This is a genomic window from Nocardia sp. CA-119907, from assembly GCF_050955995.1.
Classification (GTDB): domain Bacteria; phylum Actinomycetota; class Actinomycetes; order Mycobacteriales; family Mycobacteriaceae; genus Nocardia.
This window is the reverse complement of the sequence record NZ_CP192091.1, coordinates 4,428,323-4,650,712: the sequence shown is the minus strand read 5'-3', so window position 1 is coordinate 4,650,712 and position 222,390 is coordinate 4,428,323. Positions and strand designations below refer to the sequence as shown.

General features: G+C 65.9%; 228 protein-coding genes, 7 pseudogenes and 1 riboswitch (2 of these 236 only partly in view). Of the genes and pseudogenes, 124 read left to right on the top strand and 111 right to left on the bottom strand.

The genetic code is table 11. The features are described 5' to 3' along the window. A protein-coding gene (locus ACQP2D_RS20565; protein WP_433685335.1) for a S1 family peptidase crosses the window boundary here: on the top strand, positions 1-425 show its 3' portion. Its footprint begins 238 nt before the window's first position; only the last 425 of its 663 coding nucleotides appear in the window; its start codon lies beyond the left edge, outside the window; the stop codon is at positions 423-425. 66 nt (positions 426-491) lie between these two features. Here ACQP2D_RS20565 and ACQP2D_RS20560 read toward each other — a convergent pair whose 3' ends face one another. From ACQP2D_RS20560 to ACQP2D_RS20550, 3 genes and pseudogenes are all read right to left on the bottom strand, one after another. Further along, positions 492-1,202 carry an FHA domain-containing protein gene (locus ACQP2D_RS20560; protein ID WP_433685334.1) on the bottom strand — a complete coding sequence of 237 codons (711 nt, stop codon included), beginning with the start codon at positions 1,200-1,202 and terminating at the stop codon, positions 492-494. 735 nt (positions 1,203-1,937) lie between these two features. Then, positions 1,938-2,324 (bottom strand): annotated as a pseudogene (locus tag ACQP2D_RS20555) (transposase); the annotation flags it as partial. Between the two features lie 169 nt (positions 2,325-2,493). Then, positions 2,494-2,961, bottom strand: coding sequence for a hypothetical protein (locus tag ACQP2D_RS20550; protein ID WP_433685333.1), 468 nt, complete (start codon positions 2,959-2,961; stop codon positions 2,494-2,496). A gap of 157 nt (positions 2,962-3,118) precedes the next feature. On the opposite strand from ACQP2D_RS20550, the gene ACQP2D_RS20545 reads away from it, so the two are divergent. Both ACQP2D_RS20545 and ACQP2D_RS20540 read left to right on the top strand, forming a co-directional pair. Then, positions 3,119-3,355 (top strand): cupin domain-containing protein, encoded by a 237-nt coding sequence (locus tag ACQP2D_RS20545; RefSeq protein ID WP_433685331.1) that lies wholly within the window; start codon positions 3,119-3,121, stop codon positions 3,353-3,355. Between the two features lie 173 nt (positions 3,356-3,528). Beyond that, on the top strand, positions 3,529-4,617 hold the full coding sequence (locus ACQP2D_RS20540) for a serine/threonine-protein kinase (protein WP_433685330.1): 1,089 nt from the start codon (positions 3,529-3,531) through the stop codon (positions 4,615-4,617). Between the two features lie 286 nt (positions 4,618-4,903). On the opposite strand, the gene ACQP2D_RS20535 is transcribed toward ACQP2D_RS20540, so the two are convergent. Then, positions 4,904-5,029 carry a hypothetical protein gene (locus ACQP2D_RS20535; RefSeq protein ID WP_433685329.1) on the bottom strand — a complete coding sequence of 42 codons (126 nt, stop codon included), beginning with the start codon at positions 5,027-5,029 and terminating at the stop codon, positions 4,904-4,906. Here ACQP2D_RS20535 and ACQP2D_RS20530 point away from each other — a divergent pair. The 4 genes and pseudogenes from ACQP2D_RS20530 to ACQP2D_RS20515 all read left to right on the top strand — a co-directional run bounded on the left by ACQP2D_RS20530 (position 5,028) and on the right by ACQP2D_RS20515 (position 8,232). Further along, positions 5,028-5,192: a hypothetical protein gene (locus ACQP2D_RS20530; RefSeq protein ID WP_433685328.1), complete on the top strand. Its 165-nt coding sequence runs from the start codon at positions 5,028-5,030 to the stop codon at positions 5,190-5,192. The genes ACQP2D_RS20535 and ACQP2D_RS20530 overlap by 2 nt on opposite strands. A gap of 231 nt (positions 5,193-5,423) precedes the next feature. Continuing rightward, positions 5,424-5,531: pseudogene (locus ACQP2D_RS20525) on the top strand (class I SAM-dependent methyltransferase); the annotation flags it as partial. 182 nt (positions 5,532-5,713) lie between these two features. Next, positions 5,714-6,898: an Ig-like domain-containing protein gene (locus ACQP2D_RS20520; RefSeq protein ID WP_433685327.1), complete on the top strand. Its 1,185-nt coding sequence runs from the start codon at positions 5,714-5,716 to the stop codon at positions 6,896-6,898. A 75-nt stretch (positions 6,899-6,973) separates the two neighbouring features. After that, positions 6,974-8,232 (top strand): IS3 family transposase gene (locus ACQP2D_RS20515; protein WP_433677954.1). Its coding sequence is split into 2 segments (ribosomal slippage): positions 6,974-7,247 and positions 7,247-8,232, totalling 1,260 coding nucleotides; the frame shifts between segments, so codons are not numbered across the junction. 51 nt (positions 8,233-8,283) lie between these two features. Here ACQP2D_RS20515 and ACQP2D_RS20510 read toward each other — a convergent pair. Next, positions 8,284-8,751 (bottom strand): hypothetical protein, encoded by a 468-nt coding sequence (locus ACQP2D_RS20510; protein WP_433679177.1) that lies wholly within the window; start codon positions 8,749-8,751, stop codon positions 8,284-8,286. Between the two features lie 279 nt (positions 8,752-9,030). After that, positions 9,031-9,624: a cupin domain-containing protein gene (locus tag ACQP2D_RS20505; RefSeq protein ID WP_433685326.1), complete on the bottom strand. Its 594-nt coding sequence runs from the start codon at positions 9,622-9,624 to the stop codon at positions 9,031-9,033. A 309-nt stretch (positions 9,625-9,933) separates the two neighbouring features. Here ACQP2D_RS20505 and ACQP2D_RS20500 point away from each other — a divergent pair, with 309 nt between their 5' ends. Further along, positions 9,934-10,818 carry an NAD(P)-dependent oxidoreductase gene (locus tag ACQP2D_RS20500; RefSeq protein ID WP_433685325.1) on the top strand — a complete coding sequence of 295 codons (885 nt, stop codon included), beginning with the start codon at positions 9,934-9,936 and terminating at the stop codon, positions 10,816-10,818. Between the two features lie 248 nt (positions 10,819-11,066). On the opposite strand, the gene ACQP2D_RS20495 is transcribed toward ACQP2D_RS20500, so the two are convergent. After that, positions 11,067-12,116, bottom strand: coding sequence for an LLM class flavin-dependent oxidoreductase (locus ACQP2D_RS20495; RefSeq protein ID WP_433685324.1), 1,050 nt, complete (start codon positions 12,114-12,116; stop codon positions 11,067-11,069). Then, on the bottom strand, positions 12,116-12,628 hold the full coding sequence (locus ACQP2D_RS20490) for an SRPBCC family protein (RefSeq protein ID WP_433685715.1): 513 nt from the start codon (positions 12,626-12,628) through the stop codon (positions 12,116-12,118). The genes ACQP2D_RS20495 and ACQP2D_RS20490 overlap by 1 nt, the downstream gene beginning before the upstream one ends. Before the next feature lie 117 nt (positions 12,629-12,745). Here ACQP2D_RS20490 and ACQP2D_RS20485 point away from each other — a divergent pair, with 117 nt between their 5' ends. Continuing rightward, complete coding sequence (locus tag ACQP2D_RS20485) at positions 12,746-13,276, top strand: winged helix-turn-helix transcriptional regulator (protein ID WP_433685323.1); 531 nt, start codon at positions 12,746-12,748, stop codon at positions 13,274-13,276. A gap of 103 nt (positions 13,277-13,379) precedes the next feature. Here the strand turns inward: ACQP2D_RS20485 and ACQP2D_RS20480 are convergent, their stop codons facing one another. Continuing rightward, positions 13,380-14,315, bottom strand: a complete 936-nt coding sequence (locus tag ACQP2D_RS20480) for an NADP-dependent oxidoreductase (protein ID WP_433685322.1) — start codon at positions 14,313-14,315, stop codon at positions 13,380-13,382. A 76-nt stretch (positions 14,316-14,391) separates the two neighbouring features. On the opposite strand from ACQP2D_RS20480, the gene ACQP2D_RS20475 reads away from it, so the two are divergent. Next, a complete protein-coding gene (locus ACQP2D_RS20475; RefSeq protein ID WP_433685321.1) occupies positions 14,392-14,784 on the top strand; it encodes a winged helix-turn-helix transcriptional regulator in 393 nt (130 codons plus the stop codon). A 519-nt stretch (positions 14,785-15,303) separates the two neighbouring features. Here ACQP2D_RS20475 and ACQP2D_RS20470 read toward each other — a convergent pair. Next, positions 15,304-16,224, bottom strand: a complete 921-nt coding sequence (locus tag ACQP2D_RS20470) for a TetR/AcrR family transcriptional regulator (RefSeq protein WP_433685320.1) — start codon at positions 16,222-16,224, stop codon at positions 15,304-15,306. Positions 16,225-16,531: 307 nt separating this feature from the next. Between ACQP2D_RS20470 and ACQP2D_RS20465 the strand changes: the two genes are divergently transcribed. Then, complete coding sequence (locus ACQP2D_RS20465) at positions 16,532-17,146, top strand: hypothetical protein (RefSeq protein WP_433685319.1); 615 nt, start codon at positions 16,532-16,534, stop codon at positions 17,144-17,146. A gap of 4 nt (positions 17,147-17,150) precedes the next feature. Here the strand turns inward: ACQP2D_RS20465 and ACQP2D_RS20460 are convergent, their stop codons facing one another. Both ACQP2D_RS20460 and ACQP2D_RS20455 read right to left on the bottom strand, forming a co-directional pair. Next, positions 17,151-17,570, bottom strand: a complete 420-nt coding sequence (locus tag ACQP2D_RS20460) for a hypothetical protein (RefSeq protein WP_433685318.1) — start codon at positions 17,568-17,570, stop codon at positions 17,151-17,153. 3 nt (positions 17,571-17,573) lie between these two features. Then, entirely contained in the window at positions 17,574-17,921 is a 348-nt protein-coding gene (locus ACQP2D_RS20455; RefSeq protein ID WP_433685317.1) for a hypothetical protein, read from the bottom strand. A gap of 305 nt (positions 17,922-18,226) precedes the next feature. Here ACQP2D_RS20455 and ACQP2D_RS20450 point away from each other — a divergent pair, with 305 nt between their 5' ends. The 10 genes from ACQP2D_RS20450 (at position 18,227) to ACQP2D_RS20405 (ending at position 26,957) form a co-directional block, all read left to right on the top strand. Next, positions 18,227-18,589 (top strand): hypothetical protein, encoded by a 363-nt coding sequence (locus ACQP2D_RS20450; RefSeq protein WP_433685316.1) that lies wholly within the window; start codon positions 18,227-18,229, stop codon positions 18,587-18,589. A gap of 11 nt (positions 18,590-18,600) precedes the next feature. Beyond that, a complete protein-coding gene (locus ACQP2D_RS20445) occupies positions 18,601-18,819 on the top strand; it encodes a hypothetical protein (protein ID WP_433685315.1) in 219 nt (72 codons plus the stop codon). A gap of 391 nt (positions 18,820-19,210) precedes the next feature. After that, on the top strand, positions 19,211-20,614 hold the full coding sequence (locus ACQP2D_RS20440) for a wax ester/triacylglycerol synthase domain-containing protein (protein WP_433685314.1): 1,404 nt from the start codon (positions 19,211-19,213) through the stop codon (positions 20,612-20,614). A 218-nt stretch (positions 20,615-20,832) separates the two neighbouring features. After that, positions 20,833-21,954, top strand: coding sequence for a 4Fe-4S dicluster domain-containing protein (locus ACQP2D_RS20435; RefSeq protein ID WP_433685313.1), 1,122 nt, complete (start codon positions 20,833-20,835; stop codon positions 21,952-21,954). Then, a complete protein-coding gene (locus tag ACQP2D_RS20430) occupies positions 21,941-22,453 on the top strand; it encodes a Crp/Fnr family transcriptional regulator (protein ID WP_433685312.1) in 513 nt (170 codons plus the stop codon). The genes ACQP2D_RS20435 and ACQP2D_RS20430 overlap by 14 nt, the downstream gene beginning before the upstream one ends. Then, positions 22,450-23,325 (top strand): FAD/NAD(P)-binding protein, encoded by an 876-nt coding sequence (locus tag ACQP2D_RS20425; RefSeq protein WP_433685311.1) that lies wholly within the window; start codon positions 22,450-22,452, stop codon positions 23,323-23,325. Before ACQP2D_RS20430 ends, ACQP2D_RS20425 begins: the two co-directional genes overlap by 4 nt. Continuing rightward, a complete protein-coding gene (locus ACQP2D_RS20420; RefSeq protein ID WP_433685310.1) occupies positions 23,325-24,113 on the top strand; it encodes an oxidoreductase in 789 nt (262 codons plus the stop codon). The genes ACQP2D_RS20425 and ACQP2D_RS20420 overlap by 1 nt, the downstream gene beginning before the upstream one ends. Continuing rightward, complete coding sequence (locus ACQP2D_RS20415; protein WP_433685309.1) at positions 24,097-25,389, top strand: Ni/Fe hydrogenase subunit alpha; 1,293 nt, start codon at positions 24,097-24,099, stop codon at positions 25,387-25,389. Before ACQP2D_RS20420 ends, ACQP2D_RS20415 begins: the two co-directional genes overlap by 17 nt. Next, positions 25,308-25,871 (top strand): hydrogenase maturation protease, encoded by a 564-nt coding sequence (locus tag ACQP2D_RS20410; protein ID WP_433685308.1) that lies wholly within the window; start codon positions 25,308-25,310, stop codon positions 25,869-25,871. The genes ACQP2D_RS20415 and ACQP2D_RS20410 overlap by 82 nt, the downstream gene beginning before the upstream one ends. Before the next feature lie 237 nt (positions 25,872-26,108). Then, on the top strand, positions 26,109-26,957 hold the full coding sequence (locus ACQP2D_RS20405) for a universal stress protein (protein ID WP_433685307.1): 849 nt from the start codon (positions 26,109-26,111) through the stop codon (positions 26,955-26,957). Here ACQP2D_RS20405 and ACQP2D_RS20400 read toward each other — a convergent pair. Continuing rightward, complete coding sequence (locus ACQP2D_RS20400; protein WP_433685306.1) at positions 26,919-27,713, bottom strand: ABC transporter permease; 795 nt, start codon at positions 27,711-27,713, stop codon at positions 26,919-26,921. The genes ACQP2D_RS20405 and ACQP2D_RS20400 overlap by 39 nt on opposite strands. A gap of 6 nt (positions 27,714-27,719) precedes the next feature. Beyond that, positions 27,720-28,601: an ABC transporter ATP-binding protein gene (locus ACQP2D_RS20395; RefSeq protein WP_433685305.1), complete on the bottom strand. Its 882-nt coding sequence runs from the start codon at positions 28,599-28,601 to the stop codon at positions 27,720-27,722. A gap of 546 nt (positions 28,602-29,147) precedes the next feature. On the opposite strand from ACQP2D_RS20395, the gene ACQP2D_RS20390 reads away from it, so the two are divergent. Next, positions 29,148-29,627 carry a nitroreductase/quinone reductase family protein gene (locus tag ACQP2D_RS20390; RefSeq protein ID WP_433685304.1) on the top strand — a complete coding sequence of 160 codons (480 nt, stop codon included), beginning with the start codon at positions 29,148-29,150 and terminating at the stop codon, positions 29,625-29,627. Positions 29,628-29,642: 15 nt separating this feature from the next. Here the strand turns inward: ACQP2D_RS20390 and ACQP2D_RS20385 are convergent, their stop codons facing one another. Continuing rightward, the gene (locus ACQP2D_RS20385; protein WP_433685303.1) at positions 29,643-30,116 is read right to left on the bottom strand and encodes a DUF2267 domain-containing protein; all 474 of its coding nucleotides are present in this window, start codon (positions 30,114-30,116) and stop codon (positions 29,643-29,645) included. A 399-nt stretch (positions 30,117-30,515) separates the two neighbouring features. On the opposite strand from ACQP2D_RS20385, the gene ACQP2D_RS20380 reads away from it, so the two are divergent. Then, on the top strand, positions 30,516-31,289 hold the full coding sequence (locus ACQP2D_RS20380; RefSeq protein ID WP_433685302.1) for a sigma 54 modulation/S30EA ribosomal C-terminal domain-containing protein: 774 nt from the start codon (positions 30,516-30,518) through the stop codon (positions 31,287-31,289). Here ACQP2D_RS20380 and ppsA read toward each other — a convergent pair. Together ppsA and ACQP2D_RS20370 are read right to left on the bottom strand one after the other, a co-directional pair. Next, positions 31,192-33,555, bottom strand: coding sequence for a phosphoenolpyruvate synthase (gene ppsA, locus ACQP2D_RS20375; RefSeq protein ID WP_433685301.1), 2,364 nt, complete (start codon positions 33,553-33,555; stop codon positions 31,192-31,194). The genes ACQP2D_RS20380 and ppsA overlap by 98 nt on opposite strands. 123 nt (positions 33,556-33,678) lie before the next feature. After that, positions 33,679-34,647, bottom strand: a complete 969-nt coding sequence (locus ACQP2D_RS20370) for an Acg family FMN-binding oxidoreductase (protein WP_433685300.1) — start codon at positions 34,645-34,647, stop codon at positions 33,679-33,681. 309 nt (positions 34,648-34,956) lie between these two features. On the opposite strand from ACQP2D_RS20370, the gene ACQP2D_RS20365 reads away from it, so the two are divergent. After that, positions 34,957-35,604, top strand: a complete 648-nt coding sequence (locus ACQP2D_RS20365) for a response regulator transcription factor (RefSeq protein ID WP_433685299.1) — start codon at positions 34,957-34,959, stop codon at positions 35,602-35,604. A gap of 102 nt (positions 35,605-35,706) precedes the next feature. Here the strand turns inward: ACQP2D_RS20365 and ACQP2D_RS20360 are convergent, their stop codons facing one another. The 6 genes from ACQP2D_RS20360 to ACQP2D_RS20335 all read right to left on the bottom strand — a co-directional run bounded on the left by ACQP2D_RS20360 (position 35,707) and on the right by ACQP2D_RS20335 (position 45,726). Further along, positions 35,707-36,834, bottom strand: a complete 1,128-nt coding sequence (locus tag ACQP2D_RS20360) for a CapA family protein (RefSeq protein ID WP_433685298.1) — start codon at positions 36,832-36,834, stop codon at positions 35,707-35,709. Between the two features lie 97 nt (positions 36,835-36,931). Further along, positions 36,932-38,302 (bottom strand): wax ester/triacylglycerol synthase family O-acyltransferase, encoded by a 1,371-nt coding sequence (locus ACQP2D_RS20355; RefSeq protein ID WP_433685297.1) that lies wholly within the window; start codon positions 38,300-38,302, stop codon positions 36,932-36,934. Between the two features lie 158 nt (positions 38,303-38,460). Beyond that, positions 38,461-40,062, bottom strand: coding sequence for a hypothetical protein (locus tag ACQP2D_RS20350; RefSeq protein WP_433685296.1), 1,602 nt, complete (start codon positions 40,060-40,062; stop codon positions 38,461-38,463). Continuing rightward, the gene (locus ACQP2D_RS20345; RefSeq protein WP_433685295.1) at positions 40,059-40,985 is read right to left on the bottom strand and encodes an ATP-binding cassette domain-containing protein; all 927 of its coding nucleotides are present in this window, start codon (positions 40,983-40,985) and stop codon (positions 40,059-40,061) included. Before ACQP2D_RS20345 ends, ACQP2D_RS20350 begins: the two co-directional genes overlap by 4 nt. Before the next feature lie 170 nt (positions 40,986-41,155). Further along, positions 41,156-45,055, bottom strand: a complete 3,900-nt coding sequence (gene otsB, locus ACQP2D_RS20340) for a trehalose-phosphatase (RefSeq protein WP_433685714.1) — start codon at positions 45,053-45,055, stop codon at positions 41,156-41,158. 188 nt (positions 45,056-45,243) lie between these two features. Then, a complete protein-coding gene (locus ACQP2D_RS20335) occupies positions 45,244-45,726 on the bottom strand; it encodes a DoxX family protein (RefSeq protein ID WP_433685293.1) in 483 nt (160 codons plus the stop codon). 137 nt (positions 45,727-45,863) lie between these two features. Here ACQP2D_RS20335 and ACQP2D_RS20330 point away from each other — a divergent pair, with 137 nt between their 5' ends. Further along, positions 45,864-46,310, top strand: coding sequence for a CBS domain-containing protein (locus ACQP2D_RS20330; RefSeq protein WP_433685291.1), 447 nt, complete (start codon positions 45,864-45,866; stop codon positions 46,308-46,310). Between the two features lie 108 nt (positions 46,311-46,418). On the opposite strand, the gene ACQP2D_RS20325 is transcribed toward ACQP2D_RS20330, so the two are convergent. Then, the gene (locus ACQP2D_RS20325) at positions 46,419-47,321 is read right to left on the bottom strand and encodes a universal stress protein (RefSeq protein ID WP_433685290.1); all 903 of its coding nucleotides are present in this window, start codon (positions 47,319-47,321) and stop codon (positions 46,419-46,421) included. Further along, positions 47,318-47,914 carry a hypothetical protein gene (locus ACQP2D_RS20320; RefSeq protein WP_433685288.1) on the bottom strand — a complete coding sequence of 199 codons (597 nt, stop codon included), beginning with the start codon at positions 47,912-47,914 and terminating at the stop codon, positions 47,318-47,320. The genes ACQP2D_RS20325 and ACQP2D_RS20320 overlap by 4 nt, the downstream gene beginning before the upstream one ends. Positions 47,915-48,195: 281 nt before the next feature. Here ACQP2D_RS20320 and ACQP2D_RS20315 point away from each other — a divergent pair, with 281 nt between their 5' ends. The 6 genes from ACQP2D_RS20315 to ACQP2D_RS20290 all read left to right on the top strand — a co-directional run bounded on the left by ACQP2D_RS20315 (position 48,196) and on the right by ACQP2D_RS20290 (position 55,434). Beyond that, on the top strand, positions 48,196-48,909 hold the full coding sequence (locus ACQP2D_RS20315) for a CBS domain-containing protein (protein WP_433685287.1): 714 nt from the start codon (positions 48,196-48,198) through the stop codon (positions 48,907-48,909). Between the two features lie 159 nt (positions 48,910-49,068). Further along, complete coding sequence (locus ACQP2D_RS20310; RefSeq protein WP_433685286.1) at positions 49,069-49,989, top strand: universal stress protein; 921 nt, start codon at positions 49,069-49,071, stop codon at positions 49,987-49,989. A 265-nt stretch (positions 49,990-50,254) separates the two neighbouring features. Continuing rightward, the gene (locus tag ACQP2D_RS20305; RefSeq protein WP_433685285.1) at positions 50,255-51,109 is read left to right on the top strand and encodes a universal stress protein; all 855 of its coding nucleotides are present in this window, start codon (positions 50,255-50,257) and stop codon (positions 51,107-51,109) included. A 417-nt stretch (positions 51,110-51,526) separates the two neighbouring features. Further along, positions 51,527-52,192, top strand: a complete 666-nt coding sequence (locus ACQP2D_RS20300) for a DUF2267 domain-containing protein (protein ID WP_433685284.1) — start codon at positions 51,527-51,529, stop codon at positions 52,190-52,192. Position 52,193: 1 nt separating this feature from the next. Beyond that, complete coding sequence (locus ACQP2D_RS20295; RefSeq protein WP_433685282.1) at positions 52,194-53,360, top strand: site-2 protease family protein; 1,167 nt, start codon at positions 52,194-52,196, stop codon at positions 53,358-53,360. Positions 53,361-53,406: 46 nt separating this feature from the next. Beyond that, a complete protein-coding gene (locus tag ACQP2D_RS20290) occupies positions 53,407-55,434 on the top strand; it encodes an erythromycin esterase family protein (RefSeq protein WP_433685281.1) in 2,028 nt (675 codons plus the stop codon). Between the two features lie 154 nt (positions 55,435-55,588). Here ACQP2D_RS20290 and ACQP2D_RS20285 read toward each other — a convergent pair whose 3' ends face one another. From ACQP2D_RS20285 to ACQP2D_RS20270, 4 genes are all read right to left on the bottom strand, one after another. Beyond that, positions 55,589-55,717: a hypothetical protein gene (locus tag ACQP2D_RS20285; RefSeq protein ID WP_433685280.1), complete on the bottom strand. Its 129-nt coding sequence runs from the start codon at positions 55,715-55,717 to the stop codon at positions 55,589-55,591. A gap of 210 nt (positions 55,718-55,927) precedes the next feature. Then, positions 55,928-56,023 (bottom strand): hypothetical protein, encoded by a 96-nt coding sequence (locus ACQP2D_RS20280; protein ID WP_433685713.1) that lies wholly within the window; start codon positions 56,021-56,023, stop codon positions 55,928-55,930. Positions 56,024-56,048: 25 nt separating this feature from the next. Next, complete coding sequence (locus tag ACQP2D_RS20275) at positions 56,049-56,417, bottom strand: cation-transporting P-type ATPase (protein ID WP_433685279.1); 369 nt, start codon at positions 56,415-56,417, stop codon at positions 56,049-56,051. Between the two features lie 102 nt (positions 56,418-56,519). Continuing rightward, a complete protein-coding gene (locus ACQP2D_RS20270) occupies positions 56,520-57,479 on the bottom strand; it encodes an acyl-ACP desaturase (RefSeq protein ID WP_433685278.1) in 960 nt (319 codons plus the stop codon). 246 nt (positions 57,480-57,725) lie between these two features. Here ACQP2D_RS20270 and ACQP2D_RS20265 point away from each other — a divergent pair, with 246 nt between their 5' ends. The 3 genes from ACQP2D_RS20265 to ACQP2D_RS20255 all read left to right on the top strand — a co-directional run bounded on the left by ACQP2D_RS20265 (position 57,726) and on the right by ACQP2D_RS20255 (position 60,400). Beyond that, the gene (locus ACQP2D_RS20265; protein ID WP_433685277.1) at positions 57,726-58,718 is read left to right on the top strand and encodes an Acg family FMN-binding oxidoreductase; all 993 of its coding nucleotides are present in this window, start codon (positions 57,726-57,728) and stop codon (positions 58,716-58,718) included. A gap of 249 nt (positions 58,719-58,967) precedes the next feature. After that, a complete protein-coding gene (locus ACQP2D_RS20260; RefSeq protein WP_433685276.1) occupies positions 58,968-59,495 on the top strand; it encodes a flavodoxin family protein in 528 nt (175 codons plus the stop codon). 17 nt (positions 59,496-59,512) lie between these two features. Then, complete coding sequence (locus ACQP2D_RS20255; RefSeq protein WP_433685275.1) at positions 59,513-60,400, top strand: DUF302 domain-containing protein; 888 nt, start codon at positions 59,513-59,515, stop codon at positions 60,398-60,400. A 56-nt stretch (positions 60,401-60,456) separates the two neighbouring features. Here the strand turns inward: ACQP2D_RS20255 and ACQP2D_RS20250 are convergent, their stop codons facing one another. Further along, complete coding sequence (locus ACQP2D_RS20250) at positions 60,457-61,377, bottom strand: Acg family FMN-binding oxidoreductase (RefSeq protein ID WP_433685274.1); 921 nt, start codon at positions 61,375-61,377, stop codon at positions 60,457-60,459. A gap of 247 nt (positions 61,378-61,624) precedes the next feature. Between ACQP2D_RS20250 and ACQP2D_RS20245 the strand changes: the two genes are divergently transcribed. From ACQP2D_RS20245 to frdD, 9 genes are all read left to right on the top strand, one after another. Continuing rightward, complete coding sequence (locus ACQP2D_RS20245) at positions 61,625-61,864, top strand: hypothetical protein (protein WP_433685273.1); 240 nt, start codon at positions 61,625-61,627, stop codon at positions 61,862-61,864. Next, positions 61,861-63,381, top strand: a complete 1,521-nt coding sequence (locus ACQP2D_RS20240) for an AAA family ATPase (RefSeq protein ID WP_433685272.1) — start codon at positions 61,861-61,863, stop codon at positions 63,379-63,381. Before ACQP2D_RS20245 ends, ACQP2D_RS20240 begins: the two co-directional genes overlap by 4 nt. A gap of 26 nt (positions 63,382-63,407) precedes the next feature. After that, on the top strand, positions 63,408-64,055 hold the full coding sequence (locus tag ACQP2D_RS20235; RefSeq protein ID WP_433685271.1) for a response regulator transcription factor: 648 nt from the start codon (positions 63,408-63,410) through the stop codon (positions 64,053-64,055). Positions 64,056-64,087: 32 nt separating this feature from the next. Continuing rightward, positions 64,088-64,210 (top strand): hypothetical protein, encoded by a 123-nt coding sequence (locus tag ACQP2D_RS20230; protein WP_433685270.1) that lies wholly within the window; start codon positions 64,088-64,090, stop codon positions 64,208-64,210. Between the two features lie 91 nt (positions 64,211-64,301). After that, complete coding sequence (locus tag ACQP2D_RS20225; RefSeq protein ID WP_433685269.1) at positions 64,302-64,535, top strand: hypothetical protein; 234 nt, start codon at positions 64,302-64,304, stop codon at positions 64,533-64,535. Between the two features lie 20 nt (positions 64,536-64,555). After that, on the top strand, positions 64,556-66,298 hold the full coding sequence (gene frdA, locus ACQP2D_RS20220; RefSeq protein ID WP_433685268.1) for a fumarate reductase (quinol) flavoprotein subunit: 1,743 nt from the start codon (positions 64,556-64,558) through the stop codon (positions 66,296-66,298). 5 nt (positions 66,299-66,303) lie between these two features. Then, complete coding sequence (locus tag ACQP2D_RS20215) at positions 66,304-67,047, top strand: succinate dehydrogenase/fumarate reductase iron-sulfur subunit (protein ID WP_433685266.1); 744 nt, start codon at positions 66,304-66,306, stop codon at positions 67,045-67,047. After that, positions 67,044-67,433 (top strand): fumarate reductase subunit C, encoded by a 390-nt coding sequence (locus tag ACQP2D_RS20210; RefSeq protein ID WP_433685265.1) that lies wholly within the window; start codon positions 67,044-67,046, stop codon positions 67,431-67,433. The genes ACQP2D_RS20215 and ACQP2D_RS20210 overlap by 4 nt, the downstream gene beginning before the upstream one ends. Continuing rightward, entirely contained in the window at positions 67,433-67,810 is a 378-nt protein-coding gene (gene frdD, locus ACQP2D_RS20205; RefSeq protein ID WP_433685264.1) for a fumarate reductase subunit FrdD, read from the top strand. The genes ACQP2D_RS20210 and frdD overlap by 1 nt, the downstream gene beginning before the upstream one ends. Here frdD and ACQP2D_RS20200 read toward each other — a convergent pair. Together ACQP2D_RS20200 and ACQP2D_RS20195 are read right to left on the bottom strand one after the other, a co-directional pair. Beyond that, on the bottom strand, positions 67,807-68,460 hold the full coding sequence (locus ACQP2D_RS20200; RefSeq protein ID WP_433685263.1) for a cyclase family protein: 654 nt from the start codon (positions 68,458-68,460) through the stop codon (positions 67,807-67,809). The two genes, frdD and ACQP2D_RS20200, sit on opposite strands and share 4 nt — an antisense overlap. Before the next feature lie 358 nt (positions 68,461-68,818). After that, a complete protein-coding gene (locus ACQP2D_RS20195) occupies positions 68,819-70,567 on the bottom strand; it encodes a glycoside hydrolase domain-containing protein (protein ID WP_433685262.1) in 1,749 nt (582 codons plus the stop codon). 505 nt (positions 70,568-71,072) lie between these two features. Between ACQP2D_RS20195 and ACQP2D_RS20190 the strand changes: the two genes are divergently transcribed. Next, the gene (locus tag ACQP2D_RS20190; protein ID WP_433685260.1) at positions 71,073-72,221 is read left to right on the top strand and encodes a helix-turn-helix transcriptional regulator; all 1,149 of its coding nucleotides are present in this window, start codon (positions 71,073-71,075) and stop codon (positions 72,219-72,221) included. An 881-nt stretch (positions 72,222-73,102) separates the two neighbouring features. On the opposite strand, the gene ACQP2D_RS20185 is transcribed toward ACQP2D_RS20190, so the two are convergent. The 4 genes from ACQP2D_RS20185 to ACQP2D_RS20170 form a co-directional block, all read right to left on the bottom strand. Further along, positions 73,103-73,987 carry an MHYT domain-containing protein gene (locus ACQP2D_RS20185; RefSeq protein ID WP_433685259.1) on the bottom strand — a complete coding sequence of 295 codons (885 nt, stop codon included), beginning with the start codon at positions 73,985-73,987 and terminating at the stop codon, positions 73,103-73,105. Between the two features lie 739 nt (positions 73,988-74,726). Beyond that, positions 74,727-76,106 (bottom strand): MFS transporter, encoded by a 1,380-nt coding sequence (locus ACQP2D_RS20180; RefSeq protein ID WP_433685258.1) that lies wholly within the window; start codon positions 76,104-76,106, stop codon positions 74,727-74,729. Then, positions 76,103-77,227 carry a PLP-dependent cysteine synthase family protein gene (locus tag ACQP2D_RS20175; protein ID WP_433685257.1) on the bottom strand — a complete coding sequence of 375 codons (1,125 nt, stop codon included), beginning with the start codon at positions 77,225-77,227 and terminating at the stop codon, positions 76,103-76,105. Before ACQP2D_RS20175 ends, ACQP2D_RS20180 begins: the two co-directional genes overlap by 4 nt. 101 nt (positions 77,228-77,328) lie before the next feature. Further along, a complete protein-coding gene (locus tag ACQP2D_RS20170) occupies positions 77,329-77,751 on the bottom strand; it encodes a hypothetical protein (protein ID WP_433685256.1) in 423 nt (140 codons plus the stop codon). Between the two features lie 407 nt (positions 77,752-78,158). Here ACQP2D_RS20170 and ACQP2D_RS20165 point away from each other — a divergent pair, with 407 nt between their 5' ends. The 5 genes and pseudogenes from ACQP2D_RS20165 to ACQP2D_RS20145 all read left to right on the top strand — a co-directional run. Beyond that, positions 78,159-79,019: a hypothetical protein gene (locus tag ACQP2D_RS20165; RefSeq protein WP_433685255.1), complete on the top strand. Its 861-nt coding sequence runs from the start codon at positions 78,159-78,161 to the stop codon at positions 79,017-79,019. 69 nt (positions 79,020-79,088) lie between these two features. Further along, positions 79,089-79,334, top strand: a complete 246-nt coding sequence (locus ACQP2D_RS20160) for a hypothetical protein (protein ID WP_433685254.1) — start codon at positions 79,089-79,091, stop codon at positions 79,332-79,334. A gap of 124 nt (positions 79,335-79,458) precedes the next feature. Next, positions 79,459-79,797 (top strand): metalloregulator ArsR/SmtB family transcription factor, encoded by a 339-nt coding sequence (locus ACQP2D_RS20155; RefSeq protein WP_433685253.1) that lies wholly within the window; start codon positions 79,459-79,461, stop codon positions 79,795-79,797. Then, positions 79,794-80,552, top strand: a complete 759-nt coding sequence (locus ACQP2D_RS20150) for a DUF2071 domain-containing protein (RefSeq protein WP_433685252.1) — start codon at positions 79,794-79,796, stop codon at positions 80,550-80,552. The genes ACQP2D_RS20155 and ACQP2D_RS20150 overlap by 4 nt, the downstream gene beginning before the upstream one ends. Then, positions 80,524-80,804 (top strand): annotated as a pseudogene (locus tag ACQP2D_RS20145) (hypothetical protein); the annotation flags it as partial. The gene ACQP2D_RS20150 and the pseudogene ACQP2D_RS20145, both read left to right, overlap by 29 nt. 108 nt (positions 80,805-80,912) lie before the next feature. Here ACQP2D_RS20145 and ACQP2D_RS20140 read toward each other — a convergent pair. The 3 genes from ACQP2D_RS20140 to ACQP2D_RS20130 are packed head-to-tail and all read right to left on the bottom strand — an operon-like array spanning position 80,913 to position 83,326. Beyond that, positions 80,913-81,608 carry an NAD(P)-dependent oxidoreductase gene (locus tag ACQP2D_RS20140; protein ID WP_433685251.1) on the bottom strand — a complete coding sequence of 232 codons (696 nt, stop codon included), beginning with the start codon at positions 81,606-81,608 and terminating at the stop codon, positions 80,913-80,915. Between the two features lie 18 nt (positions 81,609-81,626). Then, positions 81,627-82,220 (bottom strand): NADPH-dependent FMN reductase, encoded by a 594-nt coding sequence (locus tag ACQP2D_RS20135; RefSeq protein ID WP_433685250.1) that lies wholly within the window; start codon positions 82,218-82,220, stop codon positions 81,627-81,629. A 26-nt stretch (positions 82,221-82,246) separates the two neighbouring features. Further along, positions 82,247-83,326 carry an NAD(P)/FAD-dependent oxidoreductase gene (locus tag ACQP2D_RS20130; RefSeq protein ID WP_433685249.1) on the bottom strand — a complete coding sequence of 360 codons (1,080 nt, stop codon included), beginning with the start codon at positions 83,324-83,326 and terminating at the stop codon, positions 82,247-82,249. 170 nt (positions 83,327-83,496) lie between these two features. On the opposite strand from ACQP2D_RS20130, the gene ACQP2D_RS20125 reads away from it, so the two are divergent. The 5 genes from ACQP2D_RS20125 to ACQP2D_RS20105 all read left to right on the top strand — a co-directional run bounded on the left by ACQP2D_RS20125 (position 83,497) and on the right by ACQP2D_RS20105 (position 90,644). Continuing rightward, on the top strand, positions 83,497-84,429 hold the full coding sequence (locus ACQP2D_RS20125; protein ID WP_433685248.1) for an RNA polymerase sigma-70 factor: 933 nt from the start codon (positions 83,497-83,499) through the stop codon (positions 84,427-84,429). Between the two features lie 158 nt (positions 84,430-84,587). After that, a complete protein-coding gene (locus tag ACQP2D_RS20120; RefSeq protein ID WP_433685247.1) occupies positions 84,588-86,426 on the top strand; it encodes a S8 family peptidase in 1,839 nt (612 codons plus the stop codon). A 25-nt stretch (positions 86,427-86,451) separates the two neighbouring features. Beyond that, entirely contained in the window at positions 86,452-87,810 is a 1,359-nt protein-coding gene (locus ACQP2D_RS20115) for a serine-threonine protein kinase (RefSeq protein WP_433685246.1), read from the top strand. A 64-nt stretch (positions 87,811-87,874) separates the two neighbouring features. Further along, entirely contained in the window at positions 87,875-90,172 is a 2,298-nt protein-coding gene (locus tag ACQP2D_RS20110) for a serine/threonine-protein kinase (RefSeq protein WP_433685245.1), read from the top strand. A 109-nt stretch (positions 90,173-90,281) separates the two neighbouring features. Continuing rightward, complete coding sequence (locus ACQP2D_RS20105) at positions 90,282-90,644, top strand: MmcQ/YjbR family DNA-binding protein (RefSeq protein WP_433685244.1); 363 nt, start codon at positions 90,282-90,284, stop codon at positions 90,642-90,644. 34 nt (positions 90,645-90,678) lie between these two features. Here the strand turns inward: ACQP2D_RS20105 and ACQP2D_RS20100 are convergent, their stop codons facing one another. From ACQP2D_RS20100 to ACQP2D_RS20090, 3 genes are read right to left on the bottom strand one after another with little or no spacing between them, the layout of a single operon-like run. Continuing rightward, positions 90,679-92,388 (bottom strand): ABC transporter ATP-binding protein, encoded by a 1,710-nt coding sequence (locus ACQP2D_RS20100; RefSeq protein WP_433685243.1) that lies wholly within the window; start codon positions 92,386-92,388, stop codon positions 90,679-90,681. Next, complete coding sequence (locus ACQP2D_RS20095; RefSeq protein WP_433685242.1) at positions 92,385-94,223, bottom strand: ABC transporter ATP-binding protein; 1,839 nt, start codon at positions 94,221-94,223, stop codon at positions 92,385-92,387. Before ACQP2D_RS20095 ends, ACQP2D_RS20100 begins: the two co-directional genes overlap by 4 nt. Positions 94,224-94,232: 9 nt before the next feature. Next, on the bottom strand, positions 94,233-95,213 hold the full coding sequence (locus tag ACQP2D_RS20090) for an alpha/beta hydrolase (protein ID WP_433685241.1): 981 nt from the start codon (positions 95,211-95,213) through the stop codon (positions 94,233-94,235). Between the two features lie 74 nt (positions 95,214-95,287). On the opposite strand from ACQP2D_RS20090, the gene ACQP2D_RS20085 reads away from it, so the two are divergent. From ACQP2D_RS20085 to ACQP2D_RS20065, 5 genes are all read left to right on the top strand, one after another. Continuing rightward, entirely contained in the window at positions 95,288-96,058 is a 771-nt protein-coding gene (locus ACQP2D_RS20085; protein WP_433685240.1) for a helix-turn-helix domain-containing protein, read from the top strand. 283 nt (positions 96,059-96,341) lie between these two features. Next, the gene (locus tag ACQP2D_RS20080) at positions 96,342-97,982 is read left to right on the top strand and encodes a GMC oxidoreductase (RefSeq protein WP_433685239.1); all 1,641 of its coding nucleotides are present in this window, start codon (positions 96,342-96,344) and stop codon (positions 97,980-97,982) included. A 25-nt stretch (positions 97,983-98,007) separates the two neighbouring features. Beyond that, entirely contained in the window at positions 98,008-98,352 is a 345-nt protein-coding gene (locus ACQP2D_RS20075) for a hypothetical protein (RefSeq protein WP_433685238.1), read from the top strand. Then, on the top strand, positions 98,330-98,659 hold the full coding sequence (locus tag ACQP2D_RS20070) for an ArsR/SmtB family transcription factor (protein WP_433685237.1): 330 nt from the start codon (positions 98,330-98,332) through the stop codon (positions 98,657-98,659). The genes ACQP2D_RS20075 and ACQP2D_RS20070 overlap by 23 nt, the downstream gene beginning before the upstream one ends. After that, the gene (locus ACQP2D_RS20065) at positions 98,659-99,378 is read left to right on the top strand and encodes a cation transporter (protein ID WP_433685236.1); all 720 of its coding nucleotides are present in this window, start codon (positions 98,659-98,661) and stop codon (positions 99,376-99,378) included. Before ACQP2D_RS20070 ends, ACQP2D_RS20065 begins: the two co-directional genes overlap by 1 nt. Before the next feature lie 234 nt (positions 99,379-99,612). Here ACQP2D_RS20065 and ACQP2D_RS20060 read toward each other — a convergent pair whose 3' ends face one another. Next, complete coding sequence (locus ACQP2D_RS20060) at positions 99,613-100,350, bottom strand: GntR family transcriptional regulator (protein WP_433685235.1); 738 nt, start codon at positions 100,348-100,350, stop codon at positions 99,613-99,615. A gap of 154 nt (positions 100,351-100,504) precedes the next feature. Here ACQP2D_RS20060 and iolC point away from each other — a divergent pair, with 154 nt between their 5' ends. The 3 genes from iolC to iolB are packed head-to-tail and all read left to right on the top strand — an operon-like array spanning position 100,505 to position 103,265. Further along, entirely contained in the window at positions 100,505-101,506 is a 1,002-nt protein-coding gene (gene iolC / locus ACQP2D_RS20055) for a 5-dehydro-2-deoxygluconokinase (protein WP_433685234.1), read from the top strand. Next, on the top strand, positions 101,503-102,378 hold the full coding sequence (locus ACQP2D_RS20050) for a Cgl0159 family (beta/alpha)8-fold protein (RefSeq protein WP_433685233.1): 876 nt from the start codon (positions 101,503-101,505) through the stop codon (positions 102,376-102,378). The genes iolC and ACQP2D_RS20050 overlap by 4 nt, the downstream gene beginning before the upstream one ends. A 5-nt stretch (positions 102,379-102,383) precedes the next feature. After that, on the top strand, positions 102,384-103,265 hold the full coding sequence (gene iolB / locus ACQP2D_RS20045; RefSeq protein ID WP_433685232.1) for a 5-deoxy-glucuronate isomerase: 882 nt from the start codon (positions 102,384-102,386) through the stop codon (positions 103,263-103,265). 16 nt (positions 103,266-103,281) lie between these two features. On the opposite strand, the gene ACQP2D_RS20040 is transcribed toward iolB, so the two are convergent. The 3 genes from ACQP2D_RS20040 to ACQP2D_RS20030 all read right to left on the bottom strand — a co-directional run bounded on the left by ACQP2D_RS20040 (position 103,282) and on the right by ACQP2D_RS20030 (position 106,780). Further along, positions 103,282-105,666, bottom strand: coding sequence for an ATP-binding cassette domain-containing protein (locus tag ACQP2D_RS20040; RefSeq protein ID WP_433685231.1), 2,385 nt, complete (start codon positions 105,664-105,666; stop codon positions 103,282-103,284). Positions 105,667-105,914: 248 nt separating this feature from the next. Next, positions 105,915-106,325 carry a VOC family protein gene (locus tag ACQP2D_RS20035; RefSeq protein ID WP_433685230.1) on the bottom strand — a complete coding sequence of 137 codons (411 nt, stop codon included), beginning with the start codon at positions 106,323-106,325 and terminating at the stop codon, positions 105,915-105,917. A 5-nt stretch (positions 106,326-106,330) separates the two neighbouring features. After that, positions 106,331-106,780 (bottom strand): helix-turn-helix transcriptional regulator, encoded by a 450-nt coding sequence (locus ACQP2D_RS20030; RefSeq protein ID WP_433685229.1) that lies wholly within the window; start codon positions 106,778-106,780, stop codon positions 106,331-106,333. A gap of 154 nt (positions 106,781-106,934) precedes the next feature. On the opposite strand from ACQP2D_RS20030, the gene ACQP2D_RS20025 reads away from it, so the two are divergent. Continuing rightward, the gene (locus tag ACQP2D_RS20025; protein WP_433685228.1) at positions 106,935-107,153 is read left to right on the top strand and encodes a hypothetical protein; all 219 of its coding nucleotides are present in this window, start codon (positions 106,935-106,937) and stop codon (positions 107,151-107,153) included. Positions 107,154-107,158: 5 nt separating this feature from the next. Here the strand turns inward: ACQP2D_RS20025 and ACQP2D_RS20020 are convergent, their stop codons facing one another. From ACQP2D_RS20020 to ACQP2D_RS20010, 3 genes are all read right to left on the bottom strand, one after another. Next, a complete protein-coding gene (locus ACQP2D_RS20020) occupies positions 107,159-107,989 on the bottom strand; it encodes a mycofactocin-coupled SDR family oxidoreductase (protein WP_433685227.1) in 831 nt (276 codons plus the stop codon). A gap of 88 nt (positions 107,990-108,077) precedes the next feature. Beyond that, a complete protein-coding gene (locus tag ACQP2D_RS20015; protein WP_433685712.1) occupies positions 108,078-108,485 on the bottom strand; it encodes a TIGR03668 family PPOX class F420-dependent oxidoreductase in 408 nt (135 codons plus the stop codon). After that, complete coding sequence (locus ACQP2D_RS20010; protein ID WP_433685226.1) at positions 108,482-109,087, bottom strand: TetR/AcrR family transcriptional regulator; 606 nt, start codon at positions 109,085-109,087, stop codon at positions 108,482-108,484. The genes ACQP2D_RS20015 and ACQP2D_RS20010 overlap by 4 nt, the downstream gene beginning before the upstream one ends. 153 nt (positions 109,088-109,240) lie before the next feature. Between ACQP2D_RS20010 and ACQP2D_RS20005 the strand changes: the two genes are divergently transcribed. The 3 genes from ACQP2D_RS20005 to ACQP2D_RS19995 all read left to right on the top strand — a co-directional run bounded on the left by ACQP2D_RS20005 (position 109,241) and on the right by ACQP2D_RS19995 (position 110,574). After that, complete coding sequence (locus tag ACQP2D_RS20005; protein WP_433685225.1) at positions 109,241-109,522, top strand: hypothetical protein; 282 nt, start codon at positions 109,241-109,243, stop codon at positions 109,520-109,522. Between the two features lie 77 nt (positions 109,523-109,599). Further along, positions 109,600-110,259 carry an RraA family protein gene (locus ACQP2D_RS20000; protein WP_433685224.1) on the top strand — a complete coding sequence of 220 codons (660 nt, stop codon included), beginning with the start codon at positions 109,600-109,602 and terminating at the stop codon, positions 110,257-110,259. Positions 110,260-110,280: 21 nt separating this feature from the next. Then, complete coding sequence (locus tag ACQP2D_RS19995; RefSeq protein WP_433685223.1) at positions 110,281-110,574, top strand: chorismate mutase; 294 nt, start codon at positions 110,281-110,283, stop codon at positions 110,572-110,574. Positions 110,575-110,630: 56 nt separating this feature from the next. Here ACQP2D_RS19995 and ACQP2D_RS19990 read toward each other — a convergent pair whose 3' ends face one another. After that, entirely contained in the window at positions 110,631-111,146 is a 516-nt protein-coding gene (locus ACQP2D_RS19990) for a DUF1992 domain-containing protein (protein ID WP_433685222.1), read from the bottom strand. A gap of 124 nt (positions 111,147-111,270) precedes the next feature. Here ACQP2D_RS19990 and ACQP2D_RS19985 point away from each other — a divergent pair, with 124 nt between their 5' ends. The 5 genes from ACQP2D_RS19985 to murQ all read left to right on the top strand — a co-directional run bounded on the left by ACQP2D_RS19985 (position 111,271) and on the right by murQ (position 116,724). Then, positions 111,271-112,185 carry an N-acetylglucosamine kinase gene (locus tag ACQP2D_RS19985; RefSeq protein WP_433685221.1) on the top strand — a complete coding sequence of 305 codons (915 nt, stop codon included), beginning with the start codon at positions 111,271-111,273 and terminating at the stop codon, positions 112,183-112,185. Between the two features lie 74 nt (positions 112,186-112,259). Continuing rightward, complete coding sequence (locus ACQP2D_RS19980; RefSeq protein ID WP_433685220.1) at positions 112,260-113,789, top strand: sodium:solute symporter; 1,530 nt, start codon at positions 112,260-112,262, stop codon at positions 113,787-113,789. Further along, the gene (locus tag ACQP2D_RS19975; protein WP_433685219.1) at positions 113,789-114,958 is read left to right on the top strand and encodes an anhydro-N-acetylmuramic acid kinase; all 1,170 of its coding nucleotides are present in this window, start codon (positions 113,789-113,791) and stop codon (positions 114,956-114,958) included. Before ACQP2D_RS19980 ends, ACQP2D_RS19975 begins: the two co-directional genes overlap by 1 nt. Beyond that, positions 114,945-115,808, top strand: coding sequence for a MurR/RpiR family transcriptional regulator (locus ACQP2D_RS19970; protein WP_433685218.1), 864 nt, complete (start codon positions 114,945-114,947; stop codon positions 115,806-115,808). Before ACQP2D_RS19975 ends, ACQP2D_RS19970 begins: the two co-directional genes overlap by 14 nt. Positions 115,809-115,830: 22 nt before the next feature. Then, positions 115,831-116,724 (top strand): N-acetylmuramic acid 6-phosphate etherase, encoded by an 894-nt coding sequence (gene murQ / locus ACQP2D_RS19965; protein ID WP_433685217.1) that lies wholly within the window; start codon positions 115,831-115,833, stop codon positions 116,722-116,724. 26 nt (positions 116,725-116,750) lie between these two features. On the opposite strand, the gene ACQP2D_RS19960 is transcribed toward murQ, so the two are convergent. After that, entirely contained in the window at positions 116,751-117,467 is a 717-nt protein-coding gene (locus tag ACQP2D_RS19960; RefSeq protein ID WP_433685216.1) for an NADPH-dependent F420 reductase, read from the bottom strand. A 72-nt stretch (positions 117,468-117,539) separates the two neighbouring features. Here ACQP2D_RS19960 and ACQP2D_RS19955 point away from each other — a divergent pair, with 72 nt between their 5' ends. Then, the gene (locus ACQP2D_RS19955) at positions 117,540-117,977 is read left to right on the top strand and encodes a nuclear transport factor 2 family protein (protein ID WP_433685214.1); all 438 of its coding nucleotides are present in this window, start codon (positions 117,540-117,542) and stop codon (positions 117,975-117,977) included. A 267-nt stretch (positions 117,978-118,244) separates the two neighbouring features. On the opposite strand, the gene ACQP2D_RS19950 is transcribed toward ACQP2D_RS19955, so the two are convergent. Continuing rightward, positions 118,245-119,012 carry a trans-aconitate 2-methyltransferase gene (locus ACQP2D_RS19950; RefSeq protein ID WP_433685711.1) on the bottom strand — a complete coding sequence of 256 codons (768 nt, stop codon included), beginning with the start codon at positions 119,010-119,012 and terminating at the stop codon, positions 118,245-118,247. A 137-nt stretch (positions 119,013-119,149) separates the two neighbouring features. Here ACQP2D_RS19950 and ACQP2D_RS19945 point away from each other — a divergent pair, with 137 nt between their 5' ends. Beyond that, positions 119,150-119,560 (top strand): nitroreductase family deazaflavin-dependent oxidoreductase, encoded by a 411-nt coding sequence (locus ACQP2D_RS19945; RefSeq protein WP_433685213.1) that lies wholly within the window; start codon positions 119,150-119,152, stop codon positions 119,558-119,560. Positions 119,561-119,637: 77 nt separating this feature from the next. On the opposite strand, the gene ACQP2D_RS19940 is transcribed toward ACQP2D_RS19945, so the two are convergent. Then, positions 119,638-121,161: an FAD-dependent monooxygenase gene (locus ACQP2D_RS19940; protein ID WP_433685212.1), complete on the bottom strand. Its 1,524-nt coding sequence runs from the start codon at positions 121,159-121,161 to the stop codon at positions 119,638-119,640. A 199-nt stretch (positions 121,162-121,360) separates the two neighbouring features. On the opposite strand from ACQP2D_RS19940, the gene ACQP2D_RS19935 reads away from it, so the two are divergent. Then, the gene (locus tag ACQP2D_RS19935) at positions 121,361-122,851 is read left to right on the top strand and encodes a carboxylesterase/lipase family protein (protein ID WP_433685211.1); all 1,491 of its coding nucleotides are present in this window, start codon (positions 121,361-121,363) and stop codon (positions 122,849-122,851) included. A 210-nt stretch (positions 122,852-123,061) separates the two neighbouring features. Further along, positions 123,062-123,141: riboswitch (ZMP/ZTP riboswitch) on the top strand. 23 nt (positions 123,142-123,164) lie between these two features. Next, complete coding sequence (locus ACQP2D_RS19930) at positions 123,165-124,313, top strand: phosphoribosylaminoimidazolecarboxamide formyltransferase (RefSeq protein WP_433685210.1); 1,149 nt, start codon at positions 123,165-123,167, stop codon at positions 124,311-124,313. Positions 124,314-124,652: 339 nt separating this feature from the next. On the opposite strand, the gene ACQP2D_RS19925 is transcribed toward ACQP2D_RS19930, so the two are convergent. Beyond that, on the bottom strand, positions 124,653-125,558 hold the full coding sequence (locus ACQP2D_RS19925) for a LysR family transcriptional regulator (protein ID WP_433685209.1): 906 nt from the start codon (positions 125,556-125,558) through the stop codon (positions 124,653-124,655). 72 nt (positions 125,559-125,630) lie between these two features. Between ACQP2D_RS19925 and dapA the strand changes: the two genes are divergently transcribed. Further along, a complete protein-coding gene (dapA, locus tag ACQP2D_RS19920) occupies positions 125,631-126,524 on the top strand; it encodes a 4-hydroxy-tetrahydrodipicolinate synthase (protein ID WP_433685208.1) in 894 nt (297 codons plus the stop codon). Positions 126,525-126,882: 358 nt separating this feature from the next. Here dapA and ACQP2D_RS19915 read toward each other — a convergent pair whose 3' ends face one another. Continuing rightward, positions 126,883-127,650, bottom strand: coding sequence for a methyltransferase domain-containing protein (locus ACQP2D_RS19915; RefSeq protein WP_433685207.1), 768 nt, complete (start codon positions 127,648-127,650; stop codon positions 126,883-126,885). 548 nt (positions 127,651-128,198) lie between these two features. Here ACQP2D_RS19915 and ACQP2D_RS19910 point away from each other — a divergent pair. Continuing rightward, complete coding sequence (locus tag ACQP2D_RS19910; RefSeq protein ID WP_433685205.1) at positions 128,199-128,849, top strand: hypothetical protein; 651 nt, start codon at positions 128,199-128,201, stop codon at positions 128,847-128,849. Positions 128,850-128,873: 24 nt separating this feature from the next. Here the strand turns inward: ACQP2D_RS19910 and ACQP2D_RS19905 are convergent, their stop codons facing one another. Then, positions 128,874-129,020, bottom strand: a complete 147-nt coding sequence (locus ACQP2D_RS19905; protein WP_433685204.1) for a hypothetical protein — start codon at positions 129,018-129,020, stop codon at positions 128,874-128,876. Between the two features lie 41 nt (positions 129,021-129,061). Beyond that, a complete protein-coding gene (locus ACQP2D_RS19900; RefSeq protein WP_433685710.1) occupies positions 129,062-130,633 on the bottom strand; it encodes an LCP family protein in 1,572 nt (523 codons plus the stop codon). 769 nt (positions 130,634-131,402) lie between these two features. Here ACQP2D_RS19900 and ACQP2D_RS19895 point away from each other — a divergent pair. Together ACQP2D_RS19895 and ACQP2D_RS19890 are read left to right on the top strand one after the other, a co-directional pair. Beyond that, positions 131,403-132,305, top strand: a complete 903-nt coding sequence (locus tag ACQP2D_RS19895; RefSeq protein WP_433685203.1) for an aromatic prenyltransferase — start codon at positions 131,403-131,405, stop codon at positions 132,303-132,305. A gap of 254 nt (positions 132,306-132,559) precedes the next feature. Then, positions 132,560-132,961 (top strand): PPOX class F420-dependent oxidoreductase, encoded by a 402-nt coding sequence (locus tag ACQP2D_RS19890; RefSeq protein ID WP_433685202.1) that lies wholly within the window; start codon positions 132,560-132,562, stop codon positions 132,959-132,961. 44 nt (positions 132,962-133,005) lie between these two features. On the opposite strand, the gene ACQP2D_RS19885 is transcribed toward ACQP2D_RS19890, so the two are convergent. Beyond that, entirely contained in the window at positions 133,006-134,199 is a 1,194-nt protein-coding gene (locus ACQP2D_RS19885) for a DUF1501 domain-containing protein (protein ID WP_433685201.1), read from the bottom strand. 18 nt (positions 134,200-134,217) lie between these two features. Next, the gene (locus ACQP2D_RS19880) at positions 134,218-135,534 is read right to left on the bottom strand and encodes a DUF1800 domain-containing protein (protein WP_433685200.1); all 1,317 of its coding nucleotides are present in this window, start codon (positions 135,532-135,534) and stop codon (positions 134,218-134,220) included. A gap of 83 nt (positions 135,535-135,617) precedes the next feature. On the opposite strand from ACQP2D_RS19880, the gene ACQP2D_RS19875 reads away from it, so the two are divergent. From ACQP2D_RS19875 to ACQP2D_RS19855, 5 genes are all read left to right on the top strand, one after another. Then, positions 135,618-136,301, top strand: a complete 684-nt coding sequence (locus ACQP2D_RS19875; protein WP_433685199.1) for a response regulator transcription factor — start codon at positions 135,618-135,620, stop codon at positions 136,299-136,301. 52 nt (positions 136,302-136,353) lie between these two features. Beyond that, positions 136,354-137,676, top strand: a complete 1,323-nt coding sequence (locus tag ACQP2D_RS19870; RefSeq protein ID WP_433685198.1) for a sensor histidine kinase — start codon at positions 136,354-136,356, stop codon at positions 137,674-137,676. Positions 137,677-137,758: 82 nt separating this feature from the next. Continuing rightward, positions 137,759-138,082 carry a hemophore-related protein gene (locus ACQP2D_RS19865; protein ID WP_433685197.1) on the top strand — a complete coding sequence of 108 codons (324 nt, stop codon included), beginning with the start codon at positions 137,759-137,761 and terminating at the stop codon, positions 138,080-138,082. A 312-nt stretch (positions 138,083-138,394) separates the two neighbouring features. Further along, on the top strand, positions 138,395-138,625 hold the full coding sequence (locus ACQP2D_RS19860) for a DUF6400 family protein (protein WP_433685196.1): 231 nt from the start codon (positions 138,395-138,397) through the stop codon (positions 138,623-138,625). A 257-nt stretch (positions 138,626-138,882) separates the two neighbouring features. Then, on the top strand, positions 138,883-139,053 hold the full coding sequence (locus tag ACQP2D_RS19855) for a hypothetical protein (RefSeq protein WP_433685195.1): 171 nt from the start codon (positions 138,883-138,885) through the stop codon (positions 139,051-139,053). A 216-nt stretch (positions 139,054-139,269) separates the two neighbouring features. Here ACQP2D_RS19855 and ACQP2D_RS19850 read toward each other — a convergent pair whose 3' ends face one another. Beyond that, the gene (locus ACQP2D_RS19850; RefSeq protein ID WP_433685194.1) at positions 139,270-140,043 is read right to left on the bottom strand and encodes a TIGR03084 family metal-binding protein; all 774 of its coding nucleotides are present in this window, start codon (positions 140,041-140,043) and stop codon (positions 139,270-139,272) included. Positions 140,044-140,315: 272 nt separating this feature from the next. On the opposite strand from ACQP2D_RS19850, the gene ACQP2D_RS19845 reads away from it, so the two are divergent. Further along, the gene (locus tag ACQP2D_RS19845; protein WP_433685193.1) at positions 140,316-141,503 is read left to right on the top strand and encodes an alpha/beta fold hydrolase; all 1,188 of its coding nucleotides are present in this window, start codon (positions 140,316-140,318) and stop codon (positions 141,501-141,503) included. Positions 141,504-141,759: 256 nt separating this feature from the next. Here the strand turns inward: ACQP2D_RS19845 and ACQP2D_RS19840 are convergent, their stop codons facing one another. The 7 genes from ACQP2D_RS19840 to ACQP2D_RS19810 form a co-directional block, all read right to left on the bottom strand. After that, positions 141,760-142,164, bottom strand: coding sequence for a hypothetical protein (locus tag ACQP2D_RS19840; protein WP_433685192.1), 405 nt, complete (start codon positions 142,162-142,164; stop codon positions 141,760-141,762). 536 nt (positions 142,165-142,700) lie between these two features. Beyond that, a complete protein-coding gene (locus tag ACQP2D_RS19835) occupies positions 142,701-143,552 on the bottom strand; it encodes an ABC transporter permease (RefSeq protein ID WP_433685191.1) in 852 nt (283 codons plus the stop codon). Next, positions 143,552-144,517, bottom strand: a complete 966-nt coding sequence (locus ACQP2D_RS19830; protein ID WP_433685190.1) for an ABC transporter permease — start codon at positions 144,515-144,517, stop codon at positions 143,552-143,554. The genes ACQP2D_RS19835 and ACQP2D_RS19830 overlap by 1 nt, the downstream gene beginning before the upstream one ends. Positions 144,518-144,522: 5 nt before the next feature. After that, the gene (locus tag ACQP2D_RS19825) at positions 144,523-146,055 is read right to left on the bottom strand and encodes an ABC transporter substrate-binding protein (protein ID WP_433685189.1); all 1,533 of its coding nucleotides are present in this window, start codon (positions 146,053-146,055) and stop codon (positions 144,523-144,525) included. Positions 146,056-146,079: 24 nt separating this feature from the next. Further along, positions 146,080-147,042 (bottom strand): oligopeptide/dipeptide ABC transporter ATP-binding protein, encoded by a 963-nt coding sequence (locus tag ACQP2D_RS19820; RefSeq protein WP_433685188.1) that lies wholly within the window; start codon positions 147,040-147,042, stop codon positions 146,080-146,082. Beyond that, positions 147,042-148,001 (bottom strand): ABC transporter ATP-binding protein, encoded by a 960-nt coding sequence (locus ACQP2D_RS19815; RefSeq protein WP_433685186.1) that lies wholly within the window; start codon positions 147,999-148,001, stop codon positions 147,042-147,044. Before ACQP2D_RS19815 ends, ACQP2D_RS19820 begins: the two co-directional genes overlap by 1 nt. 473 nt (positions 148,002-148,474) lie before the next feature. Then, the gene (locus ACQP2D_RS19810; RefSeq protein WP_433685185.1) at positions 148,475-148,702 is read right to left on the bottom strand and encodes a hypothetical protein; all 228 of its coding nucleotides are present in this window, start codon (positions 148,700-148,702) and stop codon (positions 148,475-148,477) included. 186 nt (positions 148,703-148,888) lie between these two features. On the opposite strand from ACQP2D_RS19810, the gene ACQP2D_RS19805 reads away from it, so the two are divergent. Then, complete coding sequence (locus ACQP2D_RS19805) at positions 148,889-149,500, top strand: MerR family transcriptional regulator (RefSeq protein WP_433685184.1); 612 nt, start codon at positions 148,889-148,891, stop codon at positions 149,498-149,500. 44 nt (positions 149,501-149,544) lie between these two features. Here the strand turns inward: ACQP2D_RS19805 and ACQP2D_RS19800 are convergent, their stop codons facing one another. Both ACQP2D_RS19800 and ACQP2D_RS19795 read right to left on the bottom strand, forming a co-directional pair. Beyond that, the gene (locus ACQP2D_RS19800; protein WP_433685183.1) at positions 149,545-150,342 is read right to left on the bottom strand and encodes an aldose 1-epimerase; all 798 of its coding nucleotides are present in this window, start codon (positions 150,340-150,342) and stop codon (positions 149,545-149,547) included. Continuing rightward, positions 150,287-150,661: pseudogene (locus tag ACQP2D_RS19795) on the bottom strand (GNAT family N-acetyltransferase); the annotation flags it as partial. The gene ACQP2D_RS19800 and the pseudogene ACQP2D_RS19795, both read right to left, overlap by 56 nt. A 488-nt stretch (positions 150,662-151,149) precedes the next feature. Here ACQP2D_RS19795 and ACQP2D_RS19790 point away from each other — a divergent pair. Next, positions 151,150-151,659, top strand: a complete 510-nt coding sequence (locus tag ACQP2D_RS19790) for a GtrA family protein (protein ID WP_433685182.1) — start codon at positions 151,150-151,152, stop codon at positions 151,657-151,659. Between the two features lie 55 nt (positions 151,660-151,714). After that, on the top strand, positions 151,715-152,644 hold the full coding sequence (locus ACQP2D_RS19785; RefSeq protein ID WP_433685181.1) for an LLM class flavin-dependent oxidoreductase: 930 nt from the start codon (positions 151,715-151,717) through the stop codon (positions 152,642-152,644). 3 nt (positions 152,645-152,647) lie between these two features. Here ACQP2D_RS19785 and ACQP2D_RS19780 read toward each other — a convergent pair whose 3' ends face one another. Both ACQP2D_RS19780 and ACQP2D_RS19775 read right to left on the bottom strand, forming a co-directional pair. Continuing rightward, positions 152,648-153,037 carry a VOC family protein gene (locus tag ACQP2D_RS19780; RefSeq protein ID WP_433685709.1) on the bottom strand — a complete coding sequence of 130 codons (390 nt, stop codon included), beginning with the start codon at positions 153,035-153,037 and terminating at the stop codon, positions 152,648-152,650. After that, positions 153,037-153,327 carry an ArsR/SmtB family transcription factor gene (locus ACQP2D_RS19775; RefSeq protein ID WP_433685180.1) on the bottom strand — a complete coding sequence of 97 codons (291 nt, stop codon included), beginning with the start codon at positions 153,325-153,327 and terminating at the stop codon, positions 153,037-153,039. The genes ACQP2D_RS19780 and ACQP2D_RS19775 overlap by 1 nt, the downstream gene beginning before the upstream one ends. A 103-nt stretch (positions 153,328-153,430) precedes the next feature. Between ACQP2D_RS19775 and ACQP2D_RS19770 the strand changes: the two genes are divergently transcribed. Beyond that, positions 153,431-154,117 carry a hypothetical protein gene (locus tag ACQP2D_RS19770; RefSeq protein WP_433685179.1) on the top strand — a complete coding sequence of 229 codons (687 nt, stop codon included), beginning with the start codon at positions 153,431-153,433 and terminating at the stop codon, positions 154,115-154,117. A gap of 53 nt (positions 154,118-154,170) precedes the next feature. Here the strand turns inward: ACQP2D_RS19770 and ACQP2D_RS19765 are convergent, their stop codons facing one another. The 3 genes from ACQP2D_RS19765 to ACQP2D_RS19755 form a co-directional block, all read right to left on the bottom strand. After that, positions 154,171-154,656, bottom strand: a complete 486-nt coding sequence (locus ACQP2D_RS19765) for a carboxymuconolactone decarboxylase family protein (RefSeq protein ID WP_433685178.1) — start codon at positions 154,654-154,656, stop codon at positions 154,171-154,173. After that, complete coding sequence (locus ACQP2D_RS19760; protein WP_433685176.1) at positions 154,653-155,732, bottom strand: NAD(P)H-dependent amine dehydrogenase family protein; 1,080 nt, start codon at positions 155,730-155,732, stop codon at positions 154,653-154,655. Before ACQP2D_RS19760 ends, ACQP2D_RS19765 begins: the two co-directional genes overlap by 4 nt. A gap of 77 nt (positions 155,733-155,809) precedes the next feature. Next, a complete protein-coding gene (locus ACQP2D_RS19755; protein ID WP_433685175.1) occupies positions 155,810-156,238 on the bottom strand; it encodes a MarR family winged helix-turn-helix transcriptional regulator in 429 nt (142 codons plus the stop codon). A 33-nt stretch (positions 156,239-156,271) separates the two neighbouring features. Here ACQP2D_RS19755 and ACQP2D_RS19750 point away from each other — a divergent pair, with 33 nt between their 5' ends. From ACQP2D_RS19750 to ACQP2D_RS19735, 4 genes are all read left to right on the top strand, one after another. Then, a complete protein-coding gene (locus ACQP2D_RS19750) occupies positions 156,272-157,348 on the top strand; it encodes a hypothetical protein (RefSeq protein ID WP_433685174.1) in 1,077 nt (358 codons plus the stop codon). A 515-nt stretch (positions 157,349-157,863) separates the two neighbouring features. Beyond that, positions 157,864-158,385, top strand: a complete 522-nt coding sequence (locus tag ACQP2D_RS19745; protein WP_433685173.1) for a hemerythrin domain-containing protein — start codon at positions 157,864-157,866, stop codon at positions 158,383-158,385. Positions 158,386-158,476: 91 nt separating this feature from the next. Beyond that, positions 158,477-159,763 carry a hypothetical protein gene (locus ACQP2D_RS19740; protein WP_433685172.1) on the top strand — a complete coding sequence of 429 codons (1,287 nt, stop codon included), beginning with the start codon at positions 158,477-158,479 and terminating at the stop codon, positions 159,761-159,763. A gap of 130 nt (positions 159,764-159,893) precedes the next feature. Continuing rightward, complete coding sequence (locus ACQP2D_RS19735) at positions 159,894-162,137, top strand: serine/threonine-protein kinase (protein ID WP_433685171.1); 2,244 nt, start codon at positions 159,894-159,896, stop codon at positions 162,135-162,137. A 15-nt stretch (positions 162,138-162,152) separates the two neighbouring features. Here ACQP2D_RS19735 and ACQP2D_RS19730 read toward each other — a convergent pair. Beyond that, a pseudogene (locus ACQP2D_RS19730) lies at positions 162,153-162,431 on the bottom strand (AMP-binding enzyme); the annotation flags it as partial. Beyond that, positions 162,373-162,756, bottom strand: a complete 384-nt coding sequence (locus ACQP2D_RS19725; protein ID WP_433685170.1) for a hypothetical protein — start codon at positions 162,754-162,756, stop codon at positions 162,373-162,375. The pseudogene ACQP2D_RS19730 and the gene ACQP2D_RS19725, both read right to left, overlap by 59 nt. Before the next feature lie 287 nt (positions 162,757-163,043). Between ACQP2D_RS19725 and ACQP2D_RS19720 the strand changes: the two genes are divergently transcribed. Together ACQP2D_RS19720 and ACQP2D_RS19715 are read left to right on the top strand one after the other, a co-directional pair. Then, complete coding sequence (locus ACQP2D_RS19720; protein WP_433685169.1) at positions 163,044-163,265, top strand: hypothetical protein; 222 nt, start codon at positions 163,044-163,046, stop codon at positions 163,263-163,265. Then, the gene (locus ACQP2D_RS19715) at positions 163,265-164,524 is read left to right on the top strand and encodes a hypothetical protein (protein ID WP_433685168.1); all 1,260 of its coding nucleotides are present in this window, start codon (positions 163,265-163,267) and stop codon (positions 164,522-164,524) included. Before ACQP2D_RS19720 ends, ACQP2D_RS19715 begins: the two co-directional genes overlap by 1 nt. A 124-nt stretch (positions 164,525-164,648) precedes the next feature. Here the strand turns inward: ACQP2D_RS19715 and thpD are convergent, their stop codons facing one another. The 11 genes from thpD to ACQP2D_RS19660 all read right to left on the bottom strand — a co-directional run bounded on the left by thpD (position 164,649) and on the right by ACQP2D_RS19660 (position 172,590). Then, positions 164,649-165,524, bottom strand: a complete 876-nt coding sequence (gene thpD / locus ACQP2D_RS19710) for an ectoine hydroxylase (RefSeq protein WP_433685167.1) — start codon at positions 165,522-165,524, stop codon at positions 164,649-164,651. 8 nt (positions 165,525-165,532) lie between these two features. After that, positions 165,533-165,931: an ectoine synthase gene (locus tag ACQP2D_RS19705; RefSeq protein WP_433685166.1), complete on the bottom strand. Its 399-nt coding sequence runs from the start codon at positions 165,929-165,931 to the stop codon at positions 165,533-165,535. A gap of 1 nt (position 165,932) precedes the next feature. Continuing rightward, complete coding sequence (ectB, locus tag ACQP2D_RS19700) at positions 165,933-167,201, bottom strand: diaminobutyrate--2-oxoglutarate transaminase (RefSeq protein ID WP_433685165.1); 1,269 nt, start codon at positions 167,199-167,201, stop codon at positions 165,933-165,935. Beyond that, the gene (gene ectA / locus ACQP2D_RS19695) at positions 167,198-167,782 is read right to left on the bottom strand and encodes a diaminobutyrate acetyltransferase (protein WP_433685164.1); all 585 of its coding nucleotides are present in this window, start codon (positions 167,780-167,782) and stop codon (positions 167,198-167,200) included. Before ectA ends, ectB begins: the two co-directional genes overlap by 4 nt. 130 nt (positions 167,783-167,912) lie before the next feature. Next, positions 167,913-168,623 (bottom strand): response regulator, encoded by a 711-nt coding sequence (locus tag ACQP2D_RS19690; RefSeq protein WP_433685163.1) that lies wholly within the window; start codon positions 168,621-168,623, stop codon positions 167,913-167,915. A gap of 231 nt (positions 168,624-168,854) precedes the next feature. Then, the gene (locus ACQP2D_RS19685; protein WP_433685162.1) at positions 168,855-169,250 is read right to left on the bottom strand and encodes a hypothetical protein; all 396 of its coding nucleotides are present in this window, start codon (positions 169,248-169,250) and stop codon (positions 168,855-168,857) included. Positions 169,251-169,374: 124 nt separating this feature from the next. Then, complete coding sequence (locus ACQP2D_RS19680) at positions 169,375-170,160, bottom strand: RNA polymerase sigma factor SigF (RefSeq protein WP_433685161.1); 786 nt, start codon at positions 170,158-170,160, stop codon at positions 169,375-169,377. Beyond that, positions 170,150-170,581: an anti-sigma factor gene (locus ACQP2D_RS19675; protein ID WP_433685160.1), complete on the bottom strand. Its 432-nt coding sequence runs from the start codon at positions 170,579-170,581 to the stop codon at positions 170,150-170,152. The genes ACQP2D_RS19680 and ACQP2D_RS19675 overlap by 11 nt, the downstream gene beginning before the upstream one ends. Before the next feature lie 113 nt (positions 170,582-170,694). Then, positions 170,695-171,378, bottom strand: coding sequence for a PAS and ANTAR domain-containing protein (locus tag ACQP2D_RS19670; protein ID WP_433685159.1), 684 nt, complete (start codon positions 171,376-171,378; stop codon positions 170,695-170,697). A 68-nt stretch (positions 171,379-171,446) separates the two neighbouring features. Next, on the bottom strand, positions 171,447-171,764 hold the full coding sequence (locus ACQP2D_RS19665; protein ID WP_433685157.1) for an STAS domain-containing protein: 318 nt from the start codon (positions 171,762-171,764) through the stop codon (positions 171,447-171,449). Positions 171,765-172,059: 295 nt separating this feature from the next. Beyond that, complete coding sequence (locus tag ACQP2D_RS19660; protein ID WP_433685708.1) at positions 172,060-172,590, bottom strand: DUF6328 family protein; 531 nt, start codon at positions 172,588-172,590, stop codon at positions 172,060-172,062. Between the two features lie 154 nt (positions 172,591-172,744). Between ACQP2D_RS19660 and ACQP2D_RS19655 the strand changes: the two genes are divergently transcribed. Next, complete coding sequence (locus ACQP2D_RS19655; RefSeq protein WP_433685156.1) at positions 172,745-173,038, top strand: hypothetical protein; 294 nt, start codon at positions 172,745-172,747, stop codon at positions 173,036-173,038. Between the two features lie 103 nt (positions 173,039-173,141). Here ACQP2D_RS19655 and mbp1 read toward each other — a convergent pair whose 3' ends face one another. Then, entirely contained in the window at positions 173,142-173,387 is a 246-nt protein-coding gene (gene mbp1 / locus ACQP2D_RS19650; protein ID WP_433685155.1) for a microaggregate-binding protein 1, read from the bottom strand. Positions 173,388-173,556: 169 nt separating this feature from the next. Between mbp1 and ACQP2D_RS19645 the strand changes: the two genes are divergently transcribed. Further along, the gene (locus tag ACQP2D_RS19645) at positions 173,557-175,074 is read left to right on the top strand and encodes an FAD-dependent oxidoreductase (protein WP_433685153.1); all 1,518 of its coding nucleotides are present in this window, start codon (positions 173,557-173,559) and stop codon (positions 175,072-175,074) included. Positions 175,075-175,160: 86 nt separating this feature from the next. Here the strand turns inward: ACQP2D_RS19645 and ACQP2D_RS19640 are convergent, their stop codons facing one another. Further along, a complete protein-coding gene (locus tag ACQP2D_RS19640; protein WP_433685152.1) occupies positions 175,161-175,721 on the bottom strand; it encodes an AAA family ATPase in 561 nt (186 codons plus the stop codon). Between the two features lie 258 nt (positions 175,722-175,979). Here ACQP2D_RS19640 and ACQP2D_RS19635 point away from each other — a divergent pair, with 258 nt between their 5' ends. The 3 genes from ACQP2D_RS19635 (at position 175,980) to ACQP2D_RS19625 (ending at position 178,535) form a co-directional block, all read left to right on the top strand. Continuing rightward, positions 175,980-177,461 (top strand): LVIVD repeat-containing protein, encoded by a 1,482-nt coding sequence (locus ACQP2D_RS19635; RefSeq protein ID WP_433685707.1) that lies wholly within the window; start codon positions 175,980-175,982, stop codon positions 177,459-177,461. 109 nt (positions 177,462-177,570) lie between these two features. Continuing rightward, complete coding sequence (locus ACQP2D_RS19630) at positions 177,571-178,065, top strand: DUF305 domain-containing protein (protein WP_433685151.1); 495 nt, start codon at positions 177,571-177,573, stop codon at positions 178,063-178,065. 287 nt (positions 178,066-178,352) lie between these two features. Continuing rightward, positions 178,353-178,535, top strand: a complete 183-nt coding sequence (locus ACQP2D_RS19625; protein ID WP_433685150.1) for a hypothetical protein — start codon at positions 178,353-178,355, stop codon at positions 178,533-178,535. 169 nt (positions 178,536-178,704) lie between these two features. Here the strand turns inward: ACQP2D_RS19625 and ACQP2D_RS19620 are convergent, their stop codons facing one another. After that, complete coding sequence (locus ACQP2D_RS19620) at positions 178,705-179,061, bottom strand: MerR family transcriptional regulator (protein WP_433685149.1); 357 nt, start codon at positions 179,059-179,061, stop codon at positions 178,705-178,707. Between the two features lie 144 nt (positions 179,062-179,205). Between ACQP2D_RS19620 and ACQP2D_RS19615 the strand changes: the two genes are divergently transcribed. The 7 genes and pseudogenes from ACQP2D_RS19615 to ACQP2D_RS19585 all read left to right on the top strand — a co-directional run bounded on the left by ACQP2D_RS19615 (position 179,206) and on the right by ACQP2D_RS19585 (position 182,129). Beyond that, positions 179,206-179,628 (top strand): Hsp20/alpha crystallin family protein, encoded by a 423-nt coding sequence (locus ACQP2D_RS19615; protein ID WP_433685148.1) that lies wholly within the window; start codon positions 179,206-179,208, stop codon positions 179,626-179,628. A gap of 35 nt (positions 179,629-179,663) precedes the next feature. Continuing rightward, the gene (locus tag ACQP2D_RS19610) at positions 179,664-179,957 is read left to right on the top strand and encodes a hypothetical protein (RefSeq protein ID WP_433685147.1); all 294 of its coding nucleotides are present in this window, start codon (positions 179,664-179,666) and stop codon (positions 179,955-179,957) included. Positions 179,958-180,261: 304 nt separating this feature from the next. Continuing rightward, positions 180,262-180,501, top strand: coding sequence for a hypothetical protein (locus ACQP2D_RS19605; protein ID WP_433685146.1), 240 nt, complete (start codon positions 180,262-180,264; stop codon positions 180,499-180,501). Positions 180,502-180,583: 82 nt separating this feature from the next. Then, positions 180,584-180,763: pseudogene (locus ACQP2D_RS19600) on the top strand (cold-shock protein); the annotation flags it as partial. 188 nt (positions 180,764-180,951) lie between these two features. Continuing rightward, entirely contained in the window at positions 180,952-181,137 is a 186-nt protein-coding gene (locus ACQP2D_RS19595; RefSeq protein WP_433685145.1) for a hypothetical protein, read from the top strand. Beyond that, positions 181,134-181,826: a PAS and ANTAR domain-containing protein gene (locus tag ACQP2D_RS19590; protein ID WP_433685144.1), complete on the top strand. Its 693-nt coding sequence runs from the start codon at positions 181,134-181,136 to the stop codon at positions 181,824-181,826. The genes ACQP2D_RS19595 and ACQP2D_RS19590 overlap by 4 nt, the downstream gene beginning before the upstream one ends. Before the next feature lie 72 nt (positions 181,827-181,898). Then, positions 181,899-182,129, top strand: coding sequence for a recombinase family protein (locus ACQP2D_RS19585; RefSeq protein ID WP_433685142.1), 231 nt, complete (start codon positions 181,899-181,901; stop codon positions 182,127-182,129). 105 nt (positions 182,130-182,234) lie between these two features. Here the strand turns inward: ACQP2D_RS19585 and ACQP2D_RS19580 are convergent, their stop codons facing one another. Next, positions 182,235-182,564, bottom strand: coding sequence for a hypothetical protein (locus ACQP2D_RS19580; protein WP_355186352.1), 330 nt, complete (start codon positions 182,562-182,564; stop codon positions 182,235-182,237). Beyond that, a complete protein-coding gene (locus ACQP2D_RS19575) occupies positions 182,564-182,839 on the bottom strand; it encodes a hypothetical protein (protein ID WP_433685141.1) in 276 nt (91 codons plus the stop codon). The genes ACQP2D_RS19580 and ACQP2D_RS19575 overlap by 1 nt, the downstream gene beginning before the upstream one ends. A 90-nt stretch (positions 182,840-182,929) precedes the next feature. On the opposite strand from ACQP2D_RS19575, the gene ACQP2D_RS19570 reads away from it, so the two are divergent. From ACQP2D_RS19570 to ACQP2D_RS19560, 3 genes are read left to right on the top strand one after another with little or no spacing between them, the layout of a single operon-like run. Then, positions 182,930-183,295, top strand: a complete 366-nt coding sequence (locus ACQP2D_RS19570) for a glyoxalase superfamily protein (RefSeq protein WP_433685140.1) — start codon at positions 182,930-182,932, stop codon at positions 183,293-183,295. After that, positions 183,292-183,633 (top strand): ArsR/SmtB family transcription factor, encoded by a 342-nt coding sequence (locus ACQP2D_RS19565; RefSeq protein ID WP_433685139.1) that lies wholly within the window; start codon positions 183,292-183,294, stop codon positions 183,631-183,633. Before ACQP2D_RS19570 ends, ACQP2D_RS19565 begins: the two co-directional genes overlap by 4 nt. A 2-nt stretch (positions 183,634-183,635) precedes the next feature. Beyond that, the gene (locus tag ACQP2D_RS19560; RefSeq protein WP_433685138.1) at positions 183,636-184,115 is read left to right on the top strand and encodes an SRPBCC family protein; all 480 of its coding nucleotides are present in this window, start codon (positions 183,636-183,638) and stop codon (positions 184,113-184,115) included. Positions 184,116-184,119: 4 nt separating this feature from the next. Here the strand turns inward: ACQP2D_RS19560 and ACQP2D_RS19555 are convergent, their stop codons facing one another. The 8 genes from ACQP2D_RS19555 to ACQP2D_RS19520 all read right to left on the bottom strand — a co-directional run bounded on the left by ACQP2D_RS19555 (position 184,120) and on the right by ACQP2D_RS19520 (position 194,089). Continuing rightward, complete coding sequence (locus ACQP2D_RS19555) at positions 184,120-184,782, bottom strand: FHA domain-containing protein (protein WP_433685137.1); 663 nt, start codon at positions 184,780-184,782, stop codon at positions 184,120-184,122. Beyond that, entirely contained in the window at positions 184,782-186,068 is a 1,287-nt protein-coding gene (locus ACQP2D_RS19550) for a vWA domain-containing protein (RefSeq protein ID WP_433685136.1), read from the bottom strand. The genes ACQP2D_RS19555 and ACQP2D_RS19550 overlap by 1 nt, the downstream gene beginning before the upstream one ends. Then, positions 186,065-187,183, bottom strand: coding sequence for a phosphatase (locus ACQP2D_RS19545; RefSeq protein ID WP_433685135.1), 1,119 nt, complete (start codon positions 187,181-187,183; stop codon positions 186,065-186,067). Before ACQP2D_RS19545 ends, ACQP2D_RS19550 begins: the two co-directional genes overlap by 4 nt. Beyond that, positions 187,183-189,417: a tetratricopeptide repeat protein gene (locus tag ACQP2D_RS19540; protein WP_433685134.1), complete on the bottom strand. Its 2,235-nt coding sequence runs from the start codon at positions 189,415-189,417 to the stop codon at positions 187,183-187,185. The genes ACQP2D_RS19545 and ACQP2D_RS19540 overlap by 1 nt, the downstream gene beginning before the upstream one ends. Positions 189,418-189,641: 224 nt before the next feature. Further along, a complete protein-coding gene (locus tag ACQP2D_RS19535; protein WP_433685133.1) occupies positions 189,642-190,820 on the bottom strand; it encodes a hypothetical protein in 1,179 nt (392 codons plus the stop codon). A gap of 11 nt (positions 190,821-190,831) precedes the next feature. Then, on the bottom strand, positions 190,832-191,842 hold the full coding sequence (locus ACQP2D_RS19530; protein ID WP_433685132.1) for a glutamate ABC transporter substrate-binding protein: 1,011 nt from the start codon (positions 191,840-191,842) through the stop codon (positions 190,832-190,834). Continuing rightward, positions 191,839-193,113, bottom strand: a complete 1,275-nt coding sequence (locus tag ACQP2D_RS19525; RefSeq protein ID WP_433685131.1) for a hypothetical protein — start codon at positions 193,111-193,113, stop codon at positions 191,839-191,841. The genes ACQP2D_RS19530 and ACQP2D_RS19525 overlap by 4 nt, the downstream gene beginning before the upstream one ends. A gap of 97 nt (positions 193,114-193,210) precedes the next feature. Continuing rightward, positions 193,211-194,089 carry an IclR family transcriptional regulator gene (locus tag ACQP2D_RS19520; RefSeq protein ID WP_433685130.1) on the bottom strand — a complete coding sequence of 293 codons (879 nt, stop codon included), beginning with the start codon at positions 194,087-194,089 and terminating at the stop codon, positions 193,211-193,213. A 411-nt stretch (positions 194,090-194,500) separates the two neighbouring features. Between ACQP2D_RS19520 and ACQP2D_RS19515 the strand changes: the two genes are divergently transcribed. Genes ACQP2D_RS19515 through ACQP2D_RS19490 form a run of 6 tightly spaced genes read left to right on the top strand, consistent with a single transcriptional unit; the run spans position 194,501 to position 201,590 of the window. Continuing rightward, positions 194,501-194,995, top strand: coding sequence for a hypothetical protein (locus ACQP2D_RS19515; RefSeq protein WP_433685129.1), 495 nt, complete (start codon positions 194,501-194,503; stop codon positions 194,993-194,995). Between the two features lie 12 nt (positions 194,996-195,007). Beyond that, positions 195,008-195,742 (top strand): vWA domain-containing protein, encoded by a 735-nt coding sequence (locus ACQP2D_RS19510; RefSeq protein WP_433685128.1) that lies wholly within the window; start codon positions 195,008-195,010, stop codon positions 195,740-195,742. Between the two features lie 6 nt (positions 195,743-195,748). Then, on the top strand, positions 195,749-197,251 hold the full coding sequence (locus ACQP2D_RS19505) for a protein phosphatase 2C domain-containing protein (protein WP_433685127.1): 1,503 nt from the start codon (positions 195,749-195,751) through the stop codon (positions 197,249-197,251). A gap of 9 nt (positions 197,252-197,260) precedes the next feature. After that, positions 197,261-198,352, top strand: coding sequence for a hypothetical protein (locus tag ACQP2D_RS19500; protein ID WP_433685126.1), 1,092 nt, complete (start codon positions 197,261-197,263; stop codon positions 198,350-198,352). 13 nt (positions 198,353-198,365) lie between these two features. Next, complete coding sequence (locus ACQP2D_RS19495) at positions 198,366-201,065, top strand: ATP-binding cassette domain-containing protein (RefSeq protein ID WP_433685125.1); 2,700 nt, start codon at positions 198,366-198,368, stop codon at positions 201,063-201,065. 9 nt (positions 201,066-201,074) lie between these two features. Beyond that, positions 201,075-201,590 (top strand): hypothetical protein, encoded by a 516-nt coding sequence (locus ACQP2D_RS19490; protein WP_433685124.1) that lies wholly within the window; start codon positions 201,075-201,077, stop codon positions 201,588-201,590. A gap of 24 nt (positions 201,591-201,614) precedes the next feature. Here the strand turns inward: ACQP2D_RS19490 and ACQP2D_RS19485 are convergent, their stop codons facing one another. After that, positions 201,615-202,979, bottom strand: coding sequence for a serine/threonine-protein kinase (locus ACQP2D_RS19485; protein ID WP_433685123.1), 1,365 nt, complete (start codon positions 202,977-202,979; stop codon positions 201,615-201,617). 124 nt (positions 202,980-203,103) lie between these two features. Here ACQP2D_RS19485 and ACQP2D_RS19480 point away from each other — a divergent pair, with 124 nt between their 5' ends. Beyond that, on the top strand, positions 203,104-203,832 hold the full coding sequence (locus ACQP2D_RS19480; protein WP_433685122.1) for a CAP domain-containing protein: 729 nt from the start codon (positions 203,104-203,106) through the stop codon (positions 203,830-203,832). 122 nt (positions 203,833-203,954) lie between these two features. Here the strand turns inward: ACQP2D_RS19480 and ACQP2D_RS19475 are convergent, their stop codons facing one another. Then, positions 203,955-204,389: a MarR family winged helix-turn-helix transcriptional regulator gene (locus tag ACQP2D_RS19475; protein WP_433685121.1), complete on the bottom strand. Its 435-nt coding sequence runs from the start codon at positions 204,387-204,389 to the stop codon at positions 203,955-203,957. 113 nt (positions 204,390-204,502) lie between these two features. Between ACQP2D_RS19475 and ACQP2D_RS19470 the strand changes: the two genes are divergently transcribed. Both ACQP2D_RS19470 and ACQP2D_RS19465 read left to right on the top strand, forming a co-directional pair. Next, complete coding sequence (locus ACQP2D_RS19470; protein ID WP_433685120.1) at positions 204,503-205,630, top strand: NADH:flavin oxidoreductase; 1,128 nt, start codon at positions 204,503-204,505, stop codon at positions 205,628-205,630. 210 nt (positions 205,631-205,840) lie between these two features. Then, positions 205,841-206,084 (top strand): annotated as a pseudogene (locus ACQP2D_RS19465) (hypothetical protein); the annotation flags it as partial. 110 nt (positions 206,085-206,194) lie between these two features. Here the strand turns inward: ACQP2D_RS19465 and ACQP2D_RS19460 are convergent. Then, positions 206,195-207,229 carry a fused (3R)-hydroxyacyl-ACP dehydratase subunits HadA/HadB gene (locus ACQP2D_RS19460; RefSeq protein ID WP_433685119.1) on the bottom strand — a complete coding sequence of 345 codons (1,035 nt, stop codon included), beginning with the start codon at positions 207,227-207,229 and terminating at the stop codon, positions 206,195-206,197. A gap of 473 nt (positions 207,230-207,702) precedes the next feature. Between ACQP2D_RS19460 and ACQP2D_RS19455 the strand changes: the two genes are divergently transcribed. Further along, the gene (locus ACQP2D_RS19455; protein ID WP_433685706.1) at positions 207,703-208,959 is read left to right on the top strand and encodes an NAD(P)/FAD-dependent oxidoreductase; all 1,257 of its coding nucleotides are present in this window, start codon (positions 207,703-207,705) and stop codon (positions 208,957-208,959) included. 54 nt (positions 208,960-209,013) lie between these two features. On the opposite strand, the gene ACQP2D_RS19450 is transcribed toward ACQP2D_RS19455, so the two are convergent. Beyond that, positions 209,014-209,874, bottom strand: a complete 861-nt coding sequence (locus ACQP2D_RS19450; RefSeq protein ID WP_433685118.1) for an SDR family oxidoreductase — start codon at positions 209,872-209,874, stop codon at positions 209,014-209,016. 505 nt (positions 209,875-210,379) lie between these two features. Here ACQP2D_RS19450 and ACQP2D_RS19445 point away from each other — a divergent pair. Next, entirely contained in the window at positions 210,380-211,759 is a 1,380-nt protein-coding gene (locus ACQP2D_RS19445; protein WP_433685117.1) for a bifunctional lysylphosphatidylglycerol flippase/synthetase MprF, read from the top strand. Here ACQP2D_RS19445 and ACQP2D_RS19440 read toward each other — a convergent pair. Genes ACQP2D_RS19440 through ACQP2D_RS19420 form a run of 5 tightly spaced genes read right to left on the bottom strand, consistent with a single transcriptional unit; the run spans position 211,756 to position 214,740 of the window. Beyond that, positions 211,756-212,400 (bottom strand): pentapeptide repeat-containing protein, encoded by a 645-nt coding sequence (locus tag ACQP2D_RS19440; protein ID WP_433685116.1) that lies wholly within the window; start codon positions 212,398-212,400, stop codon positions 211,756-211,758. The two genes, ACQP2D_RS19445 and ACQP2D_RS19440, sit on opposite strands and share 4 nt — an antisense overlap. A gap of 52 nt (positions 212,401-212,452) precedes the next feature. Beyond that, positions 212,453-212,821 carry a hypothetical protein gene (locus ACQP2D_RS19435; RefSeq protein ID WP_433685115.1) on the bottom strand — a complete coding sequence of 123 codons (369 nt, stop codon included), beginning with the start codon at positions 212,819-212,821 and terminating at the stop codon, positions 212,453-212,455. Beyond that, complete coding sequence (locus ACQP2D_RS19430; RefSeq protein WP_433685114.1) at positions 212,821-214,086, bottom strand: RNA polymerase sigma factor; 1,266 nt, start codon at positions 214,084-214,086, stop codon at positions 212,821-212,823. Before ACQP2D_RS19430 ends, ACQP2D_RS19435 begins: the two co-directional genes overlap by 1 nt. 9 nt (positions 214,087-214,095) lie before the next feature. Continuing rightward, positions 214,096-214,509 (bottom strand): YciI family protein, encoded by a 414-nt coding sequence (locus tag ACQP2D_RS19425; protein WP_433685112.1) that lies wholly within the window; start codon positions 214,507-214,509, stop codon positions 214,096-214,098. 42 nt (positions 214,510-214,551) lie between these two features. Further along, positions 214,552-214,740 (bottom strand): hypothetical protein, encoded by a 189-nt coding sequence (locus ACQP2D_RS19420; RefSeq protein WP_433685111.1) that lies wholly within the window; start codon positions 214,738-214,740, stop codon positions 214,552-214,554. A gap of 133 nt (positions 214,741-214,873) precedes the next feature. On the opposite strand from ACQP2D_RS19420, the gene ACQP2D_RS19415 reads away from it, so the two are divergent. Further along, complete coding sequence (locus ACQP2D_RS19415; RefSeq protein ID WP_433685110.1) at positions 214,874-216,040, top strand: serine hydrolase domain-containing protein; 1,167 nt, start codon at positions 214,874-214,876, stop codon at positions 216,038-216,040. Between the two features lie 6 nt (positions 216,041-216,046). Here ACQP2D_RS19415 and ACQP2D_RS19410 read toward each other — a convergent pair whose 3' ends face one another. Next, positions 216,047-219,634, bottom strand: coding sequence for a carboxyl transferase domain-containing protein (locus ACQP2D_RS19410; RefSeq protein ID WP_433685108.1), 3,588 nt, complete (start codon positions 219,632-219,634; stop codon positions 216,047-216,049). Between the two features lie 28 nt (positions 219,635-219,662). On the opposite strand from ACQP2D_RS19410, the gene ACQP2D_RS19405 reads away from it, so the two are divergent. Continuing rightward, on the top strand, positions 219,663-220,274 hold the full coding sequence (locus ACQP2D_RS19405; RefSeq protein ID WP_433685107.1) for a TetR/AcrR family transcriptional regulator: 612 nt from the start codon (positions 219,663-219,665) through the stop codon (positions 220,272-220,274). A gap of 412 nt (positions 220,275-220,686) precedes the next feature. Further along, a complete protein-coding gene (locus ACQP2D_RS19400) occupies positions 220,687-221,916 on the top strand; it encodes a glycosyltransferase (protein ID WP_433685106.1) in 1,230 nt (409 codons plus the stop codon). Between the two features lie 193 nt (positions 221,917-222,109). Here the strand turns inward: ACQP2D_RS19400 and ACQP2D_RS19395 are convergent, their stop codons facing one another. Beyond that, positions 222,110-222,390 carry the 3' end of a flavin-containing monooxygenase gene (locus ACQP2D_RS19395; protein WP_433685105.1) on the bottom strand. 1,270 nt of this gene lie beyond the right edge of the window, so 281 of the gene's 1,551 nt are visible here — the last part of the coding sequence; its start codon lies beyond the right edge, outside the window — the gene reads right to left on this strand; the stop codon is at positions 222,110-222,112.

Here is a 222,390-nt window from a genome sequence, read left to right as displayed (position 1 = left end):
CCAACCGTGAGGCCGGTGTCGTCGGCACCTTCGCCTACACGAACAGCGATATGGATTACGCCGTCATTGTGTTCGATCCGGGAAAGGTCGTACCCGTGAACCGCGTGGGTAATACGACGATTACCGGGTTGGGCGGTCCGGTGCAGTTTCCGGATATCGCTTGCAAGCAGGGCTACACCACGGGCCAGACCTGCGGCCTGGGCTACGGAGATGTGTTCCAGTCCACCAACTGGGCCTGGACACAGATATGTGTCCTTCCCGGTGACTCCGGCGGGCCGATCGTGGTCGGAACGACGCTGGTCGGCATGGTCAACGGGTACCTCACCGTGCCGTGCCTCGGACCGATGCTCGGCGGAAACATGGCCGCCATCATCGAAGACATCAACGCGCGCGGTGACACCGGAGCGGGCTTCCACCCGATCTAGCTGCACACCGAATCGACCGAGAGGAGTAGGCGCTCGGCACCGATGCAATGGGGCCGCGAACCAGCATCACCGCATTCTTCCGCCGGAGTTCAACCAATCGCGGTTGGTGATCACGCCGCTCTCGATGGCGCGTTCAACCAGAAACACGCGTTTCTGATTCTGTGGCAAGGCTTCGACGTCGAATATTTTGAACAGTGCTCGCAGGTGCGTCTTAACCGTGGCGACGCTCAGGTGCAACTCGCGTGCGATCTGCCAGTTCGACGCTGGGTAGGTGAACGTGGTGTGAGCGTCGTGGGGGCGACACAGTGCCTCCAGAATCAGATACTGGGCGTCGGTCAGCGCATCCCGGGTCGGCAGGCTGACCTGAACAATCGTTTTTTCATCCTCGGATGGGGGGCCGTCCGTGAAGACGAACACCGATTCGCCGAAGCGAATCGAATCGCCGGACTCGAGCTTCCGAAAACCGCCGATACGCTCGCCGTTGACGAAAGTCCCATTTGTCGAAAGCCCATTGTCGATGACGACCCAGCAGCCACCCGCGCGCTCGATGATGGCGTGCAGACGCGATACGGTCGCGTCGTCTGTCACGGTTATGTCGGCTGCCTCGGACCGCCCGATCGTCACACTGGACGCGCCGTGATCGAGTGGAATCTCGCGCCAACTTCCGCCGATCCGGTGGGACAGAGTGGCGCCACTGGCTGACTGCCGCCGCACAACCTCGCCTGTTGCTGAGCGCGATCCGTTACGCAGCGTCTGTCGTCCGTCTGGCGTGGACATTATGTATCGTTCCCAATCCGAAGTACTTCATGCCTCGGCTACCAATCCCTATAACACAGAATGCGCTATCTCTCCGCTAATTGCACGACAAGTCAACTGCTTCAGCGCGGAACAGGGGTCTATGCGTGCCTCGGGTCCCATTTCCGCGCCTCGTCCGGATCGCGGGTGCGATAACCGGATGTCAGCTCGACTGTTCGGTCTCGACTGCGGACCCAAGAAGAACGCCAGTCGCAGCAGATCGTCGGCCACGTCGACTCGAGAATCACGCAGCCTACGTGCGCCCCGGCTCAGCGACACGATGGCGACCTTGTCAGCGCACCTACAGCCCCGCGTCACCATCAACTACGCGCCGTCGGCGACGAACCATGCAGACATCCCGGTCGAAGCGATCGCGTGCGGACCACAAACCATCCCGTCAGTCGCGGAGTACAGAACGAAGAAACTGCGCCTGACCTGGTTGGGATCGTCATAGACGATTGTGCCCGGGCTATCGCGGATCCAGCCGACGCCATGGTTGTCCAAGATGGCCAGATACCCCCGAGGCGCGCGATCATCTGACCAGCAGAGGATTTGAACCAGGTAGCAGCATCCGGGTGACGTTTCCGGTCGTGAACAGACGGATCGATACGCCCCGAATCAATCAGATCGGCCTCATACCAAGCATTTTCACGACAGCGGAACCGCTCTTGCTCCGCACTGAGCCGCCCTGCGGTTGACCGGCGTGGTCGCCGGGTCCCCTTTGCGGCAAGTGTTTTCGATGCTGCCCGCCGTGCCCGAGTATTGGCGTTGCACGCCAGCGGATTTCACACCCTTGTTCAGGAAACCCGTGTCGTCGGCGACGACGACTGCGGCTGGGTTGCCGAGATGCTCTACCGCGCAGCCTCGCACGTCCTCACGGACGCCGTCTGCGTCCCAGTCGGCCTTGCGCAGCGGCCGCTGCATCCTGTGCGGACTGACCTCACCAGCACGCTCGGCCTGCGTCCACCCGTTCTTACACTCCAGCCCGGACAGCAGGCCCTCCACGTACTCCCGCACCCGTGCCCGCGGTTCGGACCAGGGGAACCGGCCACCGACCGGGACAATCAACGAATCCAACTCGGCCACAATGCGATCCAACACCACAAGTCAGATCTACCAGCACGGACTCAGCCGAGTGCCGTTGCAACACAAAGCCCCAACCTTGATCAACTTCTACGCGCCCGGGAAGCGCTTGATCGGCTCGACCACGTTCCGGGCGAGCTTGCCCTCCCTGGCCGCCATCGCGAGCGCGGCCCGGAGCCGACAGGCTCGATCAGCCGATCGGTGGTGCGAGGTATTCCAGCGCATAACCATCGCCGGAGGGGGTTACGCGGGCGATGCCGGGTGAGTCGAGGTGGGCGCCGGCTACGAAGTGGTGTGGTCGGGTCAGTTTTTCGAGGAGGGCCGCTCGCGCGGCGCGGGCCTGGGACTGGTTGCCGTCGAGCTCCCAGGACACGTTCGGCTGATCGAATTGCAGCGTGGGAACGTGCACGGTGTCGCCCCAGACGAGAAGGTGGCCGGTGCGGCTCCTGATGTCGTAGACGGTGTGACCAGGTGTGTGGCCCGGTGTCGGGATCGCGGTGGTCCAGTCGTTGATCGCGACCTTCTCCGACACGGGTACAACCCGGTCGCGGATCGGCTCGAGCCGCCCCGTGAACACCGAGGTGTCGCCCGCGCCGATCCACACGCGCTCGAGTTCGGTGAACGCCGCTGAACCGTCCGGCGCGATCAGGCCGCTCACGTGGTCTTCGTGCTCGGACCTGATCGGTGGGGCAGCTGCTGCCGCGTCTGGTGTGGCCGTTGTCATGCGCAAGAACGATCGCCCCGTTTTCCGTGACCCGGAAACCGGCTTCGAACGGCACATGGTGTCAGCGGCCCCGGGCGCGGGAGGAGCCGAGATGGTCGTCCACTACCTCCCCGCACAGGTCTCTACCGGGCTGCTGCCCGCGTATCCGCCGGGTACCGAGAAACAACTCGTGGTGCTCGAAGGCACCCTCACCGTCGCGATCGGCGGGATCAGCGAGACCCTGAACACAGGCGACTCCCTGTTCTTCCAGGCCGACGCGGACCACGGCTTCGCCAACCGAACGAACGCTCCCTGCGAATACATCATGGTCATCTCGCGCAGAACCTGATCGGCCGCAGCCGCTGTCCGACAAAAGATCGCAGTGCTTCAGCACCTCCAGTGCGCAGCGACTACACTCCTGCGATAGGCGGGATCCGGATTGTTCTCGACGACAGCTACGAATGTTGTTGCGGAAGGCGTGATTCGGTAGAGCCCTGGGCTAGGGTGTGGTAGTCGTACAGCGTGGATGGCACTCCATTCGGGCGGTACCAGCTCCTCGAGTTACTCGGTGCGGGTGGGATGGGTCAGGTCTATCGGGCCTACGACACCGGGACCGATCGCGTGGTAGCGCTCAAGGTGCTGTCGCAACATCTGGCGCACGACCCGAAATATCGCGAGCGATTCCGGCGCGAGGCGCACGCCGCGGCGAGGTTGAACGAACCGCACGTCATCCCGATCCACGACTACGGCGAGATCGACGGGCGCCTGTATTTGGATATGAGGTTGGTCGAGGGTCACGATATCGCCGCCCTGCTCGCTGCGGGGCCGATAGCGAAAGACACTGCGGTGACATACATTCGGCAGATCGGTTCAGCCTTGGATGCAGCGCATCGGGCCGGGCTCGTGCACCGCGATGTGAAGCCTTCGAACATCCTGATCACCGCAGGTGATTTCGCGTATCTCATCGATTTCGGTATTGCCGTCGTCAGCGGCGAATCCAGCTTGACCACCACGGGTGCGGCGATCGGCAGTTTCGCCTACACGGCACCGGAACGACTCCAGCACGGCACCTGCGATGCCCGCTCGGATGTGTATTCCCTGGCTTGTGTTCTGTACCAATGCTTGACAGGCTCCCAGCCGTTCCCTGGTGAGAGTGTCGAACAGCAGATCACTGCACATCTGCATGCGCCACCGCCACGACCGTCCGCATCGACGACGGTTCCTTCCGCATTCGATGCGGTCATCGCGCGAGGGATGGCGAAATATCCCGACGACCGTTATCGCACAGCCGGGGACCTGGCCGCGGCGGCACGAGCCGCGCTCGACGCGGCACCCACATCCACACCGGACCCATCCAGGCTGGCCACCACACGGATCAATCCGACCGCACAACCACAAACCCGCAACCGGCCCGGATTGACGTGGATCGTCGTCCTCGCGGTCCTAGCGGCCATTGCCTGGTGGGTGATCAGTGCTCGCACACATCGGGAATCACCACCTGCAAACCCGACGTCGGTCACCTGCGTGACGACGAATCCGACACCGGCGAACAATCCTGGAGTCCCAACAGCACCCCCGTTGGGCGCGCACTCCGATACCTGTCCGCGCTGACGATCGAGCGCTTCCAATCGACAAGCGAGCTCGCCGATCCGGCGGCAGATGAGTGCGTTGGGCGTGGGCTGCGTCCTCGCGACACCCACCCAGCATGCCTTCTGGTTCGAGTGCAGCGCCGAACTCGGTGCCCGCCAGTGCCGCGGTCCGGGCCGTTGACACCATCGGGGCCGCCACATTCGGCGGTCCCGATCGCGAACGTCAAAACCACACTGCCGCTTGACAGTTAGCGGAATCGGAGGTCTGTCCGATTCCGTGAGCGCAGCGAGCGGGAAGATGCGAACATTCACATCCCGGTGGAACGGCGGTCGCGTTCGTACCCGAGGACGTCGGCGGCAACCCCAGCGACGAATTGGGCCACCGCGGCGATGGCCTCGGCGAACCCTGGATCAGCACAATCGATTTGGACCATGTCGAGTCTCTGGCCGACACCTGACCACGCCTGCTTCGTGGTCATCGCCTACCGCCCAACCGTCACGGATGCACCGACATTGGATACCCTGACCGGCAAGGGCTGGATGCAGACCAGAGCGTTTCAGGCACGCATGGCACCGCTGAACCCCCCGCCAACGTGATCTATGACTTCCCCGAATTCGGAACTCACAGCTGGAAGACTTGGCAGGAAGAGGTACACCGCACGCTCGCAGTCCTCTTCGACTCCATCGGATGAGCGCCCGCAACCGCACAGCGAACAGTGAAGGCGCCTGTCGATTCGTCCATGGACTACCCCGTGCTGCCGTCGATCGGAGTCGCGGTGGTTCCACTGGGGAACCGAGGTCGGTAAAGGCTCAGCGGATACCTCCGTGCGGGCCGCGGCGGCCGGAATCCGGCAGGTCGTAATCCTCGCGGCCGGCCTGGACGCCCGCGCATACCGGCTGCCGTGGCCGGACGGCACCGTCTCTCACGAGCTGGACCTCCGGGTCTTGTAGGCCACCATGACCGTCTTGCCTGTACATCCAGGATCGATCGCGGAACGGTGTCGGTTGTGCGACGGATCGGTGGAGATTCTGCTCGTTGCGGTCTCAGCAAGCGTGTAGCTACCACATGCTGGCGGGCAGAGGTCGGCCCTGCTGCACCCAGCGAAGGGAGATACGTAGTGGCATTGGGACGTCGTCGGCTGCTGATCGGCTTCGCCAGTGCGGGTGGCCTCGCCCTGGCCGGATGCGGGCGAGAACCCGCGCCCCCTAGACCCGCCACACTCCGATTCGATCCTCCATCCGGCACCCACGATGTCGATGCGCGCAGCCCCGGCACGGTCACGGTCACCGATGGGACGCTGCGCTCGGTCGAATGGATCGACGAAACCGGCAGATCACTGCCGGGCGCACCGGCACCCGATCATCGAACCTGGACCAGCGCCGAACCACTCGGCTACGGACACACCTACACCGCGAAAGCCGTGGCCCAAGGTGAAGCCGGCGACGTCACCGCGACGGCGACCTGCGCAACGGTGATACCGCAGCAGCTCGTCGACGTCTCCCTGCGCTCCGCCAATCTCGTCGAGCTGGCCGAAAACGATACCTACGGAGTAGGTTTCGTGCTCGTCGCCCATTTCGACGGACCCGTCGACCGGGGGGTCGCGGAACGCCACTTGAAGGTCACCACCCAGCCCGCTGTCACCGGTGCCTGGTACTGGCTCGACGATCAGAACGCACACTGGCGGCCTGAGCACTATCACGCGCCGGGAACCAGGATCACGATCGAGGCCGAACTCTTCGGACTCGCGCTCGGCGAGGGCCGCTACGGCCTGCGCAACCAACGGGTGTCGGTGATCATCGGCCCCGCGCACGTCGCGATCGCCGACGACGACACCAAACAGATCGAGGTATTCGACAACGGAAACCTGGTGCGCACCATGCCCACATCGATGGGTAAGGGCGGCACCGCGGTCGTCGGCGGCAGATATCTGTCGTTCTGGACCCGCCCCGGCACCTACACCGTGCTGGACCGAAACGACCCGGTGATCATGGACTCCGCCAGCTACGGCCTGCCGGCCAGCTCCGGCGGCTACCGCACGAGCATCAACCACGCGGTTCGCATCAGCCATGACGGAATCTTCGTGCACGAACTGGCCGCGACCGTGTGGGCCCAAGGCAACACCAACGTCTCACACGGCTGCCTGAACATTTCCCCCAACGATGCCGCGTGGTTCTATGACTTCGTCATCCCCGGCGACGTCGTCGAGGTCCGCAACACCGGCGGCGACCCCCTCGATATATGGCAGAACGGCGATTGGAGCGTCCCCTGGGCCGACTGGGTTCGCGGCGGCACCCACACATGACACGACGAACAACAATGCGCAGTTTGAACCGCCCCGATCTTCTTGCCGCTTCCTTCCTTGAGGAGGATGTTGGCCATGCCCAAGCAGTATCCGATCGAGCAGCGTGAGCGTGCGGTGAAGATGGTGCTGGACCGACTCGACGGTTATCCGTCGGTGTATGCCGCCTGCCAAGCGCTCGCCGTGAAACTTGGAGTCCATGCTGAAACGCTGCGGGTGTGGGTGAAGCAGGCACAGGTCGATACCGGGAAGGCGCCCGGAGTGACGACCGCTGAGCAGGCGCGGATCAAGGAACTCGAACGGGAGAACCGAGATCTGAAGGAGGCCAACGAGATTCTGAAAGCGGCCTCGATTTTCTTCGCGCGGGAGCTCGACCCGCGACGCCGTTGATCTGCCAGTTCATCGATACCGAACGTGCAAAGGGGCACCGGGTCGAGTCGATTCTGGGTGTACTGCGAGAGCAGGGCATGCAGATCGCCGGGCGCACGTACCGGAACTGGAAAACCACCGGACCGTCGGCGCGGACGGTCACCGACGCGCATCTCACCGATGCGTTACGGGCTACCTCGGGCACGCCGGAGGGCATGTACGGCAGCCGCAAGATGGCCCGGCATCTGCGTCGCCAGGGCCATGAGGTATCGGTGGACACCATCGGGCGGCTCATGCGCGATGAAGGCATGTCCGGTGTGGTCCGCGGCGGCAGAGTCCGGACCACGATCGCTGGGAAGGGCCACGATCATCGCCGTGCACCGGACCTACTCGACCGCGACTTCACTGCCGTCGAGCCAAATCGCAAGTGGGTCACCGACTTTACCTACGTGCCTACCTGGCTGGGGTTCGTCTACGTGGCGTTCGTGATCGACTGTTTCTCCCGCGCGATCTTGGGCTGGCACGCGGCCACGGTCAAGGACACCGCGATGGTCACCAGCGCGCTGCGGATGGCGTTGTGGCGACGCGATCACGACGGCCACGCTGTCGCTGACGGTCTGATCCACCACAGCGACGCCGGATCCCAATACACGGCTATCTCGTTCGCTGACACCCTTGCGGCCGAAGGGATTTCAGCGTCGATAGGCAGTATCGGCGATGCCTACGACAACGCACTGTCCGAATCGACGATCGGGCTCTACAAGACCGAAGCCCTCGCCAAGGACAGCCCGTTCCTCACCGGGCCGCTACGTTCGCTCGACGACGTCGAGTTCGCGACGATGGAATGGGTCGACTGGTACAACAATCGGAGGTTGCACAGCCTGATCGGGTATCTCCCACCCGCCGAATACGAAGCCCTCTACTACGCTCAACAACAGCCATCCCAGCCGGTGATGACTCAACCATGAAGCCGGCAAGAAACTCGGGGCGGTTCAGTTCGCCCAGGCACTATTACGAGGTCACGGGCGTTGCGCGGTTCCGGTGCCGCGGTTGCGAGCCTCGACGGCCTTGACGCTCTTTTCCAGCGCCTGCCTCAACACCCGCTTGCCAACCGTCCCGACCACCACGCCGAGCACCCGGCCCCTGAGGTTCTTGCCCTCACGCACCACCACAACATCCATATCGGTCTTCCCGTCGGGCCGACGAGCAAAGCTGTACGTATGCCCCGAGTGGCCGCCCCACACATTGGAATCGGTGGTCGTCATCACGACGTGATCGGGATCCGACCAGTCGTAGTGCAGGCGTTCCCAGATACCGCGCGAGCCCTCGGTGACATCGGCCTCGGTACGGCCCTGGGCGTGGACCTCGAGATATTCATCGGTGCTGTTGCCGAACACCTTCGAGCGCCCCGGCCCGAAGTCGGTCAGCGCCGAAACGAACTGCTCGGGCGTCGAGGTCGTCGTCTCCGTGAAATGGATGGTGGACATATCAGCTCCTTTCCTTCGGCGAGGATCTCCTTCGAGCATGAAGCACTTACCCGGCACCGTCACCGCGATGACAGGTGACGGTGAGATGCCGGCTCTCGATCGATTGCCTACCCCGCGACGACGACACCACACCTTTCGCCATTCAGCTATTCGGATGCAGTGACCGGCGGTACTCGCTCGCCCCACTGTCAGCAGGGCTGACCGGCCCGCACGCCGGTAACGGACCCGATCGATTCGGCCGGTGCCCCAGCTACGGTGGGGAGGCGCCGCTGTTGCCGTTCAGCGGCGTTTGGTGATGACAACGGGCGTGATGTCGGTGGGTACGGTGTCGAGCGCCGAGGTGGGGATGCCCAGGGTGGTGGCGAGCACGTCGCGTGGGATGGCGTTGAGTGCGGCCTTGATTCCTATGTCGTCGGAGCCTTCGCGGGCACTGGTGTTGAAGATGATGAGTACGTCGAGCGGCATATCGGTGCGAGCGTTCTCGAAGTAGTGGAAAAAGCCCTGCGGCGCGAAGACGAGATCGCCTTGTCCGGCTTCGAAGACGTCGTTGGTGTAGCTACCGTCGAGGTGCGTGCCGAGTATGGTCCATTTCGCGGATCCGGAAACGACGTAGTTCAGCTCCCAGGCGGTGGGGTGCCAGTGCGGTTCGCGGATGCCGCCGACCTCCAACCGGACCAGGTAGACCGAGCCGTTCTGTCCGGACAGCACGGGAAAGTTGTCTTCGGTCGCACCACGCAGGTTGCCGCCGTCGAATTGCTGCGGTTCAGCAGCGGAGATCTTGAACAGATGCCGCGCGTTGTTGAGATTGGCGTTGATCTCGTGGGTAGTCGTCAGGTCCGTCTCGTTGTCCGCCCGGGACAGGTGCGCGGCCAATGCACCTCCCACCGAGCGCGGTCCGGCGGTTCATTCGGCCCTGGTGATCCTCGCCCGCAACGTCTTCCGGCATGCCGGTTCCCGTTCTTCTCGGGGTCGTCAGATCAGCAACGCTACTGCTGACCAGCACTGATGGTGTTTCGGCACGCCGGGTCGGGAACCAGGGCGTCCGATGCCGCATCAGCGGCGACAACGGGCAAGAGGGACGATGAAAAAGCTCGGTCTGTACCGGCCCAGCTGCACGGGGCTTCGATCAGAGAGTGGCCGCCGTTCGATCGGTTGGCCGACGACGACAACGAGGAGTGTGCGATGACTGGAGTGACAGTTGGTTTCATCGGGCTCGGCGCGATGGGGCAGGGCATGGCCGGGAGCCTGCTCCGGGCAGGCCATCGGCTCCTGGTCTGGAACCGCTCCCCCGAGCCGGTCGCCGCGCTGGTCGCCCAGGGCGCCGACGCAGCTGGGCGGCTCGCTGACGTGTTCGCCGCCGAGGCGGTCGTTTCGATGCTGGCCGATGACCGGGCCGTCGAGCAGTTGCTGCTCGACCCGACGGTGTTGGCCGGTGCGAAGGCAGCGGTGCACCTCAACATGGCGACGGTCTCGATCGCACTTGCCGAGCGGGCCGAGACCATGCACACCGAGCACGGCATGGGGTACGTCGCCGCGCCCGTGCTCGGCCGGCCGCAGGTAGCCGCTGCCGGCGAACTGAACATTCTCGCCGCCGGTGCCGAGACGGCGCTGGCGAAGGCCGCGCCGCTGCTGTCCGCGATGGGCCGGCACACCTGGCATTTCGGCACCCGCGCCAGTCACGCCAACGCCGCCAAGATCAGCGTCAACTTCCTGATCGCCTGCGCCATCGAGTCCATGGCCGAGGCGTGCAGTTTGGCGGAGTCGCACGGTGTCCGTCCCACCGACCTGATCGAAATGCTCAGCGGCACACTGTTTCCCGGGCCGATCTATTCCGGCTACGGCGCAATGGTCGCCCAACGCCGGTACGAACCAGCCGGCTTCCGGCTGCCACTGGGCCTCAAGGACGTCGATCTCGCCCTCACTGCCGGCGCGGCAGCGAACGTCCCGCTGCCGTTCGGCAGCGTGCTGCGCGACGCCTTCCTCGACGCCCTCGCCCACGGTGACGGCGATAAGGACTGGGCCGCGGTCGCCGCTGTGGCCCGGCGCCGGGCCGGACTGCCGGCGTAGCGTGGCTCGCCCGCTGCCGGGCACCGGCCATGCAGGTCGGCCTGATCGCGGCGCCCCTCGACGATCTTCGCTCCTCGAGAAGCCATTGGGTCGAGGTGCCACGGTACTTCCGGGCGCACCGGCCGGCACCACGTGGACCCGACAACCGCTACGTCCGCTCTTGGGCGGTTCCAGCCCGTGCACCACAACGCTGATCGAAACCGGCCGATCGCCGATTCCGCGACGAGGCGCAAACGCGTTCGGGACGCCTACGCTCGATCTCCAATTCCGCGAATCACATCGATTCCGCGGCCGAGGTTGTCGAGGCGCGCGTGCAGAGTGTCGCCCGCGGGGTAGAGGCGAACGGTGTCGACGCCGGTGTCGCGCCAGGTGCGCAGGCGGTCGCGGACCATGTCCTCGGTGCCGATCAGCGTTGTGGCCATAACCATTTCGTCGGTGATGAGGGCCGTGGCACCGTCGCGGTCGCCGTTCTGCCAGCACTCACGCACGCGAGCGGCGACGTCGGCCCAACCTTGGCGGCTGTAGGCGTTGTTGTAGTAGTTGGTGGATCCGGAACCCATGCCGCCGAGGGAGAAGGCGAGCTCCTTCTTGCGGCTGCCGACGACGACCGCGAGTAGGGCTTCATCGGCGACGATATTGATCTCCGCGCCCTGGCAGATATCGAGGTCCGCGCGGGTGCGTCCGGATCGGGCCAGCCCGGCGTCGAGCTGGGTGAAGTAGGCGAGCGCGCCCTCGGGGACGAAGCTGGTGCCCAGCCATCCGTCGGCGATCTCGCCGGTGAGTTCCAGCATCTTCGGTGACAGCGTGGCGAGGTAGATCGGCACTGCGATGGGTTGCATGCTCAGTCGCATCGGACGGCCCTCACCGCCGGGCAGCGGAATGGTGAAATGATCACCCTGGTAGGCGATTTTGTTGCCCGTGAAGACGTCTCGGATGATCTGGACGGTTTCGCGCATGCGGGTCAGCGGGCGCGCGAAGGGAACACCGTGCAGACCCTCGATGACCTGGGGACCTGACGCGCCGAGCCCGAGCAGGAAACGCCCCTCGGAAAGCTGTGCCAGGGTCATGGCCGTCTGGGCGATGAGTACCGGGGATCGGGTGCCGAGCTGAATGACGCCGGAGCCCAGCAGGATTCGCTCGGTGCGCGCCGCCAGGAAGCCCAGCGGCGTGGCCGCATCGGTGCCCCAGGCCTCGGCCACCCAGCAGATGTCCAGGCCGAGCTTCTCGGCTTCGACGACGAATTCGGTGAGCTCACGCCAGCCGATCCCGGAGCCTTCGATCGTTGTGGCCGTACGCATTACGCCGCCCCCTCCGCCAGATCCTTGACGGCGGCCAGATTGGCTGTCATACCGGTCTCGAACTCGCGCAGCCGGACGAAGACGATCTTCTGCTCCTTATCGGGCATGGCGTCGATGGCGTAGCTGAGCCCGGAGCGGGCCGGGCCCATCTGCGTCCATTGTTCGAGGACCGTGCCCGTACCTTCGGGCCGCAGCGTGAAACGCCAAATGCTGGAGGGGTATTCGGGGTCGCCGACCGCCCAGGCGAAGCTGCGCTCCGGATCGAATTCGACGATGGTGCTGATCGTCTCCCAGGATCCCAGCGCCTCGTGCGCGTTCTGCCCGCTGAACCGCGCGCCCACCGCGGGGGCGGTCGCGCCGTCGAGCCACTGGACGACGCGCAGTTCGGCGCTCAGGCGCGGCATGAGGTGGATATCGCTCACCCACCGCCACACCCGATCCGGCGGCGCATCGATGGAGGTCTGCACCGCCACGGTCGGGGTGTCCGCGTACGTCTGCCCGGTCCACTCCACAATCATCTCCTTCCATCCGTTATCGTCCATAGTTGCGTAGATAGACTTACCAGCGCAAGATTCTGATCCAATCATTGAACAGCTGAGTCTCAATGAGAGATCCACTAGGATGACGACATGAAACGGACCTCGTTGGCGAACTGGCCCTGCTCCTTGGCTCGCACGATGGATCTGCTCGGCGACTGGTGGACGCCACTGGTCCTGCGCGAGGCCTTCTACGGCATCCGCCGCTTCGACGAGTTCCAGCAAGAACTCGGCATCGCGCGCAACACCCTTTCGGAGCGACTGCGTCGGCTGGTCGCGGCCGGGCTGATGGACAAGTGCGTGTACGAGACGATGCCCGTGCGCTATGAGTATCTGCTCACCGAATCCGGCCGCGATTTCTACGGCGTCATCGCGACCATGACGGCATGGGGTGACCGCTGGCTTGCCGGCGAGGCCGGCCCGCCCATCGTCGCACGACACGACACCTGCGGCCATGACGCCGACGCGGAGGTGGTGTGCTCACACTGCAAGCAGCCGCTGGCGTCGAACGATGTCACCCCACGGCCCGGCCCCGGGTACCCGCCGAAGTTGCTGGAGCGGCCCGATACTCGACGGCGCTTCCACCTCGATGATCTGGACCACCAGCCCGCTGACCTCGCCTGAGACCGTGTCTCATGAGCCGGTGGTAGCCACTCATCCACGAAATCGTTCGCTCGTGACTCACCGGTGGCGGCCCGGCCGCTGCTAGCCTGCTGCCCGCCGCAGCTCACGGCGTCAGGACGAGACGACCGGGAAGGCGGCCAGCGGCAAGGCGGGTGTGGGCCTCGGCGGCGGCGCGGAGCGGGAGGGTGTCGGCGACGCGCGTGGTGAGCTTCTGTTGCGCGAGGCGGGCGAGGGCTTGGCCGTCGCCGTGGATCCATTCGTGGTGGACGGTGATGCCGCGCAATGGGATCGGGGCGGCACCGCCGACCACGGTGACGAAGGAGCCGCGGTTGCGGACGGCGGCAAGGGCACGGATGCCGATGCCGGCGGTATCGAGTGCGGCGTGTACGCCACCCGGGACGAGGCGGCGAGCCTCTGCGGCGAGGTCGGCATCGCGTGGCAGCGTCCAGTGCGCGCCGATGGAGTGCAGGAATTCCGAATCGGCACCCTGGGCGATCACCCGAAGGCCCTGCTGTGCCGCGAGTTCGACGGCGAAGCCGCCAACGGCGCCGGTCGCGCCGGCTACCAGGAGTGTGTCGCCTTCGGACAGGCCGAGCAGGTCGAGTGACTGGGCGGCGGTAAGGCCGTTGAGCGGCAAGGTGGCCGCCTCGACGGCGGAAAGCCCGGCGGGGGCGGGAGCCGCGGCGGTGGCGTCGAGCACCACATAGTCGGCGTAAGCGCCGAGCGAGACGTCGAGCAGGTCGCGCAAGCCGATCGCCGTCTGCCCCACAGTGAACCCGTCGATGTCCGGGCCCAGTTGGTCGATCGTGCCGGCGACATCCCAGCCGATCCCGGTGATCTCGCGCGGGGCCATCAGCCCAGCCTCGACCAGCGCGCCCGAGCGGGTGACCAGGTCGACGGGGTTGACGGCAGCGGCCTCCACCTTGATCCGGACCTGGCCGGGGCCGGGCTCCGGAATCGCCACGTCGATGATCCGCAAAACCTCGGGTCCGCCGTACCCGTGGGCCACTACGGCTCGCATTGTCTCTGCTCTGCTCATGTACACAACTGTCGGAGAGTTACTCTTCGATAGGAAGTACGCACTTCGAAGTGCCCACCGCACCCGGAGGTTATCGATGCCCACCCACACCGCGGCGCAGCTGCGCGCCGAGCGCGGCGCCGCCTACGACGCCTACCTGGCCGAATGTCCCGCCCGCAAACTGCTGGACCGGATCTCCGACAAGTGGGTGAGCCTGGCGGTCAACGCGCTGGCCGACGGGCCACAGCGCTACAGCGACCTGCAGCGGCGGCTGGCCAGCGTCAGCCAGAAGATGCTCACCCAGACGCTGCGCAACCTGGAACGCGACGGCCTGATCACCCGCACGGTGCAGCCGACCGTGCCGATGCGGGTCGACTACGAACTCACCCCACTCGGGCGCTCGCTGCTGCCGGTCATGCAGGCCATCAAGACCTGGGCCGAACACCACATGGACGAGGTCGAGACGGCCCGCGCAAGGTATGGGGAATGACATTGCCGGGTCACTCACCTCTATCGAGCACAAGGCCGAATCGGCCACATAAGAAATGGTCTGAGAGGCGACCTTCTGACGCCGACGATTCCGACCATCGCGATCCACCGAGTTCGATGCTGGAAGAAATCGCCCCGGACCGCTCCCCCGCTCCCGACCCGCGCGCAGTTCTGACTACCCCAAACTCCTTGCGCCACAAAGGAGTAATTGCGGTGATCGCGAAGTGGGTCGATCACCTGGCCCTAGAAACTCACAGCCGCTCCGATTCCTTCCGGGCCGCATCCCTGCCGATAGACAACTCTTTGCTGCACTATCCACGGAACGTCCGCGCAAACCCGGCCGCCGCGGCGGTGAAATGTAACCGCATCGCCGACTGGCCTCGCCTCGACCGCGGACAGCCATAAACTGCCCGAACAGCCTTTCGCCGCAGAGGTTTTCACCGCGTAGCGCACTTCCGATATCGAGCAGGTTGCAGAGCTCAATTTGTGATAGCGATGATCTGGTCTCCCGAAACATGGGTCATCTGTCGGGCGCTTCTTTCGGCGTGATCTCTGCCGCGGTGATGATCTTGATGACCGTGGCAACGAGCTCCCCGCCGGGATCGCTGAGACGCGGCAATGATTTCCGATTCACCAGCAGAGATCCCAGAGTGAGATCTACCAGTTCGGCACCGACCTGCGCGGCGGATCTACGTCCTTCCGGCTCGAACCATGTCCACGCCCATTGCGCGGATCCGAAGATGAGCAGGCTACGGATACTGGCGTCGACGGGCCGGAACTCACCCGCCGCGGTGCCCGCGTCGAGCAAGCTGTGCAGGATTCCGATGTACTGCCTTCGCAGCTTGCGCCCCTCGGAATTCTCATCCTGCTGTGCGAACCGCGCGACCTCGCGCTGGAATGCGACAGTGCGATTTCGATCGTGCACCTGATAGAGGATGGCCGCGTGCAACAGCCCGGCCAGCTGCTCGGTCGGTGTAGGAAACTCCGAAATGATGCGCTCTGCCTCATCGATCCGACGCCGCATATAGGCAAGATGCAGTGCATCCAGCAACCGCGCCTTCGTGCCGTAATGATGCACGATCAAGCCCTGAGAGATGCCCAACTCACTTGCAACATCACTGAAGCTGGTTCCGTCGTAGCCCTTCTCGGCAACATGGCGCGTGAAAATGTTGAGAATCGCATCCGACTTGCCCGGTCCCGCCGCACGCCGACTCACCGATCCCGCCCCTCCTCGTCCAAAATTTCCGGACACTGTAGCACCCATTGACTGCTCGACCAGTCGTTGACTGAGTGCGCAGTCAGTACTAGCATTATGCGCCGAGTCACAGCGGCGTACCTCGTCGCAACAACCATTAATCTCGAAATAGTCGAGCAATCCACTATGAAACAGCACGCCCATCCCGCCGAGGCGGTCATCGAACAACGAGCATTCGAACTCCACATTCGAACCCGCGGCCTGCGGAACCCGCGTACTACAAGAAGCGACTATCGTGCCGGCGCCGCCAACCAGCGGTGCGCGCTGTTGGCCGAAATCGCAACTTGCTCGACGGCGCTATCCGATCTGTGCTGCGCATGAACGGCTTTTGCGACGACGCCACCAACATGTCGACGGGCATTGCCCGAGGCGGCGACCGCTATGTCGTCACCGGCCACAGCGGGTGGTCCTCCCGCGCCGTGAGCCCTCGCTGCCCTCCGGCGACGAGGGGCTATCTGGCGCGCCTCGAGCGTCGGCCTGTGCTGAAGGACGTGTGAGCACCATGGACGCGGGCATGGCGGCGGCGCGGGACGATCCGGTGAATGAGGGGGACGATCCGGCGAACGATGCGGCATTTCTGCTGGCCCCGGATCAACTATTGGCCGCGATCGCCGGGCGTCTCACCGAGCCGTTGCCGCTGATCGCGTGGGCGCGAGAGCTGGGCGATCTACACGCCGCCCTTATTTCAGCGGTTTTGAATCCTCTGCGGCCTCCACCCGACGTCACCGAGGCAGCCCTGCATGCAGATATCGCGAAGGTCATCGACAAGATCAACTCTTGGGCGGCGTTCTACGTCCGCCACAGCCGGTGCGCCCGGCGCCACACCCACTCCTTCGGCGAGGTGATCAGCCATGTCGCGAAGACCTACGCCGAGGCGTGGTGGACGGTGCTGCACTCCGACTGCGAGGACCTTCGGCACTCGGCATGGGTCCATCTCGGCGAGGTCCGTGAAGGCTATGCGCAACTCATCGGCGAAATCCGGGCCGGCCGCGTCCAACTCCCACTGGGATGGCGAGGCATCCGACATGCCCGACAAAATGACAGCACTTCGATCAAACAGGAAACCGACGAGGATGAGGAGCGCCCGGGCGAGCTCACCGGGAGCTGACGGGTCACACGGAGAGCGCACCGAGTTGGTGCAACAGATGATCGGCGGTGCGCGCGTTGCGGTGTGCGATGTATGCGGTCCATGCCCAACCGACGATCGACACCGCATACCAGTACAGTCGCCAGTCTGTCGAGTCCAGACCGCCTCCGAGACCGCTGGCTAGCAGCACCGTGAACAGCGCAGCGAGCCAGGCATAGAGCACGCGCTGGCGCGAGGCTGCATACTGCGCCTGTTCGAGGCGCGGGATCCACGATTCGGCGGTCGCGTCCGGAGGTAGCTCGCGGGCCTTCAATGCGCGGCCGATTTCACGATTGGCGCCTTTGTCGGCAGATTCGAACGCTCGGACCGGACGCATATAGCGCCACACGACCACAGATCCGACAACGACCGGCACAAGCATGAGCACGATGACGGACACGACCATGATTCACCTACCCGCACCGTGGGCGAGATGGTCGAGGATTCCGTCCGCGAACCGCCATTGGAGGTGAACCGCGGTGAGATTGACCGCCGAAGCGGTGAGCGCGAGGAAATAGATATAGAGCAGCGCATTGCTCGCGTTCGGATTCGTCGCGATCTCGTTGGTGAGCAGTGCCGACCAGAGCGCGGTGAGTGCGATGAACGGGCCACGCAGCCGTATCGGACGCACCCGTGCGCAATCGAGATCGGGCAGCCGATCCTGCAGCCCATTCGGGCGATGGGCCAGGCTGCGACGCCGCCCCGGAATCACCAACCACCGCACCAGGAACCCGGCGATGACTACGGTCAGTACCACGACGGCGATGAGATGCAAAGGATACCTGCTCTTTCCTCAGGTGAGATTTCGTCGGCCTGCATGAATAGATTCGGTCCCGTGCGCAGTTTGCGATAGCAACCCATGGGTGGGTATCGGCCCACCTCTCGAGAGGTTTTCGGCGGGGCGCCGACCGCACCCTTGGGTGCCTTGATGGGGTGCCAACGGTCGCGGAGCCTGTTTCTAGCCGGGTTCCCCCGGACCACATCAAGAGGAGGGCAATGGCAATCTCAGAACAACCGATCAGAGCCGAACGACGTTGTGGTGGAACGCTTTACACCGAGCCAGTGCTGGTGATCGATCAGAAGCCCAAGCTGATCGAGATGTCCACCGAGTATGCGGTGCTGGACCAGAACGGACAGCGGCTCGGGTCCGTGGTGCAGGTCGGTCAGAATCAACTGAAGAAGGCCGCCCGCTTTTTCGGTGCCTTGAACAATTTCTTCAACCACCGGCTCGAGATGCGAGATGCCTCGGACAATCTGGCGCTGACGATCACGCGGCCCCGCAAGGTATTCAAGTCGAAGGTCATCGTCGACGGGCCCGCGGGACAGCCGATCGGGCGATTGTTCAGGAGACCTGGATGGGCAAAAAGCGTTTCGCGCTGCTCGCCGACGGCACCCGGCTCGGGACGATCCACGCAGACCACCTGATCGAACCGCGATTGTTCACGATCGTCGATCACGCCGACGCGGAAATCGCCCGGATCATTCGAACGACGGGCAGCCTGGAACGGGCTATCGTGTCGGCCGAAACCTACACGCTGGTGATCGACAAGCCCCAGCGTGAACCAATGGCCAGCCTCGTCCTGGCTTCTGCGGTGGCGATCAACACCGCGATCAGGCAGGTGAAATCCACCACCGTGCTGGACCTGATCCCTTAGTCCACTCGGGACCTCCTGCCGTCGTATTCTCGACTGCCGCAAGTACGTGCTCATCTCCGTCCGTTGGGGTCGGGACGTTCCTCGGTTTGGAGGACCGTCATCATTCGATTCGCCGGCCGGTGATTCCCGGCCCGCCAGTGGCTGGGGGAGAGGACGAAGGGCCTCGACATAGAGGTCTTCGTCATCGGTTGCCTTCGGCCGGGATCGAGCATGCTTGTTGGCATGGATACCGCCCTTCGGGCCGACGCAGGCTGCCCGGCGCGGGGGTGCGCTGTCTGCTGCTCGGCGGAACCGAGACGGACTGTGGAGGTTTGAGGAAGCAGCAGCGAAGCGGTACGACGTACAACGGCGAAGACGAAGGCAGCAGGCGATGGGCCCCCGCGAATCCCACATGTCGCAATCGGACCTGTTCTCGTGGAACATGGAGCGGGATCCGATCCTGCGTTCGACCATCGTCTCGGTTCTGATCCTCGATACCGATCCGGACTGGGATCGCCTGGTCGAGACAATCGATCGCGGCACCCGCCTCGTGCCGAGGTTGCGGCACCGGCTGGTCGTCGCGCCGTTCGGTCTCGCCCCGCCCAGGTGGACGCTCGATGAGGGCTTCGACCTGTCCTGGCACCTGCGACGGGTTGCGCTGCCGGAACCGGGGGCCATGTCCGCGGTACTCGAATTCGCGCGTACCGAGGCGATGACCGCCTTCGATCCGGCCCACGCCCTGTGGCGTTCGACGTTGCTCAGTGGTTTGTCGGGCGGGAGATGCGCGTTGCTGATGACAGTGCACCACAGCCTCACCGATGGTATCGGCGGCATTCAGATCGCCGCGGCGCTGCTCGATTTCGATCGTGCGGGCACCGATCGCGGCCATCCGCCCGAGCCGCGGCATGACCGTGACGGTGCGCTGCGCGATATCGTGGCATGGAACTGGGCGGTCGGCTCGGATCTGCTTCGCGGCGGTATTCGGGCGACGCCGGAAACCGCGTGGCGAGCTCTCATTCATCCCGCGCGGGCGGTGCGCGCCAGCGCCGCGCTTGCGACCTCGGTGGTCCGGCTTGCCAAGCCCATTACCGCGACGCTGTCGCCGGTGATGATCGAACGCAGTCTCGGTCGCCGACTGGCGGTGCTGGACGCACCCGTCGAGCAAATGCGCCGCGCCGCGCGTGCTGTGGGCTGCACGATGAACGATGCCTTCCTGACCGCGGTCGTGATCGGACTGCGCGGGTATCACGAGCGGCACGGGGCGAAGGTCGACCAGCTGCGGCTGACCATGCCGATCAGTCTGCGAACGGCCGATGATCCGCTCGGTGGCAACCGGATCACGCTCGCTCGTTTTGCGTTGCCGGTCGACATCGCCGAGACCGAAGACTTGATGCGGGCCGTGGATGCCACGGTCGGCGGTTGGCGCCGCGAGCCGGCCCTACCGTTGTCCGGTGCTGTCGCGGCGGCGTTCAACCGGTTGCCGGTCGGAGCGGTCACCAGGATGCTCAAGCATGTCGACTTTGTCGCCTCCAACGTCCCGGGTTCTCCGGTGCCCCTCTATATCGCCGGGGCTCGCATCGACCGTATGTACGCTTTCGGCCCCACCATCGGCACGGCCCTCAACGTGACACTGACATCGCACGCCGGAACCTGCTACGTCGCGATCAACGCGGACACCGCTGCGATTCCCGACCTCGCGACCCTGACCGAATGCCTCGCCGCAGGCTTCGCCACCGTGCTTCGCCTCGGCGGCGAGTGCGCACCGCAAGCCGCCGCCGACGCCACAGCCCAAGCATCTCGATCGACACCGGTCTGATCGGTTCGCGAGCGACCGCGCCCCGTCCCCGCGAATCGCGGATCGACCAGGGCAGCGGTGATACCACCGCAGGTCACCTTCGACACCGGCGGGTCTCGAGCGCAGCAACCGCCGACTCAGGGCATCGGGGACCGCGAGTGATGACCTTCGGCCCTCGCCGCACCGGCATCCGCTCACAAGACTCGACATTAGAAATACCGTGATCGGCAGGGGGCCTCATGAAGCCTGGCGACACCGTGGTGATCGACCGCTCGGGACTGGACCGCCTCATAGAAGTGCTGCACGAAGCGGAATATCGGGTTATCGGTCCGCAGGAGCGTGACGGTGCGATCGTGCTGGACGACCTTGCGTCCGGAGCGCAATTGCCCGCCGGGTGGAGCGTGGATACCGAGCCCGGACGGTACCGGCTGCGGCGTCGCGACGATGCGGCTGTGTTCGCGCATTCGGCCGGGCCGGGCTCGTGGAAGCAGTTCCTGCATCCGCCGCACCGCAAGGTGTGGGAGATGGGACCGGACCTGAACGAGCAACGTGCCCGAGAACCCGCGCAGCGGTTCGCGTTTGTCGGCGTGCGCGGGTGTGATCTCGCCGCGATCGCGATCCTGGGCCGCGTACTCGGTGATGGGACATATCCCGACACCGGGTTCACCGGTCGCCGTGCGGGTCTTTTCGTGGTCGCGGTGAACTGCACCGAGCCGGGCGGCGTGTGTTTCTGTGTCTCGATGGGCACCGGGCCCGGCGTTTCCCAGGGATATGACCTCGCGCTCACCGAAACGATCGACGACGCCGGGCACCGGTTCCTGGTCGACATCGGCACCGAGACCGGAGCCGATGTGCTCACACACCTCACCACACATCCCGCCGAAGCCACCGACGTCACCACCGCCCGGACCGCGGTCGACGCTGCTGCCGGACGGATGGGACGGTCGATGCCCGACGCCGACCTGCCCACCGTGCTTCGCGAATCCCACGACTCGCCGCAGTGGCAGGACGTGGCATCCCGGTGCCTCACCTGTGGCAACTGCACGATGGTGTGCCCGACCTGCTTCTGTACCTCCGCCGAGGACGTCACCGATCTGACCGGTGACCACGCCGAACGCTGGGAACGCTGGGTGTCCTGCTTCGAACTGGATTTCTCCTATCAGCACGGCGGCAGTGTCCGACAGTCCGGCGAGAGTCGATACCGGCAGTGGCTCACCCACAAGCTCGGCACCTGGCACGACCAGTTCGGCAGCTCCGGCTGTGTCGGCTGCGGGCGCTGCATCGCCTGGTGCCCGGCCTCGATCGATATCACCGCCGAAATGGCCGCGCTCGCTGAAGGGGGCGCCAGTGATCGCAGTTGACGAACTGTCGCGATTCGCGCAGTTGGCGTCACTGACCGACACGGAACTCGCCACACTCGCCGACGCCGGTTGCGACATCAGCTACCCCGCCGGGTGGCAGCTGATCACCGAGGGGCAACCGGCCGACCGGTGCTGGCTGATCCGCGAGGGCACGGTCGGGCTCGACGCGCACGTCCCGGGTCGCGGGGACATAGTCGTCCAAACCCTGGGCAGCGGAGACCTGCTGGGCTGGTCGTGGCTGATGCCGCCGTACCGGTGGCATTTCGGCGCACACACGGTCGAACCGGTACGCGCGATCGAATTCGATTCCGATCGACTGACCGAACTCGTCGACCTGGACCCGGTATTCGGCCGCGCCCTGAACCGCATGCTGCTCGAGGCTGTGCTGGAACGCCTGCAGGCCACCCGGGCGCGGCTGCTCGATCTGTACCGCAATCCCGGCGACGCCTCCGCACCCGCGCCGTTGAGCGGCACCGGTGACAGCGGGAGCAGCCGATGAGCCGGCGCGGCGCCGCGACGAGCGCCACCATCGCGGGGGATACACCGGCACTGGGCGACACCATGCTCCCCTACCGGGTCGTCGGGCGGATCCCACAGAACCGCGACACCGTGACCCTGGTGCTCGAACCGGTTCACCAGGCAGCACAACGGTTTCGGGCCGGGCAGTTCATGATGCTCTACAGCTTCGGCGTCGGCGAGATCGCCATATCGATCAGTGGCAACCCGGTCGCCGCCGACGACATCGTCGAACACACGATCCGTGCCGTCGGCGCGGTCAGCCGGGCGCTGCGCGACACCATGGTCGGTGGGTTGGTCGGCGTGCGCGGGCCGTTCGGCAGCGGTTGGGACCCCGAATCCGCGATCGGGCGCGATCTTGTGATCGTCGGCGGCGGCGTCGGACTGGCGCCGCTGCGGCCGGTCGTACTCTCGGCGCTCGCGGCCCGCGACCATTATCGGCGGGTGGTACTGATCACCGGTGCCCGAACCCCGACCGACATCCTGTTCCGAAACGACCAAAATCAATGGGCCGCAACCGGTTACGTCGAATTGCAGCAGACTGTCGATCATCCGGCGGTGGGCTGGACCGGCCTGGTCGGCTTCGTCACCGAGCCATTGACCAGGCTAAAACTGGATCCCGGTCACACAACGGCGTTCCTGTGCGGTCCGGAACCGATGATGCGATTCTGCGCGCAAACCTTGCTGCGCAAGGGAATCGCCGCGACCAACATCCGGATCGCGCTCGAACGCAATATGCAGTGCGGCGCCGCCCGCTGCGGGCACTGCCAACTCGGGCCGCTGCTGCTGTGCCGCGACGGCCCGGTCGTCGACTACGCGACAGCCCAACCGCTGCTATCGATCCGGGAGCTGTGATGAACACTTCCCAGACGAAGACCCCGACCTTGGCGGTGTGGAAGTTCACCTCGTGCGACGGCTGCCAGCTGACTCTGCTCGACTGCGAGGACGAGCTGCTGAGCCTGGCCGGACGCCTGCGCATCGCACATTTCACCGAGGCGACCAGCACGGTCGAACCCGGCCCCTACGATGTGTCGCTGGTCGAAGGATCGATTACCACACCGGAGGAACAGCGCCGCATCATCGAGATCCGGGCGCAGTCACGGATTCTCGTCACCATCGGTGCCTGCGCAACGCACGGCGGCATCCAGGCGCTGCGCAACTTCGCCGATGTCGCCGAGTTCACCTCCGTGGTTTATCCCAGCCCGCAATACATTTCGACGCTGGCCACCTCGACACCGATCTCGGCGCACGTGCCGGTGGATTTCGAGCTGCGCGGCTGCCCGATCGACCGCCGCCAACTACTGGACACGCTGTGCGCCTTCCTCGCCGGGCGTGCCCCCGACCTGCCGAACACCAGCGTCTGCACCGAGTGCAAGCGCCGTGGCACCACGTGTGTGACCGTCGCACACGGCATCCCGTGTCTGGGCCCGGTCACCCAGGCCGGGTGCGGTGCGCTGTGCCCGGCTTATCATCGCGGCTGCTACGGCTGCTTCGGTCCGATGGCGACGCCGAATATCCGTGCGCTGCTGCCGATTCTGAGTGTCAATGGCATGTCCACCGAGGATGTCGACCGGGTGTTCCACACTGTCGCGGCGGCCGCTCCGGCCTTCGCGGACAGGAGTTCGGATGAGTCATCGCAGTAGGCAGTTGCGGGTCAGTTCGCTTGCGCGGGTGGAGGGCGAAGGCGCGCTGCGGATCGTCATTTCCGACGGTGCCGTCGAGCGGGCCGAGCTGAACATCTACGAGCCGCCCCGATTCTTCGAGGCGTTCCTGCGCGGCCGCGGCTACACCGAGCCGCCCGACATCACTGCCCGCATCTGCGGTATCTGTCCGGTCGCCTACCAGACCAGCGCCTGCAACGCACTCGAGCAGCTGTGCGGCGCCGAGCTCGATCCACCCCTGGCGCGGCTGCGTCGCCTGTTGTACTGCGGCGAGTGGATCTCCAGCCATTCCCTACACATCTATCTGCTGCATCTCCCCGATTTTCTCGGTTATCCCGACGCCATCACCCTCGCCGCCGATCATCGTGAACTCGTCGAAAAGGGCCTGGCGATGAAAAAGGCTGGTAACGCCGTGCTCGAACTGATCGGCGGACGGCCCATCCATCCGATCAACGTGCGCGTCGGCGGCTTCTACGCTGTTCCGTCCCCTACCGATTTCGCACCACTGGTCGAACAGCTGCGCCGTGCACTGGATTACGCCGTGCACACCGCGCGTTGGGCAGCTGGCCTCGATTTTCCGGATGTGGAGCTGAACCACGATTTACTCGCCGTCTCCGACCCGCACCGGTACGCGATCGAATCCGGAGATATCCGCAGCAGCACCGGGTCCGCCTTCTCCGCTGCCGAATTCGCCGACCACGTCGCCGAAGGCCAGGTTCCGCATTCGACCGCCCTGCATGCGACCCTCGATGGCCGCCGCTATCTCACCGGACCGTTGGCGCGGTACACACTCAACTTCCCTCGGTTGTCGCCGATGGCCCGTGAGGTCGCCACCGAGATCGGACTGGGCAGTGAATGCCGCAACCCGTTCCGTAGCATTCTGGTTCGCGCCGTCGAGGTCGTCTATGCCATCGAGGAGGCGCTGCGGCTGATCGAAGACTACGAAACACCTTCGCGCGCAGCCATTCCCGTCACTCCTCGGGCGGGTACCGGTCACGGTGTGAGTGAAGCACCACGGGGTCTGTTGTATCACCGTTACGAGGTCGACGCCGACGGCGCCATTCGCTGCGCCGACATCGTTCCGCCCACTTCGCAGAATCAGGCCGCCATCGAAGACGACCTGCGTCGCGTCGTCACAGACCACCTCGACCTCGACGACGTGGCGCTCACCGCACTGTGCGAACGCACCATCCGCAACTACGACCCGTGCATCTCGTGCTCGGCACACTTCCTCGCACTCGATGTGGTGCGCCGGTGACCGGGGCGCAGGCTGTCGTTATCGGCGTCGGGAACGAGTTTCGCCGTGACGATGGGATAGGGCCGGCCGTGGCGCGAGACATCGAAGCACTGGATCTGCCCTGCGTTCTCGTCACCGTGTGCGACGGCGAACCGACCGGACTGCTCGATGCGTGGAACGGTGCGGAGCTCGCCGTCGTCGTGGACGCCGTCGAGTGCGAACCGTCCACTCCGGGCCGCGTCTGGCGTACCACCGTCGACGCCCTGCGTGAGCTCACCACCGCCACCAGCTCCCATGCCCTCGGCATCCCCGACGCGGTGCCACTCGGCCGAGCACTGGGCCGCCTCCCCCGCGAGCTTGTCGTCATCGCCGTGGAAGCGGCCACCCTCGACCTCGGCGTCGGTCTGTCCGGCCCCGTCGCGGCAGCGCGTCCGCAGGTGATTCAGGCGACCTTGACCGAGCTGGCGCGCGTCGGGATTGCAACCGGACAGGTCGAGCCCTGAGGTGCCCGGTGCAGCCATACGCAGTAAGTAGCGGTGGGTGCCAGCACCGTTCGGGTCGTACACGACCCCGTCCGGCACAGGCGCGCGGCCGGACCGTGCAGTGTCACATGCTGTTGGTCATCGCGGCCGATGACGTTCGGCACCTCACAGCCGAGTCGGTCCGGCGAGATGCTTTGTTCGACACTCCGGTACACGCCTGCGCGCCTACTCGAACATCGCGACCCAAGGGGCAGCGGAATGAGACATGATGCGGATCGACACCAGCTGGCATCGGCTGCGGTGGTGGTGGGGACCGATGGGTCCGCGACCGCCGATGCCGCCGTCCGCTGGGCAGCCGAAACGGCGGCTCGGAAGGGACGGCGCTTGCTGATCGTGCACGGCCTCGACCTCGCGGTCACTCGCGGGGTCCTCGGGGGCCACCTGACCATGGTGTCCTCGGTCATCGAGGCGATGCACGGCCATGGCGATCAGATCCTCGCCCAGGCCCGTGCCCTTGCGTGTGAGCTCGCTCCTGATCGCACCGTGGCCACCGAACTCTCCGAAGCCAACCCGGCGAAATCGCTGATCACGCTCTCGGAAAGCGCGCACCTCGTCGTCATCGGCGCCACCGGCGGCGTCGGCACGCTCGCGCACCTCGGATCGACAGTGCTCGCGGTGGCCGGGCACGGCCGCGGCGCGATCGTGGTCGTACGTGGCAGCGGACAACCGACCGATCGCAGCGGTCCGGTCGTGGTGGGCGCGGACGGCAGCCCGGTTGGTGAAGCCGCCCTCGGCGCGGCCTTCGCGGAGGCGTCCGAGCGCAATGTCGAACTCGTCACCGTGCACGCCTGGAGCGACCTGACTGTCGGCGAGTACGCCGGAACTTCCTATCTGGAAATCCCCATCGTCGACCTCGAGATCGCCGAACACGCACTGCTGGCCGAGCGTATGGCGGGTTGGCAGGAGAAATACCCTAGTTCCGCACTTCCACAGCGCCGAAGGTCGATCCGGTCCAACCGACCAACGACATTCGTTCGGGGTCTGCCCGGATCTTCGCGCAGTGCTTCGTCACACTCCCGCGATGTCGCGGCGGTCGAAGACCGGTAGGGCGGCCACCAGTGCCACGGCACCAGCGAGCGCCAGCCAGCCGTATGCCGCGGGCAGCCCGGCGCCGAGTGGGCCGCCCTCGATCGCCTGATGGAACGGCGACGCCGGTCCCCAGGGCCGCACGGCCTCGACCAGTTTGCTCGCGACGTAGAGCACATACGCGCCGACCGCGAACACCGACGTAATCGCGAGTGCGGCAGTCCGTTTGCCGGTCGCCGCGCCGACAGCCAGTGCGAGCCAGCCGAATTCGATGCCGAGCAGCGCCATCGACAATGCTCCGGTCAGCGCGGCGCCGATTGCGATGTCCAGACCGAAGATCGCCGAACACACCACGATCGCACCGAACAGCACCGCACCCAGTGTGAGCACGGTGGTCGCGAGTACGGCCGCCTGTTCGAGCGCCAAGCGCACCGGCGAGACCCTGGTCACCAAGAGCACCTCGAGTGTGCCGAGTTCCTCTTCGCCGGCGATCGCCCGCGCGCCGCGGCTGATCGCGAAGACCAGAAACAGGATCGGCAGCAACATGCTGAACAATTCCGCGTTCAGGAAGCCGGTGCCGGTGCCGAAGGCGTCCAGATTGAACAGCTTGCGCAGCGGCTCGGGATAGTTCGCCAGAAACTCGCGCATGCCGGCCATATCCGAGATCGACGGCCACAACGCGCTTTCCATCAGCACGAGCGCGACGATCCCGATGCTCCAGCCGATCAGCCCGCACCGCTGATCGCGCAGACTCTTCAGATAGACGTTGCGCAGCATGGTCTTTCACTCCTTTCCGTAGTAGGCGAGGAAGACCTCTTCGAGATCCGGTTCATGGCTGACGATGTCGACCACGTCGTAGGGCGCGACGGCCTTGATCAGTTCGGCGGTCGAACCGTCCACGTCGATGTGCACAGCGACGGTGTTCGGTTCGACCCGCCGCACGCCGTCGATTCGGCGCAGCGCGTCCAGGTCCGGTGGCTTGCCAGCGAAGGTGACGTCGATGCGGTGGCGTGCCCGGGTGGTCAGCTCGGCCACCGAATGTTCGGCGATCACCCGTCCTTCCCGCAGGATGGCGACGGTGTCGGCGACAGCCTGCACCTCCGAAAGCACGTGGGAAGACAGGAAGACAGTGCGTCCGGCATCGCGGGCTTCGCGCACCATCGCGAGGAATTCACGCTGTACCAAGGGATCCAACCCCTGCGTCGGCTCGTCGAGCACCAGCAGATCCGGCTCGGACATGAACGCCTGCACAATGCCGACCTTTTGCCGGTTGCCGTGCGACATCGCGCCGATGCGGTCGGTCGGATCCAGGTCCAGTTGTTTGACCAGCGTGTCACGTACCGCGGGATCGACGTCGCCGCGCAGGTTCGCCAGATACTCGAGATACTCCTGCGCGGTCAGATCCTGGTAGGCGACGAATTGTCCGGGCAGATAGCCGATGCGGCGCTGGGCCGCCTCGCGTTCACGGACTGTGTCCGCGCCCTGTACCGTCGCCGAACCGCGTGTGGGGCGCATGAGTCCGACCAGGATTCGAATCGTGGTCGTCTTGCCCGCGCCGTTGGGCCCCAGGTAGCCGAATACGACCCCGGGCGGGATCTGCAGGGTCACATCGACCAGCGCGGGTTTGCGACCGTAGTATTTCGTCAGCCCATCCATCCGAATCATTAGGGCACCTACCCTTCTCACCGGCGACGAGACGCCGGTTGTCTCGACTATCCGCCGACGCGGCTTCTCGTCCCAGAGCCCGAGGACCCGCTCACCGAGGACGTTCGTCCCCGCTCTGTGGCGTACCGCCACGGCCGTCACCTCCGCCTCCGGGCAAAGGTCGTTTTCGGCGGTCTGCGCCGAGGTCAGTTCGTTGACCGGGTGGAAGGTGGTGAACGCCTGTTCCGGTGCGATCTCTTCGGTTGGGCGGGTGATCGACGCGCCCAGCGACGGCGCTGGCCTGTCGGGATGAGGGCTACTTCGCGCTCGCCGAAGTTCGTGCGATCCGTGACCGCAGGTCAGGGCATCACAGGACCGACTCATCGACATCGCCGTGCCGAGCCGATCCAGCAGCGGGTGCTAGATGCGCGCTATCGACCCCTCGGCGAACCATGTAGCTGCTGGTGTCGCAAGACCATCGCGGACAAGGGCTTTGGGCCCTGGGAAGCCCGGTAGCGGCAGTGCAGGCTGAGACGGTAACGATTCGCGGCATCCGAGGAGCTCGTCATGCGGGGCTATGACAACTATCTGCGCTGGCTGTATCGCACCGGTCGGCCGAATTGGTTCGCTCGATTACAGAATCGTTGGTCGGCGCGGGTCTTTGCGGCGGGGATCGCACCGCGGTGGGTCGCCGCCCTCGGTGTGCGCGGACGCCGTAGCGGGCGGCTGATCTGGTTTCCGGTGGTGCTGACAGATCTCGACGGCGCCCGCTATGTGGTGTCGATGCTGGGGCAGAACGTGAACTGGGTGCGTAACGTGGCCGCCGCCGACGGCCGGGCCGAGTTGCGGCACGGCGCACGCGAGCGCGTGCACCTCGTGGCGGTAGAACCGGAACAGCGGGCGCCGATCCTGCGGCGGTATGTGCGCATTGCACCCGGAGCCCGCCCACACATCCCGGTGTCGCGGCACGCCGCGTTGGCGGACTTCGAGCGAGTGGCTGCGAAGTACCCGGTATTCCGCATCGAATCCGAGCCCGTATCCGGCTGACCGAGTCAGCGGTGGTCATACCCTGTCGACCGCGTCCTCGTTGTTTTGCTCATCGAACGGTCCTGTGTTGATACCGAACAGCACGCTGCGCAGATCAGCCGGGAATAGCGCGGCGACCCGGTCCAGCTGGCCCGGTGAGCACAGGTCGCGCAGCGCGTCGGTCACCAGCCAGGCCAGACCGACGGCCTCGTCCTCGGTTACGCCCGCTTCGGCCGCGAACTGCTCGAGGAAATCCGAAACACGATGCGAAACCGGGACTTTGGCGGGCTTCCAGCCCTCGAAGAAGATGCCGCGCAGCAATTCGGGCAGTTGTGCGCTCAGATGCACGGCATCGCCGATCTCGAGCCGGTCGCGCACGGTGTGCAGCCAGGCGCGGGTGACCCGGTGGGCGAAGACGCGGTCTTCGGTTGCCAGGTCGTCGGTGATGCGCCGCAGCCACACATGCGCGGTGTGCACGGCGTGGGCGAAGGGATCGTCGGAGTTCGACATTGTCACCGCCTAACCGGAATGTACGACCATGACCGGGCACAACTGTCGGACATGGAATTTCGTGGCGAATACCATCGGAATCTCCATGCCGGACCACTCCAGATTCGCGAACACGGCACGTCCACCGAAAGGTCCCGACGTCGCCCACACGAGGGTCATTGGTCCATTCGGCCGACCGCCATACTCGCGGCAGGTACGCCGCCATCCGTGCCTACCGCACCCCGACGGACGGCGCCCTGGACGCGGTAACTCGCTGAGGCCCAGAGGTTTTCGACCATCGCGGGACCTCGGTCATCTGGTCATGGGACCTTCGGCTCTTTCGGGTCGGCCGGGCGCGGGTGACTCTGGGGATGCCTGCCGAATGCTGTCACCATCAGAGAAGTAAGGGGGCATCTCGCCGTGCCGACGCCGCGCCCGAGTAAGTACCCGGCGTTTCCCGATGTTGTTGTCTCTGCTCGGGGTCGCATCGCGGATCTCGAGATCGAACGGATAGGTGGTGCGGTCGGCCGGCTGTTGGCGCGGCATGGGGTCACCAGCGGTGCGCGGGTCCGGGTGACCGGTGCGAACTGCGATGACGGCCCGATGCTCGTGCAGGTGAACCTGCGTGTACGCGACACGCCGACCCGCATCCAGACGATGGTCCCCGGCAAGGGAGTCGTGCTGCCCGCGGTCGACCGGCTGGACAAACAGATCTCCCGACTATCGGGACCGTGGCAGCCGTGGACTCGGTCCGATCCGACCCGATCCGCGCTGGCCACACCAGGGGAAGGGACGATAGCGCGCCGCAAGCCGTACGCACTGGCAAGAGCTGATGTCGGTGTGGCGGTGGCATCAATGGACGCAATGGATTACGACGTGCACCTGTTCACCGACGCCGAGACCGGCGAGGATGCGATCGTCTATCGGGCCGCTCCTTTGGGGTTGCGGCTGACTCGACAGCGGCATCAGCATCTGCCGCGATTGCCCAAACCTCCGGCGGCGCTATCACTGACGGTGTCCCCGCGTCCGCCGCCGGTCCTGTCGGAGGACACGGCGGTGGAACGGCTGTGCGAGCACGGCCTGCCGTTCCTGTTCTTCACCGACCCGGCCGACGGGCGCGGCCATCTACTGTATCGCCGCTACGACGGCGATCTCGGCCTGATCTCCCCCAACCCGGCAGATCGGGCGATATAGCCAACGCAGCGGCGTCCAACAGCACTCGGCGTTCCGCGGCGGCCACCGTGCGGCGGACCGTGTCGATCGCATCCGGGTTGACCGAGATCGAGGTGATGCCCATGCGGACAAGGTGTTCGGCGAAATCGGGGCGGGTGGAGGGCGCTTGGCCGCACAACGAAGAGGTGATGCCGTGGGCGTGGGCGGTCCGCACGATCTGTTCGATCGCGGCCAGCACAGCCGGATCGGCCTCGTCGAAAACCTCCGCGCACAACTGCGAGTCGCGGTCCACGCCGAGGACGAGTTGGGTGAGGTCGTTGCTGCCGATGGATACGCCGTCGATGCCGAGGCCGATGTATTCGGGTAGCCAGTGCACGACCGAGGGCACCTCGGCCATTACCCAGCGATGCAGGCCACGGGCCCGTCCGAGCGGGCTGGCGTCGACGAGCTCGAGGCATGCCTCCAGTTCCCAGCGGGTGCGCACGAACGGAATCATCAAGTGCACGTTCGGGTATTGCTCGCGCACCCGAGCCAGCGCGGCCAACTCGAGCGCGAACATTTCCGGCTCGCGGATGTAGCGGAAGCAGCCCCGATAGCCGATCATCGGGTTGTCCTCCACCGGTTCGTACTGCTCACCGCCGGTCAGTCCGCGGAATTCGTTGCTGCGCAGGTCGGTTGCGCGATAGACCACCGGCCGGGGCGCGAAGGCCGAGGCGATCCCGCCGAGCGAGTCGGCCATCCGGGTGACGAAGGCTTCCTGCTCGCCGCGGGCGATCAGGTCGTGCGGGTGTCGCCCGCCCAGCGCGCTGGTCAGCAGGAACTCGGCGCGAAGCAGTCCGAGGCCGTCCACGTCCTGTGCCGCAACGGCTTCCGCGATATCGGGCATGGCGAGGTTGGCGTAGATCTTGGTGGCGGTGGTGACGGTCGCCCGGGGCCCAGCGGCCGCCTCGACGGCACGAACCGGCCGGGTGACCGCGCCCGCGACGACCCGGCCCCGTCCGCCGTCGACGGTAACGAGCTGCCCGTCCGCGAGATCCTTTGTCGCTGTGCGGGTACCGACTACGCAGGGCACACCCAGTTCCCGGGCGACGATGGCGGCGTGACAGGTGACGCCGCCGCTGTCGGTGACCAGTGCGGCGGCCTTGCGGATGGTCGGCACCCAATCCGGCGTCGTCATCTCGGCGACCAGGATCTCTCCGTCGTGCAGCAGATATCCCTCGGACGGTCCGGCGAGTACCCGAACGGCGCCACTGGCCACACCCGGCGCGGCGGCCAACCCGGTCACCAGCGCCTTATCACCACGGTCGGCGGGCGGCGCTTGCGCCGTACCGAGGGTGGTGATCGGGCGGGCCTGGACCAGCCACATCCGGTCGTCCTCGATCGCCCACTCCACATCTTGCGGTGTGCCATAGTGCTCTTCGGTCGCCATGGCGAGTCGGGCGATCTCGCGTACCTGCCCATCGGCGAGTGCCCGCCCCTGGTCGTCCGCGTCGATGTCGATGGTCCGGTCGCCGGTTCCGTCCACGCTGCGAACGATCGCGAAGCCCTGTTTTCCGGTGTGCGACTCCAGAATTCGCAGGTCCTGCTTGGCGAGAACGTAGTGGTCGGGCTCGACGGCTCCGGAGACGACGACCTCGCCCTGCCCGCGTGCCGCCTCGATCACGATCCGGCTCTCATCGCCGGTCCCCGGATCGGCGGTGAAGGCCACCCCACTGTATTCCGCGGCGACCATCACCTGCACCACCACGGCCATGGCCGGTTCACCGGTGAACTTCCGTTCGGCGCGGTAGGTCTCGGCACGCGGGCTGAACAGCGACGCCCAGCAGGAGCGCACGGCCTCGACCACATCGGCAGCGCCGCGCACGTTTGTCGCTGTCACATTCATCCCGGCGAACGAAGCGGAGGCGCTGTCCTCCCCGGTGGCCGAGGAACGAACCGCGACCAGCGCGGGCCCCTCCGCGCCGCCGAGTCCGTCGTAGGCGTGTGCGATCTGCTTTTCGAGGTCCTCGGGCATGCCCGCCTTGGCCACCAGCGCCCGCAGCCGATCACAGTGCCGGGTGAGTTCGGCCTGGTCACCGACGGCGGCCAGCGCGGCGCGATGCTCCGCGGCCAGATCGTCGGCCACCCCGCCGCGGCGCATGGCCTCTAGATAGCCCGAGCGCAGCACGACGAAGGCCGCGGGCACGGGCAGCCGCGCAGCGATCAGCTCCCCCAGATTGGCGCCCTTTCCACCAGCCTCGACCTCGTCGGCCAGGCCGATAGCGACGATGTCACGTACAAAGTCCATGCCTCGACTGTGCGCGGCGGCCGGGTCCGGCAACGAGAGGACAATGCCGACCGACCGGCGGTCGAAAGTCCTTTGTTTCGGTAGGGGTGTCACACAGCTCCGCTCGCCTGGGCCACCGCGACGTCACAAGGGGCGCACCACGTCGTCCAAGGCGCGGCGCGGGGTCAGCGGAACCGGCGCTGCGCTGGTGGCCGCCCAGCCGATTCGAATGATGACCTGTGGGAATCCACTGTCGGAGAGCGCGTCCGCACGCACGAGATCACGAGTGCCCGGCAGTTCCAGCGGTTCGGTGAGCGGACAGGTCGCCAATCCGATCCCGGTGGCGGCCAGCAGCACCGCGCTGGTGGCTTCCCCGGCGCGCAATCGGGACAGCGAGTCATCGGAGGCGGTGTGCACTACCAGCAGGGCGCCGCCGTCGAGATCCTGGATCACCGCCTCGGTCAGCCCGGGGCTGCGGAACTCGCGGGTCAGCGGATCCGCGGCGACCACGGCATTGCGTGCGGGCACCCCTTCCTCGGCCGCGTGACGTCCGCTCCATTCGGCCAGCTCGGCTTGATAGCCGCTGTCGATGTGATGCTGACGCGACGCATCCTGGAAGGCCCGCACCAGCCCGATGCGGGTCGAGCCACCGGGTACCTCACTGACCAGCACCCCCTCGGCGACACCCGACGCGATGATCACGGCGATGTGCGCGGCCGGTATCTCCCACGATGTAACCCGCCGCCGGTCGGTACGGCGCTGGCTGATCGCCCGGGCCGCCGCGACCATGTCGGCGTCCGGTGTCACCGGAGCGAACTCGATGGCCGCGAGATGGTCGGGCTGGGCCGGATTCGGGAATCGATGCACGACGGTGTCCCACCCGAACGAGCGCGCGGCCACCCGGAAGTGATGCAGCGCTGCCCCGCAACTGATCATCAGATCGCGCCGATCCGGATCGGTCTGCGGCAGCAGACGGCTGTCATCGGCATACAAATGCACCGTGGTGTCGCCGACGCGCCACTGCCACGGCTGAGTGTTGTGCACCGACGGCGCACGCAAGGCCAGCGTCAACGCGGCCCGCACGCTGTCGGCATCAGGATGCCTACTAGCCATTGCTGTTTCCTTGTCCTCGACGCCAACATCTGTGCCGCTACCGTCGCATTCGCCGACGACGGCGCCAAAGAGGCCAAAGGCCACAACTCGATGGCCCGGTGACCTCTTCACCGATGACAACGCGCCGAACGGACGCGGCACCCACCTGGACACTGGATGCTTGCCGACACGGCGGCACAATGCGCGTGGCACAACACTGTTCACGCCGAATAGGCAAGGGGCTTCGGTCACCGATCAGGGGTCGAACTCCGGCCCGCGATCGCGAGCAGCACCCTACGCTGAGTGAATGTTGCACGGAGACACCGCGGAATGACCAGAGTTTTCCTAGTGGACGACCACCACATCGTGCGTCGTGGTGTGGCCGACCTGATCAGCGCCGAGCCCGACCTCGAAGTCATCGGTGAGGCGGGCACCGTATCCCACGCGATGGCGCGCATCCCAGCCCTGCGCCCCGACGTGGTGGTCCTCGACGTGCGCCTGCCCGATGGCAACGGCATCGAACTATGCCGCGAACTGCTGAACCACCATCCCGAGCTACGCTGCCTGATCCTCACCTCGTTCACCGACGAACAGGCCATGCTCGACGCCATCCTGGCCGGGGCCCGCGGCTACGTGGTCAAAGACATCGACACCCTCGAGCTGATCGACGCCATCCGCGAAGTCGGCGCGGGCAGATCTCTGCTCGACAACCGAGCCGCCGCCGCGCTCATGGCGAAACTGCGCGAGGAAGCCACGGCCAAGACCGGCCCGCTGGCCACGCTCACCGACCAGGAACGAACGCTGCTCGAACTGCTCGGCGAGGGACTGACCAACCGGCAGATCGCAGGCCGCATGTTCCTGGCCGAGAAGACCGTGAAGAACTATGTCTCCCGGTTGTTGACCAAGCTGGGCGTCGAACGACGCACCCAGGCCGCAGTGCTGGCCACCAAGCTCAACCCACCACCCAGGGTCGAATGAGCAGGCACACTCGCTCGAAATCGAGTACTCGTGCTCCGCGAAGCAGTAACCGTGCCAGCCGACGGGTCCGGAGCCCTTCCGAAAAGCGAATCAGGTTATCCGCTAACGACTTCCGCCCTGCTCGACGAGCAGTAGATCCTCGCGTCCCCGCACGACACGAGTCCGGAATCGGTGACTGATGTGCTCGATCGTGGTACACAGCCATTGCGCGTCGACCCGCGCGGCCTGCTCGAGACGCATACGCCGCACCCGAAACGGTAGTAGTCGCAACGCCGCCGGTCCACCACCGGGATGAATCGACGCGGCATAGAGCAGCCTCAGTTCGGTTCGGTAGGACTCGTAGCCCCTGATGCCTTCATAGTCGTTGATGATGTCACCGCAGCCGTAGAGGATCGGTCGGTCACGATAGATCTCGATCGGGCGGGGATGGTGCGAGGAATGCCCGTGTACGACATCGATACCGGCGTCGATCAACCGGTGCGCGAACTGTATTTCACTCAGCCCCACCCGATAGCCCCAATTCGGGCCCCAGTGCACCGATACGACCGTGATATCGCCGGTGTGCTTGTGCGCCAACACCTGTGCCGCGACATTGTCGGCAGCGCGGTGGGCGGATGAATCCTCGATCAGCCACACGCCCGGCCGGTCATTGTGGGCCGCCCAGTATCCGGGAACACCGCTCGATCGCGCCGCGATCGCCGCGACAACGGCACGATGTTCGTTGTGCACGGTCAATACCGTCGGCCGGAGCGCGGTTTCGGCATCGGCTCCGGCCCCGACGCCGCGGATACCCGCGGTCGCGAGGGCGTCGAGGGTGTCTTTCATTCCGCGGCAACCGAAATCGAGGATGTGATTGTTGGCCAGCGCGCACACGTCGGGTCGGATCGCGGTCAGCGCCGGCAGGTTGTCCGGGTGCATGCGATAGTGAACACCCTTGTGATCGGCGAATTCACCGTCCGCGGTGATCGTGGTTTCCAGGTTGATCAGCCGGATCTCGGGTGCGAGAGTCTCCAGAATCGGCACGGCGTCACCCCACGGCCAGCCGAAGTCCACAGGTTGCGGGATCGGCCCGTTCGCCCGCTCGGCCAGCTCGACGTAGGTCCGGGCGTCATCGACATAAGGTTCACGCAGTGTCGCGTCTCCGGGATGCGGCAGGATCTGATCGACGCCACGACCCAGCATGACGTCACCGCCGAGCAATACGGTCACCCGATCGGAATCATCGACCACACCGAACCACCCACCGCCGTTCCGTCGTCGATCGAGCAGCACCCGGGGCTCACCGACACCTCCCCAGCACCACCATCGCTCCGACCCGATCGAGCTCTTAGAGTCCGAGGTCCTCTGTTCGGATGACCGAAGCCACCCCGGTGCGGGCTCGCGCCAGCAGTTCGGTGATTCCGTGCTCGATGCCCTCGGCGATCAGGTCGATATCGGGGGTGGTGTCGTAGTCGCCGGTGATGCCGAAGGTCAACCGGTCGGTATAGCTGAGGATCGCGATGGTCGTGCGCAATCGCATGGCGATCGGGATGCACGGCAGGATCTCCATGACTTCGCGACCCAGTAGCGATAGTTTGTGCGTCGGGCCGGGGACATTGGTGGCCAGGGCGCTGACTCCGTGCTGGGGGTAGTGCATCGCCAGCCGCAGCGTCCACGCGACGAGCGCGAACGGCAGCCGATCCGCCATCGACAGCACCGACTTCTCGGCCTCGGCCTCACCGCGAGATCGATGTCGCGAGATGCGCCGGTGGACGGCGGCGAGCCGCTCGACGGGATCGGAAACCTCGATCGGCAGGTACGGCAGCATAGCCGAAACCCGATTGTCGAGAACGTATTTCGCATCCTCGCGGCGCATCGACACCGGAACCAGAATGCGGATCTTCTTGGCGGTCGGTTCCTCGCCGCGCTTGTACAGCACGGTTCGGTAGGCCGACGCGACGGCCGCGAGGGCGACATCGTTGACGGTCACGTCGAAGGCGGCACGGATCTCCCCGATATCCACCAGTGACGCGCGCGCGACCGCATAGCGCCGCTGTCGGCCGATCGGGCCGTTGAACGAGGACTCGACGGTCGGCGTAACGGCGGCGGACACGACCGGTATCAGGGCACGCGCCATGTCGATGGCGATCCTCGGCGTGGCAAGCGACAATCGAATACCCTGCGCCGCCATTTCGAACACACCTGTTCGTCGCCGCGTCCCGGTGGTCGTGCGCGGTGCAGTCGTGCCGGAGTCCGAATCGCAGAAGCTCGTGAACAGGCTTATGCCGGAGACCCCGTCCACCATGGAGTGATGGGCCTTGATGATCAGCGCCCAACGGCTGTCCGCCAGATGCTCGACGACGATGCATTGCCATAGCGGGTGGTCGCGGTCGAGTCTTTCCTCGAATTCGGTCGCGACCAGTTCGCGCAGCGCCGCCTCATCGCCGGGCTCCGGCAGCGCCGTCCACCGGAGGTGATGTGCCAGATCGAAATTCGGATCGTCCTCCCACACCGGCGCGCTGAGATCCAAAGTTGCCCGGCGCACTCGCTGGCGGAGCCGGATATTGCGGGCCGAGCTGCTGGTCATCGCCGCGGTGAACTCCGCGCGCGTGGGTGCCGGCCCGGCGAGGATCGCCACCGCACCGATTCCGAGACTGATGTGACGGTCGGTGTCTTCCAGTTCCATGAAGCCGGAATCGAGCGGACCCAACCCAGTCATCGCCGACGCCTATCCCGGCGGCCGCCACGGTCTGCGCCATCGGCTGGGAAACTGCCTACCACAACGATGATTCTCATCGGTGGCGTGCTGCGCGGTGGAGATGCCAAGGTAACCGGGGACGGTGACGTTGGCCCCCAAGGTGTCACGGCCCGCCGCATTCATCCCATCGCGAGATCGCGTCGGCGGAAGGCGACCACTGCGGCGCCGAAGCATGCCAGCCCGATCGCGGTGATCCACAGCGCGGGCGCGAGTGCGAAGTCCTGCATCGGCACTCTGGCCAGCGCGTGGAACGGGCTCAGCTGCAGCGACCAGTTCGGCGCCCGCAGAGCGCTGCCCAGTGCGTCCCACAGGAAGACGGTCGCCACCAGCGCGTAGACGAAGGCGACCGCGCGCGGCGCCATGCCGAGCACCGCCGCGGTGACACCGACCGTGACCACGATGAGCGGCAGGCTGTTGGCCGCCGCGGCGAACAGTGAACCGAGCCCGACTCGGACGCCGGTTGCCGCCGCACCGGCCCAGATCGCCAGCGCGGCGATCACGCACACCGCCATCGCGAGACCGACGGCCAGCAGTGCCCGCCCGCACAGCCAGCCGATCCGTGAGCGCGGCATCGCCAGCACGATCTCCAGCCGTCCCGATGCTTCTTCGCCGCGCGCGGCGACCAGCAATGTCACTGCGAGCAGCGCTGCGATCAGTTGGATGAGGGAATAGAACGCGGCGATGAAGCCGTCGACGGCGATCTTGTCGCCGAAGAACTGGGCATATACCGGTGTGCGGCGCACGAAGTCGAGTGCGGTCTTCACCATGGCGCCCATCAGCAATGCGTAGGCTGCCGTGCCGACCAGCCAGAAAGCCAGATGCGCCGCCTCATCGCGCAGTGCGGCCTGCCATGACGCACCCAATAGCGCCCGCCGGGCCGGTCTGCTGTCGCGCACCGGCAGCACACCACTTCCGACATCCCGCATCGCCAGTAGCGGCAGCGAAACCACCACCGGCACCACGATTCCCACCGCGATAACGGCGAGTACCAGCGGCGACGGCGCGGCGGGCGGGCGCAACAGCTCGAACCAGCCCAGCGGCGTCACCCAGCGCAGCCACGGAATTCCGGAGCCGATATCGGCCGGTGCGCGCAGGATGAAGGCGACCACCAGAATTCCCGCGGACAGCAGTCGGGCCGCCCGGACAGTGCCCGCCAGCTGACTGGTCAGCGCCGCGATCGCCGCGAACAGCAACGCCGGAAGTACCAGCTGGAGACCGAGTTCCACGCAGTTGGCAAAGGTGACCAAATGCTGTGACACGCCATCGGCCGCCAATGCGGACACACTCACCGCGCCGATCACCACGGCCTGCAGCGCGGTGGCGGCCAGCACCGCGGCGAACCACCGCCGCCGCGGCTGCAGGCCGCTGAGCACCAACTCGCCCCGGCCGGCATCCTCCTCGCCACGCAATGCCCCGGTGGTGATGATCGCGGCCCACACCGCCATGATGATTCCGGCGAAGGTCATATTGCGCCACGCGACCCAGCCAGCCGGATCGGCGATGTCATAGGGGTAGCCGTACAGGACCCGCAGGGCGGTGTTGTTGACGAACGGCCCGAGTATCGCTGTGCGCGTGGCCTTTTCCGGGAATACCGAGACGAATGCCTGCAGCTGCGCTGTGCACATCACCGCCGTCAGCACCGTCATCGCGAGCAGCGACATCCGGTTGGCGCGCAGTCTGGCGCGGACGATGACCGCACCGCCGCGCACAGCCTCGTTCATCGCTGCGCCTCGGATTCGATCCGGCCGGAGTCGGTGGCCCCGTCGTGATAGTGGATGAGGAAGATCTCTTCCAGGCTCGGTTCCCGGCTGTCGAGGGTCACCACCGGCATGGTGGCCAGTGCCGCGAGCAACGGTCCCATATCACCGCGTACCTGCAATGCCAGATGATGATCGGCGTGGTCGGCGACCTCCACGCCAGCGAGGTGCCGTAACGGTTCGATATCGATATCGGATTCGGCGAAGCTCACCTCGACACTGCGGGCCGACAGATGCCGCAGTTGCGCCATGGTGCCCTCGTCGATGAGCCGACCCGCGCGCAGGATGCCGACCCGATCGCAGACCGCCTCCACTTCGCTGAGCACATGGGAGGACAGAAAGATCGTCTGCTCGCGTGCCTTTGCTTGGGCAACTGTCTCCCGGAACGCCGCCTCCATCAGCGGATCCAGCCCGGAGGTCGGTTCGTCGAGGATCAGGATGTCCGCGCGCGTGGCGAAGGCCGCCACCAGCTGCACCTTCTGCCGATTGCCCTTGGACAGGGCACGAACCTTCTTCTCGGCGTCGAAATCGAACCGCTTCATCAGCACGTCACGGTAGGCACGATCGCATCCACCCCGCAGATTCGCCAGATAGTCCAGCGTTTCGGCGCCGGTGAGCGCGGGCCACAAGGTGGGCTCGGAGGCCACATACGCACAGTGCCGGTGTGCCGCGACCGGATCCGACCAGGCATCGCGGCCCGCGATCCGCACCGAGCCCGCGGACGCCCGGTGCAGGCCGAGCAGCACCCGGATCGTCGTGGTCTTGCCCGCCCCGTTCGGACCGAGGAAGCCGTAGATCTCACCGCGGGGGATGTCGAGATCGAGCCGATCCAGCGCCAGCGTCCGGCCGTAGCGCTTCGTCAATCCGGACGCCTCGATGACCCCCATGGCGCACCTCCATCCATCCACGGATGTCACACGTTCATTGTCGGCCCGGTTGCCGAGTGCGGGCTAGAGACCGCCGAAACCCCGGGTGCGGTCCAGTACATCCGGTCGCGGACGAGCGTGATGCCGCCGCTGGGCCGGGGCGGAATATCCGGCCGGTCCGGGGCGATGCGCTAGGCCCGAGCCCGGAAGGTCCAGCCGGGGACCAGCTGTTCGATCTGCCCGTGGCATTCGATTTCGATCGGTGGCAGGTTTCCCGGCTCTGACCGGACCTCGATGTCGCCACCGCTGACCCGGATGCGGAGTCGGTGCCCGCGGTAGGTGATCGGGAACGTCAGCGCACCGAGCGATGGCGGCCAGTGCGGTGCGAATATCAAACGTTCGCCACGGGTTTCGAGTCCGGTGAAACAGCGTTGCAGCAGATCGATGCTGCCTGCCATCGCGCCGAGGTGGATACCCTCCGCAGTGGTGCCGCCCTGGATGTCACCGATATCGGACTCGAGGACGCTGTCGAAGAATTCCATGGCGCGGTCCCGGTTGGCGCGGGCCAGCACCCAAGAGTGGACGACGCTGCTCAGCGTCGAACCATGCGAGGTCCGGGCGAGGTAGTAGTCGATGGTGCGGGGGATCATTTCCCCGGGTAGTTCGTAGCCGAGTTCTCCGAGCAGTTCCCGCAATTCGTCGGCGGACAGCAGATAGAACAGCATCAGTACGTCGGCCTGTTTGGCGGCCCGGTAGCGATTGATGTCGTCGCCCTCTGCCTCGAGTATTCGGTCCAGTCGTTGTATGTCGCCGTACCGTTGCCGGTAGCGCGCCCAATCCAGTTCGGCCAGTTGGTCGTAGCCCTCGAACTGGCTGATGACGCCATCGTGGAACGGCACGTACATGCGGCGGCCGACATCGGCCCAATGCGGCGGTTCCGATGGCTCCACACCGAGGGTTTCCAGCAACTCGGTGCGTTCGCGCGGCGCGAGCAGGTCCAGGGCGTCGAGCGCCCGGCCCAATACCCACACCGCCATGATGTTGGTATAGGCATTGTCGTCGATGCCGTCGAAAGGCCTTGCCGGATAACCGGAATGAAACTCGTCCGGACCGATCACCCCACAGATGCGGTAGCGGTCCCGGGTGGTGTCGTAGGTGGCGATACCGGCCCAGAACCGGGCGATCTCCACCAGCATTTCGGTGCCGCATTCGCGGAGGAACTCGCGGTCGCCGGTCACCTGGTAGTACTGCCACACGTTGTGGGCGATCGCGATTCCGATGTGATTCGCCCGCTGGCTCGGATCGGGATTCCAACGCCCGGATCGTGGATTCAGATGCAACTGCTGACTTTCCTCGCGCCCATCGCTGCCGGACTGCCACGGGAACATCGCTCCGGCGTGGCCGTTTTCGTGCGCGGTGCGGCGCGCCTCGGGCAACCGCCGGTAGCGATACCGGAGCAATGATCGGGTCAGATCGGGAAATCGCAGGTTCAGTACCGGGCAGACGAACAGTTCATCCCAGAACACGTGGCCGCGATACGCCTCACCGTGCAGTCCGCGCGCCGGGACACCCACGTCGAGGTCGGCGGTATTGGGCGAGAGCGTCTGTAGCAGATGCAGCAGATGCACGCGCAGGACACGCGCCGCGTTCTTGCGGTCATCGAGTTCGATGGACAGCCGGTCCCACAGGCGTTCCCAGGCCGCGACATGGCCTTCGAGGAGTTGCTCGAATCCGCCTTCGACACCGAGCCAGCGCACGACCTCCTCCTCCGGAGTCGAGATCGCGTGATCACGCCCGGTGCAGACAGTGACCATCTTCTCCACGGTGACCACCGCCCCGGCGGCCACCTCGACGGTGAAATCGTGTCCGATCGCTCCGTCTTGTTCGACGAATTCTCCGGCACCGACGATGACTTCCCCGTTCCGCAGGATCCTGCTGCGCGCGGCGAGCGCCACCGGAATTCCGGATTGGCTGGTCCGCACCGTCAGCAATACCGAATCCGCGGACAGTTTCGTCCCCCGGACTCCGGTGAGATGGTCGCCGGACAGTCCCCGATAGCGCTCCACCAACGAATTTCGCACAGCCCCGTCGATCGCCGAACGGACCACCAGGCGTCCCGACCAGTTCTCGGCGGCGACGGTAGTCCGCAGGGCACAGACATGCGGTCGGTGGATAGCGACCAGCCGTCGCTGCTCGACCGCGGTGATCCGGCCCGCAGCATCGCGGAACCGCAACCGGCGGGTGAGCAGCGCGCGGCGCAGGTCCAGTTCCTGCCGGTAGGACAGCAATTCGGCGGTGTCGACATCGAACCACCCGCCGTCCTCGATCCGGAAGGACACCGGCAGCCAGTTCGGCAGGTTGACCAGACTCTCGTTGGCAACGGTATGCCCGGCGATCTCGTCGGTGAGCCGGTTGTAGATACCGGCTGCGTAAGTCCCGGGATAGTGGTGCTCCCCTGCCCGTGCTTCCGGCGCCGCGCCACGCGTGGCGAAGTAGCCGTTGCCGACGGTGCACAGTGCTTCGCGGAGTTTCTCCGTCTGCGGGTCGTAACCGTCGAAGGCCAGTGTCCAGGCATCGGCCGCGTCCGCGTCGGATTCCCGATGCAAGGTCCCGGCAAGCCGGTCGAGGAGCTGTCTGACCCGGCTCGGTCCGTCCACCGCGAACCGTGCGGCCGTGCGCCGATCGCCATCCTCGCTGTGGCGCACCACGATTCCGATCCCGTGTGCCGCGACCGCGTCGAAGGCGTCCTCGTCGGTCAGATCGTCGCCGAGATAGATCGGCAGCTCTGGGCGAGGAAGCTGATCCAGGATCCAGTCCAGCGCCCGGCCTTTGTCCCAGTCCGTATCGGGGCGCAGCTCGGTCACCTTGCGGCCGTTGCAGATGCGGAGCCCGGACTGTTGCGCGACCGCGTGTACGGCGCCGATTACGCGGGCCACAACCTCCGGCGCGGCATTGCGGTAATGCACCGCGACGGCGAATCGCTTGTGCTCCACCAGAATTCCGGGAGTATCGGCCATTCGGTGGGTGAGCTGGTCTGCGGCAGCGGCGATGGCGTGCTCGGCGGCCGGTGCCTCGTCGTGCACGTGGTGGCCGCCGTCGGGATCGAGCAATTCGAAGCCGTGGCTGCCCGCGTACCAAATCCCGTCCAGCCCTACCCGTTTGCGCAGGTCTGTGAGATCGCGACCGCTGATGATCGCGACCGGGCAGACACCGGCGAGTTCGGTGATCGCGGCCGCCGCGCCGTCGACGAGTGCGGCGGCGTCCGGATCGGGCACGATGTGGGCGAGTGTTCCATCGAAGTCCATCAGTACCGCCACGTCGACGGTATCGAGTAGGGCCGATATCCGAGGCCAGGATTCCAGCGCACCGGGAATCTCCGACATGTGCCGGAACCCGGCCCGCACCCGCACCTCGGCCAGATCGGCGACCACGACATCGGCCCCGTGTGAACGCAGTTGGCCGGCGTGCCCGGTTCGGTCGATGCCGATCACCAGTGCGAAACCGCCCCGCCGCCCGGCCGTCACCCCGGCCTCGGCATCCTCGACGACGACCGTGCGGCCGGGATTCGCGCCGAGCCGCCGAGCCGCCTCGACCAACATGGCCGGATCGGGTTTTCCCGGCAGCCGCAAGTCTTCGGCGACCATCCCGTCGACACGTACCGCGAACAGGTCCCCGATCCCGGCCGCATTCAGCACCTGGGCACAGTTGCGGCTGGCCGAGAAGACCGCGGTAGCGATCCCCGCATCGCGCAGTTCACGTACCAATGCGACGGTGGACTCGAAGACCGGAACGCCGCTGCGGGCCACCCGATCCCGGAACAGATGATCCTTCCGGTTGCCGAGGCCGCAGACCGTGGCGGCGCCCTCGGGATCGGACGGATCCCCCCAGGGCAGTGAAATACCACGTGCGGCAAGGAAATCCGCGACACCGCTGTATCTCGGCTTGCCGTCGACGAAGCGCTGGTAGTCCGTGGCGGTGAAGGGTGAGTGATCTTGCCCGGGCTCGGCGGCGCGGGACGCCAGGAAGGCGTCGAACAGTTCGGTCCATGCGGCGGCGTGCATCGATGCGCTGTCCGTGACCACCCCATCCATATCGAAGATCACCGCGTCATATCGGCGCGCGTCGATCAATCCCGCGGCCTGCTCGCCTGCTTCCACAGCTCAAGCCTGGGTCGATTCATCGGCCCGATCAAGAGCCGGAAGTCATGTGGAGCACGGCCTTGGCAGGGCCGATCGCACCGTCCTGCCGGTACCAATGGCCCAGAGGCCGCAGGTGGCGCTTATCGACGGCCTCCGGTTTCCCGGACCAGCGCGGCATCGGCCGAGTAGGCACCCGCCCCCACGATGAGCAAGAACAAGCTGCCGCACAATTGGGCCAGGTCGACGCGAGATTCGTGCACGAAGTCCCACCACCCCGACTTGTCGGTGAACAATGCTGCCTCACCCCAGAGGATGGGCAATTTGGTGATCAGCAGTGCGCCGACCATATCCACGATCATCGGGATCGCCGCCAAGCGTGTGAGCAGACCAACCAGAATCAGCGCACCGCAGCCGATTTCGAATATCCCGTCGAGTGGGGCAACGAACCCCGCCGCCGGGATATCGAGCTTGTCGAACCGGCCGGTGCCGAGCGCATCGGGCCGCAGAAACTTCAGAATGCCCTCGAAGAGAAAGACCGCGCCGACATACAGGCGGATCAGCACCACCGAGCCGGGCGCGGTGGTCTCAGTGATTCGGGCGAGCCAATTGCCGTTATCTAACATGCGACCTGCCTTTTCGGCCACAATTCTAGGTGGCCCGGAGATAGCCCGGCCATACGGTGACCTTCGGCCCTGTTCGTCGTAACGTCACCATCGAACGATGAGCGGAGAGCCGGAAACTAGCCACAAGGAGGCCCATCGTGACTACCGCCCAAGACATCATGCGGTCCGATGTGGAATGCATCGGCGTGCGCGACACCATGGACACCGCCGCACAGCGCATGCTCCGGTATGACGTCGGTGCGCTGCCGATATGCAACGGTGAGGGGTGTCCCGTCGGCATCGTGACCGACCGCGACATCATCGTCAAGGTTGTCGGTGTCGGCGCGAATCCGAAAACAACTACCGCAGGTGAAATGGCGCAGGGTGCCGACGAGTTGCACACGGTCGAAATCGAGACCGATATCGATGATGTGGTGGCACTCATGGAACGATTCCGGATCCGGCGGCTCCCGGTGACCGAGCACGGCCTGCTTGCCGGCATCATCACCGAGGCCGATCTGGCACGACACCTGTCGGAGGCGACAGTCGGCGAGTTCGTCGAGGCGGTTTGCGCGCCGAACCTCCCGAGCGTCGCCGAGGCTTGATCCGTTCGGAACGCGGAATCGCAGACTGAGCGCTACGAAGGTCGGAGTGCCCAGCAGAACCAGCGATGCCGCACACGATCGAGCGCGGAACCTGCTACAAGGGCGCGATCAGCGTGAGCGAACGACGATCATCGGGACCTCGACCGAATGCAGGAGGGTATTGCTGGTCGACCCGAGCAGCATGCTCGAGAAACCGCCGCGGCCGTGACTGCCGACGATAACCAGTTGGGCGTTCCCCGATTGGTCGAGCAGTGCGCGAGCGGGCCTGTCGGCCACGGTGATCCGGTGCACCGCCACGTCCGGATAGCGTTCGCCGAAACCTGCGAGGCTCTCCGAGAGCAGGGCCTCGGCGACATCGTGGGCGGCATCCCACCCCGCGGCGGGCAGGTCCGTTCCGCTGGTGTCGCTCCAGGCGTGCAGGGCGATGAGGTCGACCTTGCGGCGGGAGGCCTCCTCGAAGGCGATTTCGACCGCGGGCACGCTATTGGCGCTGCCATCGACGCCGACCAGCACCGGCTGGGTCGCCGATACCGCATCGATCGCCGATATCCCGTGGATCACCGCGGCCGGGCAGTGCGCGTGATGGGTCACGGCGGTACTGACCGAGCCGAGCAGTCCACGCTGGAACGCGCCGAGACCCCGGCTACCGACCACCAACATCCCGGCGTGTGCGGAGCGCTCGATCAGCGTCATCGGAACCAGCTCGAACGTCACTTCGGTGGTGATGGCAAGGTCTTCGCCCGGCGCGGCGGTGCGCGCCACACGGGTGGCTTCGGTAACTATGCGCTCGCCGCCTCGACGCAGCCACTCGGTATCGTCCTCGGTCAGCAGCACACCCGGCCCGTAGCCGGTGGGAATCGCTACCGAGGTGAGGATATGCAGCCGCCTATGGTGCAGCGCGGCTTCGACGGCTGCCCACGCCGCGGCCTGATATGAACTCGCCGACCCGTCGACGGCCGCGAGGATCGGCTTATCCAGTGCTGTCATATGTGGGGCGGAATCGCCTGTCACGGGCATTCCTCGGCAATCGGGCGACCGAGATTGCGCCACTGTCGGACCCATCCGGTGCTCTGTTGCCGCGGCGCCAGCCAGCCCCCGGCGAGCAGCAGCAGCCATGCGCTCAACCAGAGACCGGCCAGTGCCGCCAGGCTCGCGCCGAGACCGGCCAGTGCTGCCTCGGCCAGGCGCGGTGGAGCCGAGGTCGGAGCGCCGTCGGGGCCGAGCCATATCGGCACGTCCTTGCCGAGGGCCGCACTGCGGGGCACCCGCACGATCGCGATACCTTGCCGGCCGTTCTCGTACCATTGCACCGTCGCCTCGAAACGACGTGCCGGAGTCCATACCGGCGGGGTCGTGACCGTCGCGCTGACCACGAATTTCGTCGCCTGCTCAGTCTGAATGCGGGCGGCCTCCGAGGAGTAGACGGCGGAGCCGATCGCCCCCGCTATCGGCACGGCGACGACCACAGCGAGCAACACGACGATCCGCAGCAGTGATGCATTTCGACTCAATAGGCGAATCGGCGCGCGCGGGCTCCGCAGCGGCAACAACCACAGCCGGATGAGGCGGGTCCACGAGTCGTGGATCGGGATGGCGGCGGACATCTGGGACACCTCTGTCGACGGCTGCTACTACAACTTCGAGCATCCCGCTCGGTCCGGCCCGTGGGCAGAGACGAAAGTCATACACCGTTAGGGTCCTCCGACCCGATCACACTCCGCCCGGAAGGCTTCGACCGCGCTCGGCAGCGTTGGATAGAGGTGCTGGACGGCCGAAATTCACCAGGTGCCGAAGGTCCTGGCAAATGTCCGACTTCGGCCCTGCCGCGCCGATCACGCGGGGCGCATACTCAGCCCGAGCGGCACGATCGTAGGGAGGACAGATCATGAGACATCAACGAGTTGCCGATGTCATGGCCCGCGACGTGGTCACCGTTCCGGTCGATGCACCGCTCCCGCAGGTGGTCCGTACCCTCGCCGAACGCCGTGTCAGCGGCGCCCCGGTGGTCGGCGCGAACGGTTCGGTGGTCGGCATCGTCACCGAAGCCGACCTGCTCGGCAAGCAGGCCAGTGCCGGGGTTGCTGCCCAGGCATCGACATGGCGCCTGTTGCGGCGCAAATTCTTCGGCCGCGGCGTCACCGCTCGGACCGCCGCCGACTTCATGAGCGCCCCGGTGATCACGGTGGAGCCCGGCACGCGAGTCAGCGCCGCCGCCGCGATCCTCGCCCGCAACCACATCAAGCGCGTACCGGTGGTAGACGCTGATGGCAGATTGCGCGGCATCGTCAGTCGCAAGGACCTGCTGTCGGTCTACCTGCGCCCCGACTCCGAGCTGGCCGCCGAGATCCGCGCCGAGGTACTCAATCGGGCGATGTGGGTGCCACCGACCGATGTCACCGTCGAGGTATCCGGCGGCGTCGCCACACTGCGCGGAAAGGTGGAACGGTGGAGCATGATCGAGGTCATCACCGCCCTCAGCACGGCGGTGGACGGCGTGGTCGAGGTGCGCAACGAGTTGGTCGCCGACACCGATGACACCCACATTCCGCCACCGCCACCGGAGAATGTCGGCATCCTGCATCCATTCACCGAACACTGACACCGCCAGCGGTTTGCCGAGCCTCCGCTCACCAGTCCGGTGTCCCCTTGGCAATAGCGTCCTTCGGCCTACGGATCGGGGACCATCGCCAGCAGTTGGATCCGTCGGGAATTCGTACCGTTCGGATATCCGGCTCAGCGCAGATCGAAGGGCTTCGCCATGAATGCACCGCAGCGCGATAACCCACACCAGCTGGCCTCTGCACCGGTTGTCGTCGGCGTCGACGGGTCCGACGGAAGCCACCTCGCGGTCCGCTGGGCCGCCGAGGTCGCGGCGCAGCGCGGCCGCCGACTGCTCATCGTGCACGGCCTCGATCTCCTCGCCACCCAATCGCTGCTCGGCGGCTACCACGTGATCCCCACCTCCGTGGTCGAAACCGTCCGTGCCCGCGGGGTGAAGATCGTTACCGCCGCATACGGGCTGGCCCACGACGTCGCACCCGAGGTCGAGGTCGCTACCGAGGTATCCGACGCGAACCCCGCCCGGCTGCTGATAGATCTGTCGAAGTCCGCGTACCTGGTCGCACTCGGCGCCACCGGCAGTGCGGGCATTTTCGCCCATCTGGGCTCCACGCTTCTCGCGGTCACCAGCCACGGGCACGGCAGTGTCGTCGTGGTCCGTCCGACCGATGCCGAACGACAGATCCGCCACGACGGACCCGTCGTCGTCGGTATCGATGGCAGCCTCGTCAGCGAGTCCGCCATCGCGGCCGCGTTCGCCGAAGCGTCCGACCGCGAGACCAAGCTGATCGCCCTACATTCCTGGAGCGAATGGCATTTCGGCGAATTCGCCGGACAGGCCGGTTCCCATATCGATTGGCACGGCCTGGAAATCGCCGAGGACGCGGTGCTCGCCGAACGACTCGCCGGATGGACAGAGAAGTATCCCGACGTCCACGTCACCCGCAAGGTGTACCGGACCAGCCCGGTGGATCGGCTGACGGAGTGGTCGAAATCCGCGCAGCTGATCGTGGTCGGCAGCCGCGGCCGAGGTGGTTTCACCGGCCTGCTACTCGGCTCCACCTCCAGCTTCCTGGTACAGCACGCCCTTTGCCCCGTCATGGTCACCCACTCCGTGTAGCGGCATCGGCGTCCAGCTCCCAATGCCCTCGTAAAGGAATCGACGATATGAACCCGATGCAGATGTTGTGTCAGTGGATGTGCAGCCTGATGGGCGGTTGCCCCATGATGGGCGGCCCGATGTGATATCCGGGGATATGGGCCGGTGAACAGACCGAAGACTCCGCCATCGGGCTCCGATGCCCCTACCGTGCGGGCCGCCGGGCGACGAAGGTGAAGTGGCGGACATAGCCGTTGTGGCGCGACCTCGGCAAGGAGTGCGAGCGATGAGTACCAGAGCCGACCGCAACATGATCGTTGTCGGCGTGGACCATTCGCCGACGGCGCTGAACGCGGCGCGCTGGGCCGCCTATCTGGCCGGTGCGCTGCACACGCCGCTGCTGATCGCCTGTGCACTGCCGCATGCGGTCACTCCCGCACACCAGTTGGCCGACCGTATCCATTCGCCACACTTGTCCGATGCCGTCCGCGCGACACTCGAGCGCACCTGCCAGCTCGTGCGCACCTGCGATCCTGATCTGACCGTCGACGCGATAGGTCCGCAAGGCCCGCCAGCCGAAGCGCTGGTGGCATTGAGCGCACATGCCCGCATCGTCGTCGTCGGCGCACGGACCGCCTACGGGGAGCGGCTGATCGGGTCGACCACAGTGCACGTCGCCGAGCACGCACACTGCCCGGTCGGGGTGTGGCGAGGCGGGAATGGCAGGCCCATCCCGCGCGGTAAGCCGGTGGCGGTCGGCGTCGACGGGACCGAGCTCAGCATCCCGGCCCTGGCCCACGGTTTCGAGATCGCCGCGGCGCTCGGAGTACCACTGACCGCCGTACACTGCTGGCCCTCACGCATCGAACCGGTGGGCCACCATCTCGACCGGGGCGAGACGGAGCGAACTGTGCTGGCCGAGGCATTGGCGGGCTGGCGCACCGAGTATCCGGATGTCGAGGTCATCGAAATGCCCGTTCCCGGCCTGGCCCGCACGGTGCTGAAGGAGATAGCGCAGGAGGTGCAACTGCTCGCCGTCGGCAGCCACGGCCACCCGACCGCGACGGCGCTGATGTTCGGATCGACCAGCCGGGATCTGCTCCACCACACCACCTGCCCGGTACTCGTATGTCGGTCGTAAAGATGCTGTCGTACCACGGAATACAGACTCATTCGGCCAGTCGCGCGCCGATCCGGCCACCAGGCGTGAACCCGCGACACGTTCGGTCGTAGTCGATGAGATCGGCCCGCGCCTGTCCGGCTCGCGGCCTGTCGATCGGTAGCCAGCCGATGTGTCGACCGGGTCCGTATCCGTCGTATCACCATCGTCGCGGTGCCGAGCGCCGCGCGTCAGAGGCTACGACCTGGACCTGGTGCGAAACGTCCGCCACGTATCGGACTTTCGACCCTCCGCCGCCGCCGCACCGCCGCCATCGGGTCCGCTGATCCAAAGGCAGGACCATCGGCTCACCCGAGGGCACCCTTCGGCCCTAGGTCGGTGGCCGCGCGCAGCGCAGGCTGGGGCCCATAACACCCGGAAGTACCCAGGAGGCCGACCATGCCGCATCATGACGATCCGCTCGGGCCCGCGGTGCAGACCGCGCACGACTGGCTGCGCATTGTCGCCGACAGTCTCGACACCGACGACCGGGCCTTCGCCTACCGGGCGCTGCGTGCCTGGCTGCACACCGTGCGCGACCGCATCAGTGTCACCAGCTCGGCGCATCTGGCCGCGCAACTGCCCGAGGTCCTGCGCGGGGCCTATTACGAGGGCTGGGTGCCAAGCCATGTGCCGGTCCGGCACGGGGTCGGGGAATTCACCAGGCAATTCGCCCGCGAAGCCGGTATCGGTGCGGAGGAGGTCGGGCCCGTCGCGGGTGCGGTCACGGCGGCGTTGTCGGAGCTGTTCTCCCCCGGCCAGTTGAACCGGATGTTCGCGGTGCTGCCGATGCACCTCTACGGCGTGCTGTGCGGTACGCGGACCGCGGTCGACGAGTCACTGATCGAATGGCAACCGGCCGCCGAGCCACGCGCGGCCGGTCCGGTCGTCGAGCTCGAGGATCGGGTGCGGGCGCTCGGCGACGCCGTCGCCGTGCTGGCGCGCGGCCTCGAGCGACTGCCCGCGGACACCCCCGATAGGAATCGGTCGACCCAGGCGGCCCAGCAGGCACACCGCATTCTGCTCGCCGAAGGTCTGGTCGGCACCGACACGCGGGAGCGCTGACATGCTGCGTGCGACCATCCCGCTGGGGCGGGTCGCGGGCATTCGGGTCGGCGCGCATTGGTCGGCGCTGGTCACCCTCGGCCTGTTCACCTATCTCCTGGGTCGCTCGCTCACCGATACCTATGGGAACTCGGTGTCGGTCTGGCTGATCGCCGCGACCGGCGCGGTCGGTCTGTTCGCCTCCCTGCTCGGTCATGAGCTGGCCCATTCGATCACCGCCCGCCGTCGCGGCACCCGCGTCGAAGTGGTCGTGCTGTGGCTGCTGGGCGGTGTATCCGAACTCGGTGACGAACCGAAGGATCCGCGCTCGGATCTGCGGATCGCATTGGCCGGACCGCTCACCAGCTTCGTGCTCGGCGGCGGGTTTCTCGGTGTTGCCGAGGTGGTCGGCGCGGTGGTCAGCGGGCCGATGCCCGCGATGCTCGGGTGGCTCGGCGCGACGAATGTCATTCTGGCCATCTTCAATCTGCTGCCCGGCGCGCCGCTGGACGGTGGTCGGGTGCTGCGTGCGCTCGTCTGGGGGCACACCGGAGATCGATTGCGCGCCGCCACCATTGCCGCGCGCAGCGGTCGGCTCCTCGGGCTCGGTCTGCTGCTCCTCGGCGGCGCCGAGCTGCTCCTCGTCGGCGACGGTGGCGGGTTGTGGCTGATGCTGCTCGGCTGGTTCCTGTACTCGGCCGCGAATGGCGAACTAGCCGCCGCCGGACTGCGACATCGGCTGGGCGATAGCCGGATTCGCGATGTCATGACCGAACATCCGCTGTCGGTTCCCGCCGACTGGTCCGTCGCCGACCTGCTGCGTTCCCAGATCGTGCATACCGATCACCGTGTGTTCCCGGTGATCGACCAGGAGGGTCGGCCGATCGGCGAACTCGCCTGGTCCGATCTCGCGGCACTGCCCGCCACGGCGCGCGCGAGCACGGCTGTGCGCCGAGTCGCCCGCCCGCTGCCGCCGACGGCCCGGGTCGTCGGCGACGAACCACTCGCCACCGTGGCGTCGCAGGTGGTGCTGCGACCGGACCTCGACATCATCACGGTGATCGATCAGCACGGCCGACTCATCGGCGTGGTCACCGCCACGGATCTGACGCTGGCCGTCCAACGCAGCGCCCTCGGCCTGCCCGTCCACCGACCCGAACGGTATCGACCACCGAACACCACACTCTGACAAGATGATTCGGCCTGTGAAAGGGCCGGGCGATGGGAGGCCCGCGATGAGCGATACGCAGGTCCGGCACGATACATCTCGACCGATCTTCCGAGACCGGCACGAGGCGGGCCGGGTGCTGGCCGGACTGCTGGAGCACTATCGCGGCGATCCGGATGTCCTCGTGCTCGGACTGCCACGCGGCGGGGTTCCGGTCGCCTGGGAGGTCGCCGCGGCACTCGGCGCACCGATGGACGCCTTGGTCGTGCGTAAGCTGGGTGCGCCAGGACATCCGGAGTTCGCAATCGGCGCACTGTCCTCTGGTGGGCGCATTGTGCTCAACGACGATATGGTGCGCGCGCTGCGGCTGACCGCCGATCAAGTGCGCAGCATCGCCCGCGACGAAGCCGAGGAGATGGTCCGGCGGGAGGCTGCCTACCGCGCCGACCGTGGCCCGATCGAGGTGACCGGACGCACGGTGATCCTGGTCGACGACGGATTGGCCACCGGCGCAAGCATGTTCGCCGCCATCGAGGCGATCCGCGAGGGCGAACCGAAGCGGATCGTGGTCGCCGTCCCCGCCGCACCGGAGTCGACCTGCCGAGAACTGGGCGCATCGGTCGACGAAATGGTCTGCGCGACAATGCCGATACCGTTCCGCGCGGTCGGTGAATGGTTCTGGGACTTCACCCAGGTCACCGACGAGCAGGTGCGCACCCTGCTGAGCATCTCGACCACCGGCACTGCCGTCCCGCGCATCAACGCCGCGGCGACCATCGGGGCGGCGGCCATCGACGCGCCCGAGGGCATACCACCCGCACACGTGCTCGAGGATCTGATCGGCGACGCGCGGTTGGTGTTGATCGGTGAGAGTTCGCACGGCACAAAGGAGTTCTACCGGGCTCGCGCCGCGATCACACGGTGGCTGATCGAGGAGAAGGGCTTTACCGCCGTCGCGGCCGAGGCGGACTGGCCCGATGCGTACCGGGTGAACCGGTACGTGCACGGGCGCGGCACCGACGGCACCGCTGAGGAGGCGCTGCGCGGATTCGAGCGCTTCCCGGCCTGGATGTGGCGCAATACCGAGGTCGGCGAATTCGTCAGCTGGCTGCGCGCACACAATGCCGAGCGGCGGCGCGGCGACCAGCCTCAGACCGGGTTCTACGGTCTGGACCTCTATAGCCTGCACCGCTCGACGCAGGAAGTCGTGAACTATCTCGACCGGGTCGATCCCACGGCCGCGCAGCGCGCCAAGACACGCTACGCCTGCTTCGATCACGTCGCGGGCGACGACGCCCAGACCTACGGTTTCGCCGCCGCCTTCGGTGCGGGCAAATCCTGTGAGGCCCAGGTGATCCGGCAATTGCTGGAGTTGCAGCGTCTCGCGATCGCCCGTGGCGAGCTGGAACCCGTCACCGCCGACGAACTGTTCGACGCACTGCGCAATGCCTGGTCGGTGCGCGATGCCGAGGCCTACTACCGGGCCATGTTCGGTGACCGGGTGTCCTCGTGGAATCTGCGCGACCGGCACATGGCCGACACCCTCGACGCGCTCGCCAACCATCTGAGCCGTTCCGGAGCACGCGCCCCGGCTCGAATCGTGGTGTGGGCGCACAACTCTCACGTCGGCGATGCCCGCGCCACCGAAATGGGCGGCGAGGGCCAACTCACCCTCGGCCAGCTGGTGCGGGAACGCCACGGCCAGACCTGCCGTCTCATCGGCTTCAGCACCTGCTCGGGCACGGTGACCGCGGCCGAGGACTGGGGTGGGCCTGCCCGCCGCGAAACCGTGTGTACCGCATTGCCTTCGAGTCTGGAGGAGCTGCTGCACGACACCGGTAACTCGGAATTCCTGCTCCGCACGGACCTTCCCGGCGAAGCCGGAGAACTGCTGCGCCAGCCCCGCTTGCAGCGCGCGATCGGTGTGGTGTACCGGCCGGGTACCGAGCGCCAGAGTCATTACTTCCACACCCGCCCCGCCGACCAGTTCGACGCGCTCGTCCACATCGACCGCACCACCGCGCTGGAACCGTTGGAGCCGACCAGCGAGTGGATCGCGGGCACCACGCCAGAGACGTACCCGTCGGGTCTGTGACCGACCATCGTCGGCACACATCATCGCCGTCGTTCGGTCGACGCCGAGCGGATACGTGGTGTGACGGCCCGCTGCCACCCAGATCGCCCGCATTCCGAAAAGGAATGTCACGAAGTCCGTTTCGCCGACCTCCGACCGGATGAAGCTGTTGCGGTCATCCGGTGGTCCCCGGCGTGTCGGGTTCGGTGAGTACGGCTCGGCTGGGATGGAGTATCCGGTCCAGGCGTGCGGCGGCGTAGCCGAGCAGGGACAGGCTGGCGACGAATCGACGGCAGTCGATCACCCGGTCGCCCCTGGCGATGATGCCGAGTTCGGTAGCGATCGCCCGCGGTGGCCAGTACGGTCACCGATCCCAGCGTCTCGACCGCCGGGAGCTTGCGGACCAAGGCATTGCGCTCGGCCGTGCGACGAGCACCGAGAAGGCTGAGTGTCACCACGGCGGGCAGCGATTCGGGGACCGCGGCCACGGCCAGACTGAGCTCGCTCACCACCATCAGCTCCACGGGTTGCCCCCGCGTGAGACTGTCAGCGTGGACTCGTCTACCGTCAGCGCCGCGGCCTCGGTCAGCGTCGCATCGGCCGGGACGATATCCCCTTCCGCGAGGACCAGCAGGTCACCGGACGACTACCTCGGCGGCCGGCACCTGCCGCTGGACCCAGTCCCGGACCACCACCGCCAGCGGGGCGGTGAGCTGCGACAGCGCGGAGATCGCGCGATCCGCGCGCACCTCCTGTCCGCCGCCCACAGCGGTATTCACCACGATGACCAGCACGATCACCGCCATATCGGTCCAGTCTCCGGTCACCGCCGTCAGCACCGCGGCACCCTGCAGCACAATGATCAGCGGATCCCGCAGCTGAGTGAGCAGACGCTGCCAGAGCCGGATGGGACGACGCTGCGGCAGTCCCCAGGTCGTGATTCGCGTCGGCACCGCACCCAACGATGAACCGGAGGCCGCGCCGACGCCGCGTCGTCCGCTCACCGACATCCTCACAATGCAATATGCGTCGCCCAGCGAAAGCGATACCCGGTAGTTCACGCCGGAACCCGCTGAGAGGTCAGCGGGTCCCGGGCGGATTATCGATCAGGCACGGGCACGTTCGCGGGCCAACGCTCGGTCGCGCTGTTCCTCGAAGCGCGGGATCTTTACCTGCGCCATATCCTCCAGGAACGCGGCGAGCCGCTCTCGGATCTGTTCACCGCGTGCGCTGAAGTCGGTGCGGCCGAACAGATTCCACTGCCGCAATACCGGCTGCAGTACCTCTTCGAGGTGCTGGCGCAGGTCGTAGACACCGTGTTTGGCCATGAGCACGCCATTGCGGCGGAAGTTCGGCATTCCGGCGCCGGGCATCCGGAAGTTCTCAACGATATTGGCAATGGCCTCGATCGCCTGATCCGGCACCAGATCCAGTGCCGCGCCACACATGGTGCGATAGAAGATCATGTGCAGGTTCTCGTCGGCGGCGATGCGCTGCAGCATCTTGTCGGCGATCGCGTCTGCACAGACTCGGGCGGTGTTGCGGTGGGCGACCCGGGTGGCCAACTCCTGAAAGCTCACGTAGGCGACCGAATGCAGGAATCCGGCACCGCTGTCGACTTCGGCCTCGCCGACCCCCGACGAGAAGCCGTTGGTCATATGCGCCATTCTGGCCTGTTCCAGCGCGACCGGATCGACGCCGCGGGTCACCACCAGGTAGTCGCGAATCACGGTGCTGTGGCGCATTTCCTCGGCGGTCCACCGGCCGACCCAGGTGCCCCATGCGCCGTCGCGGGAGAAGTTCTCGGCGATCTCGCGGTGATAGGAGGGCAGATTGTCCTCGGTGAGCAGATTCGTGATCATCGCGGCCTTCGCGACCTCGCTCAGCCTGGATTGTTCGGCCTCCCAATCCATTCCGCCGAGAGTGGCGAAGTTGCGCCCTTCCTCCCATGGCACGTAGTCGTGGGGATGCCAATCCTTGGTCATCGATAGGTGGCGGTGCACGCAGTCCTCGGCCATCGGCTCCAGTTCGGCGAGTATTTCGCGTTGGGTCAGCTCACGCGTCAATTGGTGTTGCCTACCTTTCCTTCTCGATGAGTCCGTGGGCATCGGATCCCCATGCCACCATCGCGGCCCGGTGCCGCCCAGGGGCGAAGGTCCTCGGCAACCCAGGACCGAATGCCCTCATCTCGCGGCCGTGAGAATCACCTGGGACGCAGCGGTGGGCCGACGCGCGCCGATGGTGACAATGGACCCTGAATCCGGTGCGCAATGCCCGTCGCGACCGCTGCTGTCGGAGTCGACACTCGAAGCATGAACGCAAGCGATCGTGCGAGCACACCCGATCTGGCGGCCGTGCGAATGGCGCTGATGATCGCCTCTCGGGCCCCATCGGTGCACAACACCCAGCCATGGCGCTGGGTGTTCGACGGCGTGCGACTGCGGTTGCACACCGACACCGACCGGCAGTTGCGCTCGGCCGACCCGCTCGGCAGACAACTGGTGATCAGCTGCGGTGCCGTGCTCGACCACGCGCGCCTGGCCTTCATATCGATGGGCTGGTTCGCCGAGGTCACCCGATTCCCCGATCCAAATGTGCCCGGGCACTTGGCCACCCTCGAATTCCGGCCGTGGCCGGGCGCCCTGAATACGACCGCCGCCCGGATCCGCGCCATCCGCCGGCGCCGCACCGACCGGTTGCCGATGCTGGCACCGACCGGCTGGCCCGACGTGCTCGCCGCGGTCCGCGAACTGGCCCGGCCACATCATGTTTCGGTCGACGAGATCGCCGAGAGCAACCGGCCGCGGCTGGCCGCGGCCACCGAGCACGCCACCGCGCTGCGCCGCTACGATATGCCGTATCAAACCGAATTACACTGGTGGACAGGGCATTCGAACGTTAGGGAGGGCGTGCCGGTGGCCGCGCTGGTCTCGGATGCCGAGGCGGCCAGGGTCGATGTCGGGCGCCCCTTCCCGTCCGCGCCGTATTCGGTCCGCCGCGACCATCTCGAGGACAGGGCCCGGCTGGTGGTGCTCAGCACCCTTGGTGAGACGCCCGCGCAATGGCTGCATACCGGCGAGGCGCTCTCGGAGGTGCTGCTCGAATGCACCGCACGCGGCCTGGCCACCTGCGCACTGACCCACATCACCGAACTCGCCACCAGCCGATCGGTGATCACCGACCTGATCCCCCACCCGGACCTACCCCAGGTCGTGGTCCGTATCGGCACCGCACCCGAAGACACCGACCCCACCCCGACCCCACGGCGCCCGCTCGACGAGGTTCTGGAGATCAGCGCCGTCTGAGCGCCCACTTCGCATCCGCCTGGTAGCCACGATCACTGTCGGCAAGGTCGGAACCAACAGTTGGACGGGCCGGTCGCGGCCGACACGGCCGCAGCCAGACCAGGGAATAGGCGCCAGCACGGCGGGTCTGCGCGGGAGGATGGCCGAAAGTCCCTCGGCGTGCGTCGGTTGGGCACTATGCGCGGGCCTTGCGCGGACGTAGCGTCGGGGCAAAGAGTTCTGGGGGGGTAGTGGGCAGAGGAGAGCGTGATGCGGGCCCGGGTCGTCTACGAATCGATGTTCGGCAATACCGCAGCCATCGCCAAGGCCATCGCAGCGGGATTGGGCGAATATGGCGAGGTCGAGGTGCTGGATGTGGCGACCGCCGCCCAGCGCCCCGCGCCGACGGTGGATCTACTGGTGGTCGGCGCTCCCACACATGCTTTCGGGATGAGCCGGACCCGAACCCGCCGTGACGCGGCAGCCCGGACCGAGGCGCCGGTCGCGGTCGACATCGGTATGCGGGAATGGCTGGACGCGGCGCTGCCGGTGCTGCCGGGCTCGCGGGCCGCGGCCTTCGGCACCAAGACCGCGAAACCGTCCTGGCTGCCCGGATCAGCCGCGCGAGGTGCCGGAAAACGGTTGCGGCGCTTGGGATATGATCTAGTGGACGCGCCGGCGGACTTTCGTGTCGAGGGCACCCTCGGCCCGCTCGCCGCAGGCGAGTTGGAACGCGCGCGGGCCTGGGCCGATCGCGTGGCCCGCACTGAGCTCGGCCGCGGCGCGGCCCGGCCCTGAGATCGGCGGAGGCGGCAATGTCGTACCGGGTCGAGGTCGTCGAATCGAACACCACCACCATGCTCGAGCTGCGCCGCATCGTGCGCGCCGACCAAGCGGGCGACGATGTCCGCGCGGGCATGCGGGCACTCTACGAGCTGGCCGAGCGCACCGGACTCGTTCCGACCGGAGCCCCCTCGACAACGTATCTGGGCATGCTCGGACCAGGTATGACCACGGAGGTGGACTTCGGCCTTCCGGTGACCGATGCCGCACTCGATGACACCGCCGAACAAATCAGCCTGCGCCATCTCGAACCGACCTTATTCGCCTGCATCAGACACCACGGCGACTACCACCGCATCGGCGAGGTCTACCGCGCGCTCGACGACTGGATCCGCCGCTCCAACTATCAACCGATTGGACCGCCGACCGAGGTGTATCTGATCGCACCGGATGCGGCGGTACGATCCGGCGACCTCGTGACCGAGATTCGCAGGCCCGTCGCCGCCGCCCTCGCCATCCGGGTGCCGGCACTGTTCGCCGATACCGTCTCGGAGCTTCGAAAGGCGTTGGCCGAGCAGGGATTCGGAATCATGACCGAGATAGACGTGCGCGCCACGCTGCAGACGAAACTCGACGTGCGCATGGACGACTATCTGATTCTCGGTGCCTGCAACCCGGTGCTCGCGCAGCGGGCGGTGGCCGCCGATCCCCGGGTCGGTCTGCTGTTGCCCTGCAATGTGGTGGTGCGCGCCGACGGCCACACCATACTCGTCGAGGCGGTCGACCCGGTATCGCTGCTGTGCGGCGAGGTGCTGCACCACACCGAGCAGCCCGAACTGCGCGCAGTGGCCCGAGAGTCGCGCGAACGCTTGGCAGCTGCCCTCGGCCTTGTCGAAAAGCGCTTGCCGGAAACGAAGTAGCCCCGGTCGCGAGTGGCCCGATCAGGTGATCCGGTGGTCGTGGGCCGCCCGATCGTTCAGCATGCTGCCACCTCAGTGGCGTCGAAGGGATCCAATACGTCCTCGACCGCCCGCCGCGGCGTGACGGGCAGCGTCTCGGCACTCGTCGGCGCCCAGCCGATTCTGATCACGGCCTGGGGATAGCCGTAGTCGTCGAGGACGCCGACGCGGACCTGGTGCCGCAGCGCCGGGATCTCGAGCGGTTCGGTCAGCAGACAGGTGGCCAACCCGATATTCGTCGCGGTCAGCAGCACCGCGCTCAACGCCTCGCCCGCGCACAGTCGCGAAAGCCGATCGTCGGCCGAGGTGCTCAGCACGAGCAGTTCGGCGCAGTCGGGCTCATGCGCTTCGTCGGACCATCGCACGCCATCGTGCCTGCCACTCCACTCGGCCAGCTCGAGTGAATAGCCCGGGTCCCCCGCGTGCCGCTCGGCCGCGGCCCGCATCGCTTCGACCAAGCAGTCCCGCGATCTATCGGTCGCCTGCCGCACGACCGCCCCCAGGGTCGCGGCGCGCTCGGTGACCAGCCCGAGGTATCCCGGCGGCACCGGCCATGAGCTGAAGTTCCGGCGATCGGTCCGTCTGCGATCGATGGCGGCGCTCAGCTCGATTTCGTGGGCAGTCGGCCGATGCCGAACCAGTTCGATCGATGCCAGGTGATTCGGTTGCGCCGGATTCGGCAGCCGGTGCACCACAGCCGACCAGCCGAGCGCCGCGAACGCGACCCGCAGATGATGCAGCGCCGCACCACAACTCAAGACGAGATCGCGTTGATCGGGGTCGGTCGAGGGGAGCGCCCGGGCCGGGTCCAGATACAGGTGCACGCCGCGGTCTCCGATCCGCCACCGCCACGGTTGGGTGTTCTGTGCCGACGGCGCCCGGATCGCGAGCTCGAGCGCTGCCCGCACGGTGTGATCATCGGGCAGTCCGTGATCCATTGCCGTCATCCTTCCCCTCGTCGGCCTTCGTCTCGTCTCACAGTTCCACCGCCATGGTCGCCCCGGTAAGAGCAGGACGACCTCTTCTTGCGGGACTTCGGATGATGCTTCGTCCGGATTCGCACAACGGTCCGGAAGTCCCGCCACATCAATGACCTTTGGCCATCACACGGTCGCACTCGTTGCGAAATCCTGAGTGCACCGGCGAGACGCGATACATGCGTCGGCAAAGACGGAGGTTGGCACCATGCCCGAATTCCCCGAACGCAGCGCCGTCGGCACCGGCGGCGCGCACGGCAGCGGCGCGGCCATCGCGCATACGCTCGTCAAGTCCGGCGCAGGTGTCGTCGTGGCCGATCTCCTCGATGCCGCGGGCCCGGCGGCCGAATTCCGCGGCTCGACCTCGAGCCGGCACCGCGATGTCACCGACGAGCACGACGGGCGACAGGTGCTCGCCGACGCCGAAGCGCACGGAACATGGCGATGAGTGCCGCTGCCGCGCAGTTGCGGGAGACCCACACCGGTGTCGTGGTGCTGTGTGGGGACCGGGCGTACAAAGCGAAGAAACCGATCGTCACCGACTTCCTGGACTTCAGCACGACCGAGCTGCGCGAACGCGCCTGTGCCCGGGAAGTCGAGCTGAATCGACGCCTGGCACCGGATGTATACCTCGGCGTCGCGCACCTTACCGATCCGACGGGCGGCCCTGACGAACCGGTGGTCGTCATGCGGCGGATGCCAGAAGAGCGGCGGTTGTCCAACATCCTGGCCGACCCGATCGTGCGCGGGCCGGAACTGTCCGCGCTGGTCGGGGTGCTGGCCCTGTTCCACCGGACGGCTCGGCGCGGTCCGGAGATCGATCGCGCCGGAACACCGGAGGAACTGCGCGGCCGGTGGCGCCTGCTGCTGGATAGTCTCGTCGGGCAATCGGCCGATGTCGTCGAACCAGCACGACTGGCGCCGATCGATGAACTCGCGATGCGCTACCTCGACGGCCGAAATCCGTTGCTGGCGAACAGGATCGACGATGGTCGCATCGTCGACGGGCACGGTGACCTGCTCGCCGAGGACATCTTCGACCTCGCCGACGGCTTTCGGGTGCTGGATTGTCTGGACTTCGACGATCGACTGCGCTACGTCGACTGCCTCGACGACATCGCCTTCCTGGCCATGGATTTCGAATTCCTCGGCCATCGCGAGCTGGGTGATCGACTGCTCGAGGAGTATCTGCGCGCCACCGCGGACCCGGCACCGGTGTCGCTGCGCGATCACTACCTCGCCTATCGCGCACTGGTCCGCGCGAAGGTCGACATCATTCGCTTCGGCCAGGGCGACACGGCCGCACGCGAGCGTGCTCACCGACACGTGCAGATCGCGGTGGGCCACCTCGAGCAGGCGGCGGTGCGACTGGTCTTGGTCGGCGGTCTGCCCGGTACCGGGAAATCGACGGTCGCCGCCAACCTTGCGCTGGCCACCGGTGCGGTCGTCATCGCCAGCGACCACGTGCGCAAGCAGTTGCTGGCCGAGCATGAGCTGACGGGTTCGATCGGCACCTACGGCGCGGGCGTCTACACACCGGCGGGCAAGGCGCGCGTCTACACCGAGATGCTGACCCAGGCCCACACCCTGCTGGGATCCGGTGTGTCGGTGATCCTCGACGCCAGCTGGATCGATGCGACCGAACGACAGCGCGCGGCCGCACTCGCCCAACAAACACACACCGACCTGGTCGAGCTGCGATGCGCCTGCCCACCCACGGTGGCCAGCGACCGGATCCGACAGCGCGCGGCCAGCGAATCCGATGCAACACCCGATATCGCCATGGCCATGGCGGAGGCGACCGCCGCATGGCCGGACGCGATCACTCTCGACACGACCATGCCGACGGACCACACCGCGGCCGCCGCGATGCAGGCCTGGCAGCGAACCGAGTCTAGACATCAAGGGATTTACGTTGCCGATCCCAGGACCATCTCCGACACGCCGAGTCCGATCGCTCAGTAGTCTCGAATAGTAGGAGGTGTGCGGTGATGACCAGTGTCTTCTTGGTCGATGACCACCACATCGTGCGCCGCGGTGTGAAGGATCTGATCGATACCGAACCCGATCTCGAGGTCGTCGGTGAGGCGGGCAGCGTAGCGCAGGCCATGGCTCGCATTCCCGCGCTGCGCCCGGAGGTCGTGGTGCTCGATGTTCGGCTCCCCGACGGCAATGGCATCGAACTGTGCCGTGAACTGCTGAATCAGCATCCGGAGCTGCATTGTCTGATCCTCACCTCGTTCACCGACGAGGAGGCGATGCTGGATGCGATTTTGGCTGGGGCCAGCGGATATGTGGTCAAGGACATCGGCACGGTGGAGCTGGTAGAGGCCATTCGCGAGGTCGGCGCGGGCAAGTCACTGCTGGACAATCGTGCGGCCGCGGCACTGATGGCGAAGCTGCGCGAGGAGGCGGGGGCCAAGAATGGGGTGCTGGCGAACCTCAGCGAACAGGAGCGGACGCTGCTCGGTCTGCTGGGTGAGGGACTGACGAACCGGCAGATCGCCGCTCGGATGTTCCTGGCCGAGAAGACCGTGAAGAACTATGTCTCCCGACTGCTGACGAAACTGGGGGTCGAGCGTCGCACCCAAGCCGCGGTGCTGGCCTCCAAACTCAACGCGCCCACCAAGCACGAGTGAGACCCGATCGGATCGACCGATAGCTACAGGCGATGCTGGTGGTGACCGCCGGGCTCGACCTCGACAGTGCTCCGCGCTCGATCGTGCACACCTTTATCGAAATGGCAGAGCCGGATCGGTTCATTGATGCAGGTGGAGACGTCCGCCGGACCTAATAACGCGCCCTGCGGCGTCGGCGCAATGCGCGTACGCTTATGTATCTACACTGGCCAGTAAGGTGTGCCACCGGTTCGCCGGGAGGTGGAGATGCTCAGCGTCACCGAGCAGTTCAGCATCGAACGCGCCCCATGCGGGAAACAGAGGGGCGGGGCTCGTCACCGCGAAGACGACGAAGCGGGCCTGGTTATCGACGATCTGCATTACGACTGCGGCTGCCGCAAGATTCGGCACGAATACCACGACGGCAGCGTTCGGATCGAAACGGTCCGCCATGACGGCAAGGTCCTGATGGACGAGCACAGCGCCGACTTCGAGGTCTGACGCACGACGGTGGTGCCACCATGAACGCTTCTCACGATGTCGTGATCGTCGGTGGGGGCGGCGCGGGCCTGCGTGCGGCCATCGCCATCGCCGAACACAATCCGCGGTTGAGTATCGCGATCGTTTCGAAGGTCTATCCGATGCGCAGCCACACCGTCTCCGCCGAGGGTGGCGCGGCCGCTGTCGCCGGTCCCGGCGACAGTCTCGAAGAGCATGCCTACGACACGGTCTCCGGCAGCGATTGGCTCTGTGACCAGGACGCCGTCGAGGCCTTCGTCGAGGAGGCACCGCGGGAGCTGCTGCAACTGGAGCATTGGGGCTGCCCATGGAGCCGCCGATCGGACGGCCACATCGCGGTACGGGCATTCGGCGGCATGACGAACAACCGCACCTGGTTCGCAGCCGATAAGACCGGTTTCCACTTGCTGCACACGCTGTTCCAGACCGCACTGTCGTATCAGGACATCGTCAGATACGACGAATGGTTCGCCACAACATTGCTTGTCGAGGACGGCAAGGTAGGCGGCATCGTGGCCATCGAACTGGCCACCGGACGCGTCGAGACCATTCTCGCCAGCGCTGTGATCGTGTGCACCGGTGGCTGCGGCCGGGTGTATCCGTTCACCACCAACGCCAATATCAACACCGGCGACGGCATGGCGTTGGCCTACCGGGCAGGCGCACCGCTCAAGGATATGGAGTTCGTCCAGTACCACCCGACCGGCCTTCCGTTCACGGGCATCTTGATCACCGAGGCGGCGCGCGCGGAGGGCGGCTGGTTGCTCAACAAGGACGGCTACCGCTACCTGCAGGACTACGACCTCGGGACGCCATCACCGGTGCCGGTGATGCGGAGCATGGAACTCGGGCCACGGGACCGGCTGTCGCAGGCCTTCGTACACGAACTCGACAAGGGCCGGACCGTCGGCACACCGTACGGACACGTCGTCCACCTCGACCTACGCCACCTCGGTGCGGATCTCATCGATACGAAACTGCCGTTCGTGCGCGAGCTGTGCTCGAAGTACCAGAACATCGACCCGGTCCGGGAACTGATCCCGGTACGTCCCGTCGTCCACTACATGATGGGCGGCATCCATACCGACATCCAAGGCGCGACACCCCTGGCGGGTCTGTACGCCGTCGGAGAGGTCGCATGCGTCAGTATCAACGGCGCCAACCGGCTCGGGTCGAATTCGCTGCCCGAGTTGCTGGTTTTCGGTGCGCGAGCCGGTCGTGCCGCCGCCGAGTACGCGAGCTCGACCACGGCCAGCCGGACATCGGCGGTCCTGGCGCGCGGCCGCGCCGAACAGGACCGGCTGGAACGAGGCCTCACCCGACACGCCGAGGGAACCGAACGCATCGCCCACATCCGCACCGAGATGCAAGAGACGCTGGAAACCAGTGCCGGGATCTACCGGGACGGCGACTCCCTGGCCGAGGCGGCCGAGAAGGTGCGCGAGCTTCGCGATCGCTTCGGCCGCGCGCGACTCGATGACCACAGTCGCGCGTTCAACACCGAACTGGTGGCGATGCTGGAACTGTCCTGCATGCTCGATGTGGCCGAATGCATCGTGGCCTGCGCGCTGGCACGGGAGGAATCCCGGGGTGCGCACCAACGGACCGATTTCCCCGCCAGGAACGACGAGCGGTTCCTGGCCCATTCGGTGATCCGTCGACAGCCGGACGGTTCGGGCCACGTCTCGTACCTCCCGGTAACGATTACTCGCTGGCCTCCGGGCGAACGCGTATATGGGAGGTGATGGCGATGGCGGACCGGATAACCCTTCAGGTCGCGCGCTACCGACCGGACCGAGATGACGAACCGGCATTCCAGCCGTACGAGGTTCCGCTGCGCAAGGAGTGGACGGTGCTCGACGGCCTCAACTACATCAAGGACTACCTCGACGGAACGGTGTCGTACCGGTGGTCGTGCCGAATGGGCATCTGCGGCAGCTGCGGCATGACCGTCAATGGCGATCCACAACTGAGCTGCGCCACTTTCCTGACCGACTACGCGCCGGGGCCGGTGCGGGTCGAGCCGTTGCGCAACTTCCCGGTGATCCGGGATCTCGTCATCGAGATCAGCGACTTCATGCACAAGCTGACCGCGGTCGAGCCATGGCTGATCAGGAACGAACATCGGCCGCTCGATGAGGGCGAATACCTGCAAACACCGTCCGAGATGGACGATTACAAGAAATACAGCATGTGCATCAATTGCATGCTCTGCTACTCGGCATGCCCGGTCTTCGCGCTCGAGCCCGAGTTCATCGGTCCGGCGGCGATCGCGCTGGCCCAACGCTACAACCTCGACTCGCGCGATGAGGGAGCCGCGGACCGGCACGACGTGCTGGCCTCCGCCGAGGGGGTGTGGTCGTGCACCTTCGTCGGCGAGTGCACCACCGCCTGCCCCAAGGGGGTCGACCCGGCGGGCGCGATCCAACGCTACAAGCTGACCGCGGCCACGCAATCGCTGCGAGATTTCCTCATGCCTTGGCGGGCACGATGACCACGACACCCCGGTTGTATCGAAAGCCGGTCGATATGTTCTGGTGGGCGCGACGTCGCTCGTACCTGATCTTCGTCCTGCGCGAACTCAGCAGCGTGTTCGTCGCCTGGTTCGTGGTATTTCTCCTGCTTCTGGTCCATGCGGTCAGTTCCGGAAACGAGGAGTACCAGCGGTTTCTGAGCTGGAGCGCAAGTGGGTGGGTGGTCGCGCTGAACACCATCGCCTTGCTGTTCGTGCTGCTGCACACGGTCACCTGGTTCGACCTCGCACCCAAAGCGATGGTGGTGCGGGTAGGCAACCGGCGCGTTGCACCGGGGGTGATCGTCGGGCTGCACTACCTGCTCTGGGGTCTGCTGACGGCGATCGTGTTGTGGGTGGTGCTGTGATGACGACGAAAAAGATGACGAAGAACAAGAGGTCCCTGGAACCGCTGGCGTGGCTGCTGTTCGGCCTCGGTGGGATGGCCGCCGCGCTGCTCATACCGGTGCTGCTGTTCCTGTTCGGTCTCGCCGTCCCGTTGGACTGGATTCCCGCGCCGGACCATGCGCACCTGCTCGCAGTGTTGCGGCATCCGGTCACCCGGCTGGTGCTTTTCGGACTCTGTGTGCTGGCTCTGTTCCATTGGGCGCACCGCTTCCGGTACACGCTGGAGCACGGCTTGCGGCTCGAACGGTTCAGTACATTGATCATCCTGGTCTGCTACGGCGGCGCCGTCATCGGCTCGGGGACCGCTGCTTACCTCCTGCTGCGCGTGCCGTCCTAATCGGTCCAGGCGACAGCGCGCAGCGGAAACGAGCCCATCCCGCGCACTGGCGCCGGTAGTGCGACCAGCCTGGCGCCGATATCGGGAACCGCGTCCAGGTTCGTCAGATGTTCGATGATCGGGATTCCCGCACCGAGCAGAGTGTGATGGCACGGTCTGGTCGGCAGGGACATATCGTCGATGTCGAGCGAGTCGATTCCCACCAGCGCCACATTGGCGGCGACCAGCGCATCGGCGACCTCGCCGACCAGGAACGGATGCTCGGGACCCCAGTACTCGGACGAACCCCACCGCGCCGACCATCCGGTGTGCACGAGCACCGCCCTGCCCCATAGCCGCGCCGGGTCGCCGAGCATATCCGGTCCCACCGCACGGATTTTCGCCGCGCGGATCATCACGATCGGCACGTTGACCAGCCGTTCCAGCGGCAGTTCGGCAATGTCGGCGCCATCGGCGTGGAATTGGAAGGGCGCGTCGATATGGGTCCCGGTGTTGCCGACCATATCCACCCGCGCAATGTCGTAGGTCATGTCGATCAGCGGCGACTGCTCACGCGAAACATCGGTGGTGACTCGCGGTCCGGGCAACCCCGGATAGGTGAGCATGCCATCCGCGATCGGATGGGACAGCTCCACAACCGCCCTGCTCATACCAGGGACCGTACCGGCTCTCGGTCTTCAGAAGGCCGAACCAACGCTGACATCCATCTGATCTGTTCTGGGCGTGCCGTGGCGGTGGCGGCGGCAACTTCGGCACGGCGACCTCGCCGCCCTGCTGCGCACGTGGCAGCGCGACGCGCCGGTCGCCGACGAGCGCCTGACCAGCACTCGAGGTCGATGCCACCGCGGTCGAACTCTCGGCATTGATGCACGGCGGCCGCGCGCCCACATGATGGACGGCATGCGGTCGCTGCTGGCGGTCGGCGAGCCCGAGGTGACCGTTGTCGAAGACACCTGGCCTGTCGTGTACGCCCGGTCGACCGAGACATCACTCGAAATCGGCCCAGGCTCAGGGAGTATCGAGCAGTGGCTCGTCGCTTCCGCCGGTCGTGCGGAGGGCGAGTGTAGGTTTCGGTGTCCAGTAGATCCGGCCGTTTTCGAACTCCTGGTAGGTCCCGGTGTCGAAAGGGACTTCGTCGGATGTCGGCCAACCGAGGGGCCCGTTCTCGAATCCGCTTCGGTTCCACCGCTCACGGATTTCGCCGTGCACCCAGTACACCGGCCGACCGTAGCGCAGGTAGAGAGCCCCGTTCTGAAAGCCCTGCACCTCGCCCCATTCTTCGCCGCTCGGGTCGCGCAGCACGGTGTGATCGGTGACCGGATAGCCCAAAGGCCCTGCTTCCCAACCTGTTTCCGCGTACTTCCCGAACAGCGATTCCGGGATCGGATGCGCACCGGTGGACGGATGCCAATAGATGTATCCGTGCTCGAACTGGACGAATCGGCCCACACCGTCGGGCGTCCTCAATTCGCCCTCGGGGCCCAGCCGCGAACCCAGCCAGGGCGATTCGGCGGCCTTCGCACCGATTTCGCCATCGGCCGGCGCGCCACCGGTGAACTCTCGGACGTGGCTCTCGAAGACGCCCCAGGGGAAGTTCCAGCCAACGTCGGTATGCGTGCCGATCCCGAGGCACTCGGTCACGTATTTGTGGTCGGAGATGCCGTCCCTGCGCGTATACGGCGGGGCGATGACATCGGTGGCGAAGCCGTATTTCTTCGCGTCCTGAACGGCCAGCCACGCCGCTATCCGCAGGTCGTCTTCGATGGCCAGCCATTCTTCTCTCGACCAGGACGCCCGGCTGCCCGCGAAGCACAGATTGATCGTCTGGCTGTTGGCGTCCAGGACCGACCACGACGCGTAATCGGTATCGACGACATCGCAAACGATCCCGTCCTTCAGCGTGTAGTGATACGAGACGCCGTTGGCCGGGTTGTTGAGATACTCCGCCAGCGATTCGGCCGTGCCATTGCCTTCCTGGGTGTGCAGCAGGAAGTTGGTGATTCGAGCGCCCCAGCGGTCCGAGCGGGAGTTTCCCATCCGGTCGAGTTCGGTGTATGCGGGAGCGTCCACGGTGTGTTCTCCTTGCGCCGCAGTGCGATTGATGAACCACTGCCCGAAGTCGGCAGCCAGGATGTCGTTGACATCGACCGAGCTGCCGTCGATCAGCGGGCCCGGATTAGTGGGGGTATCGATCACGCGCTGATAGAGGACGGCTTCGGGGGTATCGAGCCGGTTTCCGGACCATGCGCGCGTCTGCCAGGCCCAGTACCGGCCCTCGGAAGTCCGGCCGATCACCTCGTCTTCGATGGCCCAGGCGCAGACCTTCGACGAGCCGTAGATGCCGGTCCACTCCTGCCCGATCGAGTCGTTGACACCCCGGAAGAAGTCGACCGCCCCGTCGTTCCAGTCGTTGAGCCCGATGTCCTCGTCCACCGCGAAGAAGATCGGGCACCGGTCGGATCCACCAGCAGCGGAATGGATTTCCCTGGCCCGACGGCCCATCCGCTGCCCGCCGTCGTAGCCGGTGGTCCAGTCCGATGGTGCCTGGGCGTCACCGGGCTTTCCGTACTGCCATATCGAAACAATCTCGAGGCCAACGGCTTTCAGGCGATCGGCATAGTCTTTGGTCACCGGCTTGGCGCCGAAATCGGCTCCCGGTCTGCTCGGTGATACGTAGACGAGGACAGCACTATGACCGGCTGCCTTGATGGCCGCGGGATCGATCAAACGTGCTGCGAAATCGACTGCCGTCGACATGAGGGGACCTCCATCGGTCGAGGACGGCGGGTGCAATGGGTCGAGCCGGCCCGATCCGGGGCGGTGCCCAGGAGTGCCTATGCCACTCGAAGTGCAGACGCGGGGTGACACCGCCGCCGTCTTCGGTGGGGTGGTCGACAACGACCCATCCAGTGGAAATCGTCGACGCGGCAACCGAATCGGGAGGTGACGATACGGCTACGCGCCGAGGGCTCGTATCCGGTCATGTCGGCCCCACGAGGTCCCGGTTGTCACACGCCTCGATCACGATGCCCCCCAGGAAGACATAGCCGACCAGCTGTAGCGAAGCAGTTGCCCCACCGAGTAGAGCAGGGTTCGTGACGCGGTTCCTCATCTGAACGGATGAGAACGACAGGCCCCGTGGATGACCTTCAGGTGAGTAGAATCGAGTGTCGAACTACTCGCGTGAAGTGCCTTCCCAAGACCTATGACAAACTCTGGATGATTGCTGTTTCTCTTGTGCTGCAGGTCATTTCATATGGCGATGACAATCGAGAGGTTCTCCGCAATCGTTGCGCGAATCAATCGCGCGGCGCTGCATCCCCGCGACTGGTCGCAGGCGGTGCACGATATCGTCACGGCGCTGGGCGCGCACCACGGCGGCTTGGTCGTGTCCGGCTCGAGTAGCCGACAGATGACCGCGTGTTCGCTCGGGGCGGACGACTTGCGCCACAGCTACAACGCTCGTTTCTGGCGTATCGATCCGATCGCGAGTGCGTTCGAGCACGAACCCGCCGGTGTCATCACGACATGCGAGGAACTGCTGGGGTCGGATTACCTGCGCAGACATCCATTCTTCCGCGACTGGACGGCTCCGCACCGGCTGGGAAACGGGATGCTCGCGCTTCTCACCAGTGGCGCAGAGACATCGTGGATCGGGGTGTACCCCGATCCGGGCCAGGACTTCGATCGGGCACAGGCGATATCGACAATGCGCTTGCTGCTCCCCCATCTGCGGCACGCACTGAACGTTCAGTCCTGTTTGACAGATGTCCGGACCGAGCGTGACCGGATCATCGCCGTGCTCGATCTGCATCGGCACGGGCTGGTGATCGTATCGAGTTGCGGGACGATCAGTTACGCGAACCCGGCGGCATTGTCGATCCTGGAATCGCGAGACGGCCTCGCCATGGGACGCTGCGGCCACCTCGAATCATTGGACAGCCGATCCGCTGTCGGTTTGCGCGCCATCATCAATTCGGCACTGCGCGAGTGCGGGCCGTCCGTCGGAGGGCGCGCACTCATTCCCCGGCTCAGCGGCGGCAGCTCGTACGCACTGCTGGTGTTGCGGCTGGATCCGAGGGTCGGCCGCGACGAGCGCATCTCGGCGGCGCTCGTCGTCATCGTCGATCCGGATCGGAAAATATCGGGCGGGTCGAAAGCGCTGCGGCAACTGTACGGGTTGACCGGCGCCGAAGCGCGCGTCGCGATGGCGGCGCTGCGCGGCGAAGGGCTGCGATCGATCGCGGAGGAACTCGCGGTCTCGGTGAACACCGTGCGCACACACTTGCAACGCGCCTTCGAAAAGACCGGAACGCATCGACAGGCCGAACTGGTTCGGATGCTGACGACGGTGCTGTCCGGAACCGGCCAGCTCGACAAACCTGCCGACACGATCGATGACCATGGGTGACTCGAGCCCGGGGGCTCCCGACATCTCGTCCAGGAAACGTCGTCGATCCAGCCCCGTCACCGATACGGAGTGCGGGCTTCGTCACTCCGTCATGGCGATGGGAAGTAGCACTCCAACAGCCCTGCCTCGGCATATGTCGATCTCGTCGTCAGCGCGCTCCGCAGGTCCCCGTCGGGGTGTACTGGCAGGGGTTTTCGTTGCGGCCTCGATACTGATCGTGGCTGTCGCTCCTGGAGCGCACTCCGGATCCGTAACCGCTGTTGTTCTGGCTGTGATCAGTGCTGTTGGGTCGTGTTCCAGATCCGTAGCCATGGCTGTTTCCCGGGGCATGCGAATCCCGAGGTCCGGCCGAGGCCGCGAAAAGGTGGGGTGAGGCGATCGTCAGGGTCACCAACGCGATGCTGATCAGCGTCACCATCACCACTCGACGCACTGTCCAGAACTTTGTCGCGATCTCCATCAGTTATCATCCCGTCAATTAATGTGCCGCTATATAGCGACACGTTAATCGATGGCATGTCCCGAAGGGAAGGTCTTTTCGAGGATTCGTGCATGCCAGATCGCCTCAACGTCTCTGAATGGACCTGCTGACCTGCGCTTCTGGAGGTGGCTCGGGTACATTCGGCCACGATGCAGTCCCGGAACGGCCGTCGGCGCATCCCAACGGAGATCACGCCGCGGCCGTTGGCTATTCGCTTGGCGGCAAGGCGAGTTGCGACAAGCGGACCGCTGGTTTCCGGCTCGGTCGAACCGCATATCGGGGCGCTCACCACGCTGGGGCATCGAGCGCCACGACGTCCTGCGCGGTTCGCGACTGCTCGGCCTCACAACCGATCAGGCGATGGTCAACACCATCTACGACATATGCGAAGCAGGACTCACTACTGGTCGAGTATTTCTCGGCGCGGCCACTCGCGGCCGCTTTTGGGCAGATCGGCGGGACTGGTAGCCAGGGTGCCCGACTTTAACCGCGCGGATCTGAGCCGAGCGGCTTCGGGCCGGGCGGAGGCGGGCCGCTCGGGCACGGACAGAGCCTCGGACATGTTGCGTTCGTCGAGTTCGGCCAACCCGACCAGGATGATCAGCACCATGACGACCGCGATGACGGTCATGATCAGCGGGGTCAGCAGTTGCGGCGGCTCGGCACCGTCCGGCATCGCATGGCCGCCGGCATGTTCGGCATGCATCGCCGCCATTCCGGTGTAGTGCATGCCGCACACCGCGACACCCATGATCAACGCCGCGCCAGCGGTCGCCCGAAATCCGTCCACGTGCAGCATGAACCACAGCGCCGCGGTTGCCGCGACCACCGCGATCACCAGCGACAGTGCGACGAGCGCAGGGCGGTAGCCGACGGTCACGTCGGTGTGCATCGCATACATGCCCAGGTAGTGCATGGCGGCCACGCCGAGGCCGGTGATGGTGCCGCCGACCGGTAGCGCCAGCACTTCCCGCTGCCAGCGCACGACGACCGACAGTCCGATCCACACCACCACAATGGCCACGACCGCGCTCAGCAGCGTCATCGGGACATCGAACCGAATAGTTCCCCCTTGGATGGAGAAGCCGAGCATCGCGGTGAAGTGCATGACCCAGATGCCCGCACCGCCAAGGGATACGGCTGCGGCGATGAGCCAGCCTCCTGGCCAGCGCGCCGATCGGGCATGTACCGCACACCGCAGACCGAGCAGCGATCCGATGACAGACATGACATAGGCCAGGACGGGGGTCACCCATCCGTAGGTGAAGTGGTCGAGATCCAGCACGCACACGCTCCGTAGCTATCAACCGGCTTCGTACCGGCAAACCGTAACGCAAACGTAATGCACGGATCGAGTGTTGCAAAGCTCATGTTTCAGATCGGATGTTGCACGGCGCATACCTGCTCTATCGACAAATCTCAGGCTGACGCTGGTCACGGCAGTTGCTACTGGATCGGGCCCAGACTGCGATGCTTCGCCAAGCCTTACAGTCCCTTAGGTTGAACCAGCAATCCGAGAAACCCTTCAGTAGCGCACCAGTTGCCCGGCGCGACACCCATCGAATCGGGCGAGTCTTCGCTCCGGTCTCCCCGGTTGCGCTTCGCCGTCGGAACCATGACCTCCGATGCGGCGAAGAGTTCCCTGCGTCGAGCGATGTGGTGATGCCGCGAGACGCGGTATGCATGTCGGACCGCTGGTGGGCAGTGCGATCAGCGCTGACCCAGCAGAATCCAGAGCCAGCGGGCGTAGAAATAGCCCTGTCCGGTCGGTCGGTTGCTGTCGAGGTGCTGGGAGATTTCGGCTGTTGCCGCTGGGATGGCTCTGGACAACACCAATCGGGTGTCCCCGAGTTCCTCGTGAACGACTGGGACTGCAGTGGTGCAGGATCGTCGTCGCCATGATTCCGGTGGCCCGAGCCGAGATCGCACTGCTGGGCAGCCGCGGCCCCGGCTCGGGCGCCGCTCGTGTGACTACTTGGCCGAGAACGTGTTCCGGCCATGGTCGGCGTCTGTCGCGGAGTCGCTCAGCGGCGACCCGTTGGTGTCGGTCCGGGTGATATTCGGCGTCCGATGTCTTCCGATGCTCCGTCGATCGGCGCTCGGCCCGCTTTTCCCGGCTGCTCGGGCAGATGACGACCCCCGCCGGATGGCCGCGAATACGCGGTGCCCGCCGCAACTGAGTGTGCGGGCTGGGCTCGATCGAGACGGTGCAATGCGAACGCGGCGAGCGCGCCGATCACGATGAGCCCCAACCACACTGCCCAATCGACTCCGGCGCCGCGGGCGGCACCGACTACGGCGCCCGTTGCCAAATTGCCCGCCAGAATGCCGACGCCGACCACCGTGTTGTAGAACCCGTAATGGGTTGCCACGAGTTTCCCGTTGGCCAGGGATACGACGGTGTCCATCTCGAACGGGAATACCGCCGCGGTGCCGACCGCCAGCAAGGCCGCGGATATCAGCAGTGCCGCCACGGCCGCGCCGACGCCGAAGCGCCCAGGCCCCGGAATGATCACCAGGGGTAGGAATGACACGGAGAGTATGCCCATCCCGACGACCAGGCTGCGTCCTGTCCCCCACCTTTCACGGAACCAGGCGGTGACCCTTAGCTGACCGGCGACCGCGACCACCCCGGACACCACGAACAGTGCCGATACCAGGATCTGCGCCCGCGCGCCCGCGATGAACTCCGCCTGCAGCGGCAGCGCCAGATAGACCTGGAACGACAGGACATACGAGCCGATCATCGCGACCGCGAAGGCGAGGAACCGACGGTTCACGACCACGGCCCGCCAGTCGTCGAGAACCGATGACGTCGCGTCGGCGAGTTCCGCCCGTCGAGTCGGCAGCGCGCACAACTGCGCCACCGTCAGCGCCGCGAATACGAGCGCGGCGGCACCCGCGGTGATCCGGAAATCGGCCGCCATCAGTGCGAGCCCCACCAGTGGTCCGGCCAGGATGCCCGCTTGATAGAAGATGTTGAACACGGCGAATGCCTCCACCCGCCGCTCCCCGGTATCGGCCGCGAGGTAGGCGCGCACCGCCGGGTTGAACAGGGCGCCCGCGAAACCTGTTGCCGCCGAGGCGATCAGTAGACCCGGCAGGGAGGTCGCGAAGACCAGTAGTGCGAAACCGCCGGTGCGCAGCAGACATCCGGCCACGATCAGCGGTTTGTAGCCGAGCCGGTCGGCCAGCGTGCCACCGATCAGGAACATGCCCTGCTGCGAGAAGTTGCGCACACCCAGCACCAGACCGACGGCCCAAGCCGCCAAGCCGAGCGGACCCGCCAGATATCCGGCCAAATACGGCATCAACATGTAGAAGCCGAGGTTGATGCCGAACTGGTTGACCATCAACAAACGTGCTGGGAGGTCGAAGCTGCGGAACTTTCCGAATACCGTCATTGGGCTGCCCCTCGATCCGATGCCCGTTCGCGAGGGTCGACAACTGTGCCGCAGCGGGTCCAGGCGGTCACGACCCGTTCGCCCGGATGCGTGAGGGTGTCGGGGTCGATCGGCGGCTCGGCATCGAGCAGTCCGTGCTCGGTGCAGTAGGTGTCGCTGTAGACCGTGTCGAAATAGCGTTGCGGGCCATCGGGAAATACGGCCGCGATCCGGGCGTCGGCGTCGTGGGTGCGCGCTGCCCAGCCCGCGACCAGCGCCACCGCGCCGACACTCCAGCCGCCGGTGGCATAGTGCGTCGCGGCTAGCGTGCGGCATGCCCACACCGCCTCCGACGGTGCGACCCAATGGATTTCGTCGAACGCGCCATAGTCGACATTTGCCGGGTAGATGCTCGACCCGAGACCCCGCATCAGCCGTGGTCCCGCCGGTTGGCCGAAGATCGTGGAGGCCACGGTGTCCACGCCGATGAGCCTCGAGTCGGGGTTGAACCGCCGCAGCACCCTCGCGACCCCGGCCGAATGCCCGCCGGTGCCCACCGCGCACACCAGAACATCCACTGTCCCGAGTTGTTCCACCAGTTCGAGCGCCAACGGTTCGTAGCCGTCGACATTGTCGGGGTTGTTGTACTGGTCCGGGCACCATGCCCCGGATTCCTCGGCCAGCAACTCGGCGACCCGATCCCGACGTGCTTGTTGCCAACCGCCGTTCGGGTGCGGCTGCGCGACGAGATCTACGCGCGCACCATAGGCGGCGAGCATCTGGGCGACGATGGGCTCCAAGCCCGGATCGGTCACCACCGTGACCGGATGGTGGTACACCATGCCTGCCAGCGCCAAACCCAAACCCAGTGTGCCGCTGGATGATTCAATGATTCGCGCGCCGGCTTGGAGCTCACCGCGCGCTTCGGCTCGCCGCACCATGTGCAGGGCGGGGCGGTCCTTCATGCCGCCGGGATTGAATCCTTCGAGCTTGGCCCAGAAACCCCGACCGGCGGGTGCCAGCGGGGCGCCGACCCACAGCACCGGGGTGTTGCCGACCAGCGCGCGGGCCTGTCGGGCAGCGCCCGGTGCCGGAATCAGTGCCGGAGGCACCTCGGGCCGGTCGAGCACGATCTTGTTCATGACTGTCGCTTCCTGTATCGAGACCGCCATGCGGCGGTGCGGACGTTGAACGGCAGCGAACACCGGCCGACGACACGCAACGTCGGCCTGGCGCTGACCGATCAGCGTCGGGCGATACAGAACCGTTCGAGAATGCCCCGACCAGCAGCGGCGGGCGGGGATACCGGCGGACCGCGCACACCTCCGGCGAGCGTCGAGTAAATGGCTGCGGCAGCGATGGCCACGACCGCGATCAAGGCGAGTAGGCGCAGCGCCGCGAAGTTCTCGGCCGCACCTGTCCGTACCGATTTCACGATGCAATGGGTGAGATGCACGCCGCAGGAGTCGTGCGAAGCGTCGATGACCACATGAGCGGAATCGCCGAGGGCCGCAGTGAGAATGTCCCCCGGCGCCATCTGGCCATGAGCATCGGAGTGCTCGTGGTCGTCCGTGTAGGCGCAGTGGACCATCGGCGCCACGAGCAGCAACGCGATGAGCACCGCTACCGCGGAGCCACCGTGCCGCAACCGCCCGATGAGGTTCACAGTGAGCCAACTATAGCGACTGTCGGGCAACCAACGGTGTTACCGCGGATCGCGGCATCGGGTGTGTGGGATCGGCGACCCGATGGCGCGCACCGGATACCGCGAATCATCGACAGCTTGGTGCAAGTCATCGAAATCCTTCCGATGGTGTGCGAGTCGGCGTACCGCGACACTCCCCGACATCCCTCGTCGACAACGACCTTCGTCCTTCCAATCCCTTGGCCGCGAAAAACTTTCGGCTCACGCGTGCGGCGACGACGCTCCTTCGACATTCACTGGAAGTAACCTACTACCTCCGTACGTACTTAGTTGCAGTGCGACGCATCACATCCGTCGCCCTTGCGACTATACCCCCTAGGGGTATAGCTTTCTCGGCGTCGAACGAACAAGATCGAGAGGCCGAAGCGATGACCACCCAGACTCACACCGATCACCACGGCGCGCACGCCGCTCATGCCGGGAACCACGACCACACCGCCCATACCGGGCATGCGGCTCCGGCTGCCCACGCTGACCATGCTGGGCACCACGACCATGTCGGACATGGCGGCGGACTCCCGGGCGGACTTCAGATCACCCAGGACGGCTACCAGCTGCAACTCGCGGACCCGATCATCGGGACGGGGGAAATCGACTTCCGGTTCCGGATCCTCGGACCGGACGGCAAGCCGGTCACCGACTTCACCGCCATCCACGACCGCGACCTCCATCTGATCGTGGCCCAGCGCGAGCTGACCGGGTTCTGGCACGTGCACCCCCAGCTCACTGCCGACGGGACCTGGACCGTGCGCTTGAATCTCCCGGGGGCGGGCGCCTATCGCGTCTTCACCGATATCGCCCCGCGAGCCCTCGGCAAGACCATCACTCTCGGCGCGGACCTCGCCGTCGCGGGCGCATACGAACCGCGCCCTACCCCAGAGGCAACGCGCACCGCGATCGTGGACGGATACGAGGTCACCCTCGACGGCGAACTGGTCCCGGGTGCGGGCCGACTGCTCACCCTCACCGTCCACAAGGATGGTGAACCGGTCACCGACCTGCAGCCCTACCTGGCCGCCTACGGTCATTTGGTGATCCTGCGCGCTGGCGATCTGGCCTACGTCCACGTCCACCCGAATGGTGAACCCGGTGACGGGGTGACCGCGCCCGGACCGGATATCACGTTCCATACCGCCGTGCCGGGCCCCGGAACCTACCGTCTGTTCCTGGATTTCAAGCACGGCGAGGTCGTCCGTACCGCCGCCTTCACGCTGCCGACGACTGCCTGATCGCTGAAATCTGTTGAGCGGGTGGATCTTCCATCCGATCGCCGCTTGTCCCGGAGAGCAGTGGGGCCTGTGACTCCTCCATCGACCGCCGCCCGCCTTGCCCAGCAGGCCGCGCGAATGGACGCCACGATGACCGCGGCGGTGGCCGGGCCGACCTCCGCGGTTCCAGCGATGACACCGGAGTCGGTGGTGGCCGCGCTCGAGGCGGCGGTGCCGATCCCGGTTCGTGGCGCGGCCTGGTTCCTCGAGGAGCTATCAGCTCACCTCGCCACCCGGATGCACTCCTTTCCGGCGAACCACGTTGTCCGCCAGTAATTGTGAGGCTCACCCACGTGCTGCACTGCTGGTTGCCTGTCATGCAACAGGCGACCGTTGTCGCTGGGGTGCCGGAGTCCTCTCTAACTGTTTCGCTATTTAGCTATAGTGCTAAATTGTAAACATGAGCGAACTCGCCCCTGAGGAGGAAGCCAGTGTGTTCCGCGCGCTGGCCGACTCGACGCGCCGGCAGATCCTGGAGGATCTCCGCTCTGGCGAGTTGACCGCGGGTGATATTGCCGCGAGGTTTCCGATCAGTGGTCCTTCGATCTCCCGACATTTGGGCGTACTCAAGGCAGCCGGGCTCGTCCGAGAGCGACGAGTCGCCAATCGGATCTTCTATTCGCTTATCGAGGAACGGCTGGCGTTGTGTGTCGGCAGGTTCCTGAGCGCGATCTGCCCAGAACAGGTCGTCGTCAGGCAGCGCAGACTGCGAACCACGAAGAACAGGGGTGACGAATGAGACCTCCGCGGATGTCCAGCGTCGTCGAGCGACGTCTTCTTGTGAACTACCGAGTTGACCCCAAGGCTGCCGCGAGCTTGGTGCCGCCGCCGATGCGACCTCAACTGGTTGGCGGTTGGGCGGTTGCCGGCATCTGCTTGATCCGCCTCGGACAGTTTCGGCCCAGTTGGCTACCCGGCTGGGTCGGGCTGCGCAGCGAGAACGCGGCACATCGCATCGCGGTTGAGTGGGATGGTCCGCAGGGACGCTCAACTGGTGTGTACATCGCGCGTCGCGACAGCGGCTCGGTGATCAACGTCCTTGCCGGTGGCCGACTGTTTCCGGGTGAGCACAGTTTGGCGCGGTTCGACGTGCGGGAGACGGCGAAGGACCTGCATGTGGCCTTCGCCAGTCGTGACGAGATGATCTCGGTGAGCGTGGACGTCCGGACCGCCGAGCGGTTCCAGGGAAGCGAACTGTTCGCCGATCTGGCGCAGGCATCGGACTTCTTTCGGCGTGGCTCGGCCGGATTCTCGGCCACGCGCGGCGGTCAATGCCTCGATGGGCTCGAACTCGGAACGGACTCGTGGCACGTGGAGCCGGTCGATATCCGCTCGATTCGGTCCACGGTCTTCGACGACCGCGACCGGTTCCCGCCGGGCAGCGCGGTGCTCGACTGCGCCTTGCTGATGCGCGAGGTGCCAGTGACCTGGCGCCCCCTTCGACCTCTGCGGGTCGTTGCCGACTCTGCAACAGCAGGGAACAGCGCACGCTAGGAATAGCACTCCTCCACCAGTAAAACTGTTCACCGCTCAGGTGTCGGCTCTGTTCGGCACCGGGCTCACCACCGTCGCACTCGGGCTGCTCGCCTACGAACTCGCCGGGCCGGACGTGGCGGCCGTCCTCGGCATCGCGCTGACCATCAAGATGCTCGTCTACGTGACAGTCGCGCCGGTCGTGGCCGCCACTGCCGACCGACTCCCCTGATCTTCCTGGTGGCGCTCAACGTCATCCGAGCCGCTGTCGTGCAGCGTAGCGATCGACACTGCTCGAGGCGAGATGCGGAGCGGGCACCGAAAACCGGTTGCCCGCTTCATCATTGCGTTCCGTCGAAAAGGCGTGCGCACCCGATCGGCTCAGTGCTTGGCGAGTGCTTCGCCACGGATCCACTGGAACAAGGTGGGGTTGTCGGAGGTGGTGATGACGCCGACGGTGGTGCGGACGTAGCGGTCTTCGTTCAGCATGGCCAACATGCTCGCGGCCAGGTCCACACGAGCGGTGAACCTGCCGTCGGCGTGGCCCTCGACGACGGTGTAGTCGGTGACCGAGGGCAGGTGATAGAGCCCGCTCGGGCGCACGATCGTCCAGTCCAGATCGCTGGCGCGGATCAGTGTTTCCATCCGCCGCATATCGTCGTACAGCGTCTTACCCACCACACCCGTCACATAGGGCAGCAATACGCGGTTGAACAGGAACCCTCCATCGGAATACGGCTGCGGTTCGACGGCGCCCGAGCTGACGACGACGAGCCGACGCACCCGATGTCGTTCCATGGCCGCGACAATATTGGCCGCACCACGCGAATAGGTCGTGATCGGTTCCTTTCCGGCGGGCACCCCGAGCGCCGACAGCACCGCATCCCGCTCCGCGACCGCGGCGTCGACGGCCACCGGATCGAACACATCGGCACCGACTACCTCGAGCCGATCATGGTGCAGCGGAAACGATTCCGGCTGCCGGGTAACCGCGGTGACCTGATGTCCGGCGGTGAGTGCCCGGCCGGTGAGCAGGCGGCCGGTGGGACCATTGGCTCCGAAGACCGTGATACGCATGACAACTGTCCTCTCTCGTTATTGCGCCTGCTGGGACACGGCCAGGGCAGGCACACGCAGTGGACCGAGTGCCCGCGCCCACGCCAGCAACTCGTCGACCAGCCCGTGCACCTGCGCCACGTGCAGCTCCCGCGGCCGAAAATCGGTGGAATTCACGAAGTCCTCACGCAGGGTCAGCGCCACTTGCGGCCCGATATCCGCCATTCGCAGCACGCCCGCCTGCGCACGCAGCTTCTGCACCGCCATGACCGCGCCGTGGATGCCGTAACCCACGTAGGCGACGGGCTTACCGGCCCACTCGCTGTGCAGGTAGTCGATAGCGTTGCCGAGTGAGGCGGGCGGAGCGGTGTTGTACTCGGGCGTAACGAAGATGTAGGCGTCGTACGAGCCGATCCGCTCGGCCCACCGCCGGGTGTGCGGCTGCTGGCCCGGCGCCCTGCCCGCCGGGATCGGCTCGTCCAGCAGTGGCAGCTGGTAGTCCTTCAGGTCCACCAGCTCGAACTCCGCGGCGTCGCAGGCATGTTCGGCCGCCAGCTCCTGTACCCATTGGGCCACCCGGTCACCGTTGCGGCCGGGCCGGGTACTGCCGATGATGATGCCGATCTCGAGCATGTTCGATCCTCCTGTGGTGCTGTTCATCAGAAGCTGGAAACGCCTGCGCGGGCGGTGGCGAACGCGCTGTGGGTCACCATTTCCTTGAGTGCGACCGCGGGCCGTCCGGCGAGGTAGATGCGCCGGACGGTGTCGTCGGCATGGGTGAACTGGGCCACCGCGTCCTTCCTGCCCAGCGAGAAGCCACGGGTGAAATACGGCAGGGAATGCGGCTTGGGCTTGCGGCCTTTGCGCAGGCGAGCGAAATTGTCGGCCGCGTGAATGCCTTGCGGCAGTGCGGTATAACAGGCGAAGCGCGCTCCGGGCACGGCCGCGCAGTCGCCGACGGCGAAGATCCGCTCATCGCTGACGCTGCGCAGGAACTCATCGACGACGGCACGACCGCGCGCATCGACCGCGAGACCACTGCGCGCCGCGAGGTCGGGGACACCTGACACGATCGCCCACAGCGTCAGATCGGAGGCCAGCTCCGAACCCGACCGCAGCCGCACGCTACCGTCGAACTGCCCTGCGCCCGAACCGATTTCGGCCACCTCATCGTCGACGATCTCGACCGTGAGCCGTTCCAAGCCGGAACGAACCCGCCCGTACGCGCCTTCGGAAAGGCCGCCGCCCACCGAGGAACCGACCAGCCGCACCCGCACATCCGGTCTGGCCTCGGCTATTTCGGCCGCCGTCTCGATGCCCGTCGGACCACCCCCGATGACGGTGACCTGGCCGCCCGCGGGCAGGTCGGCCAGCGCCGCGCGAGCTTGTTGCGCGCCTTCCCACGAGCCCACCGGGACCGTTCCCGGCATCGGCACAACGGTGCTGCCCACGGCCAGGAAGGCGTAGTCGAAGTCGATTCGCGCACCGTCGGTGAGGGCGATGGCACCGTCGCCGATCTTGTCGGCGGTGCCGACCCGTGTTCTGATGCCTTCCCGCAGCACCTCTGCCAGGGGCGTGGCCGCCGAGTATGTTCCCGCGATCTGCTGGTGCAGCCGTACCCGCTCCACGAAGTCCGGGCGCGGGTTGATCACCGTGATCTCGGCATCCTTCACCTTCTTGGCGACCCGGTTCGCCACGAGCGTGCCCGAGTAGCCGCTGCCCACTATCAACACCTGCATGTCGGCCTCCTGTCTGCATAACTGGACGAACACAAGATGCCGACGGCCGCGCCGATGTGACGTCGCAGCAGCGTGACATCCGTCACCGGTCAGAGGTGTCACAAAGCGGGCGGGAGCGGCGTCTGGTGTGTGTGGCACAGTCGAGAGCGGACGACAGGCAGGAGCCGGCGATGAGCGAAGGCGAGCGAACGATTGATACGGCCGAGTCGTTGCCGCACGACCGGCCGGACCCGGCCACCGATGCGTTCCTCGCGCACCGCAAACTGCTGTTCACCGTCGCCTACGAGATGCTCGGCTCGGCCGCCGACGCCGAAGACGTGCTGCAGGAAACCTGGCTACGGTGGGCTGGAGTCGACCTGGTGACCGTGCAGGATCAGCGCGCCTACCTGGTGCGCATCACCACCCGCCAGGCCCTGAGCCGACTGCGCACCCTGGACCGGCGCAAGGAGTCCTACGTCGGCCCCTGGCTGCCCGAGCCGCTGCTCACCGCCCCCGACGTGGCCGAGGACATCGAACTGGCCGATAGCGTCTCGATGGCGATGCTGCTCGTGCTCGAGACACTCACCCCGACCGAGCGCGCGGTGTTCGTGCTGCGTGAGGTATTCGACCTGGCCTACGACGAAATCGCCGAAGCCGTCGACAAATCCCCGGTCACGGTCCGCCAGATCGCCCACCGCGCACGGGCACATGTCGCGGCCCGCCGGCCGCGCGGAGTCGTTTCCTCGGCCGAGACCCGAGACGCACTCGCGGCATTCCAGCGAGCGGTCGAGACCGGCGACATCCAGGGCCTGCTGGCGATCCTCGCGCCCGACGTGGTCGCGCTCAACGACGGTGGCGGCATCAAACAGGCCCTCCCACGCCCCATCATCGGGGCCGACCAGGTGGCTCGACTGTTCGCCATCTACTGGAACACGATCGGCGCCACTGCGACGCTGCAACCAACCCAGGTCAATGGATACCCGGCACTGATCATCCGGCTGAACGGGGAGCTCGACAGCGTGATGGCGGTGCGCATCGACGACGGACTCATCAGCGGCATCTACTCCGTGCGCAACCCGGAGAAGCTGTCGCATATGGAACGCGAAACCTCGCTGCACCGTTGAGCCCGAAACGCTGACCCGCCTGCGCGCGATGAACACGCATCCACAATGCGGGCCGCATCGCGAAATCGAGTAGTGAACTACCCGTGACCAGCAGCGATAGCGCCTGCAAGCTGAGAGCGCGGATCGCAATCCGAGCATGATGTGCGGGAGCCGGAGCCATGGGTGACATCAACGTCTGGAAGGACAGGGTGCTGTCGGTCCTCGACACTGTGCCCACGGGCAAGACGGTGAACCAGAAGAGGTTGCTGACGATGGTCGCCGCGCGATTCGCCGCCAAGTTCGAGGCGGGCGAACGCGATTCGATGGCCGGCGAGCCGATGTGGTGGGTGGCGGTTTCCGATGCCGTGAGCAAGCTGCGTGATGACGAGTTCGTCGTGCAGGGGGCGATCGAACTCACTACGCTCGGCCGGAGCCGGGCGCCCGAGGCGGTCGTCCGCGCAGCGGCCTATGTTCCGGCGCAGGCGCAGGCGAAGACGTCAGCAACCGGCACGCCGGGCAGGCCGCCGGTCGCTGGCGTGATCGCTCCACCGTTGCGCGCCCATCTCGAGACACGCAGATCCGAGCACGCCCGATCAGCCGAGATGGGTATCGCGATGCCGGTCGGGGCGGACGATCCGGTATCCGTCATGGTCGAGCTCAACGCGAGCTACGGCCGCGGCCTCAATGCCGCGTTCAACCGGCTCAAAGAGCTCTGGAAGCTTGTCGCGGCTGCTGGTGCCCCGTACCGCCTCACAGACGAGTACGCGACCGGACGGTTGACCCCGGACCAGATCGAGGGGCTCGTGTCCGCGGATGCCGTGGTGTCGGACATGTTGGCCCGGGCAATGCAACGCATCTGGCCGGACTTCGAGATCCACGGTCAGATCGACCAGTCCTTCGTGACGATCAAAGCCGAAGCCGCGCAACGATCCTTCAATGCCTATGGCGAGGGAATCGTCTGGGCCGTCGTGGATTCGGGCATAGACCAGAGCCATCCGCATTTCCTCGCCAATGCGACCGTCAGCGATCGCTCCGTGCGCGATCTGCATCGCACGTGCCCGGGAGACGGACCTCCCGTTCGTGACGGTGCGCTCGTCGATGACGAGGGGCACGGTACCCATGTCGCCGGAATCATCGCGGGCGGACTCAGCGGATGGGCGAAAAAGGTTGTCGTCACCGAGAATCGGTACAACACCGCCGACGGCGCCGAGCTGCGCAGACGCACGGTCGCCGAGCCGGCGCGCCTTTCCGGGATCGCGCCGCGGGCAAGGCTGGTGAGTCTCAAGGTGCTCGGCGCGAAGGGCAATGAAACGGCACGCGTCGGGCGGGTGATCCAAGCGCTGTCCTATGTGCGCAAGGTCAACGCGGCCAGCGATAGCGCACTCCGTATCCACGGTGTAAACCTCAGCCTCGGCTACGGATTCGATCCGGCGTGGTACGCGTGTGGGAGCAGTCCGCTGTGTATCGCGGTCGACAAGCTCGTCCGCAGTGGCGTCATCGTGGTCGTCGCGGCCGGCAACTCGGCCTACGTCAGCCTCTTCGTCGAAGACCAGAACGCGCCCAACCGGTTCAGCACCGGAATGACGATCAACGATCCGGGAAATGCCAAGCGTGCGGTCACCGTCGGTTCGACGCACCGCGACGCGCCACATACCTATGGCATCTCCTACTTCTCGTCACGCGGGCCGACCGGCGACGGGCGGATGAAGCCGGACCTGGTGGCTCCGGGCGAACGCATCACATCCGCTGCCGCGGGCAAGCTCGGTGCGGACGCCTTTCGATCATTGGGCAGACGTGAGGAAGGCGCGGCCGTGTATATCGAGCAGAGCGGCACCAGCATGGCCGCCCCACATGTGTCGGGTGCCATCGCGGCGTTCCTGTCGGTCCGGCGCGAATTCATCGGCGACCCCGAATCGGTCAAGCGGATCTTTGTCGAGTCGGCGACGCCGCTGGGGCGCGATCGCTATCTCGAAGGCGGCGGACTCGTCGATCTGATGCGAGCCCTGCAATCGGTCTGAACCCGGCGACTAAGGAGTGAGAGAAATGCCGGAATTTGTTGGCGATAAGCCACTGTGGATCGTTTCGTTCGATAAGGACGGCGATGTCGATCAGGTCGGCGCGGACGAACTCGTCGCGGGTGTGCGCGAGCGGGCGGTCACCGATCTGATGGTGTTCTCGCATGGCTGGAACAACGACCGGGGTAAGGCGGTCGATCTGTACCAGCGGTGGTTCGGAAAGCTGGACACATTGCCGACCGTCGCGACGCGCCGGATCGGGTACGTGGGCGTGGTGTGGCCGTCGGAGCGCTGGACAGACGAGCCGATCGGGGATTTCGCGCCCGCCGCGGCGCCCACCGGAGCCGCGGCAGCGGGCCGCCGGGAATCCGTTCCCGCCGGATCACCTGCGCTCGATGCCGACACCTTGCAGATGTTGAAGGCGTCCTTTCCGGATGGTGCGCAACAGCTCGATCGGATCGCGGAACTGTTGGGAACCGAAGAACCGGACGGCGGTACCTTCGACGAGCTGTTCGGACAGATGCGCGAGTTCAGCATCGCCACGTTCCCGGGAAATGCCGACAGCGAAGGCCCGGACGGCAGCGCGGACACCGGATTTCCCCCGATGCTCAGCCCGGACAACGATGCGTCGAAGGTGTTCCGGGACTTCGCGATGGAGCTGATGAGATCGGGCGTCGACCTCGATTCGGCGCAGGGTGGCGCTGCCGGAATCGGTGACTTTCTCGGGAAGGTGCTGCACGGCGCCAAAGAGGCGCTACGGACGCTGACGTACTGGCAGATGAAGAACCGCGCCGGTGTCGTCGGCGAGCAGGGCCTGGGACCGCTTCTGGGACAGCTGAATCGGGAATTCCCGAATCTGCGCATCAATCTGATCGGGCACAGCTTCGGCGCGCGGGTCGTGTCGTATGCCCTGACCGGACTGCCCGACGGCCTGGTCCCGTCGCCGGTGAAATCTGTCACGCTGCTGCAGGGTGCGTTCTCGAGCTTCGCGTTCGCGGACCCGTTGCCGTTCGATCGGAACCGCCGTGGCGGTCTGGCCGGACGATCCAGCCAGGTGGACGGGCCCGTTTCGGTCTGCTTCTCCAGCCACGACGGAGCATTGGGCAATTTCTACCCCCTTGCGTCGAAGGTCGCGGGAGACAACGCCGCGGGCGCGCACGGTGACAATCCCTGGACGGCGATGGGAGCAGTCGGAGCATTCGATGTAGCCGAGGTCGAGCTACGCGGCGTAGGTGACGACTATCCGTTCGTCGCGGGCGAGCTGGTCAATATCGATGCCTCCGATACCGTAATGAACGGCCAACCGCCGTTCGGCGCGCACAGTGACATCGTGCACGAAAACCTGGCCTGGGTTGCCGCGAAGGCAGGCAAGCTCGACACGCCGTAACCCCAGTTCGACTCCAGCGAATGAGGGGCCGCGGCGGGGTGCATCTCGGGCAAACGAGGATCCTATGGCGAACAACCCTCATAACCTGACGCGAAGCAGTAATCGAGCCGTTCGTAGCGATCCGGCGATCGCCACCCAAGCCGGACTGGCGGCGGTGGTCGCACGGTTCGCCGGCGCTTGGGATGAGCAGGACTCGGCACCGGACCTCGCCGAATACCTACCCGGACCTGCCGTATCGGAGTTCCGCAGGATCTGCCTCATCGAGTTGATCAAGGTCGATATGGTCAATCGGTGGCGGCGTGACGAGCAGCCCAAGCGGCTCGGCGACTACACCAGTGAATTTCCTGAGCTCCAGGCGATTCCGCTACCACCGGACCTGGTGTACGAAGAGCTCCACTGCCTGCGACGCAAGGGCGTGGCGATCGATTCTGCGGCATACGCGCAGACAGCCCGACCTGGACTCGACACCCGCTACCGCAGCACGCTGATCGCAAGTCCACGCGCGCACGGCGCGCTCACCCGTCTCGACATCGGCGACCGGATCGACGATTTCGACCTGCTGCTCGAGCTCGGCAGCGGTGCATTCGCCAGTGTCTTCCTGGCCCGTCAACTGTCGATGGAACGGCTTGTGGCACTGAAGATCTCCCACAATCACGGGATGGAGCCGCAGACACTGGCGCAGCTCGACCACCCCTATATCGTTCGCGTTTTCGACCAACGACTGCTGGCAGATCGCGACCTCAAACTGCTCTACATGGAGTACGTCCCCGGCGGCACCCTGCTCAGCCTTTTACAGCGCGCCGCCGACGTGTCACCGAGTCGGCGCAGCGGCCGGTTGCTGCTCGATGTCGTCGATCAGGTGTTGGGCGAGAAGGGTATTCGTCCTACCGGGTCCGAAGCTCGCCGCACCATCGCCGCCCTGTCGTGGCCGGAAACGATTGCCTGGCTCGGCCGCAGACTCGCCGAGGCCCTCGACTATGCCGCACAGCGCGGCGTGCTGCACCGAGATATCAAGCCGGCGAATGTACTGCTGACTGCCGAAGGTGTCCCGAAATTGGCGGATTTCAATATCAGCTTCAGCAACCACATTCCGGGTGCCGGTCCCGCCGCATACTTCGGCGGGTCGCTGGCCTACATGTCACCCGAGCAGCTGGAAGCATGCCATCCGTATCTACCGGGACGGGCCGAGGATCTCGACGCCCGCAGCGATATCTATGCCCTCGGTGTAATGCTGTGGGAGCTGCTGACCGGCCGAAGGCCATTCGACGACGAGACCGACGCTGGCGATTCGGCCACTTCGCTCGAACGTATGCTCGCCCTCCGGCGAGGAGGAATCGGGCACACCGCACTCGCCGACCTGCCCGCTGACTGTCCCGAGACGTTGCGCCGTGTGCTGTCGACCTGCCTCGCACCGCGGCCCGTGGACCGATGGGCATCCAGCGGCGAGCTCGCCCAACAACTGGCACTGTGCCTGGACGCCCGGGCTCGGGATCTGGTCGACCCGCCACGCGGCAGTATGCGGCAGCGACTTGCCCTGCGGCCGGTGCCGGTCGTGACGACCGCCCTCATCATCGGGCAGATGCTGGCCCTGCTCTATCTGTACGAACATAATGTGACGCTGTTGAACACGCACCTACCCGCCACGGGTAAGCCGACCTTCGCCAGGATGGTGGCGATCGTCGGCGTGAGCTTCCATCTGTTCTGCGCCGGACTCATCCTCTACCTCTCCCACAGCGTCATCACCGTGCCGTGGGGAATGCGCAAGGGCAGACGATACAGCGCGGCAAAACTGGCCAGAACGCGATCGGACACACTGGCCTGCGGTAAGCGCGCCGCGCTGATCATGTTGGTGGGATGGTCCTTGGCGCTGATCGTCCTGGGTACAACAGTGCTCATGGTGAGCGAACTGCCCGCCGGGATGCTGATCAACATCTTCGCCACCCACCTGCTGTGCGGGGCCATCGCAGCGGTATACCCGTACTTCCTCGTCAACTACCACGTGGTGCGCTGGTACTACCCGGCTCTGCTGCTCTATGGCAGAACTACCGCCACCGATGCAGAACAGCTCGGCCGATTGGCACGTCAAGCGACTCGAATGTTGCTGGCCGCCGCATTGATCCCGCCTCTCGGTGTGGCACTCGGGACGAGCTTCCTGGATCCGAGCGATCTGCGGTTGGTCATCGGCTCGATCACCGGCCTGACCGTAGGCGGGGCAGTTGCCTTCACCCTGTCGTTCGCGCTGTACCAGCCGCTGCGTGCGGATCTCGAGGCACTCGGACGATCGGTCAATGCCGAACTACCGCACCGCGCACAACCGGGCCCCGACGCCGAGAATCGAGTCATACCAACGCATCAGCGGTAGCTTTCGCCACGCGCCGACCGTTGGATGTTGTGCGCTGCTGGGATCGAGGTCAGTACCGGGGGTTATTTCTGCGGACGACGGTGTCGGAGCCGGGTGGCATCATCGGCGTATGGTCACCGTCGACGATGTGCGCGAACTGGCGCTCACCTTGCCTCGCTCCTACGAGGTGGTCGTCGCGGACCGCATCAAGTTCCGCGTCGGGCGGATCGTCTATATCGCCTTCTCCCGCGACGAATCCGTCATGGGCTTCGCCTTTCCCAAGACCGAGCGCGCGACGCTCATCGCCGCCGAACCGGAGAAGTTCCGGCTGCCACGGCCATCGGATCAGCGCTACAACTGGGTCGACTGCTGGATGGCCGCGATCGACGAATACGAGATGCGCGAATTGATCGTCGACGCCTGGCGAATGGTCGTACCAAAATTCCTGCACGACCATCCCAGTACATCCATCGCTCTACGTCGCCAGGGCTGAGAGAGCGGCGCCCGCGAATTTCGGGAGCGAACGGTCACACCGCTGGTGTCAGCGAAAGATTCCAGAAGGCGGCGTAGCGGCCATGGCGGCGCAGCAGTTCGGCGTGGCTGCCTTGCTCCACGATTCGGCCGTTGTCCAGAAAGATGATGCGATCGGCGCGTTGGACGGTCCGCAGCCGATGCGCGACCAGCACCACCGTTCGGCCCGCCATGAGGCGTTCGATGCCTTCGTGGACGGCGGCTTCGTTCACCGGGTCCAGTGCCGAGGTCACCTCGTCCAGCAATACGATGGGCGCGTTCTTCAGCAGTGCCCGCGCGATCGAAATGCGTTGGCGCTCACCACCGGACAGCAGTGCGCCGCCCTCGCCGACATCGGTCGCCCAGCCTCCGGGCAATCGCTCGATCACCTCGTCCAACCGCGCCGCGGTCGCCGCCGCCCGCACCTCGGCGTCGTCGGCGCCGGGACGGCCGAGGCGTACGTTCTCCTCGATCGTGCCGTCGAAGAGATAGACATCCTGGAAGACGATGGCGATCTGCGCCATCAGTACCTTCGTGTCGATCGCGCGCACATCGACACCGCCAACCCGCACCGCGCCCGCCTTCACGTCGTAGAACCGCGCGAGCAACTGCAGCAATGTACTCTTACCCGCACCCGACGGTCCGACAATGGCGAGCCGCTGGCCCGCTGGCACGGACAATGACACATCGTCGATCACCGTGCGGCCGCCGTGCTCGAATGCGACGGACTCGAACTCCAGGCCATGGCCGACCGGCTGGATCGGATCGGGAGCCTCCGGCAGCGGATCGGTGCGCAAGATCGTGTCGAGTCCGGCGAGCACGGAACGTGCGCCGCGCAGTTTGCCGCCGATAGCCGACAGTGACAGCAGCGGATCCGCACAGCGTGCTGCCAGCACCAGGATCGTCAAAATCTCTGCCGCGCCGATACTTCCGCTGAGCGCGAGGTAGGCGCCCAGGATCAGCAACACGGTGAACACCGCCTGCACCGTGAGCGTCAAACCCAATACGCCGGGCAGCGCCGACAGGGTGGAACGGCGGGACGCGCGCTCGAGGTCCTGCAGCGAGTCGTCGAGCAGCCGGAAGCGTTCGACGGTCCGGCCGCCCGCGCGCAGCACCGGCTGGGCCTGGAGATATTCGACGACTCGCCCGGTGGCCTCATGGTCACGTTCGGCATGCTCCGCATCGGTGGTGGCTGTCGAGCGTCTCGTCCAGATCTGGATCGCCGCCACAATCGGTGCGGCGAACAAGGCGGCCAGCCCCATCTGCCAATTGAAGGCGAGCATCACGACAACGATCGTCAAAGGGGTCACACAGGCGGAGATGAACGGTGCGAGCAGATGCGCGATAACGCTCATCGCCTGCAGGACGCCACGGCTGGCCAGTACGGACACCTCCCCCACACGGCCTGCGCTGTACCAGCCGATGGGCAATCGGGCCAGATGATCGCCGAGACGGTGGTACATACCGCGCAATAGCGTTGTCCCGACGCGGAAACCGGACAGATCGCTGCGATAGCGCAGTGCCGCGTAGACCGCGACGGCCGTACCGAACGCGATCAGCCAGGGCCGTGCATCTCCGGGACTGCGCCCGAACAGTTCCCGCAGCACCGGAACCAGCAGTGCGTAGGACAGACCCTCGGCTATCGCGGTCGTGGTCATCATGGCTACGGTGCGGCGCACCGGCCTGGCGTACTCGGGTCCCAGCACGCGCAGCAGCATTCGAATCATCGGGGCTCGTCTCCTTGCGCTATGCCAGCGGGGGTTTCGATCTCGTCGGCGACAGCCGATCGATGGGATTGCCAGAACGCGGCGAATCTTCCGTTCTGTGCGAGTAATTCGGCGGGCCTGCCGCGCTCGACGATCGACCCGTTCTCCAGCATCACGACGGTATCGGCGTCGGCGACGGTCTCCAGGCGATGGGCGATGACCAGAATTGTTCGATCCCGTTCCAGTGTCGAAAGGGCCTGGCGCACCGCCAGTTCGGTCTGCGGATCGGCGAAGGCGGTCGCCTCGTCGAGCACCAGAACGGGGGTGTCGGCGAGCAGTGCGCGTGCGATCGAGATCCGCTGTGCCTCGCCACCCGAGAGTCCGGCCTCTTCATTGATGACCGTTTCGTACCCGCGCGGCAGTTCGAGGATCCGGTCATGAATATTCGCCAGCCGGGCGACGCGAACCACGTCGTCGAGGTCGGCATGCGGTACCGCCAGTGCGATATTGTCCGCGACCGATGCGCGCAGCAGGCGAACGTCTTGGAAGACGAAGGAGACCATCCGGTACAGCTCGCGGCTGCCGATTTCGCGCAGATCGACACCGCCCAGCGCGACCGAACCGTGGGTCGGGTCGAAGAACCGCGGCAACAGCTGAACCAACGTGGATTTTCCGCTTCCCGACGGTCCGACGACCGCGGTGACCGTCCCCGGTTCGAGGACCAGATCGATCCCGCGCAGCACCTCGTGATCGGCGTCGTAGCCGAATCGAACGTCATGCAGCTCCACTCGGTGACCTTGTGGCGCAACCAGTTTCGCCGGTTCGGGGAGCGACGGCACCTCGAGTACCTCCCGGATCCGGCCGACCGCACGCCCTGCGGCCTGCATATCGTCGAAGCCGTGGCCCAGAGCCGCGACCGGAGCCGTCAGGCCCAGGCCGAGCAGTAGGAAGGGCAGCAAGTCGGCCGGTGCCATGCCGCCCGACGTGATCAGCGCCGCACCGCCGATCAGTACGACCAGCAGCACGAACGGCGGTGACAGCGCCAGCTGCATTCCCGCGGCGATCCCGGAGACACCGTGCACCCATTGGTAGAAGCTGCTAACGAAAACATCTGCGGCCGTGCGGAATTTGCGATGGGCGCGCCCGGATCCGCCGAACACCTTGACCACCGAGATACCCTGCACGAACTCGATGGCCGCATCTGAAATCCGCGCCATGGCCGCATCGAATTCCGTCTGCTCGCGCTGCCGAAGCGGGGTCATCATCAGGGGGACCAACGCCACTGCCAGCACCACCGGTATCAGCGTGATCAGCGTGAGCCGCCAGTCGACGGTGAACAAGTAGATCAGCGATACCAGCGGCACCACGAATGCGGAGACGAGTTCGCCGGGAGTGTGGGCGATGAACGGGTGCACGGCAGCCACGTCCTCCCCCACCACCTTTGCCAGCTCGCCGGTCCGGCGCTGGGAGAACCACCCGATCGGTACCCGCCCCAGCCGCTCGGCCAGTTTTCGGCGAAATGAGAGTTGTACTCGGCCGTCGAGAATATGCCCGATTCCCGATGACGCGGCTGTGCAGACCAGTCGGATGAACAAACCGACCGTACCCGTGATCACGACGATCCGGACATAGTCGTGATCGATCTGGTTGGGCGACAACAGGGTTCGACCCAATTCGACCACTGCCAGCAACGGTGCCAGACCCGCGATAGCGCCGACCACCTGCAGGATGACAACGGCGGCGAAACTCCGTAGGTAGGGTCGCAGCAGTCCCGCCAGGCTCTGTCCAGCTGCGGAATCGGCATTCGGTGGTGATGTGGAACGGCCCCTCGCCCGGGCAAGGTCGGTGGTGGTCATCGGAATCCCCTATCGCGCCGCTGCGCCAGAGCGCTCCAGCAAGTGGCTGCGCAGGTGGGCAAGGATCTCGGCGCGTGCGGGCCGGGCCGCGGGCACCAGGCCCGGTATGCTCAGGAAGGCGTGCACTGCTTCCGGATAGCGGGTCAGCGCCACCTCGACGCCCGCCTCTCGTAGCCGCTCGGCGTAGGCCGGAGCCTGGTCTTCCAGTGTGTCCAGACCCGCGGACTGGATCAGGGCCGGAGCGAGTCCTGCGAGGTCGTCGGTCTCGATCGGTGAAATCGCCCGGGCATCGAACGATGCGGGCAGCGCAATGCGCTGCACGGCACGGCAATTGGCCGGAGTAGCGGTCGGGCTGTCCGCGTTCTCGGTGAACGAGGGGTACTCGAAGACGCGGGCGGTCCAGTCGAGCTGCGGGTTGATCAGCACCTGGGCGCGCACCGGGAGCCCGAGTTCCTTCGCCTTGATGGCGGTGAGTGCCGCGAGCGTGGCACCCGCACTGGCACCCAGCAGGGCGAGCCGAGTGGGATCGGCTCCCCACACGGGAGCGAGCTCGAGGAGGTGGGACACGGACTCGTAGGCATCCTCGATGGGTGCGGGCACCGGATGCTCGGGTGCCAGCCGGTAGTCGACCGAGATGACCACGGCCGGGCAGTTGACCGCCAGGTGACTGAGCAGCCAATCGTCCTGATCCGGTGCGCCACCGATGAATCCGCCGCCGTGGAACGCGACGATCAGCGGCAGATCCGCGCCCGCATGCTCGGGCCGGTACACGCGAATGCCCAGCCGCCGCTCCGGCAGATCGAGGACGGGTGTGGTGATGGTCGCGCCCCGATCGGGCTTGCCGGTGGCGAGCCTGCCGATCGCGGAGCGGCGCTTGCGGAACTGCGCTTCGCGCAATTCGATGACCTCATCCGGAGTGATCGAATCCCAGTCCGGTTCGGTCGATAGTGCGGTGAGAATTCGAACTCGCAGTGGAACTTTGCCTCGCATGATGTGCCCTCCGGCTGGTGGTGGTGTTCTGCTGGACCGCCGTCTTGCGGCGGCATGGCGATACCCTGGCAGTTGTGACCGTGGGTGCGCTTTCGGAAATATGCGGTACGACAAAGTCGCCGCTGGTGTGGGTGCGGCCGGGTCATGTCGGCTATATCGGGCCGGAACTCGGCGTTGACCTGCATTCACCCTCGGTCGCGGTGCTCAGCGTCGGCTTGGACGAACCGTTCATCCTCGAGACCGCCGCGCACGGAGATATCCGCACCGGCAGCTCGTTCGCCCCCGCTCGCGCGGTGCACCGCGTCGTCGCCCCGGAGAAGTGGATCCTGCTGCTGTTCGTCGACCCCGCGGGTGCGCCCGCCACCGGCATCGCGGAGGAGATGACGGCGACCGCCGGGCCGTACGGTCTCGGCCACCGACGGGAACAGGAGCTCATCGAGCTGTGCGGTGACGGGGAGGTGGATCCGGACCGAATCTTCGCTCGGGCCGTCACCGGCCGCGCATCGGCCGCCGATCAGCGGATCGAGTCGGTCGCCGCCGCGATCCGCCAGGACCCGAATCGCACATTCCGGGCCGAAACCATCGCAGCGAACCTGGGCCTGTCCACCACCCATTTCCTCCGTTTGTTCACCCAGCAGTCCGGCACCACGTTCCGCGGATACCAGCGGTGGACCCGCGTCATGCACGCGATCCGGGACGCCGCGACCGGCCGCGATCTCACGCGATGCGCCACCGACGCAGGTTTCGCCACCCCGTCACACTTCAGCGAAACCTTCCACCACATGTTCGGACTGTCCGCGACCGCGGCGCTGCGCTCCGGCATTCGCTTCGATCTCGGAACCTAGCCTGCGCCTTGTCGTTTCGATAATTGCGGACTGTTCGGGGTGGCGATCTCGGCGCGGTAGCTGTTGTTCTCGCAGCACGCACCTCTGCTCGGGCGGCGGGATCCGAAGTTCCCTTCGAAATAGTTTCTAGGCCAGCGCTATTGCCATTTCCGCTCGGGGCGGGACAACCCCCTCGGCATCGTGACACATCAACGATGCGATTCGCCTCGATGCCCAACTAGAACCTGTTACATTCTGCCGACTCGGGACGCTCTCCTGCGCCTCATATCGGAAGGTTTCGCTCATGTACGACCGACGCCCCTCGGCCAACACCGGCGTTCGCCAAGGGATGACCCGCCGGAAATTCTTGGCGGGCACTGCATTTGCGGCCGGAGCAATGGCACTCGGTCCGGCCGCGTGGACCGCGAAGGCGTCGGCGGCACCCATCGGCAATGGGGATCACGTGCCGAATCTGATTATCGGAAGCGGCTACGGCGGAGCGGTCGCCGCACTGCGCTTGTGTCAGGCCGGCAAACAGGTCGCGATGATCGAGATGGGGCAGAACTGGACCGCGCCCGGGTCGGACGGAAAAGTCTTCTGCACCATGATCGATCCGGATGAGCGGTCGTATTGGTTCCGGACCAGGACCGATCAGCCGATCAGCCATTTCGTCGGGGCGGATATCAACCGAGACATCAGTCCGAGCGACGCGGGTGTGCTCGACTCGGAGCATTTCGCGACGACGCGGGTGTATCAGGGCCGCGGTGTGGGCGGTGGCTCGCTGGTCAACGGTGGCATGGCTCCGCTGCCGAAACAGGACTACTTCCAACAGATTCTGCCATCGGTCGACGCGTCGGCGATGTACTCCACCTACTTTCCCCGGGCTCAGGCCGCACTCGGGGTCAACAATGTCGACCCGGCGTGGTTCGAGTCCGCCGAATGCTACAAATACGCGAGGGTCAGTCGAAAGACCGCCAACAACGCGGGCTACGCGACGACATTCGTGCCGAACGTCTACGACTTCAGTTATATGCAGAAGGAGCAGGCGAATACCGTTACGCGCTCGGCGCTGGGCGGTGAGGTGATCTATGGCAATAACTTCGGCAAGCGCTCACTGGACAAGACCTATCTGGCGGTTGCCGCCGCGACCGGCAAACTGAGCATCTCCCCACTGCACAAGGTCACCAGCGTGGCACCGGCCGCGAGCGGCTACACGGTGGTCATCACGCAGATGGATGTGCTCGGCAATACGGTGGCGACCAAGACCGTCACCGCGGACAAAGTGTTCTTCGCGGCGGGCAGCGTCGGTACCAGCAAGCTGCTGGTGACCATGAAAGCGTTGGGCAAGCTGCCGAACCTGGCCGATTCGGTCGGCGCGGGCTGGGGCAACAATGGCAATGTGATGGTGGGTCGGGCCGGGCTGGATTTGACCGGTGCGCTGCAATCGGCGATTCCGTGTATGGGCGTCGACAACTGGGCCGATGCCAATGGTCCGGTGTTCGCCGAAATCGCCCCGTTCCCAACGAATACCGAGAACGGCGTGAATCTCTATCTGGCGATCACCAAGAACCCCAACCGCGCTCGGTTCACCTACAACTCGGCCACCGGCGGGGTGGATCTATCCTGGCAGGCGTCCTACACCCAGCCTTCGATCGATGCGGCGAAACGAGTATTCGACGCCATCAATTCCAAGGCGGGCACGATCTATCGGACCGATCTGTTCGGCCTGTACAAGATCTGGGGCGACGACTTCGTGTACCACCCGCTCGGCGGCTGTCTGCTCGGTCAGGCCACCGATAACTACGGCAGGCTCAACGGATACTCCGGTCTGTACGTCATCGACGGTTCGCTGATTCCCGGCAGCACCGGCGTCAACCCCTTCCTGACCATTACCGGCCTCGCGGAACGCAATATCGAAAAGATCATCGCCTCCGACCTGGCGTGACCTGTCGTCTCAGAGCGAGCGGGAGATGGGAGGGATCGGTCTTGGCGACGATCACCAGCAGATCGCACTGTGTGCCATTGAAATAGAGGTCTTCGAACCATTGAGGGCGGGTCTGGCCTCCACCGCACGTCGCGAGTCCACCCGGATTGTCGAGGTGTTGGTCCGGCAGCTCGGCGAACTCCTGCTCGCCCCCATGATCGACGCCGTCTGGGAGCGGGTGGCCGAGCCGCGCGATGCGGACAAGCCGCGTCTGTCGATCACCGGAAAGGACTACACCGCGGAGAGGCGAGTTTCCACTCAGATGATTCACCATTTTCTGAATACAGCATCTGATGTACTATTTGGGTGTGGAAGCCGTGCTGCACCGTGATGCGTTGGCCCGCTTCGGGCACGCCCTGTCGGACCCGACGCGCACCGAGATCTTGCTGAGCCTACGGACCGCCCCGAGCTACCCCTCGGAGCTGGCCGACCGGATCGGTGTCTCGCGGCAGATTCTGTCGAATCACCTTGCGTGCCTGCGAGGTTGCGGGTTGGTGGTGGCGATTCCGGAGGGCCGCCGGTCGCGCTATGAGCTCGCCGATCCCCGTATCGCTCGCGCGCTCGACGACCTCACCGGATTGGTGCTGGCGGTGGACCCGGCGTGCTGTCCGGACTCCGATGCGCAGGGGTGCTGCTGATGTCGCAGTCGCTGGGAATTCCGTCGCTGCCCTCGGCGGTGACCGTCTCGGGTCCGTCTCCGGAGCGACGGGCGGTGCTGGCTCGGCGCATCCGATGGTTCGTCGCCGCGACCATCTCCTACAACGTGATCGAGGCGATCATCGCGCTGACCGAGGGTGCCCGGGTGTCGTCGGCGGCATTGCTCGGATTCGGTCTTGACTCGGTGATCGAGGTTTCGTCGGCGGCCGCGGTGGCGTGGCAGTTCGCCGGGCGTGACCCAGCGGAACGGGAGAAGGTCGCGCTGCGGATCATCGCGTTCTCCTTCTTCGCGCTGGCCGCCTATGTCAGCGTCGATTCGATCCTGTCGCTGGCGCGAGTCGGCGGCGCGGCTCGGCATTCGCCGGTCGGCATCGGGCTGGCAGCGGTGAGCCTGGCGGTCATGCCGGTGCTGTCGTGGGCGCAGCGTCGTGCCGGGCGCGAACTCGGTTCCGCCTCAGCGGTTGCCGACTCGAAGCAGACTCTGCTCTGCACCTACTTGTCGGCGGTGCTGTTGATCGGATTGCTGATCAACAGCCTGTTCGGCTGGTCGTGGGCCGATGCGACCGCGGCACTGGTGATTGCCGCTATCGCGGTCAAGGAAGGCATCAACGCCTGGCGCGGCGACACCTGCTGCCCATCCCCCATGGCTCTCGGTGCGAGCGACCCCACTGCTGGGCACGAATGCGAGTGCTGCGCCTGAATCGCACATCAGGGCGATCGCCGTCACCGGCGCGCTGATCACCTGGTTGAAAACGCGCAGGCACCGGGACGAACACGGCATTCACGTGGCACCGTTGCGCGCGGTGCTCGCCCTGAGCCGCTCCCGGCGTGATACCTCAGATCGTTTGGCGCACTGTTTCGATTGCGGACCTGACAATGAACATCAATATGTTCGGACAAATGATCCGTTCGCCAGACTTCGACTGTCACCGCTTCAGCGGCTCAGGACGGTCGTATCGAAGAAGTGCCGCGAGGCCCGGTACACGTGCCGACCCATTTCGACCGGGCGTCCGGAACTGTCGAAAGCGACGCGTTGCATCGTCAGCACCGGCGCGTTCGTGCGCTCCCCCAGCAGCTGAGCCTCGGCCCGGGTGGCGCTGCGCGCACCGATTCGCTGACGCGCGAGTGCGATGTGAATCCCCTTGGCCCGCAGGCACTCATAGAATCCGTGCAACTCGAGCTGGTCCGGCGCGGGCGCGAATTCGGCGGGTACATAATTGGTCATGACGGCCAGCGGTTCACTTCCGGCCCGGCGCAGCCGGCGAAAGGTTACGAAGCGGGCATCCTCGGGCACGCCGAGTTCCTTGGCGATATCGATATCGGGAGCACCGAGTTGGTAGTCGAGCAATTCGGTGGTCGGCTCCTGCCCCGCGGTGAGCAGGTCGTCGTACAGGCTGGTCAATTCGACCGGGCGATGCACCTGATTCTGTACCACCTGGGTTCCCACCCCGCGCCTGCGCATCAACAGCCCCTTGTCGACCAGCGCCTGGATCGCTTGCCGAGTGGTCGGCCGCGACAGATTGAGCCGCTTGGCCAGGTCCAGTTCGTTCTCGATGCGGTCGCCGGGGGTGAGTCGGCCGTTCAGTATCGCGTTCTCGATGCCTTGTGCCAGTTGAAAATACAGCGGGACCGGACTTGTGCGGTCGATCGCGATATCGAGTGGCGCTGGCATCGTGGCTCCTCGGGGCGGGCGGGTGCTGGTGAACGCCGTTTCGTCCACTGTAAGGCACCCGAGCCTTCCCGATTCAATATGTCTGTAAGTCAGTATGTCCTGACAAAGTCTTGACAAGGCGGTATGGCGTGGCGCACAGTCTGGACAGGCGGCAATGCCCGTCCAGTTGGACCAACCCTGGAGTCAGCCTGTGAACGCTCAATTCGAGGTCTTGTCGACCGGTCGGGTCGGCGTCGACATCTATCCGCTCCAGTCCGGAGTCGGTCTGGAAGATGTCGACACCTTCGGCAAGTTCCTCGGCGGCAGTGCCGCCAATGTCGCGGTGGCAGCGGCGCGGCTGGGGCGGCGCACCGCGCTGTGGTCCGGTGTCGGCGCCGATCCCTTCGGCCGGTACGTGCGGCGTGAACTGGTCCGCCTCGGCGTCTCGGATGCCCTCCTGCAGACCACCGGCCGCTTTGCGACGCCGGTGACCTTCTGTGAGATCTTCCCGCCCGACGATTTCCCGCTGTACTTCTATCGTGAGCCCAGCGCGCCGGACCTGCAGATCACCGGTGGACAGGTGGCTCCTGAACTCATCCGCGGCACTGGTGTGTACTGGTCCACCGTCACCGGCCTGTGCCAAGAGCCCTCTCGTGCAGCCCATTTCGAGGCTTGGTCGATCCGGGAGCGCCGACCGCTGACCGTATTGGACCTGGACTACCGGCCGATGTTCTGGGCCGAGGAGAGCCAGGCCCGCGAGCAGGTGCGCCGAGCCCTGACGCAGGTCACGGTGGCGGTCGGCAACCGCGAGGAGTGCCGGATCGCCGTCGACGAGACCGACCCGCATCGGGCCGCCGACGCACTGTTGGATCTGGGTGTCGAACTGGCCATCGTCAAACAGGGGCCGGATGGTGTGCTCGGCAAGACCCGCCACGAATCGGTGGTGGTGCCGCCCGCGACCGTCGAGGTGGTCAATGGTCTCGGTGCCGGAGATGCCTTCGGCGGGAGTCTGTGTCACGGCCTGCTCGCCGGGTGGGATCTGGAGACCATCCTGCGCCGCGCCAATGCCGCCGGGGCCATTGTCGCCGCCCGGCTCGAATGTTCCACCGCCATGCCGACCAGCGCGGAAATCGACGCACTTGTCGAGCTGTCACCGACCGGGAGGGCCGAGCGATGAAGGTAGCCGAGCTGACCGAGGTGCGTGCGGCCGATCCCGGCGCCGTCGCCAGGGCCTTCGAGGCCAGGACGCGCCGCGGTCTGGTGCGCGGCGATGGCCGGTTGATGATCATCGCCGCCGATCATCCCGCCCGCGGCGCACTGGCGGCCGCGGGCAATCCCTATGCCATGAACAGCCGCATGGAGCTGCTGGATCGGCTGGTGACGGCATTGGCCCGGCCGGGTGTCGACGGTGTGCTCGGCACCGCGGACATCATCGAGGACCTGCTGCTGCTCGGTGCGCTCGAGGACAAGGTCGTATTCAGCTCGATGAACCGGGGTGGCATCGCGGGGGCGGATTTCGAGCTCGACGACCGGATGACCGGGTACACCGCGCGTGCGACGGCCGCGGCCGGGCTCAATGGCGCCAAGATGCTCAATCGGTTCGATCTCGCCGATCCGGGCACCCTGTCCATGATGACCGCGAGCGCCGCCGCCATCGATGAGCTCGCCGCGCTCGGCCTGGCCGCGCTGCTCGAACCGTTCATATCGCACCGGCCCGATGGTCCGGGGACAAAGGTGGTCAACGACCTGTCGCCGGATGCGGTCATCAAAAGCGTTCACCTGGCTCAGGGACTGGGCTCCACATCGGCCTACACCTGGCTGAAGCTACCCGTCGTCGCGGAGATGGAGCGGGTCATGGAGGCCACCACCCTGCCCACACTGCTGCTCGGCGGCGACCCGCAGACAGATCCGGACGATACCTACGCCCATTGGGCGAAAGCCCTTGCGCTGCCGGGAGTTCGGGGTCTGATAGTGGGCCGCACCCTGCTGTATCCACGGGACGGCGATGTCGCGGGTGCGGTCGATACGGCCGTATCGCTGGTGCGGTGATCGGCATGCACAGCAAGCATTACGTACCCGCCACCCGCAACTGCCGTGCGCCGTACACGGTGGAACTCACCCAGGAGTCGGCGGGCTGGGAGCACTGCAGTCTGCATGTCATCGAACTCGGGCCGGGACAGTCCCATCGCACCCACAGCCGCGCCGATGAGATCGTCGTCGTACCGCTGTCCGGTTCGTGCACCGTGGTCTGTGCTGGCCAGCCGTGCGAATTGGCCGGGCGCGATAGCGTTTTCGACGGCCCGACAGACTTCGCCTACATCGGCCGGGACAACTCCTACACCGTGACCACTACCAACGGCGGGCGATTCGCGCTCGGTGGCGCTCGCGCGCAACGGCAGCTCCCGTTCCGATACGTCCCCGCCGTCGATGTGCCGGTGGAGTTGCGCGGTGCGGGCAACTGCAGCCGTCAGGTACACAACTTCGCGACCGCGGACACTTTCGAGGCCGACTCGATCATCGCCTGCGAGGTGATCACGCCGGGCGGCAACTGGTCGTCGTATCCGGCACACAAACACGACGAGCTCACCGATACCGAAACCCCGCTCGAGGAGATCTACTACTTCGAATTCGCCCGTGGCGCGGATGATTCGCCGGGCTTCGGCTACCACCGCGTCTACGGAACTCCCGAGCGGCCGATCGATGTGCTCGAGGAGGTCCGCGACGGCGATGTGGTGCTGGTACCGCATGGCTACCACGGCCCGTCCATCGCCGCGCCCGGCTATCACATGTACTACCTGAACATCATGGCCGGTCCCGGACCGGAACGGGCCTGGCGGATCAGCGACGACCCGGCACAGGCGTGGCTGCGCGGCACCTGGACCGATATGGCGGTCGATCCGCGACTTCCCATGAGCGCGAAGCAGACTCGACAGTGAATCCGATTCCGGACGCCTACGCGCCGACGTAGCCAGCGAGGTGTTCGCCAGTGAGGGTGGAGCGTACGGCGACGAGGTCGGTGGGTGTGCCCTCGAAGACGATCTTGCCGCCGTCGTGGCCGGCGCCGGGACCGAGATCGATGATCCAGTCGGCATGCGCCATGACCGCCTGGTGATGTTCGATGACGATGACCGACTTGCCGGAGTCGACGAGCCGGTCGAGCAGGGCCAGCAGGTGTTCGACGTCGGCGAGGTGCAGGCCCGTTGTCGGCTCGTCGAGGACGTAGACGCCGCCCTTCTCGGTCATGTGGGTGGCCAGCTTGAGCCGCTGCCGCTCGCCGCCGGACAGCGTGGTGAGCGGCTGGCCGAGGCTCAGATAGCCGAGCCCGACGTCGGCGAGTGCCTGAATGATCTTGTGCGCCGCCGGAATCCGCGCCTCGCCGGTGCCGAAGAACTCCTCGGCCTCGGTCACCGGCATGGCCAGCACCTGGCTGATATCGCGGCCGCCGAGGTGGTAGTCCAGCACCGCTGCCTGGTACCGCTTCCCCTCGCACTCCTCGCAGGTGGTGGCGACGCCGGCCATCATCGCCAGATCGGTGTAGATGACACCGGCGCCATTGCAATTGGGGCACGCGCCCTCGGAGTTGGCGCTGAACAGCGCTGGCTTCACGCCGTTGGCCTTTGCGAACGCCTTGCGAATCGGCTCGAGCAGTCCGGTGTAGGTCGCCGGGTTGCTTCGCCGCGAGCCGCGAATCGCGCCCTGGTCGACCGAGATCACCCCTTCGCCGGCGGGGATCGAACCGTGCACGAGTGAGCTCTTGCCGGAGCCCGCGACGCCGGTGATGACGGTGAGCACGCCGAGCGGGATGTCGACGTCGACATCGCGCAGGTTGTTCGTCGTCGCCCCGCGAACCTGCAAGGCGCCGTTGGGCTTTCGCACCGTCTTCTTCAGTGCTGCGCGGTCGTCGAAATGGCGGCCGGTGATGGTGCCGCTGGTGCGCAATCCCTCGACGGTCCCCTCGAAACAGACCGTGCCGCCGCCCGCACCGGCCCCGGGCCCGAGGTCGACGACGTGGTCGGCGATGGCGATCGTCTCCGGTTTGTGCTCCACGACCAGCACCGTGTTGCCCTTGTCCCGCAGTCGCAGCAGCAGCTCGTTCATCCGCTGGATGTCATGGGGGTGCAGGCCGACGGTCGGCTCGTCGAAGACATAGGTGACGTCGGTCAGCGCGGAGCCGAGGTGGCGAATCATCTTGACGCGCTGTGCCTCACCGCCCGACAGCGTGCCCGACGGCCGGTTGAGCGAGAGGTAGCCCAGCCCGATTTCCACGAATGAGTCGAGGGTGTGCCGCAGCGAGGCGAGCAGCGGCGCCACCGACGGCTCCTTCAGCCCGCTGACCCACTCGGCGAGATCGCTGATCTGCATCGCGCAGGCGTCGGCGATACTCTTGCCCTTGATCTTCGATGCCCGGGCTTGGTCGCTGAGCCGCGTGCCGTCGCACTCCGGACAGATGGTGAAGGTGACCGCGCGCTCAACGAAGGCGCGGATGTGCGGCTGCAGCGCATCCACATCCTTGGACAGCATCGACTTGCGGATCCGCGGAATCAGGCCCTCATAGGTCAGGTTGATGCCCTCGACCTTGATCTTGGTCGGCTCCTTGTAGAGCAGGTCGTTGAGCTCTCGCTTGGTGAACTTCTTGATCGGCTTGTCCGGGTCGAAGAAGCCACAGCCGGTGAAGATCCGGCCGAACCAGCCGTCCATGCTGTAGCCGGGGATGGTGAGCGCACCCTGGTTGAGCGACTTGGCGTCGTCGTAGAGCTGGGTCAGATCGATGTCGTTGACCGAACCCCTGCCCTCGCAGCGCGGGCACATGCCGCCGGTGATGCTGAAGCTGCGGCGCTCGCGCACCGTCTGCCCGGAGCGCTCCACCGTGACCGCACCCGCGCCACTGATCGAGGCGACGTTGAACGAGAACGCCTGCGGGGAGCCGATGTGCGGCTTCCCGAGTCGGCTGAACAGGATGCGCAACATCGCATTGGCGTCGGTGGCGGTGCCGACGGTGGAACGCGGATCGGCGCCCATTCGCTGCTGGTCGACGATGATCGTGGTCGTCAGCCCTTCGAGTACGTCGACCTCCGGCCGCGCCAGCGTCGGCATGAAACCCTGTACGAAGCTGCTGTAGGTCTCGTTGATCAGTCGCTGCGACTCCGCGGCGACCGTATCGAATACCAGCGAGCTCTTGCCCGAACCGGAGATGCCGGTGAAAACCGTCAGCCGGCGCTTGGGGATCTCGATGCTGATGTCCTTGAGGTTGTTCACGCGAGCGCCGACCACGCGGATGAGATCGTGGCTGTCGGCAACCTGGGGTGCGGGCGATTGCGTGTCCGTCTTCTTGGCCATGCTGATCGTGTCTCCATCTGTTGCGCGGGCCGCCTTCGCGGGCTCCTACGGAGTCGCCTGGCTCGATCCAACCAGCTTCGAGCAGTGCGTTCGGTTGTTCTTTTCTCGGCGCGGGGCGCGGCAACTGTTTGCTTGCCGGTGGCAGACGATGGCCGCCACCGGCACTGTCCTTGGCTATGCGCCCAGCCGTCCGCGCAGGTCGGGGTGGTGATTGCCGGACTAAAGGCCCGATACAGCTGCCGGATAGCTCAGCGCAGTTGCTGGATGCGGACCATATTGCCCGCGGGGTCGCGGAAGGCGCAGTCGCGGATGCCGTACGGCTGCTCGGTCGGTTCCTGGACGACCTCGGCGCTATCGCTGGCCTGCAGCTTCTCGAAAACGCCGTCGAGGTCCTCGGTGGCCAGGTTGATGCTGGCGTAGGTGCCCTTGGCCATCATTTCGGTAATGGTGCGGCGCTCGTCGTCGGTGATACCGGGGTCGGCGGCGGGTGGATGCAGAACGATGGACGTGGGCTGGCCTACGGGGCCGACCGTGATCCAGCGCATCCCGTTGTATCCGACGTCGTTGCGGACCTCGAAGCCGAGAGTGTCGCGATAGAAGGCCAGGGCGGCGTCCGGGTCGTCCTGCGGGAGGTAGGTCTGGTGAATGGTGATGTTCATGACGATCACGCTAGTTGCGACGCGCTAACCTGCGCTTCTCGATTCCTGATCGGTCTGGTCACCTGTTTCGCCACGCAGGACGGCATCCCCTCCGTCGCGCGGGCCTGCTGCTCGCGATAGACGCTGGGCGGCACGCCGACGAGTTCGGTGAAGCGGGTGCTGAAGGTACCCAGCGACGAGCAGCCGACGGCGAAACAGACCTCGGTGACGCTCAGGTCGCCACGACGCAGCAGCGCCATCGCCCGCTCGATGCGCCGCGTCATCAGATAGGCGTAGGGCGGCTCGCCATACGCGAGTCGGAACTGGCGACTGAGGTGCCCGGCCGACATATGCGCGTCGCGGGCGAGCGCCTCGACGTCCAGCGGCTGCGCGTACTCCCGGTCGATTCGGTCGCGGACGCGACGCAGCCGCGCGAGATCGCGTAGGTGATCCTCCGTTGCTGGTCTGCTGGTCACCTAGCAGATCGTGCCATATCGAAAGTTCGGCGGTCGAGTGCTGGCCGGTCTCGGCAGTGAGTACTTCGATGAGTACTTCGGCGGATTCGGTTGGCGATGGGGCGGCCATAGCGTGGGTGGTGTCAAATCCCGAAGCGTCGGAAGGATATCGACGATGACTTATCCCGGAAACTCGGCCTGGCAGCGCAGCGAGAACGCTCGCCACATGGCGTGGGCGCGTCAGTCCACGGCGGATGCCCATCGGCTCTCGCGCCGCTATTCGACCTCGCCCGGCTGGCGCATCGCGAATGTGGTTGCGGCGCTGGTAGTCGTCGGGGTGCTCGTCGTCGCCGCACCCTTCGTGCTGGCGATCCTGAGCGTCGTCGGTTGGTAGCCGCCTCAGGTGGTGCCCGCGCTCATACCGCCGGAGATGGTGATGGCTTCGCCGTTGAAGTGACGGCCGTGTTCGCCGACCAAAAGCAGGATCATTTCGGAAACCTCCTGCGGCACGATCAGATCGCCGTTGGGAGGTGCGGTGGCGAACATGGCTTCCACGTCCTCGAGGGTGGGATTCTCGATATCGGGCACCATGGCGGAGTACATCGCCGGGTTCATGATCATATCGGTGCGCACACCGGCCGGTAGCACCGCGTTGACGGTGATGCCGTGCGGAACCAGTTCGTGCGCAAGCGATTTCACCAAACCGATCACGCCCCATTTCGCTGCCGCGTAGTGGCCGGAATTCGCCGCACCCATGCGGCCGACAATGGACGAGGTGGCGACGATTCGGCCGGAGCGGCGTTCGATCATGTGCGGCACCACGGCACGAAAGCTGTGGAAGACACCGGTCAGGTTGACATCGATCATGTCCTGCCACATCTGCTCGTCCATCTCGGCGATGGGCGCACCGGAGGCGATCCCCGCATTGGCGAGCAGGATGTCGATCCGGCCGAACTCGGCTATGGCGCGTTCGGTGACCGCGTCCATCTCGGATCGGCTGCGCACATCGGCTCTGACCGCCACGCAACGCCGTCCGGTCTCCTCGACCAGCTTGACGGTCTCGGCGAGATCGTCCTCGGAACTCAGCGGATACGGCACGCTGCCGATCGGCTCGGCGATATCGCAGAGCACGATATCGGCGCCCTCGGCGGCCAAAGTGACCGCATGCGAACGCCCTTGACCGCGTGCGCCGCCGGTGATCAGCGCGACTTTGTCGTCCAGCTTTCCCATCTGCGTCCCCTCTCGACTCCGCAGTCCCATGGTTACACGATCGGCCGACGCGTCGTACTGCGATCGGCCGTTGACCCGGCACCGCGTATCAGCTTGCGGCCCATCCCGACCAGCGGATGACATCGATGGCGACGACCGGGCCGGGTGGCGGCTGGGTCAGATACACCGGATAGCGTGCGGCGAGTAGCTGTTGGGCCAGTAGTGCTTCGGAGTCGTCGGTGATGCGCGCGGTGCCATCCGCTCGGGACCACCACAGATGCGTCCAATCGTCGCTGTAGTGATCGGCGAGAACGGCAACCGCGGGGTTCGCGGCGATATTCGCCAAGCGGCGCAGCGCGGTCGTCGTCTTGGGCTTCGCATCGACCGCGGTGTAGATGATGTCGTCGGCGACCGCGAATACGATCGGAACGAGGTGCGGACGCAGGTCTGCCGTCACGGTGGCGAGGCGGGCTACCGGTTCCGCCATGAACCGTTCGCGCGCCACCTTCGCGGTCAGTCGCACCGCACCCCTCCTGCCTGCCGGGCGGCCAGAAAGTCATCGACGATGCGGGTGCAATCGGCGCGATCGTCGCGTTCCAGGCCCGCGAGTTTCGCGAGGAGGATCGGGCCGACGAGCTGCAGCAGCGCGAGTTCGGTGTCGTAGTCGGCGAATTGTGCTGCGGTATCAGCGTTTCCGAGCACGGCTTCGAATGGGGCGCGGTGCTGCTCGATGAATCGATGACGCAGGTCGGCCAGTGCGGAGCCCCGATCTGCTACCTCGGGGCTCAGCGCAAGCCAGGCCAAGGTGGTGAGTTGCAGCGGTGCCTCATTGATGAGTCCGGCCTGGTGGTAAAGCAATTCGACGAGCCGAGTGCGCAGCGGTCCGGTGGTCGGGGCCTCGGCTGGCGGCGGCAGCAGTCGCTCGAACGTCGCGGCGAGCAACTGGGTGCTGCTGTCGAAGTGTCGATAGAGGGTGGTACGCGCGACCTTCGAAGTGCGGACCACCGCATCGATGGTGACCGCTTCGATACCGCCGGACAGCAGCAGTTCGGCCGCCGCGTCCAGTAATCGGTTGCGGGACCGTATCTTTCGCGGATCTTCGGATTCCTGGCCGGCCATCTCCAACGAAGTCTATCGCAACCATGGAGTCATATGCTACTGACAGTAGCGTAGCGATACCGATAGTATCGTTTCGGTGGAAGGAGCGCCATGGAGAGGGTCGAGATCCGGGAAGCGCCGCGCCTGCCCTGGTCACTGTGGTGAACGCTGGCGGTGTCCTGTCTGGCCGTAGCGCTGATGGTCGCCTCCATGGTGGCGCTGTACACGGCGTTGCCGAGCATTGCCGTCGATATCGGCGCCAGCCATGTCTCCGAATCCTATGCCGCGGCACTGGAACTGGCCGGCCGCTCGGGTCCGGTCGCGGAACCGTTCCGCCAATTCGCCGAGGCCGCCTTCGTGCACGGCATCTCGCAAGCGGCCTTCGTACTCGGGTGCGTCGTCCTGGTCGGCGCGGTTCCGATTGCGATCTGGTCGCCCGGTCGTAATCGTCGCTGACCTCGATCGGCGGACGGACGTGCGGGCCGTACGATGCCAGCTGATCCCGTCATTCGAGTCTCGAAGGGGCGTCACCGATGCCGACCGACCAGCTCGTCACCAAATTCCGCGCCGTCGATACCACGGCCATCTGCGACGCCGATAAGTCGACGCGAGTGCTGGACAGCGCGATTCGACCGAGATCCGCCGAGCCGCGCATCTTCGGCCCCGCCTTCACCGTCCGCTGTCGTGGCGACTTCCTCGCGGTCTTGCGGGCCGTCGAGACGGCCGCTCCCGGCGATGTCCTGGTGGTCGATGGCGACGGGGCCGATATCGCCTTCGCCGGAGAGTTGTTCGCCCGTGGCGCGCTGGTGCGCGGCCTCGGCGGCATCATCGTCGACGGCGGGTACCGCGATATCGGCTATGTGCGCGACTGCGCGCTGCCGGTGTACAGCCGATTCGTTACCCCGATGGCGGGCACCACTTCTCAACTCGGCCAGTTGCAGATCCCGGTGCGCTGCGGCGGTGTCGAGGTGGCTCCCGGTGATCTGATCCTGGCCGACGCGGAAGGAGTCATTGTCGTTGATCCCGAGCGGATCGAGCCATTGCTCGATGCGGCGGCAGCGGTCAAGGAAGCCGAAACAAAACTTGTCGCGCTGCTCGACGCCGGAGCGACGCTCAGCGACGGACTGAACGTCGCCGAGCACACCGCCGCACTCGAACGCGGCGAACCCTCGGCACTGCGGTTCCTGGTCTGACGGCCCGTAGGATTGGCGGCTGTGTCCGCACCCGAATCGCTCGCCGAGGTCCGTGCCCGTATCGATGCCGTTGACGCGGAGTTGATCCGTTTCCTGGCGCAGCGCCAGAGCCTGGTGCGGTCGGCGGCGGCGTTCAAGACCGATGAACACGCCGTCCGCGCGCCGGATCGGGTTGCGCAGGTGGTGGCGTTGGCCCGCGAGCGTGCCACGGCGGCGGGTCTGGCCCCCGCCGTCGCGGAGTCGGTCTGGCGGGCCATGATCGATGCCTTCATCGAACTCGAACTCACCGAGCAGGCCGCGCTGCGACAGCGCTGATCTCGCGACACGGCCGTAGTGAGTCGGTCGTCGCTGCACGCACGTTGACTCGAGTGTCAGAGGCGTCGAGTCGAGCGGCGGAGCGTAATCCATTGCCACCAACTGGGCTTGGCTGATGGTGGCGCAATAGGTGCGCTCGGCGGGGTTGCTTTCGGCTGCCTATTTCGGCGCGCGGTGGTTCGGTCACTGCGCCACTGCGCGACAACCTCTTCGGTATTCACCGGTCCGACCCGAACATAGGGTCCGTGCGGCATTCGAAGCCAGTCCACGATGCGCTGGTTCAGCTCCGATATCGTTTCGCGAACCTCGCGCTCGGAAGCCATATCCCGCACCAATTCCGGGAGTTCCTCGATATCGCGGCGCAGTATCAGGGATGGGGGCAGCAGGCCGTCCGCACGCACTCCTTCGCCGTGCAAGTAGCTCTTCAGCCACCAGTTCTCGTCATCGACGGAGTTCGGAATCGGTTTGCCCGCGCCGCGGAGGTTGTCGAATTCGCCGCGTTCGGTGGCCTCGCGGATCTGTTTGTCGATCCACGATTCAAAGGTGACACCGAGGGGTTTGCGCTCGGTCATGGCGATCGCTTCGACGCAACGTCCATACCGCCAGTCTACGGAGGTCCAGGGGCAGTCGGGATCGCTGCCGGAGCGGTGCTCCGATCAATCGGTCAGCCCGAGTCTGCTGGTAAGTATGTCTCCCATGACCAGCCATGTCCTCGCAATCGATCTCGGCAAGACCGGCTGTCGCGGTTCATTGCGGCTCGATGGCAGCCAGACGGGCTATGCCGAAGCGCCGGGTGCGCCGGGACTCGCCCATGCGACGGGAATCGCCGAGGCGGAACGAGCGATCCGTGCGGTCATGGACCAGATATCGCCGATGCCGAGCGCTTTCACGCTGTCGGTCGGCGCTGCCGGTGCCGCATCGGCCCCGGATGCGGCCGCCTTCCTGGCTCGCCGCCTTGCCGAGTTCGCTGACGCGGTGGCGGTCACCTCCGACGCGGTCACCGCACACGCCGGGGCGCTCGGCGGATCGCCCGGTGTGGTGCTGGCGATCGGAACCGGAGCCGTGGCGACGGCGGTGGACGCGGCGGGCGGGTTCACCAGGGTCGACGGCTGGGGACCGCAACTCGGCGACGAGGGCAGCGGCGGCTGGATCGGCCTGGAAGGTCTGCGCGCGGCATTGCGCGCCCACGATGGCAGGGGTCCGCAGACCGTCCTGGCCGAGAAGGTCGGCGAACACTACAGCATCGACCTGGACGCGTTGCCGAAATTCCTTGGTGAGCACGATAATCCGGCTTTAGCTGCCGCCAGCTTCGCACCCATCGTCGCGGCCGCCGTGGACGACACCGCGGCAGCGATCATGGCGACCGCCGCCCGCGCACTCGGCCGCACCGTCCGCGCTGCCATCGAACGGTCCGGCCTGCGTCCGCCGGTCCCCTATGCGATCACCGGCGGACTCACCAAACTCGGTGCGCCACTGCTGGACCCGCTCGACCGGCAGATAGCCGACGTGATCGAGCGCCGCGACCCGCTCGGTGATCCGATCGACGGCGCGGCCCTGCTCGCCCTCGACCGGACCACCGCGCTCGAAGCCCTGGTCACCCGAATTGTCTGACAATCATTGACAGATCGTATGTAACCGCTGACACTTATTTTCATTCCCGTCCGCTGCGTCACCGGGGAGCTGCGTTGAACGCACTCGATCTCGCCGTCATCGTCATCTATCTCGTCGCCGTCGCGTGGATCGGCCTGCGGCTGTCCGGAAAGCAGAAGTCCAGCAGCGACTATTTCGTCGGTGAAGGCCGAATGCCGTGGTGGACGGTGTGTTTCTCGGTGGTGGCCACTGAAACCAGTGTGCTCACCGTCATCTCGATTCCCGGCGGCGCGTACACCGATCAGGCCTTCGGAAATGTCGAGCTGGCCGTCGGTTACATCATCGGGCGCACGATAGTGGCGATAGTGCTGATCCCGCTGTACAAGCGCGGCGGGTTCGTCAGCGCCTACCAATACCTCGAGCTGCGCTTCGGTCGCTACCTACAGGGCGTGGCATCAGTGACCTTCGTGTTCACCCGGCTGCTCGCCGAGGGCGTGCGACTGTTCGCCTCCGCCATTCCGATCAAGTTGCTGCTCAGTGAGTTCGGGCTCGACTTCGGCTACGACGCGATCATCATCGCGCTGACACTGCTCACCGTCATATACACCTACCTGGGCGGCATCAAGGCGGTGATCTGGACCGATGCGCTGCAGATGGGCCTCTACCTCACCGGTGCGCTCATCGCGATCGGTGTGCTCACGGGTCACGTCGGGGCCTCGGGGTGGTCGGATGCGTTGCACGCAGGCAAGTTCCGTGTCTTCGATACCGATTTCGGAATTGCGCACATACTGACCAGCACCTTCGCACTCCCGACGGCGATTATCGGCGGGGCGATCTTCGCGATGGCCTCACACGGTTCCGATCAGTTGATCGTGCAACGGATCCTGGCGACGCGGTCGTTGCGGGACAGTCAGAAGGCGATGATCGGTTCGGGCATCTTCGTTGCCATCCAGTTCGCCGCATTCTCCCTGGTCGGTGTGCTCCTGTGGTCCTACAACGGCGGAAAGACGGCCAAAGAACTCGGGCTGGCCAGTGCGGACAGCCTGTACCCCAATTTCATTCTGCACGGCCTGCCGGTGGTGATCTCCGGGTTGCTCGTCGCCGGAATCCTCGGCGCGGCAATGGGTTCGCTGTCCTCGGCCCTGAATTCCATGGCGAATTCGACGGTCGCCGATATCGTTCGCAGCTTCTCACGCCGGACGCTCCCCGATGACACGCTGCTGCGGCTCGCTCGGGTGATGACCCTGGTCTGGGCGGCGCTGATGGCATTGTTCGCGATGGGTTTCAGCGCGACGACCGGCAATGTGTATCTGACGGCACTCACCATCGCCGGATACACCTACGGCGCGCTGCTCGGCGCGTTCCTGCTCGGGCGGCTGGTGTCGCGCGCGAACCAATTCGACGCGATCGTGGCGTTCATCGCCACGGTGATCGTGATGACGTTCGTGGTGCGGGTCGTCAAGATCGATGTCACGGTTGCGGGGAAGGTGGTCGAAAAGGGTATCGCGGCACAGTGGTTGGTGCCGATCGGTGTGCTCGTGACCCTGGTGGTCGGGGCGATCGCGAGTCTGTTCCATCCCGCGTCCACGCCGCGAGAGCCGGAACCTGTTGCGGCGGTGGCGTAATGCGCGTCATCGGGTTGATGTCGGGGACGTCGCACGACGCGATCGATGCCGTCGGCGCGGATATCGTCGTGCGGGACGAGACCGTGCACGTCGAACTCATCGGACAGCTCAGCCGACCGTATCCGGGCTCGTTGCGATCGGAACTCATTGCCGCGCTGCCGCCGGCTTCGGTCGATATGGCGACCGTGTGCCGACTGGATACCGCGATCGGTCTGGCCTTCGCGGATGCGGCCGACGCCGCGATGGGCGAATTCTTCGGCGGCAGTGCCGATCTCGTCGCATCGCACGGTCAGACCGTTTACCACTGGGTGTCTCACGGAACGACCCGCGGCACGTTGCAGCTCGGTCAGCCCGCTTGGATCGCCGAACGCACCGGAGTACCGGTCGTCAGCGACTTTCGCTCGCGCGATATCGCCGCGGGCGGACAGGGCGCGCCACTCGTCGGGCTCTTCGATGTGCTGTGGCTGGCCGGACGCCCCGGGCCTGCGGCGGCACTGAATATCGGCGGGATCGCCAATGTCACCGTCACCGGTGATCAGCCGATCGCCTTCGATACCGGACCCGGCAACGCGCTGATCGATGCCGCGGTCGAACGCGGCACCGGCGGTGTGGAGCATTTCGATCGCGATGGCATCCGCGCCGCGCGCGGGAAGGTAGACCCGCGGTTGCTGGAAACGCTTCTCGCGGAACCCTATTACCGCGCACCGGCACCCAAGACCACCGGGAAGGAGCTGTTCAACCATGCCTATCTGGAGCGCGTGTTGGACGGCCGTACCTTATCCGCCGACGATATTGTCGCGAGTGTGACCGAGCTGACCGCACGCACCATCGCCGACGCCCTCGCGCCGCTGCGCCCGACCGAAGTCATCGCCTCGGGCGGCGGAACTCGCAATCCCACCTTGATGGCGCTGCTCGGCGCGAACCTGGACGGCGCGAAACTGTGCACTTCAGATGAACTCGGACTTCCCTCGGCCGCGAAGGAGGCGACCGCATTCGCTGTACTCGGGTTCCTCACCGCACACGGCCTGGCGGGCAGCCATCCCGCCTGTACCGGGGCGAGACGCGCGGCAGTACTCGGATCGATCACCCCGGGAGCGGCCGGGTTCACGCCGTCCGCCGCGCCGACCACCGTCCCCCGACGACTCAGGGTGAACGATGTCCGAGGGTGATGACGTGCGCACTCGCCTGCTTTCGGCGCTGCCCCGGCTGACACCGACCGCCCTGCGCGTCGCGCAGGTGATCCGGCACGATCCGGGCGCCGCCGCACAGCTGACGGTGAGCCAACTCGCCGAGCGGTCGGGTACCAGTACCTCCGCGGTGGTACGGCTGGCCAAAACGCTGGGCTACGAGGGGTATCCGCAGCTGCGGCTCGCGCTGGCCGCGGTCGGTGGCGAGGAGGGATCGCCTGTCTTCGCCACCGATATCGATGCCGATGACGAGCTGTCGAAGGTGCTGCACAAGCTCACCGCCTTCGAAACCGAGGGCATGGTCGCGACCGCGGAGCTCGCCGATCCCGCGACGATGGAGTCCGTTGTCGACGCACTGGTGGGTGCGCGGCGCGTGCTGCTCGTCGGCATCGGCGCTTCCGGGCTGGTCGCGATGGATATGGCACAGAAGCTGACCCGCATCGGAATGTGGTGCGCCGCATGCACATCCGAGGATGATGCGCTGGTGCAGGCCAGTCTGCTGCAGGCGGGTGATGTGAGCGTCGCGTTCTCGCATTCTGGCGAAACCGCCGCGGTCGTCGAAGCGGTGCGCCGATCCGCCGAAGCGGGCGTGACCACGGTCGCCGTGACGGCCGGAACGCATTCCGGACTCGCGAATTCCGCCAGGCACACGGTGTTGGTCGCGGGGCGCGAAGACGGATTCCGTTCCGCGGCAATGGCCAGCCGCATGAGCCAGCTGCTCATTGTCGACGCGCTGTACGTCGGGGTTCTGCAACGCACACCGTCCGCCGCCAAGGCCCTGCGCCGCACCTACGAGGCGGTGGCCGATCGCCGAACCAAGGAGGCCGAATGACACTCGTGACACCGGTGGCGCGGTGACCGAAATCGGCTCGCTGACAACGGAAGCGGTCAATCCGCGCACCTCCACACTGGACTCGATGCCGATCGATGAGCTGCTGCGCGCCATGAACGCCGAGGACGCCGGTGTGGCTTCGGCGGTGGCGCAGGCGATTGCGGAGATCGCGCGTGCGGTCGAGTCGATCGGCGAAGCACGGCGGCGTGGCGGCCGACTGATCTATGTCGGCGCGGGCACCAGTGGTCGTCTCGGCGTACTCGATGCGGTGGAATGCCCGCCGACCTTCGGCACCGATCCCGGCGAGGTGCTGGGGATCATCGCGGGCGGACCGCAAGCATTCCTGCGCGCGGTCGAGGGCGCCGAGGACGATCCGGCCCGCGCCGCCGCCGACCTGACCGCGATCGAACTTACCCGCGACGATGTGGTCGTGGCACTGACCGCGAGCGGACGAACCCCCTACGCCATCGGTGCGTTGCGGCATGCCCGCTCGATCGGTGCCGCGACGGTCGCCATCTCGTGCAACCGCAATGCCGAGGCCAGCGCGCACGCCGACGTCGGTATCGAAATCGACACCGGCCCCGAGGTTTTGACCGGTTCCACCCGCCTGAAAGCGGGCACGGCACAGAAGATGGTGTGCAATATGCTCTCCACCGCCGCCATGGTCCGAGCTGGCAAGGTCTACGGCAATCTGATGGTGGACGTGAAGCCGACCAACGCCAAACTCATCGACCGTGCCCGCCGCATCATCGCCGAAGCAACCGAAGCCGATCCCGCCACGGCCGCAGCACTTTTGGAAGCGGCCGACGGCCACGTCAAAACCGCCATCGTCATGCGCCTGGCCGGAGTAGACGCACCAGCGGCACGCCAACTTCTGCACGACGCGGACGGCCGGGTGCGCGACGCCATCAGCTAGATCCTGCTCCTACGCCACGGGATGGTTCAGTGATACTCGGGCGTCGGCGGAATCGGCTTGCCGTCCGCCACCGCCGTCACCACCGCGTCGGCATCGGCGGCGCGGTACTCCTCGCCGTATACCGCACCGTCGCGGCGCGGGGCCTCCATGACCGCGGCGGCCGCGGTCGCACCGAGATCGACCGGCACGAAACCGGCGTCGGAAATGAGCCCGGCCACGATCAGCTTGGCTTCCGCATCGTCACCGCAGAGCCACTGCACCACCCGGTCATCGCCGACTCGGTGGGCAGCCGCGGCCTGGAAGCCCGAGGTCAGCGTGTTGAACGACTTGGTGTAGCGCGCGCCGGCCATCCGCTCGGCATTGAACTGCGCGGCCGTGGCACCTTCGGGTGGCTGCGGCGCACCGAACTGATTCGTGGTGTCGATGACGATCTTGCCCGCGAGGGATCCCGCCTGCGCCAACGCCTCCGGCAATACCGGCCACGGCACCGAAATCACCACGACATCGGAGATCGCGACTGTCGCGTCGGGTGCACCGACCGTGACGCCGCGCCCGATGTCGGCGGCCAAGGCCGTGAGCGTGTCCGGATTCCGGCTGAAGGCCAGTTGGACCTGGTGCCCCGCCATGGCCAGTTGGCGGGCGATACCGCCGCCGATCCGGCCCGCGCCGATGATGCCGATTCTCATACCACTCCTCGGTAGCCGAAATTCTCCCGACGCACGGTTGGAACTGCGCGGGGCCAATCGTTTTCGACGCTACCCTGGCTCACAGTTCCGCGGCCCGGCGGAACGCCGTGTCGGCAATTCGGAGGCACCATGTTGTCCCTGCAGGAGATTTCGGACCGTTTGGAGATCGAGGACCTCATGGTCCGGTACTCGCATGCGGTCGACACCCAACAGTGGGATCTGCTCGATGATGTCTTCACCGCCGATGCGCATATCGACTATTCGGCGATGGGCGGCGCGGTGGGAGATCTCGAATCGACGAAGAAATTTCTCGCCACCGTCATGCCGAACTTCCTCGCGTTCCAACATCTGATCAGCAATTCGTCGATCACCGTCGATGGTGACACCGCCACCGGGCGCACCATGTGTCACAACCCGATGCTGGTCTCGACCGGTGACGGTCAACAGAGTCTGATGCTGTGCGGGCTCTGGTATCTCGACACCTTCGAACGTCTCGATGGCCGGTGGCGGATCAAGCGGCGGGTCGAGGAGAAGAGCTTTATGTTCGTCGCGCCGGGTACTGCCTGAATGCGAACCGAGGCCCCCGGATTCGGGAGCCTCGGTTCCATTGTGGTCATTCGTGTTGGCATTTGTCGCCGCCGCACGAGCAGGTGCCGCCCTCCTGGCAACCGCACCGGCAGTCGGGACCGCAGGCACAGGGCGCAACGCTGGGAACCATCGCAGGGCCTTTCCGAAGTAGGGATTGCTGCCTGAGAACACCATCGAGATATAGCCGGAAAGCATAGTCGCGCTTTATTCGATCCGGTTGCGCGGACCATAACGGTCGCGATGGCCTCAGCCGATCTTGCGCGCAACGGCGAAGACCCGCCGGAACGGCAGCCAGGTGGTGCCGTCGAGTTGGCGCGGGTAGGCCGCGCGCAGCAGCGGCGCCAGCTGTGCGGTGAACTCCTGCCAGGCCGTATCGTCGAGTGCATCGCGAACCGGGCGCAAAGCGGTTCCGGTGACCCATTCCAATACCGGATCCTCCCCCGACAGCCGTTGCAGGTAGGTCGTCTCCCAGGCGTCGACCTCGGCTCCGGCCAGAGTGAGCACCTGCGCGTATCCGCTGGGGTCGAGCACATCGCGCGGCTGCAGGATGCCCGCGGGCGCGAGCCGCTCGCGCCATCCGTCGCGGGCCGCGAGTTCCCTGATCGCGCGATGGGAGGGCGCGTCGAAGTTGCCCGGAACCTGCAACGCGAGCCAGGCGCCCGTGGGCAGTGCACTCAGCCACTGCGGCAGCAGGGTCGTATGCGTCGGCACCCACTGCAGTACGGCATTGGTGATGACGACATCACTATCTGGGGCCGGTTGCCAGTCCTCGACCGCGGCGAGTGTCGCGTCGATGCCGAGACCGCGTGCCGCGGAGACCATTTCGGGTGACGAGTCGGAGGCCTCGATAATCGCTCTCGGCCAGCGTTCGGCCAGCGAAGCGGTGAGATGTCCGGGGCCACAGCCGAGATCGACGACACGGCGTGGATCCTCGGCCCCAATCCGACCCAGCAGATCGAAGAACGGACGCGAGCGGTGGTCATCGAAGGCCAGATACTTCTTGGGATCCCACATCGGCAGCTCCAGTCGTCGACTCAACCAAACCGTACGTACGTACTGTATTCCTCCGAATGTCCGTCCGGCAAGTGTGCCGGAATTTCGAGCCCACCATCGCGGTTGCTGCCGGAGACGCTGTGAACGATGGGAGCCAAGTGAACGATTTCAACGCGCAAGTGATCGACGAGTTCCGCGCGAACGACGGCAAGGTCGGTGGCATGTTCGAGGGTGCCCGGATGGTGCTGATCACGACGACGGGCGCCAAGTCCGGCCGCCAGGTCACCAGCCCGCTGGTCTACCTCCCGGACGGCGAGCGCATCGTGCTCATCGCCTCGAACGGCGGCGCGGACAAGCATCCGGCCTGGTACCACAATCTGCGTGCGAATCCCGAGTTCACCGTGGAGATCGGCACCGAGAGCTACCCCGCGAAAGCCGAGGTGGTGACCGGTACCGAACGCGACGAACTGTATGCGCGAATGGTCGAGATCATGCCGGGGTTCGGCGAATACCAATCCAACACGTCCCGGGTGATTCCGGTCCTCGCGGTGTACCGCCAGGCGGCCTGACTCGCAGATACGCCGCGACCACGCAGGGTCGCGGCGCATCCACGCCGATCTCGATGTGGCACTGCATATTCGGCTGATCAGGATTTGTCGCCGAACCACCGGCGCAGCGCTTCGAGCAGCCCGGCGTGCGCACCGCAGTCCGCGGCCCAGGCCACATAGCCGTCCGGGCGGATCAGTAGCGTGGAAAGTTCCTGTGGTGCAACAGGTTTCGCCGTGACGATGCGCACCGTATCGGACCACGGCGCGGCGATCGCGCGGAGTTCCTCGGAATCGTTGAGGTCCAGTAGGATCGCACGCCCGTCGGTGCAGTGCGCACCGAGCCGACTGCCGTCGGAGAGTTCGATATCCGGTGTGACCGCGCCGATCAGGCCGTGTCCGGCGCCGAGGTCGTAGCGGTGCAATACGCCGGAGATCTTCTTGAAGATGGCTGTCGCGCCGTCACGGGTCGCGAGCAGATCGGTCATCACACCGCGTAATGCTCTGCTGCGCTGGTCGAGTCGCATCAGCGGGATCTGCGCGCGGGTCCACTCCAGCACCCACGCACCGACCGGATGCCGTTCGGTGGTGTAGGTATCGAGCAGAGTTTCGCGCACATCGCCGCGCACCACGGCGGCCAGTTTCCAGCCGAGGTTGACCGCGTCGCCGATGCCGAGATTGAGGCCCTGTCCGCCGAACGGCGAATGCACATGGGCCGCATCGCCCGCCAGCAGCACACGACCGTTGCGGTAGTCGGTGACCTGGCGGGTGTTATCGGTGAACCGGGTCGCGGAATGCACGGCGGTGATCTCGACCGGCACACCCGAGACCGCGCGCAGGCTGGCCTGCAATTCGGCCGCGGTCACCGGCGCGGTGCGGTCGGCGGGCGGGCCGTCGAGCTCCACCGTGACGAAACGACCCGGCATCGGGCCGTTGACATAGATGCCGTTGTCGGTGGAGTTCCAGCCGGGCCGCAGCTGCTCCGCACCGGTCATCTCGACCAGCGCTTGATGTCCGGTGATCTCGGGATCCAGCCCCGGAAAGTCGAATCCGGCCTGCTTGCGGACCGTGCTGCGGCCGCCGTCGCACCCGACCAACCAGTCCGCGCGGACGGTGTTGTCGCCGACGCGAAGGGTGACACCGGTTCCGTCGTCTTCGAATGCGGTCAGCTCGACGCCGCGACGGATCTGGACACCGAGTGCGGCGGCGCGCCGGGCCAGGATCGCTTCGATCCCCTGCTGGGCCACCATGACCGCCTCGGCGCCCGGGCCCAATTCGGCGAAAGCCGGGTCGTCGAAGTCGACATCGGACGTCTTGAGCATGATGCCCGCGAAATGACCGGCGAACGGCAGCCGCTGAGTGGTCACCTCGGGGCTCAGATATGTACTGGCGGTGCGAATGCGCTCCAGTGCCGCGTTCTGCTGTTCGAGCAGATCGGGCAGCAGTCCGCGCCGGTAGAAGGCCTGGGCGGTCGGCACATTGATCGCACCGGCCTTGATGGTCATATCGGGTTCGGTCAGCCGTTCGACCACCAGCACATCCACACCGCCGAGGCGCAGTTCGCAGGCCAGCATCAGTCCGACCGGTCCGGCTCCCGCGACGACCACATCGAATGTCTCGTTCATGAATCCGACTCTGCCGTTCGATGATTGCGGAGGTCTTGCGTCGGCTTGCGTGCGCCTTGCGTCGGTCCCGCGGTGCTGGTGGCCGGTGCAGGCCTGCGCAAGCCGCACATCCTCGGCTATTCCGAAGTTGTGCGAGCTGGTGGATTCTGTGGTCTGGCGGCGGTGCGGCGTAGAGAATCGAGTCGGACGAAGGAGACCCATGGAACCGATTGTTTCCGTCACCGGCGGCAAGATTCGTGGCCGGACGACCGATGGAGTGAGCGCATTTCTCGGAGTGCCGTACGCGGCCGCGCCGGTCGGGCCCGCGCGGTTTCGACTGCCGACGCGGGTGCCGGACTGGCAGGGTGTTCGGGATGCGCTCACCCATGGCGCCACCTGTGTGCAATCGCCCTATCCCCCGCCGATTCATGCGCTGATCGGCAGTGACGGGATACCGGGCGACGAATATCTGAATGTCAATGTGTGGACGCCGGATCCGGGTGGTTCGGGACTGCCGGTCATGGTGTGGATTCATGGCGGCGCCTACGTCCGGGGTTCCAATGCCAGGGCGATCTATGACGGTGCGGGGTTCGCGCGCGATGGGGTCGTGCTGGTTTCGATCAACTATCGGCTCGGCATCTCCGGATTCGCGGCGGTGGCGGACGCTCCGCTCAACCGCGGACTGCACGATCAGTTGTTCGCTCTGCGGTGGGTGCAGGAGAACATCGAAGCGTTCGGCGGGGATCCGAACCGGGTCACGATATTCGGTGAATCGGCGGGCGGGATGAGCGTGGCGACGCTGATGGCTTCGCCGCTGTCGCGCGGATTGTTCCGGCAGGCGATCATGCAGAGCGGCAATGGCTCCGCGGCGGTCGCCGCCGAAGATGCGCGCAAGCTGGCCGGTGAACTGGCCACCATGCTCGGGATCAATGCCGTCGCAGACGATTTCGGTCGGCTCGGCCCCGAGGGAATTCGCGCCGCGCAGGATAGGCTCACGCTCGAGTTGATGAGCGATCCGGATCCGGAGCGCTGGGGTTCGTCGATCATCGCGAGCGGCCTTGGCATCATGAGTTTGCTTCCCGTGATCGATGGTGAGGTGGTCGAGGGCAGGCCGCTCACCGTGCTCGGCGAGCAGCCCGATCGGGCCATGCCGTTCATCGCGGGATGCACTGCGGAGGAATTTCGCTTCTTCACGGTGCCGACCGGTGTCGGGGCTGGAATCACCGCGGAGACATTGCCTTTCGTCCTCACCCGCTATGGGTTGGACCCCGCCCTCGCGGATATCTATGGAGCCAACCGCCCGGCAGCCGCCCCCGCGGATATCTTCGCCGCGATAGTCACTGATCGGGCCTTCCGTTCCGATACCTTGCACCTAGCGCAATCGATCGCCACCGCGGGCGCGCCGACCTACGCCTACGAGTTCGCTTGGCCGTCGGGCATCGACGGGCTCGGCGCATGTCACGTACTGGAGGTGCCCTTCGTCTTCGATGCGCTCGACGGCGCACATGCACTGACCGGTCCCAACCCACCCCAGCCGCTCGCCGACGAAATCCATTCGGCGTGGGTGGCCTTCGCCGAACACGGCGATCCCGGATGGCCGCGGTTCCAGCCAGATACCCGGCTGGTGCGGATCTTCAACAGCCCGGAATCGGTCGACGTCAGTGATCCGCGTGAAGATGAGTTGGCGGCGTTGCGGAAGTCGGTCGCCTAGGGCAGGGGCTCGCCGCTGGAAGAGAGGTTGTGCGTTCGCTTCGCACAGTTGCTGAGAGCGTGGGTAACTCCCGACAGGTGGACATTGCCGCGAATACGGCAACTGTTTCAGCTTCGTCCTGCGGAAACGTGCTGCGACTCGCAGCGATATGCGGTGGTGTCTTCGCCGTTGTCAGGTGGGCACTGTCCGTGTGCCGCATCATGTTCTAAGGTTGGTGTTCGCGACTGGCGTCACGTGGATAGACCACGAGGAAGCGCACGATCGGAGCGTCGTCCGCCTGGGTGCTCCCGAACTCGAGTTCGGGAGCACGGCAATGGATTTGCGGTACGGCATGAATCCCCATCAGCGGGCCCGGATCATCGACGGCAGTGCCGGTCACATCCGAGTGCTGTGCGGGGTGGCGTCGATGATCAACTATCTCGATGCGCTCAATGCCTGGCAGTTGGTTGCCGACGCACAGCGCGCGACCGACATGGTGGCGGCCGCATCGTTCAAACACGTCTCTCCGGCGGGAGCGGCACTGAACGGGGCGCTCGACGAAACCATGCGCGAGACGTGGGGGCTGGGAACCGGGCAGCTGGGACCGCTTGCCGCAGCCTATGTCCGGGCTCGCGACGCCGATCCTCGATCGTCGTATGGCGACATGATCGCGGTCTCCGAGCCGGTGGACGATGAACTGGCTGAACTGCTGGCAACAGTGGTGTCCGACGGCATCATCGCACCGGGCTACGCGCCCGGTACCGTCGCGAAGCTGGCCCGCAAGAAGCGCGGCCGCTATGTCGTATTCGAGATAGACCCCACCTACCGCCCGCCGGCCACCGAGATTCGCACCGTGTTCGGTGTTGCCATCGAGCAGGACCACGATCGGCAGCCGATCACCGCAGACCTGATTCGCTCCATCGAGGGACCCGCACTCACCGATGCCTCGACCGCGGATGCGTTACTGGGCATGATCACGGCCCGCTACACCCAATCCAACACGGTGGTCCTCGTGCGTGACGGCATGACTGTCGGTGTTGGGGCCGGGCAGCAGTCCCGTGTCGATTGCACCGAGCTCGCCGGAGCCAAGGCGCGAACCTGGTGGCTGCGTAGGCATCACAGCATTCGGAACCTCCCCCTGCCAGCGGATCTGCCGCGTCAGCAGCGGTTGAACTGGCAGATCGCCCTCGCCGCCGGCACCCTCACCGCAACCCAACACCGCGAACTCGCAGAACTGCTCACCCAACCACATCCTCCGATCGAGGCTCGGCAACGCGCAGCATGGAGGCGCCGGCTCAGCGGCATCACTCTGGTCTCCGACGGTTACCTCCCGTTTCGCGACAATATCGACGTCGCCGCCGAACACGGAGTCGCCGTCGTCGTCGAACCGACGGGCGCCCTCCACGGCGACACGATCGCCGACGCCTGCCGCGAACATCGCCTAGCACTCGCCCGCACAGAACTCCGCCTGTTCCACCACTGACCCGAACATTCACGCGACCGTCCGTGTCACCGGGTGGCTCGGTGACGCAGGCGCTCTGGCCGTGTACGGGGTCCGGCTCCCGAGCTACCCGGTTGTCGCAAGCCGTGTCCGTCGGAAGCGTCGGGTGACCGGGCGGATAAGGTCGGTTGACCCCGAGAGCAGGACTGCTGTCATCGTCGCGAAGTCTGCGGGGCGCAGATGTTCGGCCTCGCCACCCCGGATGTCCGCCTCGCGTAGCGTTCTCCAGCGACTACTGCTTGATACACCGACGCGTGCGGGTAGCGCCGGTTACTGGCTGCGGTGGATGGTGGTGTTCGGTAGCCGAGTCGGCACGTGGGCTCAGTGTGATTCGAGCACGCGGGGTGACGGTTCGCTGGAAATTGTTGTGGCGGAAGCACGTAATGCGGTGCGGGCCGCGATCACGGCCGGGTGGGTGCCGGTGCCTCGCCGGTAGGCCAAGTGGGTTTTGCGGCGTGTCGGCAGGGCGGTCAGCACCACGTTGGGTGGTGGGGTGCGTGCGCCGAGTTGTGGGACGAGGGCGACGCCCTGTCCGGCCGCGACCAGTGCGAGGACGGTGCTGAAGTCGTCAACGTGGTGGCGCACCCGTGGCGTGAATCCGACTGCCTGGCAAGCCCGGATCGTCATCGTGTGGCAGAGCGTGCCCGGTGTGCCGACGATCCAGGAGGCGGTACGGTGCTCGGATAGTGGCACGTCGGTTCGGGCGGCCAGGTAGATCGTCTCCTCCAGCAATGGTTCGGTGTCCAGGGCGGGATCGGGCTCGGCGGGCACATAGTCGTACTCCTGGACCAGTGCGATATCCACTATGTCGGTGCGCAACGCGTCCGGGACGGTCGCCGGATCCAGTTCCGTCACAAGCAGTTCCAGTCGCGGATGGTCTCGGCTGAGCGCGATGAGGGCCGGGGACAGGATGGTCGCGACTGCCGTCGGGAAGGCGCCGATGCGCAGCGTTCCGGTGAGCGCGGCGCGGGAGGCCGCGAGATCGGCCGTGGCCTGCTCGAGCGCGGCGAGAATGGTCTCCGCGTGTTCGACCAGGGTGAGCGCGGCGGGTGTGAGGATGACGCGTCGTCCGGTTCGCTCGAGCAGCGGCACACCGGCTTCCCGTTCCAGCGCGGTCAACTGCTGGGAGACGGCCGACGGCGTATAGCTCATCGCCTCGGCGACCGCCGCGATCGTCTTGCGGTGGGCCAATTCGCGCAGCAGGCGCAGCTTGCGAACATCGAGCATCAGCTCAGCTTATGCTTATCTGAACAAATGTGAACTGGACCTGAAGCATCGGCGCGCGGCAGTCTGGGAGCCATGACGCTCACCGGCCTGTTCGTCCCACTGATCACGCCTTTCTCCGCCAACGGCGAATTGGCTGCCGATGCCCTTGCTGGTCTCACCCATGACGTACTCGAGAACGGCGCGACAGGAATCGTCGCCCTCGGTACCACCGCCGAAACCGCCACCTTGACCCCCGATGAGCGCCGCCGCGTCCTCGACATCTGCGGCACCGTCTGCCGAGAACGCAACGCCCCGTTGATCGCCGGTGCGGGCACGAACTCCACCGCCGCCTCGGCCGAAGCCCTCGCCGCTCTCGGCTCCACCGTGACCGCCGCGCTCACCGTCGTCCCGTACTACACCCGCCCCTCGGAAGCGGGCGTCCTCGCCCACTTCCGCCACCTGGCCGCCGCTAGCCCGGTCCCCCTCATCATCTACAACATTCCGCACCGCACCGGCCGCACGCTGAGTCCCGACACCCTGCACCAACTGGCCAGCATCCCGAACATCATCGGCTTCAAACACGCGGTCGGCAGCATCGACGACACCACCATCACCCTGATGAGCGCCCTCCCATCGGATGCTTCCGTCCTCGCTGGCGACGACCTGCACGCCGCCCCACTCCTCGCCCTCGGCGCATCGGGCGCCATCCTCGCCAGCGCCCACCTGGCCACTCCTGCCTTCGCCACCCTGATCCGCCTGTGGCACAGCGGCCCCATCCCGGAAGCTCGCCGACTCACCCACCGCCTGACCCCCCTCTCCGCAGCCCTTTTCGCCGAACCCAACCCCGCAGTCATCAAATCCGCCCTAGCCGCCCAAGGCCGCATCCCTACTCCCTCCGTCCGCCTCCCCCTCCTCCCCGCCTCCCCCGAAACCACAGCCTCCGCCCTAGAAGCCCTGGCTCAAATCCCCACGTCCGTCCCCGCCTGACCACCAGCACTTCATCCCGGTGCCCGTCATCTTTTGCGATGTCATGCGACAGCGAAACCGTCCTCCAGATATGCCGTCACGCCCTCGGCGCGAGCCCGGCGCGCTGCTGCCGCGCCGAGCCAGCACGTCGGGAAGTCGCTTCGCGGCCTCGACGCCATCGCGCCATGCCCGGCTTCGAAGCTCTTCCGCCTGAAGGGGTATCGCCGCTGTCTGATCGGCGCTGATGCACTCCATCGTTGACGAAAACTACAGGGACACTTGGTGGCCAATGACTAAGCGTCGTCGCACAGGAGCTGCGGGACATGATTGCAACCAGGGAACTTCAGTGCGACGCCACAGCGTCTGCAATAACTAGGCGCTATCGGATCCCGACCAGGACGCGGTCGTCGCCGTACTGCCACACGATTCCGGCTTCGGCCAAGCCCGCGTCGTACGCGAAGGCGATGTAGTCGTGGACGGTAGGTCGGTCGTGAACCGTGTCAGCGAATCCCCCGTCGCGCAGGCGCACCAGGTCGGCGAGTTCAGGAGCGCGGTCGACCGCGGCCCACCACGCCTCCCAATCCTCCGAGCATGCAGTTCCCACCCGTTCGGCGCGGCGGGCGGTCATCGCTCTGCCCAGCGCGTCCAGCCGCGAGCCGGTCGCCCCCTCGTAGAAGTGGTCTCCGTTGATGAACAGACCGCCGGGTGCGAGGACGGCCGCGCAGGTCCGGATCAGCGCGCGCAGCGGTTCACGGTTCATCCAATGCAGAGCAGTGGTGCTCACGAAGGCATCGGGCGCTCGATGCAGTCGAAGTCTGTCGAGCCAATCACGCTCGCGCAGATCAATGTTCACCGTACGGAATCGCGGTGACCCCAGGCTCATCTCGGCCAAGGCCAACAGAAGCGGATCCACGTCCACGCCGACAATCGTGGCGGCGGGCATTCGCGTGAGCAGCCGGTCCGACAGCGTTCCCGGCCCGACGCCGAGGTCGACGATCAACGGGTCCATCCGGCCGACGAGTTCGGTCAAGACGTCACCGATGACCTCGAACCGCTGTTCGCGATCGGGCATGTAGTGCTCTTGCTGGCGATCCCACCGGTCGATCCAGTACCGCGCTCGCGATATATCGAGCTTGCTAGTCGTCACACGAATCCTCCTCGAAGGTAAGGTATTTCGCGCAGCCTGCGATAACCGCCGCCCAGTCGGCTCCGGTCGGTGTGGTTCGAGGCATCAGCATAAGTGCGCCGAGCCCAAGATCAGACCATTTGGTCCGGTTCGGAGCGAAAAGACTTCCTCGAGCGCTGACGACCCCAGCACATCCGTCGGTCGCGCCGCGAGCACCATCACAGTGCTTCTGCGGGCCATTGTCCTGGATCGGCACAGATCGCCAATCCGACAGCCGGGTGCGGCAGTGTCGAATAACGCCGGACACCGGAACCGGCTGACCAGCAATATGGCCCACCGGTTCGACTATCACGCGCTGATAGTTCGATCGCTTCCGAATCGCGAACGGAACATGGACCCGCCGCGGTGCGGGGCAGGGTTGAGAGCCTGCCAGTGGTAGATGCGCCGAGTTCGAATCCCGGATTCCACACCAAATGAGGCCGCCGGAGATGTTTTCGTGCCGAACACCAGCGGTATGCCTGCTATGCAGCACAATTGGACGCGGATGAAGGTTCGGCCAGAGGTAAGTCATGAATATTCGCAAGACACTGCTGGTTTCAGTGCTGGCACCGTTGTTGGTTGCCGGCTGCGCACATGACGGTTCGAAAACCGTCGCGCACGCGGTGATTCAACCCCCTGCCGCGCAACAGACCTTGCAGGTGCCGGTCGGTCCCGGTCCTTCCGGCACGTACACGGTGCAGGCGCAACCGGCTCCGGGCAGCTGCCACTACCGCAAGTCCGGCGACGGGCAGTCGCTGCCCGATCCTGCGTGCACCCCGGGCGCGATCAATCCGAAGGTTGCCGCGGACAACCTCGGCGACACCATCTGCAAGGGCGGATACACTTCCTCGATCCGTCCACCGGCCAACATCACCGACCGGGAGAAGGGCGCCAACGCGAAGTCCTACGACTACACCGGCCCATTGCATGACGCCGAGTACGACCACCTGGTGTCGCTGGAGCTCGGCGGCGACCCCAACGACCCGCGCAACCTGTGGGTGGAGCCACCGTCCCCCGATCACAAACCGGGCGCGGGGCCGAATAATCCGAAAGACGCCGTCGAGAACAAGTTGCACACGCTGGTGTGTTCCGGCAAGGTCGCCTTGACCGACGCTCAGAACGCCATAGCCACCGACTGGACCACGGCCCTTGCCATCGTCGGCCACCCCGACGGCAAGTAGACCACCCGCCATATCGGTGGGGTATCAGCCGCGCACGGTGGAGAACGCCGCGCTGCCGATACCCGCGACCAGGCAGTAGCCGGCGAACGGTGTCAGCTTCTTGGTCTCGAAGTACATGGTGAGGAACGTGACCGAGACACAGGACATCGATTCCAGATACGTGATGGCCACGCGCTTTCCTGTCGAGGGTCGGGGCTCGAATGTCCGGCTGGTCAGTCCACGCAGGGAACGTTGGATCCGATGCTGGTGGTGACGGGTTTGCCGGAGTCGGGTGCCTCGTCGGCGGGTGTGGAGGTGGTGGCGCCGGTGGACGAGGTCCTGGGCGATCCTGTGCCGGTCGAGGTGGTGGAGCTCGATGATGATGTGCCGGAACTCAATTCGTCGGGCAGGGTGAAGTCGCTGCCGATCACGATCTTGATGTGGCCGGGGTCGAGGTTCTTGGAGGCGGTCGTCGGTAGCCCACCGAGTAGATCCGCGGCCTGGGTGGCATCGGTGTCGGCGCCAGTGCCGTAGTAGACGACCGAGCTGGAACCGTCGGTGTAAGCGGCGTTGCCGATGGTGCCTTTCTGGAATCCCTTGTCGGCCAACGTGGTCGACACTTTCGCGGCCATACCCGTCGCGCCGCCCGCGTTGACGACGTCGACGGTGCTGGTGGGTGTGGTCTTGGGTGCGCTGGGGGGAGCGGCCTGCACACCGAACGCCGTGCGCACCGCCTTTTTGATGGCGGCCGGGTCGATGATGTTGACGTCTTGGCCGTCGACGGTCTGGTATCCCTGCACGGGCAGGGTCTGAAATTCGATCGGAATCGAACCGGCCTTGCCCATGGTCTGCGCGAAGTCGAGCACATTCCAGCCCTGGGAGAGCACCACATCGTTCTGTGCGGCGTTGATCAGCTGCTGCATCTTGCCGATGTTGGTGAGTGTGCCGGACCCCTTGAGCTGCTTGGCGACCGAGGTGAGGAACGCCTGCTGGCGGTGGGTGCGGTCGAGGTCGCCGTTGTCGAGTTCGTGGCGCTGCCGGACGAACGACAGCGCGTTGGCGGCATCGAGATGTTGGGGTCCGGCCGGGAACACCGCGCCGGAGTAGTACTCGTCGTTGACGGCGTGGTTGAGACACACATCGACACCACCGAGAATGTTGGCAAGGTCGTAGAAGCCGACGAGGGAGACCTCGGCGAACCGGTTGATCGGTACTCCGGTCAGTGCCTTCACGGTTTGCACGATGGATTCGCGACCGGCCTCTCGGCCCTGGCGTTCCAGTTCGACCTTGTCTTTGACGCCCTGGTTGGCGAGCTTTTGCTCGACAGTCACCTTCTTCAGCCCATAGGCTTCCTTGATCTTGGCGTGGTCGTAGCCGGGGATCCCGGTGACCGCGACGTAGTCGTCGCGGGGGATGGAGAAGGCGGTGATCTTCTTCAGATCCTTCGGAATGTGTACCAGGATCAGCGAATTGGCGTTGTAGCCGCCTTCGCTGCCGTCACCGGCGTGCAACTGGTCCATGACGTCTTTGGGCAGATCGTTGCCGTTGCGGTCTTTACGTGTGTCCAGTCCGATGAGCAGGATGTTCATATCGCCGTCGAGCGCGGCGGCGTCTTCGGAACTGATCGCCCCGGACCGGTCGAACCCGTCATCGACGGCGCGCTCGGTGTAGTACGCGAATCCGGTGCCCGAGACGACGACCACAGCGGTGGCGGCCACCACCAGGCGCACGGCGGTCCGTGCGACCTTGGCCTGCCACGACGACGATTGCGCGGACTGGGGGCGACGGTTGGGCCGCTCCGGCACATACCGGTCGGTTGGGCCCTCGGCGGTGTCGGTCGCCTCCGCCCGCGGCACACGTAGACCACCCGAGCCCACTGCGCGTGTTCCGGCACCGCGGGTCACCGTTCCCGAGCCTTCGCGTGCAGCGCCCGCGCCCGATCTCCTACGCTCGGCACGCGACGTACCGCGGTCTCCCGCACGTTGCGAACGCCGGGCGCTCTCGGCGCGGGCGGCCACCTCGCGAACCCCCTCGACAGGCGCTTCCGGCCGAGCATGACGACCACCAGACCTGGGAACCACGACCGGGATCGGTTCGGTTTCGTCACTCATCCAAGCCTCACATCACTGTGCCACGCGGAATCGCCGATACTTTTCGCCGGGTTGAACCATCCTGCACGACGTCGATGCCACAAGCAGATTCCGAGCCGCGTGCTTCACCATCGGCGCTCTCTTTCTACAGTGTCGATAGGTCGCGAAGTCTGCCGAAGTGCCGCTGAGCGCAGGCTGAAAGTGTGTTGCCACTCACAGAGCCGGCCGCTCTGGCGTTCGCGTAGATCTGGTAGCCGTGTTTGCCCGGCAGGATGACGTCGAGCACCAGCACGTCGAAATCACCGGTCGCGGCCAGTTCCAGTCCGTCGATTCCGTCGTGCGCGACTTCGAGGGCTACGTCGCAGCGTAAAGTGCTGTCTGCGTTCCGGATTCGACTCTGACGAGCTGACTGGCTCTGTGGCCGATAGGGATTGGCGAGGCCGGATCGCGATAGTCGTAGCACTCATCTTCGGAAGGACGCATGTTGACCACAACCGAATCCGAGCTGGAGGGTCTCTATGCGGCCATTGAGAAATCCGCGCGGCTGGTGAACGTCCCCTGCGCGCGAGACACTGTCTGGCCCACCCTGACCGCATACGGCACGATGCTCACGCAGTCCGTGATCTCTTTGCGAGTGGTCACCGAAGCCCGCCGCTCGGGAGACCTCGACTACCGTTTTTTGACGCTGCCGAGAGACGTCGACCCTTACGACATCGCTCTTTCGAACAAGCTGATTTCCGAGACCGATCATCCGGTTGGCGCTCTACTGGACCAGGTCCGGAAACAGTGCCCTATCGACAGCTACGGGATCGACATCGGTGTAGTCGGCGGCTTCAAGAAAATCTGGCCGTTCTTTCCTGCCGATGGCATGCAAAAGGTATCGGAGCTTGCCGCACTCCCGGCCATGCCGCCAAGTCTCGCCGAGCACGCCCGCCTGTTCGCACGTCACGGCTTGGAGGACAAAGTCGGCTTGCTCGGGATCGACTACTACGACAAGACGATGAACGTGTATTTTCCCGGACTGCCGGCCGACTACTTCGAACCTCGCGCCATCGTGTCGCTGCACCGAGAAGCCGGACTTCCCGACCCGAGCGATCAATTCCTCTCGCTCACCGAGAAAGCATTCGATATATACGCCACCATAAGCTGGGAATCTCCACGGATCGAGCGCCTCTGCTTCCCCGTGATAACACCGGACCCGACAACGCTCCCGGTCCCGATCGACCCGCGCTTCGAACAACTCGTCGACAAAGTTCCGATCAGCACGACCGACCGCCGATTCACCTATGCCGCCACCTCGTCGCCCAGCGGAGAGTCCTACAAATTCAGTTGGTTCTACCAATGGCAACCCAGAATTCTGGACAAGATGAAGACGTCCGATTCATAGAACTGCCAATAGGGCGTTCTCCGTGGCGATCCCGCCACTTCTCCTGCAGCCCGTCAATGGCGGTGTGATCGGAGGAAGTAGCCTCCGGCGAACCGGCCTCCCGCTACACCTCCTCGGCCCCCGCCAAAGCCGAACTCGCCTGGGAGCCACGACATCCCGACATCGGCGCGACGCCCTTCCACCAGCCCACGTCATCCTGAACCAAGCAAAGGATGGCGCGGTCGCTGCCGGAGGCATCCCGCTAGGCTTCATTGGTGACTTTCACTACGAACGAGCAGCAGTTCCTCGCGGAGGCCGGGATCGGTCGGCTGGCCACGGTATCGCCCGACGGCATTGTGCAGAACAACCCGACCAGCTATCGGGTGAATGCCGACGGCACCATCGACATCGGCGGTATGCGCATGCACGCCAGCCGTAAGTACCGCAACGTCGAGGCGGGCAGTCGGGTGTCGTTCGTCGTCGACCAGCAGGTCTCGTTGGAGCCGTACGTCATTCGCGGCATCGAGGTGCGCGGCACGGCCGAGGCGCTCGACGACCAGGAGCCGCCGTTCCCTCCCCAGGAGCGCGCGATCATTCGGATCCATCCCGAACGGATCATCTCCTGGGGCATCGACGGCGGCTCCTTCGATTTCACCAGTCGCACGCCCAACAGCTAAATGGTCGCGCCCGTAAGTCCAACAGACTTACGGGGCGCGACCACTTAAACGATCAACCCCAGGTCGTGACGAGAGGTACCGACCGCGGGACCCGGGTCGGTCGCGACCACGCGGTGCAGCAATTCCGAGTAGATGTCACGGAAGTCGACGGTGGTCTTCAGATCACCGTTGTCGAGGTCGGTGAGGCTGGGCTCGTCGCCGTAGAAGCCGCCCTTGACCCGCGCTCCCGCAACGAACACCGGCCCGGCAGTGCCGTGGTCGGTGCCCTGAGAAGCGTTGGCGGCGACGCGGCGGCCGAATTCGCTGTAGGCCATGAGAACTACGTCGCGGCCACGGGGATGCCCTGCCATATCTGTCAGGAATGCCGACACCGCCTCGTCGAGCCGTCCGAGCAGTTGCTGCTGGGTGCGGCGTTCATCGGCATGGGTGTCGAAGCCGCCCAGGCTGACCGAATACACCTGGGTGGGTACATCCGCCTTGATGCACTGGCCGACGAGCGCGAGCTGGGCGGCGAGCGGATTGCCACCAGGGGCAGCGGGTTTCGCGCCGATCGAGGAAAACGTCTGGGTCACAGCCTGTTCGGCGTGATAGCCGGCGCAGACGAGCGTCTGGGCGGGACTGTCGCGGGGGTCGGTGGCGGCGAGGGCGGCCGACGCGGCGGATAATTCGGGCGATAGCGGTGCGGAGGCGGGATCCAACGCCGCTGCGGTGTGCTTCTCCCCTATCGCCAGCTGCGGCAGCACCGGGCCGATATTGACCGCACGCACCGGGTCGTCGCCGGTCGCGTCGAGCCAGCGCCCGATCCATCCGGCATTGACCGGGCGGTCCGGAGCGGCCGTCTGCCAGATGTCCATCGAGCGGAAATGGCTGTGATCCGGATGCGGATAGCCGACCCCGCGCACGATTGCGAGGTTGTGGCCGCCCCACAGGTCCGCGAAGCCCTTCATCGCCGGATTGAGTCCGAGCTGCCCATCCAGGTGCAGTACCTCCTGCGGCTGATACGACAATTCCGGCCGCGCATCGTGATAGGCATTGTCCGCGTATGGAATCACGGTGTTGATGCCATCGTTGCCGCCGTACATCGTCACCAGGACCAGGATTCCGGTGCCCGGCGCCAGGGGGGCGGCGGCGGCGTGCCGGTGCACTTCCTCCCAGGTGATCACGGAACCAGCGGCCAGCCCGAGCGCACCCAGTACGCTGCTGCCGACAAGGAACTGTCTGCGATTGAATCGAGTCATGGTTCGATGACTTTCCGGTCAGCTGGTCAGGTACTCGGGAGTGTTCACCGCGATCGCGGTGAGTCGGGCGGGATCGTTCCGAACCGCCGCGAGCACGGCGGCGCTGCGGTCCGACCAGGCGCCGATGCCGAGCTGGTAGCCGACCGCATCGAGGCGATCGCCCGGCGCGGCGGACGAAATCCGGCTCAGGTCCACCTTTTTCACGAGCTCAGATGCCGCGGTGAACCGAATCTGCGCCGCCGCCGTCGACATCCACGCCTGGCCGTGCGGCCAGCCGCCGACCGACGGCGGGTAGAACGGCAGCTGTCCGAGATTGCGCAGCACACCCGCCAGCTTCTTGACCTCGGCGTCGTCGTCCATCGGCACCGCCAGCGCCCGCACCATGCCGATCAGCCATTCGACCGGACCGTGCACGACAGTGTCATGCACGGCGGCGAATTCGTCGTCGGTGAGGATCGCGACCACCATCCCCGCGGCATCGCGGTTGGGTCCGTATGCCGCCACGGCACGATCGATCGCCGGTTGCGACGGCGGTGTATCGGAGCCGAGCTGCTGCCACATCCGCCCGGCCACATAGCGAGCCGACTCGGGCAGGCCGAGCACGATCTCGCAGAATTCGCGGGCGCCGAGCGAACCCGTCACGCCGAGTATGGTTTTGGGGCCCGGATCGTGCCGCTGAGAATTCAGGGTGGCGACGCCGCTGCCGTCGATCGTCCACCCGGTCAGCGCACGCGCGCCTTCACGCACATCGGTCTCGGTGTAGCCGTTGCTGTGCCCGAGCGCGAACAGTTCCAGGAACTCGCGCGACAGATTCTCGTTGGGTGCCTTCGCCGAATTACTGGTGCCGTCGAGCCATTTGAGCATGGCCGCGTCGGTGAGCATCGCGTAGGCCAGCGCGCCGAAGTCGCCGGTGCCCAAAGTGCGCAGCTTCTGGTTCTGCGCGGCCAAGGCGCCGGCATTGCGAACCTTGGCCGCCGATGTCGCGAAATGGTTGTGCCACAACAGGGTCAGCTTCTCATGGATCGGCTGATGTACGGCGGCCATGCGCTGTAACCACCACACGGTCAGCATTGCGAGTTCGTTGTTGCGTTCGGCGTTGTACCGTCGGCGGGCCTCGGGCGTCGCGTTTTTACCCGGTGCGGCGGTCTCGGCGAACATCGGCATCGGCGTCGCCCGCGCACCGGCATCGGCGTCCGGGCCGGTGGTCAACGCCGATCGCAGATAGTCGGCGGGCTGCTCCGCACGCACGGCATCGATCTCGGCTCCGGTCGCGCCGAAGCCGGCGCGACGAAGCACGCGCGCGGTGCGCATCCACTGCGCCGATTGGCTGCCCATGATCCGAGTATCGCGTCGGTCCCGGCGTTCATCGGCTCGCTCATCGCGACCTTTCAGGCAATCTTCAGCTGCGAGGCGCAACAATGACACCTGTGCAGCCGGGACGAATACTTGTCATCGAAGACGCCGAGGCCATCCGGGTCGCGGTGGGATCGGGGCTGACCACGGCCGGACACGAGGTGCTCAGCCGGGAGCACGGCCAACAGTTGGAGCGCGATCTCGCGCAGTTCCGGCCGGATGTCGTCGTGCTCGACATCATGTTGCCCGGACGCGACGGATTCACCCTGCTGGAAACCGTGCGCGCCAGATCAGGGGCCGGTGTCGTCATCCTGACCGCCCGCGACGGTATCGAGGATCGGCTGCGCGGGCTGCGGGCCGGCTCGGATGACTATGTAGTCAAACCGTTCGACCTGGCCGAGCTGGTGGCCCGGGTCGATGCGCTGTTGCGGCGGATGGGCAGACTCCAGACCAAGACCACGATCGGCGATCTCGTCATCGACGTCGAATCCGGGGCGGTGCACCGTGGCGGCGAGACCATCGCGCTGACCCTCACTGAGTTCAAGCTCCTCGGCTATCTCGCCGCGCACCGCGACCGGGTGGTCACCAAGGCCCAAATCCTCACCGCCGTATGGGGATACGAGGATTACGATCCCAACCTGGTCGAGGTGAATGTCAGCGCCGTTCGGCGCAAGCTGGAGGCACACGGACCGCGGCTGCTGCACACCGTGCGTGGCCTCGGCTACACCTTGCGGGTCGGCGACCAGTGAGCTGGCAGCGCCGCCCGGTTGACCACCACCGCTCTCATCGGACCGGGGTGCGATGAAGACGGTGTCGCTACGCAGGCGCGTCACGCTCACCACCGCTACGGTGCTCGGTGCGGTACTGATCGTCGTTTCACTGGTAGTGCACGGGTTGTTCTCGCTGGCGCTGAATCGCAGTCAGAACGCGGTACTCGCCGACCGCGTTCAACTGGCGCAGCAACTTGCCGGCCAAGGCATCTCGCCCACCGATCTGCTCACCCGGATCGATGCGCGGTCGGTACGGGCGCGGCTCGTCCTCGCCGATGGCCGCACCTTCGGCAGCCTGAGCGCCCAGCACGAGGACCAGGCCACGGTGAAGACCAGACACGTGCTGCTCAACGGCCAAGGCGAGTTGGACCACGCGCGAATGACCCTGCAACTCGATACGAAACTGTTGGCGGGAGCGCAGTCGAAGCTGGTGGGTGTGCTCGTGGGCACTACCGCCGCCGCACTGCTCGTGATCGTCATCGGGTTGCCGTTCGGTATTCGGCGCGCCCTCGCACCATTGGATTCGATGACCGTACTGGCTCGCGAGATCGCCAACGGCCGACGCGGACGGCGGTTGTCGCCATCGCGACCCGACACCGAACTGGGACGCACCGCAACGGCTTTCGATGAAATGCTGGACGCACTGGAAGGCGCCGAGGCCCGAGCGCAGGCCTCCGAGGAACAGATCCGTACCTTTGTCGCCGACGCCGCGCACGAGTTGCGCACCCCGATCACCGGAATTCGCGCGATCGCCGAAGCGGTCCTGCAGCAACCACCCGACACCGATCCCGACACCAACCTGCAGATGCAGATGCTGTTGGTTCGTGAGGCCCAGCGCGCGGGCCGGCTGGTCGACGATCTCGTCGATCTGGCCCGCATCGACGCCGGACTGCCGCTGCAACACACGCCGACCGATCTATACGACCTCGCCGACGCCCAGTTGAATCGGATGCGGCTGCTGCACAGCGATATCGAGTTCGAACTCGCGGGCGATCATGTGGTCGCGGCCATCGATCCCGAACGTGTCAACCAGGTGCTGTTGAACCTGCTCGAGAACGCGTGCCAAGCTATGCCGGACAGCGGCAGGGTGACAGTGCGGGTCGGTGCCACCAGCAACCTGGCCGAGCTGACGATCAGCGACACCGGCCCGGGGGTGCCGCCCGGCGAACGTGAACGGATTTTCGACCGGCTGGTGCGTCTGGACCAGGCACGCGATCGCCGCGCCGACGGTTCCGGCCTGGGACTTGCCATCGCCCGCGGCATCGCCAGAGCCCATGGCGGCGACCTGATCTGCCTCGACCCTCCGCCCGGACAACACGGTGCCGTGTTCGTGCTGCGGCTGAAGATCGCCTGAAGATAGTGCCGCGACAGGTGCACTCGGCAGGTCGGGTCGGCAGATTCGATGGGGACATATCCCTCCGACCACTGGAGTAAGAATGAAGCGCAGTCTCGTCGCTGCCACCCTCACCGGCCTCGCCGGCCTGGCCATCGCCCTGCCCGCGACCGCCTCCGCCGACCCCGGGCCGCAATGCAACCCCGCGGCCGCGGCCCAGGCGAAGGCGGACAGCGCTCCGAAGGTCGCCGCATTCCTGGCCAGTCACCCGGACTTCGCCGCGGAAGTAGCCAAGGTGAAGGCCCTGCCCAAGGATCAGCGCAAAGCGGAGTGGAAGTCCTACCGCCAAGCGCACCCTCAGGACGTACAGGACTTCAGGACCGCCCGCGCGGCCATCCACGACTACCGTCAGGCCTGCCACAAGTAAGCCATCGATCTCGGCCACCCGCGCCCGGTGTCACGGGCGCGGGTGTCGAGCGACAACGCCCCTGGTCCACTTCGCGAGCGACGACCATGGCGAGTTCCGCTCTGTTGGCGGCGTGACGATAAAGCGTCGCTATGCCCGATTTCAGCGTCGTGGCGATTATGTGGACGCATTCACTCCGTGGTCCAGTCCGCGCACGGGCATCAAATGTGATGAAGTCTGGCCGTGGAATGTGATGCAGGTCATTGCCCGAGAAGGCGTGTTTGGGCATTGTCGTCACTTCGTTTTGGAAAGAACCTGGTTGGAGATGCCGAAATGGCCGACCTCAATTTTGCTTACGACCTCACGCTGGACGAGGCACGACGGCGCAGCGCCGTCGTCGAGGCGCTCGGTGACAACTGGGATCCGGTCGCGGTGCTCGCCGAGGAAGACCGGGCGTACGACATGCTGTACTCGAATCTCGACGATGAACAGCAGCGGATCTACGACGAACTCGTCCAGGCCGGGATCCTGCCGGATCGGGCGACGCGCTATATCGCCGACTGATCTCACCGCCGAGCACGAACCATGGCTGATGTTCGGCGTGTTGCCTCCAGCGAGTCGTGACCTAGCTGCTCCGGCTCTCGGCTGAGTTTCGTGAGCAGTGGATGCGCGGTAGTGCGCGACCCGCGCGTTCGGCCGGGCGATCAGGGGCCCGCAATGCTGCAATGGCTGCGCCCCTGATCGCCTGCCGGGCAAGGCTTCTGGTGTCTGAGTCCGGCTTGTTCGGTGGCTGCGTGTGTCAACCACACAGCGCCAGTTGGGTGAGAGCGCGAAGCGCGTCGTCGATGGGATGGGGCTGCGGCTTACCCGCCTGGGTCAACCCGGCCACCCACCCCGTCGACCACGACACCCTGACCACCGTGCTCGCCCGACGGCTCGGCGCGGCCGAGACATTCATCGACACACCAACATCCGATACCACCGTACGGTGATCGGGCCACCCTGGCACTGCGGTACAAGCGAACCCACTCCGCTGATCGAGCTGCCAGGAGTGGCCACGTGGACGGAAGATCAACAGCCCGAAGACATCTCAGGCCGCGACTCATCCGTCGAGAATGCGAGCCCATCCCGATGTGCGCACGGTCTGCACTCTTCGAGCCGTTTGGACCTTCAACGTCTGGATCAGCGGAGCAGGGAACCAACCTCTTTCAGAGGAAAACGCGAGCGATCTCCAGCCACTTCCGCGCGTCCTCACCGACCGCGGTGAGGTCGGTCTCGGTCAGGGATCTGCGTTGGGTGACTCGAAGACAGAAGTCGAAGGCACTCCCCTGAACCCGTTGCCCGGCATCTTCTGGGCCCCAGACCCAGGTCCGGCCGTCGGGACCGGTCAGCTCGACACGGAACGGCTCTGTGGGAGTAGGCAATTGGGCCGCGTAGAACGACAGCTCTCGTCCTACGACGCCCAAGGCGGCCACATGCCGGAGCCGACTCGTCGGACGGTGTGAGACGCCCAGCGTATCGAAAATGTCCTGCCCGTGAGCCCACGTCTCCATCAGTCGAAGCGGCACCATGAGCGCGGCGGTCAACTGCGAGCCGTACCACGGAAACCCATGGTCCAGCGGAACATCACGCAGCGCCGCCGCCACCTCGGCTCGACCAGCACGCCATTGCTGCAGCAGTACCGATCGCGGTTTCGCTGCTCCCGCGGCAGCGTCGAGATCAGCGTATCGGCTGCCCGCGGCTTCGGCCTGCTTCAGGACGGCGTCGAACGCCTCCGGAGTCCGTATGGCAATGAGAACGTTCGCATCAGCTGCGGCAAGATGAGCGATCTGGTGGGCGATCGTCCACCCCGTTGCCGGCGTGTCCTTGGACCAGTCGGCCTGCGCCGATACCAGGGCGTCGAGTTCATCTCCTTCAGCCACCAAATCGGGCAGAGCAAGATCGCGCTCCACATCGGACATGTCGAGGTCGTAATTCAACATCCAGTATCACCTTCACCCGCACGGTCGAACATGATCACCACGACGATAGACGCCGACTGTGTCACACAGCCGACACATCCGAAGTCGGCCGTGAACGATCCGGGCGATCATGCCGGTGCGCAGGCGAGACTTCTTGCGCCAGTTCAGGATCATGCCGCCGGGCGGGATCTGAGCAGTGAGATCGACTGCAGCACAGACCGTCCGGTGACGTCGCGGTGCTTCTCCCGGTGGCCGAAATCGGGCGAATCCTTTCGAGCCGTCGGCCCTCTTACATGCGGCATCTGGACCAGGACGGTATGGCCGAGGTCGCTGATCACCGAACCGGTTGGCGTGCCGACGATCGGGCTGTACGCAGCGGGACGCTGTCTCGATTCTGGTCCGTCCCGCAACTAGAAGGAGCACACATGTCCGCTTTCCATCCGCCGCAACCGACCTCGGTCGCACCCCATGGCGGCCCGTTGCCCCGCCATCTGCGGCCCGTCTCAGGACGCCGGACACCTGTCTCGGCCGTGCTGGCGGCACTGGCCACCAGCGTGCTGTTGGTCGGGCCAGGCGTCGCTCACGCCGACCCTGCTGATGTGCCCGCCTCCGCGATGGATACCGCATGGACAACGGCTGACGGTTTCCGCGGGTCACCGTCATTGGCAGCGCCCACCCACATCGTCGATGTAGCCGGGGTACCGATCGCTTACCGCCGCTTCGGACAGGGGCCAACCCTGGTGTTGACGCCGTGCCTCGGATTCAGCATGGACGACTGGGATCCGGCGCTGCTCGATCGCCTGGCCGCGACCAACCATGTCGTCCTCTTCGACTCCGACGGCGTGGGACGCACCCCGGCGAGCTCTGCGGCCCTCTCGACCGTCCGGCAACTGTCCGATCAGGCCGCCGGTCTGATCCAGGCTCTTCATCTGGACCGCCCCACCCTCGTGGGCTACTCCCTGGGAGGATTCGTCGCGCAACGTTTGGTCGTGGATCACCCCGATGTCGTTGGCGCCCTGATTCTGATGGGTACGGGTCCCGGCGGATCGCAGCAGGTGCTGCCCGATCTCCCCGATCTGATCGCGGGCGCGCCAGCGTTCGATCCGACGGCGCCCGCCGACCGGGTCATTCCACTGTATTTCAGCGATCATCCCGACGCTCTGGCTGCGTGGCGTCAACGAACAGCTCTGCGCCCCGACCGAGTCGGGGTGAACCTGACCGGCCTCAACCGGCAACGCGCGGCAATGAGCGACTGGCTCATCGACCCCACCGCCAACGTCATCGCCAGCCTGCCGAACCTGCGGCTGCCCACCCTGATCCTGGGCGCCGACAACGATAAACAAGAACCCGCCGCCAACTCAGCCCTGCTGCATCACTACATCAACGGTTCGGAATTGCTGATCTACCCTCAGCTCGGTCACGCGTTTCCCTTCGAAGCGCCGGCGCGCGTTGCTGAGGATATCGCCCGGTTCACGCGGTAGCGGCCTGATCGGTCGCCGAGTCGGACGCCTGGGCCCCGATCCCACGCCGACGCAATCCGACTGCCGAAAATACGAGAACGGCCACAACGCGCCGACCGCAACCAGGTGTGAGTGACCGCTCGTGCCGCCTATCGTGCGTTTCCGAACGGTCGCGCGGTCGCACCCTGAGGTTTCGATGTTCGGTGGCCGAGTCGCGGGGTCCTCGAGAGGACCCCGCGACTCGGCCACCAGCTGTGCTGCGCCGACCCGGCACCGGTCAGGCGGCGTCGAGGGCCGCGGTGACCTTGCGGGCCATCACCGCCACAGCGGGGTTCGACTCGCCCTTGCCGGGCCCGGCGGCGGCTTCGACGGCGACCACGACGGTGCCGCGGAAGTTGTCGACCTCCTCCGGATACTGCTTGCCGAGCAAGCTCATGGCCGCGGTCAGGGCAGGCAGCACCTCGTCGGCGAGTTCGGCGACCGACTTGCCCGGCAAGCGGATGTCTTTGGACTTGGCGGCGAGCACATGCCCGACCAGTCCGGTCGCAGAGGTCAGGGCGATGGAGCCGTGCGTAATGCCCTTGTGCGGTGCACCGGCGGCGGCCATCAACGACACCGCACCGTAGGCGGCGGTGCGCAGAGTGCTCTTGTCCTGATCGGTCAAGGTGATGGTGATCGACATGTCGTGTACTCCTCGAAATCGGTTGTGGCACCGACTGGAACCGTGTCGGTGCCGGTCGTTTTGTTCGATGGACACACTGTCGCCGGGCCGACTGACACCGACCTGACACACACCTGACACCTGCCCTGACACCACGATCGGCCATCAACACGCCAGCTGACCCGCCGACGATCACACCGCCCGAGACCGCTGTGGCTCAGAACGTTCTATGTCGCGGCCCGCGCGTTCGATCCCCGGCGGCGCCTTTACAGCCGACAGTTTCCGATGCCGCACCGCCAGGCGCGACCGCCTGCACGTCTGCGGCCGGGCCGGACACCCACCCGACGTAACCGGATCCCGAAGAAGCTTCGACCGAGCAGGCTATCCGCAAGGCCAAACCGATGATTCGGACCATTCACCTAGGAGATAGAGAATTATCTTCAACATCAGGGTGCGGAGTCCGGCCGGGTGCGTAGCTACCACGAACGGACCCTCGCCGACATTCCGCGCCGGGCAGCGACCTGGATTCGTGGATGGGCATGGTCCCTCCTTCGAATTCAGCTGTCGGAGAGAAGATCACGGCACTCATCGCCGATTCGGTACGTTGCGAGCACAGCGACGGCAATGAGGACACCGGGCGCCAAGGCTTGGTCCGGTGCGCTCAGAATGTGCTGATAGGCGTTGTTCAAGTCGCCACCCCAACTCGGCGCGGGAGGCTGGATGCCCAAGCCGATGAAGGACAGTGCGGCCTCGATGATGAAGGCCAATCCGGCGAAGACCGCAGCCTGGATGATCACCGGACCGATCGCGTGCGGGAGGACATGCCGGATCAGGATTACGTGCGCAGGGCAGCCGGACATCCGTGCGCTGAGCACGTACTCGCGGCGCCGTACCTCGGCCACTCCGCCTGCGGTCAGACGCGCGATGACCGGTGCGAACACCACACCCACCGAACACATCGCCGTCACGAGGTCGGGGCCGAGAACACCGGTGATGGCAATCGCCAGCACCAGCGCGGGAAAGGCAAGAAAAGCGTCGGCCATTCGCATCAGTACCGTCCGCAACCAGCCTGGTCCGTAGCCCGCGCCGAGCCCCCAAGGGAGGCCGAGTGCCAATCCGACACCGACCGCGATCAGAACGCCCGCGAACGACGACCTGCCGCCCCAGATGAGTCTGCTCAGCACATCCCGGCCAAAACTATCGGTTCCGAGCAGGTGAACGGCGCTGGGGCCGGCGAATCTGCTGGTCAGGTCCTGATCGGTCGGACTGTACGGTGCGACCACCGGTGCCAGGATCGACATCAGGACCAGCACACCGAGGATGCCGACACAGACCCACAGCCCGACGCGTGACCAACGCCCACGCCGATCGATCGGTCGAGTTTCATCGAGAAGCGTCAGCGCGGTCATCAGCGCGCCTCCGCTCGCAACCGCGGCGTCAGTACGCCGTTCAGCACATCCACGAACAGATTCAGCCCTAGAACGATTGCGACATAGATCAATACGATGCCCTGCAGCATTGGGTAGTCGCGGGCCTGGATAGCCGTGATCAGGGCGCCGCTCATACCGGGCAGCACGAAAATCTGCTCCAGCACTACCGTCGCGCCCAAGATGCCTATGGCGAGCAATCCGTAGACGGTCAGCAGGGTCGACAGCACATTGCGGAACGCGTAGTGCCACACTACGGTCCGCTCGCGCAGCCCCATCGCCCGAGCAGTCCGCACGTATTCACTCGACAGCGCATCGATCATCGCGGCCCGGACTTGACGTACCACAACAGCGGCCGCACCTGCCGCAAGCGCTGTCGCGGGCAGCACCAGGTGCTGCAGATTCCCGACTGGGTCCTGTTCGAACGGTACGTACCCAAGGGCCGGAAACATCCGCAAACCGACCGCGAACACATCGATCAGCACGATCGCGAGAAAGAAATCCGGCACCGCTAGCCCTATTCCGGATAGCGCGCGGACCACGCCATCGGCTCGGTGACCGGACCGGTACGCGGTCCAGACCCCCGCGGGCACCGCAACCACAGCCGACATCACCAATGCCAGTCCGACCAGCTCCGCGCTGACCGGAAGCCGGTGCAGCACCTGGTCGGCTACCGGGGCACCATTGACCAGCGACGTCCCCAGATCTCCGCGGACCACCCCGCTCAGCCAGTGCCAATACTGCTCGTAGAGTGGCTTGTCCAGACCGAGCCGCCGGTTGATGACGGCTGGGTCCACATCGGTGCTACTCACCCCGATCAGGGCCTCCGCGGGCCCGCCGGGGACCAAGTGAATCAGCAGCAGAGTCATCACCGTTGTCAGGAACGCGGTGGGGAACATCTGCCCGAGCCTCCTGAGCACCAGTCTCACGAGCTCGCTGTCCGTCATTCGCTTCATGACACGGCCAGATGTGCCAGTTCAGGCGAACCGTTGAGCGCGGGGACGACGCCATGGACTCGCTTGGTGTAGGCGCTTACGGCCGGCGCGTGGAAGATCGGAATGAACTCGGCACGCTGGATCAGGATCTGGTTGATCTGCTTGACGACCGCCAGTTGCTCGGCCTCGGTGTAGGTGTCGTTCAGCTGCGCGATCAACTTGGTGATCTCGGGGTTCGGCTCCGCATTCTGCCGAAAGTACGACGTCGATCCGAGCAATGAGCTGTAATTCAGCGGGGCCGACCACTGCGACGGCCATCCGACGCTGAATACCTCGGCACCGTTGTGCGCGACGAACTGCGATATGGCCTGGGCACCAGGGACATTGGTGAAATTCACCTCGATTCCGACCTTCTTCCATTGCTCGGCGACCAGCACCGCGACGGTGGAGAAGGGCGGCGCGGCAACGGATATACCGCGGATCGTCACACCGTTGGGAAACCCGGCTTCGGCAAGCAATTGCCGGGCCTTGTCCGGGTTGTAAGGCCAGGCGTTGTCCGCCGCGTCGTCGTGAAATGCAGCGCCCGGCGGATACAACGACCATGCGGGCATTCCGGTGTCGCTGTTGAGCACAGTCTTGGCAATGGCCTTGCGATCCAGGGCATATTCCATCGCCAACCGTAGTTTTGGATTGTTGACAGGGTTGTTCTTGGTGTTGATCATGACCGCTGTAAAGCCGAGCTGCGGAGTACGTTCCACAGTGATGTTGGGGAGACGTTCGAGTCCCGCAGTCGCGGATTCACTCACCCCGTATGCGAAGTCGGCGGCGCCGGACGAGAGCGCGTTCGTCATCGCCGTGTCGCTGGTGATGATCTTTATGTTGATACCCGCGGCTATGGGGCCGGATCCGCTCACCGGCCGGTAACCGGCGAACCGGGTGAAGGAGTACTCGCTGTTGGGGACCGCGCGAGCGAATTGATACGGCCCGGCGCCGACCGGGTGGTTCGCGAAGTCGTTACCGTACTGACGTAATGCGGTCGGCGAGGCTACGAAACCCAAGCGGCTGCTCAGATGGCCCGGCATTCCGGACGTCGGGCTGCTCAGTTTGATGGAAAGGGTGTCAGGAGCCTCGACATCGATGCTCTTGATGGAGGGAACCGATACGAGCCCGGTGGCGAGGCAGTGCTCCATACTCGCCTTGACGGCCTCCGCGTCCACCGGAGTGCCATCGTGAAAGGTCGAGCCCGAGCGGAGTTTCACAGTAAAGGTTAGTTTGTCCGCACCGACGAAGTCCCACGAGGATGCCAGCCCCGGGCGAGGTTTGAGAGTGTTCGGATCGATATCGATCAGTGGGGTATAGAGCAGTTTGAGATAGGTCAGGTCATAGCCGGAGTTTCCGGCACACGGATCGAACGAGCTAGGTGTTTGCGGAGAGGCGACAGTAACCGCCGCGTCGGGGTCTGCGGGCGCGGGCGACGAGCCACCACCACACGCGCTCAGTACGAGTGCCGTGGTGGCCACGAACGCGCCGGCGGTCAATTTTCGGATCATGCGGGTTCTACTTCCTTATCGGTGTCACAACGAGCCGGCCTGCCATGCATCGATGGCTCGGTCCCGGAAGTGGCAGGCAGTCGAGTGGTCATCGCCCGCATCGCTCATCAGAACGGGCGCGACTGCCGCGCAGTGCTCGGATGCCAATGGGCATCGAGTGCGAAATCGACAGCCGGACGGCGGTTTTCCGCGCTCGGAAATCTCGCCCTGAAGGAGAACCCGGCGCCGGTCACGACGTGCGAGCGTCAATCTGGGTACGGCTGCCAGCAACGCCTGCGTATAGGGATGCGCGGGAGACTCCAGAATCGCTGCAGTGGAACCGATCTCCACCAGTTGGCCCATGTACATGACGCCGACCCGATCCGCGATCTTGGCTACCGAACTCAGGTCGTGGGAGATGAACAGGTAGGTCAATCGATGTTCGTTACGCAATTCGGCGAGCAGCCGGAGAACATCGGATTGCAGCGACATATCCAACGACGCGACAGGCTCGTCGCACAGAATCAGGTCCGCGCGGGATGCGATGGCGCGGGCTATGGTGACGCGTTGCCGCTGTCCTCCAGAGAGCTGAGCCGGTCTTCGATCCGCGAGATCGTCGCCGAGCCCAACGCGCCGTAGAAGTTCGACGGCCGCAGGTCGCAGTGATCGCGGAATGCGCAGCCGCTCGGGCGCCATGACTTCGGCGACGCACTGCCAGACCGAGAGACGGGTATTGAGAGCAGAACGCGGATCTTGAAAGATCACGTGCGACGATCCGCCGGCGCGCCGACCCCCCGATGAATCACGGTGAATCGTTCCGGCAGTAGGTTTTACGAGCCCGGCCAGTGCATGAGCCAACGACGACTTCCCGGACCCGGACTCTCCGATTATGGCGAGCGTCTCGCCTTTGTCGAGAGAGAAGCTGACATCGTCGACGGCGAGTAGCCGATCGGCACCGCGGCGGTACTGCACGACCAAGTTGCGGACTTCGAGGAGACTCTCGACCATCAAGCCACCAACCCATCGAGATCCAGCTCGGAACCGCGCAGACAGCGTGTCGCTGATCGGCCGGAAAAGACCAGTTCGGGGTGTGTAGTGCGACAGCGATCGACCGCGTAGGCGCAGCGCGGTTGATAGGCGCATCCCTCGCGGTTGGGAGCCAGCTCGCGTGCGGGCGCGGACTTGTCGATCCGCATTTCAAGTGCGGTTGCCTGCAACAGGTTCTGCGAGTAGGGGTGAGTCGGGCTGTGCAGCAGGTCGTCTCGCGATGCGACGTTGACCACTTCGCCCGCGTACATGGTGATGACGCGGTCGCACAGGTCGGCGACCACACCGAGGTCGTGGCTGATGAGCAGGATCGACAGCCCGTCTTCATCGGCGAGCATACGAAGCAGTTCGATGATCTGCGCCTGAATGGTGACATCGAGGGCAGTGGTCGGTTCATCGGCGATCAGAAGCCTCGGGCCACACGCCAGCGCCATGGCGATCATGACCCTTTGGCACATGCCACCGGATAGCTCGTGCGGGAAGGCATGGAGCAACCGATCGGGACCGGGCAGGCCGACTCTGCCGAGTAGTTCGACCGCCCGGGCCGAAGCCTGACGCGAGGTGATCCGCTGATGCGCCCGAAGCACGTGGGAGATCTGCCGACCGATGGTCAGCGCGGGATTCAGCGAGGACCTGGGTTCTTGAAAGATCATGCTGAGATCACGGCCCCGCACAGCCCGCAGCCTGTCCGGGGATGCGCGCAGAAGGTCGTCGCCATCGAAGACGATGCGTCCTGCGACCTCGGCTCCTGGCGGGTAGAGGCCGAGGACGCCCAGACCGGTGAGGGTCTTTCCGCTTCCGCTCTCGCCGACCAGGCCGACAACCTCGCCCGCGTCGAGTTCGAAACCGACCTCGCGAAGAAGCCGTCCCGCGAACGGAAGTCTGAGCGACAGATCTTCCACAGTCAGAAGTGGGGCCATGCGGGTTCCCTCAATCGTGATGTCCTGGTTCGGATTCGAGCTCCGACCATGTCGTGCGGGCAATTCGCCATTCGCCGCGACTTGAAACTGAACTCAACATCAAGATGTGATCTACGTCAAGTCCCGATCCGGAATCGACGTCACTCCGATCCTCCTACCGGCGGTAGTGCAGCTGCGCTCTTAGTTCCGCCAGCGGCAGCGCGACCACATGCACGACCTCGGATCGGCGGCAACGGGGCGGGGCACCGTGGGTGCACCGCGCGGGTTCGCGACCCAGGCGGGCCGCCCGATATGCCTGCAGCGCTTGGTCGCCGCTGGCTACTCTGCTCGCCTCAGCGTGACGAGCGCGAGCCACGGATGAATTCCGAACTGTTCTGCCCCTGGAGCTTTCGTCCAGCCCCATGGGGCCGATGACAAAGACACCCGAACTTCTGAACACGCCGGGAGACTCCCGCAAATCACAATGACGGCGCTCAGCGCATCGAGTGCGTCCTGACCGACTGCGGTCGGCGGCTGAACCACCATGAGTCGATCACCACCGAACGAGGTATCGCCGCGGCCATCGCCCAGACCGCCTCCATCGCAACTGCGCCGAGTGACGGCAGGTCCTCAGGGCAGGAAATACATTCCGCCAAATCTTCTTTCACCACATCCTTGGACAGCACCTGCGCATTCAGCTCCCGGGCGAGCAGCGGCGCCAATGTCGACTTACCGAGCCGGGTAGGCCGTTGACGAGCACGAGAAGCTTGTCCATCGCTCCCTGCGGTTTCGAGTGTGGGCTCGGCGAATGATTCCGGAGTTCAGCGGTCGGGCGGCGTGACCGAATTGAAACTTGAAACCGACGTTGCGTCAGGTTTTAGCGTAGGTGGGGCACGTCGAGAGGAGTCATGTTGGTTGACCGGGTGTGGCGGGTTGGGGAGGTGGCTCGGGAAAGCGGGGTGACGGTGCGGGCGCTACATCATTACGACCGGCTCGGGCTGTTGGTGCCGTCGTCACGGACATCGGGTGGGCATCGGTGCTATACCCAGGCCGATGTTCAGCGGCTGTATCGCATTGCGGCGTTGCGGGGCTTCGGGTTTGCGCTCGAGGACATCGCGGCACTCCTGGATGCCGAGCCGACTCTGGACCCGCGCGAGCTCATCCGGCAGCAGCTGGTGGTGGTCGATCAACGCATCGCACGCGCGGCCGCATTGCGTGAACGCCTGCTCGGTGTGCTGGACGGCCTCGATGACGCGGTCGAGCCGTCGACATCGGAGTTCCTGCGATTGGTAGAGGAGACAATTTCCATGAATCAGCCACTGACCCCTGAGGAATTCGCCCGGCTGACGCGGCAGCGCGCAGAGTACACACGGCAGTTGGGCGCGGAAGAATTAGCGGCAATGGCGCAACGGCGCGAGGCGGCCTTCGCGGCGGTGAGCCCGGCCGAACGTGCGCGCATGCATGCCCAACGTGCGCGAATGATGCCGCCCGGCGTCGAAATCGCTCGCGGAGACGACTGACCCACAGCCTCCTGGACGAGGGATTCCGGCGCGTAATCCCTTGTCTAGGTGAGGAATTGCCAGGTCCAGGTGGTCGAGAGTTCCAGGGGCGTGGTGGGGGTTACGGGGTCGGGGTGGGTGTTCAGGCCGTTGGGTGGGCCGGATTGGGGTTCTACGCAGACGGCTTCGGGTTGTTGGTCGAAGATGACCACCCAGTGCGCGGGGCTGGTGATTGTCAGCGCCAGGGCGTGGGGCCAGGTGAGGGTGACGGTGGTGCCGGTGGGCATGGCGAAACAGTCGTCCCAGGGGCCGGGCTGCGGGGCGATGCGGCGGCCATCGGGAAGGTAGTCGGGGCCGCGTTCTTCTTGCCAGGCGGGAGTGAAGTCGAGCTCAACGTCGTTGCCGGAGCCGAGGTTTCGGAGGAACCAGGGGTGCCAGCCGACTTGGGCGGGGAAGGCGTCGGCGGCCGCTTCGACACGCATCGTGAGGGTGACCGAGTCCGGGCTGAGTTCGATCAGCTGGGTGACTCGGCCGGGGTAGGGCCATGGGGCGGTGAGGTCGTAGCTCAGTGCGGCGGAGGTCTCGCTGGCGCTGAATACGCGCCAGGCGGTGTCGCGACCGGTGCCGTGGATGGCGTGCGGGGCAGCATTGATGGGCATTTGGTGGACTGTGCCGCCATTTCGGAACTGGCCCAGCCCCATCCGCCCGCACCAGGGAACCATGGGGAACGCGCCATAGCGGGGAGCCTGTCGCAGTAGCTCGAGGCCACTGATCCGCAGACTGGTCAGGCGTCCGCCGTCCTGCGGATCAATTGTCAGCTCCGCTTTCCCCGCGGTCAGCACGACCGTGGAATTGCCGGCCATGAGCACTCCCCTTTCGGCAATGAACTGATCCGATAGCACACACTGCCACGGCGGCGGCCTGGATGCGCGGCGTGCGCGCGGTAGGAGACTCAGCCGATCCAGTACCGGCGTAACAATGTGCCGGCGGTCCCGGGCTCGATCGAGTCGAGCTCCCGCCGCAGGATTCCACAATGCGTGCGGAAGCGGCGTTGGGGTCGGCGCAAGTGACAAGGATTCGATCCACATCGAGGCCGCGGGCGACAGGAACGCTGGCGCGCAGGATCGCGGTGCCGTAACCGCGACCGCGGAATCGACACAGGCCGGCGTACCCGATGTGGCCGTGGCGGCGCGCCGAACGGGATTCACGGTATGCCGGACCGAGGCGCGTCCGAGGAGCTCGTCGTCGACGGTGGCGACGAGGAAGGTCTCAGGCACTATGCCGGGTGGTGACCGGCACCGATGCGGCTCTTTTCCAGCGTGGACAGGTAACGCGACCAGGTCGTGCCGGGCACGAGACCGAGCGCGAAGTCGAACCCGCATTCCGCCAACTCCGTGTGCGCCGCGCGCACCGCCTGCTCATCCGACGCCTGTGCCCCCGGAGCAGCACGGTATCGGTGCGGCGGGGTGGTTCCGGCATGACCGCCACGGTAGGCCGCCGCGCGGCGCGGTGTCGACGGAGTTATTCATCGCTTCGCACGGGGGCCGCCTAGGCGTGGCACCAGGTGCACGTCGACCAAGCGGTGCCCGAGCGTGCATGCTGGTGTTAATACCGTCCGACCTGTCGGTTGAGAACGCGAGGTGGTGCATGTGCTGGATATAGTGCGGGGCGTGTCCTTCGTCCAGCCAGCTCTCGACCGTATTCCGGAGCCGTATCGGTCCTATCTGATCGAGCGTCGCGAACTACTGAAGTTCGCGGTGGTCGGCGGGATCACCTGGTTCATCGACACCGGCATCGTGTACGCACTCAAGCTGACCGTGCTCGGCGAAAAGCCACTCACGGCGCGCGTTCTCGGCGTGCTGATCGCCACCATCGTGTCGTATGTGCTCAATCGGGAATGGTCGTTCCGAACCAGGGGTGGCCGGGAACGACATCATGAGGCGGCCCTGTTCTTCGCCATCAGCGCGCTCGGCATCGGTGTCACCCTCTTGCCGCAGGCGGTGGCGCTGTATGTGCTCGATATCCGGGTGCCGCATGTCAGCCCGGTCACGCAGGCGGTATCGAATTTCATTACGGGCCAGATCCTCGGCGTCTTGCTCGCCATGGCATTCCGATACTGGGCGTTCCGCCGGTACGCCTTCCCGGATGATCTCGTCCAATCCGAGCTGGAACCGCGGTAGGCGCTTACCTTCGGGGTAATTGACCCCGACTCGGGACCGTCCGAAGATCGCCGGTATGACTCGGATCGGGGTTCTTCTGCCCAGCCGCGAAACCGCCATGACCGGCGACCACGACGCTGCTGGACTTGTCCGCTTTGCCCAGGCCGCCGAGGATGCCGGGTTCGACTCGGTGTGGATCGGTGATTCCCCATTGGCCCGCACGCGGGTCGATCCGCTGCCGCTGCTGGCCGCCGTCGCCGCGACCACCTCGCGGGTACGACTCGGCACCGCCGCGTTGACCGCGACATTGCGTCATCCGCTGCTCGGCGCGCACACCGCCGCCACGATCGACCAGATCAGCAACGGCCGATTGATTCTCGGGCTCGGCGCCGGATTCCCGGTGCCCGAGAGCCAGGACGAATTCGATGCTGTCGGTGTTCCTTTCACCACGCGCGTGGGCCGACTCGACGAGACGGTCACCATCTGGCGGCGGAGTTGGTCCGGCGCAACCGATTTCGACGGCCGGTACTGGCAACTCGATGACCTGTCCCGCACGCTCCCCGCCGCGAGCCCGGCAGGTCCCCCGCTCTGGCTGGCGGGCAGCGACACACCGCGAGTGCTGGAACGGGTGGCCCGGCACTACGACGGCTGGCTGCCGTTCCTACCGGATCCGGATGCCTATGCCCGCGCGTGGACGACGATCCGCGAAAAGGCCACCCGCACGATTACTCCCGGCCTCTACGCCACGATCAATATCGACCCGGACGCCGCGGCCGCGCGTGCCGAACTCGACGGCTACGTGCGCCAGTACTACCGCCGATCCCTGGACGAAATGTCGATGATCCAAGCCTATTTCGGCGGCTCGGCCGAGGAATGTGTGCAGTGGCTCGGCCGATACCTCGACGCCGGTGCGTCGCATCTGGTGCTGCGCATCGGATCACTCGATGCCCGCCGCCAATTGGATCTGCTCGCCGACGCGCTGTTCCCGGCACACCAATCGGCTTGAGCCTCAGGCCTTGTGCTGAGCGATCTGAATCAGATTGCCGCACGTGTCATCGAGTACCGCGGTGATGACCGGTCCGTGATCGAGCGGTTCCTGGGTGAACCGCACGCCGAGCCCGAGCAACCGGTCGTACTCGGCGTGCAGATCGTCCACCGCGAACGATGTGTACGGAATCCCGTCCTCGACCAGCGCCTTCTTGAACGGTCCGACCGCCGGATGCCCGTCGGGCTCCAGGAGCAATTCGACGCCGTCGGGGTCCTGCTGCGAGGTGACGGTCAGCCAGCGCGCCTCGCCGAGCGGAACCTCGGTCTTCTTCACGAAGCCGAGCACTTCGGTGTAGAAGCGCAACGCCTTGTCCTGATCGTCGACCAGGACACTGGTGACATTGATGCGGATCATTCTTCCTCCTGGAGCCAGCGGTGGGTGAGCCGCCGCAGTGGTTCTCGATTCAGATGGTGGAACTTGTACCGGCCGTCCCGGCGGGTGGTCACCAGACCGGCGGCCGCGAGCACATCCAGATGCTGCGAGACCGCCTGCCTGCTCGAGGTGAGCTGATGGCCCATGGTGAGCCGGGTGCAGAGCTCGAATAACGTCTGGCCGTCGCGATCGGCCAGCTCGTCGAGGATCGCGCGGCGCGTGGGGTCGGCCAATGCCTTGAATACATCGCCTGCCGGGCCGGTGCTCACGCTCCCCACTATAGGCAAGTATTTACTTGCCTATCAAGCCGGAGCCGCGCAGACCGTGCGGTATGCAGGGCGAATGGGGCGGCAGCCGAGCTAAATTGGTTGGATGAGTTATGAGTTCGTGGTGCTACCGGCAGGCGCGGCGGCATCGCCGGGGGACGTACTTCCGTACTTTCGGTCGCGGCGCGGGCAACCCGCGGACGACCATCTCTATCGGACCGTCATCGCCGGACTGCACGGGTGGAACAGCCGAATTCCGGCCGCCGCATCGCATGCGAGACTGCGGATCGAGGCGGCGGGCGATGCGGTGCGGGTGACCGCGGCCGATAGCGTGGACCGCCGAAGAACGCGTGGCTCCGCGAAGGACTACGCGGAGCCACGCGTTCGCGAGCTCATCGAAGCCCTCATTACGGGTTTCGCGTACGAAATCTACGATGCGCGGGCCAATACCTTGACCAGCCCCGAAATCCGCCGCTTCGTCCTGGTAGATATCGGCGGTGAGCGCAAATATTCCTCCCTTACCCAACGCGATGTCTTCGACTGGGTCCGCCAACTCCATCTGCTGGCCGCCATACCATGCCTGATCGCCGAAAAGCGAAATGGCACAAGGAGTTTCATTCAGACTTACCGCAACTCCCCCACCGACTACACCGTTGAACTCCACCATCCTGTTCGCGACCGACGCCTCGGGACCACAATGACCGACGGCGCGACCGTTGCCCAGCTCATTTGGGACTGGGCCAGTGACGAGTGGAGCCGCCTCGACCAGGTCCAGTGGGAGCCGCTGGACTGAGACCGGTCCAAAAGGTCAGTGCCACTGGGAACCGATTTATCTGCGGGACATGCCTATGACGAATGTCCGGGCAATACGCAGACCGCGTCCAGGCCGAGCACATGGTTGAGTCGCCCGAAGGCCAGCCATGATCCGATGCTCATGCTCAGCTCGACTATTTCGGTCTGGCTGTAGTGCGCCCGCATGCGGTCCCAGAACTCCTCGTCCAGATTGTGGTGATCGGTGGCGTAGCGTTCGGCGTATTCGGCGGCCAGCCGGGTGCGCTCATCGAACAAGTCGGTGGTGCGCCAGTTGGTCACCGCGTCCGCGAACTCCGGCTCCACCTTCTGACCGTCGCGCTCGGTGCGCCAGTCCAGGCAGAAGATGCAGCCGTTGACCTGGGCGATCTTTAGTCGCGCCGCCTCGAATTCGCGCAGTCCGAGGGTCGAATGCGAGTACACCGACAGGGAGAAGTTGGAGGCGGCCAGGCCGATACCGGGCACCATCTCGCCCCAGACGTAGCCGATCGGGTCCTTGCCTTCGGGAATGTCGATGATCATGGGTGCTTCCTTCCGAGCTTGCCGACTGCGGGGCGCAGTGGGACATCGAGCGCGTCATAGAGTCCGGGTTCGGCATCGACGAGCCAGTCGATGGCATTCACCAGTCGGCCGACCGCGGTGGCATTGCCGCCAGCGGAACGGTTTCCGTCCTCGTCGGCGGCCTCGATGGTGATCTCGATGCGTGGATGGCCCTCGATGATCACGCGGTGCGCACCCTCCCCGTCGGGTGGTGTCGGCCAGTCCGGTGCGCAGGACGGGTGGATCCGGGTGACGTGTTCGATAACGATCCGAGGTTCACCCTCGACGATCCCCTGCACCTCGAATCGCACCGCGCCCTGGGTACCCGCTTCGAAATCACCCATCCGTTCGGTGCTGACGGTGGCGTCGAGCGCGCGCCGGTCCAGGGTTTCCCCAATCTCGTCGAGTTCGACGCCGAGCGCCCGCGCCATCAACCGAATCTGCCCGCCCCACACCATGGTCGGGACGCGCGGTGCCACCATCGGCGGCAGGTAGTCCATCGGCTGCCCCATCCCGACCAGATAGCGGACCGAATCGGGCTGGTCGTAGGTGGTGTAGTCGAAGATTTCCTGGCAGCGGATCATCTCGACGGTGCTGCCCAATCCGCTCATCAGCAGCGGCAGCACGTCATTCCCCCAGCCGGGATCGACGCCGGACACGAACAGCGACCCGCCGCCCCGCGCGACCGCGGCCAGTACTGGATCGCGCACCTCGGGCGGGGCACTGGACGGGTCGTAGAGCGCGTAGAGCGCGGGGGTGACGACCACCGCTCCGGCTTCGATGGCTCGGATGATGTCGGCGAGTGCGTCATCGGGGCGGATATCGCCCGAGGCCGCGTACACGACGGCCCGAGGTCCGGCGGCGAGGGCCGCCTCGATATCGGCGGTCGCCGTGACGCCGAGGTCGTAGTCGAGCCCGGCGAGCGGACCCGCGTCGCGGCCGACCTTATCGGCATTGTGGACGAGCACGCCCGTGAGTTCCAGCGCCGGGTGCGCGTCGACGGCGCGGATGGCCGCACGGCCGACATTGCCGGTGCCCCAGACGATCGTGGGGATCATCGAGTGAGCGTAGCAAGCGCTTGGTTTGGCGGTGGGGGTTAGTGCAATTACGCTGTGCGGCTCGGTAATTCGCGCGGCTATCGCCCGGTGTTGTAGCGAACCAGATACTCGGCGAACCGGCGGATGTCGGCGTCCTCCCATGCCGTCAGTCTTTCGGCGAACTCTCGATGGCGACGCTGCTCGGCCGCCCCCGCGACTCGTCGCCCCTCTGCCGTCGGCTGCAGGATGTGGTTGCGGCGGTTCTCCGGATCGACCTCCCGGGTCAGATATCCCAGCCGCTCCAGCGCGCCGACCTGTCGGCTGACCGTGGATTTATCGAGGACGAAATGGTCGGCGACATCGGTCGCCTGACAGCCGTCGCGCTCGATGACCAGGTCCAGAATGCTGAAGGCGACCAGCGATAGCTCCGGATGCAGCTCCGAGGCGCGGCCGCGGGCGCGCCGCGCGAAGGCGGTCAGTTCGCGCTGAATGGTGTGGATCGCCGCGGTGCGCGGTTCCGAGGTCATGGTTGCATGATACATCAGTTGTATGTTACAACAGTGACGGTTGTATTTACCAACTATTTGGAGTTGACCCTCATGCGCTCGCACCAGCTACGACATGTCGCCGGACACCTGCTGACCCCACTGCTGATGTGCCTCGGCATGGCCCTGGCCTACCTGGGTGCGTTTCATCAGCCCGAGCCCAACCATCTGAAGGTGGCGGTGGTCGGCACAGCCGCGCAGGACATGGTGCTCGCCCAGACCATGAAGGACACGGCGGGCGACGCGCTCGAGGTGATCACGCTGCCCAGCCGCGACGACGCCACGGCTCAACTGCGCGACCGCACCCTCTCCGGTGCTTACGTTCCCGATGCGCAGCAACCGGAACTGCTTGTCGCCAAGGCCAATTCCGATACCACTGCCATGGCCGTAGAGCTGGTGTTCCGGCAGGTCGCCGGTGCGCGGGGCATGCCGATGACGGTCACCAATATCGCCCCCACCGCCAGTGGCGATCCCACCGGACAGGGCCTGTTCTTCCTGCTCGTCGCGCTGAGCATCGGCTCCTACGGCAGTGTCGCCGCGATCGGCGCGGCCGGTGCCGGGCTGTCCATGCGAGTGCGTGCGGTGATCGGGCTGACCACCTCACTCGCCGTCAGCATTATCGGAATCGCGGTGGCCGGACCCGTATTCCACATCGTCGACCACGACTACGCGGCGATCTGGGCCATGGGTTGGTTGTACTCGGCGGGCATCATCGCCGTCGGCATCGGACTGCACACCTTCCTGAAGCGCTGGACCACCCTCGCACTGATGGTGCTGTTCGTCATGCTCAACTTCACCACCTCCGGTGGCATCTACCGTCCCGAGCTGCAGAACGGTTTCTTCGGTTCGCTGCACGCGTTCTGGAACGGCGCGGGGTTCGTGGAGGGGGCGCGTAGCCTGTTGTACTTCGATGGCGGTGCGGGTTTCGCGAGTCGCATCGTCAGTCTGTTCGTGTGGCTCGCGGTCGGCGCGGTGCTACTGGTGGTGGCCGCCGGATACGAACGCCGCACCTCCCATGCTCCGGCCGGGCCTGAGCGTGCGCAGCGACTGGTGGAGGCCGAAGCGGAAATGGAAGAGGCGGTCGGCGTCTGACACCTCGGCTGGCGACTCGGCCCACGAATCCCGCCGATCCGTGGGCCGAATTCCCCTACGCCGCCTCGGGTTCCCTCCCCCCGCTGGTGGCATGAGCCCGGGAGTGCGACCATGATTCGCGGTCGCGTCACATCGCGGCCTGGCATCGGGTAGCATCATCGCCATCGCCACTCTGGCACGCGATTCCACAGAATCTGATTTATATGTAACTGTGGGTCACATATAAATTCCCACCATCGGTTCTGGCACGAACCGCAACTTCGCATGGCCTGCAACATCTTCCGAGACGTACCCGAGTTGATCGACGCCCTGTGCAGGTGCAAGATCGTGGATGTGTCGCGTGACGGCGCCGGGTGGACGGCGATCGGCATGGAGGCACCGTGATCGAGGAGTCCGCCGTGCGTCCACAGTCACGCTCTCACTGAGGTAGAGCCGGGCGTCGAAGCCCTACGCATCCCCACCCTTCCTTGCGGAGCCGCCCGTCGCGTGCGGCTTCCTCGATCGAGAGACGATCCATGGCAGCAAGCCATCTCGACGCGAGCCGGGCGCGCGCCCTCGGACAGGAACTGGTGGCGATCCACCACTGGCTCCGCACCGAACTCGCCCGAATCCGCGCCGACATCACCGCCTATGCAGCGGGTTCCGATCTGCGGCCGACGCAACTTCGCGCGCACTGCACCGCATTCTGCGCCGCGCTGACCCGACACCACACCGGCGAAGACGACGCGGGCTTCCCGGCGCTTGCTGGGCAGTTTCCGGAGCTGGCGCCGGTACTGGCGGAACTGCGTGCGGACCACCAACTGGTGGCCGATATCCTGCGCAGGCTGACCGAACTGCTCGACTCGATCGGGCCGGATAATTCCGATACCGTACGGCGCGAACTCGACGGCCTGGCCGCCATCCTGGACTCGCATTTCCATTGGGAGGAACGCAGACTCGTGCAGGCTTTCGACGAACTCGAAATGGGTACCAGAACAGGCGAGGAACTACTCGGCGCCGAGGTCCGGAGGGACCATATGCGGTCCTCTCGGGATTGAGGCGCCGACCGGATAGGAGACGAGTACGGTATTACCGGCCGGACCGCGTAGACAGGGGCGAGGAAGCATCGGTGGAAAGTCGGGGCGCGATATGAATCAGCCGTATTCGCACTGGTATGCCCAGAATTCGCCGGAGAACCTACCACTGGCCGCCCGCTACCGCTCCGCCGAGCCGATCACCTGGAACGGCAGTCTCGTCTACCCGATGTACACCGAGCAGGTCGGGCCCGCACCGATCCTGGTCACCATGGCCCTGTTGTCCGCCGCACCACCGGCAGGGCTGCGCGGCCACGGAATCGGGCTATCGGTGATAGATGGGCATATCGGCATCGATGGCCGACGCCTCGCCGGTGTCGATGTCTGGAGTGATGCCCTAGCCGCGGGCGTGAGTTTCGAAGTGATCCCGACCGATCCGGGCGCCCTGTTCTCTCTCACTCCCGTCTGGGTGGACGCCTACGGCCAGCAGAAATCCTGGAGCGGCAACTATGGCATCCTCATCGAACAGCCTCCGACCGGCCGACTCATCCTCTGGTGCAGTGTCGGTGAGGGCCCACCCAACTTCGCCAATCTCGTAGTCGAGATCGACACCGCCAACGTCCCCGGCGTCTTGGTGCCAACCCCGCCCCCCTTCGCTCCCAACATTCCGGCACCGGAGCAGACGCGGCCTGTCGAATCCCCCGCCGCACAGTCGATACCGACCGCCGCACAGCCAACGATGGCCGCCGAATCCGAGCAGCCTCGGTTCTCAGAGCCGCAGCCGACACCCCCGGACCTCGAATTGGTCCGGTTCCCGGAGCCGCCGCAAACAGCGTTCGCCCGGCCCGAGATCCCGGACGCGGAGCAAACCGCACCATTGCAGCCCGCGCTGGCCCGGTTGGCGGAACTGCCGTCCACAGCCCGGTCAGCGGAACCGCCAACAGAGGTTACGGACATAATGCCCGCTCGGTCTCCAGAGACGCGGGAATCGGCAGCCGCGGATGCCGGCCGCAACCAGGTGACAGAGCCGCCGCGGTCCGAGCCGCGACAGCAGCCCACCGGGGATGGGGACCCCGGATATCGCACTGCCCTCTACGATCTCGGCGTCGCGATGTTCGGGCGCGGTGAGGAGGATCAGGCCTGCGGGCTGTGGGCGCAGGCCGCCGATGCCGGACACGCCGGGGCGGCCTATGACCTCGGAGTTGTCTTGTTCCGCCGCGGTGAGCTCGGTGATGCCGAACGCTGGTGGCGCACTGCCGCCGATCGACGGGAACTGCGCGCCATGGTCGGGCTTGCCGAACTGCTCGAACGTCAGGGCAATCACACCGAGGCCAGTGCCTGGCGCACCTGCGTGGCCGAGGAACAGACCGGGAAACCCGATCAATCGGTCAATTCCGGCTGAGTGCCAGCGGAATTCGAGGTGGCCAGCTGTACCACCGACAGAATCCCGCCGACATTGCGCCCCTGTCGAGCTGGCGAACCACTTGCCCAACTCGGAGCCTCCAGGGTATCGGCGGGGATACGATGCGCAGATGGCGCACCCCGCTCCGCCGGTTCCGGGGGCGACGGTCGCTCCGGACCGCTCGCCGGGTGGTTCACGCGGCGTCGCCGAGGTCGTCGAGCGGTTCGCCGAGGCCTGGCGGATGGCCGCCGCGCCTCCGGATCTATCGGCCTACCTGCCGGACTCCCCCGCCATCCGCCGGGTGTCGCTGATCGAGCTGATCAAGGTCGATCTGGCGAACCGCTGGATGCGTGGCACCGAACCGAAGCGTCTTGCCGAATACGTCGACGACCTGCCGGAATTGCGTACCTGGCCGCTGCCGCCCGATCTCATCTATGAGGAGTTCCACGTCCGCAGGCGTGCGGGCAGCTCGGTAGCCGTCGAGGAATACACCGCCGCCTACCCGGAACAGGCCGAGCAACTCTCGCAGATGTTGGCCACCGACGACTACCGCAGCACACTGCTGGCGGTCTCCGCCGATCCGGTGAATCTCGACGAGATCGATGTCGGCCAGAAGATCGACGATTTCGACCTGATGACCAGCCTGGGCCGTGGCGCCTTCGCACGGGTCTTCCTGGCCAGACAGCGTTCGATGCAGCGGCTCGTCGCGGTGAAGATCTCCCAGGACAAGGGTGCCGAACCGCAGACCCTGGCCCAGCTCGACCACGACTACATTGTGCGGGTCTTCGACCAGCGGGTTCTGCAGAGCCGTCGGCTGCGGCTGCTCTATATGCAATACGTGCCGGGCGGCACGCTGTTCACGGTGCTGGAGCGGGTGCGCAATACTCCGGAAGCCGAGCGCAGCGGCGCACTCCTGCTCGATGTCATCGACTCCGTACTCGCCGATAAGGGCGAGATCCAGCCCACCGAATCCGCGGTGCGCGCCGAATTGGCCACACTGTCCTGGCCGGAGACCATCGCCTGGCTCGGGCGCAGACTCGCCTTGGCGCTGGACTACGCCGGACGCTCCGGTGTACTGCACCGCGATATCAAACCGGCCAATGTGCTGCTGACCGCCGAGGGCATTCCGAAACTCGCCGATTTCAATATCAGCTTCAGCGGCAATGTCTCCGGTGACAGCCCGGTCGCCTACTTCGGCGGTTCCCTGGCCTACATGTCACCGGAGCAGCTGGCCGCCGTACATCCGGACAAATCGACGACGGCCGCCGACCTGGACACTCGCAGCGACCTCTACGCACTCGCGGTCATGCTGTGGGAATTGCTCACCGGCAGTAAGCCTTTCGATGACAAGATGGTGACCGGCGGTGACCGCACCACGCTCGACGGCATGTTGGAGCGCCGCTCGGGCAGCCCGCAATCGCTGCCGTACCAGGATCTTCCGGCCGACTGTCCGGCCGCGCTGCGCCGCGCGCTGGTCCGTGCCCTCGAACCGGACCCCGAACGGAGGTGGGCGCGCGGGGCGGATATGGCCCAGCAGTTCGATGTCAGTCTCGACGCGCGCGCCCGCGATCTGGTCGACCCGCCGCCGCACAGTTGGCGGCTACGCGCCCGACCGCTCATGCATCCCATCATGGCGCTGGCCATCGCCGTTCCCAACGCATTGGCAATCCTGTACAGCTACAACCACAACCGCACCTTGATCATTGCCAAACTCGATGAGCAGGCACAGCACCGCTTCGATCAGATCGCCGTCATCACTTACGGCATCTGCTTTCTCATCGGGGGCATTGTCACCATTGTGCTGGTGGTGAATCTCTGGTCCGTCTCACGTGGGCTACGCAAGGGCAAGTCCTACGACGGACCCACGTTGGCCAGAGCCCGCACCGACACACTGCAACTCGGCCGCCGAACTGTGTTGACCTGCTTCGCGCTATGGGTGCTGTCCGGTGTCGTCGTCCCGGTTTCGGTGCGGGTCTCGGGCAACCACCTCACCGCCCAGGCCTATGTGCACTTCTTCATCACCCAGATCGTCTGCGGCGCGATCGCCATGGCCTACCCGTATTTCCTGGTCAATTTCTATGCCGTGCGCAGCATCTATCCGATGTTCCTTCCGCACGGCGGACGCGGCGCCGCCGACGACGCACAACTGCGCCAACTCGACCGCCAAAGCACCTATTTCCTCGCCATCGCCGCCGCCGTACCACTGCTGGGCGTCGCGGGCGCGACGTTCATTCCCGCCATGGACATACCGGCGGTCATCGTCGCGGTGCGCGTGCTCTGTGTCGGCAGCGCGCTGGCCTTCATCGCCATCTACTGGTTGTTCCGGATGCTCGAGCAGGATCTCGCCGCGCTCGAACGCATTGTCGCCCGATGACCACCAAGCCGCCATTCACCCGGGCTGGATCCGTGTGCGCTCGAGTATCTTTCCGGTCGCATTGCGCGGCAAGGCGTCCAGGAAGGTGACATCGCGCGGCACCGAGAATCGGCTCAACCGGTGCCGAATGTAGTTGCAGACCATATCCCGGTCCAGGCCGAACCCCTCCCTGGTGACCACGAACGCGGCCAGGCGCTGGTCGTACTCCGGATCCGGCACACCGACCACCGCGACCTCACTGACCTGCGGCAGATGCGACAGCGCTTCCTCCACCGGCCGCGGAAAGACGTTCTCCATGCGTCCGATCGACCACAGCGGCATTGCCGTATTCGGCGATCACCGGATGGATCCGGCCCGCACCGAAATAGGTGACTGTGACCCGCGTCCGGTCCTCGGCGTCAGCATCGCGCAACCGCACAGCGACGAAGTTGCCGAGTCCCGGGCACTGCAACTCGAAGGTGTATCCCTCTTGGCCGACGACGAGCCGGACCGGCGGTGCGGTGATCGGTGTTCCCGCCGTGCCGCCGCAGATCAGCAGAACCGGATGCGCATCCGATGTCTCGGCCCGCTCGCATACGCCGATTCCCAGGAACATCCGGGAGTAGGTCTGCGGGTCCATGAGCAGATCCCATAGGGCTTACGCGCTACTTCGAACTCCGCGTCGATATTGATGACATCCGTGACCAACTGCGTGCATTTCTCGTAGGCCGAATCGGGTGTAACTGAGACGGCGTTGTTACGCATTTGTACCCAGCGGTAACACCTAGGTCAAGTGTCCGTCGCTTGCCCGAAAGTTGCCGTATATCCATTGCGACCGAACCGATTCCCGCAGGCCATGTGGCATTGCACAATGTGATCGAGAACGTTTCGTGCACCGTCATCGCGCGGTGGAAACCGGGAGCAAAAATGACCGCCAGAGCAGATCTCGAACTCCAACTGCGCGGCCCGGTCGCGGCCCTCGATCAACTCTCCGACGCCGAGGCCGCCGAACTGCTGAGCATGTTCCGCGATGCGCGTCAGGCCGAGACGGCCGGGCTCGCCGAGGTCGTCGACGGGTTGGTGGGCGCGCTGCCCTGGCCGCTGCGCACGGCGGCCAAGAAGATCATGTTCGGGAATCGGCTCGGCTGATGAAGTCGGCGTCGCAGAACGAGTCGATGCAGGGTGTGCCCGATCTGGTGACCAGAGCACAGCTCATTCTGCTGGCCCGCACGCTCGATGTCCCCGTCGAGCGCTTGACGCATCTGGAGCGGCTCGGCGCCGAGCAATTGCACGAACTGCAACAGCGCATGGCGCGCGTCGTCTTCGATGACCACGCCGCGACCTTCAAGCGGATCAGCATGCTGGTGCCGATCATTCCATTGAGCATTTCGCTGCCGCTGGTGCAGCGGATCGTGCCGCCGCTGATGGGCGGACGCGCGGCGGGGGCGGTCGGCATCGCGCATCCGAAGCGGGCGGCGGAAGCCGTCGGGATGCTGGATCCGAAATATGCCGCCGCTTGCGCCCCGTATATCGACCCGCATACCGTCGGGAAGCTCGCCGAGATCGCCCCGCCCGAGCCGATCGCGCGCATCGCCAACGAGTTGTTGCGCCGCCGAGACTATGTCACCGCGGGTCCTTTCCTTGGCTACGCCACCACGCCGCTGATCCGAGCCATCGAGGCAGGCGTGCCGGACGACGCCGGGCTCATCCTCTCGGCGGCCTACGCCTACTCCGCCTCGAATATCAGTGCGATTGTGCGCCAACTGCTATCCGGATCGCTGGACCGGGTGCCGGGCATCCTCGAGACGGTCCTAGCCGGTTCGACCGATCTGCGGCTGGCGGCCGTATCGGTCTTCGCCCGCTGCGATGAGGACGTGATCGAGGCGCTCGGCGATATCCTGCTCGATATCGGATCGCCCGAAGCCATCACGGACCTGGCCACCACCTTGATCGAGTATGGCGCGATCAAAGACCTGCTCCGCTTTACCGCCTATCTGAGCCCATCTGCCCTGGACACCATGGCGGCGAACCCGATCACCACCGATAACGCGGGGATGTCGGCACTGGTCGCCGCCCTCGCGGAACAGACCGATCCGATACTGTGGCGCGGCCTGCTGAACCTGGTCGAGCGCACCGAGCTCGACATCCAACGCCACATCGGTACAAGACTTCTGGAATTGCCCGAAGCAACGCTGACCGCGCTACCCGCGATCGCGAGCAAGGCGCACCTCAGGCCCACCCTGCTGCGCGTTCTCGCCGGGGTCGACACCGATACCCAGGTCCGCCTCGGCGAGATGTGGGCCAAGCTGCCCGCTGAAAACCGTGACGACATCGAGCGCGGCGCTCGCGAACTCGGTCTGGCCACTCGCCTCGCGACACTCACGGTCACACTGCACATCTACAGCTGACACTCAGTGCAACCGAATGCGCACGCGGGCAACCGGTCTCGGACGGATCCGAGCGCGCCAGCCGCGCGCCGCACGCGGGTCGGCACCATCGCTGATGCGCGAATGACGTACGGCGCGCGACGAACTACACCGGAGTGAAGTCGCGGCTGGCGATGTAGGTCGGGCGTGGCGCCGGAGCGGCGAACGGCTGCACCAACGTGTTCTCCACGCTGTTGAACACCAAGAAGATGTTCGAACGCGGAAACGGGGTGATGTTGTTCGACGAGCCGTGCATGATATTCGAATCGAACAACAGGGCCGATCCGGCGGGACCGGTGAACTGAGTGATCCCGTAGCGGTCCGCGAGCGCCGCGATATCGGCGTGGGTGGGCACGCCGATCTCCTGTTCCTGCAACGACTCCCGATAGTGCTCGGCCGGGGTGCTGCCGATGCACGGCACGAACGTGCGGTGCGAGCCCGGCATCACCATCAGACTGCCATTGATCGGGTAGTTGTTGGTCAGGGCGATCGAGAGGCTGACCGCGCGCGGTGCTGGCATACCGTCCTCGGCATGCCAGGTTTCGAAATCCGAATGCCAGTAGAAGCCGGTGCCGCGGAAGCCGGGCATGTAGTTGACCCGGCTCTGATGGATATACACCTCGGAGCCGAGCATCTGCCTGGCCAATCCGGCGACGCGGGATTCGCGCACCAGATCGGCGATCGCGGCGCTGAGCCGATGAACCTCGAACACCGAGCGCACCCGATTCGAGGACTTCTCCACGACCACCCGGTCGTCACCGCGCAGCTCCGGAGCATTTGCGAGACGGTCGATTTCGGCGCTGAACTCGTCCACCTCGGTGGGCGTCAGCAGCTGCTCGACCATGCCGAAACCGTTGGCGTCGAAGGATGCCAGCTCCTCGGAATCGGCCGCACCCCATACGGTCGGATCGGTGCGGTCCTGATGTCGACCCGGGGTTGCGAGCCGGGTCGGGTAGCGATCGTCGGTGTGCACCAACGTCATTGCGCCTCCTATGCGCCGATCTGGGCCACGACGAGCGGGTAGACGCCGTTACTGTCGTGGACCTCCTGCCCGGTGACCGGCGGGTTGAACACGCACATCATCCGCATCTCGGTGCGCACCTCCAGGCGGTGGCGTTCGTGTCCGTCCAGCAGATACATCGAGCCGGGCGCCAAGGCGTAGGTGATGCCGCTGTCCAGATCCGTCAGTGTCCCTTCGCCTTCGATGAGCCAGACCGCCTCCACGTGATGGCGGTAGTGGAACTCGTGCACGGTCCCGGCCTCGATAGTGGTCTCGTGGAAGGAGAATCCGACGCCGTCGCCGCCGAGCACGATGCGCTTGCTGCGCCAGCCCTGGCCCTCGACATCGCGGTCGGTACCGGTGATCTCCGCGGTGCTGCGCACGATCATCTCAGCGCTCCTGTCCGCAGACGGTGCCGATCGCGCCGGTCAGCACGCGCAGACCGTGCTCGATCTCGTCATCGGTGACGGTCAGCGGCGGCAAGAGTTTCACCACTTCGTCCAGCGAACCGGAGGTCTCGACCAGCAGGCCGCGCTCGAAGGCGATCTGGCAGACCTTGCCCGCCTGCGAGGGATCATCGAAGACGATGCCGTGCACCAGTCCGCGACCCCGCGTCGAAATACCGGGGAAGTACTCGGCCACCTGGGTCAGCGCCGCACCGATGCGCTGTCCCTTCGCCTCGGTCGAGGCCTGTAGCGCACCATCGGACCAGAAGTGCTCCAGCGCGGTCTGCGCGGTGATGAAGGCCGGGTTATTGCCGCGGAAGGTGCCGTTGTGCTCGCCCGGTGCCCACTGGTCGAGGTCCGGTTTGAACAGCACCAGCGCCATCGGCAAGCCGTAGCCGCCGATGGACTTCGACAGCGTCACGATATCGGGGGTGATGCCGGCGACCTCGAAGGAGAAGAACGGCCCGGTCCGGCCGCAGCCCATCTGCACATCGTCGACGATCAGCAGAATGCCACGCGCCGTGCACAATTCGGCCAGATGCCGCAGCCACTCGGGTCGTGCGATATTGACCCCACCCTCACCCTGGATCGTCTCCACGATGACCGCGGCGGGCCGATCGAAACCGGATGAGGTGTCGTCGAGGACTCGCTCCATCCACTGGAAATCGGCGGTGGTGTTGTCGAAGTACCCGTCATAGGGCATATGCGCGGCATGGACCAGCGGCACGCCGGCACCAGCACGCTTGGCGGCATTGCCGGTCACCGACAGCGCCCCGAGCGACATGCCGTGAAAAGCGTTGGTGAAGCTGATGATCGTCTCGCGACCGGTGACCTTGCGGGCCAACTTCAACGCGGCCTCAACGGCATTGGCGCCGGTCGGTCCGGGGAACTGGACCTTGTACTCCAGCCCGCGCGGCGCGAAGACGGTGTCGCGCAACGTTTCCAGCAGTCGCCGCTTGGCCACGGTCGACATATCCAGGCCGTGTGTGATCCCGTCACCGGCGATGTACTCCAGCAGCGGCCGCTTGAGCACCGGATTGTTGTGGCCGTAGTTCAACGCCCCCGCACCGGCGAAGAAGTCGAGGTACTCCTTGCCGTCCTCGGCGCGCAACCAGGTGCCCGACGCGGTGGTGAACACCGTTGGCCAGGCCCGGCAATATCCACGGACATTGGACTCGAGTTCCTCGAAAATGGTCGTCTCGGCGGTAATCAACGGTGATCCTCCTGCTTTCGGACGGTAGGGGCGATCAGATAGAGGTCCTCGTCAGCGTGGCTGTCCGGGAAGAGATCGGAATCGAATAGGGGCTGCTTGGTCATTTGGGCGGCTCGTCGGCGCGCGACCGAGCCGAACATCGCGATCGAGGCCGGATTATCCGGCGCGATCGTCGTCTCCAGCGCCGAAACACCTGCGGCCGCAACGGTATCGAGCAGTGTGTGCAGCAGTGCGGCACCCAAGCCGCGTCCCTGCTGTTCGCGCTCGACCGCGACCTGCCACACGAACACCGTCTCCGGCGCCTGTGGGCGCAGGTAGCCGATCACGAATCCGACGACCCGGTCGTTCACTTCGGCGACCACCGAGGTGCTGGCGAAATCGCGACACCACAGCAGGTAGGCGTAGCTGGAGTTGGTGTCGAGGACCCGCGAATCCTTGGCAATTCGCCAGATCTGGGCAGCGTCGCCGACTCGTGGCGGGCGCAGCACCGGCTGCGCGTGCGGCGCCGAAATCGGTACGGCCGAAGGGTATTCGGTGACCGACGGATCAATCGTTGCGGTGGACAAGGTGTGCAGTGACATACATCTCCCTGGTCGGGTCTGCAGTACTTATCCAGGCTTACGGAGCAACTTTGAGGTGAACCAGTCGATCTCTTTGCGGTTGTGTTACGAAAAGATCACAACTGCAGGCTAGGTCACACTTTTGGATGTTTCAGCGCTGCGGATCGAGCCGATACCCAAGTCCGCGCACGGTAACCACGATGTGTGGATCGGAGGCATCGCGCTCGATCTTGGTGCGCAGGCGGCGCATATGCACGTCGACGATCCGCTCGTCGCCGAAAAAGCCGTCGTCCCAGACTCTTTCGAGCAATACCGAACGGCTGAGCACCCGGCCCGGCGACTCCGCGAGTTCGCAGAGCAATTTGAATTCGGTGATGGTGAGCCGGATTTCGTCCTCGCCGCGGCGCACCGCGCCACCGTCGCGATCGAGCACCAGCGGTGCGGCCGGATGCGCGTCGAGTACCGCCTCCCGCGGCGCTTCCCGCTCCATGGTGAGGCGGGCGCGGCGGCGCAGCGCGCGCATGCGGGCGGAGATCTCCTTGATCTCGAACGGCTTGGTGACATAGTCGTCAGCGCCCGCCTCCAAGGCAGCCACCACATCGTGGGTGTCGTCGCGGGAGCTGACCACGATGATCGGCACGTCGTGTTCGCGCCGGATCTCTCGGATGCAGTCGAAGCCGTCCATATCGCCGAGCATCAGCTCCACGATCATCACATCGGGGGCGCCATTGCTGCGCAGATAGGTCAGCGCGTCCTCGGCCTCGTGCGCCTCGGCAACGTCGTAACCCTCATCCTCCATGGCCGTGCGCAGCGCGCCCCGGACCACTTCGTCGTCGTCAACGATCATCAGGTTTGCGGTCAAGCCCTCATCCCTTGCAGCCACGCGGACGCGACGCGACGCGGAGACTCGCGTACCCATAACCGACGCGACAGTCCGCCTTCGAGCACCTTTGCCAACTTCAGAAGTACCCGCACCGGCCATTCGGTAAACGGCAGGTCACGAGCAGTCGGTTAGCGTCCGGCTACTCCACCTTGGGTGCGCACACCCGTTTTGCGCAAATTGGTGGTGATCTCGGTCACAAAAGGACCGAGATCACCAGTCTTCGCGATGAGACTGTTCCAGCCGGTTGAAATTGCTGGTTCCGCCGTCGGCCCGGCGCTCCTGGTACCGGAATGTGAGCCGTCGCGCGTCGAAGGTGGCGAACCATTCGTCCCAGCCGACCGCGCGCAGCACGGCGCCGCCGTAGCCGGGAAAGTCGAAACGCAACACGCCGAGGCGACCGTCGTACTCGCTGCCGGGCATGGTGGCCGGGCGGGCGCCGCGCTGTTCGGCCCAGCGCCGGATCACGTCATGATTGCGGGTGACGAGGATACGAGCGGGCCCCGTGCTCTCGGCGCGCGAGATCGATTCCGGCGGTTTCTTCAGCGACCTCGAAGCCCCCGGTCCCGCGTACGGATCTCGGGTGCCCGGTCGTCGCTGATCGTTCATGACGACCTCCTTGCGCGTCGGCATCGTTTGTCCGGTTACCTCACGCGTACCCGTACGTAACCTCGGGCAAACAGTGCATCCGATCACAACGAAACGCGTTGGGCGACAACATCTTCCCAACCAGTTAATCGCGCATCGCTTGATCGCGCAGCTTGCCCAGCGTTCTGGACAGTATCCGGGAGACGTGCATCTGCGAGACGCCCATCTGCTCGGCGATCTGAGACTGGGTCTTCGTCTCGAAAAAACGCATGATGAGCACCTGCCGTTCCCGCTCCGGCAGGTCCTCGATCAGCGGCCGGACGGCCAGATAGTCCTCCACATACTGGTAGCTGGGCTCCTCGGAGCCGAGACTGTCCAGCAGGGGCAGGGGCGCGTTCTCGATGTCATCGCCCACCACCGCGTCGATGGAGCTGGACTGGTAGGCATTGCCCGCGATGAGCGCCTGGGTGACCTCGACCAGGTCCACCGAAAGCTCCTCGGCGATCTCGCGGGCCTTCGGCAAGCGGCCCAGCCGCTGCGCCATCGCCTCGATGGCGGGTCCGATATTGAGCTGGATCTCCTTGGTGCGTCGCGGCACACGCACCGCCCAGGTATTGTCCCGGAAATGTCGGCGCACCTCGCCCATGATGGTCGGCACCGCGAACGACAGGAACGAGGAACCGCGGGTCACATCGAATCTATCCGCCGCCTGGACCAGCCCCAAGCGTGCCACCTGAAGCAGATCGTCGAAGTTCTCGCCGCGCCCGGAGAACTTGCGCGCGATATGTTCGGCCAGCGGCAGGCAGCGGCCGATCAGCTCCTCCCGCAACGCTTCTCGACGGGGATCGGCCCTGTCCAGGGCAGCGATCTTCTCGAACAGTGGCTCGATATTGTCGTAGCTGTCGCGGTGCGCTCTCGACTCAGCCGCCATCGCTGCCTCGCGCCCAGCTGAAATCGACGATCGTCGGATAGCCGGAAACCGCGCTGTCGAACGGCTCCTGCACCGCAGCGATCGACTGCGTCAGCGTGCGAACGATATGCCAGCCGAATCCGGCCTGACCGACCACCGATTCCGATACCGCCACCGCGGCGACGTGCACGAACATTTCGTTGTCGCTATAGGTGAAGTCGCAGTCCAGCGTGGACCCCGGCACCGCGTCCAGGATCAGCGAGGTGGCCACCTCATCGAGTGCGAGGCGGATATCGACCACCTCATCGATCGCGAAATCCGCGATCAGCGCGACGGTTTCGGCGAGCGCGCGCAGCATGGTCAGCTGCTCGAGCTGGGCGGGGACGCGAACCCCGATCGTCGTTGTCTTCTCCGCAGCGGACTGGGAACTCCACTCCCCCATGCCCATCACCACCTATTCCTCCGAGCCGACCGGAACCTGCCTTCGGGTCGGGGACCATTCGCGACGTACCCGGCCGACCACGATCGAAACATCGCAACCGGTGGGGATTCGAATCAGTCGGCCTCGATCCGTTCATGCGCAGTCAACAGTAAGTGGTCGAACTTCGTGCGCAGATCGGCCATCGAATCGGTCAGTGAGCTCAGATCGGCGACCAATCGCACGGCCAGTGTCCGCAATTTGATATTGGTCTCCTGGGAGCGCCAGCTCAGCATCCGGAAGGCCTGGTCGGCGTTGAGGCCGTAGACCAGCATCAGCGCGCCCTTGGCCTGCTCGATCACCGCCCGTGCCTCGTACAGCTCTGGCAGCGCATCGTCCAGGGTCTCCTGCTGACGCTCGTCGAGCGCGGCGGTGAGGTCGATGTAGTACCCGGAGGTTCCGATCACCGAATCCGTCTCGTCGAGCATCTGATCGGCGACCACGATGACGTGGTGCACCCGGCCCGCGGTATCGATGATCCGGTGCCGACTCGAGAACGGCCGCGCGGTCTCGATGGATTTGGCCAGGGTGTCGGCCACCTGTGCGCGATCCTCGGGATGTTTGTGCGACAGCAGCAGCTCGGTGGTCGGTTGCACGGTTCCGGGCTCGTACCCGTGTAGCCGTGCGACCTCGTCGGACCACTGCCACCGCTGATCGGCGAACCAGAAGTGGAAGGTCCCGATACGCTGCGGTTTACCCGCGCCGATAATCCGGCCCAGCGCCCGCGCATCCTCGGGCGACACCGATCGACTCTCTGTCACAGCCGCAAGTATGGAGTGCGCCGACGTCCGACGCCGGATATCGGCCAGACCAGGGACTTAAGACCATATCAGGTGTCGAGCGCGGCGCGCATCGACGGGAAATCGCAGCATATGGCGCGCACGCCGGTGACGGCGAGCACGCGGTCGACCTCACGGCGGCCCGACACGACCCGGACATTCGGACCGCCGCGGGCGGCCCGGTGGGTGATCGCGCCGATGGTTGCCGCGGCGCGAATGCTCAGGAATCTGGTGGCGCGCAGGTCCAGGACGACGGCATGACAGCGGGTGGTCACCGCCCGCTCGAGCATCGCACGGAATTCCGGGAGCGCGGCCGCATCGAGTTCACCTTCCGCGCGGATGACCACGCATTGTCTGCGGCGGTCCATCCGTTGCGCCCAGAACCGACTCCGCGGTCGTAATCCGGCCCGGTGCTGACCGTCTGATCGGTACTGAAGAACGGCGGACATATCAAACCTCCCAGAGGGATGCCCGATCCTGCGCGACAGGTCGGCGGGAGGGGCGGCAACGTGGCTCGATCGTTACTGCCGCGTCGGTAGTCGCCTGCGTCAGGTGTCGCTTGCCAGCTCCCGCTGGCCGGTCCCGCATGGTGTGTCGTGTGTCGGACCGGGGGTCGGCTGTAGTCTCAACCTCTCAATAGTCTGGCAGGTGGGGTGCGCCGGTTCAACCATCCGATCGCTCACCGGCATGCCGCCAGCGCCACGGCGCGAGCATCCAGGCGACTGCGAACAGCGCTGCGACCACCGCCCCCGACACCACTCCCGCTACCGGTCCCGCGACACTCTGCGTCACCAGCGTCGTCGCACCGGTCAGCGCGAGTCCGAGCAGCGCGATCCCGGCCATGGCGCAGCGGTGCGCCGCGGCGACGACATTGCCCAGCCGGTGCCGCCGGAACAGGATGCGATGCCATGCCACCGGAGCGACCAGGAATACCGTCGCACCCATCGCCGCGGCCACCGTTGCCAGATAGAGCAGCCGCATCGGCTGCGACAGGGTGGCGAATCCGGCCTGGAACGGGAGGAGCAGCAGCGATCCGATCAGGAATTGCACGCCCGTCTGGACCACCCGCAACTCCTGGATCAGACTGGCCCAATTGCGGTCCAGCCGCTGGGTTTCGGTCTCGTGCCTGGTTCGGCGGTCCCAGTCCTGGTCACCAGCGGTCACAGATGGCGCATACCCGCGCTGGGCAGGCATACACACGGCGATCTTCCATCGGGCGGTCACTGATTCGGTGATCGCCACCCGGGTATGCCGATCGTGACGCCGATGTGATCGGCGAAATCCTTTCGAGGAGGAACGATCGACAATGAGGACACCTGAGAACCGGCGATGTCGCGTCGGCGCGGTGATGGCCGCGGCCGTCGCGCTCGCGGTCTTCGCGAGCGGCTGCGAAGAGGCCGAAAAGGCGGTCAACAAGGGCGGGGATACCCCGTGCAGTGAATTCGTCGCGCAGGACAAGGACAAACAGCGGGTCACCGTCAGCAAATTTCTCGAGCAGGAGCGAAACCACAATGCGCCGTCGACCAACGAGCAAACTGTCGATGCCTCGATCGCCGCGATAGAACTGATGTGCAGGGCACAGGCCAATCCCGATACACCCATTCGCAAAGCCGACTTGACCGGGATCTTGGTGCCGAAATAAGCGCTGTTCTTACGACACAGCGAAATGGGACACAGCGAAATGGGTTGCCGGACAGATTGTCCGGCAACCCATTCTTCTCGTTACATGCAGTGACTACGGATAGCTACTGTCGCTGCTGGTAAGCGCGCTGGCGTTGTTCCTCCAACTCGGCTTCGGCACGCTCCTTCTCAGCGGCCGCTTCCTTTTTCGCCGCCGCACGCTGTGATTCCGCCTTGTCCTGCTGGGACCTGCCTTCGTCCCGCAGTTCGTCGTTTCCGAAGACCGCGCCAGCCGCCTCCTTGACCTTGCCCTTGGCGCCTTCGACGACGCCTTCGAGCCCTTCACGGGGACCGCTCTTGTGCTCGGACACGATATCTACCTCCGAAATATCGGTTTTCAGGTGGACATTGGCCGCATACCCGGGATCGGCCCGTTGAACCGAAACTCTGAATTTTCATGGGCAGACTCGCCGAAATTCCTGCCCGCATATCCGACCGATCCGAAGGTTTCGTCCGGGCCGGAGCGGTTATGGCCAGAGCATGACGTCACTGTGGTTGAACGACGCCGAGGTTCCGGCGCGGCTGCGGCTCACACCGGGTCTGCACTTCGACACCGTCGTGGTCGGCGGCGGGCTGACCGGTTTGGTGACCGCCTTGCTCTTGGCCGAGAGCGGCGTCGAGGTCGCCGTGGTCGAGAGCAAACGCATCGGCGCGGGTACGACAGGAGCCAGCACCGCGAAGATCAGTCTGCTGCAGGGGATCCGTGCGCAACAGATCCGCGGTCGTCACGGCGATCGGGCGGTGACCGACTACGTAGCGGCCAATCGGGAAGGGCTGCAGTGGTTACTGCACTACTGCGCCGAGCACGCGGTGGCCGTGCAGCGCGTCCCGGCGCTCACCTACGCCCAGACCGAGTCCGAAATGTCGGCTGTGCGAGCGGAATACGAGGCGACGCGTGCCGCGGGGCTGCCCACCACACTGGTCGAGGAGCTGGATGTGCCATTTCCTGCGCACGGTGCGGTCCGCCTGGAGGATCAGGCCCAACTCGATCCGATGGCACTGCTGGCCACCCTCGCCGCCGATATCGAGTCGCATGCCGCGCCGATCTTCGAATCCACCCTGGCCAAGGGTGTCCGCGGCGGCGACAAAGACGAGTTGACCATCGAGACCGAGCACGGCGATCTGCACGCGCGCACGATCGTCTTGGCCACCGGCACACCGATACTCGACCGCGGCGGATTCTTCGCCCGGCTCACCGCCGAGCGCTCCTACCTGAGCGCGTTCACGGTATCCGAGCCGATCCCCCACGAGATGTTCATCAGCGCGGGACAGCCCACCCGATCGCTGCGCTATGTACCTGGTCCCGACGGCGCGGACCTGCTCTTGGTCGGCGGCAACGGCCACGTGGTCGGGCGGACGAATGCCGCTGGCCGCCGCGCTGCGGAGCTGATCGACTGGACACTCGGCTGCTTCCCCACCGCCGAACCGCTGCTCAGCTGGTCAGCGCAGGATTACCATCCCGTGGACGAACTGCCGTATGTCGGCCCGCTGTTGCCCAGGCAGAACCGCATCCTCGTCGCTACCGGCTATGCCAAGTGGGGCATGGCGAATGGCGTCGCGGCGGCGTTGGCCATCGTCGGCCACATCAACGGCAAGCCGCCCCGCTGGTCGGACGCCTTCGCGAGTTGGCGCGCGAGCGAACTGAAATCATTGCCCGCCGCTACGCTTGCCAATACCGCAGTGGGCCATCAGCTTTCGACAGGCTGGCTGCACTCGCTCGGCACCGGACACGGCGAGGTTCCGGCCGAGGGCTGCGGGCGAGTCGAACGCCACGGGTTGCGACCCACCGCCGTCTGCACCGTCGACGGCGCGACCACCGAGGTCAGCGCGGTCTGCCCGCATCTGTACGGCATCGTGCGGTGGAACGATGCGGAACGATCCTGGGACTGTCCGCTGCACGGGTCCCGATTCGCCGCTGACGGAACCCTCTTGGAAGGTCCGGCCACCGAATCGCTCACACCTATCGCCGAACCGTATCCCAGAGTCCTGCCGCGGTAGTGATCTATTGAGCACTGCCCGGATCCCGAGGAGATCGCCGGACTCCGCCTGCGCCACGACATCCACCAGATGACGCCGCTGACCAATCATCCGATCGCGTGATACCCGGCCGAGCCACCCGCGTCGCAGAGGGGTCGGGCCCGCTCGAGAATCTGGTCGACGGTCTGCTCGACCGTGAGATCGGAAGTGTCCAACCATAATCCGATGCGCGGTGTCTGCGACCGGAGGACCTCGTCCAGGCTCTCGATGGTAAAGCCGGCATAGGCGACCTTCCCTCGGCCAGCCTCTCGAGCCGCGACCGCGGCCGGTGATGGCGTGAGTACCACCACATACAGCGGCCGCGTCTTGATCCGCTCGATGGTCCACGGTAGGAATTCTCCGAGCACGACATCCTGGACGATCGCGGTGATTCCGGCCGCCGCGTATCCGTCGGCGGTATGGGCGGCCAGCGCATGCCGCAGCCGCAGTTGCTCCAGGGCCGCCGCCGACGGTTCGGGGCTCATCTCCGCCCTACCGCCGATAATGAAGCGCCGGAACGTATCCCCGCGCACATGTGCCGATCGCGGCAACCGCTGCGCCAGCGCCTGTGCGACAGTCGACTTCCCAGCGGCTTGAATGCCGGTGATCAGGTAAACGGCCGAATCCATACCTGCCATGTTCGCAGCCGTGCGCCAGTCATTTTCGGCATCGAGCACGACCGCGACACTCATCCCCGGCCGGATGGCCGAAGGAGATCGGCGGAAACGGGCCTGTGCGGACTCGTTGAGTTGTAACTTGTTCTAAGTTCGTGCTCCGGGTGGGGCAGACCAGAATGTGGTGCGGACGTTTCGCGGAATGTTCGGAGGGGTTGGATGCCACGACTGCCGATGCTGGGTGCTGTTGCGGCACTGGTTGTTTCGTTCACAATGATCGGGTTGCCCGCGCGGGCCGGGGTTTACGCCTGGACCGATATCGCGCAATCGGCGGTCCCGCAGGCGGAGTGCGGGGCCGGATCACTGCCGGAGACCGGGCTGCAGGGCGATGTTCCGGCGGTGGATCGGGCCAGTGGGCGCAGCACCGAGGGGTATCGGTGCAATATTTCGCTCGTCGGTGGGTTGCAGCAGCAGGGTGGCGGGATTCTGTCGCCGACTTATGACCATTGCTCGTATACGGGCACGTTCTTTCCCGGAAATCTGCTCGATGGTGCGGCGCCGGGCGTGCACGTCCTCGATGTTTCCAACCCGGCCGATCCGGTGCACACCGCGACGCTGAACGAGCCCGCGATGCTGGGCGGAACCTGGGAGACCCTCAAGGTCAATACCGCCCGGAAGCTATTGGCCGCGACCGCCGTTCCGATCACCACCGGCACCGCCTACTTCTCCATCTACGATATTTCCGACTGCGCGCACCCCGTGCTGCTCAACCCCGGTCCGGGCACCGACCTGACAATGCCGTTGCCATTCCTGTCACATGAGGGCGGCTTCTCCCCCGATGGCAATACCTACTGGGCCTCCAGCACCAGCCCGGGGCTGCTCACCGCCATCGATGTGAGCGATCCGGCGAATCCGCGGGTGATCTGGCATGGACTGCAGTCGTTGACCGCACACGGTTTCGGCATCAGTCCGGACGGCGACACCATGTACTTCTCCATCCAGAACGGCATAAATATTCTCGACATCAGCGCGATCCAACGGCGGGATCAGTATCCCGTGGTGCCGCAGATCGCGACGTATCACTGGGCCGACGGCTACTTCAACCAGCAATCCGTCCCGGTCACCTACGAGGGTAGGCCGTATATCTTCACCGGCGACGAAGCCGGTTCCGGCGGTGTGAAATTGATCGACGTCGCCGATCCGGCCAATGCCAGGAGGGTCGCGACGATCAAACTCGAGATCAATATGCCCGAGCACCTCGGCGAGCATGCCCAATCGGCGACCGGCAACGGAATCTTCTCCTACGACGCGCACTACTGCGTCGCCGATCGGCCTGCCGATCCGACCGCGCTGGCATGCAGTTGGATCGCCTCGGGCATTCGCGTCTTCGATGTGCGCGATCCCGGCGATATCCGCGAAATCGCCTACTACAACCCGCCCGCGCAGACGGGCAGGCAAGGGCAGCTGCTGAATTCGGTGCACGCCGACACCGCCGTCATCGGCGCTCCAGTCTGGAACTATGTTCCGCTGGCCCGCGAACTCGTCAACGGCAAACTCGATCCGGCCACCATGTTCGGCCCGCGCTCGGGCATGATATTCGGCGGCGATATCAGCTCGGATTGGTGCCTGTCGCCACCGATGTTCCATGGTGACCAGATCTGGACCACCTGCACCGATAACGGATTCATGGTGCTGCGGCTGGACAACGGGGTCTACACACCGCCCGCCGATCAGGAGTCCACCGTTGGGTCGTGAACGCCTCCGATTTGCGGCGGTGGCCGTCATCTGTCTGATAGTCGGTGCGGCGGTGGGGTTTTGGGCACATCGACCGAACTCTGACGGAGGGGCTGGACCGCTGTCGACCGTGGATATCGGATTCGCCCAGGACATGTCGGTCCATCACGAGCAGGCGGTACTGCTCGCAAGAACGCTGCCCGGCGACACGGGACCGCAGATTCGTGGCGTAGCCGAGCGGATCGTGCTGGCGCAGACCGCCGAAATCGCCCAGATGCGCGGCTGGCTGCAACCGTTCGACTTACCGCTGAGCTCCGATCAGCCGATGCATTGGATGGGTCATGAGCACAGCGGTCACGGCGCACCCATGCCCGGGTTGGCATCCACTGCCGAGATCGCCCAGCTCGCCGGGCTGCACGGCACGGCGGCGGAAGTCCTGTTCCTGCAGTTGATGATTCGCCATCACCGTGGCGGTGTGGCGATGGCGCAGGCCGCCTTCAATACCGGCTCCGCCCCGGCGGTCACGCGGGCGGCGCTGGAGATGGTCGATGAGCAGGGCAATGAAATCGGCGAGATGACGGCACTATTGACCGCCAGGCAAGGCCAGCCCCTGCCCTTCCCCTGAGCTGGGGTTCCGGTAAGGATCGTGTCACCGGCCGCAAGGTGGGGCGAAGGCCGTGTATGTCGGCGGAAAGGATCGTGTTACCTGCCGCAATTGTCCTGTGGCGGTGCTGATCTCGGTGTAGCTTGCGCGGCTGTGGTGCGTGAGGTGGACCAGGACGAGCTGATCGACGTGTCGACGCTCGTGGAACGCCAAGCCGGAGTTGATCGGTAGCAAGCGTGGTCCGACCAGACTCGGTTCGCGATCTTGCTCCGCTTCTATACCGAGCGTGGCCGGTTCCCACGCGGCCGGTGTATCAGACCGACAAGGCGGGGAATCGGCGGGTGGTGCGGATGGTGTACGAGATCTGCACGTTCCAGGCGTTGCGGGATCAGTTGCGGTGCAAGCAGATATGGGTCGTCGGCGCCGACAAGTGGCGCAAACCGGCCCAGGACCTGCCGGCCGACGTCGAGGAACGCCGGATCGAGCACTAGGGCAAGCTGCGTAACCCCTGGATCCGACCGAGTTCATCGACGCCCTGCGCGAGGAGATACGCACGGAACTGGAGGCTCTGCACACGGCGCTGCCGACGTGCAGCTGGCTCGAGATCGCCGAGCTCAAACATCCTGGCGACCGGGCCTCGTGACCGGCATGTCATGCCGGTCACGAGCAGTCGCGGTGGTGGCCGCGGAGCTGGTCGCGTTCGGCGGTGAGCGCGGCGTTGGTGTCGCGCAGCGCGGTGTTGGCGTCTTCGAGGTCGAGGATCCGCGCGATCGCGACCAGGTTGATCCCCTGCCCGGCCAGGGCGGCGATACGCGCCAGCCGCGCCAGGTCATCGTCGCTGTAGCGGCGGGTGCCACCCGAGCTGCGGGCCGGGGTGAGAAGCCCGTGCTGCTCGTACAGGCGCAGCGAATGCGCTCCCATCCCGGCCAGCTCGGCGGCCACCGAGATCCCGTACACCGCCTGCCCCGGGCCGGGGCGGTGACCGGGCGGGTAATGGTCGTGTCGATCCGGCAGCATCGGGCTCCTCTCTCGTGCTATCCAGATTACCTCAGCATGATGCTTGCACTCTCCTCAGTAGAGTGCTAAAACAAATCTCAGCCAGATGACACAAGTTATCTGAGTCCCTTCGATCGAGAATGGAGTGAATGGGAGGTGGCGACCATGCTGATGCGTACCGATCCCTTCCGTGACCTGGATCGCCTGACGCAGGCGGTGTTCGGCACGCCGGCGCGGCCGGCGGTGATGCCGATGGACGCTTGGCGTGACGGCGACGAGTTCTGCGTCGAATTCGACCTGCCCGGTATCGACCCGGACTCTCTCGACCTGGATGTCGAGCGCAATGTGGTCACCGTGAAGGCCTCGCGCCCGGAGCTGGATCCGGGGCGGTCGATGATCGCCGCGGAACGCACCCGCGGTGTGTTCTCTCGCCAGTTGTTCCTGGGTGACAATCTCGACACCGACGCGATCCGCGCCGACTACCGCGACGGCGTGCTGCGGTTGTCGATCCCGGTCGCGGAGAAGGCCAAGCCCCGCAAGATCGAGATCACCCGCGCCGAGCCCGACCGTCAGGCCATCAACGCCTGATCCCGGGTCTCCCACGGCGACGATCGGGTCCGGTGATGAGCACACCGACCAGTGCCAGCGCCACGGAAACCTCGTGGCCCGATGCGCCGCTGCTCGCGTTGGATCCCGACCTCGAGCAGTTGTTCGCCGAGGTCGAGGAGATTCTGAGTGCCGCCGCGCCCCGTGCGCCGCGCCCGGGGCCGAACCCGGCGCCGCGGTCGCGCCGGTCCGGGCGGGCGCGCACGGGGCGGCCCGCACGCCTGCACGGCCGCAGCCCGGGCCCGGTCTCACCGGCTCCGCGCGGTCCCCCGGGTCCCGGGCGCGGTGTCGTCCCGAATCCGAGATCGTGAGCGTTCGAGGAGGTGATGCCTGTTCCCCAACAGCACAACCGATCCGCGTGGGAGGCGCGCGTCGACCCCTGAGCCTGTACCCGGCACCAGTCCCCGGTCCGAAACACTCGAGACGGGCGTGCACAGCCACTCGAGGTGGCATCGCAGGCAAGGCGCGTCGTTCCCGTCCCCGCGCGCGATCCTTCACAACACTGCGTCAGATTCCTTCCGTCGACGGGTGAGCCCGGTCAGCTCGAGGCTTCCGGGCTCACCCGGCCCTTTCGCCGAATCGACTCCCACGATGACATCCGAGGAGGGGACCGCCATGACCAACACCACGACCTTCGTCCCGGCAGGCAGCGACTTCGACCGCGCCGAACAGAACGCTCTTGTCGGTGACAGCGACCGCGACGTCGGCCTGGACACCACCGCGCTACACCCACTGGCCGAGCGGGTGCGCGCCACTTTCGATGCTGCCGCGACCGCCGACCGTTTCGACCAAGCCTGGATCACCCCACTCGACTGCGATGACGACTATGACCACGACTACGGCAACACCGACTGACCAAACCCCCACCGCCGCAGCCGATACCACCCGGTGCGAGCCACACGCCGACGGCAGGGGAGAACTACCACGCTGGCAGCACGGCCAGGTCGCCTGGTTCAACGCCGAGAAGGGTTTCGGGTTCCTGACTCCCGATACCGGTCCCGCGGTGTTCGTCGACTACCAGGTGATCGATGTCCGCGGGTTCAAAACCCTGCGCGCCGGGCAACCGGTGGTGTTCACCGCCGCCGACACCGGCCGCGGCCCCGAAGCCACCCGCGTCGTGCCCTACAGCCGCGCACACACCACCGCACCCATCCCGTCACACCGCCCGCAACGCCGGCCGCGCTGCCGCTACCACATGCCGTGACCCGGGTCCCGCGGCCACAACCCGACAGGCTCGTGCTACCCGGCCCGATCTCGGCACCGTGAGCAGCACGCGCCGACCAGTACATCAGCACAAGGATCATCATGACCCCCCGATCACATCCGCATGCCCCAGCCGATCATTGCCTCGACGCGGGCCACACGCTCACCGCCGCAACCGATTCCGGCGACTCACCGGTGGTGCACTGGCCCGAACCCAGCCCCCTGCGATCCTGGTGGAACACCATCATGGCTCCCGCCCAGCCGCCGGATGCGACACCGAGGCCATGACCGAGGACGACCGCGGCACCGGTGAGGTGTTGGCCTCGGTGGAGAAGGTGGTCGGTGCCGGCAACGCGCTGCACGCGGGCTGGTTCCGGTTCCGGTTCGCCGACCAACGCTGGGAATGGTCCGACGAGGTGGCCCGCATGCACGGCTACACGCCCGGCGAAGTGACCCCGACCACCGAACTGCTGCTGTCGCACAAACATCCCGATGACCGCGACCGAGCGGAAGCGGCAATGGTCACCTCTGTGCGCGACCACGCCCCGTTCTCCAGCCGCCACCGCATCATCGACACCCACTGCACCGAGCACGACGTCGCGGTGGTGTCGGACTCGATCATCGACGACACCGGCGCCGTGGTCGGCACCGAGGGCTACTACATCGACCTGACCGACCGCGACGCCGCACAGACCCACGCAATCCTCGACGACCTGCTACCGCAGATACTCCAACATCGGGTGCTGATCGAGCAGGCCAAAGGAGCGCTGATGCTCGTCTACGGCATCAGCGCCGAGCAAGCGTTCCGCGTACTGGTGTGGCGGTCACAGGAAACCAACATCCGCCTGCGTGATCTGGCAGCTCACCTGATCGACGAAATCGCCACCATCCAGATATCACCGGCGACGCGCTCGCAATTCGATCACCTGCTGCTGACCCTGCACCAGCACGCCCGTCGCCAGCCCGTCGAACCCTGAAACTTCGGCCCGCACGGCGGTGTCCCGTTAGCCGAACGCCCACCGGAACACCACGACCGAAGGATCCGAGCCGTGGTCGCAGGTGTTCCGCGAACTGTCCGGGTGGACCCCCGCATCTGGAACGATCGCGGCGTGATCGAGCCCTTCCGTGTCGGATACGTGCGCTTTTCCACCGACGAACAAGACGTCGAGATCCAAACCGAGCAGCTGCTCGCCCTCGGCGTGCCGCGCGAGCGCATCTTCATCGACAAGGGATTCTCCGGCACCACCGCCGCAACCGCACTGGCCTGGACCACGCACTAACCGCGGTCACCTCCGCCGCGGCAGCCGTCACCAGCGGAGCCGCCCCGCGCGCATAAGCCCGCCGTTTGCGGCTGGTGACACGCTCCTTACCGGCACCCCGAGCTGTCAGCTCGCCCGGTGGATCGGGTGCAGCCGCGACAGTGCCCGCACCGCATCGGCGCGGGAGATCAGCTGATCGCCATCGAGTTCGGCGATGGCGGCCTCCATCCACTCGCGGATCAGCGTCGACATGCCGATGCCGCGGGCGTCGGCCAACTGCTTGACCCGGGTGTGCAGTTCCAGCGGCATGCGGATGGAGCTGGTCACCACGATGTCGTCACCGGGGGCGAGCGGCGGCGGCGCCTTGTCCGGCGGGACCGGTTCATTGCTGAAAGTCAGCCGATCCATGAACGCCGTCACTTCGTCCGGGGTGGACGGGAAATCCTTCTCGTTCATCACCGGTTCTCCTGTTCCCACTCCTCGAACATTTTCAGTTCGTCGGCGCGCATCTCGCGGGCGCCGATGATCAGCCAGGTCCAATGGTCCTGCTGGCGCGTCGCCACGATCAACGGCCGACCGGCACCGGTGCGACCCCAGACCGACAAGACCGTGACGTTCCCGTCATCGGCGATCCGCGGCCACCGCCGAGTGCCTTCGAGGACTTGGCGTACTTCCCGGGGTCCGATGCCGATCAGGTGCGCGAACGCCCAGTCCGGCCACTCGAACCCCATAACCACATACTACGCGCATAGTAACCGACCAATCGGTCCCGATTCGGCGTTCTTGACATGTAGGATTTTTCCTACCTATGATTCGGGGCCGTGAACATCACCCATGCCAAGGTCGTCACCGTGCCCGTCTCCGACCAGGAGCGGGCCAAGGATTTCTATGTCGACACGCTCGGATTCGAGCTGCTGGTGGATCAGCAGATGGGGCCGGTGCGCTGGCTGCAGGTCGCGCCCAAGGGCGCCCAGACCGCGTTCACGCTGGCCAGTGCGGAACAGGGTTTCACGCCGGGCAGTTCGAGCGGCGTCATTCTCGAAACCGCGGACCTCGATGCGGATTGCGCGGTGCTGACAAAGGCCGGTGCGCAGGTCGAGGGCCCGACCGAGCTGCCATGGGGTCGCCAGGCCACACTGACCGATCCCGACGGCAACCGTTTCGTGCTGGCCGCGGCGAGCCGATGACCACGATGCCGGTTGACGTGCCCGAGGGCCGGGTCTTCGCGGCGCTGGCCAGCCCGGTCCGGCGCGAGGTATTGCGGCTGCTGCGCGATGGCGGACCGCAGCCGGTGACCGACCTGGCCGCGCACTTCGAGATGGCGCGGCCGAGCTTCTCCGAACATCTGCGGGTGTTGCGGGAGGCCGAGTTGGTCAGTGAGAACAAGGTTGGAAGGCAACGGCTGTATCGACTGGAGGCGGCCCCGCTGTACGAGATCCAGGAATGGCTGCACCCGTTCGAGCGGTTCTGGCGCGAGAAGCTGGCCGGGCTGCGTGACCTGCTGGACACCATGGAGGAGGAATGAGCATGACCGATGATCCGACCACCATCCACGTGGACCAGTTCCTCGCGCACAGTCCGGGCAAGGTGTGGCGCGCGCTGACCGAACCGGAGTTGCTCGCGCGATGGTTCATGCCAGCGGACTTCCGGCTCGAGGTCGGGCACCGATACACCATCGACGCGAAAGCCATTCCGGCGACCGGCTTTTCCGGGGTGATCGCGGCCGAGGTGCTGGCCTTCGAGCTGGAGCGAATGCTGCGTGTCGGCTGGCGCGACGCCGACCCGAGTGCGGAACACGGCGCCGATTGGACGATCACCTGGACCCTGCGGCCCGAAGGCAAGGGCACCCGATTGTTCTTGGAGCACACCGGTTTCGATCCGGACAACCCACTCCAGCAGAAGGCGCGCACGATCATGGACGCCGGATGGCGCTCGCATGTCATGCGCAGCATCGAGGAAGTGCTGCGCGATATCACGCTCAGATCCGGTGGGTCACCTGTCCGGTGAACGATCAGGCAGGTTCCGCCATCACGATGATGGTGGTCCAGCCACCGAGATGGATGCGGTCCCCGCTCGCCAGCGGGACCGCCACATTGGCTGGAATCAGGTCCTCACTGCCATTGAGGCTGGTGCCATTGGTGGAGCCGAGATCGGTGATGCTGATGCCGGTGTCGGTGATGTGAATGGTGGCGTGCGCGCGTGAGACTCCGGCGTCGGCCGGGGCGATGCCCAGATCGATCTCGGGTTGCAGCCCCTGGGAGACGCTGTGCTTGCCGATCAGGATGTCGTTGCCGCGCAAGATGATTCGGCGCTCGGGATAGAACACCGGAAATTCGACCTGATCGACATCGGGGCCCTTGCGGGCCTGCACCCGATCGTAGAATTCGCGATCGGCGGTGATGGTGGCGACCCACGTCAGCAGACTGGGTGTGGTGGAAACCGCTGTCGTGGTGATGATTTCGGTGGACGCGGACGCGGGAGTCCGCGCCGCCGGAGTCGGCAGCGCCGAATCATGCCCGCACACTTCACAGAATCGGCCATCACTCGGCGCGCCACAGGACGGGCACAGCGCGACCGCCACCGTCGGCGCGGGCGCCCCGATCGGCGAACCGCAGACATCGCAATAGTCCATCGCGACGGACTGATGCCCGTCCGGACAGGTGGCAATCGCCATTACCGCTCCTTGCGTACCCGCGCCGTCTTGGTAGACCTTGCGTCCAAGGCCATTTCGTCGGCGGCCTCGACCTGGGCGCGCAACCGCACGGTGCCATTGCGCTCGTCCACCTCGACCACCCCGCGCAATAGCTTCGCCGTGCCCTCATTGCCGGATTCGGCCGCCAACTCCACCGCGCGCCGAAGCTTCGCCGTCGCGGTTTCCGCATCGCCGTTCTTGCGTGCGCTCAGTCCCTCCTGCACGACCTGCGCGAGTTCGGCCTGCCCGGTGTAATGCGCGACGCGCCTGCTGATTCGGGCCGACAGCTCGGTCTCGGTGGTCCACACCGCACGGACCAGGCCCTGCCCGACCACCTCCTCGCCCGCGACCACGCTGACCCTGGCCGCGAGCTTTTCCCGCCCCGGCGCGGCGGGCTCGACCCGCACCTGCACGTGGTAGTCGCGGTCCTCCGCACCCCAGGCCCCGAGCGGGTACTCCCCCAGCTGCGGACCCGTGTCGGTGCGCCGCGCGGTCAGATCCTCGATCGTCGGCGCGACCTGTTTGACGAACCGAACGCTGGCCCCGGCAGGTGTCCACAGTCGCAGTGTCAGTTCCGGAATCGCCTTGGCCATCGAGGTCTGCATCATGGTGGCGAAGTCCGCCGCCAGATTGGCCGGATCGGCGACGATATCGACGCTGCCGTGCAGTGCCGAGGCGATGGTGCGCAATTCGTCCACCCGCCAGTCGGTTCCGACGCCGCGGCAATCGCAGGTGAATATTCCCTCGGACTGTTCGATCTCGGCGGCCAGCGCCTCCGGTTCCTCGTGTTCGTTCTTGCCGTCGGTGAGCAGGATGGCGTGCACCATCGCGCCGGGGTGCTTCTTGGCCAGCTGGCGAGTGAGTCCGAGCCAGGTGCCCATGGCGGTGCCGCCGTTGGGACGCAGCTTGTCCAGCGCGCGGCGGGCCGCGGCCCTGGTGTCGCGGTTGGCCGGCACCGTTGGTTTATCACTCGGATAGGTCAATCGCGCCATGGAGGTGCCCTCGATGATCGCGAACCGGGTGCCGTCCTTCAGTACATCGAGTGCGGCCATGGTGGCCCGGCGCGCGCCCTCGAACTTCTTGCCGGTTGCCATCGATCCGGAGCAATCGATGATCAGCACTTCTAGCCGCTGTGGGGCCGGTCCGGCGGCCACGAAATCCGCGCCGGTCTCCACGGTGACCACCGCGTCCACCGTATCCGCGCCCTCGCCCAGATATTCGTTCTGATCGATCGCTACCGAAATACCCTTATCCGCTATGGAACTCACTGTGCTTCTCCTGCATCGACCGATGGCCCGATCGGCACCAGCGCAACGGTGATGTTGTCGCTCCCCCCGGACCGTAGCGCAAATTCGATGAGGCCACGCGCCGCCTCTGCGCGCGGTACCCCGTTGACCATCCGCGCCAGCTCCGCCGGATCGGATACGTAGTTCCAGAGCCCGTCACTGCACAGCAGCAGTACCCCTGGGCCGGTGGTGTGGAAGGTTTGCACGCATCTGTCCGACCATGGTCTGTCCTCACTGTCGGCACCGAGCCAGCGCAGCAACGTATGCGCCCGCGGATCCCGCATCGCGGACTCCTCGTCCATCGCGCCGGCGTCCACCAGCGCCTGCGCCCACGAATCGTCCACGCTCAAGCGTCGCGATGGCGCGTTCCCACCCGCGATCGGTTCGATGCCGTCACCGCGCAACCAATATGCGCGGCTGTCACCGACATTCACGACGGTGATCTCCACGCCGTCGCCATCGTATCCGCGCACGATGGCCGAAACATAGGTGCACGATGGGGCGTGGCCTTCGTGCACCGCGATATCGCGGACCGCCTGCGCCGCCGCCGTGAGCCCGGCCATGACAACCGCGGTGCCGGACCGTGCGTCGGCCAAGGCGGTGAGGCAGGCATCGACACCCGCGCGTGCCGCCGCACCCGAGGCCGCCTGCGGATCCTCCGAGGTGGAGACCCCGTCGCTGACCGCGACTACCGTGGCGATGGGGCGCTTGTCGACGTGCTCGACCACGGCGGCCGCGACCGCGTCCTCGTTGCGCGCGTGCGCGATACCGCGATCGGTCGCGACATAGACCGCGCCGAGATCGGCCTCGAACCGGTCCGGCTCCGGACGTAACTGCCCACAGCCGCGGCAGTAACCGTCGGCGTCATAGCTGGTGCCGCCGCAGCCCTCACAACTGGGTCGCGCATCCGGATCCGACCACGGCAGCGCGATCCGGCGGGCGCCGAGTTCGCGCCCGCACGCCTCGCAGAACCGATCGGCCACCCCGACCCGCGCATCGCATTCCGGGCACCGCGGCGATAGCGCCGTATTCGGCTCCGACCCACCCGTTTCCGGACCAGCACCCCGCAGCGAGTCGCTCTGCGACGCAGAATTCATCATAAGGTCGTCCTCGGCCGGATCGCATTGGCTCGATCGACCAGCTCGAATCGTGTCCACATATCATCGGTTTCGCGGGCGAGATCGCGATAGCAACGCTCCAAACCGGTCCGTACTCCGTCCTGATCGAGATTCGCGCCGAGCAGCGCGTCATGTGTTGTCGGTGCTCTGCCCGCACGCAGCCACTCGAGTGCGGCGTCGAGCACGCGCATTCGCGCCTGTGCGCCACGGCTTTTCGAGTCGATGTGCAAGGCCTCGACCCGTCCGCCCGCATCCCGCAGGATCGGTTCGGACAGTTCGTCGGGTGTGCGATCGGCCAGCATTGTGTCCACGGCGGTCAACCGGGCTTCGGCGTAGAGCGCCGAGGCCGCATCCACCTGGTCCAGGACGGTCACCGCGCCATCGCGATCACCGTCCGCGGTGCGCAGCCGGGCCAGACCGAAGGCCGCGCTGACGTGGCTGTGATCGGTGCGCCAGACGGTGTCGTAGTAGTACGCGGCCTGTCGTCTATCCGGTTGCGCACCAGCCAATTCGGCGACGGCGGCCTGGGCCAATTTCGGGGCGGCCTCGCCGGGTAATGCGGCGTACACGGCATCGAATTCGGCGTAGGCGGCGTCGAAGTCGCCCGCGAGCAATTCGGCTTGGCCGCGATACCAGGCGAGCCGCCAGTCACCGGGCAGGGTGTCGGCCAGTTCGTCGATGCGGCGCAGCGCACCGGTCGGATCGCCGACCTCGAGCGCGGCGCGCACCAACCGCAGCGGAATCTCCACCGACGCCGATGTACCGCGCGTCGTGAGCACCGAGCGCAGCCCGGCCTCGAACGCCTGCTCCAAGTCGGTTGGCGTGGTCCCGCCGGTGGTCGCCAGCAACGCCGAACCGCTGTCGTTCGGATCGACCAGCGGAACCGGCAGTGCTGCGACAATACTGGCCGGTGTCGGTGCCTCCTGCACACCGAAGACACGGCGCGGCGGCCCGAAGTACGCCGACATACCCGGACGCGGCACGCCGTCATCGGTGCTCAGCACCTCCCGCAGCACACCGGTCAGCTGATCGGCCATCTCCTCCATCGAGGCGAATCGCGCCTCCGGATCGACGTCTGTGGCACGCAGGATGAATCGGTGCAGCGAATCGTATTTCGCCAGTAGCGGTTCGGCGTTCGGCCCGGGCAGTGCGCCGAAATGTCCGCCCTGCTGCGGCACATTCATCATCAGCACCGCGAGGGTGCGGCCCACCATGTACACCTCGGTGGCGATGGTCGGCCCGGTTTCGGAGATCTCCGGTGCTTGATAGCCGATGGTTCCGTAGATGGGGCTGTCCTGATCGTCCATGGCGATCACCGCGCCCATATCGATGAGTTTGAGTTGCTCATCGGTCTGCATCACGTTGTCGGGCTTGAAATCACAGTAGGCGAGGCCGAGCGAGTGCAGATAACCGAGGGCGGGCAGCATCTCCAGGATGTAGGCGATGGCCTGGGGTGCCGGCAGGTAGCTGCCGTCGCCGTCGCGACGGGTGCGCAGAATCTGTTTGAGCGAGGTGCCGCCGACGTACTCCATCACGATGTAGCCGACGGTTACCCCGTCGGCGCCGCGGTGTTCGACGAAGTTGTAGATCTTGACAATGCTGGGGTGCTCGACCTCGGCCAGGAACCGCGTCTCGGCGACCGCTGCCGCCATCGCGTCCAGATCTCCGGAATTCAGCAGGCCTTTCAGCACCACCCAGCGGCCGCTGACATTGCGGTCGGTGGCCAGGTAGATCCAGCCGAGCCCGCCGTGCGCCAGACAGCCGACAACGTCGTACTGACCGCCGACCAGATCGCCCTTGCCCAGCTTCGGCGCGAAGGAGAACCGGGTGCCGCAGTTCGGGCAGAAGCCCTCGCTGCGGCCGGGTGCACCGTCGCGGCCGCGCCCGACGGGCCGTTCGCATGTGCCGCAGAACCGTTTTCCCTCGGCGACCTGCGGATCGGCCATGACCGCGGTGGCCGGATCGATGCGCGGCATCCGCGGCACATCCACCATGCCCGCGCCGAGGCGACCGCGCGCACTGGATTTCGACGACGACCGGCCGGTGCGCACCGAGCGCCCAGAGGCACGGGTGCTGGCCGAGCGGGTCGACAGACTCGACAGCGCGGACGTCGCAGGTGCGGTCCCGCAGGCATCGCAGTACCCCCCGACGATCGTTCCGCCGCAGTCCACCTCGGCGCAAACCTGTCCCTCGGTCGAACCCTGGTGCGCCACAAGCGTTTCCGCTGCCGCTGCGGCAGGTGCGGCGCCGCATGTATCGCAGTACCCGTCAACGACGGTTCCACCGCATCCGGGCTCGGCGCACACTTGCCCCGTGCTCGAATTCTTGTGCACCACAGGAACTTCCGCCGAGACCGTAGTGGCCTCCGCGGGTGCGGTACCGCAGACCGCACAGTATCCGTCTTCGATGGTTCCGCCGCATCCCGGCTCATTACAGGTCATCTGCCCCGCCCCGATTTCTCCCCGATGATCTGCTGGAAGTCGGCGACCGCCCGGGTGACGGCCGCCAGATCACACGGCCTGCGGGTGAGCAGGCCCGTCGCTATCTGACCGGCGGCCAGCACGTCTCGATCCTCGCTGACACCCAGTCGAGCCGCCTTCGCCTGATAGGCGGCCAGCCGCCCGCGCAATTCGATGCGTCGATCCAGCAGTCCCTGGGCCAATTCTTCGGCGGCGGCCGCCCCGGCGGTCGCGTCGGCGATCCGGACACGCAGGCGCACCAGGTCCGCGGCTGCTGCCTGATTGGCCGCCAGCGCGTCCAATTGCGCGCCGAGTGCGGCGGAATCGTCGGTGTGCACCGGCAGCGGGCCCGCCAGGATCTTCGCTTCGACCTGCGCCCTGGCCGCCGCTGCCCGGGTCCGCGTGTCGCCCAGCACCGTCAAGCGCCTGCGTGTCTCGGCAATGGCCCCGGCCCAATCCGCGGCCACCGCATCGAGTTCGGCCAGCAGCGATGCCACCCGCCGCAGCTCCCCCGACAACTCGGCGATGCGTGCGTCGATCTCCGACACCGTCAGTGCGAGCGGATCGGTTGCCGAGCGGCTCAACAGCGCGGCGATACCGTCGCCGATCGCGCCCAGTTCGGTCGTCTCGCCTCCGGCGGCACGCGCCCTGTCCACCATGTCCTGCAGTGGCGCCAGGCCCGACATGACCCGGGTGTTCACCGCATCGACCGCGTCGAGGAATTCGGCGATCTTCGGGAAGGTGGCCCGCATGCGATCAACGGTATCGGCGAGCCCGACGAACAGGACCTCTTCCGCGGGTCCGGTGAGTGAACGTTGCGCCATCGGTATCGGCGTGCGCGAGGCTTCGTAGGGCCGTCCGCGCAAGAGCCGGGTGAGTTCGGCACGTTCGCCCTCGTCGAGCCGAGAACGAGTGCCGCGCACCTGCTTCGCCGCGTCCAGGATGCCCTCGAGGCGGCCGTAGTCCGCCCACATGAGCGCGAGTGCGGCCCGGACCGGCTGCCAGCGCTGCTCGGTGAGTCCGGTCGGCGGATAGCGCTGCAGCAACGTCTGTCCCGGATGTCGGTCCAGTTCCAGAAGGGTGGCGGTGATGGCATCGAATTCGGTTGCACGGGTGGCCAATTCACCATCTATCTCAGCGAGTGTGAGTAGTTGCATGGTCGCCGGTCTCACTCCTTGTACCGGAGATCCGGTGGTCCCGGCGAGGGGCCGAGCGCGCTGAGTCTGGCGTTGTAGATCTGCTGCCAGGTGCCGTCGGCACGGATGCGTTCGAGGACGCCGTTGACGAAGCGCACCAGCCCCGGACTGCCCTGTGCGATACCGACCGCGTAGGCGCCGGTGCCGATGACCTCGCCGACCATCTCCAGATTCCGATCCTGGGCCACCAGCCCGACCAGGATCGGATCGTCGGCACTGATCGCGTCCACGTGGCCCTGCTGCAATGCGGCCAGGCAGTCGGTCCAATTGGATGCGCCGAGGACGGTCGGCCGCTTGGGCAGGCTGAACAGCGGTCCCGGCGAAGTGGTCCCGCGCGTGACACACACCCGTTTGCCGCCCAGATCCGCGCCGGAGCGGATACCCGAGTTGCGCGCGACGAGAATGCGTTGGGTCGCACGGTAGTACACACCGGAGAAGTCGACGTCGCGCCGTCGCTCGCAGGTTGCCGAGAACGTGCGCACGATCAGGTCGACCTGCTTGTTCTGCAGCGCCGGAATCCGCTCGGCGGCGGTGACCGAACGCAATTCGATCTTGTCCGGATCGCCGAACAGCGCCTTGGCGATCTCCCGCGCGATATCGATGTCGAAGCCCTCGAGCTGACCAGTGGTGGGATTGCGGAAGCCGAACAGATAGGTGTTCTGATCGACGCCGACCCGCAATTTGCCATTGGCGGCAATGGCCGCCATCGGTGAACCCGACGGCATCGCACCCGGACTCGGCAGCGGACCGGGACGCAGGGTGAGCTCGGGGTCGCCGCAATTGCCGCTGGTCTCGGACTGCGGCGGTGTCGTCATCTCGATGAGGTCGGGCCTCGGCTCGACCGCGGCCACGCTCGTATTTTCGGGCACCTGAGTGCCGGAACCGCACGCGGTCATCAACGCGCTCGTACCGACCAGGGTCGCGGCCAGTATCAGTCGCGCCCGCGCGAAACCTCGCCGCCGCACCGGGACTCGCTGCCTCACAAGAACTCCTTCAGCCGCGGCCACAGCCCCGTGACGACCGCGGCCGCCGCGAACACCATTAGCACCAGCATCCCCGCAGGGCTGAGTATCAATGCCGCACCCGCCGAGTCGACCCCGTCGCGCAACTCCTGGCGCTGCTGACCGAGGTTGTCGCGCAACATCGCATCCAACTGCGCGAACCGCGACGCAGAGCTCTCCGCGTCGGTGCCGATGGCCTGCGCGACGGCCGCCGGATAGTTCGCCGACTCGTAGGCCTCACGCTGTTCGGCGTGTCCGGCGGTCCAGCCCAACAGGCTGCGCGAAGCCTCGGAATCGGATCCGGTCGCGGTCGCAAGGCGATCGGACAGCTCGGTGGTGTGCTTGCGGAAATCGGTTTCACTGCCGGTGATATCGCCGCGGGTGATCAACGCCAGTGTTTCATCGGTGCGCGCCTGCTGGGCCAGGATCCTGGCCTGAGCCAGGGTCTCGAAGCGACTGGTCGCACCAGAGCTGCCGGTATCGAGTGCGGCCGAGGCGATGCTCGTCGCGCCGACAATCCACAACAGCGCCATAGCGGCGACACCCGCGGCCACCGCGAGACCCATATTCATCCGGCGATTGGTGCGGCGCAGCAACACCAGAGTGCCGCCACCACAACTGATCAGCACCAGTACCAACAGCACGATGCTCGTCCACGGCAGCGCGCCGATGTCGTGTTGATCGTGGCGCACCGCCGCCAGACGGTCCTTGCTCAGCCTTTCGGCATTGGGCAGCAACGAGTTCTGCATCACCAGCGACGCCTCGTGCAGATAGGACGAGCCGACCGGGAAGCCCTGCCGGTTGTTCGCCCGCGCGGCTTCGACCAGGCCGGTGTAGGCGGGTAGGTCAGCGGCGATCTGCGCGACGATCGCTTTTGTCTGCAGATCGGCGGCACCCGTCGTGGCCTCGGCGAGCGCGGCGGCCGCATCGGCGAGCGCCCGCTGGTATTGCCAGCGCACCTGCGGTGATTCGATGCCGCCGGACAGGAACGCCGTAGCCGCCGAAGCGTCCGCGGCCGAGAGCGCGACGTACAGCGTCTGTGCCGCGTAGGCCAGCGGTTCGGTGTGCTCGAGCAGCACGTCGCGTCGAGCGATCTTGCCGCTCAACTGATCAGCCGAGGTCGATCCGGCGAGCAGACAGAACACCACGGACACGACGGCCACGATGCCGATCGCGCCTGGAGTCGTCCCGGCGAAGCGCCGTAACCACGCACCCCCGTTGCGCATGGTCGCCGGCAGGCGAATCTCCAACACCGTCCCCCTTCGTCTCCCAGCCGGTGTTCTGATCGCGATAGTACGGCAGGGAATTCGGGTTTGCCGCCCAATGCAGTGAGGGCACCGAGTTCGGAAGCTACGGTGCCGAATCCGAGGCCACGTCGAGCAAGGGCGCGAGATTCGGTGTCCACCGCGGGTATTGGCTGAAGATGTCGCCGAAGGACTTGGCCGGTTTGCCGAGCGACTGGCCCGCCGACCGGTCGGCGTGCAGTTCGCGCTGCAGTGATTCCACCGAGCGCACCAATCCGGTGTGCAGACTGCGCTGCTCGAGTGCCGCGCTGCGGCCGGTCACCCCGATAGCGCCGATAAAAGCGCCCGATGCGTCGCGCACCGCCGAGGCTACGCAACTCCAGCCCACCGCTGTTTGCTCGCGCTCATGTGCGAAACCGGTGTCGCGGGCCTCATCGAGCAGCGCCCGGAGCTTGCGCGGATCGGTGACCGAATACTGGGTCAGCGGCGCCCATCCGGTGGCAAGGATCTGCTCGGCCTGTTCCTCATGTGCGGCGATCTGCAGCCGACCCGCGGCGGTGAGGACCATGCTCGGCCCGAATGAGGCCAGGCTCGGCCAGTTCTGTCGCTTCATCACCGTGGCGTAGTTGCGGCCGAACGCCGAGCCGTTGAGGGTCAGCTCGCCGCCGTACACGGTTGCACACCAGACGATTTCGCCGCGCGTGCGCAGATAGAGGTCCTGAATATAGGGCTGTGCGGTGACGACGAAGCCGTACTGCTGGGCCGCTCGCAGACCGTGGTAGATCAGCAAGGTGCCCGCTCGATAGCCCTCCGGGGTCAGCTCGAGCATGCCACGGCGGGCCAGATCGTTGGCGATCCGGCGGACGGTGGGTTTCGGAATGCCGGTGCGCCGGGTCAGGGCAGCCAGTCCGACCGGATCGTGGGAATCGGCGACCGCCTCGATAATAGCGACGGCACGCCCGACCACGGTGCGGTCATCGGGCATGGCGCACCGCCGAGGCGAGCGGAGTGCAGCGGCGACACATCATGTCGACCTTCTGGGAATTCGGTAATGGCCGCGCGAAGAATCATGCGCGGTAGCGATGAGTGTGCGACCGTGCCGCCGCCCCTGTCAAACCGGCATCGCGTTGGACGCCCGTTGGATTTTCATTGGCCGATGCCGCGAATGTCAGGGGGCGGCGAAAGCGTACCGACGAGTGCTCGGTACCGACCCCCAACGCACCCCTATCCCAACCTTTCAGCGTCGCACCCCGACGCGACCGTAATCAATGCGCACACAGCCAATTTCGCTGAACGTGTCACTCAGTGATACGGCGGTGATGTTTCCGCACCGGATTTGCCGGACGCTGATTCCACGTCCCGTCCATCGGGCTTGGCGCGCAGGAAAGTGAATCCAGTGAAGTACCTACTCACCGCCGTTCTCGCGGTGGTCGCGGCGGTCGCCGTCGTCCTCGTGATCGGCAGGTCGAATCTCGATATCCATATGCCGCATACCGATCAGGCTTCGAACCCGGGCCAGACCGGCGGCAATGGCGGCGGTGACACCGGATCTACGGGAGGCACCGGCAAGGGCAGTACTGGGCCGACCGGCGTGAAACCGACGGATACGCCGACGAAGCACACCATCGTCTTCGATGTGACCGGCAGTGGCAAGGTCCGTGACCTCAGCTGGGGTGACGGCTCGAGCAGCTACCTCGGCGCGGGAAGTACGACACTGCCCTACTCGCACACCCTGGTCAGCAACAGGACCGGTGGTTTCGTCGTCTACGTCGAGGGCGCGCCCGACCCCACCGGTGCGGCCCACTGCAAGATCACCGTCGACGGCAAGGTCGTCGCCGATCAACAGTCCACCGCTCGCGGAATGACGTGCCGCGCAGAAGTTTCCAACTAAACGGAGCCAGGAATGCGTGAGGATACTCGTTTCAAACTCACCCAGGCGGGAGTGAGCGCCAGCCGGGTGTTCCCGTTCTATGTCGTCTGCGACGTATCCCGGTCGATGTGGGATCCCGCGTGGACCGACCAGAAGATCACCCCATTGGAGACGGTGGAACAGGCGCTCCCGGATATGCTCAATGTGCTGGAGGAGGATCCGACCACCTATGACACCGCACATCTTTCGGTCGTCGCCTTCGGTGATTCCGCGGTCGCGGTACTGCCGCTGACCCCGCTGCGCATCGACCCCTCCATTCCCGCGCTGCCGCGTCAGGGCGCGACCGATTACGCGGACGTATTCCGTTATCTGGACCGGCAATTGCGCGCCGACCACAAGCGCTTCACCAGCGCCCGCCTGGACACCTACACCCCGGTGATCTTCTTTCTCACCGACGGAAATCCGCAGGTGCGCGGTCAATTCCAGCCCGAAGAGGTCTGGGTTCCGGTGCGGGCCGGGCTGGAAGCGCCCGGCCATCCGTTCCGTCCGGTGGTGGTGGCCCTGGGCATCGGCGATGTGCGGGAGGAGACGGTGCGACAGCTGCGGTCCCGCAATCCGGTCGGTGTCGCATGTGTCGCCGAGGGCAGTGTGGCGCCGGGTGATCTGTTGCGCGCCATCATCAACAGCATCAAGTTCTCGATCAGCAGCAGTGTCGGCCAGGGGCGGTTCCTGTTCCGCACGCCCCTCGGCATGCGGGAACTGGACTGAATATCCATGACGCCGAATACCTTTCGCCGCCGACCCATCCTGGTCGTGGCCGGGATCGCCGTGCTGGGCACGCTGCTGTCGATCATCGTGCAGCTACTGGCCGACAGTGGGCACGACAGCTGGACCACGGCGGACGTCGCCGACCGGGTGGCTGCCGATGTCGCGGGCTGCCCGCAAGTGCCGCCGAGCGGGCCGGAAACCGCTGTCGGCCCGGCGAAGTCGCCGGTGCGCGCGCAACTGGTCAATAGGTCCGGCGACACCTGTGCGCTGATTTCGGGCCTGTCCATCACCTTGGCCAAGGGCAGCCAGTTGCCCAAGCAAGGGTCGGATCCGTTGTCGCTACACGATATCGATGGCCAGGAGGTCAACGCCCGACCCTTCGGCAACAACGGTGATGTGCTGCTGGTCTCGATCGCCGGTCCCGCGCCGAAGCGGTCGTGGTTGTGGTGGTTGCCAACGACTCTGATGTGCCTGCTCGCCGCTGCGGCGACCGGAGCGGCGGTGGTACTCGTGGGGCCGAATCGGGCAACCACGCCGGCGCCACCGGTCATCGATCGTCGCGCGCCCGAACGCCGCGGATCCGAACGCCACGAGCTCACCGACCGAGTCGAGGCCGCCCGTCCGGTCGAACTCCCCGCATTGACCACCTCGGGTGTGAGCGGACTCGCGGTCGACCGCGGCCGCAGCGGCCGTTACGACGTCTACGCCGCGACGCAGGTGGGACTTTCGCATGCCAAGGACGGGCACACCCGCGAGGACGCCTACGCCATCGGCGGCGATCCGGATCGCGGCTGGGTGTATCTGGCGGTCGCGGACGGCCTCGGTTCGGCCGCCAATTCTCACGCCGCCGCACAGCGCGCGACCCGCGCCTGCCTGACGCTGCTGCACCGATACGCGGGCTCGCTCGACCGCATCGGCTATCCCTCCACCTGGGAGCCGCTGGCCGCGGAGATCACCGCGAAGGTCGCCGCACAACTCGACGCGGGCGCCGTCGACGAACTGGCCGCGGAGCTCGACTATCGCAGCCCGCACGGTTCGGGCAATAGCAAACGCACGTCGATCCCGGCGTGCACCTTGGCCTTTGCCGCACTGGGGCCGGTGTCGGCGGACGGCTACCCGCTGGCCTGGGCCACCGTCGGTGATTGCGATCTGCTGCTGGTCGATCTGGATTCCGGTGCGACCAAATGGCTGACCCAGCACGCGACCAAGCACGGGATGATCAGCAATGTCACGCCCTCGCTACCGCGCGACGCCGACCGGGTGATCGCCGGGCTCACCTTCGTGCCAGCGAATCTGATGGTGGTACTGGCCAGCGACGGTATGGCCGATGCGATCCGGCTGGTGCCCGAACAGTTCGCCACGCTGCTGCCGCAGATCGCCGGGCCACGCCCGGCCGAACACGTTTTCGGTCAGCTCGTCGGATTCGACCTTCCGGGCCTACACGACGATCGCACCATCGTCGCGGCCTGGCCGACACGCGGACGTGGGTCCGCACGGGAAATACGGTAGGTGGGGGCAATGACAATGCCGGGGTGGTCGGCGGACGGTCGCACGGAATACCGGGTTGACGAGCTGCGCATCATGGGTGACTTCCCATTGGGCGAGGGCGGCTCCGCGCAGGTATGGCGGTGCACGACACCGGATCAGGTGTCGGTCGCGTTCAAACGCTATGACCGGGATACGGTTCGCCAATTGCAGCCAGCGGTGCTGCGCGAATTGGTGGGTTGGCCGCATCGGCTGGATCAGGACGACCGCAAACGACTGCTGGAACTGTGCGCCTGGCCGCATGCGGTGGTTGTCGAAAACCACACTGTCGTAGGCATTCTCATGCCGTTGGCGCCGCGCGAGTTCTTCTTCGATACCAATGGCGGGCCGCAGCCGCGCGCGTTCACCCGGGTCGCGGTGCGGGTGCCGGACGCACAGAAGCGTGGCCACACCTACTTCGATTTCCCGCACAAGATCGCCCGGCTCGGCCAGTTGCTGGTGGACCTGCAGTTCCTGCACGACAACGACATTGTCGTCGGGGACCTGCAGCCCAACAACATCCTGACCACCGACGCCCGCCCGGTCGATGGCGTCGTTTCGGCGCACAACTACTTTTTGGACTGCGATTCGTTCGTCATCGCGGGCCGCGGGGCGACGCCGCGACTGGACCCGCTGCCCTGGCGGCCGCCGTATCCGGTACAGCAGTTCACCGCGACCACCGACATGTTCAAATTCGCCCTGCTGATGATCCGCTGCCTCGCCGAGAATCTGGCCGCGAATCAGCTGGACTACCGCCAATACGTCCAATTGCTGCCCACCGGGGACTTCCAGAAGATCGACCGGCTGCTCACCGCCCCCCAGCCCGATCTGACCTCCGCCGACCTCCGTGCGCTCGCACTGGCCTGGCAGTCGGTGGTGCGGCCCGACGGCCGGGTGTACCGGCGCACGGACTTCGCGCTGCGTGAACCGTGGAACGAACACACTCGCGCCGCGCACTTCGCCGAATTCACCGCCGCCGCGATCGCGCCGAGCAGCACACCGTCCCACAGCATTTCGCCCTTGGTGGTGGTCGCGTGGATCGCGGCGGTCCTTGTGGTGCTCACCGTCATCATCGCGCTCGCCTGATCAGGAACGACCGATGCCGGTACCCGAACCCGCACTCCTGCTCACCATCGGAGCGACCCGCCACCGGATCTCCGGACGCACACATTCCCTCGGCTCCGGCCCCGGCGCCGATATCTCGATCAGTGACCAGGGCCCAGCCGGACAGTGGCTTCGCTTCCGGTACGTCAACGGGTGGGCCATCCGAGCCGTCGATCCGGTGATCGAGGCGACCCTCGACAATGCACCGATCGCGACGCGTACTTGGATGGCGGTCGAGGATTCGGGCGCGCACGAACTTCGTATCGCGGTGCGCGGGCGGACTTTCCGCATTGTCGTCGCGAGCGCGGACGGCAACGGAAGCGTCACGCCGCCGACAGTTGTCGGTGCGTCGGGTCGTGGACCGGATCCGACGGTCGACCCGCGCGCGTCGCGAACCCCACCGCAACAGCACGCGACCCCGCCCTCTGGACCAGCCGCGGGCGCCGGACACACCGTTGACCCGCGCGCGTCGCGAACCCCTCCGCGAAAGCGGCCGACCCCGCCGTCTGCTGGCCCACCAACCGCGGGTGCCGAACATGTGGCAGACCCCGGGCGGGTCGATCCGGCGGTGCCTGCGCGGTCACCGGGCGCAGCGGCGAGGCAGACCCCGCCACGACGTCAACGCGCACAGTCGACTCCGCCGCCGGCCGCGCGTCCGAAAGCGCGCGCCGTAGCCGACCCGACGATCATCGATGAGCCCGCACACGCATCGCCCGCCGCCCACAGCACACCCCCGCAACCCCATCCCACACCGCGACAACAAGTAACACCGCCTACCCCGCCCGGATCCTGGTCGGTGCCGAGCGATCGGCCACTGGTGATCGGACGCGAGGGTGGGACCGCCGAAATCGCCTTGTCCGGTTTGGATTTGGCGCATCGGCATGCGACGGTGCGTTGGACCGGCCGCGCTGTCGAAGTGCGCGGACTCGCCACCAACGCGCGACCGTTCGTCGACGGCAAACCCGTATTGCACGCCCGGCTGCGAGTGGGCGAGCAATTCATGGTGGCGCACCACACTTTTGAGGTATCGGGCCCCGCTCAACTCACGCTGGTACCCGTCGCCGTGATCGCGCGCGAGCCGCTGTTGCGGTTCGATGGGGTCAGCCTGCGCTACCAGGGGCGCACCGAACCCACCTTGCGCGACCTGACTTTCGAACTGGGGCGCGGTGAGGTATTGGCCGTGATCGGCCCGTCGGGGGCAGGGAAGTCCACCATGTGTGCGGGGCTGGTGGGTGAGGTCGCGCTCGCCGCCGGATCGTTGCGGCTGGGTCGGGTCGACCTGGTCGCCTCCCGCATGCAGGCCAGCCATCTGGTTTCGTTCGTGCCGCAGCAGCCCGCCATGTATGGCGACCTCGCGGTGCGCGATGCCCTGCTGTGGGTGGCGGGTCTGCGCACGGCCAGTGATACCAGCCGGGCCGAGCGTGCGGCGCGGGTCGATACCGTGATCGCCGAGATGGAGCTGGGCGGTGAGGTGCACAAGCGGATCGACACACTGTCCGGCGGGCAGCGCAAGCGCGTCTCGACCGCAATGGAACTGCTCAGCGATCCGCAACTGCTCGTGCTCGACGAACCGACCTCCGGACTCGACGAGGGCTTGGACCGCGCGATGATGCAGCGGTTGCGGGTGGTTGCCGAAACCGGTTGTGCGGTAATCGTTGTCACGCATTCGATGGTCAATGTCGACTGCGCCGACAAGGTGCTCGCGGTAACCGGGCGCGGGCGCCTCGGATTCTTCGGATCGCCCCGGGAATTGCTGGGCGCCTTCGAGGTCGACAGCTATGCCGAGGTGATGGATCGGTTGCGCGCCGACCGGCAGGCCGGGCAGCCGTCGACACCATCGACCCCGGAACCGGCCGACGGGGCGGTGACCGCTCCGATGCGCGGATCCGTGCATCGGCATCTGCCGCGCCTCATCGGACGGGAATGGGCCCGACAGCGCAATGGATTCCGCACTCTCGCATTTGGTTCGGCGGCGGGTATCGCCTTGACCACATTGCTCGCCACGGCCGCTTCCGACCATGGCCTCGGCGGTGATCCGCGGGCGATGAGTTCGGTCATGATCGCCTTGATCGTCTGTCTCACCTTCTTCTCGATGGCGCAGTCCTTCGCCGCCATTGTCGACGATCGCGTCGTCATCGAACGCGAAGCGCGCTGGGGTATTTCGGCAACCTCGGTGGTGCTGGCGCGTGCGATCACCTGCGCTCCACTGGCGCTCCTGTTGGGCGTGGCATCGATGATCGGATACCTGCGCGTCAAGTCCGGGCCCGCGGACCCGGTGCTGCCCCAGCCCTACGGTCTGCTGCTCTTCGCGATCACGCTGCCGCTGGCCGCGATGGCACTCGGACTGTTGGTGTCGGCTTGTTCGAAATCGTTGCGGCAGGCGGTTTTCGTGCTCATGGGTGTGCTGGCATTGCAGGTGGTGATGACCGGGCTCGCGCCGCCGTTCGAGGGTCGGCCCGGTGCGGTGCTGCGGATGTTCGCCTATGCCGCGCCGTCACGCTGGGCGTCGGCCGGGTTGGGGTCCGATATCGGCCTAACGGTGCCCGATCCCGCGACGAATCCGTTCAAAGATTTGATCTGGACCCATGATCTGCGACATGTCGAGACGGCCGCGGCGGTGCTGGTCATCATCGCCGTCGTCGCCATCGCATCGACCATTCGCGTGCTGCGGCGACAGCTGCTGGCCCTGAAGTAGGAGCTGGGTATGACATCACGACGCCGCTTGTCGCTCATCGTCGCGGCACTGGTGGGTTTCGGCACGGTCGGATGTTCCTCCTCCGCGACGAGGGCCGTCGAGGAGCGGCCGCAGGAGCCGAGCGCACCGCGTCCGGTTACGGTACGGGCGGGACGGATTCCCAGCGGGACCATCACCCTGCGCACCAACCGACGGATCACCTTCGATCCGAATTCGCTGCGGTACTGCACCACCGACGGCGCGGGATTCACATTGACCACCGGAGAAATCATCTGGCTCAGCGGAATCGCGTCTCTGGAATTCGGTGCGCAACAAGGTTCGGAGTTGCCGGTGACCTACCGGCCGTGGGGCCCGAAAGGTGCGAACGCGCAGATTTTTCCGAGCCCTGGCGCCCCGAATGTTCAACCCGCTACCGGTCGAATGTCGGCGGGATGTCAATTCTTCGTGGTGAATCGCGGTGAGCGGTATCTGCCGGGTGAGCTGACGAGTATCACCTTCGACCAGGAGACCGAATCGCAGAACTGATATCGGCGATCCGGTCCGGACGAATCATCTGGCCGTGAGTGCCACCGCGATCACGGCTATCGATATGGCGAGGGAAATCCAGCCGAACCGCAGCCATCGCGCGGCCGACAATGGCGGGGCGACGAATGCCCGTCGCGCATAGACCCGTTCGCGGATACCGCGCACGATCGCGATGGGGCCGAACAATAATCCGTATCCGAACAGCGACAACACAATAGTTGCCACGACGACCCAGGTGCGGGCGAACGGATCGGCCGCGGCGGCCGCTGTGGGCGGCACCGTCGCGCCGATGGGCTGGCGTTGCGGGGTGACGACATCGTTGCGCGAAACCGCAGGGGTCGGTAGCAAGGTATTGTGACGGGGTTGCGGGTCGGCGGACGACAGATGCGGTTCGTCGGGGGCCACCCAGACTTCATCGGTCTCCGAGAAGGCGTTGTCGTCGGGCACGGAGACGGGCTGGTCCTCCGACTCGGGCATGGCAGCTCGGTCCGGCTCGGGAAGCGTGACTTCGGCGGACTCGGACACCTCGACCTCGCCGCCCGAGGGCGCGATCACCGTCTTTCGCCGCCCGCTCTGCTCGTCTCTGGCTTGTGCCGCAAGGAAATTCACCAGCTCGGGGGCCGTCGGTCTGGCGTCGGGATCCTTGTCCATGGCGGCAATGACCATGCGTCGGTAGCGACCCGGCACACCGGTCAGATCGGGATCGTCCCGAATTATCCGTGCAATCACCGCCGCCTGGGTGTCGGCTCGGAATGGTGGCCGACCGGTTGCCGCGAAGGCGACCAGCGCGCCCCAGGCGAAGATGTCGGCGGGCGGGCCGACCTCGCGATTGCCGAGCATTTCCGGCGGCATCCAGGCCAGCGTTCCGATGATGCGGCCCGGCTCGGTGAGGCGGGTGGCGTCGGTGATTCGGGCGATACCGAAATCGATGACCCGCGGGCCGTCCCAGGACAGAATTATGTTGTCCGGCTTCAGGTCCCGATGGATGACCTCCGCACCGTGGATGCAGTCGAGCGCCTCGGCGAGGCCGCTGGCGAAATCGTAGAGCTGTGCGGGCGACATCGCGCCGTGCTCCCGAATCGCCTGAGCCATCGATTCCCCCGATACGAAGGAATTCGCCAGCCAGGGGCGCTCGGCATTGATATCGGCAGCCACCACCTCCGCGATGCGGCGCCCGTGCACACGCTGGGCGGCGGTGACCTCCTGCCGGAATCTGGCCCGGAATTCCGGATCCCGCGCCAATTCCACATGCGGCATCTTTATCGCGACAACGCTGCCGTCCGGTCCGAACCCCTGAAAAACGACGCCCATTCCGCCCGCGCCGAGACGTCCGTGCAACACGAAGGGACCGATAGCCGTCGGATCATCCGGCAACAATGGTCTCAGCATTCTCCCTCACCCGATCACGCTGAGCTGTCGTAGTTTTCGGAGCTTAGCACTCCGCGCCGCGGTTTTCCGACTTCATTGGTTCGCCGTTGGAGTTTCATTGGCCGCGGCCACGAATCTCATGGGCATGACCCCGACAACACACCCGATGCGCCGCCCCGCCGCAGCCGTGCTGGCCACCATCGCGGGCCTGACGATCGCAGCCCTGCCCGTGACACACCCGTCCCCCGCAGCCGCGGCACCGACCGCCAACTGCGCGCACGCCGACGATCCGGTTCTCCCACCGGACAAGGCACCGACCGACAACTCGGGATCGCGCAACCGGCTGCGCGTCCTGTTCCCCGACCTCGCCTACCGCCACGAGATCGAGAAAGCGGTCCTGTGCCTGACGAACTTCGAACGCACCCAGCGCGGTCTGCCCGCACTCGAATGGAATATGCAGCTCGTCGATTCCGCCGAAAAGTACGGTGCCGAGGCGGATCGCCTCAACTGGTGGACCGGATCCACCCGTGCGGAAACCGTGAAGTGGCACATCCATCCCGAGTCCCCCCGCACCTCCGCCGACGACGAACAGGAGGCCCCGATCCAGATCGGCAAGCGCATCGGCGCCGCCCAACCCTGCGCCCCCGGAAGGACTTTGGTGTTCTGGGCCGAAAACACTGCCTGGGGTACCGGCAATCAATCCACTGCCCGCGTCATCGTCGACAAATGGATGCACAGCGACCACCACCGGGACAACATCCTCAATAAAGACGCCACCCTCCTGGGTCCCGGCGCGGTCTACGGCCTTGCCCAACCCGGCACGGCACCGGACCAGGCAGGTCTCTACGTCCAGCACTTCGCGTCCTGCAAATGATCCGCCCGACCGCATGATTCGGATGGCGAAGCGGTCTTCGTGCCGTGGTCGATCGCAGTACCAACTCGTCGGCGCAGACGACCGTCGCGCCCTCGGGTGGCTGTGGTGAGAGTCGAACCCGGTCAGACGGCGAGCCGGGAGACGAAAACTTGTTTCAGCAGGGCGTACAGGCGGTCCCGGTCCTGGTCGCTGAGCCTGTTCAGGCCATCTTGCGTGGCGCGCATCTTCGCGCGGATCGCATCGGTGACACGCTCGCCCTCGGCCGTGAGGACGAGATTCTTGACGCGCCGGTCGGATGCGCTGGCCTCGCGGCGCACGAGGCCGCGCTTCTCCAGCCGGTTGATGATCCCGGTCACGTTGGAAGCGTCGCAGGTCATGGTCTCGGCCAGGGCGCTCATCGCAGCGGGTCCCCGGCGCAGCACGGTCAGCGCCTTGCCCTGGCTCGCGGTAAGGTTCTCGCTCGCCGCCGCGACTGTGAAGTCGCCGTAGTAGGCGCCGAGCGACACCGAGAGCAGCTCCATGAGCTGGGCCGTGTCGGCGCGGGGAGCTTCTGTCATGAGAGCCACCCTATCCACTGAAACTTGACTATCTCAAATATCTACCTCTACCGTCTTCGCATTGCTTGAAGTTCTCAAGCATCGAGTTGTCAAGTAGCTACGAGGAGTGTCCCGTGACCGTCACTGCGTCCCCCGCCTCCCGCGCGGCCGAGATCCTCTCCCGGCCCGTCGCGCTGAACGGCCTGACCGTCCCGAACCGCATCGTGATGGCGCCGATGACGCGCATGTTCTCCCCTGGCGGCGTTCCCGGTGGCGACGTGCGGTCGTACTACGCCCGCCGCGCCGCCGCCGGTGTGGGCCTGATCGTCACCGAAGGGACCTACGTCGGCCACGAGTCGGCCGGGCAGAGTGATCGTGTGCCGCGGTTCCACGGTGAGGAGCAGTTGGCGGGGTGGGCGAAGGTCGCCGAGGCCGTGCACGCGGCGGGCGGCACGATCGTGCCGCAGCTGTGGCACATCGGCATGGTGCGCAAGCAGGGCGACGCGCCCTACGCCGACGCTCCCGCCGTCGGACCCTCCGGTATCCGCGTCGACGGCACCGAGGGCACTGGCAAGGCGATGGTCCGGCGTGACCTGGACGACGTCATCGGCGCCTTCGCCGAGGCCGCCGCGGCCGCCGAGCGCATCGGCTTCGACGGCGTCGAACTGCACGGTGCCCACGGATATCTCCTCGACCAGTTCCTGTGGGCGCGGACGAACCGCCGTACCGATGCCTACGGCGGCGACCCCGTGGCTCGTACGACGTTCGCGGCCGAGATCGTGGCCGCGGTCCGGGCGGCCGTCTCGCCCGGCTTCCCGGTGATCTTCCGCTACTCGCAGTGGAAGCAGGACGCCTACGACGCGCGGCTCGCCGAGACCCCGCAGGAGCTGGAGGCGATCCTGGCCCCGCTCGCCGCGGCCGGCGTCGACGCCTTCCACGCCTCCACCCGCCGCTACTGGCTCCCGGAGTTCGATGGCTCGGATCTGAACTTGGCCGGCTGGACCAAGAAGCTCACCGGCAGGCCCACCATCACCGTCGGTTCGGTCGGCCTCGACGGCGACTTCATCCGTGCGTTCACGGGCGAGGGCGCCGAGCTCGGCAGCCTCGACAACCTCCTCGATCGCCTGGAGCGCGACGAGTTCGACCTGGTCGCCGTCGGCCGCGCCCTGCTCCAGGACCCGGAGTGGGCGTCCAAGGTCCTAGGGGGGCGGATCGACGAGCTGAAGCCGTACGACGCGGCAACACTGAAGACGCTGAGCTAGCGGTCTTGGTCGGGCGAAGCCCGATTTTCGAGTCAAGTCTGTGGCCTGTTGGTGTGATGGTCGATCATGTGACGAAACCTGTTGTGCGGCTTGGCTTGTTGTAGGTGCGGGCGACCCAGCTGAGGTCGTCGACGACCAGACTGCCGGGGCGGGCTGACCTGGTCGCGGCGGCCGATGTCGAGGTTGTCGCGGATGACCTGTCGAAGAAGCCCTGCCGCATACCTGCTCACGCCCGAACAGTGGGTGCCCCAACGCGCCGAATTCTGCCGCCTGGTCGGCAAATCCGCTGATCCGGCTCGGGCACTGGCCCTCGCCACCGACGCTGCACGACGCTCTCGGCGAGCTGGAGACTGTGCTGGCCGAGGGCGACGGCCCGGTCCGTCTCGACGAGGACGGCGACCTGGTGAAGTCGCCGTTGACCGAGGTCGACATCGACGCCGAACTCGCCCGGCTCGGCCCGACCGAATATCGCCGGCTGCGGGTTCGCGACACCCTGTTCTGACCGCCGACCTCTCCAAGCGTGACGAGGGACCGCTAACGGCCCCGAAACCGGCGCGCAGGAGACTATGCGAGGCGGACATCCGCGGTGGCGAGGCCGAAAACCTTGCGTCCGGCGGACTTCGCGACGATGACGACGACAGCGGTCTTGCTCGCAGCGTCGACCGACTTGATGCGCCCGGTGAACTCGACACTTCCAGCGGAGGTGGTTTCGATGACCGTGTAGTTCGACAGTCGGACCGCGTACCTGATCATCGCGCCCGGGTCACCGAGCCATCCGGTGACGAATCCCGCCCCCAAGCCCATCGTGAGCATGCCGTGGGCGATCACATCCGGCAGCCCCGCCAGCGCAGCGACTTCGTCGTGCCAGTGGATAGGGTTCGCATCCCCGGAGACTCCGGCATAGTTCACCAGATCGCCGCGCGTCAGGCGCATGGTTCGAGCGGGAAGCTCGTCACCGACGGCGATATCGTCGAATCTGGTTGCGGTGCGCGGAACACGTGTGCGTGAGATCTGGGACAGGCGTGGGGCGTTGTCCGGATCCGGATTCGCTACCGATAGTCCGTCGGCTGCCGCAACCGCAGTCCGGGAGGTCACCTCGAGTCCGCTCATGATGACGCGCCCGATCGTGTCGCTGATGTCGGCGCTGACGTCCTCGCTGGTGATGCCGACGACGGTGGTGTGCATGACTTGCACGATGTCACCGGTCTGGTCGATGAAGGTGTTGGTGATGGTGAGCAGGTCCTTGCCAGCGATGCGGCGCACCGAGGCCAGTTCGACATCGCTGACCAACTGGTCGCCGGTGAGTATCGGCTTGTACATTTCGAAAACCTGATCGGTCTGCACGAACATGTCGTAGCCGGTCATGACGGTCTCGAGGAGCCTGCGGTTGGCCAACATCGCCGCGGTGGAGATGAACGTGGTCGGTGCGATCAGACCGGCATATCCGAGCTCACCGGCAGCGTCCTCACTCCAGTGCGCCGGGTGGAAATCCTGCACTGCTCGCGCGTACTCGCGGATCTTCTCGCGCCCCACCTCGTAAAAGTCGTCCGCGCGATAGCGATGCCCGACCAGCCCAGCCACATCGAACGCCGCTTCCATCAAGCCCCTCCTCCATCCGGATCTCTACGGCACTCGTAACCGGTATCGGCAGAACCGAATTCACGAGTGAAACCTCACCTTCTCACACGGCATAGCCCTCGTGCCGAGCAAAGCAAACGTCTGTTCACGAGACACCTTCGCCCGGAGCAGGTTTCCGCAGGCCAGAACTGTAAAGGTTGCCATCTACTACGGGAACCCCCAGTTCTTGGTCGGCAGCTCCGACATCATCCCGACCAGCGTCCTCTCCACCCGCCCGAACCGAGCCCCGATCATGCCGCTGGACTCATCGAACTGTTCCTGCCACCGGTCAACGACAACGCGCTGTCGAACATGGCCACCGCCAATTCAGTTGTGTCCCAAACAAACACAACATGATCGCACGGTGGCCGCTCCACTTCCAGTGCCCGACCAGCAGCATCAACGATCATGAAGTCCGGCTGGAGTATTAAAATGACGATGTGCAGCGCGCTGCAGTGACCGATCCTTCGCGTGTGGTGGTTCTCGGGTCCGGGTTTGCGGGTCTGTGGGCGGCGCTCGCGGCGGCTCGGCGGCTCGACGAGCTCGGTGTGGCGGTCGGAACCGTCGATGTCGCGATGATCAGTTCCACGCCGTACCACGACATCCGCGTGCGCGACTACGAGGCCGATCTGAGCACATCACGGATCCCGCTCAGCGCTCTTCTCGATCCGGTCGGAATCGAACACATCATCGGCGAAGTGACGGCGATCGATGCGCTGGCGCGGGTCGTGGAATCCACCGCGGGCACTCACGGCTACGACCGGCTGGTGCTCGCGGTGGGCAGCCAGGTGGTCAAGCCCGATATTCCTGGCCTGCGGGAGTTCGGTTTCGACATCGACACCCATGACGCGGCGACCAGACTGCAAGCCCACCTGCGCCGGCTTGCCGAGGGCCCCGCTGACCCGGTGGCCGCGACAGTGGTCGTCGTCGGGGCAGGTTTGACGGGGATCGAAGCGGCGACTGAGCTGCCCGCAATGCTCGCCGACGCCTTTGCCACGTGTGCCGCCGCACCGCGGGTCATCCTGATCGACCGCAACCCGTTCGTCGGCTCGGATATGGGCGCATCGGCGCGACCGGTCATCGAGGCGGCGCTGGCCTACACCGGGATCGAGACCAAGGTGGGCGTCGGGGTCGTCGCCATCGACGAGCGCCGCGTAACACTCTCCTCGGGTGAAGTGCTCGCCGCCGCCACCGTCGTCTGGTGTGCCGGCATGCGGGCCAACCCGCTGACCGCAGACTTCGGGGTCGACCGTGACCGGCTGGGTCGACTCCCCGTCGACGATTATCTGCGGGTCTGCGGTGTGCCCGGGGTATTCGCCGCCGGTGACGTGGCCGCCGCAAAAATGGACGACGAGCATATGTCGGTGATGTCCTGCCAGCACAGCCGCCCAATGGGCCGATGGGCCGGATACAACGTCATCGGCGATCTTCTGGGCGAGCCCATGAAGCCGTTGCGGATCCCTTGGTATGTAACGGTTCTCGATCTGGGACCGGCGGGCGCGGTGTATACCGAGGGCTGGGACCGTCGAGTGGTCGCGTGCGGCGAGGAGGCCAAAGACACCAAGCGCGCCATCAACACCCGGCGTATCTATCCTCCGTTGAACCGCGAACGCGACGCATTGCTGGCCGCCGCCGCGCCCGAACTGCAGGCCGCGCCCGAGCACGGACCCGAGTCCGTCCGTCGACTACCAATCGCGCTGATGGATACATAGAAAATCCCGGCATCGATCGCGGGCTGCGGCTCGGCTATGGGTGGATCCCGTTCGTCAGACCTTGTTCGGCACGGGTTCCTTGTCGATATAGCGGCTCATCGCCCAGTTCAGCCCGCGCATGGCGAGGTGGTAGGACGGCGGGAAGTAGCGCTGCGCGAGATAGCCGACGCGGATATCGGGCGAGGTGAAGACCATGTACCGATCGCGCTCGACCCCGCAGACCACCGATCGGGCGGCCTGCTCAGGGGTAACCGCGTGCCGCATGAACAGCGCGACCCCCTTCTGCACCGCCGCTGCCTGCCGGTCGATACCCGCGATGTCCGCGCTGTCCACCATCGGTGTCGCCATCGCACCCGGGCAAACCAGGCTGACGCCGATACGGTGCTGACGCAGATCGAAGCGCAGCACCTCCGAAACTCCGCGCAAGCCGAATTTGCCCGCACTGTAGGGCGCATGCCAAGGCAGCCCGAAAAGTCCGGCGGCCGAGGCCACATTCACCAGATGCCCGCCGCGACCGGCCTCGATCATCGGCGGCACGAACTCCTCGATCACATGGATGGGCCCCATCAGATCGATATCGATGGTGCGCCGCCACTGTTTGTGCGTGAGCCGATCGACCGTGCCCCAAGTGGCAATACCCGCCACATTCATCACGATGTCAACGCTGTCGACCTCGGCATGCGCCTTCGCGGCCAAGGCGACCACCGCGTCGTAATCGCTGACATCGGCACGCTCGGCGAGATGCACGACACCGCCGGTCGCGCGCACATCGTCGGCAGTACGCTGCAAACCGATATCATCGATATCGGTCAGGATCACCGACGCCCCCTTGGCGGCCACCGCCAGCGCCGTACTGCGCCCCAGCCCGCTGGCCGCGCCGGTGATCAGGCAGCTCTTGCCGTCGAACTTCGTCATGGAACAAGACGATAGACAATTATGAACACTGTTGTCTATAGATCCTGACCACCGTCTCAGACGAACTTTCCCCGCCTGACTGCGCCGAATCGCACAACGTGATTGATACGTGACTAGCCGAACGGTAGCTGTTGACTATCGGCGGCGCACAGGCCGCCCGCCGAAGTAGGTCCCATGTCCACTCATCGCCTCGTCGTCGGAGCTGTCGGACCGGTCGTGATGGTATCGGCCTGAACATTTGTCGTGGCTGGGCCACCCGCGATCCGGTCGTTATCCGTGCTGCACCGCAACATCCATCGGGTCACGGCGCAACAACTTGTTCCGCCCGACGGCCCGATGCGGTAGCCGAGCGAACGCCATCGCCGCCCGGTGCTCCGGATGCGCCAGGAATGTTCGAGCCCTCATCCCATGTTCCGCATACAGTTACGTGTACAGGATCATCGGGAGGACCACATGGGGAACCTGTTCAGACGCAGCGCGTCGATCAGCCTAGGGGGGTACCGACGTGGCTGACGGACGGGAAACAACAGCGCGCAGTTCGACACTGGCGGTGTATCGCGATGCCTCGATCACCACCACACCCGCCGCGCGGCCGATCATTTCCATCGCACTGCTGCTGATGAGCGTCGTACTGGTCTACGAGGCTGGTCGCGCCACGCCCGGACAGGACCACGGCTGGTTCATCGCCGTCTCCATCGCCGGCCTCTTCGTGGTCCGCGGGCTGCATCTGCGCCGCCCGATCACTCTGCCGCATTTCACCATCGGGGTCTTCGTCCTCGCGGCCGCCAATGCCGCCTATCGCGCCTCACATCCCGGCTTCGGGTTCGCCTTCCTGGCCGCAACCGGATTCATTCTGATGCTGCCGCAGGCAAGTCGGCCGCAGCCCGAGCAGTTTTACCGCGTCGCCGAGCTGGTCGGACGGACCGCGCGCGATCCGCTCGCCCCATTCGCGCTGCATTCGTCGAAGTCCTATTACTTCAATGCGAATTCGACAGCGGCGATCGGCTATCGGGCCCGCTTCGGTATCGCGGTCGTCGCCGGGGATCCGATCGGCGATCGGGACGCTTTCCCGGGACTGCTCTCGGATTTTTCCGAGTTCGCGGCGAATCATGGCTGGCGGATCGCGGTGCTCGGCGCCAGCCCGGATCTGGCGGAGCTGTGGCGACATCGGGCGATCGAGCATCGTGGGTTGCGCGCGATACCGGTCGGACGCGATGTGGTCATCGATGTGGGCACGTTCGCGATGGTCGGGCGGACCTTCCGCAACCTGCGCCAAGCCGTGAGTCGCACCCGCAATTTCGGGGTGACCACCCAGGTGATCAGCGAGGCCGACCTGACCGAACCGCTGCGGGCCGAACTGCTCGACATTGTCGATTCGTGGAAGACCGGTCGGCAGAATCGCGGCTTCTCGATGATCCTCGACCACCTGCTCGACGGTCGGAATCCGGGCATGCTGCTGGTGCTCGCCAGGGATGCGGACGGCCGCGTCGCGGGCTTCCAGCGCTACGGCGTCTCCGGGCGCGGGCGCGAACTCAGCCTGGATGTGCCGTGGCGGCGCAAGGACGCCCCGAACGGACTGGACGAGCGGATGATCATCGATCTCGTCGACCATGCCCGTGAACAGGGGATCGAGCGGATCTCATTGGCGTTCGCACCGTTTCCCGAGCTGTTCGCCGAGAAGGAGCGCTCACAAACCGGGAAGCTGATCTATGTGCTCGCGCATCTGGGTGATCCGCTGATCCGGCTGGAGTCGCTGTACCGGTTCTTGCGCAAGTTCCGTTCGATGTCGGATCAACGGTTCGTGCTGATCCGCTGGCGCGAGGTGCTGCTGGCGGCCGCGGCGCTGCTCACCTTGGAGTTCGTGCCGCACCGCAGGCAGCACTAATCGCGGACGGTAATGCCGATCGATCGGGCGAATTCGGGTGCCAGATCGAGCAACTGGAGCGGGGTGATGGTCGCGCCGCGCAGCGCGTCCAAGCCCTCGGCGATATTGAGGTGCGCGGCGCCGCGCAGGTCGACCTGTTGCAGTCGAGCGCGGTTGATCAGCAGGCCCTCGACGGTGGTGCCGCGGAAGCTCAGTTTGGTCAGTTCGGCTTCACCGAAATCGGTGTGCCGCAGGACGCAATCGACGAATTGCACCTCGCGCAGTTTGGCTCTGCGGAAGTTCACCGAGTCGAATTTGCAACCCTCGAACCGCACCCGACGCAAGGTCGCACCGCCGGCATCGACACCGGAGAGCGCACCGGCGATCAGTTCGACGTCCTGCCAGGACGTGTCGGACAGGTCGGTGCCGACCCAGCGCACATTGCGCTGCCAGACATCGGTGAACCGGGCGAAGCGCAGGCTGCCGCGATTGATCGCGAGCGAGGTGAAGACGGTTTCGTTGAAACGTCCGTTGCCCGCTTCGACGTCCTCCATATCGGCACCGGTGACATGCACACAGTCGTAGTCACCTTCGGGCTCGAGCGCCCCCTCCAGCGGCTTCAGGAAACGCGCATAGGGCAGATCTTCGAGCTGGTCGGGCACGGCTGACCTCCGGATTAGGCGACGGTCCTCCCTGTCTACCAGTCGTGACCGACTAGGGCTCGATGCGTTCGAGCAGCCAGCGTGGGCCCACGGAAGCGGCACCGAGCGGTTCGAGTCGAGCACGGAGTCCGCGGTCGGCGGTCACGACGGTGATCGGCCGGTCGCTGTCCTGCTCGATTGCTGCCGCGACGACTTCGACGATTGCGTCATCTCCCGAACCCGGCGCGAGCACCACACGCAGACCTTCGAACTCCTCCGACGCCGCGGCCTTCGCGGCACCCTCCAACACGACGACCACCTCGGCCGGGTGCTCCAGTGTGTGCAGCCGCGCGAGTAAGCGCCGGGCCGCACCGGCGCGGTCGCGCCACCAACCATCGGGCCGCGAGCCGACGACATTCGCGGCGTCCACCACGATCAGCATCACTCCATCGTTACTCGCCCGCGCTCGTCAGGTGTGAGCCGGGCCGCGCGTGCGTGCAGGTAGCGCTGCTGCGGCAGGCTCACGGTCTGTTGCGCGGCAAGCAGATACGCCGCGCGGGCGGCGGTCCGATCCCCCAGCGATTCCAACAGATGCGCGCGGACAGCGGACATACGGTGATCGCCGACCAGTTTGCCCTCGGCAGCCAGGTCATCGATGAGTTTCAATCCGAGGTGCGGGCCGTGGGCCATCGCGACGGCCACCGCGTGGTTGAGAGCGATGATCGGGTTGTCCACCAGGGCGAGCAGGCGTTCGTACAGCAGCATGATCTGCGGCCAGTCGGTGGCCGCGTAGGTCGATGCCTCATCGTGCAGTGCGGCGATGGCCGCTTGGAGTTGGTACGGGCCCGGCACACCGCGGGGCAGGGCATCGGTGATCAGCGCGATGCCCTCGGTGATCGCGTCGGCATTCCAGAGTGCGCGGTTCTGGTCTTCCATCGGAATGAGTTCGCCGTTGTGTCCGGTGCGGGCGGGTCGGCGCGCGTCGGTGAGCAGCATCAGCGCGAGCAGGCCGGTGACCTCGGCGTCGTCGGGTAGCAGTCGGTGCAGTAGACGGGTCAGGCGGATCGCCTCGGCGCAGAGCTCGACGCGGTGCAGGTTCGGCCCCGAGGTGCTGGCATAGCCCTCGGTGAAGATCAGATACAGCACATGCAGCACGGCGGCCGAACGCGCGTCGCGCTCAGCGCTGGCGGGCGGGGCGAAACCGACACCGCTGTCCTTGATCGTCTTCTTGGCGCGGCCGATGCGTTTGGTCATGGTCGCCTCCGGCACCAGGAAGGCGCGGGCGATCTCGGCGGTGGTCAGGCCGCCGACCGCGCGCAGGGTCAATGCCACCTGCGAGGCGGGTGAGAGCGACGGGTGGCAGCACAGGAAAAGCAAGACGAGGGTGTCATCGGAGTCGGTCGGATCCCGGTCGGCGGGCGGGGTCAGCCAGTCCTCGGGGAGCGCCCAGCGGGCCACGGTGTCCTCGCGACGGCGGCGGGCCTGCTCATTGCGGAGCAGATCGGTCAGGCGGCGCGCGGACACCGTGATCAGCCAGGCGCGCGGATTGTCCGGTATGCCCTCGACCGGCCATTGGGTGGCGGCGGCGAGCAGACCCTCCTGCACCGCGTCCTCCGCGGTGTCGAAATGTCCGTATCGCCGCACCAGCGCGGCGAGGACCTGCGGCGCGGTGGTGCGCAGCAGATCCTCCACCTGAGCATCCGACATCGAAAGGGCTCAGTCGAATTCGGGTGCCCACTCTTGGATCGGCCGGACATCGGCGTAGGCCGTCTCGGCGATATGCGCCGGGGCCGGGCATTTGCTGAGTTCGGCCGCGATTTCGGTGGCGCGGTCGAAGCTCTCGCATTCGACGATCCAGTATCCGGCGAGCACCTCCTGCGTTTCGGCGTAGGGCCCGTCGGTCACGAACGGCGCACCGTTCTTGGTGGTGATCCGACGGGTGTGCACCGGCTGGGCCAGACCGCGCGTCTCGACCAGTTCGCCGGATTCCTCCAACTTCTTATTGAGGTTGCCCATGAACTCGGCCATCGCCGCGAACTCCTCGGCGCTCCATGCCTGTTTGCCGGTCTCCCTGCCGACCATGCCGTCGTAGTCCTGCTGCGAGCCGTAGCTCAGGATCATGTACTTCATGACAACTCCTCCGCTGTGGCGGCACCCCGGTGGCACCGTTCGTCAGATACGTCGCAGCCGGTGACCATTCTCGGACATGGCTGCCGCCGAGCCCAGCAGACTGATCGGATTGCGGCTGAGTTCTAATCCGGTGCGTGTGGCCGCCTGCAGCACCGCCAGCACGATTGGCGGGCCGACCGCGATTGCGCAGACGCGCAGTGCCCGGGTCTTATCGCCTTCTTGGCATGCCATCGGAGATCGCTGTGGTCGTTGGACTATTTCGAAATTGCGGTGGGCTGATCGACAGCGTTGGTGCCGACTACGAGCGGCAGAGTTGGCCCGCTCGGACGGCGGGCGGTATGCGACCCGTGACATGCTGAGGGACATGGTGATCGATGGTTTTGTCGCGTCCGGGTTCGAGCCGGTACGTGAGGTGTTCGCGGCGAATTTCGCCGAGCAGGGGGATGTCGGTGCGGCGGTGACCGTGTATCGGGATGGTGAGCCGGTGGTGGATCTGTGGGGTGGGCTGGCCGATCCGGAGGGTGAACGGCCGTGGGAGCGCGACACGCTGCAGCTGGTCTATTCGGCGACCAAGGGGGTCACCGCCACCGTCGCACATCTGCTGGCCCAGCGGGGCGAGCTCGAGCTGGACGCGCCGGTCGCGCGGTACTGGCCGGAATTCGCGGCGGCGGGTAAGGGTGACATTCCGGTGCGCTGGCTGCTGAGCCATCAGGCGGGGCTGGCGGCGCTGGACAAGGCGGTGCCACTGGCGGATGCGCTGGCCTGGGGGCCGATAGTGGACGCGCTCGCCGCGCAGGCGCCGAACTGGCCGCCCGGTACCGCGCACGGGTACCACGGACGGACGTTCGCGTGGCTCGTCGGTGAGGTGATCCAGCGGGCGGCAGGGCGTACCGTCGGGCGGATTCTGGCCGAGGAGATCGCCGGTCCGCTCGGTATCGACTTCTTCATCGGTCTGCCCGCGGCCGAACGGCACCGCGTCAGTCGACTTGTGTTCGCGCCCAAGGTCGATGTGGCGTCGGTGCCGGAGGAATTCGTGCCGGCGGAACTGCGGCCGATGGTCGCCGCGATGCGCGATCCGGAGGCACTGGTCAATCGTGCCTTCGAGGTCACCGATCCGGCCGATATCGATTTCAACGATCCGGCGGTGCACGCCGCGGAAATTCCGTCCAGCAATGGCATCGGCACCGCGCGCGGTCTGGCCCGGCTCTACGCCGCGACTATCGGCGAGGTCGACGGCGCCCGCCTGTTGACCCCCGAAACCCTCGCCGCGGCAACGCGCGAACAGGCCAGCGGCATCGACCGCGTCATGATGCTCGAGGACCGCTATGCCAGCGGATACATGCTTCCCACTGCGGGTTTCGCCCTCGGTGGCCCCAACTCCTTCGGCCACCCCGGCCGCGGCGGATCCCTCGGCTTCGCCGATCCGGACACCGGCATCGCCTTCGCCTATGTCACCAACTACATCATCGAAGGCGCACCGGATCTGCGCGCCCGCAACCTGGTCGATGCCGTGAACCAGGCGCTCGCGTAGGCGGGCTCAGCGCAGGGTGCGGATCCAGCGCCGAGTGTCGGCGGGGTCGATCACATCGTCGAGTTCCAGGACAGTGGCGGCGGTGAGGGCCTTGCCGTTGGCGTAGGCGAGTTGGACCAGGTTGTCGAAGGCTTGCTGGCGTTCGGCGGGGTCTTCGACGGCGGCGAGTTCCTTGGCGAAGCCGAGGCGGACCGCACCCTCCAGGCCCATACCGCCGATTTCGCCGGTGGGCCAGGCGATGACGAAGCGCGGGGCGCGGAATGATCCCGCTGCCATCGCTTGTGCGCCGAGGCCGTAACCCTTGCGGATGATGATGGTGCCGAGCGGGACGGTCAGTGCGGCGGAGTCGATGAACAGCTTGCTGAACTTGGTGACGGTCGCTTCCTTCTCCGCTTCCGGACCAACCATGAAACCTGGTGTGTCGCACAGCGATACGATCGGCAGGCCGTGGGCGTTGCACAGTTGCAGGAAGGCGCTGAGTTTGTCGGCGGCAGGGGCATCGATCGCGCCGCCGAGGTGGTGGCAGTCATTGGCGATGAGACCGAACGGGCGGCCTTCGACGCGGATGAGCGCAGTGACGACACCGACGCCCCAGTCGCGACGCAGCTCCAGCACCGAATCGACATCGGCGACCGCTGCGATGACTTCCCGGATGTCGAAGGCGCGCAGTCGGTTCTCCGGGACGACGTGGCGGGCGATCCGCGCATCCGGCGCCATCCAATCCTTCAGCGGCCCTTGGAAATACGACAGATAGCGGCGGGCAACGGCAACCGCCACGACCTCGTCGGCGGCAACGATGTGGACAACGCCGTTGCGCCGTTGGACATCGATGGGGCCGATGTCCTCGGGTGCGTACACACCGAGCCCACCACCCTCGATCATCGCGGGCCCACCCATGCCGATATTGGCATCGGGGGTCGCGATGACCACATCGCACATACCGAGTAGAGCGGCGTTACCCGCGAAGCAGCGCCCGGACACGATGCCTATCAACGGAACTCGACCCGATAATGCACCCATTGCCCGGAAGGTGGTCACATCGAGGCCGGAGATGCCCGAGTAGTCGGTATCCCCCGGTCGCCCGCCGCCGCCCTCGGTGAAGAACACCACGGGCAGCCGCTGTTCGTGCGCCAGTTCCAGCATCCGGTCGGTCTTGGCGTGATTGCGCATGCCCTGGGTGCCCGCCAGCACGGTGTAGTCGTACGACATCACCAGTGCCCGAGCGGCTTCCGCGCCGAATACGTCCGCGTTGATGGTGGCGATGCCGCCGATCAGTCCGTCCGCCGGGGTGTTGGCGATCAGATCCTCGGGGCTACGGCGAAGTCGCTGTGCGGCGACAGCCAGGGCACCGTATTCGAGGAAGCTGTCCGCATCGACAAGGTCGTCGATGTTCTCCCGGGCCGTGCGGCGACCCAGCCGGTGCCTCTTGGCAACCGCCGCCGGACGACCCGCATCCAGCCCGATCCGATGCCGCTCCCGGACCTCCGCCAAATCGGCGCGCACCGCATCGAGGTCGATGGCCTCGATATCCGCGGCGGGACCATCGTGGTCGGCCTCGATCCAGCTCAGCAACAACGCATGCGGATCAACTGTTGCGCCCGGGGCCACGAAATGCCGCAGCACCCGCAGCGGACGCTCCGCCCGCAACACGTGCTGCATCTTCATCGCCTCGAGCACGACAACTTCCGCGCCCGCCGCGACGACACTGCCCTGCTCGGCAAGCCCCACCACCGTCGCACCCATCGGCGACCGCATCCCCTGCTCATCACCGTCCAGCACGGCATCGTCCGCCGACTGGTGACGCGCGGAGTCCACCACTGGGTCCTGACCGACCACGGCAGGTTCGTAATCGCCTGCCCGATCGACGAGTTCGCCGATGTGTTCCTCGAACCACGACGTGGATACGGCGGCACCATCGGCGAGCCTATCCAGCACGGCGCGCAACAGACGGGCATTGGTATCGACCCCGGTGATCATCGTCTCCGCCAGCGCATCCGAACAGCGCCGTATCGCGGCCGAATACGTCGGTCCATGCGCGACGACCTTCGCCAGCAAAGAGTCGAACCGCGCGCCCTGACGCATCCCGGTGAACCCTGCGGTATCCACCCGAACCCCCACGCCTGTCGGCGCGGCGAATTCCGTCAACACACCGGTACTCGGCAAAACCTCCCCACCCGCCGTCACCATCTCGGCATTGACCCGCGCCTGCACAGCAAATCCGCGGATCCCAGCAAGGCCCAGGTCGCCATGCATATTTGGCCCGGCGCTATCCAGTAGGCCATCGGCCTGCCCATGTTGGCCGTGCTCGGCAAGGTTCGCGACACCATGTGCAGAATCCGACGATCGCGTGCCGCCTGCGTGATTGTGCGCCCGGTGTCCGGGCGAAAAGTCACTACGCTCAGCAGCTTCCACGAGTTCGCGTGGCTCGTCATCCGGTGTGATATCGCTGCCTGCGAGATTTCGCAGTTCGGCGACCGTCAGGCCGTCGACCGCAGCGGATTCGAATCGCCCTGTGCCACTGGTGCGGTCGTGCGGTCCGGCCATCGCGTATTCGTCACGCCCGGTTCTCGCGGGATCAGTGGTACGAGCTGCAACAGGGCGGGCCGTGTCGAGCGCGAGATCATTCAGTCCGGCGCCGCACGCGAGGTCGAGTTGTACTGCTACCAGGTCGACGCCGGTCACTGCCTCGGTGACCGTGTGTTCGACCTGCAAACGCGGGTTGACCTCCAGGAACCAGGCGTCGTCGCCGGTGACGAGGAATTCCACGGTGATCACACCGTGGCAGAAGACCGACTCTGCGACACGTACAGCGTCGCGGTGCAGTCGTTTGCGAAGTGCGGCGGGCAGATTCGGGGCAGGGGCGATTTCGATCAGTTTCTGGTGGCGGCGCTGGACGCTGCAGTCGCGGTCACCGAGGGCCACGGCCCGGTCGCCATCCGCGATGACCTGTACTTCGATATGTCGGGCGTCGGCGGCCAGTGCCTCGGCGTAGACGGTGTCGTCACCGAAACCGGCGCGGGCTTCGGCTCGGCAGCGGTCGAGTGCTTCGGCGAGTGCGTCGGCCGTGCGCACCACGCGCATGCCGCGTCCACCACCACCGGCCACGGCCTTCAGCATCACCCCGGCGGGATGGGCGGCGAGGAATGCGGCCATCTCGGCCGGATCTGCGCCGAGCGCTGTCGCGGGCAGTACCGGAACCCCCGCCTGGCGCGCGGTATCCCGAGCCGACAGTTTATCGCCGAACACGCGTAGCACCTCGGGCGAGGGGCCGACGAAAATCAGCCCGGCCGCCGCGCAGGCCGCGGCGAAATCGGCGCTCTCGCTGAGGAATCCGTAGCCGGGATGCACCAGCGCACCCGCACCCGCGGACTTTGCGGCCGCGACCACGGCGGCGCTATCGAGGTAGGCGGCGGCTCCGACGCCGGGCAGTTGGACCGCATCGTCGGCCAGCCGCACCGGCAGGGTCGCCGCCTCATCGCCGGTATACAGCGCCGTGGTGGCGTAATTCCGCTCGCGGGCCGTCCGGAGCACTCGGACCGCCACCTCACCCCTGTTCGCCACCACCACATGCATGCCGACAGTCTGCTTTGACATTGACGTCAATGTCAACGACGATGAGCGCATGACTCAGGCAGGCTGGTCGGTCCGCGCGGCGCGGGAAAGATCGCATACCGACCGCCACCGCGCCCTGCTCGACGCGGCCGCCCGCGTCTTCGCCGAGCGCGGCTACGATAGGACCACCGTCGCCGATATCACCGCCGCCGCAGGCGTTTCCCGTGCGACCTTGTACGTCTACTTCGCTTCCAAGGACGAAATCTTCCTCGCTCTCGCCGCCCAGGTCCGCGATGATTTCCTCGCCGCCCAGGAACCCGATCTCGATACCGATGATCCCCAGGAAGTGCTCGCCGCCACCATTGATGCCTTCGCCGCCGCGGTCCGCAATGCCGGACCGATGCTGCGCCTGATCGACGAACGCGGCGCCGTGGACGACCGCGTCGCCGCCCTCGCCCAGGAAATCGCCGAACGCCCCGTCCGGCGCTTCACCCGCTACCTCGAACGCCTCCGCACCGCGGGCCGCATCTCCCCCGCCGTCCCGACCCGAATCGTTGCCGAAACTATCGGCTACGCCCTGATCCGCGGCACTCTCACCCGCATGGACGCCACCCCACGCGCCCGCGCCACCTACCTGGCCCACATACGGACCGTCGCCGAGACTCTCCTGTCGCCGACTTGATTCCGGGCTCGATGCGCACCTGACGCCGATCATCCAATTGGCCGCCTTGCCGAAAACCGGCTCGATGCGCTTGCATCTCTGGCCGAATGGGCAACTGCCGCAGCACATCACGATCCCGCGAACCCGAGGCTACCGCAGGCCGAGAGAGCCAGCAGGAGAGCGATCAAGCTGGTCAGCGCCGGAATCGCCGCGCGCAGGAACTCCTGCCGCACATACCGTTCCGAGGTCAGGCCAGGATGTCGTAGGAGAAATTGCCGCTCACAGCGGCTTTCGGTGTGGGCACAAGGGCAAGATGTCCAACCCCTTCCCCCCTTCAACCTATAGCGCACCCGGGGGCTTGCGGCAAGCCCCGGGTCGTACCCCATCATTGTCGGCCGAAGGCCAGGAACTGCGGAAATGGGAGATTCGCGAAGTGCGTGTGCTGTTGACGACGTGGGGATCACGCGGGGATGTCGAACCACTGGTGGGGCTCGCCGTGGCATTGCGAGGGCTCGGTGCGGAGGCACGGGTGTGCGCGCCGCCGGACGAGGATTTCGCGGCGCTGCTGGCGCGTGTCGGTATGCCGCTGGTGCCGATCGGGCCGACAGTGCGCTCGGTGGTCGCGGGCACGAAGCCGCCGACCGCGGAAGATGCGTTCCGGCTCGCTCCCGCGCTGGTCGCCGCGCGGTTCGACAGGTTCACCGCGGCCGCCGAAGGATGTGACGCACTGCTGGCGACCGGGCTGATGCCGGCGGGCGCACGGGACGTGGCCGAGAAGCTGGGCATCCGCTACGTGTACGGGTGCTACCACCTCGCCGGACTGCCGTCTCAGCACTTCTCTCCGGGAGTACGGCCCGGCAAGCCATCCCCGCAGGGCGAGACCGACAAGCGGGTGCTGTGGGAGCAGGACGCCCAGCGGGTGAACACCTTGTACGGCCCGGCGCTCAACAGTCATCGGGCGGCGATCGGCCTGCCGCCGGTGGACAACGTTCGCGACCACGTCTTCACCGATCAGCCATGGCTCGCAGCAGATGCGACGCTGTGCCCGTCGCAGGGCATGACGGATCTCGACATCGTGCAGACCGGGGCGTGGATCCTGCCCGACGACCGTCCGCTCCCGGAAGACCTGGAGGCGTTCCTGGACGCGGGCGAACCACCGGTGTACGTGGGCTTCGGCAGCATGGCCGCGCACGCGCCGAAGGACATTGCCCGGGTGGCCATCGAAGCGAGTCGCGCGCACGGCCGCCGTGTAGTCCTCGCTCGCGGCTGGGCCGACCTGGCCCTGATCGATGACCAAGACGATTGCTTCGTCGTCGGGGAGGTCAACCAGCAGGCGCTGTTCGGCCGGGTGGCCGCCGTCGTGCACCACGGCGGCGCGGGCACCACGACGACGGCCGCTCGGGCCGCAGCGCCCCAGGTGGTGGTCCCGCAGATCGCGGACCAGCCGTCCTGGGCCGATCGGGTGGCCGAGCTGGGCATCGGTGTGGCACACGACGGCCGGACACCGACCGTTGTCTCCCTGTCGGCGGCGTTCGATGTCGCCCTGACCGCCGAGACCCGAGCGCGGGCAGGGGCCGTGGCCGATACGATCCGCACCGACGGGGCGACGGTGGCCGCGAAAATGCTTCTCGACATGACCAGCCGGAGCGGGTCCGCGAACTGATCGCCCGGCGGCCACGCGGGCGGGCTGTCCGCTTGTCCGCGTGGCCAGCCAGGGACACTCGAACCCGTTCGACGGCCCGCGGCCGCCCGAACAGGACCCTTGCGGCGCGCGTCAGCCGGCATGGACCGCAATTCGTGGCCCGTTCAACCTCCGGGCGTAGCTGGACGTCGAATGGCGACGGCCGAAAGAGCTTTCAGGCGCTACGGGATGCGACGACGGCCGCGCCCTGGGCGATGAGCTTGCGGGCGTGGCCGGTCAGCTTGCGACCGGGGCGGCCAGTGCCTGCCGCACCGTCGAACGTGAGAACCCCGTCCTCCAGCGGTGCCTTGCGCAGCAGTGCGCGATCGCGGAAGTAGTTGTTGATCACCTGCCACGGGCCCCGGCTGCCTTGCCGCGGCATCACGCCGTCGCCGCGCTGGATATAGCCGGAGGTCAGGGCGCCGCCCATCACCGATTGATCGGAGCGGTCGGCGT

Excerpts from the sequence above, each read along its gene's own strand:
- ACQP2D_RS20560 (WP_433685334.1), bottom strand. The coding sequence starts at position 1,202 with ATGTCCACGCCAGACGGACGACAGACGCTGCGTAACGGATCGCGCTCA.
- ACQP2D_RS20545 (WP_433685331.1), top strand. The coding sequence starts at position 3,119 with ATGGTCGTCCACTACCTCCCCGCACAGGTCTCTACCGGGCTGCTGCCC.
- ACQP2D_RS20530 (WP_433685328.1), top strand. The coding sequence starts at position 5,028 with ATGTCGAGTCTCTGGCCGACACCTGACCACGCCTGCTTCGTGGTCATC.
- ACQP2D_RS20535 (WP_433685329.1), bottom strand. The coding sequence starts at position 5,029 with ATGGTCCAAATCGATTGTGCTGATCCAGGGTTCGCCGAGGCCATCGCC.
- ACQP2D_RS20510 (WP_433679177.1), bottom strand. The coding sequence starts at position 8,751 with ATGTCCACCATCCATTTCACGGAGACGACGACCTCGACGCCCGAGCAG.
- ACQP2D_RS20500 (WP_433685325.1), top strand. The coding sequence starts at position 9,934 with ATGACTGGAGTGACAGTTGGTTTCATCGGGCTCGGCGCGATGGGGCAG.
- ACQP2D_RS20495 (WP_433685324.1), bottom strand. The coding sequence starts at position 12,116 with ATGCGTACGGCCACAACGATCGAAGGCTCCGGGATCGGCTGGCGTGAG.
- ACQP2D_RS20485 (WP_433685323.1), top strand. The coding sequence starts at position 12,746 with ATGAAACGGACCTCGTTGGCGAACTGGCCCTGCTCCTTGGCTCGCACG.
- ACQP2D_RS20480 (WP_433685322.1), bottom strand. The coding sequence starts at position 14,315 with ATGAGCAGAGCAGAGACAATGCGAGCCGTAGTGGCCCACGGGTACGGC.
- ACQP2D_RS20475 (WP_433685321.1), top strand. The coding sequence starts at position 14,392 with ATGCCCACCCACACCGCGGCGCAGCTGCGCGCCGAGCGCGGCGCCGCC.
- ACQP2D_RS20460 (WP_433685318.1), bottom strand. The coding sequence starts at position 17,570 with ATGGTCGTGTCCGTCATCGTGCTCATGCTTGTGCCGGTCGTTGTCGGA.
- ACQP2D_RS20440 (WP_433685314.1), top strand. The coding sequence starts at position 19,211 with ATGTCGCAATCGGACCTGTTCTCGTGGAACATGGAGCGGGATCCGATC.
- ACQP2D_RS20435 (WP_433685313.1), top strand. The coding sequence starts at position 20,833 with ATGAAGCCTGGCGACACCGTGGTGATCGACCGCTCGGGACTGGACCGC.
- ACQP2D_RS20425 (WP_433685311.1), top strand. The coding sequence starts at position 22,450 with ATGAGCCGGCGCGGCGCCGCGACGAGCGCCACCATCGCGGGGGATACA.
- ACQP2D_RS20420 (WP_433685310.1), top strand. The coding sequence starts at position 23,325 with ATGAACACTTCCCAGACGAAGACCCCGACCTTGGCGGTGTGGAAGTTC.
- ACQP2D_RS20415 (WP_433685309.1), top strand. The coding sequence starts at position 24,097 with ATGAGTCATCGCAGTAGGCAGTTGCGGGTCAGTTCGCTTGCGCGGGTG.
- ACQP2D_RS20405 (WP_433685307.1), top strand. The coding sequence starts at position 26,109 with ATGAGACATGATGCGGATCGACACCAGCTGGCATCGGCTGCGGTGGTG.
- ACQP2D_RS20400 (WP_433685306.1), bottom strand. The coding sequence starts at position 27,713 with ATGCTGCGCAACGTCTATCTGAAGAGTCTGCGCGATCAGCGGTGCGGG.
- ACQP2D_RS20395 (WP_433685305.1), bottom strand. The coding sequence starts at position 28,601 with ATGATTCGGATGGATGGGCTGACGAAATACTACGGTCGCAAACCCGCG.
- ACQP2D_RS20390 (WP_433685304.1), top strand. The coding sequence starts at position 29,148 with ATGCGGGGCTATGACAACTATCTGCGCTGGCTGTATCGCACCGGTCGG.
- ACQP2D_RS20385 (WP_433685303.1), bottom strand. The coding sequence starts at position 30,116 with ATGTCGAACTCCGACGATCCCTTCGCCCACGCCGTGCACACCGCGCAT.
- ppsA (WP_433685301.1), bottom strand. The coding sequence starts at position 33,555 with ATGGACTTTGTACGTGACATCGTCGCTATCGGCCTGGCCGACGAGGTC.
- ACQP2D_RS20370 (WP_433685300.1), bottom strand. The coding sequence starts at position 34,647 with ATGGCTAGTAGGCATCCTGATGCCGACAGCGTGCGGGCCGCGTTGACG.
- ACQP2D_RS20365 (WP_433685299.1), top strand. The coding sequence starts at position 34,957 with ATGACCAGAGTTTTCCTAGTGGACGACCACCACATCGTGCGTCGTGGT.
- ACQP2D_RS20355 (WP_433685297.1), bottom strand. The coding sequence starts at position 38,302 with ATGACTGGGTTGGGTCCGCTCGATTCCGGCTTCATGGAACTGGAAGAC.
- ACQP2D_RS20350 (WP_433685296.1), bottom strand. The coding sequence starts at position 40,062 with ATGAACGAGGCTGTGCGCGGCGGTGCGGTCATCGTCCGCGCCAGACTG.
- ACQP2D_RS20345 (WP_433685295.1), bottom strand. The coding sequence starts at position 40,985 with ATGGGGGTCATCGAGGCGTCCGGATTGACGAAGCGCTACGGCCGGACG.
- otsB (WP_433685714.1), bottom strand. The coding sequence starts at position 45,055 with ATGGATGGGGTGGTCACGGACAGCGCATCGATGCACGCCGCCGCATGG.
- ACQP2D_RS20335 (WP_433685293.1), bottom strand. The coding sequence starts at position 45,726 with ATGTTAGATAACGGCAATTGGCTCGCCCGAATCACTGAGACCACCGCG.
- ACQP2D_RS20320 (WP_433685288.1), bottom strand. The coding sequence starts at position 47,914 with ATGTCCGCCGCCATCCCGATCCACGACTCGTGGACCCGCCTCATCCGG.
- ACQP2D_RS20315 (WP_433685287.1), top strand. The coding sequence starts at position 48,196 with ATGAGACATCAACGAGTTGCCGATGTCATGGCCCGCGACGTGGTCACC.
- ACQP2D_RS20310 (WP_433685286.1), top strand. The coding sequence starts at position 49,069 with ATGAATGCACCGCAGCGCGATAACCCACACCAGCTGGCCTCTGCACCG.
- ACQP2D_RS20305 (WP_433685285.1), top strand. The coding sequence starts at position 50,255 with ATGAGTACCAGAGCCGACCGCAACATGATCGTTGTCGGCGTGGACCAT.
- ACQP2D_RS20300 (WP_433685284.1), top strand. The coding sequence starts at position 51,527 with ATGCCGCATCATGACGATCCGCTCGGGCCCGCGGTGCAGACCGCGCAC.
- ACQP2D_RS20295 (WP_433685282.1), top strand. The coding sequence starts at position 52,194 with ATGCTGCGTGCGACCATCCCGCTGGGGCGGGTCGCGGGCATTCGGGTC.
- ACQP2D_RS20290 (WP_433685281.1), top strand. The coding sequence starts at position 53,407 with ATGAGCGATACGCAGGTCCGGCACGATACATCTCGACCGATCTTCCGA.
- ACQP2D_RS20265 (WP_433685277.1), top strand. The coding sequence starts at position 57,726 with ATGAACGCAAGCGATCGTGCGAGCACACCCGATCTGGCGGCCGTGCGA.
- ACQP2D_RS20260 (WP_433685276.1), top strand. The coding sequence starts at position 58,968 with ATGCGGGCCCGGGTCGTCTACGAATCGATGTTCGGCAATACCGCAGCC.
- ACQP2D_RS20255 (WP_433685275.1), top strand. The coding sequence starts at position 59,513 with ATGTCGTACCGGGTCGAGGTCGTCGAATCGAACACCACCACCATGCTC.
- ACQP2D_RS20250 (WP_433685274.1), bottom strand. The coding sequence starts at position 61,377 with ATGGATCACGGACTGCCCGATGATCACACCGTGCGGGCAGCGCTCGAG.
- ACQP2D_RS20245 (WP_433685273.1), top strand. The coding sequence starts at position 61,625 with ATGCCCGAATTCCCCGAACGCAGCGCCGTCGGCACCGGCGGCGCGCAC.
- ACQP2D_RS20240 (WP_433685272.1), top strand. The coding sequence starts at position 61,861 with ATGAGTGCCGCTGCCGCGCAGTTGCGGGAGACCCACACCGGTGTCGTG.
- ACQP2D_RS20235 (WP_433685271.1), top strand. The coding sequence starts at position 63,408 with ATGACCAGTGTCTTCTTGGTCGATGACCACCACATCGTGCGCCGCGGT.
- ACQP2D_RS20230 (WP_433685270.1), top strand. The coding sequence starts at position 64,088 with ATGCTGGTGGTGACCGCCGGGCTCGACCTCGACAGTGCTCCGCGCTCG.
- ACQP2D_RS20225 (WP_433685269.1), top strand. The coding sequence starts at position 64,302 with ATGCTCAGCGTCACCGAGCAGTTCAGCATCGAACGCGCCCCATGCGGG.
- frdA (WP_433685268.1), top strand. The coding sequence starts at position 64,556 with ATGAACGCTTCTCACGATGTCGTGATCGTCGGTGGGGGCGGCGCGGGC.
- ACQP2D_RS20215 (WP_433685266.1), top strand. The coding sequence starts at position 66,304 with ATGGCGGACCGGATAACCCTTCAGGTCGCGCGCTACCGACCGGACCGA.
- ACQP2D_RS20210 (WP_433685265.1), top strand. The coding sequence starts at position 67,044 with ATGACCACGACACCCCGGTTGTATCGAAAGCCGGTCGATATGTTCTGG.
- frdD (WP_433685264.1), top strand. The coding sequence starts at position 67,433 with ATGACGACGAAAAAGATGACGAAGAACAAGAGGTCCCTGGAACCGCTG.
- ACQP2D_RS20200 (WP_433685263.1), bottom strand. The coding sequence starts at position 68,460 with ATGAGCAGGGCGGTTGTGGAGCTGTCCCATCCGATCGCGGATGGCATG.
- ACQP2D_RS20195 (WP_433685262.1), bottom strand. The coding sequence starts at position 70,567 with ATGTCGACGGCAGTCGATTTCGCAGCACGTTTGATCGATCCCGCGGCC.
- ACQP2D_RS20190 (WP_433685260.1), top strand. The coding sequence starts at position 71,073 with ATGACAATCGAGAGGTTCTCCGCAATCGTTGCGCGAATCAATCGCGCG.
- ACQP2D_RS20180 (WP_433685258.1), bottom strand. The coding sequence starts at position 76,106 with ATGACGGTATTCGGAAAGTTCCGCAGCTTCGACCTCCCAGCACGTTTG.
- ACQP2D_RS20175 (WP_433685257.1), bottom strand. The coding sequence starts at position 77,227 with ATGAACAAGATCGTGCTCGACCGGCCCGAGGTGCCTCCGGCACTGATT.
- ACQP2D_RS20165 (WP_433685255.1), top strand. The coding sequence starts at position 78,159 with ATGACCACCCAGACTCACACCGATCACCACGGCGCGCACGCCGCTCAT.
- ACQP2D_RS20155 (WP_433685253.1), top strand. The coding sequence starts at position 79,459 with ATGAGCGAACTCGCCCCTGAGGAGGAAGCCAGTGTGTTCCGCGCGCTG.
- ACQP2D_RS20150 (WP_433685252.1), top strand. The coding sequence starts at position 79,794 with ATGAGACCTCCGCGGATGTCCAGCGTCGTCGAGCGACGTCTTCTTGTG.
- ACQP2D_RS20140 (WP_433685251.1), bottom strand. The coding sequence starts at position 81,608 with ATGCGTATCACGGTCTTCGGAGCCAATGGTCCCACCGGCCGCCTGCTC.
- ACQP2D_RS20135 (WP_433685250.1), bottom strand. The coding sequence starts at position 82,220 with ATGCTCGAGATCGGCATCATCATCGGCAGTACCCGGCCCGGCCGCAAC.
- ACQP2D_RS20130 (WP_433685249.1), bottom strand. The coding sequence starts at position 83,326 with ATGCAGGTGTTGATAGTGGGCAGCGGCTACTCGGGCACGCTCGTGGCG.
- ACQP2D_RS20125 (WP_433685248.1), top strand. The coding sequence starts at position 83,497 with ATGAGCGAAGGCGAGCGAACGATTGATACGGCCGAGTCGTTGCCGCAC.
- ACQP2D_RS20120 (WP_433685247.1), top strand. The coding sequence starts at position 84,588 with ATGGGTGACATCAACGTCTGGAAGGACAGGGTGCTGTCGGTCCTCGAC.
- ACQP2D_RS20115 (WP_433685246.1), top strand. The coding sequence starts at position 86,452 with ATGCCGGAATTTGTTGGCGATAAGCCACTGTGGATCGTTTCGTTCGAT.
- ACQP2D_RS20110 (WP_433685245.1), top strand. The coding sequence starts at position 87,875 with ATGGCGAACAACCCTCATAACCTGACGCGAAGCAGTAATCGAGCCGTT.
- ACQP2D_RS20105 (WP_433685244.1), top strand. The coding sequence starts at position 90,282 with ATGGTCACCGTCGACGATGTGCGCGAACTGGCGCTCACCTTGCCTCGC.
- ACQP2D_RS20100 (WP_433685243.1), bottom strand. The coding sequence starts at position 92,388 with ATGATTCGAATGCTGCTGCGCGTGCTGGGACCCGAGTACGCCAGGCCG.
- ACQP2D_RS20095 (WP_433685242.1), bottom strand. The coding sequence starts at position 94,223 with ATGACCACCACCGACCTTGCCCGGGCGAGGGGCCGTTCCACATCACCA.
- ACQP2D_RS20090 (WP_433685241.1), bottom strand. The coding sequence starts at position 95,213 with ATGCGAGGCAAAGTTCCACTGCGAGTTCGAATTCTCACCGCACTATCG.
- ACQP2D_RS20080 (WP_433685239.1), top strand. The coding sequence starts at position 96,342 with ATGTACGACCGACGCCCCTCGGCCAACACCGGCGTTCGCCAAGGGATG.
- ACQP2D_RS20075 (WP_433685238.1), top strand. The coding sequence starts at position 98,008 with ATGGGAGGGATCGGTCTTGGCGACGATCACCAGCAGATCGCACTGTGT.
- ACQP2D_RS20065 (WP_433685236.1), top strand. The coding sequence starts at position 98,659 with ATGTCGCAGTCGCTGGGAATTCCGTCGCTGCCCTCGGCGGTGACCGTC.
- ACQP2D_RS20060 (WP_433685235.1), bottom strand. The coding sequence starts at position 100,350 with ATGCCAGCGCCACTCGATATCGCGATCGACCGCACAAGTCCGGTCCCG.
- iolC (WP_433685234.1), top strand. The coding sequence starts at position 100,505 with ATGCCCGTCCAGTTGGACCAACCCTGGAGTCAGCCTGTGAACGCTCAA.
- ACQP2D_RS20050 (WP_433685233.1), top strand. The coding sequence starts at position 101,503 with ATGAAGGTAGCCGAGCTGACCGAGGTGCGTGCGGCCGATCCCGGCGCC.
- iolB (WP_433685232.1), top strand. The coding sequence starts at position 102,384 with ATGCACAGCAAGCATTACGTACCCGCCACCCGCAACTGCCGTGCGCCG.
- ACQP2D_RS20040 (WP_433685231.1), bottom strand. The coding sequence starts at position 105,666 with ATGGCCAAGAAGACGGACACGCAATCGCCCGCACCCCAGGTTGCCGAC.
- ACQP2D_RS20035 (WP_433685230.1), bottom strand. The coding sequence starts at position 106,325 with ATGAACATCACCATTCACCAGACCTACCTCCCGCAGGACGACCCGGAC.
- ACQP2D_RS20025 (WP_433685228.1), top strand. The coding sequence starts at position 106,935 with ATGACTTATCCCGGAAACTCGGCCTGGCAGCGCAGCGAGAACGCTCGC.
- ACQP2D_RS20020 (WP_433685227.1), bottom strand. The coding sequence starts at position 107,989 with ATGGGAAAGCTGGACGACAAAGTCGCGCTGATCACCGGCGGCGCACGC.
- ACQP2D_RS20010 (WP_433685226.1), bottom strand. The coding sequence starts at position 109,087 with ATGGCCGGCCAGGAATCCGAAGATCCGCGAAAGATACGGTCCCGCAAC.
- ACQP2D_RS20000 (WP_433685224.1), top strand. The coding sequence starts at position 109,600 with ATGCCGACCGACCAGCTCGTCACCAAATTCCGCGCCGTCGATACCACG.
- ACQP2D_RS19990 (WP_433685222.1), bottom strand. The coding sequence starts at position 111,146 with ATGACCGAGCGCAAACCCCTCGGTGTCACCTTTGAATCGTGGATCGAC.
- ACQP2D_RS19985 (WP_433685221.1), top strand. The coding sequence starts at position 111,271 with ATGACCAGCCATGTCCTCGCAATCGATCTCGGCAAGACCGGCTGTCGC.
- ACQP2D_RS19975 (WP_433685219.1), top strand. The coding sequence starts at position 113,789 with ATGCGCGTCATCGGGTTGATGTCGGGGACGTCGCACGACGCGATCGAT.
- ACQP2D_RS19970 (WP_433685218.1), top strand. The coding sequence starts at position 114,945 with ATGTCCGAGGGTGATGACGTGCGCACTCGCCTGCTTTCGGCGCTGCCC.
- ACQP2D_RS19955 (WP_433685214.1), top strand. The coding sequence starts at position 117,540 with ATGTTGTCCCTGCAGGAGATTTCGGACCGTTTGGAGATCGAGGACCTC.
- ACQP2D_RS19950 (WP_433685711.1), bottom strand. The coding sequence starts at position 119,012 with ATGTGGGATCCCAAGAAGTATCTGGCCTTCGATGACCACCGCTCGCGT.
- ACQP2D_RS19940 (WP_433685212.1), bottom strand. The coding sequence starts at position 121,161 with ATGAACGAGACATTCGATGTGGTCGTCGCGGGAGCCGGACCGGTCGGA.
- ACQP2D_RS19935 (WP_433685211.1), top strand. The coding sequence starts at position 121,361 with ATGGAACCGATTGTTTCCGTCACCGGCGGCAAGATTCGTGGCCGGACG.
- ACQP2D_RS19930 (WP_433685210.1), top strand. The coding sequence starts at position 123,165 with ATGGATTTGCGGTACGGCATGAATCCCCATCAGCGGGCCCGGATCATC.
- ACQP2D_RS19925 (WP_433685209.1), bottom strand. The coding sequence starts at position 125,558 with ATGCTCGATGTTCGCAAGCTGCGCCTGCTGCGCGAATTGGCCCACCGC.
- dapA (WP_433685208.1), top strand. The coding sequence starts at position 125,631 with ATGACGCTCACCGGCCTGTTCGTCCCACTGATCACGCCTTTCTCCGCC.
- ACQP2D_RS19910 (WP_433685205.1), top strand. The coding sequence starts at position 128,199 with ATGAATATTCGCAAGACACTGCTGGTTTCAGTGCTGGCACCGTTGTTG.
- ACQP2D_RS19885 (WP_433685201.1), bottom strand. The coding sequence starts at position 134,199 with ATGACTCGATTCAATCGCAGACAGTTCCTTGTCGGCAGCAGCGTACTG.
- ACQP2D_RS19880 (WP_433685200.1), bottom strand. The coding sequence starts at position 135,534 with ATGGGCAGCCAATCGGCGCAGTGGATGCGCACCGCGCGCGTGCTTCGT.
- ACQP2D_RS19875 (WP_433685199.1), top strand. The coding sequence starts at position 135,618 with ATGACACCTGTGCAGCCGGGACGAATACTTGTCATCGAAGACGCCGAG.
- ACQP2D_RS19870 (WP_433685198.1), top strand. The coding sequence starts at position 136,354 with ATGAAGACGGTGTCGCTACGCAGGCGCGTCACGCTCACCACCGCTACG.
- ACQP2D_RS19865 (WP_433685197.1), top strand. The coding sequence starts at position 137,759 with ATGAAGCGCAGTCTCGTCGCTGCCACCCTCACCGGCCTCGCCGGCCTG.
- ACQP2D_RS19860 (WP_433685196.1), top strand. The coding sequence starts at position 138,395 with ATGGCCGACCTCAATTTTGCTTACGACCTCACGCTGGACGAGGCACGA.
- ACQP2D_RS19850 (WP_433685194.1), bottom strand. The coding sequence starts at position 140,043 with ATGTTGAATTACGACCTCGACATGTCCGATGTGGAGCGCGATCTTGCT.
- ACQP2D_RS19845 (WP_433685193.1), top strand. The coding sequence starts at position 140,316 with ATGCGGCATCTGGACCAGGACGGTATGGCCGAGGTCGCTGATCACCGA.
- ACQP2D_RS19840 (WP_433685192.1), bottom strand. The coding sequence starts at position 142,164 with ATGTCGATCACCATCACCTTGACCGATCAGGACAAGAGCACTCTGCGC.
- ACQP2D_RS19835 (WP_433685191.1), bottom strand. The coding sequence starts at position 143,552 with ATGACCGCGCTGACGCTTCTCGATGAAACTCGACCGATCGATCGGCGT.
- ACQP2D_RS19830 (WP_433685190.1), bottom strand. The coding sequence starts at position 144,517 with ATGACGGACAGCGAGCTCGTGAGACTGGTGCTCAGGAGGCTCGGGCAG.
- ACQP2D_RS19825 (WP_433685189.1), bottom strand. The coding sequence starts at position 146,055 with ATGATCCGAAAATTGACCGCCGGCGCGTTCGTGGCCACCACGGCACTC.
- ACQP2D_RS19820 (WP_433685188.1), bottom strand. The coding sequence starts at position 147,042 with ATGGTCGAGAGTCTCCTCGAAGTCCGCAACTTGGTCGTGCAGTACCGC.
- ACQP2D_RS19815 (WP_433685186.1), bottom strand. The coding sequence starts at position 148,001 with ATGGCCCCACTTCTGACTGTGGAAGATCTGTCGCTCAGACTTCCGTTC.
- ACQP2D_RS19805 (WP_433685184.1), top strand. The coding sequence starts at position 148,889 with ATGTTGGTTGACCGGGTGTGGCGGGTTGGGGAGGTGGCTCGGGAAAGC.
- ACQP2D_RS19800 (WP_433685183.1), bottom strand. The coding sequence starts at position 150,342 with ATGGCCGGCAATTCCACGGTCGTGCTGACCGCGGGGAAAGCGGAGCTG.
- ACQP2D_RS19785 (WP_433685181.1), top strand. The coding sequence starts at position 151,715 with ATGACTCGGATCGGGGTTCTTCTGCCCAGCCGCGAAACCGCCATGACC.
- ACQP2D_RS19770 (WP_433685179.1), top strand. The coding sequence starts at position 153,431 with ATGAGTTATGAGTTCGTGGTGCTACCGGCAGGCGCGGCGGCATCGCCG.
- ACQP2D_RS19765 (WP_433685178.1), bottom strand. The coding sequence starts at position 154,656 with ATGATCATCGACATTCCCGAAGGCAAGGACCCGATCGGCTACGTCTGG.
- ACQP2D_RS19760 (WP_433685176.1), bottom strand. The coding sequence starts at position 155,732 with ATGATCCCCACGATCGTCTGGGGCACCGGCAATGTCGGCCGTGCGGCC.
- ACQP2D_RS19755 (WP_433685175.1), bottom strand. The coding sequence starts at position 156,238 with ATGACCTCGGAACCGCGCACCGCGGCGATCCACACCATTCAGCGCGAA.
- ACQP2D_RS19745 (WP_433685173.1), top strand. The coding sequence starts at position 157,864 with ATGGCAGCAAGCCATCTCGACGCGAGCCGGGCGCGCGCCCTCGGACAG.
- ACQP2D_RS19740 (WP_433685172.1), top strand. The coding sequence starts at position 158,477 with ATGAATCAGCCGTATTCGCACTGGTATGCCCAGAATTCGCCGGAGAAC.
- ACQP2D_RS19735 (WP_433685171.1), top strand. The coding sequence starts at position 159,894 with ATGGCGCACCCCGCTCCGCCGGTTCCGGGGGCGACGGTCGCTCCGGAC.
- ACQP2D_RS19725 (WP_433685170.1), bottom strand. The coding sequence starts at position 162,756 with ATGGACCCGCAGACCTACTCCCGGATGTTCCTGGGAATCGGCGTATGC.
- ACQP2D_RS19720 (WP_433685169.1), top strand. The coding sequence starts at position 163,044 with ATGACCGCCAGAGCAGATCTCGAACTCCAACTGCGCGGCCCGGTCGCG.
- ACQP2D_RS19715 (WP_433685168.1), top strand. The coding sequence starts at position 163,265 with ATGAAGTCGGCGTCGCAGAACGAGTCGATGCAGGGTGTGCCCGATCTG.
- thpD (WP_433685167.1), bottom strand. The coding sequence starts at position 165,524 with ATGACGTTGGTGCACACCGACGATCGCTACCCGACCCGGCTCGCAACC.
- ACQP2D_RS19705 (WP_433685166.1), bottom strand. The coding sequence starts at position 165,931 with ATGATCGTGCGCAGCACCGCGGAGATCACCGGTACCGACCGCGATGTC.
- ectA (WP_433685164.1), bottom strand. The coding sequence starts at position 167,782 with ATGTCACTGCACACCTTGTCCACCGCAACGATTGATCCGTCGGTCACC.
- ACQP2D_RS19685 (WP_433685162.1), bottom strand. The coding sequence starts at position 169,250 with ATGAACGATCAGCGACGACCGGGCACCCGAGATCCGTACGCGGGACCG.
- ACQP2D_RS19680 (WP_433685161.1), bottom strand. The coding sequence starts at position 170,160 with ATGGCGGCTGAGTCGAGAGCGCACCGCGACAGCTACGACAATATCGAG.
- ACQP2D_RS19675 (WP_433685160.1), bottom strand. The coding sequence starts at position 170,581 with ATGGGGGAGTGGAGTTCCCAGTCCGCTGCGGAGAAGACAACGACGATC.
- ACQP2D_RS19665 (WP_433685157.1), bottom strand. The coding sequence starts at position 171,764 with ATGGACCGCCGCAGACAATGCGTGGTCATCCGCGCGGAAGGTGAACTC.
- ACQP2D_RS19660 (WP_433685708.1), bottom strand. The coding sequence starts at position 172,590 with ATGCCTGCCCAGCGCGGGTATGCGCCATCTGTGACCGCTGGTGACCAG.
- ACQP2D_RS19655 (WP_433685156.1), top strand. The coding sequence starts at position 172,745 with ATGGCCGCGGCCGTCGCGCTCGCGGTCTTCGCGAGCGGCTGCGAAGAG.
- ACQP2D_RS19645 (WP_433685153.1), top strand. The coding sequence starts at position 173,557 with ATGACGTCACTGTGGTTGAACGACGCCGAGGTTCCGGCGCGGCTGCGG.
- ACQP2D_RS19640 (WP_433685152.1), bottom strand. The coding sequence starts at position 175,721 with ATGGATTCGGCCGTTTACCTGATCACCGGCATTCAAGCCGCTGGGAAG.
- ACQP2D_RS19635 (WP_433685707.1), top strand. The coding sequence starts at position 175,980 with ATGATCGGGTTGCCCGCGCGGGCCGGGGTTTACGCCTGGACCGATATC.
- ACQP2D_RS19620 (WP_433685149.1), bottom strand. The coding sequence starts at position 179,061 with ATGCTGCCGGATCGACACGACCATTACCCGCCCGGTCACCGCCCCGGC.
- ACQP2D_RS19615 (WP_433685148.1), top strand. The coding sequence starts at position 179,206 with ATGCTGATGCGTACCGATCCCTTCCGTGACCTGGATCGCCTGACGCAG.
- ACQP2D_RS19610 (WP_433685147.1), top strand. The coding sequence starts at position 179,664 with ATGAGCACACCGACCAGTGCCAGCGCCACGGAAACCTCGTGGCCCGAT.
- ACQP2D_RS19605 (WP_433685146.1), top strand. The coding sequence starts at position 180,262 with ATGACCAACACCACGACCTTCGTCCCGGCAGGCAGCGACTTCGACCGC.
- ACQP2D_RS19595 (WP_433685145.1), top strand. The coding sequence starts at position 180,952 with ATGACCCCCCGATCACATCCGCATGCCCCAGCCGATCATTGCCTCGAC.
- ACQP2D_RS19590 (WP_433685144.1), top strand. The coding sequence starts at position 181,134 with ATGACCGAGGACGACCGCGGCACCGGTGAGGTGTTGGCCTCGGTGGAG.
- ACQP2D_RS19580 (WP_355186352.1), bottom strand. The coding sequence starts at position 182,564 with ATGAACGAGAAGGATTTCCCGTCCACCCCGGACGAAGTGACGGCGTTC.
- ACQP2D_RS19575 (WP_433685141.1), bottom strand. The coding sequence starts at position 182,839 with ATGGGGTTCGAGTGGCCGGACTGGGCGTTCGCGCACCTGATCGGCATC.
- ACQP2D_RS19565 (WP_433685139.1), top strand. The coding sequence starts at position 183,292 with ATGACCACGATGCCGGTTGACGTGCCCGAGGGCCGGGTCTTCGCGGCG.
- ACQP2D_RS19560 (WP_433685138.1), top strand. The coding sequence starts at position 183,636 with ATGACCGATGATCCGACCACCATCCACGTGGACCAGTTCCTCGCGCAC.
- ACQP2D_RS19555 (WP_433685137.1), bottom strand. The coding sequence starts at position 184,782 with ATGGCGATTGCCACCTGTCCGGACGGGCATCAGTCCGTCGCGATGGAC.
- ACQP2D_RS19545 (WP_433685135.1), bottom strand. The coding sequence starts at position 187,183 with ATGAATTCTGCGTCGCAGAGCGACTCGCTGCGGGGTGCTGGTCCGGAA.
- ACQP2D_RS19535 (WP_433685133.1), bottom strand. The coding sequence starts at position 190,820 with ATGCAACTACTCACACTCGCTGAGATAGATGGTGAATTGGCCACCCGT.
- ACQP2D_RS19520 (WP_433685130.1), bottom strand. The coding sequence starts at position 194,089 with ATGCCCGATGACCGCACCGTGGTCGGGCGTGCCGTCGCTATTATCGAG.
- ACQP2D_RS19510 (WP_433685128.1), top strand. The coding sequence starts at position 195,008 with ATGCGTGAGGATACTCGTTTCAAACTCACCCAGGCGGGAGTGAGCGCC.
- ACQP2D_RS19505 (WP_433685127.1), top strand. The coding sequence starts at position 195,749 with ATGACGCCGAATACCTTTCGCCGCCGACCCATCCTGGTCGTGGCCGGG.
- ACQP2D_RS19500 (WP_433685126.1), top strand. The coding sequence starts at position 197,261 with ATGACAATGCCGGGGTGGTCGGCGGACGGTCGCACGGAATACCGGGTT.
- ACQP2D_RS19495 (WP_433685125.1), top strand. The coding sequence starts at position 198,366 with ATGCCGGTACCCGAACCCGCACTCCTGCTCACCATCGGAGCGACCCGC.
- ACQP2D_RS19490 (WP_433685124.1), top strand. The coding sequence starts at position 201,075 with ATGACATCACGACGCCGCTTGTCGCTCATCGTCGCGGCACTGGTGGGT.
- ACQP2D_RS19485 (WP_433685123.1), bottom strand. The coding sequence starts at position 202,979 with ATGCTGAGACCATTGTTGCCGGATGATCCGACGGCTATCGGTCCCTTC.
- ACQP2D_RS19480 (WP_433685122.1), top strand. The coding sequence starts at position 203,104 with ATGACCCCGACAACACACCCGATGCGCCGCCCCGCCGCAGCCGTGCTG.
- ACQP2D_RS19475 (WP_433685121.1), bottom strand. The coding sequence starts at position 204,389 with ATGACAGAAGCTCCCCGCGCCGACACGGCCCAGCTCATGGAGCTGCTC.
- ACQP2D_RS19460 (WP_433685119.1), bottom strand. The coding sequence starts at position 207,229 with ATGGAAGCGGCGTTCGATGTGGCTGGGCTGGTCGGGCATCGCTATCGC.
- ACQP2D_RS19450 (WP_433685118.1), bottom strand. The coding sequence starts at position 209,874 with ATGACGAAGTTCGACGGCAAGAGCTGCCTGATCACCGGCGCGGCCAGC.
- ACQP2D_RS19435 (WP_433685115.1), bottom strand. The coding sequence starts at position 212,821 with ATGCTGATCGTGGTGGACGCCGCGAATGTCGTCGGCTCGCGGCCCGAT.
- ACQP2D_RS19430 (WP_433685114.1), bottom strand. The coding sequence starts at position 214,086 with ATGTCGGATGCTCAGGTGGAGGATCTGCTGCGCACCACCGCGCCGCAG.
- ACQP2D_RS19425 (WP_433685112.1), bottom strand. The coding sequence starts at position 214,509 with ATGAAGTACATGATCCTGAGCTACGGCTCGCAGCAGGACTACGACGGC.
- ACQP2D_RS19420 (WP_433685111.1), bottom strand. The coding sequence starts at position 214,740 with ATGGCATGCCAAGAAGGCGATAAGACCCGGGCACTGCGCGTCTGCGCA.
- ACQP2D_RS19415 (WP_433685110.1), top strand. The coding sequence starts at position 214,874 with ATGGTGATCGATGGTTTTGTCGCGTCCGGGTTCGAGCCGGTACGTGAG.
- ACQP2D_RS19410 (WP_433685108.1), bottom strand. The coding sequence starts at position 219,634 with ATGTCAAAGCAGACTGTCGGCATGCATGTGGTGGTGGCGAACAGGGGT.
- ACQP2D_RS19405 (WP_433685107.1), top strand. The coding sequence starts at position 219,663 with ATGACTCAGGCAGGCTGGTCGGTCCGCGCGGCGCGGGAAAGATCGCAT.